This window comes from Acinetobacter sp. BHS4 (assembly GCF_018454425.1).
Classification (GTDB): Bacteria; Pseudomonadota; Gammaproteobacteria; order Pseudomonadales; family Moraxellaceae; genus Acinetobacter; species Acinetobacter pittii.
Genome location: NZ_CP075323.1, coordinates 3,628,061 through 3,858,746, shown reverse-complemented (window position 1 = coordinate 3,858,746; position 230,686 = coordinate 3,628,061). Strand labels below are relative to the sequence as shown.

At 39.9% G+C, this 230,686-nt stretch carries 206 protein-coding genes, 4 tRNA genes, 5 rRNA genes and 4 pseudogenes (2 of these 219 cut by a window edge); 145 read left to right on the top strand and 74 right to left on the bottom strand.

The features are described from left to right. The 4 genes from KIP84_RS18485 to KIP84_RS18475 form a co-directional block, all read left to right on the top strand. Window positions 1-2,249, top strand: a 23S ribosomal RNA gene (locus tag KIP84_RS18485); it begins 642 nt to the left of the window's first position. 21 nt (window positions 2,250-2,270) lie between these two features. Continuing rightward, a complete protein-coding gene (locus KIP84_RS18950; RefSeq protein WP_017481231.1) occupies window positions 2,271-2,405 on the top strand; it encodes a hypothetical protein in 135 nt (44 codons plus the stop codon). Between the two features lie 32 nt (window positions 2,406-2,437). Next, window positions 2,438-2,552, top strand: a 5S ribosomal RNA gene (gene rrf / locus KIP84_RS18480). A 150-nt stretch (window positions 2,553-2,702) separates the two neighbouring features. Beyond that, window positions 2,703-3,014 carry an ankyrin repeat domain-containing protein gene (locus KIP84_RS18475; protein WP_069036370.1) on the top strand — a complete coding sequence of 104 codons (312 nt, stop codon included), beginning with the start codon at window positions 2,703-2,705 and terminating at the stop codon, window positions 3,012-3,014. 44 nt (window positions 3,015-3,058) lie between these two features. On the opposite strand, the gene KIP84_RS18470 is transcribed toward KIP84_RS18475, so the two are convergent. The 5 genes from KIP84_RS18470 to ribF form a co-directional block, all read right to left on the bottom strand. After that, window positions 3,059-3,601 carry an NAD(P)H-dependent oxidoreductase gene (locus tag KIP84_RS18470; protein ID WP_199978338.1) on the bottom strand — a complete coding sequence of 181 codons (543 nt, stop codon included), beginning with the start codon at window positions 3,599-3,601 and terminating at the stop codon, window positions 3,059-3,061. Between the two features lie 137 nt (window positions 3,602-3,738). Next, a complete protein-coding gene (locus KIP84_RS18465; RefSeq protein WP_086376339.1) occupies window positions 3,739-4,221 on the bottom strand; it encodes a peptidylprolyl isomerase in 483 nt (160 codons plus the stop codon). A 1-nt stretch (window position 4,222) separates the two neighbouring features. Then, window positions 4,223-4,753 carry a signal peptidase II gene (gene lspA / locus KIP84_RS18460; protein ID WP_005804840.1) on the bottom strand — a complete coding sequence of 177 codons (531 nt, stop codon included), beginning with the start codon at window positions 4,751-4,753 and terminating at the stop codon, window positions 4,223-4,225. After that, window positions 4,746-7,583 (bottom strand): isoleucine--tRNA ligase, encoded by a 2,838-nt coding sequence (gene ileS, locus KIP84_RS18455; RefSeq protein ID WP_213689071.1) that lies wholly within the window; start codon window positions 7,581-7,583, stop codon window positions 4,746-4,748. Before ileS ends, lspA begins: the two co-directional genes overlap by 8 nt. Window positions 7,584-7,644: 61 nt before the next feature. Next, window positions 7,645-8,646 (bottom strand): bifunctional riboflavin kinase/FAD synthetase, encoded by a 1,002-nt coding sequence (ribF, locus tag KIP84_RS18450; RefSeq protein ID WP_002120723.1) that lies wholly within the window; start codon window positions 8,644-8,646, stop codon window positions 7,645-7,647. A 207-nt stretch (window positions 8,647-8,853) separates the two neighbouring features. Here ribF and KIP84_RS18445 point away from each other — a divergent pair, with 207 nt between their 5' ends. Together KIP84_RS18445 and KIP84_RS18440 are read left to right on the top strand one after the other, a co-directional pair. Beyond that, complete coding sequence (locus tag KIP84_RS18445; RefSeq protein WP_213689070.1) at window positions 8,854-9,987, top strand: TDT family transporter; 1,134 nt, start codon at window positions 8,854-8,856, stop codon at window positions 9,985-9,987. An 80-nt stretch (window positions 9,988-10,067) separates the two neighbouring features. Then, window positions 10,068-10,634, top strand: coding sequence for a 5'-nucleosidase (locus tag KIP84_RS18440; protein ID WP_213689069.1), 567 nt, complete (start codon window positions 10,068-10,070; stop codon window positions 10,632-10,634). Between the two features lie 36 nt (window positions 10,635-10,670). On the opposite strand, the gene KIP84_RS18435 is transcribed toward KIP84_RS18440, so the two are convergent. From KIP84_RS18435 to ubiG, 12 genes are all read right to left on the bottom strand, one after another. Then, entirely contained in the window at window positions 10,671-11,291 is a 621-nt protein-coding gene (locus tag KIP84_RS18435) for a TetR/AcrR family transcriptional regulator (protein ID WP_009387703.1), read from the bottom strand. 259 nt (window positions 11,292-11,550) lie between these two features. Then, window positions 11,551-12,351, bottom strand: coding sequence for an ATP-binding cassette domain-containing protein (locus tag KIP84_RS18430; RefSeq protein ID WP_213689068.1), 801 nt, complete (start codon window positions 12,349-12,351; stop codon window positions 11,551-11,553). Window positions 12,352-12,364: 13 nt separating this feature from the next. Beyond that, complete coding sequence (gene ssuC / locus KIP84_RS18425) at window positions 12,365-13,162, bottom strand: aliphatic sulfonate ABC transporter permease SsuC (RefSeq protein WP_213689067.1); 798 nt, start codon at window positions 13,160-13,162, stop codon at window positions 12,365-12,367. After that, window positions 13,159-14,334: an FMNH2-dependent alkanesulfonate monooxygenase gene (gene ssuD / locus KIP84_RS18420; protein WP_019457892.1), complete on the bottom strand. Its 1,176-nt coding sequence runs from the start codon at window positions 14,332-14,334 to the stop codon at window positions 13,159-13,161. The genes ssuC and ssuD overlap by 4 nt, the downstream gene beginning before the upstream one ends. Before the next feature lie 26 nt (window positions 14,335-14,360). Further along, window positions 14,361-15,344, bottom strand: a complete 984-nt coding sequence (locus KIP84_RS18415) for a sulfonate ABC transporter substrate-binding protein (RefSeq protein WP_213689066.1) — start codon at window positions 15,342-15,344, stop codon at window positions 14,361-14,363. Between the two features lie 72 nt (window positions 15,345-15,416). Then, complete coding sequence (locus KIP84_RS18410) at window positions 15,417-16,385, bottom strand: sulfonate ABC transporter substrate-binding protein (protein ID WP_005804832.1); 969 nt, start codon at window positions 16,383-16,385, stop codon at window positions 15,417-15,419. A 335-nt stretch (window positions 16,386-16,720) separates the two neighbouring features. Continuing rightward, window positions 16,721-18,076 (bottom strand): amino-acid N-acetyltransferase, encoded by a 1,356-nt coding sequence (gene argA / locus KIP84_RS18405; RefSeq protein ID WP_016802669.1) that lies wholly within the window; start codon window positions 18,074-18,076, stop codon window positions 16,721-16,723. Between the two features lie 120 nt (window positions 18,077-18,196). Continuing rightward, window positions 18,197-18,526, bottom strand: a complete 330-nt coding sequence (locus KIP84_RS18400) for an RcnB family protein (protein WP_016802670.1) — start codon at window positions 18,524-18,526, stop codon at window positions 18,197-18,199. Window positions 18,527-18,738: 212 nt separating this feature from the next. After that, entirely contained in the window at window positions 18,739-19,152 is a 414-nt protein-coding gene (locus KIP84_RS18395) for an RcnB family protein (protein ID WP_009387402.1), read from the bottom strand. A 215-nt stretch (window positions 19,153-19,367) separates the two neighbouring features. Continuing rightward, window positions 19,368-20,114, bottom strand: a complete 747-nt coding sequence (locus KIP84_RS18390; protein WP_213689065.1) for a YciK family oxidoreductase — start codon at window positions 20,112-20,114, stop codon at window positions 19,368-19,370. 68 nt (window positions 20,115-20,182) lie between these two features. Beyond that, window positions 20,183-20,884, bottom strand: coding sequence for an HAD-IA family hydrolase (locus KIP84_RS18385; protein ID WP_213689064.1), 702 nt, complete (start codon window positions 20,882-20,884; stop codon window positions 20,183-20,185). Continuing rightward, a complete protein-coding gene (gene ubiG, locus KIP84_RS18380; RefSeq protein ID WP_005804826.1) occupies window positions 20,881-21,594 on the bottom strand; it encodes a bifunctional 2-polyprenyl-6-hydroxyphenol methylase/3-demethylubiquinol 3-O-methyltransferase UbiG in 714 nt (237 codons plus the stop codon). Before ubiG ends, KIP84_RS18385 begins: the two co-directional genes overlap by 4 nt. 180 nt (window positions 21,595-21,774) lie before the next feature. Here ubiG and KIP84_RS18375 point away from each other — a divergent pair, with 180 nt between their 5' ends. After that, window positions 21,775-22,392: a thiol:disulfide interchange protein DsbA/DsbL gene (locus tag KIP84_RS18375; RefSeq protein WP_005804825.1), complete on the top strand. Its 618-nt coding sequence runs from the start codon at window positions 21,775-21,777 to the stop codon at window positions 22,390-22,392. An 87-nt stretch (window positions 22,393-22,479) separates the two neighbouring features. Here the strand turns inward: KIP84_RS18375 and KIP84_RS18370 are convergent, their stop codons facing one another. Both KIP84_RS18370 and KIP84_RS18365 read right to left on the bottom strand, forming a co-directional pair. Then, the gene (locus KIP84_RS18370) at window positions 22,480-23,127 is read right to left on the bottom strand and encodes a TetR/AcrR family transcriptional regulator (RefSeq protein ID WP_002120773.1); all 648 of its coding nucleotides are present in this window, start codon (window positions 23,125-23,127) and stop codon (window positions 22,480-22,482) included. Between the two features lie 138 nt (window positions 23,128-23,265). Continuing rightward, window positions 23,266-23,904, bottom strand: coding sequence for a TetR family transcriptional regulator (locus KIP84_RS18365; RefSeq protein ID WP_068611912.1), 639 nt, complete (start codon window positions 23,902-23,904; stop codon window positions 23,266-23,268). Window positions 23,905-24,077: 173 nt separating this feature from the next. On the opposite strand from KIP84_RS18365, the gene KIP84_RS18360 reads away from it, so the two are divergent. The 6 genes from KIP84_RS18360 to KIP84_RS18340 all read left to right on the top strand — a co-directional run bounded on the left by KIP84_RS18360 (window position 24,078) and on the right by KIP84_RS18340 (window position 30,155). Then, window positions 24,078-25,103, top strand: a complete 1,026-nt coding sequence (locus tag KIP84_RS18360; protein WP_213689063.1) for a ferredoxin reductase — start codon at window positions 24,078-24,080, stop codon at window positions 25,101-25,103. Between the two features lie 30 nt (window positions 25,104-25,133). After that, window positions 25,134-26,276 carry an acyl-CoA desaturase gene (locus tag KIP84_RS18355; RefSeq protein WP_078221350.1) on the top strand — a complete coding sequence of 381 codons (1,143 nt, stop codon included), beginning with the start codon at window positions 25,134-25,136 and terminating at the stop codon, window positions 26,274-26,276. 159 nt (window positions 26,277-26,435) lie between these two features. After that, window positions 26,436-27,152, top strand: a complete 717-nt coding sequence (rph, locus tag KIP84_RS18350; protein WP_002120794.1) for a ribonuclease PH — start codon at window positions 26,436-26,438, stop codon at window positions 27,150-27,152. Window positions 27,153-27,285: 133 nt separating this feature from the next. Beyond that, a complete protein-coding gene (locus KIP84_RS18945) occupies window positions 27,286-27,420 on the top strand; it encodes a hypothetical protein (protein ID WP_262442144.1) in 135 nt (44 codons plus the stop codon). Between the two features lie 21 nt (window positions 27,421-27,441). Then, window positions 27,442-29,610 (top strand): phospholipase C, phosphocholine-specific, encoded by a 2,169-nt coding sequence (locus KIP84_RS18345; protein ID WP_213689062.1) that lies wholly within the window; start codon window positions 27,442-27,444, stop codon window positions 29,608-29,610. Between the two features lie 377 nt (window positions 29,611-29,987). Continuing rightward, complete coding sequence (locus KIP84_RS18340) at window positions 29,988-30,155, top strand: hypothetical protein (RefSeq protein WP_081309989.1); 168 nt, start codon at window positions 29,988-29,990, stop codon at window positions 30,153-30,155. Here the strand turns inward: KIP84_RS18340 and nadC are convergent. Further along, complete coding sequence (gene nadC / locus KIP84_RS18335; RefSeq protein ID WP_213689061.1) at window positions 30,152-30,997, bottom strand: carboxylating nicotinate-nucleotide diphosphorylase; 846 nt, start codon at window positions 30,995-30,997, stop codon at window positions 30,152-30,154. The two genes, KIP84_RS18340 and nadC, sit on opposite strands and share 4 nt — an antisense overlap. A gap of 171 nt (window positions 30,998-31,168) precedes the next feature. Between nadC and ampD the strand changes: the two genes are divergently transcribed. After that, window positions 31,169-31,738 carry a 1,6-anhydro-N-acetylmuramyl-L-alanine amidase AmpD gene (gene ampD / locus KIP84_RS18330; RefSeq protein WP_213689060.1) on the top strand — a complete coding sequence of 190 codons (570 nt, stop codon included), beginning with the start codon at window positions 31,169-31,171 and terminating at the stop codon, window positions 31,736-31,738. Window positions 31,739-31,810: 72 nt separating this feature from the next. Further along, entirely contained in the window at window positions 31,811-33,361 is a 1,551-nt protein-coding gene (gene murJ, locus KIP84_RS18325; protein ID WP_213689059.1) for a murein biosynthesis integral membrane protein MurJ, read from the top strand. Window positions 33,362-33,409: 48 nt separating this feature from the next. Here the strand turns inward: murJ and KIP84_RS18320 are convergent, their stop codons facing one another. The 5 genes from KIP84_RS18320 to KIP84_RS18300 form a co-directional block, all read right to left on the bottom strand. Beyond that, on the bottom strand, window positions 33,410-34,105 hold the full coding sequence (locus tag KIP84_RS18320; protein WP_057067858.1) for an FKBP-type peptidyl-prolyl cis-trans isomerase: 696 nt from the start codon (window positions 34,103-34,105) through the stop codon (window positions 33,410-33,412). Between the two features lie 49 nt (window positions 34,106-34,154). Then, window positions 34,155-34,880 carry an FKBP-type peptidyl-prolyl cis-trans isomerase gene (locus tag KIP84_RS18315; protein ID WP_068562896.1) on the bottom strand — a complete coding sequence of 242 codons (726 nt, stop codon included), beginning with the start codon at window positions 34,878-34,880 and terminating at the stop codon, window positions 34,155-34,157. A gap of 190 nt (window positions 34,881-35,070) precedes the next feature. Then, on the bottom strand, window positions 35,071-37,254 hold the full coding sequence (locus KIP84_RS18310) for a polysaccharide biosynthesis tyrosine autokinase (RefSeq protein ID WP_213689058.1): 2,184 nt from the start codon (window positions 37,252-37,254) through the stop codon (window positions 35,071-35,073). Between the two features lie 18 nt (window positions 37,255-37,272). Continuing rightward, the gene (locus KIP84_RS18305) at window positions 37,273-37,701 is read right to left on the bottom strand and encodes a low molecular weight protein-tyrosine-phosphatase (protein ID WP_068562898.1); all 429 of its coding nucleotides are present in this window, start codon (window positions 37,699-37,701) and stop codon (window positions 37,273-37,275) included. Between the two features lie 4 nt (window positions 37,702-37,705). Then, on the bottom strand, window positions 37,706-38,806 hold the full coding sequence (locus tag KIP84_RS18300) for a polysaccharide biosynthesis/export family protein (RefSeq protein WP_213689057.1): 1,101 nt from the start codon (window positions 38,804-38,806) through the stop codon (window positions 37,706-37,708). A gap of 355 nt (window positions 38,807-39,161) precedes the next feature. Here KIP84_RS18300 and tviB point away from each other — a divergent pair, with 355 nt between their 5' ends. The 17 genes from tviB to galE all read left to right on the top strand — a co-directional run bounded on the left by tviB (window position 39,162) and on the right by galE (window position 61,118). Further along, complete coding sequence (gene tviB, locus KIP84_RS18295) at window positions 39,162-40,436, top strand: Vi polysaccharide biosynthesis UDP-N-acetylglucosamine C-6 dehydrogenase TviB (protein ID WP_213689056.1); 1,275 nt, start codon at window positions 39,162-39,164, stop codon at window positions 40,434-40,436. A 13-nt stretch (window positions 40,437-40,449) separates the two neighbouring features. Continuing rightward, the gene (gene wecB, locus KIP84_RS18290) at window positions 40,450-41,574 is read left to right on the top strand and encodes a UDP-N-acetylglucosamine 2-epimerase (non-hydrolyzing) (RefSeq protein WP_213689055.1); all 1,125 of its coding nucleotides are present in this window, start codon (window positions 40,450-40,452) and stop codon (window positions 41,572-41,574) included. A 38-nt stretch (window positions 41,575-41,612) separates the two neighbouring features. Continuing rightward, the gene (gene wecC / locus KIP84_RS18285) at window positions 41,613-42,869 is read left to right on the top strand and encodes a UDP-N-acetyl-D-mannosamine dehydrogenase (RefSeq protein ID WP_213689054.1); all 1,257 of its coding nucleotides are present in this window, start codon (window positions 41,613-41,615) and stop codon (window positions 42,867-42,869) included. Between the two features lie 198 nt (window positions 42,870-43,067). Then, entirely contained in the window at window positions 43,068-44,273 is a 1,206-nt protein-coding gene (locus tag KIP84_RS18280; protein ID WP_213689053.1) for a hypothetical protein, read from the top strand. Further along, window positions 44,270-45,580, top strand: coding sequence for an O-antigen polymerase (locus tag KIP84_RS18275; RefSeq protein ID WP_213689052.1), 1,311 nt, complete (start codon window positions 44,270-44,272; stop codon window positions 45,578-45,580). Before KIP84_RS18280 ends, KIP84_RS18275 begins: the two co-directional genes overlap by 4 nt. Further along, window positions 45,581-46,549 carry a glycosyltransferase family 1 protein gene (locus KIP84_RS18270; protein WP_213689051.1) on the top strand — a complete coding sequence of 323 codons (969 nt, stop codon included), beginning with the start codon at window positions 45,581-45,583 and terminating at the stop codon, window positions 46,547-46,549. Next, window positions 46,549-48,687 carry a bi-domain-containing oxidoreductase gene (locus KIP84_RS18265; RefSeq protein WP_213689050.1) on the top strand — a complete coding sequence of 713 codons (2,139 nt, stop codon included), beginning with the start codon at window positions 46,549-46,551 and terminating at the stop codon, window positions 48,685-48,687. Before KIP84_RS18270 ends, KIP84_RS18265 begins: the two co-directional genes overlap by 1 nt. Continuing rightward, entirely contained in the window at window positions 48,684-50,498 is a 1,815-nt protein-coding gene (locus tag KIP84_RS18260) for a heparinase II/III family protein (RefSeq protein ID WP_213689049.1), read from the top strand. Before KIP84_RS18265 ends, KIP84_RS18260 begins: the two co-directional genes overlap by 4 nt. After that, a complete protein-coding gene (locus tag KIP84_RS18255; RefSeq protein ID WP_213689048.1) occupies window positions 50,495-51,706 on the top strand; it encodes a glycosyltransferase family 4 protein in 1,212 nt (403 codons plus the stop codon). Before KIP84_RS18260 ends, KIP84_RS18255 begins: the two co-directional genes overlap by 4 nt. 1 nt (window position 51,707) lies before the next feature. Continuing rightward, window positions 51,708-52,322, top strand: coding sequence for a sugar transferase (locus KIP84_RS18250; protein WP_213689047.1), 615 nt, complete (start codon window positions 51,708-51,710; stop codon window positions 52,320-52,322). After that, the gene (locus KIP84_RS18245) at window positions 52,319-52,969 is read left to right on the top strand and encodes an acetyltransferase (protein ID WP_068562906.1); all 651 of its coding nucleotides are present in this window, start codon (window positions 52,319-52,321) and stop codon (window positions 52,967-52,969) included. Before KIP84_RS18250 ends, KIP84_RS18245 begins: the two co-directional genes overlap by 4 nt. Before the next feature lie 24 nt (window positions 52,970-52,993). After that, window positions 52,994-54,169, top strand: coding sequence for a DegT/DnrJ/EryC1/StrS aminotransferase family protein (locus tag KIP84_RS18240; RefSeq protein ID WP_174724569.1), 1,176 nt, complete (start codon window positions 52,994-52,996; stop codon window positions 54,167-54,169). A gap of 142 nt (window positions 54,170-54,311) precedes the next feature. Next, window positions 54,312-56,186, top strand: coding sequence for a nucleoside-diphosphate sugar epimerase/dehydratase (locus KIP84_RS18235; RefSeq protein ID WP_213689046.1), 1,875 nt, complete (start codon window positions 54,312-54,314; stop codon window positions 56,184-56,186). A gap of 11 nt (window positions 56,187-56,197) precedes the next feature. Further along, window positions 56,198-57,073, top strand: coding sequence for a UTP--glucose-1-phosphate uridylyltransferase GalU (galU, locus tag KIP84_RS18230; RefSeq protein ID WP_213689045.1), 876 nt, complete (start codon window positions 56,198-56,200; stop codon window positions 57,071-57,073). A 106-nt stretch (window positions 57,074-57,179) separates the two neighbouring features. Beyond that, a complete protein-coding gene (locus KIP84_RS18225; RefSeq protein WP_213689044.1) occupies window positions 57,180-58,442 on the top strand; it encodes a nucleotide sugar dehydrogenase in 1,263 nt (420 codons plus the stop codon). After that, the gene (pgi, locus tag KIP84_RS18220) at window positions 58,439-60,109 is read left to right on the top strand and encodes a glucose-6-phosphate isomerase (RefSeq protein WP_213689043.1); all 1,671 of its coding nucleotides are present in this window, start codon (window positions 58,439-58,441) and stop codon (window positions 60,107-60,109) included. The genes KIP84_RS18225 and pgi overlap by 4 nt, the downstream gene beginning before the upstream one ends. Then, window positions 60,102-61,118, top strand: a complete 1,017-nt coding sequence (gene galE, locus KIP84_RS18215) for a UDP-glucose 4-epimerase GalE (protein WP_213689042.1) — start codon at window positions 60,102-60,104, stop codon at window positions 61,116-61,118. Before pgi ends, galE begins: the two co-directional genes overlap by 8 nt. Before the next feature lie 41 nt (window positions 61,119-61,159). On the opposite strand, the gene KIP84_RS18210 is transcribed toward galE, so the two are convergent. Next, complete coding sequence (locus tag KIP84_RS18210; protein WP_213689041.1) at window positions 61,160-62,530, bottom strand: phosphomannomutase CpsG; 1,371 nt, start codon at window positions 62,528-62,530, stop codon at window positions 61,160-61,162. A gap of 374 nt (window positions 62,531-62,904) precedes the next feature. Between KIP84_RS18210 and lldP the strand changes: the two genes are divergently transcribed. The 4 genes from lldP to dld all read left to right on the top strand — a co-directional run bounded on the left by lldP (window position 62,905) and on the right by dld (window position 68,628). Next, complete coding sequence (lldP, locus tag KIP84_RS18205) at window positions 62,905-64,572, top strand: L-lactate permease (RefSeq protein WP_171479323.1); 1,668 nt, start codon at window positions 62,905-62,907, stop codon at window positions 64,570-64,572. Window positions 64,573-64,609: 37 nt separating this feature from the next. Beyond that, complete coding sequence (gene lldR / locus KIP84_RS18200; RefSeq protein ID WP_240617567.1) at window positions 64,610-65,344, top strand: transcriptional regulator LldR; 735 nt, start codon at window positions 64,610-64,612, stop codon at window positions 65,342-65,344. Next, entirely contained in the window at window positions 65,341-66,486 is a 1,146-nt protein-coding gene (lldD, locus tag KIP84_RS18195) for an FMN-dependent L-lactate dehydrogenase LldD (RefSeq protein ID WP_213689040.1), read from the top strand. The genes lldR and lldD overlap by 4 nt, the downstream gene beginning before the upstream one ends. A 435-nt stretch (window positions 66,487-66,921) precedes the next feature. Beyond that, complete coding sequence (gene dld / locus KIP84_RS18190) at window positions 66,922-68,628, top strand: D-lactate dehydrogenase (RefSeq protein ID WP_213689039.1); 1,707 nt, start codon at window positions 66,922-66,924, stop codon at window positions 68,626-68,628. Window positions 68,629-68,676: 48 nt separating this feature from the next. Here the strand turns inward: dld and KIP84_RS18185 are convergent, their stop codons facing one another. Next, on the bottom strand, window positions 68,677-69,891 hold the full coding sequence (locus KIP84_RS18185; protein ID WP_161283047.1) for an amino acid aminotransferase: 1,215 nt from the start codon (window positions 69,889-69,891) through the stop codon (window positions 68,677-68,679). Between the two features lie 335 nt (window positions 69,892-70,226). Continuing rightward, window positions 70,227-70,361, bottom strand: a pseudogene (locus KIP84_RS18180) (hypothetical protein). A 45-nt stretch (window positions 70,362-70,406) separates the two neighbouring features. Here KIP84_RS18180 and KIP84_RS18175 point away from each other — a divergent pair. The 8 genes and pseudogenes from KIP84_RS18175 to KIP84_RS18140 all read left to right on the top strand — a co-directional run bounded on the left by KIP84_RS18175 (window position 70,407) and on the right by KIP84_RS18140 (window position 79,465). Continuing rightward, on the top strand, window positions 70,407-71,117 hold the full coding sequence (locus KIP84_RS18175) for a GntR family transcriptional regulator (protein WP_001153627.1): 711 nt from the start codon (window positions 70,407-70,409) through the stop codon (window positions 71,115-71,117). Continuing rightward, entirely contained in the window at window positions 71,110-71,994 is an 885-nt protein-coding gene (gene prpB, locus KIP84_RS18170) for a methylisocitrate lyase (RefSeq protein ID WP_005071840.1), read from the top strand. Before KIP84_RS18175 ends, prpB begins: the two co-directional genes overlap by 8 nt. A gap of 273 nt (window positions 71,995-72,267) precedes the next feature. Continuing rightward, window positions 72,268-73,425, top strand: a complete 1,158-nt coding sequence (prpC, locus tag KIP84_RS18165; RefSeq protein WP_004795430.1) for a 2-methylcitrate synthase — start codon at window positions 72,268-72,270, stop codon at window positions 73,423-73,425. Further along, the gene (acnD, locus tag KIP84_RS18160; RefSeq protein WP_213689038.1) at window positions 73,425-76,031 is read left to right on the top strand and encodes a Fe/S-dependent 2-methylisocitrate dehydratase AcnD; all 2,607 of its coding nucleotides are present in this window, start codon (window positions 73,425-73,427) and stop codon (window positions 76,029-76,031) included. Before prpC ends, acnD begins: the two co-directional genes overlap by 1 nt. A gap of 79 nt (window positions 76,032-76,110) precedes the next feature. Beyond that, window positions 76,111-77,448 carry a PIN-like domain-containing protein gene (locus KIP84_RS18155; RefSeq protein ID WP_213689037.1) on the top strand — a complete coding sequence of 446 codons (1,338 nt, stop codon included), beginning with the start codon at window positions 76,111-76,113 and terminating at the stop codon, window positions 77,446-77,448. 416 nt (window positions 77,449-77,864) lie between these two features. After that, window positions 77,865-77,999 (top strand): zinc ribbon-containing protein, encoded by a 135-nt coding sequence (locus tag KIP84_RS18150; protein WP_001983336.1) that lies wholly within the window; start codon window positions 77,865-77,867, stop codon window positions 77,997-77,999. A 122-nt stretch (window positions 78,000-78,121) separates the two neighbouring features. After that, window positions 78,122-78,697 carry a DUF4126 domain-containing protein gene (locus KIP84_RS18145; protein ID WP_213689036.1) on the top strand — a complete coding sequence of 192 codons (576 nt, stop codon included), beginning with the start codon at window positions 78,122-78,124 and terminating at the stop codon, window positions 78,695-78,697. Between the two features lie 266 nt (window positions 78,698-78,963). Then, a pseudogene (locus KIP84_RS18140) lies at window positions 78,964-79,465 on the top strand (NUDIX domain-containing protein). Window positions 79,466-80,909: 1,444 nt separating this feature from the next. Here the strand turns inward: KIP84_RS18140 and KIP84_RS18135 are convergent. After that, a complete protein-coding gene (locus KIP84_RS18135) occupies window positions 80,910-81,602 on the bottom strand; it encodes a tetratricopeptide repeat protein (protein ID WP_213689035.1) in 693 nt (230 codons plus the stop codon). Between the two features lie 261 nt (window positions 81,603-81,863). Here KIP84_RS18135 and KIP84_RS18130 point away from each other — a divergent pair, with 261 nt between their 5' ends. The 7 genes from KIP84_RS18130 to KIP84_RS18100 are packed head-to-tail and all read left to right on the top strand — an operon-like array spanning window position 81,864 to window position 88,063. Further along, the gene (locus KIP84_RS18130; protein WP_213689034.1) at window positions 81,864-84,644 is read left to right on the top strand and encodes a type VI secretion system Vgr family protein; all 2,781 of its coding nucleotides are present in this window, start codon (window positions 81,864-81,866) and stop codon (window positions 84,642-84,644) included. A gap of 8 nt (window positions 84,645-84,652) precedes the next feature. Further along, on the top strand, window positions 84,653-85,894 hold the full coding sequence (locus tag KIP84_RS18125; protein WP_032064049.1) for a hypothetical protein: 1,242 nt from the start codon (window positions 84,653-84,655) through the stop codon (window positions 85,892-85,894). After that, window positions 85,894-86,259: a lipoprotein gene (locus KIP84_RS18120; protein ID WP_032064048.1), complete on the top strand. Its 366-nt coding sequence runs from the start codon at window positions 85,894-85,896 to the stop codon at window positions 86,257-86,259. The genes KIP84_RS18125 and KIP84_RS18120 overlap by 1 nt, the downstream gene beginning before the upstream one ends. A 27-nt stretch (window positions 86,260-86,286) precedes the next feature. Next, window positions 86,287-86,772 (top strand): hypothetical protein, encoded by a 486-nt coding sequence (locus KIP84_RS18115; RefSeq protein WP_213689033.1) that lies wholly within the window; start codon window positions 86,287-86,289, stop codon window positions 86,770-86,772. 8 nt (window positions 86,773-86,780) lie between these two features. Beyond that, on the top strand, window positions 86,781-87,191 hold the full coding sequence (locus KIP84_RS18110; protein ID WP_204085708.1) for a hypothetical protein: 411 nt from the start codon (window positions 86,781-86,783) through the stop codon (window positions 87,189-87,191). Between the two features lie 28 nt (window positions 87,192-87,219). Next, window positions 87,220-87,558: a hypothetical protein gene (locus KIP84_RS18105; protein ID WP_032064044.1), complete on the top strand. Its 339-nt coding sequence runs from the start codon at window positions 87,220-87,222 to the stop codon at window positions 87,556-87,558. A gap of 28 nt (window positions 87,559-87,586) precedes the next feature. After that, window positions 87,587-88,063: a hypothetical protein gene (locus KIP84_RS18100; RefSeq protein ID WP_032064043.1), complete on the top strand. Its 477-nt coding sequence runs from the start codon at window positions 87,587-87,589 to the stop codon at window positions 88,061-88,063. 88 nt (window positions 88,064-88,151) lie between these two features. Here KIP84_RS18100 and KIP84_RS18095 read toward each other — a convergent pair whose 3' ends face one another. After that, the gene (locus tag KIP84_RS18095) at window positions 88,152-88,853 is read right to left on the bottom strand and encodes an SDR family NAD(P)-dependent oxidoreductase (protein WP_213689032.1); all 702 of its coding nucleotides are present in this window, start codon (window positions 88,851-88,853) and stop codon (window positions 88,152-88,154) included. Window positions 88,854-89,101: 248 nt separating this feature from the next. Between KIP84_RS18095 and KIP84_RS18090 the strand changes: the two genes are divergently transcribed. From KIP84_RS18090 to KIP84_RS18060, 7 genes are all read left to right on the top strand, one after another. Next, on the top strand, window positions 89,102-89,686 hold the full coding sequence (locus tag KIP84_RS18090; protein WP_213689031.1) for a TetR/AcrR family transcriptional regulator: 585 nt from the start codon (window positions 89,102-89,104) through the stop codon (window positions 89,684-89,686). A 202-nt stretch (window positions 89,687-89,888) separates the two neighbouring features. Next, window positions 89,889-91,088, top strand: a complete 1,200-nt coding sequence (locus tag KIP84_RS18085; protein WP_213689030.1) for an MFS transporter — start codon at window positions 89,889-89,891, stop codon at window positions 91,086-91,088. Window positions 91,089-91,575: 487 nt separating this feature from the next. Further along, a complete protein-coding gene (locus KIP84_RS18080; protein ID WP_213689029.1) occupies window positions 91,576-92,079 on the top strand; it encodes a DUF2867 domain-containing protein in 504 nt (167 codons plus the stop codon). Window positions 92,080-92,159: 80 nt separating this feature from the next. Further along, a complete protein-coding gene (locus tag KIP84_RS18075) occupies window positions 92,160-92,861 on the top strand; it encodes a DUF1003 domain-containing protein (protein WP_213689028.1) in 702 nt (233 codons plus the stop codon). A 111-nt stretch (window positions 92,862-92,972) separates the two neighbouring features. Beyond that, window positions 92,973-93,638, top strand: a complete 666-nt coding sequence (locus KIP84_RS18070; RefSeq protein WP_213689027.1) for an RluA family pseudouridine synthase — start codon at window positions 92,973-92,975, stop codon at window positions 93,636-93,638. Between the two features lie 126 nt (window positions 93,639-93,764). Continuing rightward, window positions 93,765-94,142, top strand: coding sequence for a ribonuclease E inhibitor RraB (locus tag KIP84_RS18065; RefSeq protein ID WP_069035888.1), 378 nt, complete (start codon window positions 93,765-93,767; stop codon window positions 94,140-94,142). A 28-nt stretch (window positions 94,143-94,170) separates the two neighbouring features. Further along, a complete protein-coding gene (locus KIP84_RS18060) occupies window positions 94,171-94,548 on the top strand; it encodes a nuclear transport factor 2 family protein (protein WP_151283528.1) in 378 nt (125 codons plus the stop codon). 43 nt (window positions 94,549-94,591) lie between these two features. Here KIP84_RS18060 and KIP84_RS18055 read toward each other — a convergent pair whose 3' ends face one another. Then, window positions 94,592-96,691 carry a TonB-dependent siderophore receptor gene (locus tag KIP84_RS18055; RefSeq protein ID WP_213689026.1) on the bottom strand — a complete coding sequence of 700 codons (2,100 nt, stop codon included), beginning with the start codon at window positions 96,689-96,691 and terminating at the stop codon, window positions 94,592-94,594. Window positions 96,692-96,766: 75 nt separating this feature from the next. Here KIP84_RS18055 and KIP84_RS18050 point away from each other — a divergent pair, with 75 nt between their 5' ends. Next, window positions 96,767-97,912: a heparan-alpha-glucosaminide N-acetyltransferase domain-containing protein gene (locus KIP84_RS18050; RefSeq protein WP_213689025.1), complete on the top strand. Its 1,146-nt coding sequence runs from the start codon at window positions 96,767-96,769 to the stop codon at window positions 97,910-97,912. A gap of 41 nt (window positions 97,913-97,953) precedes the next feature. Here KIP84_RS18050 and KIP84_RS18045 read toward each other — a convergent pair whose 3' ends face one another. Beyond that, window positions 97,954-98,421 (bottom strand): Lrp/AsnC ligand binding domain-containing protein, encoded by a 468-nt coding sequence (locus tag KIP84_RS18045; protein WP_002118087.1) that lies wholly within the window; start codon window positions 98,419-98,421, stop codon window positions 97,954-97,956. A 136-nt stretch (window positions 98,422-98,557) separates the two neighbouring features. Here KIP84_RS18045 and KIP84_RS18040 point away from each other — a divergent pair, with 136 nt between their 5' ends. The 5 genes from KIP84_RS18040 (at window position 98,558) to KIP84_RS18020 (ending at window position 104,719) form a co-directional block, all read left to right on the top strand. Further along, window positions 98,558-99,823 (top strand): D-amino acid dehydrogenase, encoded by a 1,266-nt coding sequence (locus KIP84_RS18040; RefSeq protein WP_049064659.1) that lies wholly within the window; start codon window positions 98,558-98,560, stop codon window positions 99,821-99,823. A 20-nt stretch (window positions 99,824-99,843) separates the two neighbouring features. Next, the gene (gene alr / locus KIP84_RS18035; RefSeq protein WP_213689024.1) at window positions 99,844-100,947 is read left to right on the top strand and encodes an alanine racemase; all 1,104 of its coding nucleotides are present in this window, start codon (window positions 99,844-99,846) and stop codon (window positions 100,945-100,947) included. A gap of 10 nt (window positions 100,948-100,957) precedes the next feature. Then, entirely contained in the window at window positions 100,958-101,317 is a 360-nt protein-coding gene (locus KIP84_RS18030; protein ID WP_000071347.1) for a RidA family protein, read from the top strand. A 161-nt stretch (window positions 101,318-101,478) separates the two neighbouring features. After that, window positions 101,479-102,918, top strand: a complete 1,440-nt coding sequence (locus KIP84_RS18025; RefSeq protein WP_002118023.1) for an amino acid permease — start codon at window positions 101,479-101,481, stop codon at window positions 102,916-102,918. 370 nt (window positions 102,919-103,288) lie between these two features. Continuing rightward, window positions 103,289-104,719 (top strand): amino acid permease, encoded by a 1,431-nt coding sequence (locus KIP84_RS18020; RefSeq protein ID WP_213689023.1) that lies wholly within the window; start codon window positions 103,289-103,291, stop codon window positions 104,717-104,719. A gap of 61 nt (window positions 104,720-104,780) precedes the next feature. Here KIP84_RS18020 and KIP84_RS18015 read toward each other — a convergent pair whose 3' ends face one another. Beyond that, the gene (locus KIP84_RS18015) at window positions 104,781-105,662 is read right to left on the bottom strand and encodes a LysR family transcriptional regulator (RefSeq protein ID WP_213689022.1); all 882 of its coding nucleotides are present in this window, start codon (window positions 105,660-105,662) and stop codon (window positions 104,781-104,783) included. Window positions 105,663-105,828: 166 nt separating this feature from the next. Here KIP84_RS18015 and KIP84_RS18010 point away from each other — a divergent pair, with 166 nt between their 5' ends. The 7 genes from KIP84_RS18010 (at window position 105,829) to KIP84_RS17980 (ending at window position 114,420) form a co-directional block, all read left to right on the top strand. Then, the gene (locus KIP84_RS18010; protein ID WP_213689021.1) at window positions 105,829-107,346 is read left to right on the top strand and encodes a CoA-acylating methylmalonate-semialdehyde dehydrogenase; all 1,518 of its coding nucleotides are present in this window, start codon (window positions 105,829-105,831) and stop codon (window positions 107,344-107,346) included. Between the two features lie 11 nt (window positions 107,347-107,357). Further along, window positions 107,358-108,248 (top strand): 3-hydroxyisobutyrate dehydrogenase, encoded by an 891-nt coding sequence (gene mmsB / locus KIP84_RS18005; protein WP_068530438.1) that lies wholly within the window; start codon window positions 107,358-107,360, stop codon window positions 108,246-108,248. Between the two features lie 77 nt (window positions 108,249-108,325). Beyond that, a complete protein-coding gene (locus KIP84_RS18000; protein ID WP_213689020.1) occupies window positions 108,326-109,975 on the top strand; it encodes an AMP-binding protein in 1,650 nt (549 codons plus the stop codon). A gap of 11 nt (window positions 109,976-109,986) precedes the next feature. Beyond that, window positions 109,987-111,114: an acyl-CoA dehydrogenase family protein gene (locus tag KIP84_RS17995; protein WP_005804783.1), complete on the top strand. Its 1,128-nt coding sequence runs from the start codon at window positions 109,987-109,989 to the stop codon at window positions 111,112-111,114. 21 nt (window positions 111,115-111,135) lie between these two features. Continuing rightward, a complete protein-coding gene (locus KIP84_RS17990; protein ID WP_005309095.1) occupies window positions 111,136-111,909 on the top strand; it encodes an enoyl-CoA hydratase in 774 nt (257 codons plus the stop codon). A 12-nt stretch (window positions 111,910-111,921) separates the two neighbouring features. Continuing rightward, entirely contained in the window at window positions 111,922-112,947 is a 1,026-nt protein-coding gene (locus KIP84_RS17985) for an enoyl-CoA hydratase/isomerase family protein (protein ID WP_032012778.1), read from the top strand. A gap of 120 nt (window positions 112,948-113,067) precedes the next feature. Then, window positions 113,068-114,420 (top strand): MFS transporter, encoded by a 1,353-nt coding sequence (locus tag KIP84_RS17980; protein ID WP_032005649.1) that lies wholly within the window; start codon window positions 113,068-113,070, stop codon window positions 114,418-114,420. 89 nt (window positions 114,421-114,509) lie between these two features. Here KIP84_RS17980 and abaI read toward each other — a convergent pair whose 3' ends face one another. Beyond that, the gene (gene abaI / locus KIP84_RS17975; RefSeq protein ID WP_213689019.1) at window positions 114,510-115,076 is read right to left on the bottom strand and encodes an acyl-homoserine-lactone synthase AbaI; all 567 of its coding nucleotides are present in this window, start codon (window positions 115,074-115,076) and stop codon (window positions 114,510-114,512) included. A gap of 63 nt (window positions 115,077-115,139) precedes the next feature. Beyond that, complete coding sequence (locus KIP84_RS17970; RefSeq protein ID WP_206224428.1) at window positions 115,140-115,556, bottom strand: DUF4902 domain-containing protein; 417 nt, start codon at window positions 115,554-115,556, stop codon at window positions 115,140-115,142. A gap of 784 nt (window positions 115,557-116,340) precedes the next feature. Here KIP84_RS17970 and abaR point away from each other — a divergent pair. The 9 genes from abaR (at window position 116,341) to KIP84_RS17925 (ending at window position 133,428) form a co-directional block, all read left to right on the top strand. Beyond that, the gene (gene abaR / locus KIP84_RS17965; RefSeq protein ID WP_213689018.1) at window positions 116,341-117,057 is read left to right on the top strand and encodes a LuxR family transcriptional regulator AbaR; all 717 of its coding nucleotides are present in this window, start codon (window positions 116,341-116,343) and stop codon (window positions 117,055-117,057) included. Between the two features lie 822 nt (window positions 117,058-117,879). Then, a complete protein-coding gene (locus KIP84_RS17960) occupies window positions 117,880-119,769 on the top strand; it encodes a fatty acyl-AMP ligase (protein WP_213689017.1) in 1,890 nt (629 codons plus the stop codon). Between the two features lie 51 nt (window positions 119,770-119,820). Next, the gene (locus KIP84_RS17955) at window positions 119,821-121,596 is read left to right on the top strand and encodes an acyl-CoA dehydrogenase (protein ID WP_213689863.1); all 1,776 of its coding nucleotides are present in this window, start codon (window positions 119,821-119,823) and stop codon (window positions 121,594-121,596) included. Beyond that, on the top strand, window positions 121,593-121,853 hold the full coding sequence (locus tag KIP84_RS17950; protein ID WP_001030690.1) for an acyl carrier protein: 261 nt from the start codon (window positions 121,593-121,595) through the stop codon (window positions 121,851-121,853). The genes KIP84_RS17955 and KIP84_RS17950 overlap by 4 nt, the downstream gene beginning before the upstream one ends. After that, window positions 121,850-125,809: a non-ribosomal peptide synthetase gene (locus KIP84_RS17945; protein WP_213689016.1), complete on the top strand. Its 3,960-nt coding sequence runs from the start codon at window positions 121,850-121,852 to the stop codon at window positions 125,807-125,809. Before KIP84_RS17950 ends, KIP84_RS17945 begins: the two co-directional genes overlap by 4 nt. A 24-nt stretch (window positions 125,810-125,833) precedes the next feature. Further along, on the top strand, window positions 125,834-129,484 hold the full coding sequence (locus KIP84_RS17940; protein ID WP_213689015.1) for an outer membrane lipoprotein-sorting protein: 3,651 nt from the start codon (window positions 125,834-125,836) through the stop codon (window positions 129,482-129,484). Continuing rightward, window positions 129,481-130,755, top strand: coding sequence for a DUF1302 family protein (locus KIP84_RS17935; RefSeq protein ID WP_213689014.1), 1,275 nt, complete (start codon window positions 129,481-129,483; stop codon window positions 130,753-130,755). Before KIP84_RS17940 ends, KIP84_RS17935 begins: the two co-directional genes overlap by 4 nt. Before the next feature lie 53 nt (window positions 130,756-130,808). Next, window positions 130,809-132,674, top strand: a complete 1,866-nt coding sequence (locus KIP84_RS17930; protein ID WP_125739686.1) for an alpha/beta fold hydrolase — start codon at window positions 130,809-130,811, stop codon at window positions 132,672-132,674. After that, window positions 132,667-133,428, top strand: coding sequence for a 4'-phosphopantetheinyl transferase superfamily protein (locus KIP84_RS17925; protein WP_213689013.1), 762 nt, complete (start codon window positions 132,667-132,669; stop codon window positions 133,426-133,428). Before KIP84_RS17930 ends, KIP84_RS17925 begins: the two co-directional genes overlap by 8 nt. Before the next feature lie 163 nt (window positions 133,429-133,591). Here KIP84_RS17925 and KIP84_RS17920 read toward each other — a convergent pair. Continuing rightward, window positions 133,592-133,667 (bottom strand) — tRNA-Gly (locus KIP84_RS17920). 45 nt (window positions 133,668-133,712) lie between these two features. Continuing rightward, window positions 133,713-133,788: transfer RNA gene (locus KIP84_RS17915), tRNA-Gly, on the bottom strand. Window positions 133,789-134,018: 230 nt separating this feature from the next. On the opposite strand from KIP84_RS17915, the gene KIP84_RS17910 reads away from it, so the two are divergent. The 5 genes from KIP84_RS17910 to KIP84_RS17890 all read left to right on the top strand — a co-directional run bounded on the left by KIP84_RS17910 (window position 134,019) and on the right by KIP84_RS17890 (window position 136,852). Further along, window positions 134,019-134,327 carry a BolA family protein gene (locus KIP84_RS17910; RefSeq protein ID WP_060466359.1) on the top strand — a complete coding sequence of 103 codons (309 nt, stop codon included), beginning with the start codon at window positions 134,019-134,021 and terminating at the stop codon, window positions 134,325-134,327. Window positions 134,328-134,338: 11 nt separating this feature from the next. Continuing rightward, window positions 134,339-134,731, top strand: coding sequence for a SirB2 family protein (locus KIP84_RS17905; RefSeq protein WP_005071964.1), 393 nt, complete (start codon window positions 134,339-134,341; stop codon window positions 134,729-134,731). A 76-nt stretch (window positions 134,732-134,807) separates the two neighbouring features. Then, window positions 134,808-135,650, top strand: a complete 843-nt coding sequence (locus tag KIP84_RS17900) for a ParA family protein (protein ID WP_213689012.1) — start codon at window positions 134,808-134,810, stop codon at window positions 135,648-135,650. A gap of 10 nt (window positions 135,651-135,660) precedes the next feature. Next, complete coding sequence (locus tag KIP84_RS17895; protein ID WP_192836892.1) at window positions 135,661-136,047, top strand: hypothetical protein; 387 nt, start codon at window positions 135,661-135,663, stop codon at window positions 136,045-136,047. A gap of 214 nt (window positions 136,048-136,261) precedes the next feature. Beyond that, complete coding sequence (locus KIP84_RS17890; protein ID WP_017399730.1) at window positions 136,262-136,852, top strand: LysE family transporter; 591 nt, start codon at window positions 136,262-136,264, stop codon at window positions 136,850-136,852. 8 nt (window positions 136,853-136,860) lie between these two features. On the opposite strand, the gene KIP84_RS17885 is transcribed toward KIP84_RS17890, so the two are convergent. Beyond that, a complete protein-coding gene (locus KIP84_RS17885) occupies window positions 136,861-137,502 on the bottom strand; it encodes a DedA family protein (protein ID WP_005071971.1) in 642 nt (213 codons plus the stop codon). A 194-nt stretch (window positions 137,503-137,696) separates the two neighbouring features. Here KIP84_RS17885 and KIP84_RS17880 point away from each other — a divergent pair, with 194 nt between their 5' ends. Beyond that, window positions 137,697-138,134 (top strand): DoxX family protein, encoded by a 438-nt coding sequence (locus KIP84_RS17880; RefSeq protein WP_002114126.1) that lies wholly within the window; start codon window positions 137,697-137,699, stop codon window positions 138,132-138,134. 67 nt (window positions 138,135-138,201) lie between these two features. On the opposite strand, the gene KIP84_RS17875 is transcribed toward KIP84_RS17880, so the two are convergent. Continuing rightward, entirely contained in the window at window positions 138,202-139,419 is a 1,218-nt protein-coding gene (locus KIP84_RS17875; protein ID WP_014208114.1) for a DUF445 family protein, read from the bottom strand. A gap of 385 nt (window positions 139,420-139,804) precedes the next feature. On the opposite strand from KIP84_RS17875, the gene guaA reads away from it, so the two are divergent. From guaA to KIP84_RS17840, 7 genes are all read left to right on the top strand, one after another. Next, window positions 139,805-141,373 (top strand): glutamine-hydrolyzing GMP synthase, encoded by a 1,569-nt coding sequence (gene guaA / locus KIP84_RS17870; RefSeq protein WP_002114136.1) that lies wholly within the window; start codon window positions 139,805-139,807, stop codon window positions 141,371-141,373. A 172-nt stretch (window positions 141,374-141,545) separates the two neighbouring features. Continuing rightward, a complete protein-coding gene (locus tag KIP84_RS17865; RefSeq protein WP_060466363.1) occupies window positions 141,546-141,890 on the top strand; it encodes an SMI1/KNR4 family protein in 345 nt (114 codons plus the stop codon). Between the two features lie 225 nt (window positions 141,891-142,115). Then, the gene (locus KIP84_RS17860) at window positions 142,116-142,622 is read left to right on the top strand and encodes a PadR family transcriptional regulator (protein WP_060466364.1); all 507 of its coding nucleotides are present in this window, start codon (window positions 142,116-142,118) and stop codon (window positions 142,620-142,622) included. Window positions 142,623-142,682: 60 nt separating this feature from the next. Beyond that, the gene (locus KIP84_RS17855; RefSeq protein ID WP_060466365.1) at window positions 142,683-142,988 is read left to right on the top strand and encodes a DUF3861 domain-containing protein; all 306 of its coding nucleotides are present in this window, start codon (window positions 142,683-142,685) and stop codon (window positions 142,986-142,988) included. Window positions 142,989-143,144: 156 nt separating this feature from the next. Continuing rightward, window positions 143,145-144,092 carry a pirin family protein gene (locus tag KIP84_RS17850; protein ID WP_002114082.1) on the top strand — a complete coding sequence of 316 codons (948 nt, stop codon included), beginning with the start codon at window positions 143,145-143,147 and terminating at the stop codon, window positions 144,090-144,092. Next, window positions 144,089-144,496 (top strand): OsmC family protein, encoded by a 408-nt coding sequence (locus tag KIP84_RS17845; RefSeq protein WP_002114081.1) that lies wholly within the window; start codon window positions 144,089-144,091, stop codon window positions 144,494-144,496. The genes KIP84_RS17850 and KIP84_RS17845 overlap by 4 nt, the downstream gene beginning before the upstream one ends. A 113-nt stretch (window positions 144,497-144,609) precedes the next feature. Then, window positions 144,610-145,278 (top strand): glutathione S-transferase, encoded by a 669-nt coding sequence (locus tag KIP84_RS17840; RefSeq protein ID WP_014208119.1) that lies wholly within the window; start codon window positions 144,610-144,612, stop codon window positions 145,276-145,278. 40 nt (window positions 145,279-145,318) lie between these two features. On the opposite strand, the gene KIP84_RS17835 is transcribed toward KIP84_RS17840, so the two are convergent. Then, complete coding sequence (locus KIP84_RS17835) at window positions 145,319-145,933, bottom strand: SPOR domain-containing protein (RefSeq protein WP_032063709.1); 615 nt, start codon at window positions 145,931-145,933, stop codon at window positions 145,319-145,321. 157 nt (window positions 145,934-146,090) lie between these two features. Beyond that, window positions 146,091-147,881 (bottom strand): arginine--tRNA ligase, encoded by a 1,791-nt coding sequence (gene argS / locus KIP84_RS17830; protein WP_213689011.1) that lies wholly within the window; start codon window positions 147,879-147,881, stop codon window positions 146,091-146,093. A gap of 494 nt (window positions 147,882-148,375) precedes the next feature. Between argS and KIP84_RS17825 the strand changes: the two genes are divergently transcribed. Next, window positions 148,376-150,073 (top strand): NAD-dependent malic enzyme, encoded by a 1,698-nt coding sequence (locus KIP84_RS17825; RefSeq protein WP_002114135.1) that lies wholly within the window; start codon window positions 148,376-148,378, stop codon window positions 150,071-150,073. Between the two features lie 44 nt (window positions 150,074-150,117). Here the strand turns inward: KIP84_RS17825 and KIP84_RS17820 are convergent, their stop codons facing one another. Next, on the bottom strand, window positions 150,118-151,038 hold the full coding sequence (locus KIP84_RS17820) for a Dyp-type peroxidase (RefSeq protein WP_213689010.1): 921 nt from the start codon (window positions 151,036-151,038) through the stop codon (window positions 150,118-150,120). Window positions 151,039-151,196: 158 nt separating this feature from the next. On the opposite strand from KIP84_RS17820, the gene KIP84_RS17815 reads away from it, so the two are divergent. Then, the gene (locus KIP84_RS17815) at window positions 151,197-151,823 is read left to right on the top strand and encodes a LysE family transporter (protein ID WP_213689009.1); all 627 of its coding nucleotides are present in this window, start codon (window positions 151,197-151,199) and stop codon (window positions 151,821-151,823) included. 1 nt (window position 151,824) lies between these two features. Here KIP84_RS17815 and znuB read toward each other — a convergent pair whose 3' ends face one another. From znuB to KIP84_RS17800, 3 genes are read right to left on the bottom strand one after another with little or no spacing between them, the layout of a single operon-like run. Further along, window positions 151,825-152,634 (bottom strand): zinc ABC transporter permease subunit ZnuB, encoded by an 810-nt coding sequence (gene znuB / locus KIP84_RS17810; RefSeq protein WP_005071996.1) that lies wholly within the window; start codon window positions 152,632-152,634, stop codon window positions 151,825-151,827. A gap of 3 nt (window positions 152,635-152,637) precedes the next feature. After that, window positions 152,638-153,426, bottom strand: a complete 789-nt coding sequence (gene znuC, locus KIP84_RS17805) for a zinc ABC transporter ATP-binding protein ZnuC (protein WP_057086147.1) — start codon at window positions 153,424-153,426, stop codon at window positions 152,638-152,640. Further along, entirely contained in the window at window positions 153,399-153,896 is a 498-nt protein-coding gene (locus KIP84_RS17800; protein ID WP_002114130.1) for a transcriptional repressor, read from the bottom strand. Before KIP84_RS17800 ends, znuC begins: the two co-directional genes overlap by 28 nt. 127 nt (window positions 153,897-154,023) lie before the next feature. Between KIP84_RS17800 and KIP84_RS17795 the strand changes: the two genes are divergently transcribed. The 10 genes from KIP84_RS17795 (at window position 154,024) to KIP84_RS17750 (ending at window position 162,201) form a co-directional block, all read left to right on the top strand. Then, entirely contained in the window at window positions 154,024-154,863 is an 840-nt protein-coding gene (locus KIP84_RS17795) for a metal ABC transporter substrate-binding protein (RefSeq protein WP_005804756.1), read from the top strand. A 170-nt stretch (window positions 154,864-155,033) separates the two neighbouring features. Then, window positions 155,034-155,432, top strand: coding sequence for an ATP synthase subunit I (locus KIP84_RS17790; protein WP_002114124.1), 399 nt, complete (start codon window positions 155,034-155,036; stop codon window positions 155,430-155,432). 104 nt (window positions 155,433-155,536) lie between these two features. Continuing rightward, complete coding sequence (atpB, locus tag KIP84_RS17785; RefSeq protein ID WP_002114072.1) at window positions 155,537-156,412, top strand: F0F1 ATP synthase subunit A; 876 nt, start codon at window positions 155,537-155,539, stop codon at window positions 156,410-156,412. An 84-nt stretch (window positions 156,413-156,496) separates the two neighbouring features. After that, a complete protein-coding gene (atpE, locus tag KIP84_RS17780; RefSeq protein WP_000424060.1) occupies window positions 156,497-156,742 on the top strand; it encodes a F0F1 ATP synthase subunit C in 246 nt (81 codons plus the stop codon). 38 nt (window positions 156,743-156,780) lie between these two features. Further along, on the top strand, window positions 156,781-157,251 hold the full coding sequence (locus KIP84_RS17775) for a F0F1 ATP synthase subunit B (protein ID WP_001024691.1): 471 nt from the start codon (window positions 156,781-156,783) through the stop codon (window positions 157,249-157,251). Window positions 157,252-157,263: 12 nt separating this feature from the next. Further along, window positions 157,264-157,800: a F0F1 ATP synthase subunit delta gene (locus KIP84_RS17770; protein WP_002114070.1), complete on the top strand. Its 537-nt coding sequence runs from the start codon at window positions 157,264-157,266 to the stop codon at window positions 157,798-157,800. Window positions 157,801-157,846: 46 nt separating this feature from the next. Further along, window positions 157,847-159,391, top strand: coding sequence for a F0F1 ATP synthase subunit alpha (gene atpA / locus KIP84_RS17765; protein WP_002114049.1), 1,545 nt, complete (start codon window positions 157,847-157,849; stop codon window positions 159,389-159,391). A gap of 78 nt (window positions 159,392-159,469) precedes the next feature. Beyond that, window positions 159,470-160,339: a F0F1 ATP synthase subunit gamma gene (gene atpG, locus KIP84_RS17760; protein ID WP_002114131.1), complete on the top strand. Its 870-nt coding sequence runs from the start codon at window positions 159,470-159,472 to the stop codon at window positions 160,337-160,339. A gap of 30 nt (window positions 160,340-160,369) precedes the next feature. Beyond that, the gene (gene atpD, locus KIP84_RS17755) at window positions 160,370-161,764 is read left to right on the top strand and encodes a F0F1 ATP synthase subunit beta (RefSeq protein ID WP_002114045.1); all 1,395 of its coding nucleotides are present in this window, start codon (window positions 160,370-160,372) and stop codon (window positions 161,762-161,764) included. A 17-nt stretch (window positions 161,765-161,781) separates the two neighbouring features. Beyond that, window positions 161,782-162,201 carry a F0F1 ATP synthase subunit epsilon gene (locus KIP84_RS17750; protein ID WP_002114076.1) on the top strand — a complete coding sequence of 140 codons (420 nt, stop codon included), beginning with the start codon at window positions 161,782-161,784 and terminating at the stop codon, window positions 162,199-162,201. A 58-nt stretch (window positions 162,202-162,259) separates the two neighbouring features. Here KIP84_RS17750 and KIP84_RS17745 read toward each other — a convergent pair whose 3' ends face one another. The 4 genes from KIP84_RS17745 to KIP84_RS17730 form a co-directional block, all read right to left on the bottom strand. Beyond that, a complete protein-coding gene (locus KIP84_RS17745; protein WP_014208127.1) occupies window positions 162,260-162,856 on the bottom strand; it encodes a hypothetical protein in 597 nt (198 codons plus the stop codon). Between the two features lie 141 nt (window positions 162,857-162,997). Then, window positions 162,998-163,543, bottom strand: coding sequence for a glutathione peroxidase (locus tag KIP84_RS17740; RefSeq protein WP_005072014.1), 546 nt, complete (start codon window positions 163,541-163,543; stop codon window positions 162,998-163,000). 120 nt (window positions 163,544-163,663) lie between these two features. Beyond that, entirely contained in the window at window positions 163,664-164,428 is a 765-nt protein-coding gene (locus KIP84_RS17735; RefSeq protein WP_032063704.1) for a helix-turn-helix transcriptional regulator, read from the bottom strand. 21 nt (window positions 164,429-164,449) lie between these two features. Beyond that, entirely contained in the window at window positions 164,450-165,664 is a 1,215-nt protein-coding gene (locus KIP84_RS17730; RefSeq protein ID WP_213689008.1) for an MFS transporter, read from the bottom strand. Between the two features lie 135 nt (window positions 165,665-165,799). Between KIP84_RS17730 and KIP84_RS17725 the strand changes: the two genes are divergently transcribed. Continuing rightward, the gene (locus tag KIP84_RS17725) at window positions 165,800-166,453 is read left to right on the top strand and encodes a TetR/AcrR family transcriptional regulator (protein ID WP_213689007.1); all 654 of its coding nucleotides are present in this window, start codon (window positions 165,800-165,802) and stop codon (window positions 166,451-166,453) included. A 103-nt stretch (window positions 166,454-166,556) separates the two neighbouring features. Further along, window positions 166,557-167,477 carry a DMT family transporter gene (locus tag KIP84_RS17720; RefSeq protein ID WP_213689006.1) on the top strand — a complete coding sequence of 307 codons (921 nt, stop codon included), beginning with the start codon at window positions 166,557-166,559 and terminating at the stop codon, window positions 167,475-167,477. Window positions 167,478-167,869: 392 nt separating this feature from the next. Here KIP84_RS17720 and KIP84_RS17715 read toward each other — a convergent pair whose 3' ends face one another. The 3 genes from KIP84_RS17715 to KIP84_RS17705 are packed head-to-tail and all read right to left on the bottom strand — an operon-like array spanning window position 167,870 to window position 170,799. Beyond that, window positions 167,870-168,439: a Sua5/YciO/YrdC/YwlC family protein gene (locus tag KIP84_RS17715; protein ID WP_213689005.1), complete on the bottom strand. Its 570-nt coding sequence runs from the start codon at window positions 168,437-168,439 to the stop codon at window positions 167,870-167,872. 51 nt (window positions 168,440-168,490) lie between these two features. Then, on the bottom strand, window positions 168,491-169,624 hold the full coding sequence (dprA, locus tag KIP84_RS17710; protein ID WP_213689004.1) for a DNA-processing protein DprA: 1,134 nt from the start codon (window positions 169,622-169,624) through the stop codon (window positions 168,491-168,493). A 20-nt stretch (window positions 169,625-169,644) separates the two neighbouring features. Continuing rightward, window positions 169,645-170,799 carry a LysM peptidoglycan-binding domain-containing protein gene (locus KIP84_RS17705; RefSeq protein WP_213689003.1) on the bottom strand — a complete coding sequence of 385 codons (1,155 nt, stop codon included), beginning with the start codon at window positions 170,797-170,799 and terminating at the stop codon, window positions 169,645-169,647. Window positions 170,800-170,922: 123 nt separating this feature from the next. Here KIP84_RS17705 and def point away from each other — a divergent pair, with 123 nt between their 5' ends. The 4 genes from def to KIP84_RS17685 all read left to right on the top strand — a co-directional run bounded on the left by def (window position 170,923) and on the right by KIP84_RS17685 (window position 174,332). Next, on the top strand, window positions 170,923-171,453 hold the full coding sequence (gene def, locus KIP84_RS17700; RefSeq protein ID WP_032055797.1) for a peptide deformylase: 531 nt from the start codon (window positions 170,923-170,925) through the stop codon (window positions 171,451-171,453). 43 nt (window positions 171,454-171,496) lie between these two features. Then, entirely contained in the window at window positions 171,497-171,922 is a 426-nt protein-coding gene (locus tag KIP84_RS17695; RefSeq protein WP_002114087.1) for a DUF2946 family protein, read from the top strand. Between the two features lie 72 nt (window positions 171,923-171,994). Beyond that, the gene (locus KIP84_RS17690) at window positions 171,995-174,076 is read left to right on the top strand and encodes a TonB-dependent copper receptor (RefSeq protein WP_213689002.1); all 2,082 of its coding nucleotides are present in this window, start codon (window positions 171,995-171,997) and stop codon (window positions 174,074-174,076) included. Between the two features lie 49 nt (window positions 174,077-174,125). After that, window positions 174,126-174,332 (top strand): hypothetical protein, encoded by a 207-nt coding sequence (locus tag KIP84_RS17685; RefSeq protein ID WP_005072046.1) that lies wholly within the window; start codon window positions 174,126-174,128, stop codon window positions 174,330-174,332. A gap of 67 nt (window positions 174,333-174,399) precedes the next feature. Here KIP84_RS17685 and KIP84_RS17680 read toward each other — a convergent pair whose 3' ends face one another. Beyond that, the gene (locus KIP84_RS17680) at window positions 174,400-175,614 is read right to left on the bottom strand and encodes an oxygenase MpaB family protein (RefSeq protein WP_213689001.1); all 1,215 of its coding nucleotides are present in this window, start codon (window positions 175,612-175,614) and stop codon (window positions 174,400-174,402) included. A gap of 87 nt (window positions 175,615-175,701) precedes the next feature. Here KIP84_RS17680 and KIP84_RS17675 point away from each other — a divergent pair. The 8 genes and pseudogenes from KIP84_RS17675 (at window position 175,702) to cysK (ending at window position 183,252) form a co-directional block, all read left to right on the top strand. Further along, window positions 175,702-176,272, top strand: a pseudogene (locus KIP84_RS17675) (TetR/AcrR family transcriptional regulator). Window positions 176,273-176,791: 519 nt separating this feature from the next. After that, a 16S ribosomal RNA gene (locus KIP84_RS17670) occupies window positions 176,792-178,329 on the top strand. A gap of 59 nt (window positions 178,330-178,388) precedes the next feature. Further along, window positions 178,389-178,465, top strand: a tRNA-Ile gene (locus KIP84_RS17665). Between the two features lie 55 nt (window positions 178,466-178,520). Then, window positions 178,521-178,596: transfer RNA gene (locus KIP84_RS17660), tRNA-Ala, on the top strand. Between the two features lie 340 nt (window positions 178,597-178,936). Continuing rightward, window positions 178,937-181,827: ribosomal RNA gene (locus KIP84_RS17655) — 23S ribosomal RNA — on the top strand. Window positions 181,828-181,848: 21 nt separating this feature from the next. After that, window positions 181,849-181,983 carry a hypothetical protein gene (locus KIP84_RS18940; RefSeq protein WP_017481231.1) on the top strand — a complete coding sequence of 45 codons (135 nt, stop codon included), beginning with the start codon at window positions 181,849-181,851 and terminating at the stop codon, window positions 181,981-181,983. A 32-nt stretch (window positions 181,984-182,015) separates the two neighbouring features. After that, a 5S ribosomal RNA gene (gene rrf / locus KIP84_RS17650) occupies window positions 182,016-182,130 on the top strand. The 16S, 23S and 5S rRNA genes sit together here with 2 tRNA genes alongside, the layout of an rRNA operon. Before the next feature lie 123 nt (window positions 182,131-182,253). Continuing rightward, window positions 182,254-183,252, top strand: coding sequence for a cysteine synthase A (gene cysK, locus KIP84_RS17645; RefSeq protein ID WP_213689000.1), 999 nt, complete (start codon window positions 182,254-182,256; stop codon window positions 183,250-183,252). Between the two features lie 55 nt (window positions 183,253-183,307). Here cysK and KIP84_RS17640 read toward each other — a convergent pair whose 3' ends face one another. The 4 genes from KIP84_RS17640 to KIP84_RS17625 all read right to left on the bottom strand — a co-directional run bounded on the left by KIP84_RS17640 (window position 183,308) and on the right by KIP84_RS17625 (window position 185,505). Then, window positions 183,308-183,916, bottom strand: a complete 609-nt coding sequence (locus KIP84_RS17640) for a transglycosylase SLT domain-containing protein (protein WP_079381008.1) — start codon at window positions 183,914-183,916, stop codon at window positions 183,308-183,310. A gap of 280 nt (window positions 183,917-184,196) precedes the next feature. Further along, the gene (locus KIP84_RS17635; RefSeq protein WP_005065652.1) at window positions 184,197-184,430 is read right to left on the bottom strand and encodes a DUF2798 domain-containing protein; all 234 of its coding nucleotides are present in this window, start codon (window positions 184,428-184,430) and stop codon (window positions 184,197-184,199) included. A gap of 4 nt (window positions 184,431-184,434) precedes the next feature. Further along, window positions 184,435-185,001 (bottom strand): flavodoxin family protein, encoded by a 567-nt coding sequence (locus tag KIP84_RS17630; RefSeq protein ID WP_213688999.1) that lies wholly within the window; start codon window positions 184,999-185,001, stop codon window positions 184,435-184,437. An 18-nt stretch (window positions 185,002-185,019) separates the two neighbouring features. Next, window positions 185,020-185,505 carry a DUF2938 domain-containing protein gene (locus KIP84_RS17625; protein WP_213688998.1) on the bottom strand — a complete coding sequence of 162 codons (486 nt, stop codon included), beginning with the start codon at window positions 185,503-185,505 and terminating at the stop codon, window positions 185,020-185,022. A gap of 81 nt (window positions 185,506-185,586) precedes the next feature. Between KIP84_RS17625 and KIP84_RS17620 the strand changes: the two genes are divergently transcribed. From KIP84_RS17620 to KIP84_RS17605, 4 genes are all read left to right on the top strand, one after another. After that, the gene (locus KIP84_RS17620) at window positions 185,587-185,991 is read left to right on the top strand and encodes a helix-turn-helix domain-containing protein (RefSeq protein WP_032005802.1); all 405 of its coding nucleotides are present in this window, start codon (window positions 185,587-185,589) and stop codon (window positions 185,989-185,991) included. 150 nt (window positions 185,992-186,141) lie between these two features. After that, entirely contained in the window at window positions 186,142-187,401 is a 1,260-nt protein-coding gene (locus KIP84_RS17615) for an esterase-like activity of phytase family protein (protein ID WP_069122026.1), read from the top strand. Window positions 187,402-187,613: 212 nt separating this feature from the next. Further along, window positions 187,614-189,992: a YgiQ family radical SAM protein gene (locus KIP84_RS17610; protein WP_213688997.1), complete on the top strand. Its 2,379-nt coding sequence runs from the start codon at window positions 187,614-187,616 to the stop codon at window positions 189,990-189,992. A 314-nt stretch (window positions 189,993-190,306) separates the two neighbouring features. Next, window positions 190,307-190,807: a DUF2726 domain-containing protein gene (locus KIP84_RS17605; RefSeq protein ID WP_002121669.1), complete on the top strand. Its 501-nt coding sequence runs from the start codon at window positions 190,307-190,309 to the stop codon at window positions 190,805-190,807. 147 nt (window positions 190,808-190,954) lie between these two features. On the opposite strand, the gene KIP84_RS17600 is transcribed toward KIP84_RS17605, so the two are convergent. Further along, window positions 190,955-191,308, bottom strand: a complete 354-nt coding sequence (locus tag KIP84_RS17600; RefSeq protein WP_069122028.1) for a RidA family protein — start codon at window positions 191,306-191,308, stop codon at window positions 190,955-190,957. Window positions 191,309-191,500: 192 nt separating this feature from the next. Here KIP84_RS17600 and KIP84_RS17595 point away from each other — a divergent pair. Beyond that, window positions 191,501-191,617 (top strand): annotated as a pseudogene (locus tag KIP84_RS17595) (hypothetical protein). A 4-nt stretch (window positions 191,618-191,621) separates the two neighbouring features. Here KIP84_RS17595 and dinB read toward each other — a convergent pair. The 4 genes from dinB to KIP84_RS17575 all read right to left on the bottom strand — a co-directional run bounded on the left by dinB (window position 191,622) and on the right by KIP84_RS17575 (window position 195,700). Further along, window positions 191,622-192,677: a DNA polymerase IV gene (gene dinB / locus KIP84_RS17590; RefSeq protein WP_213688996.1), complete on the bottom strand. Its 1,056-nt coding sequence runs from the start codon at window positions 192,675-192,677 to the stop codon at window positions 191,622-191,624. Window position 192,678: 1 nt separating this feature from the next. Beyond that, a complete protein-coding gene (locus KIP84_RS17585; protein ID WP_213688995.1) occupies window positions 192,679-193,437 on the bottom strand; it encodes a GH25 family lysozyme in 759 nt (252 codons plus the stop codon). Between the two features lie 76 nt (window positions 193,438-193,513). Continuing rightward, complete coding sequence (mdtD, locus tag KIP84_RS17580) at window positions 193,514-194,905, bottom strand: multidrug transporter subunit MdtD (RefSeq protein WP_213688994.1); 1,392 nt, start codon at window positions 194,903-194,905, stop codon at window positions 193,514-193,516. Window positions 194,906-195,076: 171 nt separating this feature from the next. Further along, window positions 195,077-195,700, bottom strand: coding sequence for a TIGR00730 family Rossman fold protein (locus KIP84_RS17575; RefSeq protein WP_002062375.1), 624 nt, complete (start codon window positions 195,698-195,700; stop codon window positions 195,077-195,079). A 326-nt stretch (window positions 195,701-196,026) separates the two neighbouring features. On the opposite strand from KIP84_RS17575, the gene KIP84_RS17570 reads away from it, so the two are divergent. The 6 genes from KIP84_RS17570 (at window position 196,027) to KIP84_RS17545 (ending at window position 204,595) form a co-directional block, all read left to right on the top strand. Further along, complete coding sequence (locus KIP84_RS17570; protein WP_002121643.1) at window positions 196,027-197,616, top strand: TerC family protein; 1,590 nt, start codon at window positions 196,027-196,029, stop codon at window positions 197,614-197,616. Between the two features lie 71 nt (window positions 197,617-197,687). Next, on the top strand, window positions 197,688-198,155 hold the full coding sequence (locus tag KIP84_RS17565; protein WP_213688993.1) for a YchJ family protein: 468 nt from the start codon (window positions 197,688-197,690) through the stop codon (window positions 198,153-198,155). A 45-nt stretch (window positions 198,156-198,200) separates the two neighbouring features. Continuing rightward, window positions 198,201-198,845: a trimeric intracellular cation channel family protein gene (locus KIP84_RS17560; RefSeq protein WP_002121256.1), complete on the top strand. Its 645-nt coding sequence runs from the start codon at window positions 198,201-198,203 to the stop codon at window positions 198,843-198,845. Window positions 198,846-198,927: 82 nt separating this feature from the next. Continuing rightward, the gene (locus KIP84_RS17555) at window positions 198,928-200,247 is read left to right on the top strand and encodes an MFS transporter (RefSeq protein WP_002121171.1); all 1,320 of its coding nucleotides are present in this window, start codon (window positions 198,928-198,930) and stop codon (window positions 200,245-200,247) included. A gap of 151 nt (window positions 200,248-200,398) precedes the next feature. Continuing rightward, a complete protein-coding gene (gene parC / locus KIP84_RS17550; protein ID WP_005079495.1) occupies window positions 200,399-202,618 on the top strand; it encodes a DNA topoisomerase IV subunit A in 2,220 nt (739 codons plus the stop codon). Window positions 202,619-202,915: 297 nt separating this feature from the next. Then, complete coding sequence (locus KIP84_RS17545; protein ID WP_213688992.1) at window positions 202,916-204,595, top strand: long-chain-fatty-acid--CoA ligase; 1,680 nt, start codon at window positions 202,916-202,918, stop codon at window positions 204,593-204,595. Between the two features lie 40 nt (window positions 204,596-204,635). Here the strand turns inward: KIP84_RS17545 and KIP84_RS17540 are convergent, their stop codons facing one another. Next, window positions 204,636-205,028: a hypothetical protein gene (locus KIP84_RS17540; protein ID WP_033851266.1), complete on the bottom strand. Its 393-nt coding sequence runs from the start codon at window positions 205,026-205,028 to the stop codon at window positions 204,636-204,638. A 106-nt stretch (window positions 205,029-205,134) separates the two neighbouring features. Here KIP84_RS17540 and KIP84_RS17535 point away from each other — a divergent pair, with 106 nt between their 5' ends. Further along, a complete protein-coding gene (locus KIP84_RS17535; protein ID WP_002121258.1) occupies window positions 205,135-205,533 on the top strand; it encodes an MAPEG family protein in 399 nt (132 codons plus the stop codon). Window positions 205,534-205,660: 127 nt separating this feature from the next. Next, the gene (gene ppa / locus KIP84_RS17530; RefSeq protein ID WP_002121243.1) at window positions 205,661-206,185 is read left to right on the top strand and encodes an inorganic diphosphatase; all 525 of its coding nucleotides are present in this window, start codon (window positions 205,661-205,663) and stop codon (window positions 206,183-206,185) included. Window positions 206,186-206,291: 106 nt separating this feature from the next. Here ppa and KIP84_RS17525 read toward each other — a convergent pair whose 3' ends face one another. After that, window positions 206,292-207,566 (bottom strand): OprD family outer membrane porin, encoded by a 1,275-nt coding sequence (locus tag KIP84_RS17525; protein ID WP_068564769.1) that lies wholly within the window; start codon window positions 207,564-207,566, stop codon window positions 206,292-206,294. A 736-nt stretch (window positions 207,567-208,302) separates the two neighbouring features. On the opposite strand from KIP84_RS17525, the gene KIP84_RS17520 reads away from it, so the two are divergent. Continuing rightward, window positions 208,303-208,491 carry a hypothetical protein gene (locus tag KIP84_RS17520; RefSeq protein WP_044102661.1) on the top strand — a complete coding sequence of 63 codons (189 nt, stop codon included), beginning with the start codon at window positions 208,303-208,305 and terminating at the stop codon, window positions 208,489-208,491. Between the two features lie 38 nt (window positions 208,492-208,529). Next, the gene (locus tag KIP84_RS17515; protein ID WP_213072847.1) at window positions 208,530-209,351 is read left to right on the top strand and encodes a TorF family putative porin; all 822 of its coding nucleotides are present in this window, start codon (window positions 208,530-208,532) and stop codon (window positions 209,349-209,351) included. Window positions 209,352-209,392: 41 nt separating this feature from the next. Here the strand turns inward: KIP84_RS17515 and KIP84_RS17510 are convergent, their stop codons facing one another. After that, window positions 209,393-210,271: a dihydrodipicolinate synthase family protein gene (locus tag KIP84_RS17510; RefSeq protein WP_213688991.1), complete on the bottom strand. Its 879-nt coding sequence runs from the start codon at window positions 210,269-210,271 to the stop codon at window positions 209,393-209,395. A gap of 15 nt (window positions 210,272-210,286) precedes the next feature. Further along, window positions 210,287-211,063, bottom strand: coding sequence for an aldolase (locus KIP84_RS17505; protein ID WP_213688990.1), 777 nt, complete (start codon window positions 211,061-211,063; stop codon window positions 210,287-210,289). Between the two features lie 111 nt (window positions 211,064-211,174). On the opposite strand from KIP84_RS17505, the gene KIP84_RS17500 reads away from it, so the two are divergent. Next, window positions 211,175-212,608 carry a PLP-dependent aminotransferase family protein gene (locus KIP84_RS17500; protein ID WP_213688989.1) on the top strand — a complete coding sequence of 478 codons (1,434 nt, stop codon included), beginning with the start codon at window positions 211,175-211,177 and terminating at the stop codon, window positions 212,606-212,608. Window positions 212,609-212,622: 14 nt separating this feature from the next. Here the strand turns inward: KIP84_RS17500 and KIP84_RS17495 are convergent, their stop codons facing one another. Beyond that, window positions 212,623-214,110, bottom strand: a complete 1,488-nt coding sequence (locus KIP84_RS17495; protein WP_213688988.1) for a YifB family Mg chelatase-like AAA ATPase — start codon at window positions 214,108-214,110, stop codon at window positions 212,623-212,625. Between the two features lie 65 nt (window positions 214,111-214,175). Next, window positions 214,176-214,403, bottom strand: a complete 228-nt coding sequence (locus tag KIP84_RS17490; RefSeq protein ID WP_046812233.1) for an accessory factor UbiK family protein — start codon at window positions 214,401-214,403, stop codon at window positions 214,176-214,178. 278 nt (window positions 214,404-214,681) lie between these two features. Here KIP84_RS17490 and glnK point away from each other — a divergent pair, with 278 nt between their 5' ends. The 6 genes from glnK (at window position 214,682) to KIP84_RS17460 (ending at window position 220,188) form a co-directional block, all read left to right on the top strand. Then, window positions 214,682-215,020: a P-II family nitrogen regulator gene (glnK, locus tag KIP84_RS17485; protein ID WP_000780326.1), complete on the top strand. Its 339-nt coding sequence runs from the start codon at window positions 214,682-214,684 to the stop codon at window positions 215,018-215,020. Window positions 215,021-215,077: 57 nt separating this feature from the next. After that, window positions 215,078-216,475, top strand: coding sequence for an ammonium transporter (locus KIP84_RS17480; protein ID WP_017385861.1), 1,398 nt, complete (start codon window positions 215,078-215,080; stop codon window positions 216,473-216,475). A gap of 161 nt (window positions 216,476-216,636) precedes the next feature. Beyond that, complete coding sequence (nrdR, locus tag KIP84_RS17475) at window positions 216,637-217,095, top strand: transcriptional regulator NrdR (RefSeq protein WP_000543541.1); 459 nt, start codon at window positions 216,637-216,639, stop codon at window positions 217,093-217,095. 15 nt (window positions 217,096-217,110) lie between these two features. Next, the gene (gene ribD / locus KIP84_RS17470; RefSeq protein ID WP_213688987.1) at window positions 217,111-218,196 is read left to right on the top strand and encodes a bifunctional diaminohydroxyphosphoribosylaminopyrimidine deaminase/5-amino-6-(5-phosphoribosylamino)uracil reductase RibD; all 1,086 of its coding nucleotides are present in this window, start codon (window positions 217,111-217,113) and stop codon (window positions 218,194-218,196) included. Further along, window positions 218,193-219,485 (top strand): DNA adenine methylase, encoded by a 1,293-nt coding sequence (locus KIP84_RS17465; RefSeq protein ID WP_213688986.1) that lies wholly within the window; start codon window positions 218,193-218,195, stop codon window positions 219,483-219,485. The genes ribD and KIP84_RS17465 overlap by 4 nt, the downstream gene beginning before the upstream one ends. A 43-nt stretch (window positions 219,486-219,528) precedes the next feature. After that, entirely contained in the window at window positions 219,529-220,188 is a 660-nt protein-coding gene (locus KIP84_RS17460) for a riboflavin synthase (protein ID WP_002121149.1), read from the top strand. Window positions 220,189-220,248: 60 nt separating this feature from the next. Here KIP84_RS17460 and KIP84_RS17455 read toward each other — a convergent pair whose 3' ends face one another. The 4 genes from KIP84_RS17455 to KIP84_RS17440 form a co-directional block, all read right to left on the bottom strand. After that, the gene (locus KIP84_RS17455; RefSeq protein ID WP_002121224.1) at window positions 220,249-220,467 is read right to left on the bottom strand and encodes a hypothetical protein; all 219 of its coding nucleotides are present in this window, start codon (window positions 220,465-220,467) and stop codon (window positions 220,249-220,251) included. A gap of 132 nt (window positions 220,468-220,599) precedes the next feature. Beyond that, window positions 220,600-221,238 carry a hypothetical protein gene (locus tag KIP84_RS17450; protein ID WP_213688985.1) on the bottom strand — a complete coding sequence of 213 codons (639 nt, stop codon included), beginning with the start codon at window positions 221,236-221,238 and terminating at the stop codon, window positions 220,600-220,602. 38 nt (window positions 221,239-221,276) lie between these two features. Then, window positions 221,277-221,684: a DNA polymerase III subunit chi gene (locus KIP84_RS17445; RefSeq protein ID WP_002121193.1), complete on the bottom strand. Its 408-nt coding sequence runs from the start codon at window positions 221,682-221,684 to the stop codon at window positions 221,277-221,279. Continuing rightward, window positions 221,677-223,125, bottom strand: coding sequence for a leucyl aminopeptidase (locus KIP84_RS17440; protein ID WP_087400384.1), 1,449 nt, complete (start codon window positions 223,123-223,125; stop codon window positions 221,677-221,679). The genes KIP84_RS17445 and KIP84_RS17440 overlap by 8 nt, the downstream gene beginning before the upstream one ends. Before the next feature lie 143 nt (window positions 223,126-223,268). Here KIP84_RS17440 and lptF point away from each other — a divergent pair, with 143 nt between their 5' ends. The 4 genes from lptF to KIP84_RS17420 all read left to right on the top strand — a co-directional run bounded on the left by lptF (window position 223,269) and on the right by KIP84_RS17420 (window position 228,313). After that, window positions 223,269-224,369 (top strand): LPS export ABC transporter permease LptF, encoded by a 1,101-nt coding sequence (lptF, locus tag KIP84_RS17435; protein ID WP_002121169.1) that lies wholly within the window; start codon window positions 223,269-223,271, stop codon window positions 224,367-224,369. Beyond that, window positions 224,369-225,439, top strand: coding sequence for an LPS export ABC transporter permease LptG (gene lptG, locus KIP84_RS17430; RefSeq protein ID WP_002121203.1), 1,071 nt, complete (start codon window positions 224,369-224,371; stop codon window positions 225,437-225,439). The genes lptF and lptG overlap by 1 nt, the downstream gene beginning before the upstream one ends. Before the next feature lie 126 nt (window positions 225,440-225,565). Beyond that, window positions 225,566-227,113 (top strand): 2,3-bisphosphoglycerate-independent phosphoglycerate mutase, encoded by a 1,548-nt coding sequence (gpmI, locus tag KIP84_RS17425; RefSeq protein ID WP_199978403.1) that lies wholly within the window; start codon window positions 225,566-225,568, stop codon window positions 227,111-227,113. Between the two features lie 15 nt (window positions 227,114-227,128). After that, window positions 227,129-228,313 (top strand): S41 family peptidase, encoded by a 1,185-nt coding sequence (locus KIP84_RS17420; protein WP_213688984.1) that lies wholly within the window; start codon window positions 227,129-227,131, stop codon window positions 228,311-228,313. Window positions 228,314-228,316: 3 nt separating this feature from the next. Here the strand turns inward: KIP84_RS17420 and KIP84_RS17415 are convergent, their stop codons facing one another. After that, window positions 228,317-229,729 (bottom strand): sigma-54 dependent transcriptional regulator, encoded by a 1,413-nt coding sequence (locus KIP84_RS17415; RefSeq protein ID WP_057085007.1) that lies wholly within the window; start codon window positions 229,727-229,729, stop codon window positions 228,317-228,319. Window positions 229,730-229,752: 23 nt separating this feature from the next. Further along, window positions 229,753-230,686, bottom strand: the 3' portion of a protein-coding gene (locus tag KIP84_RS17410; RefSeq protein ID WP_213688983.1) for a PAS domain-containing sensor histidine kinase. It continues 635 nt past the right edge of the window; only the last 934 of its 1,569 coding nucleotides appear in the window; the start codon falls outside the window, past its right edge — the gene reads right to left on this strand; the stop codon is at window positions 229,753-229,755.

The window sequence follows — 230,686 nt, the reverse complement described above, 5'->3', positions numbered from 1 at the left end:
TTTAGTTGCTGGGTATAGACCCGAAACCAGGCGATCTATCCATGAGCAGGTTGAAGGTTGGGTAACACTAACTGGAGGACCGAACCCACTGTCGTTGAAAAGCCAGGGGATGACTTGTGGATAGGGGTGAAAGGCTAATCAAGCCTGGTGATAGCTGGTTCTCCCCGAAAGCTATTTAGGTAGCGCCTCGGACGAATACCATAGGGGGTAGAGCACTGTTTCGGCTAGGGGGTCATCCCGACTTACCAAACCGATGCAAACTCCGAATACCTATGAGTACTATCCGGGAGACAGACTGCGGGTGCTAACGTCCGTAGTCAAGAGGAAAACAATCCAGACCGCCAGCTAAGGCCCCAAAATCATAGTTAAGTGGGAAACGATGTGGGAAGGCATAGACAGCTAGGAGGTTGGCTTAGAAGCAGCCACCCTTTAAAGAAAGCGTAATAGCTCACTAGTCGAGTCGGCCTGCGCGGAAGATGTAACGGGGCTAAAACTATGTGCCGAAGCTGCGGATTTGACATTAGTCAAGTGGTAGGGGAGCGTTCTGTAAGCCGATGAAGGTGTATTGAGAAGTATGCTGGAGGTATCAGAAGTGCGAATGCTGACGTGAGTAACGACAAAACGGGTGAAAAACCCGTTCGCCGAAAGACCAAGGGTTCCAGTCCAACGTTAATCGGGGCTGGGTGAGTCGACCCCTAAGGCGAGGCCGAAAGGCGTAGTCGATGGGAAATTGGTTAATATTCCAATACTTCTGTGTAATGCGATGAGAGGACGGAGAAGGTTAAGTCAGCCTGGCGTTGGTTGTCCAGGTGGAAGGATGTAGGTATGTATCTTAGGCAAATCCGGGGTACTCTATACTGAGATCCGATAGCAAGCTGTACTTGTACAGTGAAGTGGCTGATACCATGCTTCCAGGAAAAGTCTCTAAGCTTCAGTTACACAGGAATCGTACCCGAAACCGACACAGGTGGTCAGGTCGAGTAGACCAAGGCGCTTGAGAGAACTCTGCTGAAGGAACTAGGCAAAATGGTACCGTAACTTCGGGAGAAGGTACGCTGTTGTTGGTGATGGAACTTGCTTCCTGAGCTGACGACAGCCGCAGAAACCAGGCCGCTGCAACTGTTTATTAAAAACATAGCACTCTGCAAACACGAAAGTGGACGTATAGGGTGTGATGCCTGCCCGGTGCTGGAAGGTTAATTGATGGGGTTAGCGTAAGCGAAGCTCTTGATCGAAGCCCCAGTAAACGGCGGCCGTAACTATAACGGTCCTAAGGTAGCGAAATTCCTTGTCGGGTAAGTTCCGACCTGCACGAATGGCATAATGATGGCGGCGCTGTCTCCAGCAGAGGCTCAGTGAAATCGAAATCGCTGTGAAGATGCAGTGTACCCGCGGCTAGACGGAAAGACCCCGTGAACCTTTACTGCAGCTTGACACTGAACTTTGACCTTACTTGTGTAGGATAGGTGGGAGGCTTTGAAGTTGGAACGCTAGTTCCAATGGAGCCGTCCTTGAAATACCACCCTGGTAATGTTGAGGTTCTAACTCTGTCCCGTTATCCGGGACGAGGACCGTGTCTGGTGGGTAGTTTGACTGGGGCGGTCTCCTCCTAAAGAGTAACGGAGGAGTACGAAGGTGCGCTCAGCGTGGTCGGAAATCACGCGTAGAGTATAAAGGCAAAAGCGCGCTTAACTGCGAGACCCACAAGTCGAGCAGGTACGAAAGTAGGTCTTAGTGATCCGGTGGTTCTGTATGGAAGGGCCATCGCTCAACGGATAAAAGGTACTCTGGGGATAACAGGCTGATACCGCCCAAGAGTTCATATCGACGGCGGTGTTTGGCACCTCGATGTCGGCTCATCTCATCCTGGGGCTGAAGCAGGTCCCAAGGGTATGGCTGTTCGCCATTTAAAGAGGTACGCGAGCTGGGTTTAGAACGTCGTGAGACAGTTCGGTCCCTATCTACCGTGGGCGCTGGAAATTTGAGAGGATCTGCTCCTAGTACGAGAGGACCAGAGTGGACGAACCTCTGGTGTACCGGTTGTGACGCCAGTCGCATCGCCGGGTAGCTATGTTCGGAAGGGATAACCGCTGAAAGCATCTAAGCGGGAAGCCTACCTCAAGATAAGATTTCCCTAGGAATTTATTCCTCTAAAGAGCCGTTCGAGACTAGGACGTTGATAGGTTGGATGTGGAAGCATAGTGATATGTGAAGCTGACCAATACTAATTGCTCGTGAGGCTTGACTATACAACACCCAAGCAGTTGTATATGAAGCATCAATCGATTCATAAACATGCAAAGCAACTTGATTTAGTTAAACACTTAGCTAAAATGAACAACGAAAAATCAGATTCAATCAGCCCATCTGTAAAAATTTGGAAAACGCAACGTATCACACAGTGAATAAAACGAAGCAAGTATCCATAAACAGTTGTGCTGGCGACCATAGCAAGAGTGAACCACCTGATCCCTTCCCGAACTCAGAAGTGAAACCTCTTAGCGCTGATGGTAGTGTGGGGTTACCCATGTGAGAGTAAGTCATCGCCAGCTCATTATTACAAACACCCCCATTCGCAAGAATGGGGGTGTTTTTTTATGCGTGGTATTTAATTTTTATAAAAGATAGATCCAAAATTAGATTTGTATCCTGGCTGTATTCTATGAATATAATGATAAACTCTATTATTTTTGGGTGCGTCCATGAAAATCAATTCTTTCTCTCCAATACCTGAAGATGATGAAGAGCTATCTTTGCCTGCATTGATTTATTGGGCATCTCTAGGTGATATAGATCAAGTAAAAGAATTACTAATAGAGGGAGAAGATCCTAATCAGACAGATGATGAGGGATATAGTGCTCTACAAGCAGCTGCTGAGAATGACCATTTAGAGATAGTTCAACTCTTAGTTGAAAAAGGGGCGAATGTTGCTTATAAAAGCGAATATACAGCACTACAACTTGCAGAAATGGCGGGTAATACTGATGTAGTGGAATATTTAAAGAGTTTATAAAATTAAAAAGCCTCTTTTGTTGGGAAAAGGGGCCTTTTGTTCAATTAAGACAAATGATATTTCTGTAGTTTCTCAACAATGGATTGAAGACCTTTTACTTCAAACTCATTAGCTTCGAATTTTTCATCTTTATTACGTTTAAATATATCTCTTATCTCTATTACAGCATTTGGATCAATGATACTTAAACTTGAGGTGACTTGACGTATTTGGCTAATCGAGCGAGAGCCATTTGTTGACCCATAGCCAATAAATGCAGCAGGTTTACCACTCCACTCTTTGCCTAAATAGTCCAAAGCATTTTTTAAGGCTGGACTGTAACCATGATTGTATTCTGGACTGATAAAAATAAATGCGTCTGCTTGAGCAATTTTGTCTGCCCATTCTTGTTGTTTAGGTTGATCATAAATCCCGGTAGCAGGTGGGTGAGAGCCTGAAAATAACGGTAAATTCCATTCTTTTAAATCAATTACTTCTGTCTGAAAATCTTCTAGATTAAATGATGGAATTGTGGATTCTAGCCAATTGGCAACTTTAATTGCTGTACGTCCTTCACGAACACTTCCTACGATAATATAGACCAGCATGTATTTTTCCTAAGAATTTTTATCTTTATAACTTAATTCATTATATAGGTAGGAGAGAATATAGAATTTGTAAGGATTCTTATGTCTCTAATAAAAATTGAATCATAAAAAAGCCCTCATTTAGAGGGCTTTTTTATTTACATTAGCTTAATGCCTTGTTGGCCTTCAGGAGTAACCTTGAATATTTCCACTTCAAAGGTAATATTTTTCCCAGCTAATGGATGATTAAAATCAATTTCTGTAATGTCATCATTAACTGATTTTACTACACCGAATAAGGTGGTTTTTGCCTTATCTTCAAATTCGATCATGTGACCAGGAATAGGGCGTTGCTCAAACTTAATTGTATCGAAAGTTTGAACATTTTCTGGATTCCACGGACCAAAAGCATCTTCTGGTGGAAGGTGTACTGTACGGCGGTCACCCGCACGTAAACCGAATAATGCTTTTTCGAAACCTGGTAAAAGGTTTCCGTCACCAATCGTCAGACTAACTGGCTCTTCACGGCTACGTGTATTGTCAATTTCTACACCATTTTCGATAGCTACAGAAAAGTGTAGATCGACTTTAGAACCTTCTTGGATACGAATTTCTTCGTTAGGTTGAATAATTTCGGTCATATTATGCATCCGAATTTTGGTTACGTTGCTTCTCAAGGAAGAATGTATCAATGAGTAGCAAAATCGTACCTAGGGTGATGGCACTGTCCGCAATATTAAAAGCTGGAAAGTGATGATTTTGGTAATAAACATGAATGAAATCGACCACATAACCTAGGGTAATACGGTCAATTAAATTGCCTAAAGCTCCACCTAAAATTAAAGCGATGGCTACAGGTAGTACCACCATTTTTTTAGGCATACGCATTAACCAAAATACAAAAAGTACTGAAACTAAGCCCGCTAAAGATGTGAAGAAATAGCGCTGCCATCCTCCTGCATCAGATAAAAAGCTAAAAGCTGCACCATAGTTATGTAATAGTGTCCAGTTTAAAAATGGAAGTACTGGTACAGGATCTGCATAGTTGAGATGTGTACTTGCAATCCATTTTGTCCATTGATCCAATACAATGGCAAGGACAGAAAGTCCAAGCCAAATCAGATTATGTGGATAAAACTGGAATAAGCCTTTTTTAGCTTGTGAATTAGGCATATTTTCTCACTTCGCCACGACCAGTGACGTTCACAATACAACGACCACATAAACCAGGATGATCGGCATGTGTATTTACATCTGGAAGAACGTGCCAGCAACGTGCACATTTTTCACCTTCAGCTGCAGATATTTGTACACGTAAGCCTTCCATTTCAGTTGCTTCACCTCGCTCAGCAAATGGATGTACTACTACTTGCGAAGTAATAAGAACAAAACGGAGTTCATCAGCCAGTTGGTTTAAAACTGTTTGTAATGATTCACTTGCCCAAAGTTCAACTTTGGCTGAAAGATTACTGCCGACAAGTTTAGCGTTACGTGCTGCTTCAATCTGTTTATTTACTGCAGATTTTACGCTAATCAATGTTTGCCAATCTTCTTCAGAAAGCAAGTTTGCTTTTGATGAAACAGGCAAGTCATACCATTCTGATGTAAATACATACTTTTCAGTTTGTTCTGGAATCAGTGGCCAAGCTTCTTGAGCGGTAAAGCTTAGGATTGGGCTCATCCAACGAATAAATGCTTGGACAATATGGTAAAGCGCTGTTTGAGCAGAACGACGTGCCTGAGAATCCGCTTTAGTGGTGTATTGGCGATCTTTAATAATGTCTAGGTAGAAACCACCTAAGTCATTAATACAGAAGCTCGTTAACGCACTACACACCACATGGAAGTTCATTTCTTCATAGGCAGTGATAATGGTTTGTTGTACTTCATTTGCACGCTGTAAGATGTATTGATCTAGAGCAATAAGGTCATCTACGTCCAAAGCATCAGTACTTGGTTTGAAACCATTTAGATTGGCAAGTAAGAAGCGTAGAGTATTACGAATACGACGATAGCTATCACTTACACGGCTAAAGATTTCTTTCGATGCTGCGATTTCATAACGGTAGTCACTAGAAGCTACATATAGACGTAAACCATCGGCACCAAGCTGTTTGATGATTTCTTCAAGTGGGATATAGTTACCTAAAGATTTTGATAACTTACGACCATTTTCATCCACTGTAAAACCATGTGTTAACAAGGCCTTATATGGTGCACGATTGTGAATTGCCATAGACGTTAATAAAGAAGATTGGAACCAACCACGGTGTTGGTCTGAACCTTCTAAATATAAATCGGCAGGGCTTTCTAATTCATCACGTTGCTCAAGTACAGCGTAATGCGTTGTACCAGAGTCGAACCATACATCGAGTGTATCGCGAACAGCGTTATATTGTTCAGCATCTTCACCGATGAAGTCTTTTGCTTCACGTTTGAACCATGCTTCAATGCCTTCTTCTTCGATCAGTTGAGCAACTTCTTCGATGAGTTCAGGTGTACGCGGATGTAATTCGTTCGTATCTTTATGAACGAAGAATGGAATTGGAACACCCCAAGTACGTTGACGTGAAATACACCAGTCCGGACGACCTTCGATCATTGATTCAATACGGTTTTGACCCCAGTTCGGTACAAACTCGATATCATTTTCAATAGCATTAAGCGCACCTTCACGTAACCCTTTTTGATCCATGCTAATGAACCATTGTGGTGTAGCACGGAAAATAATAGGAGTCTTATGGCGCCAGCAGTGTGGGTAGCTGTGTTTAATTGGTTGATGAGCCCATAAACGGCCTACAGCGCCCAAAGCTTCGATAATCTTTGGATTGGCTTTATAGATGTGCTCACCAGCATAGATTGGAGCAGTTGGAAGATAAACACCGTTACCACCCACTGGGTTATCTACTTTAAGGTTGTATTGAAGACCTACTTTATAGTCGTCTGCACCATGGCCAGGTGCTGTATGTACGGCACCTGTACCGCTTGTTGCGATAACGTGTTCACCTAAAATAACCGGAACTTGACGATCAGTAAGTAGAGGGTGTTGTAAGGTAAGGTTTTCAAGAGCCGAACCTGTAAAATCAGCTAAAACAACTGGATTTTCAAGCTTGTAACGCTCAATCGCAGAAGCAACTAGGTCTTTAGCAAGAATGAAGTTTTGCTTACCGCGCTCAGTTGTCACTTGTACCAATTGATATTCAATTTCGGCATGCAACGCAACTGCTTGGTTAGCTGGTAATGTCCAAGGTGTAGTGGTCCAGATCACGATATCTGTCGGATCTTGAACTTCTATGTTTAAGCGAGCACTTAAATCTTTTAGATCGACAACGCCAAATCCAACGTCAATTGCGTCAGATTTTTTATCTTCGTATTCAACCTCTGCTTCAGCAAGAGCTGAACCACAGTCCATACACCAGTTCACTGGCTTTAAGCCTGGCTGGATATGGCCATTTTTCTGGATGAGACCTAGAGCACGAACGATATCGGCTTCTTGTTTGTAATTCATGGTGAGATAAGGATTATCCCAATCACCTAAAATACCAAGACGTTTAAAGTCAGTACGCTGTAAATCAATTTGTTTTAGCGCGTATTCACGGCAAAGTTTACGGAAAGTTGCTGCGTCAACTTTTTCGCCCACTTTACCCACTTTCTCTTCGACTTTTAGTTCGATTGGCAAGCCATGACAGTCCCAACCTGGAACATATGGTGCATCAAAACCTGAAAGCGTACGGCTTTTTACAATAACGTCTTTGAGTACTTTATTGACCGCGTGACCCAAGTGAATTGTACCGTTCGCATATGGAGGGCCATCATGCAAAATATATTTTTTCTTGCCAATACGCGATGCACGAATCTGCTGATAAATGTTGTCGGTATACCACTCTTCTAACCATTTCACTTCACGTACTGCCAAATTTGCTTTCATTGCAAATTGAGTATCCGGCAGGTTTAGCGTGGCTTTGTAGTCCACTGCATTCTCAGGAGTTTGCTTATCGCTCATGCAAGTTTTCTTCCAGTTTAATCAGCTTGGGAGCTGACATGTTTTACAATCAAAATTCGAATTAAAAAGGAAATTGTGTCGTGTCGTTACGATATTGTCGTAACTGTTGCACGTCATTATCAATTCCTGCCTTAAGTGCCTCAAGCGAAGGGTAGTTCAATTCACCATGAAGATAGTGAAGAAAAGTCACCCGCATAAATAAGCCATACAGATTAGCAGAAACATCAGGGAAATGTACTTCTAATCTCCATTCTGGATGTTCTTGCTGAATGGCGGGACGTGTACCGACATGACCTGCGCCATAGAGGCTATTTTCATGATATCCGGCAATTCCCGGTTTCTCTGGTGTTTCTTGGCGTACTTTTTCAGTGAGTGAAGTTGTTTCGCAAATGACTTCAACGCCATAAATACCGTTTAAACAAGGTTTGTGGCGGTTGAGACGAACATTAATGGTTGGAAAATCAAGAGTTCGTCCAATTTGGTCGCCATATTGGACACGTCCAGTAATACTGTACGGACGGCCTAATAATTTAGCTGCTAAAGCGAGATTACCCACTTGAAGTACTTGGCGAATACGGGTTGAACTTACGCGTTCACCTTCAAGTTCAATGGTATGTAAATTTGTGACTTGGAAGCCATAATCTTTTAAAAATTCACTATTGCCTTGGCGGTCTTTACCGAAATGAAAGTCATCCCCTAAAACTAATGACTGGGCATTTAATTTATTTTTTAATAAATCTGCGAAGGCAGATGCGCTCATGCTACGGAAATGTTCATCAAATTTAGCAACCGCAATATAGTCAACGCCAAGCTCAGCTAGGTATTCAACTTTTTCCCGTAATGAATTAATACGAGGAGGTGCATCGTAACCTTTAAAGAACTCAAGAGGTTGTGGCTCAAAAATCATGACCAAAGTTTTTAAGCCTTGTGCTGCAGCAATGTTTTTGAGTTGAGCAATCATCGCTTGGTGGCCTAAATGGACACCATCAAAATTACCAATAGTCACCGCTGTTTGAGGTAACTGAAAATTGGGCGATAACGCATTAAGACGAAGCAGTTTCATGAACTTAAAATATGGCTATTTTTGCAAGGGCTATATATTGCCATAATCTCACAGATTCGTCTTGTTGTTGTGTTTTTACTCAGTTATTTTTCAATATGAATATCTTTATATTTAAAATATTGATGAATTAAATAAAAATAAATCAATTTTTCTTATTATTGGTTTGCTCTACTATGCCTTTATCCACTCTTTGATTAGAGAACTAAGATGAAAAAACCTTTTTATCAATTAAATCAAAGCAAAGATGTTATACGACATTTTACCCCAAATTGGTTTACAGCGACTATGGGTACTGGCGTGGTGAGTATGATTTTAATCCAGCTGCCATTTGCTCAATCATTTTTATTCAAGCTAGCTGCTTGGTTATGGCAATTTAATATTATCTTATTCAGCGTTTTTTCAGTTCTTTATTTATTGCGGTGGTTTCTTTTCCCTCATGAAGCGAAGCAAATTTTTAATCATCCAAATATGAGCTTGTTTTTAGGGGCTATCCCGATGGGGCTCGCAACGATATTAAACGGGTTTCTAAGCTTCGGTTTTGGGCTTTACGGTGAAGTCGCAATCCATATCGCCCAAGCTTTATGGTACATCGATGTCTTTTTAGCGCTAGCAATTGCGTGGATCGTGCCATTTTGTATGTTTAGCCGTCAGAACCATCAGTTACATACGATGACCGCAATCTGGCTTTTACCTGTAGTTGCTTGTGAAGTAGCAGCAAGTTCTGCGGGGATGTTGGTTGCACATTTACCAGCAGATGTGCACAGCTTTCATCTATTACTGGCTGGTTATGTGCTCTGGGGAATCTCTGTTTTACCAGCATTCGCTATTTTGACAATTTTAATGTTGCGTATGGCTTTGCATCAGTTACCTGAAAAAGAAGTCGCTATTTCTAGCTGGCTTTCTTTAGGCCCGATTGGTACAGGTGCATTAGGTTTATTGTTATTAGGGCAGCAGGCACAAAGAGTGTTGCCAAACGTAGGATTTGACCAATTTGCGAATATCTTTCAAGCCTTAGGAGTTGTAGGTAGTCTTGTACTTTTAGGCTTTGGGTTATGGTGGCTTGGTCTTGCGATTTTAACAACGCTTCGTCACGCAAAGACAGGTATTCCATTTAACTTGGGTTGGTGGGGCTTAACTTTTCCATTAGGCGTATTTATTCTCGCACTATTTAACTTAGGACATCAGGTTGAAGTTGTATTTTTACAATACGTTGCTGTGGCATTGAGTTTTTTATTATTGGCAATGTGGGGCGTGGTAATGAAGAAAACGCTTGCAGGCGCATATAGCGGTCAACTGTTCTTTTCACCGTGTTTAATCGCTTTACAACAAAAAGTGCAGTAATGATGAAAAGGTGCAAAAAGCTTTTGCACCTCATTTATACTTATTTTCTAACTTATTTAATTTTGATTTGAGCTTTTTGAATGAACACTGATATTGCTTTAATTATGGCACTTCCTAATGAATCTAAGGGTTTATTTGAACAAGCAGGTGTAGAAGTCCATTACAGTGGTATTGGTAAGATTAATGCTGCCTTTAAAGCATTTGAAGTTATCCAAAAAACAGGATGCAAAACTTTAATTAACCTCGGTACAGCTGGAAGCTCTGCATTTAATCGACATGATTTGGTCGAAGTAAAAACTTTTGTACAACGTGATATGGATGTTTCTCCCTTAGGTTTCGAAGTAGGGGTAACGCCGTTAGATGATCACTTGCCAGCTGAAATTCATCTTCAACCACATTTTGCTGATTTGCCAAAAGCAGTATGTGGAACTGGAGACTCATTTGAAACAGGTCATCCAAAAGTCGCGTGTGATGTCGTGGATATGGAAGGCTATGCTTTAGCCAAAGTATGCCATAAGTTAGGCGTACGACTAATTTCGGTGAAGTATATTACTGATGGGGCAGATGACACCGCGCATCTGGATTGGGAAGAAAATTTATTGTTAGGCGCCCAGAAACTTTTAGCTCTTTATCAAAACCATTTCTAAAAAAAGATCGGCAAATTTGCCGATCTTTTTTTTGTTTTAACGAGGCAATACGCCGTAGAGCATCAGGTGGACTGTATGCTCAATCGAACGCTGGAACATACTGCGGTTACGAAGCGTTTTACCGGTCACCATTTCCATTTGAGTTGCAAAATCTGCATAGTTTTGCGTAAGGCCCCAAATATTTAAGATTAATAATTCTGGGTCGATATCTGGGGAAATCTTTCCTTCTTCTTGCCAAGTCTGAATGACCTTGGCTTTGCGCTTAAATAGCTTTTTCAAAGGCCCTTTCAGTATAGGTAAAATATGTGGAGCGCCTTGAATAATTTCTAATGCAAACAATCTAGATGCTTTCGGTTGGCTACGAGACAGTTCGATTTTTTGAATTAAATAGTGAGATAAGGCTTCGGCTGGTTCTAATTCAGCTTCTAAAGTTTGTAATGGGGCCAACCATTTTTGTAAAACGGTTGTGAGCACTTCTACATATAAAGACTCTTTATTTTCATAGTAATAGAAAATATTCGACTTATGCATGTCGGCGAGTTGGGCAATTTCATCCAGACTTGCTCCACTGAACCCATAGACTGAAAATACGTCAAGGGCCGCAGCAAGAAGCTGATTGCGCTTTTGGGTACTCTTTTTTTGTTCCATCTGCTGCATAATTAAAAAAATAATATTCCCATTGTAAGGGAAATTGTTTGATTTGTGCACAGGTGTCTTGCTTTTTTAATCAAAAAACAGCTAGTTATTTGCGTAATAGATATACTATTGTGCAAAAAATAGAGAGATTCACTAGTTTATTGTTATTCTTAAAAATATTTTTTAAATTTCGCCCTAAAAAAGAGCAATAAAGCAGCAGTTTTATTGCTCGTAAATTGGGCATTTTTCGGTTGAACAGTTGTCATTACTCATCGCAACCTTAAGTTGCTAAAACCGCATCGAGTACTTGTTGCTCAAGCTGAGCAAAAGTAATGCTTTTTTTACGCGGACGCGGCAAATTAACTTGGAAACTTTGAGCAATTTTGCCCTTATCTAATAAGATAATACGGTCAGCCAATTGCACTGCTTCACTCACATCGTGTGTGACCAAAATTGCAGTAAAGCCTTGCTCTTTCCATAAACGTTCAATCAAGCTTTGCATCTCAAGCCGAGTTAGAGCATCTAATGCACCTAACGGTTCATCTAACAATAATATGCGGGGTGTATGCGAAAGTGCACGTGCTAAAGCTGTACGCTGACGTTGACCACCTGAGAGTTGGGAAGGCCATTGTCCTGATTTCTCTTTTAAACCGACTTTTTCTAGTAATTCTTCTGCTAAAGCATGTTGCGATTTTGGTAGCCCAAGTTGAACATTTTGAAGAATATTTCTCCAAGGAAGCAAACGAGGATCTTGGAACATTACTCGAATATCATCGTTTGTAATGCCTTCACGCAAATGTCGGGCAGATTTAAATTTGATTTCACCAAAACTGGCTTTTTCAAGTTGGGCAATTAAACGTAGTAACGTACTTTTGCCACAACCACTTCGACCAACAATTGCTAAAAACTCACCCGGCTGGATGTGTAGGTCAAGATCTTCGAGGACCTTTACCTCGCCATAGAATTTATAAAGTTGCTCAATCAGAATCTCTGCCCCTAATACAGATTCTTGAGATTCTGTTGGTTCTTCCGGAATGAGCTGCACTTCATTCTGATTAATATTTAAATTCAGATTTGTCATGTTCTAAGCTCCCTTATTTCTGATATCCAGAGTGCCAACGTAGTAAATAGCGTTCCAAAAGCTGTGCTAAAACATCTGCCAGTTTGCCTAGTAAGGCGTACAGAAGAATACCAACCAGAACTATATCCGTTTGTAAAAACTCACGTGCATTCATGGTCATATAACCAATACCTGCTTGAGCTGAAATAGTTTCAGCAACAATGAGCAATACCCAAACCAAACCTAAAGCAAAGCGTAAACCCACTAAAATAGAAGGCATCGCACCTGGCAAAATAATTTCTTTGTAGAGCTGCCAACGTGAAAGTCCGTAGCTTTTACCCATCTCGATCAATTGAGGGTCAACTGACCGAATACCGTGATAGGTATTAATATAAATCGGGAAGAAAACACCTACGGCGACTAAAAATAATTTTGCTGTTTCATCAATACCGAACCACAAGATGACGAGTGGGATAAGTGCTAAGGCTGGGATGTTACGAATCATTTGTAAGGTCGTATCGAGCAGGGTAGAGGCGAAACGCGAAGACCCGTTGAGTAGACCTAATAACAAACCTAAACCGCCACCAATCAACAACCCCAGTAAAGCACGCCCTGCACTCACTTTAACGTGCTGCCAAAGTTCTCCACTCACCAGTAGATGCCAAAAAGCGGAAACCACAGCAGTAGGTGCAGGTAAAATACGGCTTTCTAAAAGACCCGAACTTGAGGCAATTTGCCAAACAACCAATAGAAGAATAGGGAAAATCCAAGGCAGCAAACGCTGCCCGATTTGTTTTGTTCCACGTGAAACAACACTTTCAGCTTTGCTCATGCAGGCTCCTTGACGGAACTATTTTGCTTCTTCTCGTCTGGAACATAATTGTTGGCAATAATTTCACCGAATGGACCGGTTAAATTTGGCTGAGCAAGTTTAGCGCGAGTTTCAATTGGTAATAACGGGAATACTAACTCTGCAAAACGAATTGATTCTTCAAGGTGTGGATAGCCTGAGAAAATGAAAGTATCAATACCTAAATCAGCATATTCCTGAATACGAGCAGCAACTGTTTCAGGATCGCCTACAAGTGCTGTACCTGCACCACCACGAACTAAACCAATACCCGCCCAAAGGTTTGGAGATACTTCTAGTTTGTCTCGATTACCGCCGTGGAGAGCTGCCATACGTTGTTGGCCTACAGAGTCCATTTGTGCAAATTTTTTCTGTGCGGCAGCAATAGTCGCATCATCAAGATATTGGATAAGCTCGTTTGCCGCTGCCCAAGCTTGTTCGTTGGTTTCACGAACAATCACATGCAAGCGTATGCCATAAGTTAATTTACGGCCTTTAGCCTCAGCTTTGGCGCGAACATGTTCGATCTTTTGTTTAACTGCTGCTGGTGGCTCGCCCCACGTAAGGTAAGTATCAACTTGCTCAGCAGCCAAATCGACAGCGACGTCTGAAGAGCCGCCGAACCAAAGTGGGGGGTAAGGCTTTTGAACAGGTGGGTAAAGTAGTTTTGCATCATCTACTTGTAAGCGTTCACCGTGGAATGTAAAAGCTTCACCCGTATGTGAGCGTGTCAAAATTTCACGCCAGATTTTTACATATTCATTGGCAGTTTGATAACGTGTTGAGTGATCTTCATATAAACCATCTCCGCGTAATTCAGCCTCATCACCACCAGTCACTAAGTTGAGTAATACACGACCATTCGACAAGCGGTCAAACGTTGCAGCCATACGTGCTGCCAAAGCTGGTGTGGTTACCCCTGGTCGTAATGCAACTAAAAATTTAAGGTGTTGAGTTGCATCAATTAGGCTAGCCGCCGTAATCCAAGGGTCTTCACATGAACGACCTGTTGGAATAAGTACACCTTCGTAACCTAAATTATCTACTGCCACAGCAATTTGCTTCATATAGGCATGGTCAACCTGACGAGCGCCTTTACTTGTACCTAAATAGCGACTATCACCGTGGGTAGGAATAAACCAGAAAATTTTCATGTGCATTACCTATATATCTATTGAAATTACTTGGCGCCCCAAACAGCTTGTTTAATGCTGATTGGTTTAGGGATGATGCCTTGTTGAGTAAAGATGTCTGCGAGTTGCTGTTGCTCAGCAATCACTTTGCTGTTAAGAGGAGCGGCTGATGAAGGGCGCGGACGGCGTTTAATAAATAAATCACTGGTTGCAGGCTTAAGCCCTGTGCTTTGGCCAATCGCACCTGCCGTTTCTGCTTGATGGCTTTGAACCCATTTATCGGCTTGATTGATTTGTTTGATGAGCCCTGAAACAGCTTTCGGATGTTGTTTAACAAAATTTGGAGCTGCTAAATAAAATGTATAGTTCGGGCTTAAGCCTTTACCCGATGCAAGAACACGAGCTTGGTCTTCTAGTTGTGCTGAAGCGAAGTAAGGATCCCAAATGGCCCATGCATCAACGGCACCTTTTTGAAATGCTGCGCGAGCATCGGCAGGGGTAAGCCAGATGGGCGTAATATCGCTCCAGTTTAGGCCTGCTTTACGTACGGCTTGTACAAGTAAGTAATGTGAACTTGAACCTTTTTGCAGCGCAATACGTTTACCTTTTAGGTCTTTAAGCTGTTTTAGTTGCGAGTTTTTTGGAACTAAAATTGCCGATGCCAATGGCTTAGCCGCTTCATAAGCAATGTAATATAAAGGCTTGCCAGCCGCTTGTGCGTAGACAGGAGGTGTATCTCCAGTAACGCCTACATCAAGCGAACCGACAGCTAAAGCTTCTAAAATTTGTGGACCGGCAGGGAACTCATTCCAAGTAATTTTTGCATTTGGGAATTCTTGTTCAAATAGCTTTTGCTGTTTAGCAATTGCAAAGTTAATTGAGCTTTTTTGAAAACCAATACGAAGTTCTTTCACAGTTGGGTCAATTGCCCAAGCTGGCGCTGCGATTGTTAAGCCTAATACAGTGAATGCACTGAGGCGCTTAATTAATTGTGTCCACTGACTCTTACTAAATAATGACTGATGTTGCATATTGATATCCTTGTTCCCCTTGAGGTCAGGCACAGCATTTATATGATTATTTAAGCCGTGCCCAAGCTGGGTTTATTTCAGTTTTAAAATGGCATCTTGAATGGTGAGTTTGTTTGGAATGAGCTTTTGTGCATAAAAAGCATCAGCTACTTGTTGTTGTTCTTGTGCCACCTTGTCAGAGATTGGCTGAACTCCAAAACCCATACGTGAAATTGAAGTTTTGAGTACATCAAACTCAAGTGCGGTAGGTTTTTCGAGTAACTTGGCAGCTTCATCCTGATGTGAACTTACCCACTCAGTGGTCTGGTTAAGTGTCTGTACAACAGTGTTGAGTACTTTCGGATTATTTTCTGCAAATTTACGGTCAGCTAAATAGAACTGATGATTACTCACCAAGTTTTCGCCTGTTGCTAAAACTCGGGCCTGAATTTGATGTTCAGCCGCTGCAAAGAACGGGTCCCAAATCACCCATGCATCGACAGCACCTTTTTCAAAGGCAGCACGTGCGTCTGATGGCGGCAAATAAACTGGTTGAATATCACTTAAGCTTAAGTTGTTGGCTTCTAAAACTTTTAACAATAGGTAATGAACATTCGAGCCTTTATTAAGAGCAACACGTTTGCCCTTTAAATCTTTAATAGATTGGATTGGAGAGTCTTTTTGTACCAATAGTGCTTCAGCTTTTGGCGCAGCAGGTTGGTTTGCGACATAGACTAAATTTGGATTGGCAGCCTGAGCAAAGATCGGTGGCGCTTCACCTGCTTCACCGAGTGAAACACTTCCTACGTTTAAACCTTCAAGCAATTGAGGGCCAGCAGGGAACTCAACCCATTTCACTTGCACGCCTTGTTCTTTTAATGCTTTTTCTAAGTCACCACGAGCCTTTAAAATAGGAAGAATCCCATATTTTTGATAGCCGATATTTAAGGTTGTGGTGGCTTGTTCCTCTTTTTTGGCACAACCACTTAACATCATCACTCCTGCAAGGCTGGCCGCGATGACTGAATATTTTGCCCATGAAGTGGTGTTGAAAAGTGCCATGAGATTTCGTGCTCCCCGAAAGAGAAAAAGAAAAAATAATTGGATGAGCAGACACCCTAAATGGATTTTTATTTCAGAAAAAATAAGTATTCGGTCTTTATTTATGCAAAAAAAAGCTAAACACAATAGGCTATAAACTTATGCGAAAAAAAGATTTATCTATTAGAAATATATTTAATGAATTTTGATTAAGTTGATGTAAATAAAATAAAAAATATTAAAACCTTAAAAAATTTAGATTTAAAAAAAAGTACAACCATAAATTAATCGTGTTTACGGTTGTACTTTTTGAACTAAGCTTATCTGAAATAAGAATATCTTAAAATTAGCAAAGGCTAAGGAAGCAGTTTCTTAAAGACTAAAGAATTTCTTTGATAGTTATAGAGTGCCTGACGAGCATTTGGTAAGTCATCAACACTCACCTGATGGAAACCGTGCTCTAAGAACCAGTGGGCGGTACGGGTGGTTAAAACAAATAATTGACGAATACCTTGTTCTTTTGCCTTTTCTTCAAGGAATTGCAAAATCTGGCTACCACGGTTCGATTTACGATAACTTGGGTGTACTGCGACGCAGGCAATTTCTGCTGAACGTGTTTCATTAAATTCGGTTGGAATTGGATAAAGTGCAGCACACGCTAGAATCGTACCATCGCGCTCAATAACAGCGAACTGGCTAATCTCTTGCTCTAAACGTTCACGCGAACGATAAACTAAGATACCTTCTTCTTCTAATGGACGTAATAAATTCATTAAACCGCCCACATCTTGAATGTTGGCCATGCGAACTTCTTCATAATGCGCATCGGTAATCATGGTACCGATACCATCTCGAGTAAATAACTCTTCGAGAAGGGCGCCATCATAGGCATAAGAAATAAGATGAACGCGGTGTACGCCTGATAAAGATGCTTTTTTTGCCTGTTGCAAATGCAAGGTGAGTGTTGGGCTAATGGTTTGGTATTGTTGAATATAGTAGTCCAGTTGATGTGGGCTTAATTCACGTAATATTTGCTCATCTTCATTCAGCAATCCTTGTTGCTCACCTAGAAAAATGAGTTTATCTGCTTTTAAATAAGTTGCAGTTTTGGTCGCAACTTCTTCTGCTCGCAAGTTAAACACCTCACCTGTAGTGGAGTAACCTGTTGGCCCTAGCAGTACAATATTATGATTATCGAGGTGTCGATCAATCGCATCTGTATCAATAGAACGAACTTCACCTGTAAGCTGGAAATCCATGCCATCACGAATGCCATAAGGTTTAGCAGTCACAAAATTACCTGACACCACATCTATGCGAGCGCCGTACATGGGCGAGTTTGCTAAGCCCATAGAAAGCAATGCTTCGATTTCTAGGCGGATAGAACCTACAGCGCTCATGACACAGCTTAAAGATTCGCGTGTGGTAATACGGCTGTTGTCATAAAAAGGAGTTTCGATTCCTTTTTCTTTAAGGTTTTGATTAATTTGTGGACGTGCGCCGTACACGAGAATTAAGCGAATACCAAGAGAGTGCAATAAAGCAATGTCGTGAATGATATGTTCAAAATTAGGATGACGGACTGCTTCACCACCAAACATCAACACAAATGTTTTATCGCGGTGAGCATTAATGTAGGGCGCTGAGTGTCGAAACCAGTGTACATAATGCTGGGTGTTATTATGTGACTTACTTACAGGCTTACTTGACATACCGATCTCGAATCAACAGCAAAAAGATATAAAGATGATTCTAAACAAAAAAGATTAAAGCCGCATGTTTTAGATAAAAAAACACCCAAATTGAAATTTGGGTGCTTAAAAAGTTTTAAATTAGTAAACCACTCTAATGATTTTATGACTTTGTTCATTCACCAGTACATAATTTCCATTCACTTTATACCATTTTTGGTAACGACCTGGTTTAGTCAATTTTTGATGTTGACGATAGTCGATCACGTAACGTGAATGTCGATACTCATGCGGTATAACCTGGCCTACTCGCCACGCATTGCGATGATCATCTTTTTTAATCACTTTAACTGTTTTTACTTCATGGTTTTGGTAATTGCCATGATGATTATGATCGTTTGGTGCTGCCATGGCTGTTGTTGCAACTAAACCACTAAGAGAAAGAACAATCGCTGTTGTTAATTTTTTCATTGTAAACCTCGAATGATGAGCTGAATTTCAATAATTAAAGATTAGTGAACAATTGCAGATAAATCGTGGAGGCCAAGAAGAATAAATGTGAAAACTCCCTATGAAATAAGAGGAAATTAAGAAAATTCATCATTTAAGAATATAAAAAATAAAAAAGGATAAAACCCAGAGGCTTTATCCTTTTTATTCAGCGATAGCGAGGGTCTATCGCCTTAAAAACCACGAATACTCACAATGCTATTAGAATCTGTGTCGACTAAAATATAGTCATTGTTGATTTTATACCATTGCTGATTACGGCCTGGTTTTGGCAAGTTACTGTCTTTATAGTCGACTTTATAGCCATTACCACGATAGTGCTGTGGCATGACATAGCCAGGCTGCCAGCGATGTTGTTTTAAGCGTTCAAAGCCACGTTCTTCACGCATACGGCGTTCGTCACGGATACGATCTTCATCATGATCACGTCCAAATCCTGGCCCACGATCATTCCACTCACCGCGTGGCCCTCCACCTTTAGGACCTTTCGGACCATGGCCTCGGTCAAAAGGAGGATCAGCAAAGCTCGCCATACTTGTGGTTAGTACGGTTATGCAAAGGGCTAAGATGGTGAACAACTTTTTCATGATGCATCCTCGTTTACATCTGATGTCTCTCATGTTGAATACTCTACGCGCAAAATGCAGAGAAACTGTGAAGATCATTTAATGGTTCAATTAAAATTACGGATAGATCAAGGGTTTTTATCAATAATAAAAAAGGCTTGTATATCTTTTCAGGTATAGGCAAGCCAGATTTGATGATTGGCCGTAATTTAATTTAGCTTTTTCATCTTTAACTTTTAATCCTGCGCATCAATACTTTGACCATTGAGTGCCAAGCTGTCTTCACCCATTAAATAGAGGTAAGCAGGCAAGATTGACTCAGGTGTAGGTAGTGTCTTCGGATCTTCTTGTGGGTAGGCTTTCGCACGCATTGCAGTACGTGTTGCGCCTGGGTTAATGCAATTAAAGCGGATATTTGGATAAGTATTTTCCGCTGCAAAAATTTTACTCACTGCTTCAATTGCAATTTTGGAGACAGAATATGCGCCCCATAAAGCTCGTGCTTCACGGCCTACACCTGAGCTGGTAAATACAACAGAGGCGTTTTCTGACTTTTGCAAAAGTGGTAATAGAGCTTGAGTGAGGGCAAAAGGAGCACGTAAGTTAACTGCCATCACGTCATCCCATACTTCTGTTGGGTAATGTTCTAGCTCTACACGTTCACCTAAAATACCCGCATTATGCAAAATACCGTCTAGACGTCCAAACTGCTTTTCGAGCGTATCGACTAAAAAATCATAATCACGGTCAGAGGCACTTGAAAGTTGTAGCGGTAAAATCGCGGGTTGTGGTGCACCGAGACTCTCAATTTCATCATAAATAACTTCAAGTTTATTTAAGGTTCTACCATGTAGGACAACGGTTGCACCATGTAGGGCATAACTTAGAGCCGCAGCTCGCCCAATTCCATCACCAGCACCGGTAATTAAAATAATTCGATCTTTGAGTAGATCCGGACGAGGTTGGTATTCTGAATATTTCATTGGTAAACCTCCTTCTTTTTATATTGATAAAACAAATAGCCGTTAAAAAAGTCTATAAAACTCTGATGTTAACTTATCATACGCTGATTTTCCTGTAGAGCAGGAAGCTTTTGACGTAACATATCGTGTAATTCTGTCACTGTATTTACAATCGAATCAGCCTGCCATGCAGCGAGATCATCACGGTGCTCAATAGGCAAATAACCGTACGCAGCTAAAATAGTGTACATATCGGCATTGCGACCAGCATCAATATCACGAGGGTGGTCACCCACATAAATAATTTCATCTGCTGGGATATTTAACTGTTTAGCAGCCAAATACATTGGTTCAGGATCTGGTTTGGTTTTACTGACATCTTCAGGGCATACCAGAACCGCACAGCGTTCTGTTAGATTTAACTTTTCTAAAAGAGATTCACTTAATCCGCGTGGTTTGTTGGTCACAATACCCCAGGGGATTTGTGCAGCTTCTAACTCTTCTAAGAGTGGATACATGCCTTCAAACAGATCTGTATCAACCACAATGTTATTGCCGTACAGATCTAAAAAGTTTTGACGATGTGCCAAGAAAATTGGATTGGCCACATCCAGCTCTGGATAGACCAATTTCACCATCGCACGTGCACCTTCAGACACCTGAGTGCGAATAAGATCGGCTTCTACAACAGGGCGTCTTGCATCACGGCACATTTGCTGAATAATACGAATGAAATCCGCAGCTGTATCGATAAGCGTACCGTCTAAATCAAATAAAACAGCTTTCATCATGCACCTGTATTAATCGTATGAACCATATAGTTAACGTCAACATTTGGCGCTAACCAGTAATGCTTGGTCAGTGGGTTGTAATGTAGTCCAGTCATTTCTTTTAACGTAAGACCTGCATTACGAATATCATGTGCCATTTCAGATGGTCGAATAAATTTATGATAATCATGCGTACCTTTTGGCAACATGCGTAGTACGTACTCTGCACCGATAATGGCAAATAAATAAGATTTTGGGTTACGGTTAATGGTCGAGAAGAACACATGGCCGCCCGGTTTAACCAGAGCCTGACAAGCTTTTACAATAGATGCCGGATCTGGAACGTGTTCCATCATTTCCATACAAGTCACCACGTCATATTGACCAGCCTGTTCTTGTGCTAATTCCTCTACAGGAATTTGACGATATTCAATATTTTGAACATTTTCTTGCTGAGCATGTAAACGGCCAACAGCTAGAGGTGCTTCACCCATATCGATGCCTAATACATCTGCACCACGACGTGCCATGCTTTCGGCCAAGATACCGCCCCCACAGCCAACATCAAGTACTTTTTTACCAGCGAGACCGCCTGCACGTTCATCAATCCAGTTAAGACGTAGTGGATTGATCTGGTGAAGTGGGCGAAATTCAGAATGTTGATCCCACCATTTGGCAGCAAGTGCTTCAAACTTTGCGATTTCTTGTAAATCAACATTCAATTGCGACATGGTGCTACCTCTAAACTTGAGTTATCTTTTTGGATGTAGTTCGCCGTTAGTGTAGCGATTATTGGGAAAAAAGCGATAAACCCAATAAAAAACTTCACAGAAGCAAAACGAATTTAGCATATTTGTTTTATATTTAGGGCATAAGCTAATGCATAACAACTTAGAGGAAAAGCTGTAGCAATGAAAAAATTGGTTTTGGGTGGTTTGAGTGCAGCAATTATGGCCGTATCGGGTGGTGCAATGGCAGCAGATTTTGTTGCTGGTAAAGACTACACCGTGATTGCCAATCCAGGCAAAGTGGAAGTTCCGGGGAAAATCGAGGTTCGAGAGTTCTTTTGGTATGGATGCCCACACTGTTTTAAACTTGAACCGCATATGCAAACGTGGTTAAAACAGATTCCTAAAGATGTACGTTTTGTACGTACACCAGCTGCAATGAATAAAATGTGGGAACAAGGGGCGCGTACGTATTATACATCTGAGGCATTAGGTGTACGTAAACGCACGCATTTACCACTATTCCATGCGATTCAGGTGAACGGTCAACAAATTTTTGATCAGGCTTCTGCTGCGAAATTCTTTACTCGTTATGGCGTACCTGAGCAGAAATTTAATAGTACTTACAACTCGTTTGCAGTAACTGCGAAAGTTGCCGAGTCAAATAAACTTGCTCAACAGTACCAATTAACAGGCGTACCTGCAGTTGTCGTGAATGGTAAATATGTTGTGCAGGGTGAAGATGGTAAAGTCACTCAAGTTCTTAATTATTTAATTGAGAAAGAACGTAAAGCAAAATAAGTTGTTTAGGCTTTACTTCAAAAATGGGCTTCATATGAAGCCCATTTTTATACTTAATTTATCGTTAATTATCACGAAATATTTCAATTAATTTTGCTGATTTTCATCTTCAATCTGAAAATTTAAAACATCGAAATTAGCTGTTTGAGTCGGCAGTGATAATGCCTGATTAATATATAAATTAATTAATTTTTGGCGAGAACCAATCGAACGCTGGTAATAAGTAGAATTTAAAAGCAGTGATGCACCATAAGTCAGTGACCAGATATAAGACAAATAGTCACGAATCGACATATCATAATTCAATGATTTTAAATAATTTTCTGTAATATCTTTAATTGCCAAAATACGCTGTTGGCGAATTTCATAAAGCTCTTCGAAAAGATGCTTCAACTTAGACTCTGTCATCGTCAGATTTTCTTCAAGTTGATGCAATAGAATCGTTTTCCCTGGTGCAAGCAAATGGTGAAGCATGTAATGAGGAGCATACTCTTTGAAATCTGTATTATATTTTTTAGAAATTTCTAAAATTTGCTTTTCATTTTGAATAATGAGCTCAAGTAGAAGCTCATTTTTACTTCTAAAATGCTTATAAAGGGTGCCTTTAGCAATATCTAGCTCGGCCACTAACTCATCTAGAGTAATTTCCTGATTGTTTTCTAATAACAACTTTTCTGCCACGCTCAGAATTTTTTCTTTACGCATCAAAAACTGTGTATGACGATCAAGATTCATAGGTATTCCCACACCAGTTTGGCCTAACTAATAGTTTACTTCCTGTAAAAAAGAAAAAGACTTTTCTCGAAATTTTTAGCCTTTTTCTTTCTCTCTTTACGTATTACCACATAACCTGTTTTTTGTCATTTGCCGCTTCTATCGTTCCCAGTTTGCAATCCCTCTAAACAGTAAACGAACTTGTGTAGAGGCATTTTCAATAAAGGCAGTTTGTTGCAGCTTGAGCTGTTCATCTTGATATTGTTTCGATAGGTTGAGCCACGTCATTGCCCATGTAAATGACATATTAGTCAAAATGGTAGATAAGACATTTAAGTCTTGAGGATTTTGAATATGTTTAAAATTTTCGAGTTTAGTAAGATCAGTTGTGAGATCTTCAATCAAAAATTCGATTTCTCGGGCAATGGCTGCACGAACTGTTTCTGAGCCACCCCAACGTTCAGCAATCATAAATTGCCATTGCTTAGGGCTATGATTTACTGCCTGCACAAATAGCTCAATACTGGTCTGGGTTTTAGCAGATTTATGTTGTAAATAACTTTGTCCAAGTTGATGTAAGACGCTTTTTAAATGTAAGGCAACTTGATCGACCAATTCCTTGCCGAGCTCATCCATGTCCTGAAAATGGCGGTAGAACGCTGTCGGTACTAAACCTACTTCACGTGCAACTTCACGCAAACTGATACTACTGAACGAACGCCCAGACGTGCTTAGATGCAAGGCTGCATCGAGAAGTGCCTGACGACTTTGCTGTTTTCGTTCATCCCGTATCGACATTAAAAGAACCTATTTAAACCGTGAGCCAAAGTCTAACAAAAAAGAGCAAACTTTCATAAAAAAAATAGTGAACAAGTGTTGACTGAGTGAACAGTTATAAATATAGTGTACATATGTTCACTATACGAACATGTGTTCACTCAAATAAATAGCCAGATACAAAAGAGGAACGTATGAACGCAACACTTAGTTATCAGCCACATTGGGTTCGAGAAGATTTCGTTGATTTTGTCTTGCAGAAAATTAACGTGACTTGGGCGTGGAAAAGGGTACTTGCAGAAGTTACTGCAGTTCAGCCACTGCATACCGATATGGTGTTCATTAGACTTAAACCAAATCGTAATTTTAATTTCGATCAAGTTCGAGCGGGTCAAAGTATCCTGCTGACTTTACTTATCGATGGCGTTTACCAACAACGTAGTTACTCGATTATTGAAGTGACAACGCAAGGTGAAATTGCTTTAGGTATTAAAGTACAAGGTTTGGTGTCTCGTGCAGCTCAACTATTACATGTGGGCGAGTGTGTTGAGATTTCACAGCCACAAGGTGATTTTATTTTGCACCAAGGTCAGCATCCTGCGATTTTGATTGCGTCAGGAAGCGGTATAACTGCAATTTATTCACTCTTGCAGCAAGCTTTAAAACAGCAACTTGAACAAATTCATGTCATTTATTTTAATCGTGCGGAAATTTTTCATGCCGAATTAAAAGCTTTGGCAGAACAGCACCCACAGCTTCAATATCATTTTTTTAATACCACCGAGCAAAAGCAGCATTTAACTGAAAGTTTACTGCAAAAGCTGGTTCCAGATTTCGAGCAGACAGCAACTTATGTTTGTGGTCATCACGGTATGATGCAGCAGGCGAATGAAATTTATGCGCAAAAAGGTGCTCAGTCGCAGCTTCATCAAGAGTATTTTCAGCCACTTCAAGTGACTGGTACACATGCAGCACAGCCTGTTATTTTCCGCCGTGCTCAACACGAGTTTTTAGCTGAAACAAATTTACTGAGCAGTGCAGAGCAAGCCGGTTTACGTCCACAACATGGGTGCCGTATGGGGGTCTGCAATAAATGCAGCTGTACCAAAGTGAGCGGAGTTACTCAAAACCTGTTAACTGGTGAAATTGAAGATCAACCGAACCGTCCAATTAAACTATGCGTGAGCCAGGCATTAAGCCCAGTCACGATTGATCTATAAAAAGAATTAAAGAGGATTAACCCTATGAATATGGCATTAGAATTTTCTACTGTTTCTAAATCTGCTCATTTAACACCTGAACAGACTGAAGAGTTTGGTCGCCGTGTTGAGCAGATTCGTCAAGACGTTATGCAAAGTCTTGGTGAGCAAGATGCAAAATATATCTACAAAGTACGTAATTTTGTTCGCTATACAGAAATCGCATCACGTGGCATGTTGATGTTTGGTGGTTGGATTCCGCCTGTTTGGCTACTAGGCACAGGCTTATTAGGTATTTCTAAAATTGTAGAAAACATGGAACTTGGTCATAACGTCATGCACGGGCAGTTTGACTGGTTAAATGAACCAAGCCTGAACGGTAATACTTACGATTGGGATACTATTGCATCGGGTGATGACTGGCGTGAAACACATAACTATGTGCACCACACCTATACCAATATTGTCGGTAAAGACCATGATGTCGGTTATGGCATTTTGCGAGTAAGTGATCAACAGAAGTGGGAACCTCGCCACCTGTTTAATATTCCACTCGGTCTACAATTAATGTTTTTCTTTGAATGGTATGTAGGCGTGCAAAACTTACATCTTGAAGATGCTTTAGTTTATAAAACCAAGAGTTGGAAACAGGTTTGGAAAGATTCGGCTAAAGTACGTAAAAAAGCCACACGCCAAGTTTTAAAAGACTATGTGTTTTTCCCTGTCATCTCTGGTCCTATGTTTTTACCAGTTTTTGCAGGAAATGTAGTTGCGAATATTATTCGGAATTTGTGGTCATCTGCGGTGATCTTTAATGGTCACTTTACTGAAGATGCAGAAACGTTTGAACCAGATAATACTGATACCGAAACTAAGGCAGAGTGGTATTTACGCCAGATTCGTGGTTCAAGTAATTTTAGTGGTACAGAATGGCTGCATTTTATGAGTGGTAACTTAAGCCATCAAATTGAACACCATTTATTTCCAGATATGCCAGCTAACCGCTATAAAGAAGTAGCCCCGAAAATTAAAGCACTTTGCGCAGAATATGGCATTAACTACAACGAGGCGAACTTTATGCGCCAGTTCTGGAGTGTATGGGTACGTTTAGCGAAATGTTCACTGCCAAACCATACCACTGGAAAAGTGATGCAGACATTGGAAAAGTTAAAAGCAAAATTCAAGTTTGCATAATCTAAATTATTTCAAAATAGCTCCTTTTTAGGGGCTATTTTTATTTTTGAATTATAAAAATTGCAGACTTACATTTGAAAGTAGGGAATAAACTCAACCTGTCAAAATCCTTTGCTATACTATGCCCAAGTTTGTATTTAAGAGAAGTTAGGAAGGATTATGCGTATTGACCAACGTGCATTAGACCAATTACGTGAAGTGAAAATTACACGAAACTACACCCGTTATGCTGAAGGTTCTGTGCTGGTCGAATTTGGTCACACCAAAGTCCTTTGTACTGCAAGCATTGATAACTCAGTGCCACGCTTTTTAAAAGGCCAAGGCCAAGGCTGGGTAACAGCAGAATATGGCATGTTACCGCGTTCAACACACTCACGTTGTGACCGTGAAGCGGCTCGTGGCAAACAAACTGGTCGTACTCAAGAAATCCAACGTTTGATTGGCCGTAGCTTACGTGCGATGGTTGATTTGAAAAAGCTTGGTGAAAACACGATTACCATCGACTGTGACGTGATTCAGGCTGATGGTGGTACGCGTACTGCTTCAATCACTGGTGCTGCTGTAGCATTAGTTGATGCGATGAATGTTTTATTGTCTCAAAAGAAAATTAAGCATGATCCGCTTAAAGGGTTGGTTGCTGCAATTTCTGTAGGCATGTATCAAGACGAAGTGTTGCTTGACCTTTGCTATGAAGAAGACTCGAACTGTCAAACTGACTTAAATGTAGTAATGACACAAGCTGGCGAGTTTATTGAAATTCAAGGTACTGCCGAAGACAAACCGTTTACCCGCGCTCAAAGTAATGCCATGTTAGAAATGGCTGAAAAAGGGATTGCCGAGCTCATTAAAAAGCAACAAGAAGCTTTAGGCTGGTAATTTTACACTTTCTAAAAAACGCATCTTTGGATGCGTTTTTTTATGCCTTCATCAAATCGACATAAAAACATCACTTGCCTGTCACTTTTACGCTTTATTAGTAGTTCGCATTTAAACCGTTTGGAAAAAACCAATGCGAAAACTTTCACTTTTATTCATTACATCTTTAGCGCTTATGCTCAGTGCTTGTAACGATGATAACGACTCAGATAATTCATCGCCAACAACACCGCCCACCAGTAATTGCAAAATGCACTGTGCACCATAATAAGAACTCAGGATAGAACTAATGAATCGTCGCGAATTTCTTTTAAACTCTACAAAAACAATGTTTGGGACAGCTGCTCTAGCGAGTTTCCCGCTGAGTATTCAAAAAGCGTTAGCAATTGACGCCAAAGTTGAAAGTGGAACAATTCAAGATGTTAAACACATCGTCATTTTGACTCAGGAAAACCGTTCTTTCGATAATTATTTCGGAACATTAAAAGGTGTACGTGGTTTTGGTGACCGTTTTACCATTCCTATGACAGAAGGCCGAAAGGTTTGGGAACAATATGATGCGAATAAAAAGAAAGTATTGCCATACCACTTAGATAGTCGTTTAGGCAATGCTCAGCGTGTTACTGGTACAAATCATTCATGGTCAGATGGTCAAGGAGCTTGGGACAATGGTCGAATGAGTGATTGGGTAGAACACAAACAACCCCAGTCAATGGGTTACTACAAAAAACAGGAAGTGGAATATCAGTTTGCCTTAGCGAATGCTTTTACGATTTGTGATGCCTACCATTGTGCTATGCATGCGGGAACTAACCCGAATCGTAAATTTATCTGGACGGGAACCAATGGCCCTACAGGTGCAGGTGTGGCTAGTGTAGTAAATGAATTTGATGGGATTGGGCCATCAACAAAAGGTTATGAATGGACGACTTATCCTGAGCGCTTACAGCAGGCTGGGGTGACATGGAAAGTTTATCAAAACATGCCAGATAACTTTACCGATAACCCTTTAGCTGGTTTCAAGCAATATCGCCGTGCAAACGAGCAATCTGGTCAGCCTGTCAGTAACGATGCGCTAACGTGCCCAGCATATGATGAAAAGATTGATGCGACTCAACCACTTTACAAAGGTATTGCCAATACCATGCCGGACGGGGGGTTTTTAGGAACTTTTAAAGCTGATATCGCACAAGGTAAATTACCGCAGGTGAGTTGGTTAGTTGCTCCTGCAACTTACAGTGAACATCCAGGGCCATCTAGTCCTGTACAAGGTGCTTGGTATATTCAGGAAGTATTAAATGCATTAACTGAAAATCCTGAGCTGTGGAGCCAAACTGTTTTATTGGTAAACTTCGATGAAAATGACGGTTTCTTTGACCATATTCCCTCACCAAGTGCACCGTCTAAAGATATTAAAGGTGTCGTATATGGAAAAACGACTTTAAGTGATCAGCAACTAGCTTATGAATATTTTGATCATCCTGCAGTAGCGGCTTCAAAATCTCAACCTACGCCAGATGGTCGAGTGTATGGACCAGGCGTACGCGTTCCAATGTATGTGATTTCACCGTGGAGCCGTGGAGGATGGGTAAACTCTCAAGTCTTTGACCATACCTCTATTTTACAGTTCTTAGAAAAGCGCTTTGGTGTGCAAGAGCCTAACATTAGTCCATACCGCCGTGCTGTATGTGGTGATTTAACCACAGCTTTTGACTTTAAAACACCGAATCTTCTACCTGTCGCTGAACTAGACGGGAAAAAAACAAAAGCTGAAGCCGATGCAATTCGTATTGCTCAAGAATTATTGCCGCAAGTTTCTGTTCCAAGCCAACAGCAATTTCCTCAGCAGGAAATGGGGATTAGACCATCACGGGCTTTGCCATATATTTTGCACACCAGTGCCAAAGTTGATGCGACTAAAAAAACGGTAAAGCTCATGTTCTCTAATACGGGTAAACAGGCAGCCGTTTTCCATGTTTATAACCGATTAGATCTAATAGCAACTCCACGCCGTTATATGGTTGAGGCGGGTAAACAGCTCGATGATGTATGGAATGCTACAAATGGACAGTACGATTTATGGGTACTTGGACCAAATGGTTTCCACCGTGCGTTTAAAGGTAATTTGAGTCAAGCTAACCAGACTCAAGCATTACCGGAAATTAGAGTATGTGTAGAAGAATGTGATGCGAATTTGTATTTAAAAGTTCGCCACGATGGTAATAAATCAGTCAAGCTCAACGTCAAAGCAAATGCTTATCTTCCTAACAAGACATGGACGATTGAAACGAATAGTTCTGAAAAAGAACTAGTTTGGGATATGTCTGAATTTGGTGGCTGGTATGACTTTACTGTGACTTTAGCTGATGACGCTACGTTTAGTCGTCGTTTTGCAGGTCGTATTGAAACTCAAGAAGATTCAATTTCTGATCCATATATGGGTTATTTAGAGTCTTAAGTTATATAGCCTGAATTGGGATTGTTATTTAAAGTCGATTTAGATGACTTTGATAAAAAAGCACAGCCTCATATCCCATGAAATTCAAATAGAGGTTGTATAGGCTTCCTCACTTTTGAAAGGTCAAAAGTGACAAAAACCTCTGTTTCTCTGATGTTACTTCCATGTAACACAGAGAAACGGTGACATCCATGTCACCTGTCACGATAGTAAATAAGAGGAATAAGGTGTTTATATAAAATACTATGTGGGAAGATGCTGTCGTATAGATGAATAATAAAAATAAAGGCTTACCTTTTGTAACAGAATCTCCTAAGCCTCGTCATATTTATCTTTTATCTTGAAACCCTGATTTTAAAAGTAATGGGGGAAAATTTATGCTACAAGGTTTTATTGTATTATTAGCAGTCGTTACATTTGTTTTAATGGCTGCCGACCCACGTGATGGTGGGGCACAAGCGACTCAGTCAGCATGGCAGAAAACACAAGCGGCAGACATGACCAAGTCGCAAAAAAATACCAATAATGACACAGATTTTATCTAAGCATTAAAACGCATAGATAAATCAACAGCTCTAACGTCTTTAGTTAGGACGCCCATAGAAATATAGTCAACGCCAGTTGTGGCAACTTCACGCAAGTTTTCAATAGTGATATTGCCAGAGGCTTCGAGTTTACAGCGACCTGCTACATGTTTAACTGCATCAATCATTTGCTGTTGGCTAAAATTGTCGAGCATGACAATGTCCGCACCAGCTTCAAGCGCTTGGTTTAGTTCATCCCAAGTTTCAACTTCTACTTCAACAGGTTTGCCCGGCGCGATTTGATGTGCTTTTGCAATTGCTTGGGCAATACCGCCCGCCGCCATAATATGGTTTTCTTTAATTAAGAACGCATCAAATAAACCAAGACGATGGTTTTGTCCGCCGCCAATAGCAACCGCATATTTTTGAGCAATACGTAAGCCTGGTAGGGTTTTACGTGTATCGAGAAGTTTTGTACTTAAACCTTCAAGATGCTGAACATATTCAGCAGTTTTGGTTGCAACAGCCGATAAAGTTTGAATAAAGTTTAAAGCAGGGCGCTCTACAGTAAGTAAGCTACGTGCAGAACCTGCGAGCTTTAAAAATGCTTCGTTTGCAGTAACACGCTCACCTTCTTGTTTTAACCAAATCACCTGTACAGTGTTGTCATAAGCTGAGATGAGCGCATTTACCCACGGTTGTCCAGCTAAAACCATATCTTCGCGGCTAATAATGGTTGCAGTGGCCTGTTCATCTTCAGGTGTGAGCATGGCGGTAATGTCACCGTCCCCAATATCTTCTTGTAATGCTTGTTGAATATTGATTTGAATTGATTGTTCAAGCAAAGACTGAGGTATGCTCATACGGTTTCCATTTTGTCGATGACCCTAAAACTTGCGATATATTAGCATCGTCGACCTGAAAAATAAGCTGTTTTATGAGATTAATCGCGATAAACAATCGCATTTACTACTTTGAAAAGTACATAACTGTTTTAAACTAAAACAATTGGCAAGCAATTTATTGGCGTCTCAATGAAGCAAATCACACCGTATGAAGTTATAGATGGACAATTAAAAGGGGCGAGACAAATCCCTTCTCCAAATTTTAACCAGCGTCCGACTGGCACCGAAATTCAAATGATTGTGGTTCATAATATTAGTTTGCCACCGTCTCAATTTGGAGGTGGCTATATTGAGCAGTTTTTTCAAAACAAGTTAGATTGGTCAGTTCATCCTTATTTTCAGACTATTGAGGGCATGCAGGTTTCTACACATCTGTTAATTTTACGTACAGGTGAAGTCCTACAGTTCGTTAACTTTAACGAGAGAGCATGGCATGCAGGGCGTTCAAGTTATTTAGCCAAAGTTGAATGCAATGATTATTCAATTGGTATTGAGCTTGAAGGAAGTAATGATTTACCTTTTGAAGATGTACAATATGAAGTATTAACTGACGTTGTTACCGCTATTCGCCAAGCTTATCCTGAAATTAAAAACCATATTGCTGGGCATTCAGATGTTGCTCCTGGCCGAAAAACCGATCCAGGCCCTTATTTTAAGTGGCAGCACTTTAGACAATTGTTAGCTCAGAAAAAAACTTGAGTTTGTTCATCATTTCACAACGAAAAGATTTTCTAGTTTCATTACAATAGCGTCTTTCGAATATAGCTGTAGGTGAGTGCGATGGCATTGTGGCGATCGACTTTTATTGTCAGTGCAATGACGATGTTGTCACGAGTGTTAGGGCTCGTGCGTGACGTCGTATTGCTCAACGTGTTTGGTGCAGGTAAAGATTTCGATACCTTCGTCGTCGCTTTTCGTATTCCCAACTTCTTTCGACGATTGTTTGCCGAAGGCGCCTTTTCTCAGGCCTTTATTCCAGTATTAACTGAATATAAAACAGGTCGAGCACACGCTGAAGTACAGATTTTAATTAGTCGAGTATTTGGTTGCTTGCTAACAGTCATGACCTTACTGACTTTTGTGGCTATGGTTTTAGCACCTGCAATTATCTATATGTACGCTCCGGGCTTCCACAGCGATCCGGAAAAGTTCGATTTAGCTGTCAGCATGTTCCGTTTGACCATTCCCTATTTAATGTTTATGTCGCTCACGGCTTTTGCCAGCAGCATCTTAAATAGTTATGGCTCGTTTGCTTCGCCTGCTTTTTCACCAGTTTTATTAAATGTGGCAATGATTGCAGGAGCGTGGTGGCTTACGCCGTATATGGCTGAGCCAATCAAAGCTTTGGGCTGGTCAGTTGTTGCAGCTGGGGTATTACAGTTAGCGATACAAATTCCTGAATTGTGGCGTAAGAATCTGCTAATTCCCCCTAAGGTTGATTTTAAACACGAGGGTGTAGAGCGTATTTTAAAACTAATGCTCCCTGCATTATTTGGCGTATCTGTGACTCAGATTAACCTGCTGTTAAATACGATTTGGGCATCCTTTATGCAAGATGGTTCTGTATCTTGGCTCTATAGTGCCGAACGTATGACTGAGTTACCTCTAGGTTTAATCGGTGTTGCAATTGGCACAGTAATTTTACCTTCGCTTTCTGCCCGTCATGCAGAGCAGGATCAAGCAAAGTTCCGCAGTATGATCGATTGGGCTGCAAAAGTCATTGTATTGGTAGGATTGCCGGCAAGTATTGCTTTATTTATGCTTTCAACACCGATTATTCAAGCATTATTCCAGCGCGGTGAGTTTGATTTACGTGATACACAAATGACAGCTCTAGCATTGCAATGTATGAGTGCAGGTGTAATTTCTTTCATGCTCATTAAAGTATTTGCACCAGGTTTCTATGCTCAGCAAGATACGAAAACACCAGTGCGTGTAGGTTTAATGTCAGTTGCAGCTAATGCGATTTTAAACGTTGTATTTATTGGCTTCTTTAAGCTTATTGATTGGCATGCAGAACATATGGCACTTGCATTAGCATCTTCAGGTTCAGCATTAGTAAATGCCGGTTTACTCTACTTCTATTTGCATAAGCGTAATATTTTCCGATTTGGTTCACATTGGAAGAAATTGGGACTTCAATATGGTTTAGCAAACCTTGTTATGATTGCAGCACTTTGGTTTGGGCTCAATTGGTATAACGGAGAGCTTTCACAGTGGTTACGTGTTGCCGAAGTCGTAGGGCTATGTGTAGTTGGGATAATTGCTTACCTGATCGGTTTAATCCTTACGGGTTTTCGACCTAAAGATTTAAAACACTAAAAATAAAAAAAGCGATCTTAAATGATCGCTTTTTTTATATTAATACATTTATTTTGGCAAAACTTGTAGCAATTCAATATCGAAAATTAAAGTGCTATTCGGACCAATCGTGTCACCTGCACCGACTTCACCGTAAGCGAGATTTGCAGGGATAAAGAAACGGGTTTTACCGCCTTCTTTCATGGTTTGCAGACCTTCAGTCCATCCTGCAATCACTTGGCTGAGCTGAAACTCAACTGGATGATTACGTGCGATTGAGCTGTCAAACACAGTTCCGTCGAGTAAACGGCCTTCATAATTTACTTTAACACGTGATACAGCTTTCGGTTTTTTACCTGTACCTTCTTTTAATACTTGGTATTGGAGACCTGATTTAGTCGTGATTACGCCCAATTTTTTTGCATTATCAGCAAGAAATGCAGCACCTGCTTGAGCATTTTGTTGTCCTACTTTTTGAAATTCAACAAGCTGCTTAGCTTCTAAAGTTTTTTTATAATCATTAATCGCTTTCGCCATTTCTTCGTCAGTTAAGCGTGCGGTTTTGTTCTGAGCACCTTCTTGTAAACCCTGATAAAAAATATCAAGATTTAGATCTGTTAGAGCATCAGTATTATTACGGCCCATTAAATAGCCATAGCTATAGCTAAATTGTTCTTTTGCTGGGCTTTTATTTGTAATAGGTGCAGCAGCAAAAACAGATAAACTCATCGTGGATGTTGCAATAATTAAACCAATTTTTTTCATGCCGTTTTCCAAAAAAAAGGAGAGTACTGTTTTACTCTCCTGAATGTTTTTATTTCACTGAAATGAGTTCTACATCAAAAATCAGTGTACTGTTTGCTGGAATGCCAGGAAGTTCCTGAGGACCATAAGCAAGATTAGATGGAATAAAGAACGTCGCTTTGCCGCCTTCTTTCATGAGCTGAAGCCCTTCAGTCCAACCTGGAATAACCTGATTGAGTGGAAACTCAACTGGCTCACCGCGCTTATAAGAACTATCGAAAACTTGACCGTTAATTAAACGACCTTCGTAATGTACTTTCACCATAGATTGCGCAGTTGGTTGTTTACCTGTGCCTTCTTTAGTGATGATATATTGCAAGCCAGATGCTGTAGTTTTTACACTAGCTTTTGTTTTATTTTCTGCAAGGAATTGAACATCTGCAGATTCAGACGCTGCACCAGCGGCTTGCTGTGGTTTATCTTGTTGTTGCATTTTTTGCTGCAATTCTTTTTCATAAGCAGCAACAGCAGCTTTTAACTCTTCTTGAGTATAAGCACTTGGTTGCTTATTACGAGCATCATGAATCCCTTTCACAAATGATTTTGTGTCTAGTTCAGGTGGAGTTTGCTGAGCAACTTCGTACCCAAGAACATAACTGATTTTTTCAATTGGAGAGGCATTTTTATTTGCTTTGCTTCCGACTTCTGTGGTCGGATGTTGGCTTGCATAATAAACTGGTACAAGTGCAGCACCGCCTAAAACTACAGCGACAGCAATGGGTAAGGCTTTACTCATAAAAGGTTCCAAAAATAATCATTTGAGTCTAAAAAGGCTGCTTTTGATCTTAGCATGCTTAAGCATAGAATGTTTAAGAAAAAAAACGAGTGGTTTTTTATATATTTTAGTTAGTTTTAGTTGGAATAAACTTAAAAAATCTTAAATAAAAAACCGGATCATTTGATCCGGTTCTCTTATCACTTTTTGGTTAATCTTCTTTTTGTGCTTTATATGCGTAAGCGTAGTTATAGCCATAACCGTAGCCCGCACTAGCACGTTGAATGTCATTGAGAATAAAGCCATTGACTTTAACACCTGCTTGTTCAAAGCGATTAAGTGTTAATTCAAGTTCTTTCATTTGCGACTTAGCATAACGCGCAACAATTAAGTTCACACCAGTATATTGTGAAATAATAATACCATCGGTTACTGCAAGTACTGGTGGAGTATCGATAATGATATGATCATATTGACTTTGTAGCTGTTCAAGTAACTCTTTAAATTGATTAGAACTTAAGATCTCAGAAGGATTTGTTGGGCTTTTACCACGAGTAATCACATCAAGGTTAGCAACTTGGGTTTTGTGTAATACTTTTTGTAGATCAGCTTGTCCACTTAATAATTCAGAAAGACCTGGTTTCACATCAACGTCGAAGTATTTATGCATATAACCACGGCGCATATCGGCATCAATGAGTAGTACGCGTTTATCACCTTGAGCGAAAATAGTGGCAAGATTCGTTGAAATAAACGATTTACCCACTTCTGGAGAAGGGCCAGCAATCATAATGATATTGTTTTTCGCACTCGCTAAAGCAAAGTGAATTGCGGTACGGATACTACGTAAGCTTTCAATTGCAATATCATCACTATTTTTAACCGCAAGAATAGGAATACTCTTCTTCTTCTTTAAAATCTTGATACGACTTTCTTGAATTGGAGAGCGAGGAACAGTTGCATAGACTGGTAAATCCAACTCATTTTCAATTTGACCAGAATCTTTAATACCCGTACGTAACATATTACGTAATAAGGCAATTAATGTTCCTATAAAACCGCCTAAGAATAAAGATAAAATAAGGACTTGTAACTTTTTAGGTTTAATTGGCTCAACTGGCTCAACAGCAGTATCTACAATACGAACATTCCCAATTTCACCGGCTTTGGCAATACGGAGCTGTTGGTAAGAGTTGAGCAGGGCTGTGTAGAGCTGAGTTTTTACTTCTACTTCACGATACAGCTGTAAGTATTGGCGTTGTACATCTGGTAGTTGCTTCAAAGTACTGTTTAGTTCACCAATTTGTTTATTAATAGCAGTAATTTGGCCATTAATTTCACGCATTGCAGGATGCTCAGCCGTATATTTTGCCGCCATTTCTGCCTGCTTTTGTTCAAGCTCAGCTTTCTTCGTTTCTAAAGTGATACTTTGTGTTAAATATAGTTCTGACTCTTTAGTAACATCAACAGTATTGTATTGCTGGCGGAATTTGTTGAATTGACGTTCAGCATCATCTAATTGTTTTTTCAAATCTGGAAGCTGTTCATCCAAGAATTTTAAAGTCTGAGCAGATTCAGCCGAACGACGTTCAACATTTTGGGCACCATATGTTACTAAGATCGCATTTAAGACTTGAGTAATATGTTCTTTGTCATGTCCTTGATAATTTAAACCAAGAATACCTGTTAATTTACCGCGTTCGGCTACTGAATAATTTGAACTTATATTATCTACAGCTGCTGGAATAGAGAGTTTCTTAATATTATATTTTGAATCTAATTGATCTTTAGTAAAGATCGCGACCTTCCATACGCCATAAGCTCCTGTGATTTGATTATTCTGATTGATTGGAGCTGTGAGTACAATTTCATCCGTCTCAGGATCTATTAATTTAAAAGATTTTTGATCAAAGCTTAGTACAAGTTGTTTATCTAAATAATATGCAGGTACTTCAAATCTTCGTATATCAAAATTTTTGGTGCCATCTTTAAATAATACTGAGTTTTTAGTGTATTCAGTTTTATATTCAGTATCACTTAATAAACGGTGAGTAAGTGTGTTTTCAGTGCTAGAAACATGAATATCTAGATGTAATTCTTTAATAACCGAGCCTAAAACTAGACGGGATTTTAGAATTTCAATTTCAGCTTGCGCTGGTGACTTTTGCTCAATCATTTGTGATAAATCACCTAAAAGCGCAGCAGAAGCACCTTTGCTATCTTCAACTTGAACCAAAGCATCAACCGAGTAGGTATCTGGCGTTACCCGTAAATAAAGTAGTGCGCATACAAGGCTTAAAATAATGCAGAGTGCGATTAGTTTCCACTGTGCAATCAGTGAAAAAAATAATTCCTTTAAATCAATGGTATCTTCGGTATTAGTATTTTGGTTCATAAGCTTAAAATCTTGGCGTTAAATATAAGGTTTCCAGTCAGCAATGCACTGTTGAATAAGTTGACAGGTTTCATCAAAAACAGCTTGATCATGTCGATATGGGTCGGGCACATTTCGATTCTGCCAATGGCCCAAGCGGTAGGTTTTACCTTTTGCAAAGGGCCAAGTCTGTTCAATATGTTTTTGCTGGTTTTGACTCATGACCAAAATAAGGTCAGCTTTTTTAATATGTTCAGCACTTAACTTTCTAGCAATATGCGGTTGCATATCAATACCTAATCGTTGCATACAAAGTCGAGCTTTTTCATCAGCTTGATGACCGATAAGCCCTGAAATACCGGCAGACTCAATATTTAACTGAGGGTATTGCTGTTTTAAAAAATACTCTGCCATAGGGCTACGGCAGATATTTCCAATACAGACGACTAAAATATTTTTGAACTGCATAAAATTATTGTCCCAATCGATCTATGTTATATAAAGCGCTTGAGAATGGAATAATTTGATTAACAACACGTTGCCAACGAGTCAAGCCAGTTGCATCAACATAGACAATATCGTTACTACGTAATTTAAACTGATTGGCTAATCCAAAATCACCGATACTCATTAAATTTAAATGGTAAAGCTCAGTTGTACGGTCATTTGGATTGGTACGTAAAACATAAATACGACTAGCACTAGCAGATAAAGGATTTAGACCTAAACTTTCACCCAGAGCATCGCTTAAAGTCATACCCTGATCACGCATTGGTAATGCTTGGTTTTTACCAGACTCACCCATGACATAAATTTTCTGGTTTTCTCGTGTGCTGACATAAATTGTGTCATTTGGTTGTACTAAAAGTTTATGTAATGAATAACCTGCTTTTTCTAACTCAATTGTATTTAAGTTATAAGTAATACCATTACGAATGAGTTGAACGTAGGTATTGTCACCTTTATCCGTTACTCCTCCCGCAAGACCTAAAGCTGTATATACACTGACAGGTTGATCGCTTAAATAAAACTGTCCACCTTTAATTACGCTACCTTGAACAGAAAAGCGTTGTCCTTCATAAGATAGTACACGTACGATTACATCTGGATTTTTTAAGAAACGGGCTAATTGATTGTGCAGCTCACGGTTCACTTGAGAAAGAGTTTTACCAGCTGCTTTATAGCGTCCAACTAGAGGAAATTGGATGTAACCAGTTTGGTCGATTGGATAACCACTTGCTTGTACAGATTGTTCATTATTAACGTTATTTACAGGTGGTGTAATTTCAGGGTAGGCCCAAAGTTGAATCGAAAGAACGTCTCCAGGACTTAAACGATATATTGGCTGTTGGTTCTTGAAAAGAGTTGCATAGTCACGTTGATAATCAATCTGTGCGGGTTGTATTGCGGGTAGCGTTTCTTGTGAAATTTTAACCACATTAACCGTAGTTCCAAGGTCGGTTTTATAAACGCCTTCACTTGGAATATCATAAGTTTGTAAACCGGAGGTAACTGCACAACTCGCAGCACTTAAACTTAAGGCAAGAACAGAAAAAAACTGGCAATACTTCACACGCGACCCTTTGTGTATTTATCTTTAATTGATATTGTCCACTGCATAGTAACAAGTGTCTATTAAACGCAGGCTGAACAGATTCTAGCTGAAAAGAAATTAAAAAACACCGAAAAATCGTATAGCTTTGTATGTTTAGTTTATCTGAGCTGCCTATTTGGGACATAGTCACTTATCAGAAATATTAAAAACGTATGATTTTAGCTAAACTAATAAATTCTACTTCTAAGTGTAGTAAACACATTTATACAATTGGTATGCGGTGCGCACTTAAAATCTGATATAGTACGCTGCATTGTAAGTGCCAAAAGCATGATTTATTAGATATAAACTCTAAGGAAAAAGGCTCGTTTATATGCAAATTGCCAATTTAAAAATAGCAATTATTGGGTTGGGCTATGTAGGCTTGCCATTGGCAGTTGAGTTTGGGAAAAAAGTACCCGTAGTTGGTTTTGATATTTATCAAAAACGTATTGATGAGCTCAAAAATGGTAAAGATCATACCTTAGAAGTGTCACCACAAGAATTAAAACAGGCGGCGCAATTAAGTTATACAGCCGACTTGAAAGATTTAAAAGATTGTAACTTTTTTATTGTTACCGTTCCAACTCCGATTGATGACTTTAAGCAGCCTGATTTAACTCCTTTAATTAAAGCATCGACCAATATTGGCCAAGTGCTTAAAAAAGGTGATGTAGTAGTATATGAATCTACTGTATACCCAGGTGCAACCGAAGAAGTATGTATTCCAGTTTTGGAAAAAGTTTCAGGTTTAAAATTTAATCAGGACTTTTTTGCAGGTTATAGTCCAGAACGAATTAATCCTGGTGATAAGTTGCACCGTGTAACTAATATTTTAAAAATTACTTCAGGGTCGACTCCTGAAGTGGCTGATTATGTTGATGAGGTCTATAACCTGATTATTGAAGCAGGAACTCACAAGGCACCAAATATAAAAGTAGCAGAAGCTGCTAAAGTGATTGAAAACACACAACGTGATGTCAATATTGCTCTTATTAATGAATTAGCCCTTATTTTTAATAAGTTAGGTATAGATACGGAAGATGTATTGAAAGCAGCTGGTACAAAATGGAATTTTTTACCATTTCGACCAGGTTTAGTTGGCGGGCACTGTATTGGTGTGGATCCGTATTATTTAACGCATAAAGCTCAATCTATTGGATTGCACCCAGAAATTATTTTAGCAGCTCGTCGCTTAAATGACCGTATGGGGGAGTATGTGGCGACTCAACTCATTAAAGAAATGGTAAAGCGTCGAATTCAAGTTGTTGGTGCCCGCATATTAGTATTGGGTCTCAGTTTTAAAGAAAATTGTCCAGATATTCGTAATACCAAAATTATCGATTTTATTAAAGCCCTTAAAGAATACGATTTAGATTTAGATATTTATGACCCATGGGTGGATGATACAGAAGTCCAACACGAATATGGTTTAGCACCAGTTAAAGAATTGAAGCAAGGTGTGTATGATGCGGTCGTTATTGCTGTCGCTCATGATCAGTTTAAAGCAATGACTGCGCAAGAGTTTCACGCATTAGGTAAAGCCAATCATGTACTTTATGATTTGAAATATGTATTAGATCAACAAGAATCATCTATACGGTTATAAGGAATTAGTTCAGGTGAAAAGAGTTTTATTGGTATTTGGAACAAGACCAGAAGCAATAAAAATGGCGCCATTAGCCTTAAAATTACAGCAAAATATTGAAGACTTCGAAACCAAAGTTTGTGTAACTGGCCAACATCGCCAAATGCTGGATCAAGTTTTAGAGCTCTTTAATTTAAAACCAGATTTTGATTTAAATTTAATGAAGCCTGGGCAAACTTTATCTGATGTTACTTCAGGGGTGCTCAAAGGTTTGGAGCAAGTTTTTGAAGAGTGGTTGCCAGACGTAATTCTTGTTCATGGAGATACGGCAACGACTTTTGCGGCTTCCTTAGCGGGATATTATCATAAAGTTAAAATTGGACACGTTGAAGCAGGCCTTCGAACTGGGGATCTTTATTCACCATGGCCTGAAGAGGCAAATCGTAAGCTTACCGGGGTTTTAGCAAACTATCATTTTGCCCCTACAAAATCTTCTTATAAGAATTTAATAAAAGAGAATGTGAATCCAGAAACAATTATTGTGACTGGGAACACGGTTATTGATGCGCTGTTGCAAGTGAAAGATAAGGTTGAGCAGGATCAAAATTTAATTCATAAGTTCGATCAAGAATTTAAATTTCTTGATAAGAATAAGAAATTAGTTTTAGTTACAGGTCATAGACGCGAAAATTTTGGTCAAGGTTTTTTAAATATTTGCAATGCATTAGCGAATCTTGCAAAAAAATATAGTGATATCCAAATTGTATATCCTGTTCATTTGAATCCTAATGTGCAAAGACCTGTAAATGAGTTGCTATCAGGTATAGATAATATCTTTTTAATTCAACCACAAGACTATCTACCATTTGTATATTTAATGAACCGTAGTTATCTCATCTTAACTGACTCAGGGGGAATTCAAGAAGAGGCTCCTTCTCTTGGAAAACCTGTCTTGGTTATGCGTGATACTACTGAACGACCAGAAGCTGTTGATGCAGGGACTGTGCGTTTAGTTGGTACTGATGTGAGTACAATTGAAAAATCAGTATCGGAGTTATTAGAAAATACCTCAGTATATAATGCTATGGCTGCTGCACATAATCCTTACGGCGATGGCACTTCTTGTCTGCAAATTATTGATTTCTTAAGAAGAAGTTAATTTTTTTATTATTTTATTTTAATTTAAAGTATTTGAATATGAATAAGTCATTTAAACATATCTGTGTTATAGGTTTAGGTTATATTGGTTTACCAACAGCAGCAACTTTTGCAGCACATGGAATAAAAGTTACTGGTGTGGATGTTAATCAACATGCCGTAGATATGATTAACCAAGGAAAAGTGCACATTGTTGAACCTGATTTAGATGCGTTAGTGCGCGATGTTGTTGCACAAGGTAAGTTGTCGGCTCAAACTACTCCATTAGAAGCTGATGCATATATAGTTGCAGTTCCTACTCCTTTTAAAGATGACTATCAACCTGATCTAAAATATATTGAAGCAGCTTCCAAAGCCTTAGCTCCTTTTTTAAAAAAAGGTAATCTCGTTATTCTTGAGTCTACCTCACCTGTAGAAGCAACTGAACAAATGTCAGCTTGGTTGAGTGAAGCTCGCCCTGACTTAAGTTTTCCTCAAAAAAAAGGTGAAGAGGCAGATATTTTAGTAGCGCACTGCCCAGAACGAGTATTACCAGGTAAGGTTTTGCAAGAACTGATTAGCAATGACCGTATTATCGGCGGTATGACGCCGCGCTGTTCAAAAGCAGCTTGTGAGCTATACAAAACCTTTGTGAAAGGTGAGTGTATAGAAACAAATGCGCGTACTGCAGAAATGTGTAAATTAACAGAAAACTCTTTCCGAGATGTTAATATTGCCTTTGCAAATGAGCTTTCTATTATTTGTGATAAGTTAGATATTAATGTTTGGGAGTTAATCTCTCTCGCAAATCGTCATCCTCGAGTAAATATTTTACAACCAGGCCCTGGTGTAGGTGGACACTGTATTGCTGTTGATCCATGGTTTATTGTGGCTAAAACACCAGAGCAGGCGCGATTGATTCGTACCGCACGTGAAGTAAATGATGCTAAACCTGAATGGGTCATTGATCAAGTTAAAATTAAAATTGCTGAATTTTTACAATCAAATCCAACCAAAACTATTCAAGATGTAACGATTGCTTGCTATGGTTTGGCTTTTAAACCTGATATTGATGATCTTCGTGAGAGCCCAGCATTAGAGATCACTAAGAAATTGGCAGAGCAAGGTTTAAATATTCTTGCAGTAGAACCGAATATTCAAGAGCTTCCTGCGAAGTTACCTCAAAATATTAAATTGATTTCTGTTGAAGAAAGTAACCAAGCAGATATTCATTTGCTTATGGTTGATCATAAGGAGTTTAAAAAAGATTTTTTAATTATGTCTAAATATGTAGTGGATACAAAAGGCATTATTTGATTAGAATTTTAAAGACAACTCTAAATGTTTTTATTTAATTAATCATGTATTTTAAATAATACCATTTACGATATCTTTAAAATTCGTAAATGGTTGTTTTTTTAATTGCTATTTGGTTTTAGTATTAATAAATACTAGTTGATAGATATTTGGTAGGATTTTAGTCCTGAGTAATTTTGAGTTAAATTGAAAAGTGGCATGAGAATATTATCCAAACTTATAGCTGGTGGTTTAATTGTTCAGGTTCTGGTTGCAATATCAGTCATGATTTCCTCACGCCTTTATAAGCCAGAAATTTTCGGTGATCTAGGTTGGTATTTAAGTTTTGCATCATTATTTTCTGTCCTCGCTGCTTTAAGATTTGATTATATTGTTTTAAGTGATAGAGTTAAAAGTGAAGAAAAAAATAATTTTTTCTCAAATGCAGTTTTGGTTAATTTAATTATTCTAATTGTTTTTAGTGTTGTTTTGCTTATATTGAATAATATAATATATTTTAAATATAATATATTATATTTGATTTGTTTTTGTTTTTCTTTAAGTTTTTTTAACTTAATGAGTCAATACTTAATCTTAATTAAAGATTATAAAAATTATGTTGCATTAAAAACATGTCAAGTAATTTTTCAAATTTTTATAATTGTGGCTTTTTATTATATCTTACCTCAAGATGGATTGTTGTTAGCTAATATAATACCTCAATTATTTATTCCTATTATTTATTTTCTTTTAAAAAGAAATATATTGAAATTTAATTTTTTAAATTTTAAGACTTTTATTAGAAAAAATATAGCTGAAGGCGTTAAAAACTCTAGTTTGGCATTCATGCAGTATTCAACTCCTGTAGTTCCTGTATTAGTTGGTGGGTATATCTTTGATAAAAGTAATATAGGTGTTTATTTTCTTTTTTCTCAAGCTATTGCCGCACCATTCGCTTTAATCAGACGAAATGTTTTGATCCTTTTCAATGGTGAATATAATGACAGATATAAGATAAAAAAACTTTTTAATAAGATCATAAGTTTTAAAAATATTGCTATTACTTTTTTTATATTTCTGTGTGTATTGATTTTATTGATTCTTTCATCAAAGTATCTAGTATTAGTATTTTTTGGACCAATCTGGGTAAGTTATTCGTGGTTAATGTTAGTCCTTTTTATTTATTACTTTATTGATGCGCTTTTGCAGCCTCTTACAACATTGTATCCTCTGTGGGGAAAAGTTAATAAGGCTTTAATGTTCGAACTGACAAGGTTCTTTTTTGTTGCATTACTTTTACCGACCATTGCATTTTTCTTTAAGATTCCTTTTTTATGGTTTGTAATTTTATTCTTAACATTTATGACCTTGATATATTTAGTAAATTTTTTAAGTATTCTGAGTTATGTTAAGAGGTTGAAATGAATAGATTCGCATTTGTTGGGGGAGTAATGTCTCTTATAATGATATGTTTTTTATGGCTTCTCATGAGCTTGGAGAATCTAGATCTATTTTTAAATTTTTCTCTTATTTTTATTGCGTTTCTTACTTTTTTTCAAATAAAGAAAGGTGGTATTCTTGCACCCAGTACAATAGTTTTTGTAACAGCACTTCCTTATTTACTGACAGCAATATATAACTCTTATATTTATAAAAATTATAGCTTCTTTCTGGAAAAAACTAATGCTAGTTTAATATTATATTCATTTATTTTTTTTGGTTCATTTATTTTTTTTGATTCAAATTTAAGTAGAGTTAAAACATTTGAATTAAATTTTACTAAAAAATTTAGTTCAAATATTATATTTTTAATATATACCATACTTGTATTTATATATATTGTTATAGTTTCAATATCTTTTTCTTTGGATATCGGGGCAGTATCGCGTGCAGATATTTATAAAACAAAGTCTACTTTTTTTGATGTTTATAAGCTTTTTGTTTACTCTTTTTCTATATTTTATGTTTGGTTTATTATTTTTATTGATCAAAAAAATGGTAAGTATTTGTCGTTTTGGTTGTTGCCGTTAATATTGTTTTCAGCTACAGATATTCTTATTTTAGGTGATAGGAAGTTAGCAGTATTATTGTTTATTATTTGTGCTTATATTATTAACGTAAAAAGAAGAATTAATCCTATTTATATTAGTTATGGCTTTTTGTTTGCATTAGTAATGTGGATTTATGGATATTTAAGAAATTCTAGTATTTCTCAGTGGGGACGTATTTTAAGTGAATTAGATTATAGTACAGCTTTTAGTCCTGATAAGTCCGAATTCGGAGCTTTTAGTATTATTTGGAATGACTATTTTTCTAAATATTCTTCAGTTCAAATGCATCCTACTTATTTAGAGGTATTTACCCAACTTATTCCGACTTCTATTTTTCCTAATCGCCCTATTTCTCCCTCAGTTAATTTTGTAAAAGAATTTTACCCTGACATTTATAATTCAGGTGGTGGTTTAGCCTTTAATGCAATTCTTGAGTCTATGATGAATTTTAATATATTAGGACCTATAGTTTTTGCATTTTTACTTGTCTTTTTTTCTAAATTTTACAATAAGTCTTCTTTTGGGGTTTTGTTGGGTACTATATATATCTTCTGTTTTTCCTTTACTTTAAGGAATGATATGATTAGTAATCTTAGAACTTTTTTTATTGTTAGTTTTGTGGTTTTTGTATCTATTTTGATTTTTTGTAGAGTTAGAAAATTAAGAGCAGGTGGAAATTAAGTGGATAAAATATATTTTATTGGTAAACTTCCTTCACCTATAGGTGGTGTGACTGTTTTTAATCAACGTAAATTAGAACAATTAACTAATAGTTTTCCAAATGTTAATTTTGTTTTAATTGAACCAAATAAAAAGAACCTATTTAAAATACTTTTAGTATTAAGTTCTAAATCAATTAAACATTTGAGCGCTTCTAATTTTTTGTTGATTTTTTTGGCTTCTTTCTTTGCAAAATATCAAACAGTCATATTTTATGATCATAATTCTAGTCGACACTTTTCTTCTTTAACGAATTGGAAAAAGAATATCTATTTAAATTTTTTTCTTAAGTGTAAAAATATTATGTTAGTTAATGAGCATCTTAAGGAAAATTATAAAATATTTAATAGATTTCAAGATATTAATGATAAGTTTGAAACAGTTTCTGCATTTTTGCCTCCGGCAAAAGCCGAATTAAAAGATATTTTATATACGTATGATCAAAAGTTGTTGGATTTATATAAGACAACATTAAAAAATCAGCAAAGGAAAATTATATTAACTAGTGCATTTCAGCCAAATTTAGATGCTAAAGGAGCTGATATCTATACATTAGATTCTTTAATAGATATTTTTTTAAAACTGGCGCCGAAATATAAAAATGATTATTTCCTTATTGCTATTGCAAGTTATCCCGAAACTAGTTTTAGCCAAGAAATAAGAGCAAAGGTACGTTCACTTACTGGGAAATATGACAATCTTCTCTTTTTAGAGAATGATAAGAAAATATGGCCTCTTTTGGAAGTAACTAAATTGTTTGTACGTGCTACAACTACAGACGGTGACTCTGTAAGCTTGAGAGAGGCATTATATTTTGGTGCTCCTGTTTTAGCATCGGATGTAGTGCCGAGACCTGATAATGTTATGTTGTTTAATTTAGAAAAAGATGATCTCAGTCAAAAAATTGATGAATATTTAGGAAGTTATTAATGAAACAAATTCTTCAAGATATGGCAAATGGTGGTACGACTGTAACCGAAGCTCCTGTACCCCAATGTTCAAAAGGTCATTTACTTATTTCAACTACCACTTCGCTAATCTCTGCTGGTACAGAGCGGATGTTAGTTGGTTTTGGTAAAGCTTCTTTAATTGATAAAGCTCGCCAACAACCTGAAAAAGTGAAAATGGTGCTTGAAAAAGTACAAACTGATGGGCTGCTAACTACTTATGATGCTGTTAAATCAAAATTAGCTCAGCCTTTAGCTCTCGGCTACTGTAATGTAGGTGTTGTGTATGAAGTAGGTGCGGGAGTTAATGATTTTCAAGTGGGTGATCGTGTCGTTTCAAATGGCCCACATGCTGATATGGTAAAAGTACCTAAAAACCTTTGTGCCAAAATTCCAGATAATGTAAGTGATGAATCTGCTTCATTTGCTGTAGTTGCTAGCATTGGTTTACAAGGTATTCGTCTTGCTCAGCCTACCTTAGGCGAGAGTTTCGTAGTAACTGGTGCTGGTTTGATTGGTTTGTTAACCATTCAAATGTTAAGAGCTAATGGCTGTCGTGTTCTTGCGATTGACTTTGATCAAAGTAAACTTGAGCTAGCAAAACAATTTGGTGCAGAAGTATGTAATCCGGGTAAAGGTGAAAATCCAGTTGCTGTTGGTTTGGCATTCAGTCGTGGTGTTGGTGTGGATGGGGTCATTATTACCGCTTCAACTAAGGTAAGTGACCCTGTTATTCAAGCAGCTCGTATGAGCCGAAAGCGTGGCCGTATTATTCTAGTTGGTGTAACAGGTTTAGAGCTAAACCGTGCTGATTTTTATGAAAAAGAACTTAGTTTTCAAGTTTCTTGTTCATATGGTCCAGGTCGTTACGATACTGAATATGAAGATAAGGGTAATGATTATCCACTCGGCTTTGTGCGTTGGACTGAGCAACGCAACTTTGTTGCCGTTTTGGATATGATGGCTGCAGGTACCTTAAATGTAGAGCCTTTAATTACACAACGTTTTGAATTTGAAGACGCACCCAAAGCTTATGATGCATTGACGGAAGACAAATCAGGTCTGGGTTTATTGCTTAAATATAACTCTCCAGTTGAAACTCGTTTAGAAAAACGAGTGGTTTTACGACCAATTTCTATTGAGCCAAAGAATGCTGTTGTTGGTTTTATTGGTGCGGGTAATTATGCTTCTCGTATCTTGATTCCTGCTTTCAAAAAAGCATCTTCTCAATTACATACCATCGTAACCTCTGGTGGCATTAATGGGGTTATTCATGGAGAAAAAACAGGATTTGCCGAAGCTTCTACAGATCTGGATGGTTTATTAAATAATAAAGATATTAATACCGTCGCGATTGCGACACGTCATAATAGCCATGCTTACTTTGTTGAAAAAGTTTTATCAGCAGGTAAGAATGTTTTTGTTGAAAAGCCATTAGCTTTGACTGTTGAAGAAATTGAAAAAATTGAAACGGTTTACAATCAAAATATCCAGAATAATCAATATGCACGAGTCATGGTGGGCTTCAACCGTCGTTTCTCACCACAAGTGCAAAAAATGAAAACCTTGTTGGATACAGTAAAAGAGCCGAAAAGTTTTATCATGACCATGAATGCAGGTGCAATACCGGCGGATCATTGGACACAAGACAATGCTGTGGGTGGAGGACGAATTATTGGGGAAGCATGCCATTTTATCGATTTGATGCGCTTCCTAGCAGGGTCAAAAATTGTTTCTATTCAGGCCCGACGTATGGGCGAAACTGATGCAGTACAAATTTTAGAAGATAAGGCTTCAATTACGCTTGGTTTTGAAGATGGATCATTTGGTACCATTTTCTACTTGGCAAATGGCGCTTCAAGCTTCCCTAAAGAGCGTGTAGAAGTCTTTACAGCAGGTCGAGTATTACAACTAGATAATTTCAGAAAGCTAAAAGCATTTGGCTGGCCTGGATTTAACAAGATGAATCTGTGGCGTCAAGATAAAGGTCAAGATGCTTGTGCTGCAGTCTTTGTAGACAGTATTCGAGATGGAAAAGAAGCGCCAATTCCTGCCGATGAAATTTTTGAAGTTGCTAGAGTGACCATTCAGGTTGCCGAAATTTTAAGAGCACAAACATGAGTTTAGTCATGAAAGGTCAAACAGCTCTTGCTTTAGGGCTGTTTAATTTGTTCAGGGTGTTTAAATATCGTATTGGCGTAAAGACAGGTCTAAACCCTGTACAAAAGTTGTCTGCACAATTGCCAACGGGTTGCTTCTTTAGTCAGTGTGCTGCCACTGAAGCAAAGACTGTACCCGTAAACTCAACTTTAACAGCCTTTGGATACCTCAAGTATCCAGTGGCTGGACAGCTTCCCAATTGGTTCTATAGTCCTTTAACCGAGCATACTTTTCAAAATACAGAAAAGGCGTGGTATCAAATTCCAGATTTTGATGCGAATGTTGGTGATATTAAAGGCGTATGGGAGGCTTCTCGTTTTGACTGGCTAATTGATCTTGCTCTACACGAGCTTAAAGTGAGAGATGGGCAGGCATTGGTTCAACTTGATTTATGGTTGAATGATTGGTGTAAGGAGAACCCTGCTTATTTTGGACCAAACTGGAAATGTGGGCAGGAAGCTTCTATCCGTGTCATGCATATTATTACTGCGTTGATCGGTTTAGGACAAGAGCAGCATCCGCACGACAATGTCTGTGCATTTATTGAGGCTCATTTAAAGCGTATTGAACCTACAATTGATTATGCGATTGCTCAGGATAATAATCATGGAACATCTGAGGCAGCTGCACTTTATATAGGTGGAGCTTTCTTAAATGCAAATAAACCTTTGCCACAATATGAAAAATGGCAAGCTTTAGGCGAAAAATGGTTAGCTAATAGGGCAAACAAGCTTATCATGCAAGATGGCGGCTTTAGCCAATATTCAATTAATTATCATCGAGTGATGTTAGATTCTTATTGTTTAGCTGAAATAGTTCGCCGAAAATTAGTATTAAAGCCTTTTTCAGAACAGTTATATCGTCAATTGCAGAAAGCGACAGACTGGTTATATGTATTAACTCAAGCTGATGGAGATGTGCCCAATTTAGGTGCAAATGATGGTGCGCGACTCCTTCCAGTAAGTCAGACCGATTATCGTGATTTTAGACCAACAGTTCAGTTGGCAAGTACTTTATTTCATCAACATACTTATTATCAAGATTTAGGAACTTATGATCAAAGTTTAAATTTTTTTCATATACATAAATTGGAAAAAGAAAACTTTAAATTACCTTCACGAAATCAAATTTTTAATGAAAGTGGTTTAATTACTTCTGAAAAAGATAATTTCTTTATTGCTTTTAAGTTGCCGAAATTTAAATTTCGTCCAAGTCAGTGTGATGGACTGCATTTAGATGTTTGGTTTAAAGGTCAGAATATACTAAGAGATGGTGGTACCTATAGTTATAATTCCTCACCAGAAGACTTAGAATATTTCTCTGGCGTTGCTAGCCACAATACAGTTGAGTTTGATAAACACCAACAAATGCCACGCTTAAGCCGCTTTTTGTTTGGTGCTTGGCTGACTCCAAAAAATTTAACTTATAAACCATATGAGTTTGGCTGTGGCTACCAAGACTATTGGCAGTGTGAACACCACCGTAAAGTTTTATTAACAGATAATCAAATAGAAGTAGTAGATAATATTTCTGGTTTTCAGCAACAAGCTATTTTACGTTGGCGTTTACAACCGGATCACTGGGTATTAAACAATAATATTTTAACCAATGGAAAAGTTGAGATAATTTTAGAAGCTGAGCATTCTATTTCTATTCATCTCACAGAGGGTGAAGAGTCGAGATATTATTATCAAAAGACTAAATTGCCTGTTCTGGAAATTACAGCGATACAACCGACTACGATTTTTACCGTAATTAAAGATATAACATGAAGATTCTATATTTCCATCAACATTTTTCTACACCAAAAGGGTCAGCTGGGATTCGTTCTTATGCCATGGCTCAATCATTGATACGTAATGGACATCAAGTCACTATGGTTTGCGGTTCTTTTGGTGCTGGTCAGACTGGTTTAACCCAACCTTTTAATAAAGGGGTACGCCGGGGAGTAGTGGATGGTATTGATATTATTGAATTTGAATTGCCTTATTCAAATAGCTTATCATTTTTAAAACGAATTCTAATTTTTTTAAGTTTTGCATTTAAATCAATTAAAGTCGCTCTGACTGAGCAATACGATATTGTTTTTGCAACCACCACCCCTTTAACAGCAGGTATTCCAGGTATTTTTGCTAAATGGTTACGTCGGAAACCTTTTGTTTTTGAGGTACGTGACTTATGGCCTGAGCTTCCGAAAGCTATGGGTGTAATAAAAAATCCTATTGTGTTATGGATGATGTCAGTACTTGAGTGGACTTCTTATCATTCTGCCGATCGTTTAGTTGGTCTGTCCCCTGGGATTGTGGATGGTATAATCAAACGGGGTATTGCACCTGAAAAAGTTGCCTCTATTCCTAATGGATGTGATTTAGATATTTTTGCTTCTGAACACCAACCATGGCGCCCAGAAGGTGTGAAAGAAACTGACTTGATGGCAATTTTTACAGGGACACATGGCTTGGCAAATGGCTTGAATGCTGTGTTAGATGCAGCTGTAGAGTTGAAAGACCGCCAAAGAACAGATATTAAACTTGTTCTGGTTGGTGATGGTATGCAGAAAAAAGCATTAATAGAGCGAGCAGAAAAGCTTCAATTGGATAATGTAGTTTTTCATAATCCTGTTAACAAAGAGAAGTTGGCTGGTCTTATGGCAAGCGCAGATATTGGTTTGCAAATTTTAGCGAATGTCCCTGCTTTTTATTATGGTACCTCTCCTAACAAATTCTTTGACTATATTTCAGCAGGTTTACCAGTCCTGAATAATTATCCGGGTTGGTTAGCTGAGTTAATTACAAAGGAACAATGTGGTTTTGCTGTGCCGCCTGAAAATCCAAAAGCATTTGCTGATGCATTGGAACAAGCTGCGGATCAACGTGAGCAGCTCAATCAGATGGGTAAAAATGGTCAGCAAGTTGCTAAAGAACAATTTAACCGCTCCATTCTTTCTCAAAAGTTCTCTGATTGGGTAACAGGAGCATAATATGCTAAAGCGTTTACTTGATATCATTATTGCTTCTGTAGCATTAATTTTACTTTCACCTTTATATTTTTATGTTGCATATAAAGTGAAAAAAAACTTAGGTTCGCCAGTATTGTTCCGCCAAGTTCGTCCTGGTTTACATGGTAAGCCGTTTGAAATGATTAAGTTTCGAACTATGAAAGATGCAACAGATGCGCAGGGTAATCCTTTACCAGATAGTGAGCGCCTAACGCCATTTGGTAAAATGCTTCGTTCTACTAGTCTGGATGAAATGCCTGAGCTTTGGAATGTAATCAAAGGTGATATGAGTATTGTAGGTCCAAGGCCCCTATTGATGGAGTACTTGCCGCTTTATAATAAAGAACAAGCAAAGCGTCATGATGTACGTCCAGGAATGACTGGCCACGCCCAAGTGAATGGGCGTAATGCAATTGGCTGGGAAGAAAAGTTTAAGCTTGATACGTGGTACGTAGAAAACAGATCACTTTGGTTAGATTTTAAAATAATGCTGCAAACCGTTAAAAAAGTTATTGCCAAAGATGACATTAATGAAGCAGGGGAAGCGACGATGAGTAAATTTACAGGTTCAGTAGAAAAGGAAATAGAGAAAAAATGACAATGATTATTGGTATTTATGGTGCTAGCGGTTTTGGTAAGGAAGTTATGCCTTTAGTACGTCAGCAGTTTCCAACATTAAGTAAAGAACAATTCGCTTTTATTGATGATGGACAATCTGGAACGACTTTAAATGGATATCCAGTACTATCCTATCTCGACTTTATCAGTAAACCTGCTGATCATAAAACTGTAACAATCGCTATAGCAAATAGTGTGGTTCGTGAGAAGTTAGTTAGTCTTTTAGAAAAAGATGGTGTGCAACATCTTGCGGTTCAATCTACGAATACAGTAATTCTTGATGAGGTTGAGATAGGGGAAGGAAGCTTACTTTGTCCCTTTACTTGCTTAACTTCTAATATAAAAATTGGAAAGTTTTTCCACGCTAATATTTATAGTTATGTGGCTCATGACTGTGTAATAGGAGATTATGTTACATTCGCGCCTGGCGCTAAGTGTAACGGTAATATTCATATTGAAGATCATGCCTACATTGGTACTGGAGCAGTTATTAAACAGGGCACACCTGATAAGCCTTTAGTAATTGGTAAAGGTGCTATTGTTGGTATGGGCGCCGTAGTAACCAAAAGTGTTCCTGCTGGCGTAACTGTTGTAGGTAATCCTGCAAGAATTTTAGAAAGAAAGTAAGAAATATTTTATTAGGAAGTTAAAATGTTAAACACTGCATTTGAACCATGGCCAAGTTTTACAACAGAAGAAGCTGACGCAGTCAAAAATGTATTACTATCAAATAAAGTAAATTATTGGACCGGTCAAGAGTGTAGAATTTTTGAAAAAGAATTCGCTGAGTTTTCTGATACAAAATATGCGGTTGCTTTAGCAAATGGTACCGTGGCTCTAGATGTCGCATTAAAAGCTTTAGATATTGGTGCAGGTGATGATGTTATTGTGACGTCTCGTACTTTTTTAGCTTCAGCAAGTTCGATTGTAACAGCTGGCGCTAATCCTGTTTTTGCAGATGTAGAATTAGATTCTCAAAATATTTCACGTCGTACGATTGAAGCTGTACTTACTCCAAATACTAAAGCCATTATTTGTGTGCATTTGGCTGGTTGGATGTGTGATATGGATCCGATTATGCAACTTGCTGCTGAGCGTGGTATATATGTTATTGAAGACTGCGCCCAAGCTCATGGAGCAAAATATAAAGGTAAAGCAGCGGGCTCTATTGGTCATATTGCGGCATGGTCATTTTGCCAAGACAAAATTATGACAACTGGTGGTGAGGGCGGTATGGTCACCACGAATGATGAAACGCTTTGGAAAAAAATGTGGTCTTATAAAGACCATGGTAAAAGTTACGACAGTATTTATAATAAACAGCACCCACCAGGTTTCCGTTGGTTACATGACTCATTCGGTACTAACTGGCGTATGATGGAAATGCAAGCAGTGATTGGCCGAATTCAGTTAACCCGTATGGCTGAATGGACTAAAAAACGTACTGAAAATGCAGAAAAGATTTTAAAAGCCTTTGACGGCTCTCCTTTCTTTAGTGTTCATACTCCCTGTGTAGATTATGTTCATGCATATTATAAATGCTATGTCCAAGTGAATTTAGAAGCCTTGCCAGATGGTTGGTCACGAGATCGCATTATGCAAGAAATCAACTCTCAGGAAGTGCCTTGTTTTAGTGGGTCTTGTTCTGAAGTTTATTTAGAGCACGCATTTGATGGTACACCATGGCGTCCAGAAAAGCGTCTAGAAAATGCACAGAAATTAGGTGAAACCAGTTTAATGTTCTTGGTTCATCCAACTTTGAGTCAAGAAAGTATAGAAAAAACGATTCTTGCAATTAATGCTGTTAATAGAGCTTTACAACCATAAAAAATGTGAAGCTATTCACATAGCTTTCTTTTGAATTATGATCTGACTTAAAGTTATGTAACCGCTGCGTAAATTTTATTTCTACTTATATAAGAAATGAGTATAAATATCGCACGGTTACTAGAACGATTAGAAGAGTATTGTGAAAAAGATTATTTATCAGTTTGCGTCAGCTCCTCGGCTTACAAAACAATGTTTTTTGGTTCTTATCGACCTATTCGCTTTTCCTGTTATTTTGTGGCTATGTTATGCCATTCGATTATTTGATTTAGGTGCTGAAGTTATTCCAGGCATTAACTATGGTGTGGCATTTGTTACAATTTTAGCCATCTTAAGCTTAATGTTAACTGGAGTTTATCGCTTTATTGTTCGTACTTTTAATGAAGCCTTTATTGCTAAATTAGCAATTGCGGTTACGTTGATGGTCATTGTTTTATATGGCATGAATGCTTTTTCACCTGCATTTGTTCCGACTTCAATTCCATTAATGTTCGGCTTCTTAATGTTTAGTTGGGTGTGGTGTAGTCGTGCATTTATTCGTTTTATCGTAAAAGCTACGTTACAGACTGGTGAAGAGCGTAAGCGAATTGCGATTTACGGTGCTGGTGATGCAGGGCAGCAAATTGCAGCTGTGCTTTATCGTTCAGGTAATCATTTACCCGTTTTTTTCATTGATGATAATCCATCTTTACAAGACCATATGGTTGGTGGTTTAAAAGTACTATCTTTAGAAAAAGCTTTACAACGTTTTGAAAAGTATAAAACTGATGAAATTTTGCTAGCATTACCTTCAGTCGGTCGTGTGCGTAAAAGTGAAATTATTCAACAGCTAGAACCTGCACATCTCAAAATTACTGAGCTTCCTGGTCTTACACAACTTGTTGATGGTGAGCTCAAAGTTGCAGATATTCGTGAAGTAGACATTATTGATTTACTGGGACGTGACCCTGTACCTCCTGTAGATCATTTACTTGCAAAAAATATCCATAATAAGATTGTTATGGTCACTGGTGCGGGTGGTTCTATTGGTTCTGAGTTATGCCGTCAAATAATTAAAAATCAGCCTAAAATGTTGATTATTTATGAAATTACAGAGTTTGCGCTTTATAGTATAGATAAAGAATTACGTCTAGCGGCTCAATGTGAAATTGTTCCTATTTTAGGTACAGTGCAAGATCAGCAGAAATTAGAACGTATTATTGAGCAATATGGTGTTCAGACCGTTTACCATGCTGCTGCCTATAAACATGTACCTTTAGTTGAGTGTAATCCAATTGCAGGATTAAAGAACAACGCGATTGGTACTGCGAATAGTCTAAATGCAGCTGTGAAAAAAGGTGTGGAGACATTCGTTCTCATCTCGACCGATAAAGCAGTGCGTCCTACTAATGTCATGGGTGCATCAAAACGTATGGCAGAGCTTTACTGCCAAGCCATGGCTGAAGCTCAAAAACAGACTCAAATTAGTATCGTGCGTTTTGGTAATGTATTAGGATCTTCTGGCTCAGTAGTACCGTTATTCAAACAACAAATTGCCAAAGGTGGTCCAATTACTGTGACTCATCCAGAAGTAACACGCTACTTCATGACTATTCCTGAAGCATCTCAGTTAGTTATTCAAGCTGGTGCTCTAGGTAGAGGTGGTGATGTGTTTTTACTTGATATGGGTGAACCTGTCCGTATTCAGGATTTAGCTCGACAAATGATTTCTCTAAGTGGTTTAACTGTGCGTGAACAAGGTTCAATGCAAGGGGATATCGAAATTCACTATAGTGGACTGCGTCCAGGTGAGAAACTTTACGAAGAATTATTAATTGATCAAGAAAATACCGAATATACCGAGCATAGTAGGATTCTTCGATCATTTGAAAAATACTATCCTCTTACAGAAATTCAAGAAGTTTTTGATCGCGTGAATAATATGACCGCTGTCCAGCAAGATATTGATTGGGCGTTATGTCAACTTGAACACTATGTTGATGGTTATAAACGTAGTAAAGATATTATAGTTAATTAGAGAGTGAATGTGTGATTAAAAAGGCAGTTTTACCTGTAGCTGGATTAGGTACACGTTTTTTACCGGCAAGTAAGTCAATTCCTAAAGAAATGGTCACAGTAGTTGATCGTCCTGCGATTGAATATGTAGTGCGTGAAGCTGTAGAAGCAGGAATTGAGCAAATTATTCTGGTAACGCACTCATCTAAAGCATCAATTGAAAATTATTTTGATCGAAACTTTGAACTTGAAACGACTTTAGAGCAGAAGAAAAAGTTTGATCTGCTTGATGAGATTACTCAAATTATCCCACCTCATGTAAGTGTAGTGAGTGTAAGACAGCCTCAACCTTTGGGTTTGGGGCATGCTGTTTTATGCGCAAAAAGTATTATTGGGCAAGATGATTTTGCTGTGTTGTTACCAGATGTATTGGTTAAAGATAACTCAGGGCAAAATGATTTATCGCGTATGATTTCTCGTTATGAAGTGAGTCAAGCTGCTCAAATCATGGTTGAAGCAGTACCCGATCATTTAGTAGATCAATATGGGATTGTTGATGTAAAACAGAGCCCGGCTGAGGGTGAAAGTATTGTCATGCAGGGTATTGTCGAAAAGCCTGCTGTCGGCTCTGCACCTTCTAATTTATCTGTAGTCGGACGTTATATTTTACCGGCTAAGATTATGCAGCTTCTAGAGAATATGCCGAAAGGAGCAGGCAATGAAATTCAGTTAACTGATGCTATTGCGATGCTTCAAAGTACAGACATAGTGGAAGCCTATCGGATGCAAGGCCAAACTTTTGACTGTGGCAGTAAACTTGGTTATTTGAAAGCTGTACTACATTATGGTGTTGCACACCCTAAATTGGGATTAGAATTTAAACATCTGATTCAAGAACTTAAACTATAAAGTTTTGTAGCTCTGCTTAAGTATTTGTAAAAACTGCTGAATATGGGAGCAGAGCAGTATATTCTTTTCTTGGAAAAGGAATAGAAATCTATAAATCAGGTGTGCAATGAAAATCGCAGTATTTGGAACAACGTTACATGCCGGTGTTATGGCGGCATTATTAGCTGAATATGGTAACCAAATTTACTGGTGTACCTGTGTAAGTTGTGAAGAAGATATTTCTGTCCTTACGTATCAAGATCAAGAAGTAAATAATTATTTAAATAAACAAAGAAAAGCTGATTTTTTAAAAGAAAGTGCTTTTTCCGAGATTCCTTTAGATATTGAAGTATATTTATTTTGTTTTAGTCCCACGCAAATTGAACTTGCTTTAAAAACCGTACAAAAACTGAGTGAGCGGCCAATTGTTCATCCTAGATTAATGATTAATGGTTCAACTTTTGGTTTACACGGTACAGAAAAATTAAAACAGCACTTGCCAAAAGATGAGTGGGTTTACTTTCCTGATGTGATTCAGGAGGGTAATGCTATCAATAGTGTATTGAATGTAAAACATGTCATTGTTGGTGTTGAATCTAGGGATGCAAGTGAGACCATGCAAGAACTATTGCGTCCTTTTTTTCAATTTAGCTATCAATATTTATTTATGCCAATTTTAGATGCGGAGTTTACCAAACTTAGTATCTCGGGCATGTTGGCGACCCGCATTAGCTATATGAATGATTTGGCTATGGTTGCCGAAAAGTTAGGTATTGATATTGCGAATGTAAAGCATGGTATTGCTGCTGATACACGAATTGGTGCTGCATATTTATCGCCAGGTGTAGGATTTGGTGGTGAGAATTTTTCGCATGATATTTTAACACTTTCAAGTACTGTGTCGGAGACAGGAACAAAAAGCCGTCTTTTAGAGCAGGTTTGGGCGATTAATGAGCAGCAGAAAGAGATTTTATTCCGTAAGTTATGGAATTATTATCACTGTAGTCTAAATGGTAAAACGGTTGCGATTTGGGGTGCTTCTTTTAAAGAAAATACTTCAAATATACATAACTCACCGATTCATATTTTATTGGCGGCGTTATGGGCACAAGGCGTAATAGTGCGCCTGCACGATCCTCAAGCTTTAGATGAAATAGCTGCCACTTACGGGCCTAGGGAAGATTTAATTTTATGCACTGATCAATATGAGGCTGCACAAGATGCTCATGCATTGTGCCTCGTCACGGCATGGAAGCAATATTGGAGCCCTGACTTTAAGCAACTACAACAGTTAATGAAACATCCGTTAATTTTAGATGGACGTAATATTTATGATCCAGCATATGTAAAAGCGAAAGGCTTTGCTTATGAAGGAGTAGGTCGCTTATGAGTAAATCAATTGAGCAATTTCCAAAGGAGTTGGTCTCGCCTCTAGCCCATCTTCAAACTTTAGGTGAAGAAAACTCAAAATTACATATCAAAGAGTTATTTGCTTTAGAGCCAGATCGTTTTCATAATTACTCAGTAAAGTTTGATCAATTATTTTTTGATTATAGTAAGCATCGGGTAACTAAAGATATTTTAGAACAGTTAGTAGCTCTTGCGAAGAATAGAAACTTAACCCAATGGATTAATTGTCTTTTTTCACAAGATAAAATTAACTGTACCGAACAACGCGAAGCAATGCACTGGGCATTGCGTTTACCCGCTGACTATTCAAAGTTTCCAGAATTAACGGCACAAGTCCATAGTCAGTTAGAACGTATGTATGCCTTAGTGGAAAAAATCCATGCAGGGCAATATCGTGGTGCTACTGGTGAAGTGATCCAGGATGTTGTCAATATTGGAGTGGGTGGTTCTGATTTAGGACCACAAATGGTGACTCATGCGTTGTCTGATTTTAAGGTGAAAACGGCTAAGCCCCTTAACACTCATTTTGTTTCAACGATGGATGGTAGTCAGCTATCAGAACTACTCCATCAACTTCGCCCAGAAACTACTTTATTTATTATTTCTTCAAAATCTTTTGGGACGATTGATACCTTATCAAATGCCCAAACAGTACGTCAGTGGTTAGAAAAGACATTAGGGAAACATGCCCGCGTATTAAAAAGCCATTTTATTGGAGTGTCCACAAAAGCTGACAAAATGTCTGAATGGGGAATTGCACCTGAAAATCAATTATTGCTATGGGATTGGGTAGGTGGTCGCTATTCATTGTGGTCTTGTATTGGTTTACCTATTGCTTTGACGATTGGTATTGACGGATTTAAGCAACTTTTAGCAGGAGCTCACGCCGTCGATGAGCATTTTCAAAATACGAGTTTTGATCAAAATATTCCTGTTTTAATGGCATTATTAGGAATTTGGAATAATAATTTTTTAAATATTCAGACTCATGCCATTTTGCCTTATGATGGACGTTTAAAATATTTTGCTGCTTATTTACAACAATTAGAGATGGAGTCTAACGGTAAGTCGGTGCAGCGCAATGGTCAAAAAGTTGAGCTAGATACTTGCCCAATTGTGTGGGGTGAAGTTGGTCCAAATGCTCAACATGCGTTCTATCAATTGCTACATCAAGGCTCCCAAGCAGTCAGCTGCGATTTTATTGCCCCTATCCAACGTTATAATGCAGACCACTTTACCTATGCTGAAAACGCAGATGCCTTAGTTGAGCAACATCATCTTGCTCTCTCTAATTGCTTGGCGCAATCACGCTTATTGGCTTTCGGTAATGAAGCTTTGGATTCAACTGAATTAGAAAATCTGCCAATTTATAAGCAATATGAAGGTAATCAGCCGAGTTCTACCTTATTATTAAAAGAACTTAATCCTTATAGTTTGGGAATGTTAATTGCTTTATATGAACATAAAGTTTTTGTTCAATCTGTAATTTGGAATATTAATCCATTTGACCAGTGGGGAGTTGAAAAGGGTAAACAAATCGCTGATCAGTTACTCCCGATTTTAAGTGGCGTTCAAAATGATTCTTCAAAACTTGACGCCTCAACACGTGGATTAATTAAAATATTGTTAGGAAAAGTAGATGGCTAAAATTCTAGTCACTGGCGGTGCAGGTTATATTGGTTCACACACATGTGTTGAACTTTTGCAGGCTGGTCATGAAGTTATCGTTTTTGATAATCTTTCAAATAGTTCTGAAGAATCTTTAAATAGGGTTCAAGATATCGCCCAAAAAAGTTTAACTTTTGTGCATGGTGACATCCGCAATGCAGATGAGTTGGACCGTGTATTTCAAATACATACTATTGATGCGGTTATTCACTTCGCAGGTTTGAAAGCAGTGGGTGAAAGTCAGGAAAAGCCACTCATTTATTTTGATAATAATATTGCCGGCAGCGTTCAACTGGTTAAATCGATGGAAAAGGCAGGTGTCTATACGCTTGTATTTAGCTCATCTGCAACAGTTTATGATGAAGCCAATATATCTCCATTAAATGAAGAAATGCCAACAGGTATACCAAGTAATAACTATGGATATACTAAACTGATTGTTGAGCAATTATTACAAAAATTGTCCGCATCTAATCCAAAATGGTCAATCGCATTACTTCGTTATTTTAACCCAGTAGGTGCACATAAAAGTGGACGTATTGGGGAAGATCCACAGGGTATTCCAAATAATTTAATGCCGTATGTGACACAAGTTGCTGTTGGTCGCCGTGAGAAACTATCTATTTATGGTAATGACTATGAAACTGTAGATGGTACTGGTGTGCGTGACTATATCCATGTGGTCGATTTAGCGAATGCGCACTTATGTGCTCTCAATAACCGATTGAATGCGTCAGGTTGTCGTGCATGGAATATCGGTACGGGTAATGGTTCATCTGTTTTGCAAGTTAAAGATACATTTGAAAAAGTTAATGGTGTGCCTGTAGTTTTTGAATTTGCACCGCGGAGATCTGGAGATGTAGCTACATCTTTTGCAGACAATCGTCGTGCAGTTGCTGAGTTGGGTTGGCAGCCGCAATATGGTTTAGAGGATATGCTTGCTGATAGCTGGAATTGGCAGAAGCAAAATCCTAATGGCTATAACTAAGTAAATAAAAAAGGAGCAAATCGCTCCTTTTTTATTATGAATTAGTTCTGAATCAACCCAGTCAGCTCATCTACATAATGCTGCATTGGTTGGGCTTGTCGATCCGCACGGCTTTCAATGTTAAGACGTAGCAAAGGTTCAGTATTTGAGGCGCGTACATTAAAGCGCCATGCACCAAAGTCTAGACTTACACCATCGGTACGGTCAATTTGTGGATTTTGCTCGGCATAAAAATCGAAAATCTTTTGAATGGTGATTTGTGTGTCAGCCACTTTAAAGTTGATTTCACCACTGCATGGGAACTTGGTAATCATATTTTCAACGAGTGTTGAAAGAGATTGTCCTGTTTCAGAAAGTAGGGCAATGGTGAGTAACCACGGAATCATGCCGCTGTCGCAGTAAGCAAAGTCACGGAAATAGTGATGGGCACTCATTTCACCGCCATATACAGCATTGTGTTCACGCATGACATCTTTAATGAATGCATGCCCAGATTTTGACTGTACGGCAATACCTTTGTATTCATCGACGATATCAAACGTATTCCACACTAAACGTGGGTCGTGCACAATTTTCTCACCTGATTGTTTAATCAAGAAAGCTTGAGCCAATAGGCCAACAATATAGTAGCCTTCAATAAATTGACCCTTTTCATCAAATAGGAAACAGCGGTCAAAGTCGCCGTCCCAAGCAATTCCCATATCTGCTTTATGCTCAAGCACAGCATTTCGGGTACTGTCACGGTTTTCAATTAAAATTGGGTTAGGGATGCCATTTGGAAAAGTACCATCTGCTTCATGGTGAATTTTAATAAATTCAACTGGTACGTTAAGTGCTTTAAATTTTTCTTCAATGGCATCAATGACGTGACCAGCTGCACCATTACCAGCATTAACCACCAACTTAAGTGGGCAAATTTTTGCAGGTTCAATATAAGTTATTAGGTGATCAACGAACTCAGGCAAAATGTTATAGCTTTGCGTTGTACCTTTTTGGCTAGCTTCTTCAAAGTTATTGGTTTCTGCTAAAGCCTGAATTTCCTTTAAACCAGTATCTGCACTAATTGGACGAGCATTTTCTCGAACCAATTTCATACCGTTATAGTCCATTGGGTTATGACTGGCAGTAACTTCAATACCACCTTGTACATCTAAATGGAAAGCGGCGAAATAGACTTCTTCAGTTCCTGTCATGCCTAAATCAAGCACATTCACACCCGCATCATTTAAACCGCGGATAGTCGCTTGTTTTAAAGACTCACTGCTTAAGCGAATATCACAACCTACAACCACGGTCTTTGGTTTATAGATTTGTCCGTACGCGCGGCCAATTTTATAGGCGATTTCTTCATTCAATTCGGTGCCGAGTTTGCCTCGGATATCATAGGCTTTAAAACAGGTTAAAGTAGTCATTATTCAGTTCAATAAAAATGATTTAAGTTTTGGGCATTATTATACATTTATCAATAAATGATTATGTTTATTGTTTTATGTTCAAATTTTTCACTTCATTTCTGTAAGTCATATTTAAGTTTATAAGAAAGTATTTTTAAGACTTTAGTCTAATAAGTAAATCCATAAGTTTGAAATGTCTTGATTTTACTTAGCACTATTGGTCTTACCAATTATGGTGATTATTTAATGATTGATCTTATCAATATCTGTGTTTATGATGCGGTCTGTGGTTTAAGGAACAACATTTGCACTTAATTTTTAATTGGTCATACCAATTGTGTTTAATGTTTAAAATTTTAAGGTACAAAAATTCGCCCCGGCATTTCAAGGAGATGACAATGCTCAATATGTGGCAACAACTTTATGACCCTTTAAATAATATTTGGCTGTCCAGTGCGGTTGCATTAATCCCGATTATTTTCTTCTTTTTAGCATTAGCAGTTTTTCGTTTAAAAGGCAGTATCGCGGGTACGGGCACAGTCATTATTGCATTATTGATTGCGCTCTTTTTCTATCAAATGCCGGGTCAAATGGCCTTTGCGTCAATCATTTACGGTTTCTTCTACGGTCTATGGCCAATTTCATGGATCATTATTGGGGCAGTTTTTCTATACAAAATTTCGGTAAAAACAGGTCAGTTTGAGGTTATTCGTTCAAGCATTTTGTCGATTACCGAAGACCAACGTCTGCAAATGCTATTGGTTGGTTTTGCATTCGGTACTTTCCTTGAAGGGGCGGCGGGTTTTGGTGCTCCTGTAGCAATTACCGCTGCACTCCTTGTAGGTTTAGGCTTTAAGCCACTTTACGCTGCTGGTTTATGCTTGATTGTAAATACAGCGCCAGTGGCATTTGGTGCAATGGGTATTCCAATTATTGTGGCGGGGCAGGTTTCTGGTGTAGATACCATGGAAATTAGCCAAATGGTTGGTCGTCAGTTGCCATTTTTAGTCATTATTGTGCTGTTCTGGATCATGGCGATTATGGATGGCTGGCGTGGTGTTAAGGAAACTTGGCCTGCGGTGTTAGTCGGTGGTGGCGCTTTTGCGATTGCCCAGTATCTTACATCTAACTTTATTGGCCCTGAGTTACCAGACATTACCGCAGCAATTGCATCATTGGTGAGCTTAACTTTACTGTTCCGTGTTTGGAAACCAAAACATATTTTCCGTTTTGAACCTGAAGCTGGGCAAACTTTGACTCAGCAACCTACTACAGTTCAACGCTACAGTATTGGAAAAATTGCTAAGGCATGGTCTCCATTTGCGATTTTAACAGTGATGGTCACCATTTGGAGCGTTAAGCCATTTAAAGCATTATTTGCAAAAGATGGTGCTCTTGAACACTGGATTTTTAAACTTGAAGTACCGTATTTGCACAAATTGGTCGAAAAAATGCCGCCAATTGTGGCAGAGATGAAACCATACGAAGCGATTTATAAGTTTGACTGGTTCTCTGCAACAGGTACTGCAATTTTTATTGCCGCAATCATCACTGCTATTTTCTTAAAAATGAAAGCAAGTGAGGCAGTTACAACCTTTGGTGAAACACTCAATGAGTTAAAAACACCGATTTATTCAATTGGTATGGTGTTGGCATTTGCTTTTATTGCGAACTATTCAGGTTTATCTGCAACTTTAGCTTTGGCTCTATCGCATACAGGTCATGCGTTTACTTTCTTCTCGCCATTTTTGGGTTGGCTTGGTGTGTTCCTTACAGGTTCAGATACATCTTCAAATGCTTTGTTCTCGGCACTACAGGCAACTACAGCGCAGCAAATTGGTATTCCAGAAGTATTGCTTGTAGCTGCAAATACCAGCGGTGGTGTAACCGGTAAGATGATTTCTCCACAGTCGATTGCGATTGCGTGTGCAGCGGTAGGCTTAGTTGGAAAAGAGTCTGACTTGTTCCGTTTCACGGTAAAACATAGCATCATATTCACTGTCTTTGTTGGCATCATTATTACGGTTCAGGCTTATCTGGTTCCGTGGATGATTCCATAACTCCAGTGAAGGAAACGCGATGAGAATCTCCGATCAAGTGGTCATGAAATTGCAGGCATTAATTGAAGAGCGTCACATGAAAAAAGGTGACCGCTTGCCTGCCGAACGCCAGCTTGCAACTAGCTTAGGAGTTTCTCGTCCGTCTTTGCGTGAAGCAATTCAACAGCTCAATAGTCAAGGGGTGCTCAGTAGCCGCCGTGGCGATGGGACTTATATTCAGCAGTTACCTGAACAGTGGCCACAGCAATTGATTGTGAACCCAATTAGTAACTTGATTGAAGAAGATCCGCTGTACCGTTTTGATGTACAAGAGGCGCGGTTATTACTTGAGGGCGGCACTGCTTGGTATGCCGCATTGCGCTCAACGCCTGAAGATCGCGCCAAAATCCGTCATTATTTTAATGAAATTAGTCGCCATCAAAATGCAGGTGACTCAGCACAGGCTGCGGTGGCCGATGCTGAGTTCCACTTGGCGATTGCTGAAGCATCTCACAATGTGGTGCTGATTCAAATGATGCGCAGCTTGTTTGATTTGCTGCAATACAACGTCTTGCTAGGACGTAAAAAAGTTTATAACGACCCCGTAAATGGTGACTTGCTGAGCGAGCAGCATTTTCAGGTAATGGATGCTATTGATCGTAAAGATCCCGAGGCCGCACGCCAAGCTGTCTGCGGTCATATTGAATTTGTGATTAATCATGTGCGTTCTCTGGATGAAGATGAAGCTCGCCAGAAACGTGCAAATCGTTTAAATAGAGTTGATTCAAAATGATTATTTCTTCTGGCAATGATTATCGTGCTGCGGCACAACGTCGCTTACCCCCATTTTTATTTCATTACATTGATGGTGGAGCGTATTCGGAATATACCTTAAAGCGTAACGTACAAGATTTGTCAGAAATTGCATTGCGTCAACGTGTGCTCAATGACATGTCAGCGTTAAGTTTAGAGACAAAACTGTTTAATGAAACATTGTCGATGCCAGTTGCTTTGGCACCTGTAGGCTTAACAGGTATGTATGCGCGCCGTGGCGAAGTTCAAGCGGCGATGGCAGCCGACAAAAAGGGCATTCCATTTACGCTTTCAACGGTTTCTGTTTGTCCGATTGAAGAAGTTGCACCTGCAATTAATCGCCCGATGTGGTTCCAGCTTTATGTATTACGCGACCGTGGTTTTATGCGTAATGCTTTGGAACGTGCAAAAGCGGCAGGCTGCTCAACACTTGTGTTTACCGTAGATATGCCTGTGCCGGGTGCACGTTACCGTGATGCCCATTCGGGTATGAGTGGGCCAAATGCTGCGATGCGCCGTTATATGCAGTCTATGTTCCACCCACATTGGTCATGGAATGTCGGCTTAATGGGTCGTCCGCACGACTTGGGCAATATCTCTAAATATTTAGGTAAACCGACTGGGCTTGAAGACTATATTGGTTGGTTAGGTTCGAACTTTGACCCATCCATTTCATGGAAAGACCTTGAGTGGATTCGTGAATTTTGGGATGGCCCAATGGTGATTAAGGGCATTTTAGATCCTGAAGATGCCAAAGATGCGGTGCGTTTTGGTGCTGACGGTATTGTGGTGTCGAATCATGGTGGTCGTCAGTTAGATGGTGTGATGTCGTCTGCTCGTGCATTGCCTGCAATTGCCGATGCCGTCAAAGGTGATTTGGCCATTTTGGCTGACTCAGGCATTCGTAATGGTTTAGACGTGGTGCGTATGTTGGCGCTCGGTGCCGATACGGTTTTACTTGGCCGTGCATTTGTTTATGCCTTGGCGGCAGCAGGTGGGCAAGGGGTGTCGAACTTGCTTGATTTGATCGATAAAGAAATGCGTGTTGCGATGACCTTAACGGGTGCTAAGTCGATTAAGGATATTAATGCGGATTGTTTAGTGCAGGCGATGAAGTTCTAACATTTCCGTATTAACTTTGATGATATTGGCACGACGGAGTCTTATCGGAAAAAGTTCAATGTAAGTAGCTAATTGACGTTACTTTTTTAAAAAAGTAACCAAAAACTTTAGTTTCGATGACGGTACGTCCTTGCTACCGCATCGAAACGGCGGCATCCATGCCGCCAACGCGTCGCCAATTGGATTAAGAAATTAGCTACTGTGCTAAGCGTCACTTACAGCCTGCGTGGTATGAGCAAGGATTTGTTTTTGCAATGTAAATTGAAAAATGGCTACAGCGAACAGGTTCTGTAAGTGACAGTGCCTTTGGTTACTTTGGGCAAAACCAAAGTAACAGAATGAGCTGCTTACATCGAAGTTTTCCCTGTAAGACTACGTCGTGTTGCTCTAAATTTAAAAAAACTATGTGGTATGGATGACCAAAAGGAAACCATCATGCAAACATTTTCCCCTCAAGCAGTGATCGAACGCTTACAAAATATTGTAGGGCGTTCTTATGTTTTGACCGATGATCAAAGTACGCGTCAGTACCGTCAAGGTCGTCGTTTTGGCGAGGGGAAAGTACTTGCAGTGGTTGTACCAGGGACCTTGCTTGAGCAATGGCAAGTGTTGCAGGCTGCAATTGAGGCAGACTGTATTGTGATTATGCAGGCGGCAAATACAGGACTCACTGGTGGTTCAACCCCATATGGCGATGATTATGATCGTCCTGTTTTAGTAATGAGTACTCGCCGATTAAAGGGTATTCAAGTCATCCATGACGGCAAGCAAGTCATTTGTTTACCAGGTGCAACCTTAGATAATTTAGAACAAATTTTAAAAGGTTATGACCGTGAACCACATTCAGTAATTGGTTCATCTTGTATTGGTGCTTCGGTACTGGGCGGTGTGTGTAATAATTCTGGCGGTGCCTTGGTACGCCGTGGTCCTGCGTATACTGAACTGGCGTTATATGCTCAGGTCAATGCTGCTGGTCAATTAGAACTGGTGAATCATTTAGGTGTGAATTTAGGCTCGACTCCTGAAGAAATTTTAACTCGTTTAGAGAAGCAACAATACCAAGCCGTAGATATTTTAGATGACAGCGAAAAACAGGCATCTGACCATCGCTATGCGCACGATGTGACCCAAGTTGATGAAGATACACCTGCTCGTTTTAATGCAGACCCGTCACGTTTGTTTGAAGCATCGGGTTCGGCTGGTAAAGTCTGTGTGTTTGCCGTACGCCTTGATACTTATGAAAAAGTAGAGAGCAATGTCTTTTATATTGGTACTAATGATGCTGATGATTTAACAGCGATTCGCCGTTACTTACTGACCTCACTGCCAAGCTTGCCGATTGCGGGCGAATATATTCACCGAGATGCTTACCTGATTGGTGAAAAGTACGGAAAAGACACATTCTTATTTATTGAGAAATTTGGTACAGCCAATGTTCCAAAAGCTTTTGCGATGAAAGATAAAGTCGATGGCTTTTTAGAACGATTTAAAATTAAAGGCTTAACGGATCATATTTTACAGGCTATTACCTTCTTTTTACCGAGTCATTTGCCTAAGCGTATGACCGAATATCGAGACCGTTATGAGCACCATTTAGTGTTGCGTGTCGAAAATAATTCAAAAGCTCAGACCAAGCAGTTTCTAAAAGAATATTTTGCGGTGCATCAGTCAGGTCACTATTTCGTATGTAGTGAAGAGGAAGGCCGAAAGGCGTTCTTGCACCGCTTTGCGATTGCGGGGGCGGCAATTCGTTATCGTGATACGCACCGTAGTGAAGTTGAAGATATTGTGGCGCTTGATATTGCTCTACGCCGTAATGACCGTGAATGGGTAGAGCAACTACCAGCCGAGATGGAAAAGAAAATCATCCATAAACTCTATTATGGGCATTTCTTTTGTCATGTGTTCCATCAGGACTATATTCTTAAAAAGGGCAATGACCCGTTAGAAATGGAACATCAAATGTGGAAATTACTCAATGCGCGCCGTGCTGAATATCCGGCAGAGCATAATGTTGGGCATCTTTACATTGCCAAGCCTGCCTTAGCGAATTTCTATCAAAAACTCGACCCGACCAACAGTTTTAATGTGGGGATTGGACATACCTCAAAACTAAAATATTGGGGCAAGGCTAAATCGTAATATCGAGACATAAAAAAAGGCGCCAAAGCGCCTTTTTTAATAGATGTCTTATGCTGCTTCTACTGATTTAGCAAGTACTTCTGCAACTGCTTTAGCAACAGTGTAAACATTGTTCATGTTTAAACCTGCTACACAAATACGACCACTACGTACTAAGTAGATTGCATATTCTTCACGCAAGATATCCACTTGCTCAGCAGTTAGACCTGTGTAGCTGAACATACCTTTTTGGTTTACAAGGTAGCTAAAGTCACGGTCTGGTAATGCTTTAGTAAGTTCGTCTTTCAAGATGCTACGCATTTTAATAATACGCTCACGCATCTCTTTCACTTCACCTTGCCATTGTTGGTTAAGTTCAGCGTCATTTAACACTTCATCAACTAACCAAGCGCCTGTTGTAGGAGGGCTAGAGTAAATACGGCGTACAGTTGCTTTTAACTGACCGAATGTGCACTGAGCAGCTTCTGCATCGTCACATACGAAAGTTAAGCCGCCAACGCGCTCGCCATATAAAGAGAAGATTTTAGAGAACGAGTTGCTCACAATGAAGTTTAGACCTGCTTGGTCTAAAGCACGGATTGCATACGCATCTTCTTCCATACCGTCACCAAAACCTTGGTAAGCGATGTCTAGGAATGGAATAAGGTTACGGTCTTTTAATACTGCAATCACTTGGTCCCATTGCGCTGGGTTTAAGTCAGCACCTGTTGGGTTATGGCAGCATGGGTGCAACAACACAATGCTTTGCTCAGGCAAATTTTTAAGTGTAGAAAGCATACCGTCAAAATCTACACCACGTGTTTCGTTATCGAAATATGGGTAGAAATGAGTTTTGATACCAGCGCCATTGAAAATCGCAACGTGGTTATCCCAAGTTGGTTGGCTTACCCAAACGTCTGAATTTGGGAAATAAGTTTTTAAGAAATCTGCACCAACTTTCAATGCACCTGAACCACCAAGCGTTTGGATGGTTACAGCACGGCCAGCTTTAACTGCTGGGCTGTTTGCACCAAATAAAAGTGCTTGAATTGCTTCACGGTAAGGTTTGAAGCCTTCCATTGGCAAATAAAGTTTGGTTTTACCGTTTTTAGGCTCGATACGCTTTTGCGCTTCAATAATGGTCTCTAACTGAGGAACAATACTGTCTTCGTTATAATAAAGACCAATACTCAAGTTTACTTTTCCAGAACGAGTATCAGCATTGAACTGTTCCATTAAAGAGAGAATTGGATCGCCTGCGTATGGGGGGATATGTTGAAACATCAAAAAAGTCCTTTCATTCAACAATATGCATAGTGCTCGGTTTTTTCTGTCTCGAAAAATACGCCACAACTATGTCGATGCTCAATAATGTATCAATAAAGCTACCGTGAAGCACCTGATAATTTCACTAATATCGATATTTTCTGGCTAAAAATGATAAAAAGATTTAAAAGAAATTACGGTAAATAGATACTAATTTATAACTCATGCTTTCATTCAAGCAGATTGTCTACAATCTTGCTGTAATACATTGGTTGTAGACTAAAGTTTGAAACAAAAGTTTAATGACTAAAACGTAACTAAGAAAGAGTCATAAAACTATAGATAAATTAACACTAAATTATTGTTTTATAAATATTAACTGGCAAGTGGTTTAATGCTTTAAATATAAGGTGATATAAGCGGTCAGGCTATAAAAATTGACCTGATGCGTTCTGTAAAGTGTCAACAATCACCTTGATTTTTTTCATTCATACCGCTATAAAACTCATAATTGATTAAAAATTGTCGACAATATGCAAGATTTGACCTTCGCACCAGAGCCACTACAAAGTCAGGGAAGAACACTGACCGAGAATGTATTTAAACAAATACAGACGGCGATTGTTTTGGGTCAAATTCCGGCAGGTAGCAAGATTTCTGAGCCTGAGCTGGCACGCACTTATGGTATTAGTCGTGGGCCATTACGTGAAGCGATTCATCGCCTTGAAGGTCAACGTTTGGTTGAGCGTACTGCACATGTGGGTGCGCGCGTGGTTTCCCTTTCACTGCAACAGTTTAAAGAGCTTTACCAGATCCGTGCGTCATTAGAAGGTTTGGCTTGCAAACTTGCTGCACAGCATATTGATAAAAAGCAAATTTTGGCGCTACGTGATGTCTTACGTATGCATGCCGAAGATGAAAACTTTAAAGCAGGTAAAGGATATTACTTGCAAGAAGGACAGGACGATTTTCACTACTGCATTATCAAAAGTAGTGGCAATAAAACTCTAGAAAAAATGCTATGTGATGAGCTTTATCATCTCATCCGTATGTACCGAATTCAGTTTTCAAACACACCCGATCGACCGAGCAAAGCTTGGGATGAACATATCCGTATTTTAGATGCAATTGCAGAAGGCGATGGTGAACTTGCCGAACTGCTGATGCATCGACATATCAATGCTTCTTACAAAATTATTGAGCAAACACTGCTACAAGCACAAGGAGAACATAACAATGGCTAAACAATCCGCAGGTCAGCTATTTCGCGATGCAGTAGCCCAAGAAAAGCCATTACAAGTGGTTGGAACCATCAATGCCAATCATGCACTTTTGGCAAAACGTGCAGGTTATAAAGCGATTTACTTATCAGGTGGTGGTGTAGCCGCTGGTTCTTTAGGCTTACCTGATTTGGGAATTAGTAACCTTGATGATGTGTTGACCGATGTACGCCGTATTACCGATGTATGTGATCTTCCATTATTAGTCGATGCCGACACAGGTTTTGGTGCTTCTGCATTTAATATTGCGCGTACTACAAAAGCACTGATCAAGTTTGGTGCTGCGGCAATGCACATTGAAGACCAAGTAGGCGCAAAACGTTGTGGACACCGCCCGAACAAAGCCATTGTGACTCAAGAAGAAATGGTTGACCGTATTAAAGCAGCGGTTGATGCGCGTGGTGATGACAGCTTCGTGATTATGGCGCGTACCGATGCATTGGCTGTAGATGGCTTACAAGCTGCCATTGACCGTGCGGGTGCCTATATTGAAGCGGGCGCAGACATGCTATTCCCTGAAGCAATTACCGAGCTTGATATGTACAAGCAATTTGCTCAGAAGACAGGTGCACCGATTTTGGCAAACATTACCGAGTTTGGCTCTACACCACTGTTTACTACTGAAGAGTTAGCATCTGCCGATGTAAGCCTTGCGCTTTATCCGCTTTCTGCTTTCCGTGCCATGAACAAGGCAGCCGAAACTGTGTATGAAACCTTGCGTAAAGAAGGCACACAAAAGAACGTGATTGATATTATGCAAACGCGTAAAGAGTTATATGAACGCATTAATTACTACGCATTTGAAGACTACTTAGACAACGCATTTGCTAAAAAGAAATAAACCAGCCCTCTTTAAAAAGAAGGGGGAGGAGCGATGGTCTTGGCTATCGTGAGGGCGGCATGGATGCCGCTACGTTGGACTGCCTTGCGCTATTTTCAAAGCGATGCTTTGAATTTGCTCAGGATATATCGTCAGACCAACAAGGATTTTTGCTTACTTTTCATCCGTGAAAAGTAAGGCGAACGGCAGGTTAATCTCGATATAAGAAGTGAAAACGGTGCGACTCCGTCGTGCTTAATAAATAAATTCAGATAGATAGGAAAGGAAAATCTTATGAGCTCAAATGAAACAACAACAGGCTTCAAACCAAAAAAATCAGTTGCACTTAGCGGACAAGTTGCAGGCAACACAGCACTGTGTACCGTAGGACGTAGCGGTAACGACTTGCACTATCGTGGCTATGACATTCTTGACCTTGCAGCGGGTAGCCAGTTTGAAGAAGTTGCTCACTTGCTCGTACATGGCAAATTACCAAACAAAGCTGAACTCAAAGCGTATAAAGCAAAATTAAAAGCACTTCGTGGCTTACCAGCAGCACTTAAAACTGCACTTGAACAACTTCCTCCGTCTGCACACCCAATGGACGTGATGCGTACAGGTGTGTCAGTGCTAGGTTGTTTAACACCAGAACACGAAGACCACAATGAAGCGGGCGCAAAAGACATTGCTGATAAATTAATGGCAAGCCTAGGCTCAATGCTGCTTTATTGGTACCACTTCAGCAATAACGGTCGTCGCATTGAAGTTGAAACAGATGACGACTCAATTGCAGCGCATTTCTTACATTTACTTCATGGCGAAAAACCATCTGAAGAGTGGATTCAAGCAATGCATACCTCTCTTATTTTGTATGCTGAGCACGAGTTCAACGCATCTACATTTACCTCACGTGTGGTTGCAGGTACAGGTTCTGACATGTACTCAGCAATTACTGGTGGTATTGGTGCGCTTCGTGGACCTAAACACGGTGGTGCAAACGAAGTTGCATTCGTGATTCAACAACGTTACGACAACGCAGACGAAGCAGAAGCTGACATCCGTAAGCGTGTTGAAAATAAAGAAGTCGTAATCGGTTTTGGTCACCCTGTCTATACAGTTTCTGACCCACGTAACGAAGTGATCAAGAAAGTTGCGCACGACTTAGCTGAAGCACAAGAGAACACCAAAATGTACCTCATCGCTGAGCGTTTAGAAGCAGTGATGAAAGAAGTGAAAAACATGTTCCCGAACCTCGACTGGTTCAGTGCGGTGAGCTACCACTTAATGGGTGTTCCAACTGCAATGTTCACACCATTGTTCGTCATTGCACGTACAGCAGGTTGGTCAGCACACGTGATTGAACAACGCCAAGACGGCAAGATCATTCGTCCAAGCGCGAACTACACAGGCCCTGAAAACCTCGAATTTAAACCATTGGCGGAGCGTGGTTAATGAACACTAAATACCGTAAACCGCTGGCAGGTACCCAGCTTGAATATTACGATGTGCGTCAAGCCGTTGAAGATATTCAGCCAGGCGCATACGAAAAACTGCCTTACACCTCTAAAGTACTCGCAGAGCAATTGGTACGCCGCGCCGATGCCGAGAACTTAACTGCCTATTTAACGCAGTTGATTGAACGCCGTCAGGACTTGGACTTTCCTTGGTACCCTGCACGCGTGGTGTGTCATGACATCTTGGGTCAAACTGCATTGGTTGACCTTGCAGGCTTACGTGATGCAATTGCAGACAAAGGCGGTGACCCATCTAAAGTTAACCCAGTTGTGCCAACACAGCTCATTGTCGACCACTCTTTAGCAGTGGAATACGGTGGTGCTGACCCAGACGCTTTTGCAAAAAACCGTGCTGTTGAAGACCGTCGTAACGAAGACCGTTTCCACTTTATTGAGTGGACCAAAACTGCATTTAAAAATGTCGATGTAATCCCTGCGGGGAACGGCATTATGCACCAGATTAACCTAGAGAAAATGTCTCCGGTGATTCAGGCGCGTGATGGCGTAGCATTCCCTGACACATGCGTCGGTACAGATTCACATACACCGCATACAGACGCTTTAGGCGTAATTTCTGTGGGTGTAGGTGGCTTAGAAGCTGAAAATGTCATGTTGGGCCGTGCATCTTGGATGCGTCTGCCAGACATTATTGGTGTTGAGTTTGTAGGTCAGCGTCAAGCAGGCATTACTGCAACAGATATCGTACTTGCCTTAACTGAGTTCTTGCGTAAAGAGCGCGTAGTCGGTGCATACCTTGAGTTCTTTGGTGAAGGCGCTGACAGCATGTCTGTGGGCGACCGTGCAACCATTTCGAACATGACACCAGAATATGGCGCTACGGCTGCAATGTTCTACATCGACCAAAACACAATCGACTACTTACGCTTAACAGGGCGTGAAGATGCTCAAGTGGCATTGGTTGAACAGTACGCAAAAGAAATTGGCCTTTGGGCATCTGACATGACCAAAGCAGAGTACCCACGTGTACTACGTTTTGATCTGTCGACAGTAACACGTAACATTGCTGGTCCATCAAACCCACATGCACGTGTTTCAACTGCCGACCTAAAAGAAAAAGGCATTGCGGGTGTTGTTGAAAACCGTTCTGATGGCTTAATGCCAGATGGTGCAATCATTATTGCTGCAATTACTTCATGTACCAACACCTCTAACCCACGTAACACCGTGGCAGCAGGCTTGTTGGCACGTAAGGCAAATGAGCTAGGTTTGGTGCGTAAACCTTGGGTGAAATCATCATTTGCACCGGGTTCAAAAGCGGCTGCACTTTACCTTGAGGAAGCGGGTGTTCTAAAAGACTTAGAACAACTTGGCTTTGGTATTGTGGCTTATGCTTGTACGACGTGTAACGGTATGTCGGGTGCATTAGATCCAGTCATTCAACAAGAAATCATTGACCGTGACTTGTACGCAACAGCAGTACTCTCTGGTAACCGTAACTTCGATGGTCGTATCCACCCTTATGCAAAACAAGCGTTCTTGGCATCTCCACCATTAGTTGTGGCATATGCAATTGCAGGTACGATTCGTTTTGACATCGAAAAAGATGCGTTAGGTCACGACAAAGACGGTAACCCGATTTACCTCAAAGACATCTGGCCATCTGACGCTGAAATTGATGCGTTAGTTAAAAAAGCTGTGAAGCCTGAACAGTTCCGTAAAGTCTACATTCCAATGTTTGACTTAGGCGAAGTTGAACAAGCGAAGAGCCCACTTTATGACTGGCGTCCGCAAAGTACTTACATCCGCCGTCCACCATATTGGGAAGGGGCGTTGGCTGCACCACGTACTTTGGCGAACATGCGTCCGCTTGCAATTTTGGGTGACAACATCACTACCGACCATTTGTCGCCATCAAACGCGATTTTGATGGACTCGGCTGCGGGTGAATATCTTCACAAAATGGGCGTACCAGAAGAAGACTTCAACTCATACGCAACACACCGTGGTGACCACTTGACTGCACAACGTGCAACATTTGCCAACCCGAAACTCTATAACGAAATGGTAGTTCGCTCAGACGGCACCATTAAGCAAGGTTCAAAAGCGCGTGTAGAGCCAGAAGGTGAAGTGATGCGTATGTGGGAAGCAATTGAAACCTACATGAACCGCAAGCAGCCGTTAATTATTATTGCGGGTGCTGACTACGGTCAGGGTTCAAGCCGTGACTGGGCTGCGAAAGGTGTCCGCCTTGCAGGTGTTGAAGCAATTGTGGCAGAAGGTTTTGAGCGTATTCACCGTACTAACTTGGTGGGTATGGGCGTGTTACCGCTTGAGTTTAAACCGGGTGTAAACCGCAAGACTTTAAAACTAGATGGTACAGAGCTTTATAGCGTGATTGGTAATATTGCGCCGCGTTCGACTTTAACTTTAGTGATTGAACGTGCCACAGCGGATGGTAAAGAAGAGATTCTTGAAGTGCCTGTGACGTGTCGTTTAGATACAGAAGAAGAAGTTTCTGTATATGAAGCGGGCGGTGTATTACAGCGTTTTGCGCAAGACTTTTTAGAAGGCCAAGTGGCTTAATATTTAGTCTATAACTGATTGAAAATTATTCAAAAGAGCCCTATCTTGATGATGGGGTTTTTAATATTGATATTTTACTATGAAAAATATGTTTAAGCAGTACAATTATTTTTATACACCTGAGCAATATAAAGATATTTGGGAAAATGCATTATTTGTTTTTGATACAAACACTTTATTAAACTTATATCGTTATCAAGAAGACACAAAAAATGAATTTTTACAGGTTCTTGATAAAATCTCAAATAGAATATGGATACCACACCATGTTGCTTTAGAATTTCAAAGAAATAGACTAGAAGTGATTTGTGAACAGAAATCATTATTCTCAAAGACTAAAAATGTATTGAACTCAACTTCAAAAAATTTAAGTACTGAATTAGAAAAACTACAACTTAGGAAAAGACACTCTCTAATAAAAATAGATCGATTCGTTGAAAAAATAGATACTTTAATTAAGGATTTTAATACTGACTTAGACAATTTAAAGTCAAGTCAGCAACATTTATCTCATCAAGATAGTTTAAAAGAAAAATTGGAATTATTATTTGAAAATAAGGTGGGTAAACCACCTCAGAATCAAGAAGAATTAGATAAACTGTATAAAATTGCGGAAGCTAGGTATAAAAATAAGATACCGCCTGGTTATTTGGACGAGGGTAAAGTTGATATATGCATAGATTCGAAATTAATTTATAAAAAAAAGTTTGGTGATTTTATGGTGTGGCATCAAATATTAGAATACTCAAAGCAAAATGAGAGTATTAACGATGTTATTTTTATTACAAATGATTTAAAAGAAGATTGGTGGAGAAAATATGATGCATCAGGCGAAAAATTTAATCAGCCACGACCAGAATTAATTGATGAAGCATCGCATGTAGGAGGAATAAAAAATTTTATAATGTATGATTCTGAAAAATTTCTTAGTTATGCTTCAGATTATTTAAATGTTCAAATATCGGATAATGCGGTTAAGGAAGTTAGAGATACAACAGAGGTTTATAATAAAAATCAGTCCTCCAAAAATGTTATTCAATTTGACTTACGCAAGATAGGTGATAACCGTAATTTATTCTATGATGAAATAAAAAAGAAGTTAGCTTTTGATAAGGTTAAAGAATTTCAAAACACAATAAATTATTTGATTTATAAAAATGGAGGAGTGGCTGAATTTCCTACTGACATTCTGACATGTCCAGAGTGTAATCTTGAAACAATGATTTTTGATGAATCAAGCTCTACAGGCTATAAATGTACTTATTGTAAAAATGAAGAGTCTGATGAAATAGAGATGCAATGTTCTATTTGCGGTACTATGTGGCCCAACTCAGAAATTGTAAGGGTTGATTGGACAGATGAAGGACATTTTGAAAATTTTTGTCCTCGTTGCAGGCATGACCCCGCTTATGTGTGAGATTATTGATAGTTAAAGCATTATAGGTATATTTTGATATCAAATTTATGTAATTTTATTAGTTTGATAAAAACTTATTCAGCCGAAAAATAAGAATATAAAAAAAGCCCGACATCCTGTCGGGCTTTTTCGTATTTGGTTGCTAGATATGACTCCTGTCGTATCTCACGATCCTGATGCATGAACCTATTATTGTTGTTTTGTGTTCCGGAACATCCTGTTCCTGTATGAGTTCATATTAGAAAAAAAAGCAGGAGGCAGCCAATCCGCTAAATCCCTAAATCTGTGTAAGATAAATCGTACAAATAACATTTTTTGCATTTATGCCATCATCATCGGGCGAAATGGACAATTGACATTCACTTTAAGTGGGTTATATTCCTGTTTAATATATATACGATTATAGGAATGTAATCATGGTAACAGCTGGCGAAAAACCCGGAACAGGCTTCTATTTCTGTGCTCAGTGCGGACATAGAGTGTTTTTAGAAATTAATACCGACCCTTTACCACCTTGCACGAAATGCTACTGCACGCAATTTAAACGTTAAGAATGAAATAATATTTGCGTTCGCATTTAACAAAAAGCCCTGTCACCCGATGGGGCTTTTTGCTAATTTAAAAATAAGACTTACATAACAAGACCCGTGATGGGCATGAAAAGGAAACCGTTATGGAAACAATATTAGGTTTATGTATTGGCGTGGGCCTGAGCGCTGCCTGCGGTTTTCGCGTGTTTGTACCGCTACTGGTCATGAGCATTGCCACTATGATGGGATGGTTTGAGCCATCGAGAGGTTTTGAATGGTTAGCTCTGCCATCGGTGTGTTTAGCTTTAGGCGTGGCAACTGTGTGTGAAGTTGCGGCTTACTATATTCCGTGGGTCGATAATGCCTTAGACACAGTCGCAACTCCTGCGGCCATGATCGCGGGTACATTAGCGACGATGGCGGTTAGTAGTGGAGAAATGTCTCAGTTTGCCAGTTGGGCGGCAGCGATTATTGTAGGCGGTGGCACGGCTGGTGTGGTGCAAATGAGTACCGTTGCTGCACGTGGTGTTTCAACTGCAACCACGGGTGGCTTAGGGAATTTTGTTGTCGCTACAGGGGAGTGGATTGGAGCAATCTTACTTTCGGTTTCAGCTTTGTTAGTGCCTGCACTTGTTGCAGTTGTGGTGCTGATTGCGGTTATTTTAGCGGTACGTTGGATCCGTCATAAAAAGCAAGAACAGGCGCATAGTCCTCTATAGTTTTAGCCTAAACATCACTTTAAATAGCAATAAAAAAAGCCCAACATCCTGTTGGGCTTTTTCGTATTTGGGTACTAGATATGACTCCTGTCGTATCTCACGCTCCTGGTGCTTGAACCTATTATTGTTGTTTTATGTTCTGGAACATCCTGTTCTTGTATGAGTTCATAATAGTAAAGAAGTAGGGTGTCGCCAATCCGCAAAATCCCTAAAAGTTTGTAGGTTAAAGCGTACATTCAGAAATGATTTAACTTTTTAAAGTGAATATGAATAATAGCCAACTTGTTACTTTAAGAAAAAAATCAAATGCGTATTAGAAAATCTTCAAGACTATTAGTTCTTAATGAAAATCATGAAATCCTGTTATTTCAGTTTACTCATACAAATGATGCTTTGGCTGGACAATCATATTGGGCAACCGTAGGTGGCGGGCTTGAAGAAGGGGAAACCTTCGAGCAAGCAGCTTGCCGAGAGCTTTATGAAGAGTTAGGTGTAGTACGACAAAATGTAGGTACTCATGTTGCAACACGCAATTTTGAAATGATGTTGCCGAGCGCAGAAGTTGTGATTTCTGAAGAAAGACTCTTTATTGTTTTTATTAAAAATGAAGAAATGAATACAGCAAACTGGTCAGAACATGAAAAACTTGTGATTAGTAAAAGCCGTTGGTGGACGTTTGATGAGCTAAGCCAAACCAACGAGACTGTTTATCCAAACAACATTCCTAATATTCTTGCAGATAGCCTACCTGAGATTTTTAATCCCTAAAATCTTCCAATATTCAGATATAAAAAAAGCCCGACATCCTGTCGAGCTTTTTCGTATTTGGTTGCTAGATATGACTCCTGTCGTATCTCACGCTCCTGGTGTATGAACCTATTATTGTTGTTTTGTGTTCCGGAACATCCTGTTCCTGTATGAACTCATCATAGGAAAAAAGCAGGGTGTCGCCAATCCGCAAAATCCCTAAAAGTTTGTAGGATAAAACGTACAAGATTTCTTTTTGATTTATCATAATCTTTTAAAAGTGCTGTTTTAAATCGAGATATATCCATGCTGAGTAGTTGTGAAAAGTGTGATGAATGCGGAAGCCAATACTTCAAAAGTAAATCTAGAATGGCCTCGTTGTGCCCTGAATGCACTTCCATAATTTATGGATATGTAAATTGTGAACATGTTTTTAAAGAAGGACACTGCATACACTGCTATTGGGATGGCAGTACAAGCACTTATATTGAAAATTTGAAGAAAAACTCATAAAAAATTTAGTAGTCCTCTATATTTATTCTTAGTTCCTCTTGGCCTCTGTGCCACAACAGACTTTAATCTTTTGCGCTGATTTAAAGTAATAAAATATTGCAACACAGAGATAGAGGAGCTAAGCCAAACGCTTAGCCAGACTACTTTTGTCACACCGCTACATGGTGCTCAGAAAAGTAGGGGCAAAGTCCCGTGGGAGAACAGGACTTTGCAAACTGAAAAACCTTAGCTGCTTAGAACCAAACTTAAAGCCAAAATAGGTTTATAAATTGTCATATTATTCTCATAATGATTTATATCTATGAGTAGAATGAAAATATAATTGGTTTTAAGGTTTAAAATAATTTTTAGGTAGTAATTGATCCTCCCATAAATATAGGAAAATATAATAATTGAAATTTTAAAATAAAAATAATTTATAAATTTAAAAAATAGACAATAGAAAACCTAAATTTTAAATAAATAAAATAATTAATCTAAAGAGGGAATAAGTTTGAAAAGTGTCATGATCAACTCCTTATAATTTATGGAGTCCTACCACCAGATTACCGCGAATTAATTTATGGTGGTAGAACGAAAGGGGGTTGACAGACTGGGATCCATGGAACCAGCACGCACGGGGCGTCCCCCATCCGTCCTACCGCAAAGAAAAGGGGACGCAAGGGTCTAACGACTTATAGATTGTACTATAACCCGCCGTGGATCAACGGTCTGTCAAAACCGACTGGCAATGTGGCCAGCAACGAGATAATAATTGGTGATTTTAATTACGTCAATTTAATATTTAAAATATTTTTTGATTTAATAATAAAACTAAATTTATTTTTAAAATAATAGAATTAATATTTATATTTAATTAGAAAAAATAAATAATAAAATAAGTTGTAAGTGTAATGTTATTAATAATAGAGATTCATCATCTTATAAATAAAATATTATAGAGGTAGCTACCTTATTCTAAACTTTTAAGCATTTCTTTCGCATCAACATCGCCTGTATTGGCCGCTTGCTGAAACCATTTCTTTGCCAGTTGTAGGTTTTTCGGCGTGTCTTCACCATTTAAATACATCTGAGCCAAGTTGTACTGGGCATCACTTTCATTGTGCTCAGCCGCTTTGGTGTACCACTTAAGGGCTTGCTCATCGCTTTGAGCGACGCCGTGACCTTTTTTATATAGATGAGCTAAATTATATTCTGCGGGTGGGTAGCCTTGGTTGGCAGCACGACTAAACCACTCAAACGCCTGCACATAATTTTGCGCAGTTCCTTCACCTCTGTCGTATAACACCCCTAAGTTATATTGCGCTTTAGCATGACCCTTGGCCGCAGCCTTAGTAAAATAATCAAAAGCACGCTTGGCATCTTTTTCGACGCCCGTGCCTGTGTAATACATCATCCCTAAACTATATTTTGCCCCCATACTTCCATTTTGATCAGCCACAGTTAGCCATTTAAACGCTTGCTCATAATTTTTAACAACGCCTTGTTCGCCACTTAAAAGCATCATCCCCAAATGATATTGAGCAACGGATTGCCCTTGTTCTGCACGATATTGAATATCGGCCACACTTGGTTCAGCAAATGCTGAAGAATGAAGTGAGAAAATCACCGTAAATATATAAAAAGCAGACTTTTTTATTTTCATATCTCATCCTGAATTTTATTAATTTGAGTGGTTGCTTTCTTAAATATCTATTTGAATATAAAAGAAAAATATTGAATTTATTTGGGTGGTTTATAGCATTTTAAAATGATCTGATTTTACGGTTTAAATACCTATTTAATAAGAAATTAACCTAAAAATGCATATTTAGACTAGTTACATTTTGAAAATGAGTATAGATAGACAGATTAGTCTTTTTTTAATTAAAATGCGGCCTAAATATAAGTTTGATTGATAATAAAAATGCAGATGAGTGTGTCGAGTATATTGGAGCGTTTAGGCCTTGTTTCACAAAATCGCGCTGTTCATATCCAATTCTCAAATCAGTCTTTAAATCAGCAAGTCTTCTTGCAACGCATCGAGGGCGAACATACGCTCAACCAAGGTAGCGTTGCTGAGTTACTGTGTCTGTCGACAAACGCGCATATTGCATTAAAACAATTTATTGGCTGTCAGGTTGCCGTAGATCAAGTCACTGACACAGGCCAGTTTTTTAGAACAACAGGTATTATTACCGAAGCCAGCCAAGGTCAAAGCGACGGCTCACTCACCATTTATAACCTCACCTTAAAAGACCCAACAGCACTCTGGCATAAACGCCGTAATAGCCGCGTGTTTATGAACAAAAGCGTGCGCGATATTAGCGAAATTCTGTTTAAAGAATGGCAGGGGAAAAGCCCGTTATTTGCCTCAAGTTTAACGCTTGATACATCTGGCTTAACCAAAGACTACGATGTGCGTCCATTTGTGATGCAGTCAAACGAAAGCGATTATGACTTTTTAACCCGTTTATGGCGTAGCGAAGGCATTAACTGGCTGGTCGATGAATCGCAACTTTTTGTCGCTGACCCGAATGCTTCCATTCAGCCACAAGTGCTACGTTTAATTGACGATAACCAAAATTATCAGGCGCTTGAACGCCGTAGCCTACGTTACCAACGCAGCAGTGCGACAGAACAGTTCGATACCATTACCCAAGTCAAGGCAGAGCGCCGCTTACAACCAACTTCGGTTCATGTGCAACGCTGGCAAGCTGATGCCCTCCAGCAAGAAGAAGGTAGTGGCAGCGTACAAGGCACACAAAAGCACAGTGAACACTATGACAATGCCAGCCTAAACCTTGAAGATGCATGGCACGTTAGCCCAGCGTGGATGCAGGACTTAAACGGTGAAGACCAAGCCACCGCTTCTGGTAATAGCCAGATTGAACAGCTTAACCAGCACATCAATGCTTACCATCACCTGAGTTCGAAACAATTTACCGTTTCAGGTAACGTCCGTGATGCACAGGTCGGTTACTGGTTCGAACTGAATGACCACCCTGAACTCGACCAGCATGACAGTGCCGATAAAGAGTTTTTAATCTTAAGCAAGCACTACTACAACCAGAACAATTTACCGAAAGAATTACAACAGCAACTTGAGCGACTATTACCAAAAGACAAGTTTAAGGCAGCCCAACTCGACAGCCAAAATCCTGAGCAGCGCCACTTTGCTGAGCTGAATATCGTTCGTCGCAATATTAAAGCGGTGCCTGAATATAACCCGCTAGAGCACCGACCAGCTGCTCATCCGCAACGCGCTAGAGTGGTGGGGTTGGAAGGTGAAAGCATTCATGTTGACCAGTGGGGACGCATTAAAGTCCGTTTCTTGTTTACCCGAACAGATGACCATAGTCATGACGGTGGGGCAGGAAGTAACGACAATGACACTGACTCCGCTTGGGTTGATGTGCTGACCCCGTGGGCGGGCGCAGGTTATGGCGCACGGTTCTTACCTCGCGTGGGTGAGATCGTGGTCATCGACTTCTTTGACGGCAATATTGACCGCCCATTTGTGGTGGGTCGTATTCATGAAGCCGAACGCCACCCAACTCAGTTTGACCAAAAAGGCCAGCTACCTGACACTAAAAAACTTAGCGGCATCCGCTCAGAAGAAGTCGACGGTAAAGGTTTTAACCAGCTACGTTTTGATGACACGACAGGTCAAATCAGTGCCCAGCTACAAAGCAGCCATGCGGCCAGCCAGCTCAACTTGGGTAACTTAAGCCATCCAAAAGATAAGGCGGAAAGTGACGGTCGTGGTGAAGGTTTTGAGCTACGAACAGACCAGTGGGGCGCAGTAAGAGCGGGTAGTGGCTTACTCGTTACCACTCATAAACAGGACCAAGCCCAAGGTGTACACCTCGATGCAAATGAGGCCAAACAACAAATCGAAGGCGGCCTTAGCAATGCCAAGGCACTCAGTGAAGTTGCCAAAAATCAGCAAACTGATCCGTTAGAAAATTTAGAAAACCTAAAATCTTTTATTGAAAAACTTGAGCAGCAAGACAACGCAAAAGCTAAAACCTTTAAAGAGGCGATTATGCTGCTGGCGAGCCCAAATAGTGTTGCATTGAGCAGTAACGAAGACATTCACTTAAGCGCAGATGGGCAGTTAAATCAAACTGCTGGAGATAGCATTAACCTGTCTACCCAAAAGAACCTAATTGCACATGCCCAAAATAAAATTAGTCTTTTTGCGGCTCAAGAAGGGGCGAGACTCTATGCAGGCAAAGGTAAAGTCGAGATACAAGCACAAGGCGATGGAGCAGATTTAATTGCCCGTAAAGCTGTGCAGGTGATTTCGACTGAAGACAAAATTGAGGCCACAGCAGCCAAAGAAATTGTACTCACCGCAGGTGGCTCTCAAGTCAAAATTACTGGTTCTGGCATTTTTATGACCACAAGTGGCAAATTTGAGGTGAAGGCTGGGCAGCATTTGTTTATGGGGGGCGGGAGTGTGAATGCTAATGTTCCTGCATTGCCTGTATTAGGAGAAATTAATAAATATAACTTGAGATATTTATTGCAAGATAAAGATGGCAATAACTTTGCTAATCATAAATATATCGCTTTCTTACCTAATGGAGATATTGTAGAAGGCCGTACGGATGATAAGGGATATACAGATCTATTTAAATCCTACCAACCAGAAGAGATATCACTTCATTTATTTAAAGATGAAAAAATTGATATAGAGTAAAAATAATAATGGCAAAGTATTACCCTTATGTTGTTTTGGAAACAAATGTAAAAACTAGCTTATTGAAATATAGGCTGTATGTTTACAATACCGTAACAAATAAAGCAGAAACTTCGATACTTTTTACAAGTAAGGAATTCAAAAAAGTAGGAAATAATCTTTATCAAACAAGATCTGCTGAGATAGATGATAATAAATTAGGTATCGAAAGTATAAGAGATTGTGTAATTATTCTTGACTTATATCGATTAAGTATAAGTGGAAAAGAAGCTTTAGTATTAAGTAATTATATTGTGCCAGATAAGATCGAATCTTATACTTCTGCAAATTTTAGTCAGAATACTAATATAAGTAAGGTACAGTATAATGAAGCTAATTATGTGACTAAAGTTATCAAAGATAATAATTCGAAAAACACATTCCAGCTCAATTTGAGTAGAGAAAGAATTTTTCAATGTATAGATCCTGGCTGTAAGCCTGGCGAGGCTAAGGATCCGTTTTCAAAGATACAGATTGAAGCAGGTTTACAGGCCCGTTTAAATGAGCCACTACCTGATCAATCTTATGCTTCTTTATGTGGTCCTGCTGCATATTTTTTCTGCCTTATTAATTTAAGCCCTACTAAATATAAACTGGCAGTAAAACAACTTTGGGAGAAGGGGCTTACAAAAATTGGTAATTTAGAGATTAAGCCATCTTTAAGTGGATGTCGGCGTGTAAAGAATTTTTATGATGGTGAATTACCTAAAATTCCACCAATTGATTGGATAACTTTAGCTAGCTTAAGAGAATCTGAGAATAAAGCATTCCAATTAAAAGATCCTAGTCAAGAAGTTGCAGGTATCACCGCTTGGTGGGAAATGGAAAGTTGGTTTAAAAGTTCAGGGTTTAAAATTCTAAAGACTTTTCCATTTTATATAACTGGCTATAATCCTACTTTAATTGGTGAGATTAATAAGTATGCTGGTCCAGATTATTATATAGTTACTTTGATATCCGCAAGCTTATTAAATAGTGGTTCAAGTTCAGGAACGCAAAGTCTACCAGACCACTGGATTGTTTGGACAGATAAGTTAAAACAACCTAATGGAAAAGCTATAACTTCTTCAACGGACCCCTATAAAACTGATGTAAAACTCAAAGCATTCTCATGGGGAGTAAACACTCAAGTGATTAAGTCAAAATTATCATTGTATAATTTTGAAAAAAAAGTTTTTTTTGCCATGATTATTAAAAAGGAAATTTTTTAATGAATAAGTCTTTTATATTTTTATTTCTTACTATTGTGCTTTCTGGGTGTGGTAAGAAGGATTATCCAGTTGAACCCAATCAAATCCCTGCAGGTACAGTGGGTAAGTTATATAATCAAAAAATAGATGTAAGTGGAGGTGTAGTTATACCTTATACTGTACAAATAACTACAGATTTTAAAGAGGATATGGGAGTTGTTGTTAAACCAATAAATCAAGATGTTTCTGATGCATATAATCATTTAGTTATTTATGGGGTTCCAAAATATAGTGGTGATTTTAAAATTAAAATCTCTGGTGGAATATATGGTAGTGGTGATGGAAAATTTACAAAGGAATATACTTACAAGGTTAATTCTAAATAAAATATTTCAAAGATTTATAAATAATTTATGAGAAATTTTTTAATTATTTTATCCATTTTATTGTCAAGTTGTAATCCTTTAGCCAAAAATGAGAAAGAAAATTTTAAAGATATGGCCCTTAAGAATTTAACTTATTCTCATATGGATGGTATGAGTGGTGATATTTTTAAATTTAATTTAGAAACAACTGATGATTTAAAGAATTTTTATCAAAACGGGAATTATAAATATTCACATTTTAAGTGCGATAATATTAAAAATTATCTTATTGTAGGTGCTATCTCAGTTGAAGGAGAAAAGTTAAAGAATGGAAAATATACTTTGTCTGGATACTTCAAAGTTTGCGAAGATGAATCAATGAATGTATGTATCGCTAAGAACCAATTGGAAAAATTATTAACTAGCAATATGTCTTGTAGAGTAGTCTTTGGTAGCTTATTACAAAGCAGTAAAGTTGTGGTAGATAGTATTTTGGTATCAAAAGAAGCTATAAGAAAACCCAATTTTCAATAGAGTTTGGAATGAAAAAATTTCTTTATCTATTAGGACTAATTTTTTTAACTGGATGTAGTGAAAAAATCTCAAATTTCACAATAGATCATATTATGAAAAGCAATGAAAAATTAAATTTTGCTATGAAAATTGAAGGTAAGGAAGTTTTAAATAAAATAAAAAAATCATCATCAAAAAAGTTTATTTGTGAAAGTATGATTGATCCTCAGCAAACATTAGATGTGGATATCGATAGATTTGAGAATAACCAAATTGATGTATCTGTAGAATTTTGTTCAAATAATGATAATGGAAGCTGTGAGCCTATACATATAAGTTCAGTTAAAAAAATTAATTTAGAATGCCAAGCGGTTTTCTCTGCAATGATTGGTAATATCTCTAAATCAGAAAAATTTCCAATTGTATGGGAAGAACAATAATTTGATTAAGACTATAAAATTTTTCTGGATAGTTTGCGTAATTCCCTTTTTACTTACGGGCGGATGTCAGGATAAATATACGGTTGAACCTGAAAGTCTTCCAGTTGCTTACGTAGGGCAAACATATACCCAACAATTAAAAATTACAGGTGGAAAAGTCTCTGAACAACATTTTGAATTAACTTCTAATATTCCGGAAAATCAGGGAGTTAAAATTACTCCCGTAGATGATATAGATGGATACAATCACATAAAAATAGAAGGTATTCCTAAATATAAAGGAAAATACAAAATTGTAATTAATACATATTTTTATGGGCGAGGCGATGATAAGCTAACTAAAACCTATGAATTTGTAGTTAAATAATAAAAGATCTTTTTAATAAGAAGAGGATATGAAAAAGAATTTATTAATTACCGTACTAATTTCAATTTTCATCATACAGTCCTTATTAAATTATTACTTCTGGAACCGCACAAAAACACCCGAAATTCATGTTTTAGAAAAACCTTTAAAGATATATTCGTTTGAAGGTAAATATTCGAAAAATAGCACTTTGCCAGAATATTATATTTTACCAGAAGGTACTGTTTTATATGATGATAGTGACTCTTTGAACAGAAGGGTTATGGTTTATTTCAATTTACAAGGTGTAGATTTTAAATTCGAAGAACAAGACCCAGATATCTTAAAACAACCTAGTGAAGTCAGTGGTATAAGGTCGAAGGACTTGCCTGATTTACTAAAAGAAATTCCTCTGACTAAAAAAGATATTTATTTAATTATTAAACATGATGAACGTATAAAAGACTCTGTGCGTTCAATTTTATTCAAAGAATACACAATTGATCCTTCAGAGTATGAAAAATAATTAAATATTTCTGGGGCATAGAAACATAAAATTAAAAAAGTTCAGAGAAGCGTAATTTATTACGCTTCTTCTGTCATAAGAAATAATTTTAAGCAGCTTGAATGGCTTCACCACAAAGAGAGACAGTTTCTTGTTTATGCTGGTGTAAGTACCAGAACTGCTCCGCAATGGTTTCTGGATGTACCGTGTAGGTCTTATCTTGTGCTCCAGAAGTCCCATCAACGAAACCATTCACAATTACTTGGCTCACATAAACATTTGAGTCCGCTAGACTATGAGCAAGTAAGTTGGTGGTTTTGTATTGCGCGGCAGCGGTAATTGCTAATGATGAGTACTCTTTAGCCACCAAGTCGATACCCACTGCATCGAAAGCAAAAATTCCATTTGTTGATAAAATACTGCCGTGGTTCTTCTCTAAATCACCTAAGCAAGTTTGAACAGTCGCAATATAGCTCGAAACACGAATATGAAAGCTTTTGGTAAGCTCTAGTGGAGGGGTTTCTAAGATATTTCCTTCAATATCATGGAAAGCATTCCAATGAATATTTTTAATCTCTCCTAATCGGTCTTTAATACGATTAATAAGATTTGGTATATCTTCAAGAACCGCTAAATCACATGTAAAAGCGTAAGCTTCAATACCTTGTGTTTTAAGTTCTAAAATGGCTTTTTCGAGTTTTTCAGCATTACGTGCCACTAACCCGATTTTATAGCCTTCTTTACCAAACTTATGTGCTACGGCTTTGGAAATACCTGTTCCATAACCAAAAATTATAATATTGTTGTTCATTATAAAGTTCCAAAAAACCAATTATTTGGTTAGAAATAGTTTATAATATGTTTTTATAATGTATTCAAGCGCAAAAGTTATCTCTAAGAATAGTACCCAAAGAATAAAATGCTTAAAAGCGGGGATTAGGGAGTCAGCTTTACATGAGTTATTCGGCTAAACATGCGCTGTTGAAAGAATTATTAGTTTGACTTCTCTATCACTCTATCTTAAATTAATTGGAACGATCGTTCCTGTTAAGTGTGTTTATGCGAACCAAAGAATTTGAAACTGATGAAATTGCTGATGCAGCCATGCATGTTTTCTGGCGTCATGGATATGCAGCGACTTCAGTTCAAGACTTAGTTGAAGGTACAGGATTATCTAGAAGTAGCCTTTACAGTACCTTTCAAAACAAGCAAGGGCTCTATCAAAAAGCGTTACAGCGTTATGAACTTTTAACCACGCTTAACAATGTGAAGCTATTGTCTGGTTCAGGTTCGCCCAAAGCCCTTATTCGACAATTACTTGTTAATATTGTTGAAGATGAGCTAAGTGATCCAGAACATAAAGGATGTCTTGTCGCAAATGCTTGTTTGGAACTGGCTGGACATGATGAAGATGTCGCTCAATTTGTTGTGAGTAACCTACAGAAACTACAACATGCTTTAGAGAATTTATTAATTAAAGCTCAACATTCAGGTGAAATTTCTTCTACCCAAAACCCGCGCGCGTTAGCGAGTTTTTTTGTAAATACTATTCAAGGATTACGTGTTTTAGGGAAAGGCAGCCCACTTGAACAAAGAAAGCAATGTTTAATGGATGTGGTCGAGGTTGCTTTAAACGTTTTATAAAACTCAATTGAACCTTAACTATTGTTGAGCTGAGCTGGATAGTTAAGGTTTTTATTTAACTTAAATTGGAATGATCATTCCAGAACAATAATTCTAGTTCACATGGAGAACAAATGTCTTCCCATCCTAACCTGATAAAACAAGCTTATAGCAATACAGAGCAGAGTAAGTACGCTGTAAAAGAATGTGAGAGTAAAGCTTTATGAATATGAAGAGTAATGAAACATCTCATCAGTTAACTGAAGAATTCTCTGCTCAATTACCGATTTGGAAATTGTTGGCTTTTACAGTTGCAGGCTTTTTGACCATCATGACAGAAACCATGCCAGCAGGGCTTTTGCCCCAAATCAGTCAAGGCTTACATATTTCAGAAGCTTATGCAGGGCAGCTTATTGCAGTATATGCCTTAGGTTCGGTTTTGGCGGCAATACCGCTGATTAGCCTTACCCGTAGTTGGAATCGGAGACCCTTATTACTCAGTGCGATTGCAGGGTTACTTTTATTTAACGCGATTACTGCCTTATCAAATGACTATACTCTGACTTTGATTGCTCGTTTTATTGCAGGGATGGCAGCGGGTGTTATTTGGGGGCTTCTAGCGGGTTATGTAAGACGTATGGTCTCTACATCTTATCAAGGACGAGCTTTAGCAATTGCTGGGGTTGGGCAACCCATTGCCTTATCAATTGGCGTTCCTTTGGGTGCATGGTTGGGAACGCTGTTTGAGTGGCGTGGCGTGTTTTGGATCATGTCTTTACTGGCATTAATTTTATTTGTCTGGATTCGTTTTAGTATTCCTGATTTTGCAGGGCAGTCAGCACAGAAAAAGTTGCCCATTTTAAAAGTTCTTTTAATGCCGGGCATTAGAGCTATTTTAGCAGTCGTCTTCCTTTGGATATTGGCTCATAGCATTCTTTATACTTATATTTCACCATTTTTGGCCTCAACAGGGCAGCCATACAACGTTGAGACTATCCTGTTTATATTCGGCATTTCTTCAATTGTAGGCATTCTCATTACAGGCATGTTTATCGACCGTTCATTAAGAAAAATAACGCTTATAAGCTTATTTATCTTTGCAATCGCAACAGCGCTATTAGGTGTTTATAGTTCTTCAAGTTTTATCGTACTGGCGTGTGTTGGGTTCTGGGGAGTCACTTTTGGTGGGGCTCCAACACTATTACAAACAGCTCTGGCAAATACTGCGGGACATGAAGCAGATGTAGCACAGTCGATGTTGGTCACGGTATTTAACCTTGCTATCGCATTTGGTGGAATGATAGGTGGGGGACTGCTTGAAAGTTTTGGAGCAGCTTCTTTTCCGTGGTTTATGCTAGTTTTTGCCCTGATTGCGTTATGTACTGTTTGCTATGCCCGTAAACATGGTTTTATTTCTTCATAAAAGATTTTTGCCCTTCATGGTTAAAAAGTGAAGGGTGACTTAATTTTTATAGCTTGATGTACTGTCACTCAAAATAATTAATAACTTGGTAAAATAAACCGAAAAACACAAATAAAGTGGAATTTAAATTTAACTAATTATATGTAAATGGGAATAAATTCTTTTAAATTGGCTTAATGTTGTAAAAATTCCCAAAAATAATAAAAATTCGCTTTTCTTAGAAAAACAATCCCGCAGGGTGCTGGCTAAACTATATCTCAAGGGTGTGATAGGGATCGAAAAGAGTAGCATGCACCAAAACGTATAACGTTAGTGTGTACTCACCCAAAAGGTCTCGATTCGGCTTAGGACGCTATAGATCAAAAGTTTATAGGCACAAGGTTATAACTTACAAAGTTATGATTGTTGAAGTAAACCATAGATGTTTTCCCTTGACACCCTAAAAAATTCTTTATAATAAAAACGATACTTTACAAGAATATAATTTATGAATAAGCCTTATCTTTCTGCTTTACCTGCCGATAGTCAAATCTCATCTCAATTGAACAATGCCTACTTCCACGACTCGTGGAGCATTGTGCTTGGTCAGCCCGACCTAAATGTATTTCAGCAACTTATTAAGCTATTCCAGCACACTCCGCAGTGGGTAGAGTGGAGCATGAATATGCGTAATAAAATTACTTCAAAGATTGGGCTTAAAGATTTAGGAAGTTTTCAGAAAATTGATTCGAATAAAAAAGAAAATGAATATGTGGCAGGCGATCGAATTGGAATTTTTACTTTTTTGCAGCGTACCGAAAATGAATTAGTGATTGGAGACGATGACAAGCACTTAAATGTGACTTTATCTATTTATAAAAATGAAGATACCCAAGTGCTTACCGTAACTACAATAGTGCATATTAAAAATTGGCTTGGGCGATTGTATATGCTACCTGTAATTCCTGCCCATCGAAAAATCGTACCAGCGACTTTACAGATTTTAGGTTAGATTACTATTTTTATTTACGATGTGATCAGCCAAAATTGTTTATATAATAATCTTAATATCATAATAAAGAGCTGAATAATATGGAGAATAAAAATCAGTGTCGGCAGTGCGCCGTTTGTGGGAAAAATTTTCCTTTAAAAGATCTAGTGTCTGGTGAAGTCATTCGTAATGTGATTAGTGATGAAATTTTAAAAGGCTATCCAGATTGGAATTACTCAAGCTTTATTTGTCGGGCCGATCTGGCAGATTATCGAGTTAAATATGTGCAGTCCCTATTACGCTCGGAAAAGGGTGAGTTATCTAATTTAGAAAATGAAGTGATCGGCAGTATGCAACGCCATGAGCTGATTAGCCGAAATACAGAGTCGGATTTTGATCAGAATTGGACATTTGGAGAAAAGTTAGCAGATAAGATCGCGACATTTGGTGGTAGCTGGGCTTTTCTCATTTGCTTTGCTCTATTTTTGACAGGCTGGATTATTCTAAATACGGTAGTGATGGTAGTCCGTCCCGTCGATCCTTATCCCTTTATTTTGCTTAATCTGGTTTTGTCCTGCTTAGCTGCGATTCAGGCACCTATTATTATGATGAGCCAGAATCGCCAAGAAGCAAAAGACCGTTTACGTTCTCAACATGATTATCAAATTAATTTAAAAGCCGAACTTGAGATTCGCCATTTGCATGAAAAAATGGATCACCTTTTATCGCATCAGTGGGAAAGACTTGCGCATATTCAAGAAATTCAGCTCGATCTTTTGGCTGAAATGAATAAAAAACGATAAAGATTTTCTGAGTTTCACGTGGAACATGAGTAGAGCATTATAGATTATTTTGCGGTAGAACCGAAATTTCTTTATGATTTGCCGCCATGCTCCATTGCTGCTTCTACAACCATGCCTTTAAACGACAACTTTGTTTACGCTCCGCCACAAGATCCGCTTTCAATTTTATTTGAAGACGATGATTTGATTGTGGTTGATAAACCTGCAGGCTTGTTGTCAGTGATGGGGCGTTTACCTGAGCATCATGACAGCGCTTATTTACGGGTGCTAGAAAAGTTTCCTTTAGCAAAGGTCACGCATCGTTTAGATATGGCGACTTCGGGCCTACTTATGTTTGCCAAACATCGCGATGCAGAAGTTGCGGTAAGTAAAATGTTTCAGGCCAGAACAGTCAAAAAACATTATATTGCTTTGGTACAAGGCCAAGTCACAGAAGAAGGGAGTGTTGAAGTTCCACTCATTACCGACTGGGAAAATCGCCCAAGACAAATTGTGCATTTTGAATTAGGCAAACATGCCAAAACCTTATTTCAACCTCTCATCTATGATGAAAAGAACGATCAAAGTCGAGTATTACTTGAACCAGTAACAGGACGTTCGCATCAGTTACGTGTGCACATGATGCATATTGGACATCCGATTATGGGCGACAAGTTGTATCACCCTGAGCCTAAACGTTTTCATTTAAGCCGTATGGCTTTACATGCTGCTTATCTGGCTTTCCAACATCCCTTAAATGGAACGGACGTGGTGATTGAGTCACAAGTGCCTTTTTAAAATTTATATAATTAAAAAATTAATTTGATGCAATTGGGAACTGAATATATACCCAAACTGCAATAAAAGTCGGGTATTCTTGATGTCGAATAATATTAATACCGCAACAACAACAAGGATCACTTTATGACTCGTGACTACGAACAATTTCCAGATGACGATAACGGCAATGTACTTTGGCAAATGGCTGAAGACGGGGATGATTTAACCGAACTGCATGAAATTGAATTTTCTATTGCTTTTCATGATCAGAAAAATGCAGAGCAATGTGCACTCTATTTGCTTTACCAAGAACAAAAAGTTTCACTTTTTCAAGATGACTCTGTTGAGCCAAATGAATGGGTGATTACCATCTTCGTTAACATGGAACCTGAGTATTCAGATATTGTTGACTTGGAACAATGGTTTGCCAGTATCGCTGAGAAATTTCAGGGCGAATATGATGGATGGGGCTGTATGGCCTATGTCTTCGAGGAAGACGACGAAGAAGATCTGTTGCAGTAAGGTCTAAAATAAAAAGTAGGAGATAAAAATGAACTTATCTCAAAAACAAATTGCAGTACGGTTTTTAGAGCTTGCCGCAGCGGGTGAAGTCGATGAAGCCTATAGCAATTACACCGCGCCAAACTTCAAGCATCACAATCCTTATTATGCGGGTGATGCGATTTCTTTGAAGGAAGGGATGCGTGAAAGCGCGGCTGAAACGCCTAACAAAGTCTTTGATGTTCAACATGTCATTGAAGAGGGCGATTTGGTTGCAGTGCATTCAAAACTTGAAATGCAGATGAATGGGTTAACCACCTTGGCTGTGGTTCATATTTGTCGTTTTGAAAAGGGTAAAATTGCTGAGTTTTGGGATATTGGGCAAGTACAGCCCGACCCGCTCGTCAATGAAAATGGTATGTTCTAATAAAAAAGCCCGAAAGTTTTCGGGCTTTTTATTTATGTATGAATTAAAACTTCCACTGTGCCAAAATTGAGGCGTTCAGAGGTTCACCTGGTTGAACCCATAAATCGTTATAGCTTGAGACATAGTAGGTTTTATCAAACAGGTTATTTACATTGAGCTGATAGCGTAAGCGGTCAGATGGAGCATAGTAGCCATTTAAATTGACCAGCGTATAGTTTGGTAAATTAAATCCATTATCAAGATTATGTCCGCTGCGCTCGCCTACATAAGTAAGGTTAGCGCCTACACCTGCTTTTCTTGTGCCGTCTTGTAGAAACTCATAATTGGTGTTTACGGAGCCTTGGTGTTTTGGAACATTGCTCAGACGAGCGCCTTTTGCCAAGTCTTGGTCTTTTTCAATTTGAGCATCGGTATAACTATAGTTGGCATTGACGAACCAGCGGTCATTGATTTGGCTATTTAAGTCAAACTCAACCCCTTTACTACTCACTTCACCTGCTGCGGTTTGAAAGTCTTTGTCGATTGGGTCTGTCGTTAGCACGTTCTGTTTTTTCATTTTAAACAGAGCGAGACTCAGCACACTTTGGTCGTTTATTTTATATTTGGTGCCGACTTCATAGCTTTCGCCTTTTTCAGGAGCGAAGGTTTGTCCATTTCGGTTCATACCGCTGTTCATGGCAAATGAGCGACCATAGTTTGTATAAAACGCCCATTGCTCAGACGCTTTAAAATTTACTCCGAAACGTGGACTATTCTGGTGAAGTGTCTGGTTGTCTTCGGTCTGTTTTATATGATTTTTAAAGTCTTGTTCGACCTGATCAAAACGATTACCGAGTAACACGCTCCACTGGTCATTGAAAAAGATCTGATCTTGTATATTCAGTGCAAAATAGCGTTGGCGCTCTTTAGTGTTGGTAAATGGAGCTAAGCTAGGTAAATATTTACCATATTCAGGTTGGTAAATATCAATAGTATTCACTGTAGTGGGAGAGTTTGAATCATGGTTCCGACGCAGTTGATATTGTTGATAGTCGAGTTGACCAAGCTCGGTTGAAAGTAAAATTTCATGGCGAGCCCAAGAAGTATCAAACTTACCTAGTAACTCTGTCTGAGCTAGAACATCTTCACTTGTATAATCACGATAGCGACGTTGGCGCTCTAAAGTACGACCATCGGCTTGCATACGCCGTGGTTCGGTTGCAAAGCCGACCATTTTGGCGTCTTTATAGCTGACTGCACTATTTAGCTTCCAGTCAGGGTTAAACTCGTGACTCAGACGTAATTGGTAAAAGTAATCTTTTATTTTCAAATCGCCGTCGTCAGGTTCACCTGTAAATGTTTTCGGGTCCATCACAAATTGGTGATTGACTGTGCTGACCCCACGGTCAAAGGTTCCTTTATGCTCAGTAAATTCACTGTCAAAGTCGAGTTGCGTTTGGTCTGAAATTTTCCATGTAAGCTGTGGTGAAAAGAACCAGCGTTCACTGCTGACATGATCACGGAAGCTTTGATTATCTTCGTGAGCCACTGCTACACGATAGGCCAGTTCATCATTTATAGGCGCGGTATGCTCCAGACTAATTCGATATTGTTCTTGAGTATTGGCACGTAGGTTAACTTCACTTTCGCTTTCCCACTGAGGCTTTTTACTGTTGAGGTTCAGCAAACCACCTGTTTCGCCGCGACCATATAAAGCCGCCATTGGTCCTTTTAAAAACTCTAAAGATTCAATATTCACTACATCTTTTGGAGCGCTAATTCCTCGGTTAACACTCAAGCCGTTACGGATCATAGCCGCACCTAAATTGGGATCGGTACTAAAACCGCGGAAAGAGTAATTATCCCAAAAGCCACCACCGAAACTGTTTTGATGAAAAACCCCGCTCACTAAGCTTAATGCATCATCAATCCGTTGAACGTCTTGTTGTTCCATCATTTGTTTAGAAAGATAAGCACGGTTAAAAGGGACATCTAAAACATCGTGAGTAAATTTAGTTGCCGAGCTATTTTGGCTCACATCTTCTCGGGTACTTTCAGCCTGAACACGTATGGTCTCAAGTACCGTTGACGTTTCCTCTCCCCAAGTGAGTGTCGATATAAATGATAGACCTAACGAAGACAGCAATCCTAATTTGTGTCGCATAAATAATCAGCCATAAAAAGACAAAAGGTATTAAATGTAATAGTATAACGTTACATTATTTTGTTGATTACCGCTATGTCTATAGAAAAAAATATTGAACGTTTACAGTCGATTGATGCTTTACGAGGTCTGGTCATCATCATTATGTTGCTCGACCATGTAAGAGAAACTTTCTATTTACATAAACAGGTTACCGACCCAATGGACGTAACAGTAACAGAACCGGCTTTATTTGGCAGTCGTTTATTGGCCCATATTTGTGCTCCAGTTTTTGTACTTTTAACGGGTATTTCTGCTTTTTTATTTCAATCAAAAAAACAAGACTTACAACAAACGCGTGCCTTTCTATTAAAACGCGGCTTATTTTTGATTGTGTTAGAGCTCACGCTAGTGAACTTTGCATGGACAGCGACTTTTCCACCCGAAGTCATTTACTTACAAGTGATCTGGGCGATTGGTATTAGCATGGTGGTGCTAGCGTGCTGTGTGAGTTTACCGTTACCAGTCATTGCTGGTGCAGCGTTGGTTATTATTTTTGGGCACAACCTGCTAGATTCAGTGCACTTCTCACAAGGCGTCTTACAAAATATATGGTTTGTTTTACATGACCGTGGTTGGATTGAGATTGCAGGCATCAAGCTTCGCACAAGCTATCCTGTTTTACCTTGGATTGGCGTGATTTTATTGGGCTATGCGTTAGGTCAGTTCTTTAGTTCAAAATATTCAGCAAATCAAAGAAGCCGTGCTTTACTCAGCCTTGGTTTAGTAAGTATTGGATTGTTTGTTTTACTGCGTTTTATCAACGTCTATGGCGACCAGCCGTGGCAACATTTTGAGTCATTACAACTGAGTCTCATGAGCTTTTTTAACCTCACTAAGTATCCGCCGTCTTTATTATTTATTTTGCTGAATGTTGGAATTGGCTTGCTTGCGCTCGTTGCTTTTGAGCGTATGCAGCAATATTCATTTCTAAAACCCTTGGTGGTGTTTGGCTCGGTGCCTATGTTCTTTTACTTACTGCATTTATATGTGTTGAAACTCATGTATGTGTTTGCACTCAGTGTGTGGGGAGCTAACTACGGAAACTATTTGTCGGTCAATCATGTGTGGATGCTATGGTTAATCACGATTGTGTTGTCTTTTGCGCTCTATCCAGCAGTTAAGTGGTTCTCGAAGTTCAAACATCAAAATAAACATATTTCGATTTTAAAATATTTCTAATTTCCAAAAGGTGAGTAAAGCGATTTCAATTAATGCTCGCTTTACTTGCTTACATCTAGATATAGAGTTTCTTTGACTTCTTCCATAACCACATAACTGTGTGACGATGCCGAAGCAGGGAGTTTCTTTAGCAGATCTCCTAATAAGCGACGATATGCACTCATTTCTTTTAAACGCGCTTTTACGAGGTAATCAAATTCGCCTGAAATAAGGTGACATTCAAGCACTTCAGGAATCTCAACGAGGTCTCTGGCTACCTGATCAAACACATCGCCTGATTTGGCAGATAACTTAATTTCTAAAAAGACAAGCAGGTTACGGTCCACAAAGGCTGGGTTTAGGCGAGCGTAATAACCCATGATAATGCCATCGCGTTCTAGGCGTTTTACACGCTCTGAACAAGGGGTGGTCGACAGGTTAACTCTCGATGCCAATTCACTAATCGCAATTCGTCCTTCGTGCTGCAAAATGTCCAGAATCATGCGATCTATACGATCTAAGGGGCGCATAGATATTTCCTCTTTTTTTTAAATTCTCGCGAGAAAAACATAAATTTACCTAGATTATAGCCTGAAAAACAGTGAAATAAACTATTGAAGCAGAAATATACTAGTTAAATAAACTGGTGTGCGTGAGGGAATGGAAATGCGCGTAATTGTTTTAGGTAGCGGCGTTATTGGAGTGGCAAGTGCCTATTATCTAGCTCAACAAGGAGCTGAGGTTACTGTTCTCGATCGCCAGTCAGGTCCTGCCGAAGAAACAAGTTTTGGTAATGCAGGTCAAATTTCGCCTGGGTATTCGACTCCTTGGGCAGCACCAGGAATTCCTTTTAAAGCTGTGAAATGGATGTTTCAACATCATGCACCGCTTGCGATTAATTTAGATGGCAGCATGTGGCAGTTACAGTGGATGGCCCAAATGCTAAAAAATTGTAATCCACAAAGTTATGCTGTGAACAAAGAACGTATGATGCGCGTGGCTGAATACAGCCGTGACTGCTTACGTGAACTTAGAAAAGATACAGGCATTAACTACGAAAACCGTGCAAAAGGCACGTTGCAGTTATTCCGTAAAGAAGCACAAATGGAAGCGGTTCAACGTGACATTAGCGTGCTACAAGAATGCGGCGTAAGCTACGAATTATTAAATGGCAATGAACTTGGTCGTGTAGAGCCTGCTTTGGCAAATGCACAAGATAAACTCGTGGGTGGTTTACACTTACCAAATGATGAAACAGGCGACTGCTATTTATTTACCAATGCTTTAGCTCAAATTGCTAAAGAGTTGGGCGTTAATTTCCAGTTTAACCAGAACGTAGAAAAATTGATTGTCGAAGGCGATCAAATTAAAGGCGTACAGGTAAATGGCAAGGTTTTAACCGCAGATCGTTATGTTCTAGCCTTTGGTAGCTATTCACGTGATTTCTTGAAACCACTTGATCTACAGTTGCCTGTATATCCTGTGAAAGGTTATTCGTTGACGATTCCAATTGTTGACCCTGCTTTTGCTCCGCAATCTACAGTGCTTGATGAAACCTACAAAATTGCGATTACTCGTTTTGACCAACGTATTCGCGTAGGTGGAATGGCAGAGTTAAGCGGTTTTAATTTAGGCCTGAATGAAGACCGCCGTGCAACATTGCAAATGGTGACTCAGGACTTGTTCCCGGGCGGCGATATGGCACAGGCCTCTTTCTGGACTGGTTTACGTCCAATGACACCAGACAGTACACCGATTATTGGCGCAACTCGCTTTAAAAATCTGTTCTTGAATACAGGTCACGGTACTCTAGGCTGGACCATGGCGTGTGGTTCAGGAAAACTAATCAGTGACATCGTATTGAATCATAAGACTGATATCAGTACAGATGGTCTTTCAATTCAGCGTTATTCACACGCGCATGCTGCATAACGGACGTTAGGGAAGTAATCATGCCTCGTCCTATTACCGCAGTCATCCACCGTCAAGCCTTACAAAATAACTTGGCGGTGGTACGCAAGGTTATGCCAAACAGTAAGGTCTTTGCCGTTGTAAAAGCCAATGCTTATGGACACGGAATTGAACGCGTTTATGAAGCATTTAAAGCCGCAGATGGCTTTGCCTTACTTGATCTTGGTGAAGCAAAACGCATTCGTGCTTTAGGTTGGACAGGTCCAATTTTATTGCTCGAAGGAATTTTCTCTCCTCAAGATTTATTTGATTGTGTGCAATATCAACTCAGTTTCACCATTCATAGTGAAGCGCAAATCGAGTGGGTAGAAAAGCATCCTTATCCTGCTCAATTTGATGTTTGCCTAAAAATGAACAGTGGTATGAACCGTCTTGGTTTTAAACCACAACACTATGTTCAGGCTTGGGAACGTTTAAATAACTTGGCAAATGTGTCCAAGATTACCCACATGATGCATTTTTCAGATGCAGATGGCGAGCGTTTTGGCCAGCAAGGTATTGATTATCAAATCAATGCATTTGAAGAAATTGTTAAGGATTTACCGGGTGAAAGATCGGTAAGCAATAGTGCGGCAATTCTGCGTTATCAAGACCAGCTCAAATCAGATTATGCCCGTAGCGGCATCATGCTGTATGGCAGCTCGCCAGACTACCCGACGCATAGTATTGCAGACTGGGGCTTACAACCGACCATGAGCTTACGCAGTGAAATTATTTCCGTTCAGCATTTAGAGCCGAATGAAAGTGTAGGGTATGGTTCAAACTTTGTCGCAGAGCAGCCCATGACGATTGGAATTGTCGCTTGTGGCTATGCTGATGGTTATCAACGTATTTCACCAACAGGTACGCCTGTTTTAGTGGACTCAGTCCGCACTCGCACAATTGGCCGCGTCAGCATGGATATGTTGGCAGTCGATTTAACAGGTATTGAAAGTGCCAAAGTCGGCAGTGAAGTCGTGCTTTGGGGCCAATCAAGTACAGGCGTCGTTTTACCTATTGATGATGTCGCAGTTTCATCCGGTACGGTGGGCTATGAACTGATGTGTGCTGTCACCGCCCGTGTTCAATTTATTAATCAGGTATAAGGAAATCCGAATGTCTAATTCAGATATACAAAAGATTAACACTAACGAAGTCATGAGCGCCGTGACTGTTTTTAACAAAGTAGTTTATCTGTCAGGTCAGGTACCTAAAAATACCGAGCAAGACGTGGCAGGCCAAACTCGTGAAATTCTTGCAACGATTGATGAACTTTTGGCATTAGCCAATACCGACAAATCTCGCTTGCTCTCTGCACAGCTCTATTTGAAAAATCTTTCTGACTTTTCAACCGTAAATGCAATTTGGGTTGACTGGTTAAAAGGGTGTGTTGCTCCATCGCGTGCCACAATTCAGGCCGATTTGGTCAATCCAGATTGGTTAATTGAAATTGCCGTGACGGCAGCACAAAAGTAATTCGTTTTTACTCCAAAAATGATGATGTATCTAACAGAAGGAAGATAGATACGGTTTAACCAGTCATTTTTGGTGAACAGATTCAGTGACCTATGACATACGGTTCGATTTTCGCCATAGGTTGCTGATCTTAACAAAGGAATTCAAAAAGGAATTTTAATATGACAACGGCTCGTCATTCAGATACGGAAAATTCTCCTGATCATCTGCAACGAAAACTGTCTAACCGTCATTTACAACTGATTGCTATTGGCGGTGCAATTGGAACCGGCCTATTTATGGGTTCGGGCAAAACTATCTCCCTCGCAGGTCCTTCAATCCTTTTGATCTATATGATTATTGGAGGAATGTTCTTTTTCTTAATGCGTGCAATGGGTGAGTTGCTCCTTGCAAATCTGCATTACAAATCTTTTGTTGATATGGCTCATGACCTGATTGGTCCTTGGGCAGGTTATTATTTGGGCTGGACTTATTGGTTAGGTTGGGTGCTGGTGGGTATTGCGGACCTTTCAGCGGTCATTAACTATTTAGGTTTCTGGCTACCCGATGGTGCAAGCTTCTCACCAATACAGCAAGCCATGATTAGTGCAGGTTGTGTGTTGTTTGTGATGGGCCTTAACCTACTGACAGTACGCCTATTTGGTGAAATCGAATTCTGGTTTGCCCTTATTAAGATTCTGGCGATTATTGGCCTGATCGGAGTGGGTGGCTATATGATTTTCAGCCATTTCCAAGCTCCACAAGGCGCTGTTGCAAGCATTAGTAATGTTTGGTCGCATGGCGGTTTATTCCCGAAAGGTACAGAAGGCTTCTTGGCAGGATTCCAGATTGCTGTATTTGCTTTTGTCGGGGTGGAACTCGTAGGTACAACAGCTGCTGAAACCAAAGACCCGCAGAAGAACTTACCGAAAGCGATTAATGCGATTCCGGTACGTATTATTTTGTTCTATGTATTGGCACTGTTTATTGTGATGTCGGTAACACCGTGGGATCACATTCGTGCAGACAAAAGTCCGTTTGTTGAGTTGTTCTTAAATGCGGGTATTCCGGTTTCAGCCATCATCATGAACTTAGTTGTACTTTCTTCGGTGATGTCTTCAATGAACAGCGGCGTGTTTTCAACTAGCCGTATGTTGTTTGGTTTATCAAAAGACGGTCAGGCACCTGGTGCATTTGGTCGTTTATCAAAACGCGCAGTTCCTTCAAATGGTTTGATTTTCTCTTGTACCTTTATCATGGGCGGAGCGGTGCTTCAGTACTTTGTTCCAAACACGATGGAAGCATTTACTTTGGCAAGTTCACTTTGTGTGATTCTATTCATTAGTGTCTGGAGTCTCATCATGGTGTGCTATTTACGCTACCGTAAATTACGTCCTGAATTACATGAAAAATCAACATTCAAAATGCCAGGTGGCGTTTGGATGAGTTATGTTGTTTTGGCATTCATGCTTTTCACTTTAGTTATTTTGGCATTAGAGCCAGATACATTGAAAGCTTTATACGTCAGTCCAGTATGGCTGGTCATTTTAGGTGTTACCTATCATGTGCTCTATAAACCACGTATGAAAAAACTAGGACGTGAACTCGTCAACGATCATTAAGTTTTATTAAAAAGCCAATCAATCATGATTGGCTTTTTTTATTTTTATTAGATTTTTTATCGGAATAATATTGTTTATTTTTGGATCAATAGAGCAGTTTGGAGGGTATTGGAAAAGTACATATAGCAGGATCACATGCTACACTTCGGCTAATCTGGAAACCCAGATTGATTAATTAAAATTGCCGTGAAGGCAGTACATAAATAATGTGACTTAAAAAAATCAGGACAAACGATTTATCAATTAAGGAAAAAATATACTTGAACATCTTGTCCTGAGGTATAGACTCAGCAACCCACGATATACGGTTCGTTTTTCTCCCTATAGGTTGCTGATTTAAGTTAAGCAAAATATAAAAAGGACTTCTAATATGACAATGGTTCATCATTCTGATGAGGCAAGCTCCCCTGATCATTTACAACGGAAATTAAATAATCGCCATCTACAAATGATTGCAATTGGCGGTGCAATTGGAACCGGCTTATTTATGGGCTCGGGCAAAACCATCTCCCTCGCAGGTCCTTCAATCCTCGTTATCTATATGATAATTGGTGGCATGTTCTTTTTTCTGATGCGTGCATTGGGTGAACTACTGCTTGCCAACTTACATTACAAATCATTTGTCGATATGGCTTATGATTTGATTGGACCATGGGCTGGCTACTATATCGGCTGGACCTATTGGTTAGGCTGGGTACTGGTCGGTATTGCTGATTTGTCTGCGGTCATTAACTATTTAAGTTTCTGGCTACCCGAAGGCGCCAGTTTCTCACCAATACAGCAAGCCATGATTAGTTCAGGCTGTGTACTATTCATTTTAGGGCTTAACCTTCTTACCGTTAAGCTATTTGGTGAAGTTGAATTCTGGTTCGCACTCATTAAGATTTTGGCCATTATTGGCCTGATTGGAGTAGGTGGCTACATGATTCTCACTCATTTCCAAGCTCCTCACGGTGATGTGGTGAGCATCAGTAATGTCTGGTCTCATGGTGGTATCTTTCCAAAAGGTGTAAGCGGATTTTTGGCAGGTTTCCAGATTGCTGTGTTTGCCTTCATTGGTGTTGAACTGATTGGTACAACAGCTGCTGAAACGAAAGATCCACAAACCAATCTGCCAAAAGCAATTAATGCTATTCCGTTACGTATTATCCTTTTCTATGTGTTGGCACTCTTTGTGGTGATGTCAGTGACACCTTGGAATCATATTCGTGCAGATAAGAGCCCGTTTGTTGAGTTGTTCTTAAATGCAGGTATTCCGATTTCAGCAATCATCATGAATTTGGTTGTACTGTCTTCGGTGATGTCTTCAATGAACAGCGGTGTGTTTTCAACCAGTCGTATGCTGTTCGGTTTATCAAAAGACGGTCAAGCGCCGAGCGCATTGGGTCGTTTATCAAAACGTGCAGTGCCATCAAACGGCTTAATCTTCTCATGTATTTTCATTATGGGTGGAGCGGTGCTTCAGTACTTTGTTCCAAACACGATGGAAGCATTTACCCTGGCAAGTTCACTCTGTGTAATTTTATTCATTAGCGTGTGGATTTTAATCATGGCGTGCTATTTACGTTATCGTAAAACTCGTCCTGAACTTCATGCCGCATCAACATTTAAAATGCCGGGTGGCGTGCTGATGGCGTATGTCGTTATTGCATTCTTCTTGTTTACTTTGGTGATTTTGGCACTCGAGCCAGATACATTAAAAGCGGTATACGTGAGTCCACTATGGTTGGTGGTTTTAAGCGTAACTTATTTTGTGTTCTATAAGCCACGCATCAAAAAATTAGACCAAGAACTCGTTTAATGAACTATAAATGATTTTAAAAAAGCCAATCGATCATGATTGGCTTTTTTATTTAGGTTCTTTAATCAACCAACAAATGCTGATATTTATCGGCTTGTTTACGCAAATAGTCCCAAACCAATTTAATGCGTGGTTCATGTTGTAAATCAACAAAGGTCAGCATCCAAAACGTATGGGTAAAGCGAACTTGTTGCTCTAACACTTCTTCAAGTTCCGGTTTATCATCTGCCAAAAACTTGGGCAAAATCGCAAGTCCTGCGCCAGCACTCACCGCAATTTGTTGGGCCAAAATACTGCTGCTACGGAAGTTAGCATTCAGCTTTAAAGGTAAACGTTCTAGACAATACAATTCAGGGCTATACACCAGATCATCAATATAGTTCACAAAGCGATGTTGGGTTAAATCTTCTAAGGCACGGATAGGCGGGTTTTGAGTCAGATAGTTTTTGCTACCATAAATTTTTAAACAATAATCTGATAATCGCGTAATGATGTAAGGGCCAGACGTAGGACGATCAATTGATACCACAATATCTGCCTCACGGTGTGAAAGCTTAATCATTTTTGGCACTGGAATTAAGTCGATGGTGAGTAGTGGGTATTGAATCGAGAACTCAGCCAGTAAGCGAGCTAAAAAAGCAGTACCAAAACCTTCAGGTGTGCCAATTCGCACACGACCTTGCAAAGGTTGATGTGGTTTTTCAATTTGTAAGAAAGCTTGTTCCATTTGCTCAACTCGAGGAACAAGTGCCATCCCTTCGAGTGTCAGCTCATAACCCGTCGCTTCACGCTTAAACAGCGTTGTACCCAAAGCAAGTTCTAGGGCCTGAATCCGTCTAGCCACCGTACTGTGCTCGACACCAATAACCCGCGCAGCATTGGTCAAAGTTTTAGTCCGAGCTAAAACCAGAAAAAAATGTAGATGATCCCAATCCACTTTCATTTTTGTTGTCATCCTTGTGCATATTTGCACAACAATCGTGCATGAATTTCCGTTGGTGGTCAAAGTTTTCTTTGCTAGTCTCAATTGAAACTGGAATAAAGAAAATACGATCAAAAGGTATTTTCTAATAATTGAACACAATAAAAATATGGCCTACGGAGAGGTTATGAACACAATCCAAAAAATCGAATTGGAAACCGCTAAATTACTCATTAACGGAAATTTTATCGAATCTGAAACACAGGAATGGCAAGACATTATTAACCCTGCGACTCAGGAAGTGATTGGTCGTGTACCATTTGCAACGGTTAAAGAAGTTGACGCTGCTATTCAAGCTGCACAAGATGCTTTTGCTTCTTGGCGTCAGACTCCAATTCAGGCACGTATGCGTATCATGCTTAAGTTACAAGACTTAATCCGTGCCAACATGAAGGAAATTGCACAAGTACTAACGGCTGAACAAGGCAAAACCTTGGCAGATGCTGAAGGTGATATTCAACGTGGTTTAGAAGTGGTTGAACATGCCTGTTCGGTCGGCACTTTGCAAATGGGTGAATATGTTGAAGGTGTAGCGCGTGGTGTAGACACTTATACCTTGCAGCAACCTTTGGGTGTATGTGCGGGTATTACGCCGTTTAATTTCCCAGCCATGATTCCACTTTGGATGTTCCCAATGGCAATCGTGTGCGGCAATACATTTGTTTTAAAACCATCAGAACAAGATCCATTATCAACCATGATGCTAGTTGAACTTGCTATTCAAGCAGGTATTCCAGCAGGTGTGCTTAACGTTGTGCATGGTGGCAAAGAAGTGGTTGACCGTTTGTGTACCCATAAAGACATTAAAGCGATTTCATTTGTAGGTTCAACAGCAGTTGGAACACATGTTTATAACCTTGCAGGGCAACATGGTAAACGTGTGCAGTCGATGATGGGTGCAAAAAACCATGTTGTGGTCATGCCTGATGCCAATAAAGAACAAACTTTAAATGCTTTGGTGGGTGCAGCATTTGGTGCAGCAGGACAACGTTGTATGGCATTGTCGGTTGCAGTCATGGTCGGTGACAGCAAACAGTGGATTCAAGAGCTAGTCGAAAAAGCGAAAACCTTAAAAGTAAACGCAGGCCATGAGCCAAATACTGATATTGGGCCAGTGATTTCAAAACGTGCTAAAGCGCGAGTACTCGACTTAATTAATAGCGGTGTTGAGCAAGGTGCAGAGTTACTACTCGATGGTCGCGATGTTCAAGTTCAAGGCTATGAATTGGGCAACTTCGTGGGTGCAACGATTTTTAGTGGCGTAAATACCGACATGCGTATTTATAAAGAAGAAATCTTTGGCCCTGTTCTTTCAATTATTTGTGTAGACACACTTGATGAAGCGATTACGCTTATCAACGCCAACCCATTTGGTAACGGTGTAGGTCTATTTACACAAAGCGGTGCGATTGCACGTACTTTCCAAAACTTAATTGATATTGGTCAAGTTGGTATCAATATTCCAATTCCTGTGCCAGTGCCTTTCTTTAGTTTTACCGGTTCAAGAGGTTCGAAACTGGGTGATTTGGGGCCATACGGCAAACAAGCTGTGCAGTTCTATACTCAAACCAAAACCATTACCAGTCGCTGGTTTGAAGATAGCCATGAAGTTGGCGGTGTAAATACAACTATTAGTTTACGTTAAGGGGATCACGGATGAATATCGCCTTTATCGGTCTAGGCAATATGGGCGGCAAAATGGCCCATAACCTACTTAAAGCCGGACTCAATGTTTATGGATATGACCTCAGTGAAGTTGCGATTCAGCACTTCGCCGAGGCAGGTGGGGTGGTGTGTGATAGCCCACAGGATGCAGCTAAACAAGCAGATGTGGTCATTACCATGTTGCCTGCGGCAAAGCATGTTAAGGAAGTTTACTTGGGTGAAAATGGTGTCTTGGAAGTGCTAAAAGCAGGTAGCTTATGCATTGATAGTAGCACCATTGACCCGCAAACTATTAAAGATATTGCCATTGTTGCACATAGCAAAAATATTAAAATCTGTGATGCACCCGTCTCTGGTGGAACCATTGGTGCTCAAGCAGGAACCTTAACCTTTATGGTGGGTGCCGATGATCAAACCTTTAATGAAGTAAAACCTGTACTTAGCCACATGGGTAAAAATATAGTTCATTGTGGTGATGTCGGCGCAGGTCAAATTGCCAAAATCTGCAATAACCTGATTTTAGGTATTTCAATGGCTGCTGTTGCCGAAGGTATGGCACTCGGTGTAAAGCTGGGCATCGACCCACAAGCATTGGCAGGCGTCATTAACACCTCAAGCGGTCGTTGCTGGAGCTCGGATGTGTGTAACCCATGGCCGCATATTAATGAAAATGCCCCAGCATCTCGAGGTTACCAAGACGGCTTTGCAACTCAGCTGATGCTAAAAGATTTGGGTCTTGCAGTAGAAGCGGCAGGCCAAGTCAAACAGCCAGTCGTATTAGGTGGCATGGTGCAACAGCTATATCAGCAAATGTGCATGCGTGGTAATGCCAATCTCGACTTTTCGAGCATTATTCAGCAATACCTGCCACAAGAGGCATAACGGTAAAGCCAAAGGATGGCTTTAAACACATTAAACCCTGTCGTGAATAACAACAAATCCGGACTGAGGGAAAAGATATGATGGATTATCAAAATGCTGCACAGACTTTCGATTTGGAAAGCACTGCAAAACAGATGTTATCAGGTTCACTTGATAGCTTAAATGCTTGTTATGAATGCTGTGATCGACACGCAGATGGCGACAAAATTGCGCTGTATTGGCAAGGAAAAGATGGACGAAAAGAGCAATATACCTTCCGTGAATTAAAAGAGTGGTCGAGTCAGTTTGCCAACTTTCTAAAATCACAAGGTGTAAAAGCAGGCGACCGTATTTCAGGTCTATTACCAAGAACACCTGAATTGATCGTGACTATTTTTGCAGCTTGGCGAATTGGTGTAGTCTATCAACCCCTATTTACTGCATTTGGTCCAAAAGCGATTGAGCACCGTATTCAGCTTGCACAAAGTAAGCTGGTGGTGACCGATATGGGCAACCGTAGCAAGCTTGATGAAATTGAAAATTGCCCTGCAATTGTGACTGTCGCCGATGCACAAGTTACTCCGCTTAAAGCAGGTGATTTTAACTTTTGGAATGAAGTGAAACAGCAGTCTGATCAATGTGATTTGGTTATGCGTAGCATCCAAGATCCTTTCTTATTGATGTTTACTTCAGGCACTACAGGGCCAGCTAAACCATTGGAAGTGCCATTAAAAGCACTAATTGCCTTTGGTCGATATATGCAAGATGCCATTGGTTTAACCGAAGAAGATTCGTTTTGGAATATTGCCGATCCGGGTTGGGCGTATGGTCTGTACTACGCGATTACTGGGCCGTTATTCTTGGGTCACGCTACTTTGTTTTATGAAGGTGGTTTCAGCACAGATAGCTTATGCCAAATTGTGAAAGATTATAAAGTTAACAACTTGGCAGGCGCACCAACTGCTTACCGCATGATGATGGCGGCTGATCCAGCACAAATGGCACCGTTAAAAGGGCAGTTCCGTGTGGTGAGCAGCGCAGGTGAACCACTGAATCCAGAAGTAATACGTTGGTTTAAACAAGTGCTTGATGCTCCGATTTATGACCATTACGGACAAACTGAAGTGGGCATGGTGGTGTGTAATCATCATGGTTTAAAACATGAAATTCATGCTGGTTCAGCAGGTTTCCCAAGTCCGGGCTATCGCGTTGCTATTGTCAATGAACAAGGTGAAGAACTTCCGCCAGATACACCGGGAATTTTAGCAGTCGACATTAGCCAGTCTCCAATGATGTGGTTCGGCGGCTATAAAGAAAGTCGCAAATCGCCCTTCATTGGTCATTACTACTTAACGGGCGACACTGCCGAGTTGCATGCCGATGGCAGCATGAGCTTTGTTGGGCGTAGTGATGATGTAATCACTACATCGGGTTATCGGATTGGGCCTTTCGATGTAGAAAGCGCACTACTCGAACACGATGCTGTGATTGAAGCAGCAGTGATTGGTGTGCCTGATCCGGACCGTACTGAAGTGGTTAAGGCATTCGTAATTTTAGCTGCGGATGCTCAACCTTCCGATACGCTTGCTGAGCAACTCAGCCAATTTGTTAAAAGACGACTTTCTGCACATGCGTACCCACGTTTAGTTGAATTTGTGAGTGAATTACCTAAAACTCCAAGTGGCAAAATTCAGCGCTTTTTATTGCGTAATCAAGAAATTGCTAAACAACAAGCTAAAGCAGGGTAAAGGAAATAATAATGCAATTTACCGAAGAACAATTACTCATTCGTGATATGGCGAAAAGTTTCGCCCAAGAACAAATTAAGCCTAATGCCAGTGATTGGGACCGAGATGGAACTTTCCCAAAAGAAACGCTGACTCAAATGGGGCAACTCGGTTTTATGGGTATGCTTGTTTCAGAGCAATGGGGCGGTTCAGACACGGGTAACTTAGCCTATGTACTGGCACTTGAAGAAGTTGCGGCAGCAGATGGCGCAACCTCAACCATCATGAGCGTACATAACTCGGTTGGCTGTGTGCCTATTTTAAAATTTGGTACTGACGAGCAAAAAGAGCGCTTTTTAAAACCTTTGGCGCAAGGTGAAATGATTGGCGCTTTTGCTTTAACCGAACCACATACTGGATCAGATGCGGGAGCCATTAAAACCCGAGCAGTGAAAGATGGTGACGATTACATCTTAAATGGTGCCAAGCAGTTTATTACCTCGGGTAATAATGCCGGTGTCATTATTGTGTTTGCCGTGACCGATCCGAGCGCAGGTAAAAAGGGCATTAGTGCCTTTTTAGTCCCACGCGAAACACCGGGCTATGAAGTGATTCGTGTTGAAGAAAAACTAGGTCTGCATGCTTCAGATACCTGCCAGATTGCGCTGACAGATGTACGTATCCATAAAAGCTTAATGCTGGGGAAAGAAGGCGAAGGTCTGAAAATTGCTCTCGCCAATTTAGAAGGTGGACGTATTGGTATTGCTGCACAAGCAGTCGGTCTAGCACGTGCGGCACTCGAAGAAGCAACTCGCTATGCCAAAGAGCGTATTACTTTTGGAAAACCAATTTTTGAGCATCAAACCATCGCGTTTCGCCTTGCTAGCATGGCAACTGAAATTGAAGCAGCGAGACAACTGGTTCACTACGCTGCGCGTTTAAAAGAAGCAGGTCAACCGTGTCTCAACGAAGCTTCAATGGCCAAGTTATTCGCTTCAGAAATGACTGAACGCGTGTGTTCGAGCGCACTACAAGTGTTTGGTGGCTATGGCTACCTGAGAGACTTTCCAATTGAACGTATCTATCGTGATGCCCGTATTTGCCAAATTTACGAAGGTACGAGTGATATCCAGCGTTTAGTCATCGCACGTAGTCTATAAAATCAGAACAAGGAATAAGTAATGCAGTGGCAAAGTATTTTATTAGAAAAGCGTAATGGGGTTGGACTGATTACATTAAATCGCCCTCAAGCGCTCAATGCCTTAAACAGTGAATTAATTAGTGAAATTAATCAGGCATTAGATCAGCTCGAAAAAGATCGTGAAATTGGCTGCATCGTATTGGCAGGCTCAGAAAAAGCTTTTGCCGCAGGAGCTGACATTAAAGAAATGGCTGATTTGGCATTTCCTGATATTTATTTTGATGACTTTTTTCATCTTGCAGACCGTATCGCACAGCGCCGTAAACCTCTAATTGCAGCGGTGAGTGGCTATGCGTTAGGTGGTGGCTGTGAATTGGCGCTTATGTGTGACTTTATTTATTGTGCTGACAACGCCAAGTTTGGCTTACCCGAAGTCACCTTAGGGGTAATTCCGGGTATTGGTGGCACACAACGCTTAACCCATGCCATTGGTAAAGCCAAAGCAATGGAAATGTGTTTTACCGCTCGTCAAATGGGCGCTGTAGAAGCAGAACAAAGTGGTTTAGTTGCACGTGTGTTTAGCAAAGAAGAATTACTTGAACAAACCTTGCAAGCAGCTGAAAAAATTGCGGCACGATCTTTAACAGCAAACATGATGCTTAAAGAAACTATTAACCGAGCTTTTGAAGTAAACCTTACTGAAGGCTTACGCTTTGAAAGACGTATGTTCCATTCAATTTTTGCAACATTTGACCAAAAAGAAGGAATGCAGGCGTTCGTTGAAAAACGAAAACCAAATTTTAAAAATCAATAAGAGATCAATAAAATGAATACAGAAAATCACTTAATGATTGAGCAACAAGGTAAGTTGGGCATGATTACCTTAGACCGAGTGACTCATCTCAACGCATTGTCGCTAGATATGATTAAAAGTATTGGTGCCCAATTGGAACTGTGGCGAAATGATGCTGCTGTTCAGGCAGTGTTAATTAAGTCAAATAGCCCAAAAGCCTTCTGTGCAGGTGGAGATATTCGCTATCTCTATGACAGTTATAAAAATGGCACGGCCGATTACAAAGGCTACTTTAGTGCCGAATATAAAATGCTAAATATACTACGTGAATATGAAAAGCCAATCATTGTTGTGCTTGATGGCTATGTATTAGGTGGCGGTTTTGGCTTGGCTCAGGCTTGCCACATTGTGGTGAGCAGTGAAAAGTCCAGATTTGCCATGCCTGAAACAGCGATTGGCTTTTTCCCAGATGTTGGTGCAACTCATTTCCTATCTCGTCTTGATGATATTGGTGTTTATATGGCAATTACGGGTGAGCAGATCAGCAGTAGCGATGCGCTTTACCTCGATTTAATTGACTATCATGTGCCAAGCGAGCAGTTACAAGCGTTGCAAGATGCTCTCGTTGAAGCGCCAAGTTTAAGCAAAGAGGGAATTGAACGCATCATTACCCGATTTATTACTCGCCCTGCCGAAAGCGAATTAAAACAATTGGCAGAAGGTATTCGTAAACACTTCGGATATCAGCATTTAGATGAAATCGAGCAAAGTCTTGAAAATGAACAAGATGAAAGCTTAAAGACTTGGGCAAGTAAGATGCTTAGTATTTTGCAACAGCGCTCATTTATTGCCAAACAAACCAGTTTGAAACTGCAACATTTAGGCCGTGGGCTTTCTTTACCACAGTGTATGCAGCTTGAACGTGATTTACAGGATATTTGGTTTGAGCATGGTGACTTTATTGAAGGTGTCCGCGCTCTCATTGTCGATAAAGACAAACAACCACAGTGGCAAGAACGTAATTCGAAATTTGAACCAATTTTAGAAAAATTGAGCTAAACCGAATTATAAAAACATAAAAAGCTTAAGGAGATAAAGCGAGACCTGAAAATGCTTATGGTCAGGGCTGGTCATAAGCATAAAAAAGATAAAACAAGAAAATCTAAAAAGGATATTACGATGCAATCAATACATGGAAACGGTTCAAATACTAAAAAGTCGTCACATCGATTAGCAGGTATCTCTAGCATGGTCGGCACCACCATTGAATGGTATGACTTTTTTATTTACGGTGCGGCAGCAGCGCTCATTTTTAATAAGCTATTTTTCCCAAATCTAGATGCACTTACCGGCGTGCTTGCTGCATTTGCAACTTATGCCGTTGGGTTTATTGGAAGACCATTAGGCGGCTTAGTCTTTGGTCATTTTGGTGACAAGATTGGCCGTAAATCGATGTTGCTACTGACCTTGATGCTCATGGGGATCCCAACCGTACTGATTGGCTTATTACCGACTTATGAATCAATTGGATATTGGGCTGCGATTGGTTTGGTTGTCTTACGATTTATTCAAGGTATGGCAATGGGCGGTGAATGGGGCGGTGCTGTACTGATGGCCGTTGAACATGCACCTGAAGGCGGTAAAGGATTTTGGGGAAGCTTGCCTCAAGCCAGTACAGGTGGTGGCTTAATGCTAGCCTCAATCGCGTTGGGTCTGGTGTCGCTATTACCTGAAGAAGCACTGTTTAGCTGGGGTTGGCGTTTACCATTTCTTGCCAGTATTATTTTACTGGCAGTGGGTTGGTATATTCGAGTAAAAGTGCCTGAGTCACCAGATTTCGAAAAAGTAAAACAGCAGTCTGAAGAAGTTAAAGTTCCTGCTCTACAGGTTTTTAAAAACCATCCAAAGCAACTCATCACTATTATTTTGGCTCGCGCTGCCGAAAATGCATGGTTCTATATTGCTTCAACATTTACATTGGCTTATACCACTGCACAACTTGGAATTCCACGCCAAGACATTTTATTTGCCACCATTTGCGGCGCAGCCGTGATTTTATTTATGACGCCGTTATGTGGACATTTGTCAGATAAAGTCGGCCAACGCAATATGTTTATGTTTGGCCTATGCATACTGGCGCTTTACTGCTATCCATTTTTTACCATGCTCAATACAAAAGATCCGGTATTAGTGTGGACAGCAATTGTTTTAGCAATTGGCGTTGTGTTCCCAATTATGTACGCACCACAAGCTCAGCTTTTTGCCCGTCAATTTCCGGCAGAAATTCGTTATAGTGGAATTTCAATTTCGGTACAGTTGGCTGGTGTATTAGGTGGTGGTTTGGCACCGATGATTGCTACTAAATTATTGAGTGTCGGGCAGGGTAATCCATATCTAATTATGCTTTATATTGGAAGTATGGCCGTAGTCGCAATTATATCGACGTCATTTATGCCGCGCGATTGGAGTGCTAAAACGGATGAAACTTATTATAAAAAGTCGAATTTAAATTTAAAAACCAAAATTGATTAATAGGTATTAATGTTTCTTAGTCGTATTGCTACCTAACTATATAAAAATTGGGACTCATGCCAAAAATAGTATGAGTCCCAAATAAGAAATTAAACATCAATCAAGCATGCAAACATCGCATATCCATCAATAACCATGGGTGGGCCTGCACGATGAGCACGAAAACCCGCAGCACGTAATAACCGTTCTACCCCCAGAGGAGAGGTGGTAATGAGTTGTTTTGCACCTTGTTCTCTTGCAAAGTTGATAGATTCTTGCAGAATTGCAATAGAGACGGGCGATGACACAGCTTGACTAGCTGAAGATGGCGGATTCGAGAAATCTACGGCTGAGAATCTTGATAACTCCCAAATTTCTGGTGAGCAAGGAATAGGCATTCCATTAAGTAATTGAGGAAATATCTCAACAAGTAAATAAGGTTGAGTAGTCGGTAGTAATCTGGCACAACCAATAATATTAGATTCTCTATCTTGAGCGACGACATAGGCGGTATCGACTTTGTCAAACTGATCTAGTTCTTCATTATTAGGACAGTTCAACTCCCAACCTAAATATTCAACAAATACCCTATAGCGGTAATTTTTAAATTTAGTATATAGGCCTTCTGAAAAATTATTTTGAAATCCAGCAATAACATTCATTACAAGTGCTTCCACTTATTTTTCAAGTGACTTTACTTAACAGGTGGGGAAGCGGTAACTGTAAGAATTTACAGGTTTCTAAGAGAAATATGGGGTTAATTTAGCCTTTGTCTGAGTTGTATTGATGTGGGCATAAATGAACTGTTCCCAGAACAAAGTATCGATTTTCTTTTCAATTAGTGTTTCAGTAACTTCAAATCCAATATCTGTACCAGATACATCAACAAGCATAATATTGCTTCGAGGCAGTCCAATTCTTTTTATACTCGTGATGCCATTGTACTCAATAAATTCCCAATCCCATCCCGTACTTAAAGCTGGGGTCAGTGATGTTGCCCATTCAGTAAAACCATAATAGAGAATTTGAGAATCTTCAATTTGTGTTGACTCAACAATAGATATGAGGTGTTGGAGTGGATAGTTCATAAGCTGGTTTTCATTCAGTCGAATAAAACCATCTGCTGATATTGAGAAATGAGGGGGGATGGTGACCATGCTACCTGTTCAAGTGACTTGAATTGGGGTTCAATGGATAAATAACATAAATTATTGCCAATAAAATACTGTTATGTTTAACAGGTTAAATGTAATTGTATGGCATACACCGTTAAGCTGTTCTTACTAGAGAGTTATTCAGCCTTTAAGGCTTACTTATGAAAAAACGAGAATTTTGTAGTTTTAATATGCAAACTGCCTTTTAAAAAAATGCTAAGTAGATTGGTGTTGTGATAGATTTTTTAGTGTGCATCAATTCTCATTGTTAAAATAATAATCCTAAGCAAGGTGAGTTGTAATGTAATTGCTTGATTTATTAAATTATTAAAGGTGTATTTAGTTTCTTTACATAATAATTAGTAAAATTATACCGGCTAGATAGTTGATAGAAAATATTGTTTAATTAAATTAATGAAAACTGAATATCAATAATAATTAATAGGTCTCCTTGATCTTTTTTAAAATACTTATTTTTTGGAATAAAATGCATCCTGTAAAATTTAATTTTTCAAGCATAATCCGCACATGGAATATAACAACCTTAGAGGCTCTCATAAATTTAGTTTGGCTGAATAATTTACGACCATATCTGGCTTAAAAGAGTTGTTAATTAGATGATGAATTCAAAATCTGAAATTGAGAAATCAGATAAAGAAAATTAGGTATTTAAAAGCTTTATTGAAATAAAGGTAAACGAATAGATCTACGCTTCAATTGGATTGTTTGAATTCACAATATGCAACTGAACAAAAAATGATTTGTGAATGGAGTCTAATGAGAGTAAATGGAAAATTGGCAAGAGGATTTATTATCAGAATTTCTGATCGTAAAAAATGAATACCAGCTGTTTGAGATCGTTAAATCTACAGCTTCAAAACTTGGATTTGATTATTGTGCTTATGGTATGCAGTCGCCATTATCTATTGCTGAACCAAAAACGATTATGTTGAATAATTATCCAGAAGCATGGCAAAAGCGTTATGTGGAACAGCATTATGTGAAGATAGATCCAACAGTGCAGCATTGTATGGTATCACTTCAACCTCTTGTCTGGTCGAGCCAATCTGCAAAGACACAAGAAGAAAAAGATTTCTGGGAGGAGGCGCGCTCTTATGGCCTTAATGTCGGTTGGGCTCAGTCAAGCCGCGACTTTATTGGAACCAGAGGGATGTTAACACTCGCAAGATCCAATGACCAATTGTCGGAAAAAGAGCAAAAGGCACAATATACAAATATGTATTGGTTGTCTCAAACCGTGCATTCTAGCATTGCTAAAGTTGTAAATGAGGTGGAATTCGCTCAGTTTAATCTTTATTTAACGAACCGAGAAAAAGAGGCACTGCGTTGGACTGCTGAGGGTAAAACGTCAGCAGAAATTGCCCAGATTCTCGGAGTAACTGAAAGAACAGTAAATTTCCATCTCTGTAACTCAATGCAAAAGTTAAACGTAAATAATAAAATATCAGCAGCTATCAGGGCTGTAATGCTAGGCCTTTTGTAAAACCAAGTTTATAATATGAAATTGAATAAATATATTTTGTTTGTATTTTAAACCAAACGTTAAAAATAATATTTATTTTAATAAATATAAATAATTTAATTTTCATTTAAGCTATCTAAAGCTATTTATAGTTTAATTAAATTTAAATTGTTGTTTTATTTTGATTTAGAATACAATATTTATTGTGATTAAAATATATATTATTACTGCTGCCTTTAATTTTTTAATATTTTTACACAATCTTAAAGTGAAGTTGATAGATTTAAGAAATTAACTTTATAACTCTTGGATGATACCTAATTTTGATTCTTTAATTGTTAGTTAAATATGATTAACTCAATTCTTTCCTTTGAATGTAAAGGGGTGGTGGAGTGAATATGGTTCTGAATTAGATTAAATTTAATCATAGAAATTATAAATGTTATCTCAAGTAAGAACCTAAATTTAAGGACCTATAAAAGAAAAATTCGAACTAAGTACGTGTTTTATAGATTAGAAAATCTTCAAAAATTTTGCTTAAGAGTCTCTGGATCGAGACTATCAGGATGAGTTTTTAAATTTAATTAATTATAAAAATTTGTAGTCTATAACTGAATAAAAAATAATTATAAAAGTAATTTAAATTCTTAATTTTAAATAAAAGCTACCTAACCTGTAAATACTTACAGGTGTAATAAAAAACACTCACACATAAAATATAATGTGAATTTATATTTTAAACAAAAAAGTATATTCATTTTTATTAAACCCTCAGCTAGAAGTTGAATTTCTGAAATAGCAGGTTTTTTTTTAAGGGTTAATTATAATTAATCGGAGTAAGTTATGGCTGTAATGTGTACGGATAATATCATTGCAACTTTGGAATCCCACGCGAAATTAAATGGAGCTAAGACCGCTTTCGAGTATTTAGGACGTCAATCTGGTGGTATTCAATCTCTGACGTATGCGGAACTCAATAAGCGAGTTCAACACCAAGCTCAGATACTACTAAATCTTGTAGACAGTGGCGATCGTGCAGTATTGCTATTTGAACCTGGCCTAGACTTTATCGTATCGTTCTTTGCCTGTCTGAAAGCCAAAATTATCGCAGTACCAGTCAGCTTACCGTTTAATCGTAATGGTTTTTCTAATATTTTGAATATTATGAATGACTGTGAGCCAAAGATCGTACTCACAACAAAAAAGATTCTTGAGCTATCAGGTCTGATTACATTAAAGGCTCAAAATGAAAGTCTAATATTGCATGCCGTTGATACTGAATTACAGCGTGATTTGGTAGAAAAGGATTTTCCGCTTATTGCAGAACAAGATATCTGCTTCCTGCAATATACTTCGGGATCAACAGGTTGGCCTAAAGGAGTGATCGTTACCCATAAGAATATTATGGCAAATGAAGTCATGATTGCCGAAGCATTTTGTACGCAACCTGATGATATTGGTCTGACATGGCTTCCTGTTTATCACGATATGGGATTAATTGGCTCAGTTTTACAGACCGTTTATGTGGGGCTAACTTGTTATGTTATGTCACCATTAGACTTCATCCGTAAACCACTAAAATGGCTACAATTCATTAGTGAGAAAGGTGTCACGATCAGTGGTGGACCAAACTTTGCCTATGAATTGTGTTTGCATCGTATCTCTGATGAGGATGCTGCAGCGCTTGATCTGAGTCGCGTTCGTGTAATGTTTAACGGTGCCGAGCCAATCAAAGCTCACGTTATGCAGCGCTTCATGGAGAAGTTTAATACTCAATCGAAATTGAAACTGGATACTTTCTTACCATGCTATGGCTTGGCAGAGGTCACGCTTTTAGTCAGTGGTGTAACCGGTCCTCTCAATGCAATTTCACTTGATCGTGACAAATTAAATGCCCACTTGGTACAAAGCAGTCAAGACCAGAATGCTGTGCAAGTGGTGAGCTGTGGCAAGATATCTGCGCACATAGATTGCCGCATCGTCAATCCGCATACCCGTCAAGAAGTAGCTGATCATGAAGTCGGTGAAATCTGGTTGGCGGGTGAGAGTGTGACAGCAGGTTACTGGCAGAAGCCAGAGTTCAATCAGGAAACTTTTGCGGCGACTATCATTGATGACGCGGGTCAGCCTAGCCAAATACATTATTTAAGAACGGGCGATATGGGCTTTATCAAAGATGGAAACCTTTATGTGACTGGTCGTCTTAAGGATGTGATTATCATTCGTGGCAAGAACTATTATCCACAAGATATCGAGTGCTCTGTTGAAATGGCGCATCCTGCTGTTCGTAAAGGTTGTGTTGCAGCAGTGAATGTTGCTGATTCTGACGGTGTTACGGTTGTACTTGAAATCAAGAAGAAGTCACTAGATAAGACTCTCAATTTTGAAGCCATTAGAACTCAGGTTAAGGAACAAGTGACAGCTGAGATTGGCTTGCCTGTAGAAGGTGTCTTTTTACTGCATCAAGGCCGAATAAATAAGACCACGAGCGGCAAAATTAGAAGAAGAAAAATTAAAGAGCAGATCGAACGCGGTCAATTGGTCTGTTTAACCCATCCAAACCGTAGAACGGTGATTGCTCGAAACTATGTCAAGAACGGTTTAGAAGTCATCCGTGATCGTGAGCAGCGGGGGCAGCTGATTCGTTATAGCTCCAATCTACTCAACTCAATGATCAAGGAACGTGAAGTGCGCAAGCTGATTTTTAATCGTCTGAAAAGTGCTTTGTTTTAAACCCTTACCCTTTAATCATTTGAGTGAAAATTCATGTCACTTACTTCCAATTTGCGGCAGTTTCAATCTGCCGCTCGTCTGGAGCAAATTTTAGGCTCCGTACATGATACTAACAACGACTTTTCTTGGTCCGCTGCCATCGAACGTGATGAGAAAGAACAGTACCCTCAGCGTGCTGTTGATTTTCTGAATGCGGTGGGTATGAACCGTTTCTATGTACCTTCAGAGCTTGGAGGTCGTATGGAAATTGGTGAAGAATTGCTATATCTACATCGCGTGCTAGCACGACGAGATCTAACCATCAATTCGACTTATAGCACGAATGCTTGGTCCGTGATTGTCTGGATCGGCGGTAATGCGAATCAATGCCAAAATATTGCTAGTCGAATTTTGAGTGGTGCTGCTCCAGCGCTGGCTTATAGCGAGAAAGCCCATGGCGCCGACCTGCTATCGAGTGAAGTGACAGCGCAATCTACCGAGAGTAAATATGTTTTAAATGGCGAAAAATGGTCAATTAACCGTGCCACTTTAGGGGACTCTTTAAGTCTGATCGCTAAAACATCAGACGATCGTGGACCACGTAGCCTAAGCGCATTCTGGCTCGATAAGCGTCATATGGCTTCTAAAGGAACATATAGCCTGAACCGACTACCAACAGTGGGTATGCGTGGTCTAGATATCAGCGGTATTGGTTTTAACAATGCTGAAATTCACAAAGATGCTTTGATCGGTGAAGAAGGCCAAGGGTTAGAGCTTGGTCTCAAGACTCTACAGGTAACACGTGCATATTGCAGTAGCTTCTCTCTTGGTGCTGGCGATACCATGCTACGTATCGCGACCGAGTTTGCTATTGAACGCGAGTTATATAACAAAAAAGTAATAAGCATTCCGTTGGTACGTGAGCAACTCGCGACAGCCTATGCCTACCTTTTAGCTGCTGAGGTGTTATCACTCGTTGGTGCGCGTGGGTTACATGTTTGTATCAATCAGTTCAGTACATGGTCACCAATCGTCAAAGTACTCGTACCTGAGTATGTAGAGTCACTCGCCAAGATCACTTCTTCAGTGCTTGGGTCGCGTTTTTTCTTAAGAAATGCATATGCGGATGGTATGTATCAGAAAGCATTCAGAGACCATCTAATTGTTAGTGTGTTTGACGGTAGTAGCACCGTCTGTCTAGACAGCCTGAGTTTCCAGCTCAAATCTGCCAATAAAGGTCGTAGCAAAAAAGCTGACCATCTCAACCAAGCCGAAGCTAAAGCACGCTATCGCCAGTTGTATGACTTGCAGGTAGAGACAGGTGCTATTGATTTCCGCGAGCTTGAAATTTTCAACCGAGATGGTGACTTGGTGATGGAATCACTAGGGACAATCATCGAAATGCTCAACGATGCCGATGTCACAGCAGGGTTGTCTGCTGTGACACTCACCACGCTACGTGAACAAGCAAACCAACTTCTGGTTGAGCAGCATTCGTTGGATCAAAAAATTCAGGATTACTTCTCAAATTCTGAGCAAAGCAAAGAGTTTGAAACGTTGCGCTTTAGTCTTGCGCGTAGTTATGCAGAGTTATTTGCTCGCATTGCTGTGCTGGGTTTCTGGGTCTTCAACCGTCATGGCTTAAGGCCTGCTTTACAGGATGGTGCATGGCTGATCATTTTCTTAAATTCCGCTGAAGGGCAGACAGCCCCTCCAATGACGTCATTACGTGAAAGCACATTGGCAGATTTGCTAGACCGAATTTCAACCAACCATATGTTATCTGTCATCGATTTTGCACTGGCACCACGTGATGCCAAACCGGTTAAAGAGGAAATTACCCCATGAATAAAGATAAAGCTTACTGGAGCGCAATCATTCGTACGCTAGTAGCCAAAGAAATGCGTGTAGAGCCTGAAACTATTGATCCAGACCAAAAATTTACCAGTTACGGTCTTGATTCGATCGTTGCTTTGTCTGTGTCTGGGGACCTAGAAGATCTGACAAAACTAGAGCTTGAGCCGACACTATTATGGGATTACCCGACTATCAATGCGTTGGCTGAATATCTTGTTTCTGAGTTGCAACAGGGAGTTGCTTCATGAACAACCTTGCACGACTAGAACCAGAAGTTCTGTCTCGTCATGCGATTTCTGCGGAACAGCTTGGTATTTGGTACATCCAGCGTCTTGAGCCAACTTGCAGTGCCTACAATATGGTGGTGGCCTTTGATGTGAAGGTCAATCAACCATTAGGCAACAAGCCGATGGAGATTCTGGAAGCGGTCATGCATGATTATCCGCTGTTGCGAGTAAGCATGCCTGCCAATGATCAGGGGATTGAGCAACTGATCTGGGATCGCGTCTATCCGAATATTATCTTTTCTGATGCTCGTCATATTGAAGCTTCTGATTTGACGCAATTGGTTGAACAAGATACCAAGCAGCCGTTTGACCTGACTCAGCCACCATTGTGGCGTATCCATTGTTATGAGCGTGGACAAAATCACTATGTGATTGCAGTTGTGATTCATCATGCGCTCATGGATTTTTGGTCAATTGGTCTGTTGCTACGAGACGTCAGCAAACGTTTTGGACTCGTTGCAGAGTCGGATACAGTGAACGGAATTGAGTTTGCACAGTATGCCGATAAGCAGCAGAGCAGCGTAATCGATGATGCTGATGAAAGTTTAATTTTCTGGAAAAATGCACTGAAGCATGCACCACATGTGCATAGCATTCCACTTGATTATCCTCGTCCAGCTGTACAGCAGCATAAGGGTAGCTCACTGGCTTTCCGTGTACCTGAATCAGTGTCATCTGGTCTTGTAAATTTGGCGAAAGATTATGAGATCACATTGTTCGGACTTGTGCTATCTGGTTTCTATATCCTGCTGCACAAACTCTCTAATGAAAATAATCTAGTTATTGCTACACCTGTAGCTGGTCGACTTGAACGCTCTTTGCGTAATGCATTGGGGCAGTTCGTCAACACAATAGCTATTCAAATGGACATTGATGCTGATTTGACTTTACGTCAATTTACACAGCAAGTTCAGGAACAATTAAGACAGAGCCTTAAGCATCAAAAAGTTGCTTTTTCTAGAGTAGTTGAGGCTGTTTCACCAAAGCGTGATGGCAGTATTAACCCATTGGCTCAGGTAGGAATGTTCTGGGAACGTCTAGGGGGGATGGATGAGTTTAAAGAATTACTTCTGCCAATTCAGACTCCAGCCACTTTAGTTGGACAAGATTTGACGTTAGGAAGTTTTCCGGTTCGCCAGCAAGAAGGACAGTTGGATATTACGCTGGAAATGGGCGGTGAATATCAAGGTGAACTTGTTGGTGTACTGAAATACAACACTGATCTATTTTCTGCGCAATCTGCCGAAAATATGGTGCAACTGCTGCAAGCTGTACTATCTGAGATGGTGGCTCACCCTGAACGTAAGATCGTTGAGTTAGATATCGCACCTGATTATAAAGATGGTATTCAGTTCGAGGCCCTCCGTGGAAAGGCGACTGATTATGCTCAGCATGATCTATTCGCAATGATTCTCAAGCAGATTGATGAGCGTGGTGACAATCATGCTTTGACCTCAAATGATCATACGGTTAGCTATCGTGAGTTAGGTCAACATATTGCTGGTATTGCTGAATATTTGCGTGCACACGGTATTACTCAGGGCGATCGTGTAGGTCTAATGTTAGACCGCACAGCATTATTGCCAGCAGCAATCCTTGGAATCTGGGCGGCAGGTGCAGCTTATGTACCACTGGATCCTAATTTCCCAACTGAACGTCTACAGAACATCATTGAAGATGCCGAACCTAAAGTCATCTTGACTCAAACCGAGTTAATGGATGCTCTTAACAGTTCTGTGCCTCGCTTAGATATCAATCAAGCTGGTGTTGTGGCACTTGAGAAAGTGCGCGAGACGCTTGCCTTTGGTGACATAGCTTATGTGATGTACACATCAGGTTCGACAGGTAAGCCTAAAGGTGTTCGTATTGGGCATCCTTCAATTATCAATTTCTTGCTATCTATGAATGATAGATTGCAAGTAACGACTGAAACTCAGTTGTTAGCAATCACCACGTATGCATTTGATATTTCAATTCTTGAATTACTCATTCCGCTTATGTACGGCGGTGTGGTGCATGTTTGCCCACGTGAAGTATCACAAGATGGTAATCAACTCGTAGATTATCTAAATGCTAAGTCTATCAATGTTCTGCAGGCAACACCGGCTTCTTGGAAAATGCTCTTAGACAGCGAGTGGAGCGGCAATGCGGGATTGACAGCACTCTGTGGAGGCGAAGCGTTAGATACTATTCTGGCAGAAAAACTGCTGGGTAAAGTCGGTTGCCTATGGAATGTCTATGGTCCGACCGAAACTACAGTGTGGTCTAGTGCAGCTCGTATCACCGATGCAAAGTATATTGATTTAGGTGAACCACTGGCGAACACCCAGCTTTATGTCCTTGATGAGCAGCAGCGTTTAGTTCCACCAGGTGTTATGGGTGAGCTTTGGATTGGCGGTGATGGTCTGGCAGTTGATTACTGGCATCGACCTGAACTGACAGATGCACAATTTAGAACATTGCCATCTCTACCAAATGCTGGTCGACTCTACCGTACAGGGGATAAAGTCTGCCTGCGTACAGATGGACGTTTGACTCATCATGGACGTTTGGACTTTCAGGTCAAGATCCGCGGATTCCGTATCGAATTAGGTGAAATCGAGAATGTTCTCAAACAGATCGGCGGTATCACAGATGCAGTAGTGCTGGTTAAGACCACAGCTGGCAATGACCAGAAATTGGTGGCATATGTAACTGGACAAGAGCTTGATATTGCCGGTTTGAAAAAGACCATGCAAATCCATCTTCCAGCTTATATGGTGCCAAGTGCGTTTATCCGATTGGATGAATTTCCAATGACGGCCAACAATAAGTTGGATCGTAAGGCATTTCCTGAGCCAGTGTTTGAGCAGAGCAATGATTATGTTGCACCGCGTGATCCGATCGAAATCGAGCTGTGTACTACCTTTGAACAGATCTTGTCGGTCAAGCGAGTTGGTATACATGATGATTTCTTCGAACTAGGTGGGCATTCACTATTAGCTGTGAAGCTTGTTAACCATCTTAAAAAGGCTTTCGGTACCGAACTGTCAGTTGCCTTGTTGGCACAGTACTCCACTGTGGAGCGTCTGGGTGAAATCATTCGCGAAAATAAAGAAATTAAGCCATCTATCGTAATTGAACTACGCCGTGGAACCTATGAACAACCGCTGTGGCTGTTCCATCCAATTGGTGGCAGTACCTTCTGTTATATGGAGCTTTCGCGTCACCTTAACCCGAATCGTACCTTACGTGCTATTCAGTCTCCTGGACTGATTGAAGCCGATGCTGCGGAAGTGGCGATTGAAGAAATGGCGACGCTCTATATTGCTGAAATGCAAAAGATGCAGCCTCAAGGCCCTTATTTCCTCGGTGGCTGGTGTTTCGGTGGTGCAATTGCATATGAGATCAGTCGTCAGTTGCGTCAAATGGGGCAACAGGTCACAGGTATTGTCATGATCGATACTCGTGCTCCAATTCCAGAAAATGTGCCTGAAGATGCTGACGATGCCATGCTTTTGTCTTGGTTCGCCCGTGATTTAGCTGCACCTTATGGCAAAAAGTTAACGATCCCAGCGCAATACTTGCGTGAATTGAGTCCAGATCAAATGTTTGATCATGTACTTAAAGAAGCTAAGGCCATCAATGTTCTGCCTCTAGATGCAGACCCAGCAGATTTCCGACTTTATTTTGATACCTATTTGGCGAATGGCATCGCACTCCAGACTTATTTCCCGGACCCTGAAGATTTTCCAATCCTTTTGGTTAAGGCAAAAGATGAGCTGGAAGATTTTGGGGAAAGCTTAGGTTGGGATCAACTGGTCAAAGACACATTTACACAAGTGGATTTGCCTGGTGACCATTCATCAATTATGTACGCTGAGAATGTCGTGGCTGTAGCCCAGACCATTGATCAGATGTACCCAATTCCTGCATAAGAAATACAAGAAGGTAGAACCACTATGGTGACCATAGAACATGCTTTCCTCATACCGGCCGAGATTGACAAGGTTTTCAACTATCTTGCAAACCCGGCCAATGATGCAGGTTGGCAATTGTCATGTAAGCATTCTGAGCTGCTAGACAGTACTCCGCGTGTGGGTAGTAAGTACGAAATTGGTTTTAGCTTTATTGGGCGTGAAATGTCCTTTAAAGGTGAAATTACACATCTAGTACCGAACGAATTGTATGCGTTTAAAGTAGTGGAAGGACCCTTTCACTACACTGGTACTTACCGTTTCAAGCCACATCCGGAAGGTACGTGGATTGAATGGGTGTTTGAGGCAGAACCAGGTAGCTTTTTTGGTGTATTACCGCCAGCGCTGCTAAAAAAGATGGTGCTCGCTCAGTTCAAGAAAGATGTTGATAATCTTCAAGCATTGGCTCAGAAGGGTGAAGCCTATGAGTCAGTTGGTAATGAAAATAAACCAACACATGAGACCAATAAACCACCTCGTAAGACTCAACAAATGATGGAGAAATATGCGCGTTGGATTCTTAGCCATCGTCGTATTGTCTTGACTGTGGTGATGCTCTTAACACTTGCTCTAGCGTATCTGGCATCTGGCGTAAAAATTATTATTGACCCAGATGCACTTGCGCCTAAAGGGCATCCTTACATCACCTCGACCAAGCTGATTGAAAAGAAATTCGGCTCCAAATATATGGTCGTGATCGGGATTACACCGAAGCAGGGTGATATTTACCAGCCGCAAGTGTTGGAAAAAGTTAAACGCATTACCGAAGAAGTTGATAATGCACCGGGCGTGGTCCGTTCCACTATGATGAGTCTGGCTGCACGTCAGGCAAAAGGTATCGAGGCGAATGCAGAAGGGTTCGATGCCAAGAAACTATTGCCGAGTAGTTCAGTCACTCAGGAAGATATTGATCACCTGAAAAAACTACTGGCACTGAATCCAACCTATATGAATTCAGTAGTATCTAAAGATCAACGAACTGCTGCGATTTTGCTTGAGCTTGAGGAAAGTCCAGAGGGCTTCCAAAAGATGATGGGCCCAATCAACAAAATCGTAGAGAGCGAACAGTCTAAAGATATGACCATCAGTGTCGGTGGTAATCCTGTGTATCTGGATAAAGCTGAAGACTACTCTAAGCGTATCAATATCTTGTTCCCGATTGCCGTATTGGTGATTGGTTTATTGCACTTTGAAGCATTCCGAAGCAAGCAAGGTTTGATTCTGCCACTCGTTACAGCTTTGTTGGCTGTGGCATGGGGTATGGGCATGATGGGCTTGTTCAAACAGCCAATGGATATCTTTAACTCACCTACACCAATTCTGATTCTGGCCATTGCAGCAGGGCACGCCGTGCAGTTGCTCAAGCGCTACTATGAAGATTTTGATCGTTTGATTGCTCAGGGAATGGAACCTAAAGCTGCCAATAGCGAAGCTGTAGTGCAGTCTTTGGTTCGTGTGGGTCCGGTTATGGTGTTGGCTGGTGGTATTGCAGCGGCTGGATTCTTCTCTCTGTTGACCTTCAACATTCCAACGATTCGTTCATTTGGTATTTTTACAGGAATTGGGATCATCAGTACGCTGGTGATTGAGATGACTTTTATTCCAGCACTCCGCTCAATGTTGCCACCGCCTTCGGCTACAAAGGTCAAACGTAAAGGTTTGCCTATCTGGGATTGGATTCCAAACCGTATTGGTGATGTCATTTTGTCAGTTCGTCCGCGAATGATGTTAATGACTGCAATTGCTGCGATGGGTGTCCTTCTTGCGATCGGCACTAGCCGTATTGTGGTCGATAACGATAGCCGTAATTTCTTCTCTCGTGACCTACCAATGCAGCAAGACGACAGTTTTTTAAATCAGTCTCTTGGTGGCACAAACAGCCTTTACATTATGGTTGATACGAAGGTTCGTGATGGTATTGAAAACCCTGAAATCCTAAAAGCGATTGATAATACAGAAAAGTTCGCGAATTCAATTCCAGAGGTGGGTAAAACCATCTCTATCGTGGACTATATCAAACGAATGAATCAGGCAATGAATGCCGATCAGCCACAGGCATTTCAGGTTCCTGCAACCAAAGATGTCGTTGCTCAGTATCTGCTGTTGTATTCAATGTCTGGTGAGCCGACTGATTTTGAATCTTACATTGATACCACTCAACGCTATGCCAAGATCACGATTCTTCTGAAAACAGGTAGTAATCATCGAATCAAAGAAATCCTTGAGTCGCTAAAAACGTATATGGCGGGTCAATTGGGTGATAAAGCTGTAGTAAGTTTTGGTGGTGATGTGACGCAAACCATTGCTTTGACTGAAACGATGGTTCACGGCAAGCTCATGAACATTCTACAAATTTCATTTGCTGTATTCTTTATTTCAGCACTGGTCTTCCGTTCGATTTCAGCTGGACTGATTGTCCTGACACCACTTCTGTTCTCAATTCTTGCCATCTTTGGCGTGATGGGCTGGCTCGACATTCCGCTCAATATTCCGAATTCCCTTATCTCAGCCATGGCTGTAGGTATTGGTGCGGATTACGCCATCTACTTCCTCTATCGCTTGCGTGAAATCTTGCGCGAAGAAGAGGGCGATATCAAAGATGCGATTCGTAAAACTTTAAGTACTGCTGGTAAGGCTTCGCTTTTTGTTGCGACTGCAGTCGCTGGTGGGTATGGCGTATTGTCTTTGTCGCAAGGCTTCCATGTCCATCAATGGCTAGCAATGTTTATTGTGATTGCAATGCTTTTCAGTGTATTTGCAACCTTAATTATGGTACCTACAATGATTCTGATGTTGAAACCTCGTTTTATCTTTTCTTCAAAGAAGAAGAGCCTTCCTATTGCACAAACAGTTGTGACAAGCCTTTTGTTGGGTACGGCGCTTACCTTTTCATTGCCTAAAACATCTCATGCAGATGAAGTTCAAGACATTGTTAATCGTAGTAATGATGCCTCTAAGTTCTTGTCTTCAAGTGCTAGCGCCAAATTTATTTTGACCTCTAAAAGTGGTGAGCAACGTGTACGCCTGACTAAAAATATGACCAAGCTTGCGGGAAATACTCAGAACAACATGCGTTTGACCGAGTTTATCTCGCCAGCAGATGTACAAGGCACCACAACGCTATTGATTGAGAATGCAAAAGGCAGTGATAGCATGTTTGTCTATTTGCCTGCATTGAAAAAAGTACGCCGTCTTGCCTCAGCGAATAAGGGTGATGCTTTTATTGGCACGGACTTTAGTTATGGTGATGTCCTTGGCTATAAGTTAAGTGACTGGAAGTACACGAAACTTGCAGATGGCAAATTTAATGGCAAAGATTGTTACACGATCGAAGCAACACCAATCAATAATACTGTGAAGAGTGACTTTGGTTATAGCAAACGTCGCATGTGCATACTCAAAGACAACTTTGTTACAGCAACCATCGACATTTGGGATACAGCAGGCAAACCATTAAAGCATATTGAGTTCACAGATATCCGTCCTTACGGCAAAGTGAAACCAAGATGGCAAGCCATGAAATCTATGGCGAAAAATCTGCAAACTCAGCATATGACACAAGTGATCGTCAATGATTTTGTCGCAGAAAAAACTTTATCCGATAAGATTTTCTCACCGCAGAGTCTTGAAAAATGACGCAAGGTGCCTATTGGGTATTTGCATGCTGCAGTAGCTTTATGCTACTGCAGCATGCTTATGCAGATGACAACGAAATTAGTTTTGTGAGCCAGAACTCAGCCAGACTCGATGTCTGGTCATCAGATCGGGATTTAAGTTCTTTAAAAAACATTGGGCAAGCAAGTTTCTGGTCCAATGGTACGCTCAGGTTTAACCCTGAGTTCAAGATCCGTTATGACATAAATATTGGAGATGAAACGGACCATACTGTAAACCCAGATCAGGTGAGTAAGGTGAATCGCAACTTACGTGAGTTGTATGTCTCTTACAACTGGGATCAGACATTCTATCTTGATGTTGGTCGTCAGGTTGTCGTCTGGGGGAGAGCTGATGGGATTAATCCAACAGATAATCTATCACCCCGTGACTATACGCGCCTAGTACCAGATGAGACAGATCAACGTCTTGGAAATGATGCACTTAAATTGACGTATATTCCTGAATCTGGAACCAATAAATGGACCGCATTGTGGTATCCGCGTAGTCGTTCAGATGTAATTCCATTGCTTCAGATTGCTGGTGTTCAATATGACATAGACCGTAAGAGCCGACCTGCATTTGCAATGCGCTGGGATTATTCTGTAGATGGTTTAGATGTTGGTGCATCATATTTCTCGGGTTTGGATCATATGCCCGATCTGTCAGTTCTTTCAGCGTCTCCAACAGGAGAGGCCATATTGCAACTGAAAAATAATCCTATGTCTGTTTATGGAGTAGATTTCAGTTATAACCATAACGATATCGTATGGCGAGGTGAGGCGGCCTATACCCAAACTGACTCAGAAGGTAGTGAAGATCTTACGCACAAAAAAAATAATCTGACTGTAGTCATCGGTCCAGAATTAGCATTGAAGAATTCCACCGTGAGTTTGGTCGGCGTGTACAAACATACGGAGGACTTAAGATCTGCCGATAGTCTAATAAATCCATCATTGAGAACAGTTTACCGTTATCAGCAAACCATCAGTAATCAATATGAGCAGGATCAGTACGGAGCTATGTTGCGCTATGCACTTAATCTACTGAATGATAATCTGAAATTAGAAGTAACAGGATTCTATTTTGCACCAGAGCCTAATGAATTATTAAGAGTACGTATTAATTACAACCTCGATGACCACTGGCAGTTTAATGTAGGTGGAGATCGCTTCTGGGGCAGAAATGATACGGTGTTAGGACAATTTAGAGATAATAGTCTGGTATATGGCCAGGTTCGATATAACTTTTAAGACAATTCGCTCCAAAACAATGCTGGAGTGCCCAGTATCTAATAAGGTGATATATGGATAATTTAAATAACGCAAAAAAAGATAATTTTTCACAGAAGACCATATTAGTAACAGGTGCGGCGGGTTTCATTGGCAGTAGACTGATCGTTGATCTTCTGCGTGAAGGTCATCAGGTGATTGCTGCACTGCGCAATGCCGCAACCAAGAAAGATAAGCTGTTAGGTTTTATTGCAACAGAAGGGTTAGTTGATCCATCTATTTCGTTTGTTGAATATGATTTAAGCCGTGACTTTAAGCTGGACTCTTTGCTAGCAGATGCTCAGACAAAGATCCATGTGATTTATCATCTTGCTGCATCATTTAATTGGGGCATTAGTAAAGCTGAAGCTGAGCGTACGAATATTAAGTCTGGCCTTGCCTTGATTGAATGGGCGGCAACATTGAAGCAGCTTGAGCGATTTATCTGGATTGGTGGATATCGTGTTGCTACTCCACCGCAAGAGTCGGCTGATGAGTTGTATTGCAAACATGGTGGCTATGAGGCTTCGAAAATTTTAGGACATCAAGCTTTTATTGAGGCTTGTAAGCGTTTAAATGTGCCATGGACCGCAATAAATCCGGCGACAGTCATTGATGGTTTTTATAACTATGGCGATATGCAATACATTGGTGTCGCTGACATGATCGATAAGCTATATCAGGGACGTCTGCTGGCATTACCAGGTGGCCGCGATACATTCCTGCCACTGTGCAATATGCAATATATCGTGAGCTTCTTGATCCGAACGATGTCTTATCCTGAGACGATTGCCCAGGAGTATATGTTGCTTGATCCTGCGACACCAAAACTTCATCGTCTAGTTCATCTCGCTGCTGAGCATTTAGGGGTTAGCTCACCACATTTACAAGTACCCAAAGGTCTATTAGAGAAACTACCTGAGGCATTGCTTGGTGGCTCAAAAGAGCAGCTCGCTTTCATTTCTACCGAGCACTATCATGTTGCTGGGGCTGAGGCGATGGCGGCGAAGATGGGCATCGCAGACCTGATCAATATCATGCCTTATTTTTCTCGCTGGATTGATCGTTTGGTGCTTACACGCTTTGGTCGTATGCAAGCTCCAACACCTAATTCTTTTAGCTATCAGAACCGATATTGGACAGAAATCTATACTAAACAGCCTGTTGGTTCAGAAAAATCTTCCGCACTATTTTTACACGGCATTCCATTCGATAGCGCATGTTGGTTTCCAATCATAAATAAAATTACATATGATCAGGTCGCTATGATGGACTTGCCCGGACTTGGGCATTCAGGTAGTTATGAGGTGATGGAGGACAACAATCATCAGTTTATCGATACTGCTGCAAAGCTTTTAGCGCCAAATAGTGTTGTGATTGCCCACTCGTTAGGATGTCTCTTTGCATTGAGCCTTGCAAAGAAATACCCAGATAAAGTTGCACGCCTTATTCTCATATCGCCTTATTTTGTTCAGGCACAGGCTGCCAAAATGTTTCAGATACAAGCTATATCTAATCTCATTTTCCGTTTTGTGCCAAAAGATGTGATTGCTAAAGACTTACATCCAGAGGGACAAAAAAATCCATCTGTTGGTTATGCGATGGATTCATTACGCCGGGTGTCGGTAGCCAAGCATATTAGTGAGTATATGCACCGTATTAGTTTGCCTCAGCAACGAGCATCTCAAACAGCTTTGTTAAATGAGCTTAGCTCTAAAGTTGAAATCATTGTTGGGGAGAAGGACCCAATTGTTACTACAATAAGTCCTAATATTCCTGTACATATCATTGCTGGCGCAGGCCATAATCCGCACGTTACTCATGTAGAAGCGGTTTATGATTATCTCACACCAGTTCTAACCAAATACATCAGCACCACAGCACAGCTCAGTGATGTCTGATATTTCCAAAGTACAGGTTTATGTCTGCCCAGTTTCACGGGTGCCACAAAACCACTTAATATTGAGTCATTATCTCAGCTTTCTCAATGCGGCAGAAAAGTTGAGATATGATCAATATCATCCTCATGCGGCACGAATTTTCTTAATCTCTCGTGTCTTAACGAAGTTTGTTTTATCAGATAAGTTGGGTATTTCACCCTATGAGGTCAACATTCAATTACAACCTAACGGCAAACCTTTTGTACAAGGCAATAAAGCTGTTTATTTCAATCTTAGTCATTCAGCAGACGTTATTGTTCTTGCGGTGACTGAAGAAGGGGAAATAGGAGTCGATGTTGAACGGGTGGACTGTGAGTTCGATTGGATGCGTGTCGATAGCGTGTTAGCGCCAAGTGAAATTGAATGGATTCAGGAAAATGAAAGGATTGATCCATCCACTGTATATCAACGGTTTTTTCAAATATGGACCTTAAAAGAATCCTATATTAAATGTACTGGCGAAGGAATGAGTCGTCATTTAAAGAAGCTCAACTTTCATGTGTTAGCTGAACATATAGAGTTTCTCGATTCAACGCGTGATATTCAAAAGACAGAAGAATATTATTTCCAAAGCTATGTCTATGATCATAACTTTATCTTTTCAATCTGTTTACAGCAGCTTCTTGCCCAAGAAAGATTTGATCTGGATTGTTTTCAATTAGTGCCATGTATATCTACGCATCGGATAACACCAGTACACTGCAAATATAACTAGATTAACTCGATACAATTAATGGTTTAAAAATCTGAGTCTATTAATGAAATATTCGGCCTTGAGCTGAGCTATTCTCAGAATATGCTGTGAATTGATAGAACGTAAAATCATAGGTCGATAAAAAGAAAAAAGCCCCAGTCTTTCGACTAGGGCCTTTTAAATTTGGAGCGGGAAACGAGACTCGAACTCGCGACCCCAACCTTGGCAAGGTTATGCTCTACCAACTGAGCTATTCCCGCATATATAAGCAGTTTTTACTAAAACTTTCTCAAAAAAAACCAATTTGGAGCGGGAAACGAGACTCGAACTCGCGACCCCAACCTTGGCAAGGTTATGCTCTACCAACTGAGCTATTCCCGCGTGCCGCTTATAATACATTAAGCAAAACAAGGGTCAACAACTTTATGCAAATAATTATGCTGATTGCATAAAATAAAAACAGAAATGACCATTTAGCGGTATTTTTGTTGTTAAGTTGCCGAATAAATAGACATTTTGTCTGAAGTCAAAGCATACAAGAGCAACTTTTGTTTGTGTGTAGACAAGGTATACTAGGTTTAAATATACGAATAATCGTAAAAGGAAAAGCTATGAGCCTTGAACAACAGTTGATTGAACGGTTACAAACACTTGCACCTAGTCATTTGGAAGTGACCAATGAGTCTGCCGGGCACGGTGGTTATTTTCCAGGTAAGGAATCTCATTTTAAAGTGATTATAGTGAGCGACGAATTTAATGGATTGCGTTTGGTTCAACGTCATCAAAAAGTATACGCGTTAGCTTCTGATTTGATGAATCCAGGCCAAATTCATGCTTTAGCGATTCATGCTTATTTGCCAAGTGAGTGGCAAGGTCAAGCTCCTGCTAGCCCAGAATGTGCACATGCACCTAAAAGCTAAGGGTTAATTTCATGGATGCACATTTACTCACTAAAATTATTCATATGACTGCGGTAGCTGCCGCACTTATGGTCTTTGTTTTACGCGCTTCAACTCTGTTTATAGGTGTTCAAGGTGAACAACCCAATCCAGCAGGGCGTAAAGTATTAGTTGCCTTACAACATTTGTCATTTACCGTGGTTTTTATTACGGGTGCAATTTTGTTAGTCATGAAAGACTTTCAAGTACAACCGTGGTTTTACGCTAAAATTATTCTATTTTTAGTGTTGTTATCTTCCCTGATGAAAGCCTTTAAAAAAGATGACACTCTTTTGTTGGCACAGCGCCGTGCAGGTTTGGTCATTAGTGCGATTGCATTTATTGCTATTATTATCTTAGTGATTGTGAAACCTGTTTTTGCTTAATTGTTCTACATTCTTTGCCTTTTTGATTAAGCTCTAGGTTAAACTGCGTACAGTAAAATAATATGCAGAGGGAAACATGTTAACTCGTGTGGTGTTTAACCAAAAAGGCGGTGTAGGGAAATCAAGTATTACTGTAAATTTGGCTGCAATTAGCGCCAAACATGGCTTAAGAACATTGGTGATTGATCTTGATTCCCAAGCCAATTCTAGTCAGTATCTTTTAGGTGACGAAGCAACCTATTCTGCTGAAAAATCAATTTTAGAGCCAAATATCGAAAATTTCTTTGATGATGTGTTGGGCAACAATCAACAAAAGGGTTTAATCGGTAACGCATTAGGTTCAATTTTAAAAGCTCCAAGAAATAAAGATCTCGACAGTTTTGTTCATTCAACTCCTTTTGCAAAATTAGATGTGCTTCCAGCAAGTCCTACACTTGGCGCGCTTGAACATGCGCTTGAAAGTAAACATAAAATTTATAAATTACGTGATTCGATTCAAAACTTAGTTGGGCGATATGACCGTATCTATATAGACACACCACCAGCGTTTAACTTTTTTACTCTCTCTGCTCTGATTGCGGCAGATAAAGTACTCATTCCTTTCGACTGTGATGTTTTTTCAAAGCGTGCGTTACAAACATTGATTGAAAATGTTCTCGAAACGCAAGATGATCATAATGATCGCTTGGAAATTGAAGGAATTGTGGTGAATCAATTCCAATCCCAAGCAAAATTACCTCGGGAAGTGGTTCAGCAGTTAAAAGATGAAGGGTTGCCTGTACTCAATAGCATGTTACCGCCTTCGATTTTAATGAAAGAATCGCATCAGAAAAATTTACCTTTGGCCCATTTGGCACCCGAACATAAATTGACTCAAGCTTATGAGACATTGTTTGGTGAGATTGAGCCAAAACGATAAGAGAAAAATGATGAAAGGCTTATATATTGCGCCTTTAGTGGCAGCCACTTTACTCCTTGGCGCTTGTGCTACAACGGTAAAACCGACTTATGTGTCTCCAACACAATATCAATCTTTGAGCTGCCAACAGCTACAAAGTGAATATAACCGTATTCAGCAATATATCGACAATGGCGTGCAAACTCCAAAAAGTACAGGTATGGGTGTTGGTCTTGGACTCGGTGGTGGCTGGGGACGAGGTGGTTGGGGATTCGGTCCATCTATTTCTGTAAATATGGGACAGTCTTCTTCAACGAAAAATACCGAGCTTTCACGTGTTTTAGGCCAACAAGAAGCAATTGTTCAGGCTGCCCAGTTCAAGAATTGTCCAATTATTGTTCGTAAAAAGACCAGTTAATAGTCAACTTTGCATCACAATATGCTAACTAAGGCATGTTGTGATGAATAAAGTTTAGCAAAATGTTTCATAATAAAATTAATATAAATAAGTGGTTTATCAATTTTTTAGCTTCTAAAATTCTGTATTTTCTGTAATCAAAAAGCCTTATAAACTTGCTATATTTTGCCTGTTTCGTTTAAGGTGGCCCCATCTTGGATATTATGGAAACTTTATGATTGAGAGTTGGTTTTTTGTATTGGCAATGTTGGCTGTTTTGCTCATTCCTGGGCCGACAAATGCTTTACTTGCAACCGCTGCTCATTCTCAAGGTTTATCTAAAGCATTTTGGCTTATTCCTATGGAATGGTTAGGCTATGCCTACGGTATTAGCTTTTGGGCTGTGTTTATTCATTTGGCAGCACCAGTTTGGCCTGCGTTATTGCTCATTTTACATATCACAAGTGTGGCATATGTGTTCTGGATGGCATTCCGATTATGGAAAACTACCCATTTACAACAATTTAGTCAAACTCACCGTAACATTCGCCCACGTCAATTATTCTTCTCAACCTTAAAAAATCCAAAATCTTTACTTTTTGCTGCTGGTATTTTCCCTGCCGAAACATGGAATTCGCCTGAAAATTGTCTAATGGTATTTGGTGTTTTTACATTGACGCTCATTCCAGCTGCGAGTTTCTGGATGATTTTTGGACGTGCACTATTAACGGGCCCAGTACAGAAAATAAAAGCCGATCATTTATATAAAGGATCGGCTATGTTGCTTATTTTATGTATGCTTCCAGTGGTATTCCGTTTCTTCTAAATTAAGCCTTAAGCATTGGTTTTCCGGCTTTTTAGCTTTTCACGTATAAAGCCGATGATACCCGGTAAGACACTAATAATAATGATGCCAAAAATAAGATGAGTGAAGTTGTCTTTAACGATTGGCATATTTCCAAATAGATAGCCCAACGCCACAAAAGAAGCGACCCAACAAAATGCGCCAATCACATTATAAGTTAAGAAAAACTTATAGTTCATGCTACCAGCACCCGCAACAAAAGGGGCAAAAGTACGGGCAAATGGAACAAAGCGAGCAAAAATAATCGTCTTGCCACCATGACGAGCAAAGAATTCTTGAGTTTTAATTAAATGCTGCTTATTAATGAATCGTGAATTCATTTCAAATACACGTGGACCGATAAAACGACCAATATGGTAGTTCACTGTATCGCCTAAAACGGCAGCAATGAAGAGTAGAGCACCCAATAACCATGGATCCATCGCACCTGTAGATGCTGCTAAAGCACCAGCTGCAAATAGTAAACTATCTCCCGGTAAAAACGGCATAACCACTAAACCGGTTTCGACAAAGATAATTAAAAATAAAATGCCATAAATCCACGTCCCGTAATTTGTAATAAACTCGGCGAGATGTTGATCAACGTGTAGAATAAAATCAAGAAGTTCCATGAGATGATTAAGTGGTAAACCGTGCTCAAATCCTAGCAGTGACCCTATAGAAAGTCAGTATAAAACATCAAAAATATACAAATTGATCATCCTGTTTGTGCAACGATATATATGGATTTTGAGTATTTAATTATCAATGTCCCAAACCTAGAATGAGCTCATCAATAAATAAGCATTTAAATAAAGGTGGCAAAATGTTTAATCCAAATGTAGTGGTCAAAAATATCGTAACGCAATCAGGCGCGGACAGTTTTATTAGCCTTATTGCTCGTCTTCTTATGGCTTATATCTTCCTTGTTGCTGGTTGGGGGAAAATTACCGGTTATGCAGCAACTGCAGGATATATGGAAGCAATGGGGGTACCAGGTGGAATTCTTCCTTTAGTTATCTTGGTTGAGTTTGGTGGTGGTTTAGCCTTGTTATTTGGTTTCCAAGCACGCTTTGCAGCTTTTGGTCTTGGTATCTTCAGTATTTTAACTGCATTCTTGTTCCACCAAGGTGGGGCTGATGCAGCGGCACAATACAATAATGGCATCCACTTTATGAAAAACTTAGCAATGGCAGGTGGTTTATTCTTCCTAATGCTTCATGGTGCTGGCCGTATTAGTCTGGATCATGCAATCGAGAAATAATATTCAAGACAAAATAAAAACCGGATGAGCAATTCATCCGGTTTTTTGTATTTCTTTATTTTAAAAATTAAAGCATAAATTGGATTTGCAATTCCCCAACCACGAAACCAAGAACTGCGCCGACTGCAATTAAGGCCCACTCATCTTCTTTAAATGCAGGACGTAACATCCCTTCAAATTCAGAAGGTGTTAATTTTTGCATACGTTCAATGAGTGTGCTACGAATATTCATTGCATCTTCTGCATAAGACTCTACATATTTCATCGTCTCTGGAAGCTGTTGCATAATACGTTCAGCAACTTGTGATTTCATATTCTGATATTTTTCTCCGCCAATTGCATATACAACTAAAGGACGAATAACCCCAGCTTGCATATCAATTTCTTGTTTGACATGGCGGTTAACCAGATCAATAACACGCGCTGAATGTGTACCCGAAAATAACTCTTCCATCATGTGACGTGAAGTTAAAAGCTGTTTAGAAATTAAAGCTGCATAGTCAGCTGCAACTTCATTTTGACGTTTAATGAACAGACCTTGCCATGTGTAACCCAATATCTTTTTAGGATAAAGTGGTCTAAACATCATTTGCAGTGCAATCCAGTCACTGAAGAAACCCACAAAACCACCAAACAAAGGTAGCATCCAAGGATATTTTCCTTGAGTGACAATCCAGCACAGCATCTGAATCACACCAATACCGAAGCCAAATACAAAACCTACATTACTGAAAAATTTAAATTCTTGTTTCCCTACACGTTTAAAAATATTGTTGAGTAAACGTTTATCTTTAAGCAAGTTGCTGATAACAAGATGTTTAATATCAAAGTATCGATTCACATCACGCTGTACTTCGCTCATGATGTGTTCAACGATTTCGGGTGCTTTGGATTGCACACGACGGATGAGTCTTTGGCGAGCAAATTCTGGCATGCCTTCCCATAAACCGGGCTGATACTCTTGAGCAACGTCACGGGTAATGTCTTCAGCCGCTGCAAGTAGGGGTTTTTCTATTTCTTTGGCAATACGTTTAGGATCTAGGCGTGCAAAAATTTCTTCAGGTTTAATCAGCTTTGCTGTCATGAGCTCAACAGCAATGGTTGCCATTTTCTCGGCTTTGCGAGGCACAATGCCTTGCCAACCCAAAAATGGTTTAATACCTTTAAATTCAAGTGGTGAAAACATCATCTGGATGGCAACCACCTTGGTGATATAGCCAATTAAACCACTCATAAAAGGAATAGAGACATACAACCAAAAATGTTGCTGGAAATCTGCAATCATAGTTTGAAGCATTGTTGTTCCTTAGATTTCTATTGATTTTGATAGGGGGCAACAAGCCATAAAAATGGATAATTGTTTAAGCACAGACAAATATCGCTTATGGTATCTACCTTTCCATGGTAATGCCTGTTTTATCGGCTCATCTTAACATCAAATTCAAGGTGATGTTGCATAGAATGTGATGAATTTATCAATACACATGGAGTTTTTAAGCGTAACCCATACAGTTGATAAATATAAGTAAATTTTGATTTATATCAAACAATCCAATTATAGAAATGATTCTGATATGAAAAAAATAAGATATATGATGATTTGCGGTGCGCCGAAGCGCGAAAAATGTTAAAATGGCGCGCTTAATTCTTTTGCCATTTAGTGGTTTGTCATGACTACCAATACTCAAATTACTGAAGATCGTATCCTGATTCTGGATTTCGGCTCTCAATATAGTCAGCTCATTGCACGTCGTGTACGTGAAGCTGGTGTTTACTCTGAAATGTATGCTTTTGATATGTCTGAAGAAGACATTCGTGCTTTTAAGCCAAATGGCATTATTTTGTCAGGTGGACCTGAGAGTGTGCATGAAGAAGGCAGCCCTCGCGCACCACAAGTAGTGTTTGAGTTAGGCGTTCCAGTATTGGGTATTTGCTATGGCTTGCAAACCATGTCTGAACAGTTAGGCGGTAAAGTTGAGCCGGGTACTGTACATGAGTTTGGTTATGCCGAAGTTGATATCGTTAAACGCGACCAACTGATTGGTAACTTACAAGACCGTGAAAACCAACTTCATGTTTGGATGAGTCATGGTGACAAAGTTAGCCAGATTCCAGAAGGCTTTACCATTACTGCAAGCACACCAAGCTGTCCAGTTGCTGCTGTAAGTGATGAAGCGCGTCGTTTCTATGGCGTGCAATTCCACCCAGAAGTAACACACACGGCAAAAGGTGAAGAGTTACTTGCAAACTTCGTTCATAAAATTTGTGGATGTGGTGGCCTTTGGACACCTGAACACATCATCGATTTACGTGTAGAACAATTACGTGAACAAATCGGTAATGAAAAAGTTCTTTTAGGCCTTTCAGGTGGTGTTGACTCATCTGTCGTTGCTGCGCTTTTACACAAAGCAATTGGCGACCAGCTAACATGTGTATTTGTTGATAACGGTTTACTTCGTTTAAACGAAGGTGACCAAGTGATGCAAATGTTTGCTGAAAACATGGGTATCCGTGTTATTCGTGCAGATGCTGAACAACGTTTCTTAACTGCATTGGCTGGTGAAGTTGATCCAGAGAAAAAACGTAAAATCATTGGCCGCGAGTTTATTGAAGTATTTGCTGAAGAAGCACGTAAACTTGATGGTGTGAAATTCTTGGCACAAGGTACGATTTACCCAGACGTAATCGAATCTGCTGCAAGCAAACAAGGTAAAGCACACGTAATTAAATCACACCACAACGTGGGTGGTTTACCAGAAGATTTAGCATTTGAATTGGTAGAACCTTTACGTGACTTGTTCAAAGATGAAGTTCGTAAATTAGGTACTACACTTGGCTTGCCACATAGCATGATTTACCGTCATCCATTCCCGGGCCCAGGTTTAGGTGTTCGTATTTTGGGTGAAGTGAAGAAAGAATATGCTGATATTCTTCGTCTTGCTGATGACATCTTCATGCAAGAGCTTCGTGACAGCGGTTGGTATGATAAAACTGCTCAAGCGTTTGCCGTATTCCAACCTGTTAAGTCAGTTGGTGTTGTAGGTGATGGTCGTCGTTATGCATGGGTAATTGCGCTTCGTGCAGTTGAAACGGTTGACTTTATGACAGCTCGTTTTGCACATTTACCATACGAATTGGTTGATAAAATCTCAACGCGTATTATGAATGAAATTAAAGATGTATCACGTGTTGTATACGACGTGTCATCTAAACCACCAGCAACGATTGAGTGGGAATAATTTTCCTCTAGTTGTTGTTAAAAAAGGACGCATTAGCGTCCTTTTTTATTACTTAACGATTTTAATAAGAGTAAATTTATTAGCTCAAGGAACTGTATATAGAGGGTTGAATATAATATTTTATAATTTTATATGCTGGATTGGTTTTATCTAATTTTAAGGTCTAAAGGTTATGCCCCTATTAAATGAAATAAGAGCAAAAATTGAAAGAGATTTCCATAGACAACTACCAGATATATATTTTGAATTATTAAAATTTTCAAATGGTTTTTTATTTGAAAGTGGCGTAGTTATTTATTCTTCTGATGAGGTTTTTGAAAGAAATCAAACTTTTGAAGTGCAAAAGTATGCTGGAGATTATTTAGCCATAGGTGATGATAGTGGTGGAATATCAATTCTTATACCATTTCTAGGGACAGGTGTTTTTGCCGTAGATCAAGGCAGCATGGATCCTAATGACATGAGTAAAATTAGTGATTCCTTAATGAACTGGTTTAAAGCTGGATGCCAAATTTAGCTTTTGGCAAATGAATTTTAAATAAGATAAATAAACCAAGGTTGGTTTATAAGAATGGTTTTTAAGAGTGCTTAAGCACTCTTTTTTATTACTTAGCTTTTAAAGCTCAAAATTAATTTTTATAACTATCAAAGCAATAGATCAACTCTTATTACTTTTACTTGATCAAAGATATACTAAGATATATCTTAATAATTATAAATTGATCATTTTGGATCTTAAAAGATGAAACAACAATCAGAACAGCATCATGCTGAACATCATCGTTCGGGACGCCGTGGAAGACTTTTTGAAGCTGGACGCATGAAACTTTTGGTACTCCACCTTATTCAGCAAAGCCCAAAGCATGGCTATGAAATCATTAAAGAAATAAGTGATTTGGTAGGCGATGGCTATACGCCAAGCGCAGGAACAATTTATCCAACATTAACCAGTCTTGAAGAAATGAATTTGATTAATTTACTGGATGTAGAGCGTAAGCAATATCAAATCACGGAATTTGGGAAAGCTTACTTAGCTGAACAACAAGACAAGTTGAAAGAGTTATTAGAAAAATTACGCCTTAGACGTGAAATTCACAGTAATGATGAATTAATCGAAATTCATCGTGCAATGGAAAACCTAAAAACAGCCTTGCGTTTGAAGTTGAACTCGGCAGGTCTCCAACAAGAGCAGATTTATCAAATTGCCGAAAAAATTGATCAGGCTGCTGTTGCTATTGGGCGGCTATAAATCGACCTTAAACAAGTTGAAATTTTTCAAAGTTATTAATTTTTAAAAGAGAATTTATATATGAAACAACATCAATATCATGTCACGGTACAACACTTAAAAAATGCAAAAGGAGAGGCCTCTACTTATACTGAACGCCTTGGGTTCTATGCGGGAAATCATGACGATATTTTTGAAATTGTTGAACGCTTAAAAAAAGCAGATTTTTTTGATGATGAAACAACAAAATCTTTTGGAGTTGGGCTAAAACTTTTTAGTGAGGTTATGCTTGAAAACCGTGACCACCCACTATTTCAAGAGTTTCTCCCACAATTTAGTCAATTTATGAAAAACCTAAAACAGCTCGTTAAAACTCAATCATCTTAAGCTGCTCAATGCAGCTTTAATGTTATGTAATTAACAAATGATTGTCTCATTCATAGCACCCTGTGTATTACTAAAAGACTATATTGAATAATGAGTGTATTGTTAAGATCATTACAACGACTCATTGCAAAAGCATAGGTAAAAGAGAGTAATATCATGAGCAATAATAATGATTACGATATTTCTGATTCAAAGGATTGCGAAAAATTTGCCAATCAGTTTATTCAGGAATTTCCAATTCGCTCTGCTGAAATTGGACAGGGGACAGTCATTAAGCGGGCTTTACCTAGCCGACAAAAACGAATGATTGGTGCTTGGTGTTTCCTAGATCATGCGGGCCCAGTAACTTTTCCAGCGGGTGATGGTTTAGATGTTGGTCCTCATCCTCATATTGGTTTGCAAACCTTCACGTGGATGATTGAAGGCACCATGATGCATACCGATAGCTTAGGCTCAAAACAATTGATTCGCCCTAAGCAAGTTAATTTAATGACGGCAGGTCACGGAATTTCACATACAGAAGTTGCACCTGATACTGAAACTCAAATGCACGCTGCTCAGCTCTGGATTGCTTTACCAGATGCTAAGCGCAACATGGATCCGAAATTTGAACATTATCCTGAACTGCCTGTTGTTGAGAAAGACGGTCTAGAGTTTACCGTGCTTGTGGGTGAGTATTTGGCAACTACTTCTCCAGTCTTGGTACATACGCCGTTAGTGGGTGTTGACCTCATTGCTACCGAAGATACGAAAACCCGCATTCCATTAAATCCTAATTATGAATATGGTTTTATGGCGCTTGAGGGTAGTGCTCATGTAAATGGCCATGAGTTAACTGCTGACAACATGGTGGTATTAGATACGGGTCTTAGTGAAATCGAGATTGAAGTAAAAAAAGGTAACCGTATTCTTTTGATTGGCGGTGAACCGTTTGAAACACCAATTTTGCTATGGTGGAACTTTGTTGCACGTACAATGGATGATTTAAAAGAAGCCCGTGAGCAATGGATTAACCATGATGCACGTTTTGGTGAAATTCCAGATTATGTTGGTGCACGTTTAGAAGCCCCTGTTCTTCCAGATCAAATGAGAGCATCAAAATGACAGCAGTAATCGCAAGCAGTAAAGCAAAGCCCCTTGCTGAACAATGGAAGGGCGAAATCACCAGTGGTCGTCACCAATATTTTTGTGATGAGCCAGAAAAGTTAGAAGGGCAAGATCAAGGCCCAGCGCCATATGATTTGCTCACTGGAAGTTTAGCCGCGTGTACGCTCATTACTTTAAGAATGTACGCAAAGCATAAGGGTTATGATTTTGGTGAGTTTTCGGTTGAAATCGATTTTCATACCAATAGAGAACATGAAGAACATATAGAACGTCGTATTGTTTTTAAAGACTTACCAAACGAAGAGCTTCAACAAAAAATCTTAGCGGTATGCGGAAAAACCCCAGTCACTAAAACTTTGTTACGTAGTTTAGACATTCATACTGTGCTTGTTACAGCGTAAAAATGCTATTTTGTTGAGGTGGATGATTTTATATCCATCCCACAAATGGAATAAAACAGCATGTTCACATGCTGTTTTTTATGTAAAAAAGAAAAATAAAAGCAGGCAATAACATGATTAGTGTACACCACCTGGAATGTTCGCGATCGTTTCGAATTCTATGGGCTTTAGAAGAATTAGGCTTAGATTATGATATTCATTATTATCAACGCTTACCTAACTATTCCGCTCCAGAAACATTGAAATGTATTCATCCTTTAGGTAAAGCTCCGATTTTGACTGATGATGAACAAGTCATCGCAGAATCAGCTGTGATTTTAGAATATTTACAGCAGCGTTATGATCAGAAGCAACAATTTAAACCTAAAGAGCCACAAGATTTACAGCAGTATATTTACTGGATGCACTATGCTGAAGGTTCGCTTATGCCATTACTGGTCATGACTTTGGTCATGAATAGTGTAAACAAACATGTGCCATGGTTAATTCAGCCAGTAGCTAAAAAAATCACAGAAGGGGTGAAAGCAAATTTTGTTCGACCACGTATGAAAGATCATATTAGTTTTTTAGAAAACTATTTGGCAGAGCATGAATATTTTGCAGGTGATTTTTCATTCGCTGATATTCAAATGAGCTTTCCTTTGGAAGCTTTACAATCTCGCTTACAGGGTAAATACCCTCATATTCAAGCTTTTTTACACCGTATTCAGCAAAGACCTGCGTTTCAAAAAGCGAGACAAAAGGGAATTGGTTCTAATGAAAGGAATTGTGCTGATATTTAAAAGAAAAGGAACAAATATTTGTTCCTTCTTTATTTTCACTTTACTTGCGTTTGATCACGATAGAATCAATGCCACTGTGTTGTAAGGTCTGCTGAGCAGCCAAAGCAGCATCTTGAGTATCATACGGTCCAGAAATAACGCGATACCATGTTTGTCCGTTTTCAGTACTTTTAACTACATCGGCAGATAAGCCATTTAAAATGATTTCTGCACGGCGGGCATCAGCCTGATCAGGATCGTTATAACTACGAACTTGTAAAATATATGTAGGTTGCTGAGGAGTTGTAGCTGACTGATTCGGGTCAATTCCTACACTTTCAGAGGCGGCTGGTTGAGTGGTACTTGGTGCTTCAACGATCATAGCAGTGCCTTGATTTTTACTTTCAGGGATCGCTTGTTCAGGAATAGGGGTAACCTGTTGTTGAGGCAATAGGTCGTAGAAGCGATAGTCTTTATTAGTATCTTCTTCTTGATAATGTTCAGAAGTAATCTGATTTTTCGCAGGAACAGGTTGCCAAGGTTTCCAAAGCATAAGCATTACAGCGATACATAAGACCGCCAAAATAGCGACAAGTGTCCCTAACCATTTGGGAATTATGGGCTTTTTAGGCTTGTTAGGTCTTTCAGATACACCGCGTTGCGTTTTGCCAAACACGTGGATTATTCCTCTGTATTTTGATTGTTTTTTAATTCGAGTTTGAGTCTCGTCTTACGATGCTAAAAACAGTGGTTTGTATTGATATTTTAACTATACAAACCACCGCTTACTATATATTGCATGACCTTTAATTTGCTGTCATGCAATATATTTATTACATAGATTCTGGTGCAGATACACCAAGTAATTCTAAACCATTACGAAGCACTTGTTGTACATTGATTGAAAGCAATAAACGGGCTTGTGTAAGCTCTGCATCATCGCTTAATACTTTATGTTCATTGTACCAACCGTGGAACAGTGCAGCTAACTCTTTTAAGTAGTTACCAACCTGATGAGGTTCATATGCATTTGCAGCACGTAATACCGCGTCTGGGTATGCTGCCAGTTTAGCAAGAATCTCAGTTTCTGCATCAAGAGACAAGCGAGCTGCATGTGGACGAGCAGCGTTTACATCGAATTGTAAATCTGTGCTTACTGCTTTTTCTAACATACGACAAATACGTGCGTGTGCATATTGAATATAGTACACAGCATTGTCTTTACTTTGTGAAACAGCAAGGTCAAGGTCAAAGTCGATGTGTTGTTCACTCTTACGCATTACGTAGTAGAAACGAGCTGCGTCATTGCCCACTTCTTTACGTAAGTCACGTAAAGTCACGAATTGACCTGAACGAGAAGACATTTGAACCATCTCACCGCCACGCCATAAACTTACAAACTGAACTAAAAGAACAGTCAATTTCTTAGAGTCGTAACCCATTGCATCAATCGCCGCTTTTACGCGAGAAATATAGCCATGGTGGTCAGAACCCCAAATATCGATTAGGTCAGTATAACCACGTTGTAGTTTATTTAAGTGGTATGCAATGTCAGATGCAAAGTAAGTCGTTTGGCCATTACGACGCTTAACAACACGGTCTTTTTCATCACCAAATTCAGTCGACTTGAACCAGATGTTGCCATCTTTTTCATAAAGGAAGCCACGTTGATCAAGTGTTTCTAAAGCTTCATCAATTTTTGCACTAAGAGATGCTTCACTAAACCATTGGTTGAACGTTACACCAAAGTCAGCAAGGTCATCTTTAATGTCATCTAAAATGGCATGAAGAGCAGCTTGGTGGAATACGCGGTAACCTTCACCTAACAATTGTTGTGAGTTGGCAATAAGGCCATCAATATGCTTTTCTTTATCACCAGATAACACAACTTTGTTGCCTTCGCTATCTAGCTCTTCAGCATATTGCACATCTTCTGGTACGTCTTTATAAACATTCGCAACTTCACGAACGTAAGCATTGCCATCTTTATCAATAATGCCTTGTGCGATTTCTTTAACGTAATCGCCTTGATATGCATTTTTAGGGAATACAAGGTTTTGTCCAAGTAGTTCCAAATAACGTAAATAAGTAGAAGTCGCCAAAATATCCATTTGACGGCCAGCATCATTCACGTAGTACTCACGGTCAACTTTAGCACCCGTTGCTTCAAGTAAATTAGCAACAGTCATACCATATGCCGCACCACGTCCATGACCTACGTGTAGGCTAGACGTAGGGTTTGCAGAAACAAATTCGACTTGAATCTTTTTCGCTGCATTTGCTTGGCTACGACCAAAAATTTCTTTTTGTGCTTGAATTTGATCAAGAATAGCAAAACGCTGGTCTGCATTTAAAAAGAAGTTAATAAATCCGGGTCCTGCGATTTCAGCTTTACTGATATCTGCCACTTCTGGTAATGCAGCTAGAACTTTCTCGGCTAAATCACGTGGTTTCATACCAGCAGCTTTCGAGCCGATCATGGCAATATTAGAAGCAAAGTCGCCATGGCTTCGGTCTTTGGTGCGTGTTAAGTTGCTTGTGTTTTTCCAGTCGGAAGGAAGCACCCCTTCTTGTTGAAGAGTTTGCACTGCATGGTCGAGAGCTGCTTGTATTGCCGTATTCATATCAATCGAAAATAGATGTCGCAGAAAAACGTCAAATATAGCAAATTTCCGATGACTTAGGGGAGGGGATTTAATATTCCAATAATTCTTTATGCAAATTACTGATGATTATTTTTTAAATGAATGTCGGTTGATGAATCACCTTACTATTCTGAAAATAATGAATTACAAGCCTTCTGGGTATTTTTTGTGAGTAAATTACGTATTTAATTTAATATTATTTCCTGAGGAAATACCTGTTGCCGCTAAATCATATAATTATGGCTTTTAAAGTTGAGAAAATAAAAGAAATTTTTAAAATCATAAAAATATTAAGATACTGATTTTTATTATTTATTTTTAAACATGTTTTAACTAAATAGTGTTCAATTTTAACATCACGGTTTAAAATATCTATTTTGATCGAATTAGGCTTAAGCTTATACGCACAAAGAGTTTTAGAGACCATACAAAACGTGTTTTTCTCTACTCTAAGCTGGAAAATGAGATAGGCAATGATATCAGGACACCCAAGTAAACATCCCCTTTATATCCCATATGCAGGTTTTACACTTTTAGAGTTACCACTTTTAAATAAAGGTTCGGCTTTCACTGAAGAAGAAAGAAGTAACTTTAACTTACACGGTTTACTCCCCCATATTATTGAAACTATTGAAGAGCAGAGCCAGCGCTCTTATCAGCAATATTGCGCTTTTACTGATGATATCAATCGACATATCTATTTGCGTAATATCCAAGATACCAACGAAACCTTGTTCTATCATTTAATCGAAAATCATCTTGAAGAAATGATGCCGATTATTTATACCCCAACAGTGGGTGAAGCATGTCAACGTTTCTCCGATATCTATCGTCGTCATCGTGGTGTTTTTATTTCATATCCAGATCGTGATGTGATTGATGATATTTTGCAAAACGTAAATAAAAATAATGTAAAAGTGATCGTGATTACTGATGGTGAACGTATCTTAGGTCTTGGCGACCAAGGCATTGGTGGTATGGGTATTCCTATTGGGAAACTTTCACTTTACACCGCTTGTGGTGGAATTAGTCCAGCCTATACATTGCCAATCACAATTGATGTGGGGACGAATAATCCACAATTACTAAATGATCCGATCTATATGGGTTGGCGTCAGCCACGTATTAGTGGTGATGAATATTATGCATTTGTCGATATGGTGATTGAAGCTGTAAAGCGTCGTTGGCCAAAAGCATTAATTCAGTTTGAAGATTTCGCACAAAAAAATGCGATGCCACTTTTAGAAAAATATCGCGATAAAATTTGTTGTTTTAACGATGATATTCAAGGAACAGCAGCGGTATCTGTAGGTAGTTTGATTGCTGCAAGTCGTGCAGCAGGCAAGCAATTAAAAGATCAAACAATTGCTTTCTTAGGCGCGGGCTCTGCGGGATGTGGTATTGCAGAGCAAATTGTTGCACAAATGGTTGCTGAAGGTCTGACTGATTCTGAAGCCCGTGCACGCGTTTATATGGTGGATCGTTTTGGTTTGATTACCGAAAATCAGCCAAACTTATTGGACTTCCAACGCAAATTGGCGCAAAAAGCTGAAGTGGTTGATCAATGGGGCAATATTGAAGAAGTGATTTCACTCCTTGATGTTGTTAAAAATGCTAAGCCTACAGTGTTAATTGGTGTTTCTGGTCAACCAGGTCTCTTCACAGAAGAGATTATTAAGACCATGGCAGCGAATTGTGAACGCCCAATAGTCATGCCATTGTCTAACCCAACTTCACGTGTTGAAGCAGTACCGGCTGATATTGTGGAATGGACTGAAGGTAGAGCATTAATTGCAACAGGTAGCCCGTTTGCTCCTGTGAATCATCACGGCAAGCTTTATAATATTTCTCAGTGTAATAACTCGTACATTTTCCCGGGCATTGGCTTAGGGGTGGTGGCATCGGGTGCTAAACGCGTTACTGAAAATATGTTAATGGCTTCAAGTAGTGCTTTAGCAAATTGCTCGCCATTACTGAAAGATCCGCAAGCTGATTTATTGCCACCTTTAGGTGAAATTCAGCAAGTCTCTAAAGTGATTGCATTTGAAGTTGCCAAAGCTGCAATGGCCGATGGCGTGGCAGTAACGATTAGTGATGATTTGCTACAGCAAAAAATTGATCAATCATTCTGGAAACCTGAATACCGCAAATATAAGCGTATTCCTTTCTAAGGTTGAGAACGTAAAAAGAGGAGCTTAAGCTCCTCTTTTTTATTTTAGTCTTCTAAAACTTCTTCTAGCAATTCTTCACTAGGTGCGAAGTAATATGCACCGTCTAATGGTGTCACGAAATGCAATAAGCGATCATGGATACCATCTCCACTTGTACCAAACATACGTTTTAACATGGCATCAATAATATTTAGGTCCTTGGTGTACGCAATGAAAAATAAACCCTGATCACCTCTGCCGTCGCCATAAGGCAGACTATGACGCAAGATTTCCATTTCTTCGCCTTCGTCATCTTCAACGACAGTACGTGCGACATGAGCATTTTCTGGTTTAACGTCATCATCCAGTTCAATTGACTCAAGCTTAGTACGACCCATGACATTTTCTTGAGCATCAACTTTTAGTTTTTTCCATTTTTCTAAGTCATGTGCATAGCGCTGCGCGAAAATGAAACTGCCATCAGCAAAAACTCCCGCGCTTTCTGGCAATAGGGCTGTTTCTGCGCGGTCATCTGGAAATTGAGGGTTTTCTGTGCCGTCTATAAAGCCTGTAATATCTCGGCCATCAAAATAGCGGAAGCAAACACGCTCATCAAGAACTTCAACTTTATCTTTAATACCTTCAAAAAATGCTTGGCTTAATGCAAAACAAATATCAGAACGCATACTAGCAATATGGATGAGGACATCAGCGGGAACGGCTGGCATGTTGAATGCGCCGTTTTCTGGTTTAAGTTGTTTAAAGCCAGCAGGAGATTGACTGTAAAGTTGCTTCCAAAGTTCTGGACCAAAAGCGACTGCTGTTTTGATTTGCGCGTCTGAATGCTGAGTAATGAGACGGTCGCGTGTTTCAAACAACGCTTCGAGTTGTTCTTTTAATTCATCAATTGATAAGTTTTTTAAACGAAGAACAATAAATCGGGCATGATCTGATGGCAACGGCAAAATGACAGATTGAGCAGTCATTGGAAGGTATCTCCTCAATTATAATTTAGTATGAGCTTTAATTATTGTGCCTGATGCGAAGAGCGGTTAGTAGTCTATTTCTTGATTTTATTGTTTGAATTCTCATCAAGATAGTTTTATAAAACAATATAATTCCACTTTTATTGTCTATTTTTACTATGTCTTTGCAAGTTTGGTTTGCCTATATGTTGGCCTGTTGGGTCATTAGTATCTCTCCGGGTGCGGGAGCTATTGCCTCAATGTCGAGTGGTCTAAACTATGGCTTTAGGCATGGTTACTGGAATGCAATTGGTTTACAAGTTGCCTTGGTGCTTCAAATTATGGTGGTGGCAGCAGGTGTGGGGGTCTTATTTGCCACAACTCCTTTAGCTTTTCAGGTGGTTAAGTGGTTTGGTGTAGCTTATTTATTGTATTTGGCCTATTTGCAGTGGACAGCACCTGTAAAAGATATAGAAATTCAACAAGAAAAAAGAGATAAATCTGCTTTAGCTCTGCTATTAAATGGTTTTGTGGTCAATATTAGTAATCCTAAAGCGATCGTATTTTTATTGGCAGTTTTGCCGCAGTTCTTAGATTTGAGTAAGCCTCAATGGATACAATATCTAATTATGGCGGCTACTATGATTACGATCGATTTGATTGTAATGGCTGGATATACGGGGCTGGCATCCAAGGTTTTAAGATTACTTCGATCCCCTAGACAGCAAAAATATTTAAATCGGGGCTTTGCTGTAATGTTTAGCTGTGCAGCTTTATTATTGAGCACTGTTCATCAGGCGTCCTAAGTTAGGCCGCCTGTGTTTGATTTTTTAGCTTTTGAGTTATAAAAATAACAGCAAAACTTAATGCCATACATAAAACAATACTAAGACCTGTAGAGATATTGAGTGCTGCACTTGACCATAAACCGACACTAACACCGAGCTGGGCTAACACGAATGCCCAAATAACCATTTGCTTTGGTGAGTTTGCCAATAGACGAGCGCTTAAGGCTGGTATTACGAGTAATGCACCCATTAGCAAAGAACCTACAGCACGCAAAGCTAAAACTGTAAATAAAGCTAATAACAGCATAAAAATAAGTCGTTGCCAGTTTGCATTCACCCCTTCACTAATTGCGATATCTGGATCAATTGCAAACTGTATTTGTGGCTGCCAAAACCGATAAAGAATTACGAGCGATATCGCAATAATTAAAGTGAAAACAGGAAGATCTGGCCAATCAATACTCAATAAGTCACCAAACAAATAACTTAAAAGCTCGGGTCTTAAACTTGGAACATGTTGAATAAATAGTAAACCGCTACAGAGTAATGTTGCTGAACATAAGGCTAGCAGAGCATCATTGGGTAAACGGTTGTCATGTAAAGCCCATAAAACGCCTACCAGTAAAACCGCTGTACCTGCAACTCCAAGCCATAATGGAAGACTTAAAGCTCCCGCAATAGCTACCCCAAGTAGTGTTCCGTGCGCCATTGTGTCAGCAAAAAAAGACATGCGTCTCCAAAGCATCAGACACCCCAGTGGTGCAGTCAAAAATACCAGCAGAGTTCCCATAATCCATGCGGGCAACAATAATTGTAACCATTCCATCATGGCTTAAGCTTCCGGTTCTGGGTGAATGTGAGGACGGTCATTATGAGGGCAGGGGTGTGCAGCATCACCGTGAGCACAATGGTCATGATGATGTTGGTAGAAAACCCTTTGAGTTCCAAATATTGCCTGATATTCAGGGTGTTGTTGGATATTTTCGGGTAGCCCACTACAGCAAATATGTTTATTTAAACACACTACGCGGTGTGTTCCTTGCATAACCCATTGTAAGTCATGAGAAACAATTAAGATCGCACACCCATATCGTTCTGGCAGACTGCGAACATAATCATAAAGTTCCGCTTCTGACTGAATATCTAGGCCTTGCATGGGTTCATCAAGAACTAAAATATCTGGCTGACGAAGCAGTGCACGAGCCAATAGGACTCTTTGCCGTTCTCCACCTGAAAGTTGTTGTACTTTTGATTGTTGTAACTTTGAAATACCTGTGTCTTGAATAATTTCGTGACGCAGGGCAGAGCTGCATTTCTCTAAATCAAGAAGGTCCTGAACACGTAAAGGGAGACTGTGTGAAGGATTAAACTTTTGTGGCACATAAGCCATTTTAAGTTTTTTATGATTGATAACACGCCCACTACTCGGCTGGAGAATACCGAGTAGAACCTTTATCAGTGTTGATTTGCCAGCGCCATTGGGGCCAATTAAAGACACAATTTCATTTTCATGTAAGGCAAAATCAACTTTTTTTAATATATCCCGATCATCACGATGAACAGAAACCTGCTCAAGCTGAATTAATACAGGATTTAAGGAGTTGTGCGGCACTGTTGGCATTTCCCCGAAATTTCAATAATGCTGTGTTGAGCCACGAAGTCATCTGAAGCTGCAAGCTGGTCAAGCTGGTGTGTGAGGCCTTGAGAAGAAGCTTCTTTAACCATATGGCATTCGGTACAAATCAGGAATGCTGCTTGATGGCCTTCACGCGGGTGGCAACAAGGAATATACGCATTAATAGAAGTTAGGCGGTGAATGAGACCTTTTTCTAATAAGAAATCTAAAGTTCTATATACAGTTGGAGGCGCAGCAGGGCGATCAGTTTGACTTTTTATACGTGCCAATAAGTCATAGGCACCCATCGGACCCGAAGCATTTAAAATGAGTTCCAAAACTTCTTTGCGCAAAGGTGTAAGGCGTGCGCCAGTCGCAGAACATAAACTTTCTGCTTCAGCTAAACGACTTGCGACATTATGGTGATCATGCACACCATGCAAAGAATCATGATGTTCATGCGAGCAGGAACTCATAGGGGTAACCTCGAATTTTTAACGGAATATTAGCATGAAGCGATGCTTCATTCGATTAATCTTAGGTATTTTTGTAACTTTGTTATATTATAACATGCTTCGAGCTAATTTAAATTGATGGTCTGTCATGTTCCGTTTTTTTGTTTTCAGTATGTTCTCACTTTTGAGTACGTTAGGGTGGAGTCAGGGTTTGGTGGTTTCTACACACCCGATTTATCTGATTGCAAAAGAAGTCACTCAAGGGGTTGAAGAACCACAACTCTTATTAAAGGGACAAACTGGGCATGACGTACAATTAACTCCAGCGCATCGTAAAGCAATTAATGATGCGTCTTTGGTGATTTGGTTGGGTAAAGCGCATGAAGCGCCCTTAAATAAATTATTAGGTAATAATAAAAAGGCGATTGCACTATTAGATAGTGGCATTGTTTCTGTTTTGCCCCAGCGTAGTACACGTGGTGTAGCTTTACCTAATACAGTAGATACACATGTATGGTTAGAGCCTAACAATGCGGTTCGAATTGGTTTCTTTATTGCGGCTTTGCGCTCTCAGCAACACCCTGAAAATAAGGCAAAGTACTGGAATAATGCCAATGTGTTTGCTCGTAAAATGTTGCAGGCAGCACAAGCTTACGATAGTTCAAGTAATGGGAAACCGTATTGGGCATATCATGATGCCTATCAATATTTAGAGCGTTCACTAAACTTAAAATTCGCTGGTGCTTTAACAGATGACCCTCATGTTGCACCAACAGCAGCTCAAATTAAGTATCTTAATGATAGTCGACCAAAAAATCAGATGTGTTTGTTGGCAGAGAGTTTTACCACTAAGGGGCAATACCAAAAATTAGGTAACATTACTTTTCAGCCAGTAGACGAGAGCATGAATAATGAGGATGATTTCGTCACTGCATGGAAGAAACTGGCTATAAAAACAGATAAATGTGTATTAAGTACGCAAAAGTAAGATAAAAAGTAAACAAAGGCTGACTGTAGCGTCAGCACCTCCTGTCATGAAAAACCCCGACTAAAGTCGGGAAAAGATTGCATGTTCAGGGGTGTAACTCTATAATGCCTGCGATTAAAAGCGATCATCAGCTAAACTTGTCAAGCATTTATGCTGTGAGTGGATAAATAATGAGCCAAACTAGTCGCTTGATTGACCGACGATTAGCAAAAGCTTTGGTCTTCTTACAAGCATGTATGATCCCTGTTTCCGCACTTGTGGCGTGGAGCATAAAAGACATGACAGCAGCATTAAGTGCGGCACTTGGTGCGTTGGTCTGCTGGCTTGCGACGAGTTATTTTTCGTGGCAATCCTTCAGAACAGCAGGTGCACGAGCATCAAAACAAGTGCTGTCTAACATGTATAGGGGCATGTTAGGCAAATTTGCAATCATGATCGTTGGATTTATTTTGATTTTGAGCAATGTTAAACCTTTATCACCGTTAGCATTGCTGTTTGGTTTTATTCTCGTTCAGGCAATGTCGTGGGTTGCTCCATTTTGGGTGTCACGTCTACAAAAACGGGTGTAGAAACAAGAAGAATTGAAGATTTTTTGGAGGGTGGCGAGATATCGACAGTACGCCGATGTTCGTTTCCCTTCTTTTTAGTAATTGACATTGACCAGGTGTGATTTATGGCTGCTGAAGAACATGCCCTCACTTCGACAGAGTATATCAAGCATCACTTGACCAATATGACCTATGGCAAAATGCCAGACGGTACATGGAAATTGGCTGAGACTGCTGAAGAAGCTCATTCGATGGGGTTCACTGCAATTCACTTGGATTCAATGGGTTGGTCAATTGGCCTTGGTGTGATTTTCTGTTTGATGTTCTGGATCGTTGCGAAAGCTGCAAATGCAGGTGTTCCAACTAAATTCCAGTCAGCAATCGAAATGATCATTGAGTTTGTTGACTCAAGTGTCCGTGATACTTTTCATGGCAAATCACGTTTAATCGCTCCGCTTGCACTCACTATTTTCGTGTGGATTTTCCTCATGAACTTAATGGACTTGATCCCAGTTGACTGGATTCCTCAAGTTGCAGCGTTTGTAGGTGCAAACGTATTTGGTATGGACCCTCACCACGTTTACTTCAAGATCGTTCCATCTACAGATCCAAACATTACTTTAGGTATGTCTTTATCTGTATTTGTACTTATCTTGTTCTACAGCATCCGCGAAAAGGGTGTTGGTGGTTTCGTTGGCGAGTTGGCACTTAACCCATTTAACCCAAGTAATCCAGTTGCAAAAGCGTTGCTTATTCCAGTGAACTTGATTTTGGAATTGGTAACATTCCTTGCTCGTCCGATTTCATTAGCTCTCCGACTATTCGGTAACATGTATGCCGGCGAGTTGATCTTTATCCTGATTGCTTTATTGCCGTTCTGGATTCAATGGGCGTTGTCTGTGCCTTGGGCGATCTTCCACATTCTTGTAATCACGTTGCAGGCATTCATCTTTATGATGCTTACCATCGTTTACTTGAGCATGGCAAGCGAAAAACATTAATGGTATTGCCTAACTATCAAATGATGGTTGGGCTGAATTTTTTTAATTTAATTTGGTAATAACCTAACCTCTGAGGAATTTTTCATGGAACTCACTTTAGGTCTAGTTGCAATTGCATCTGCTATCTTGATCGCTTTCGGTGCTTTGGGTACTGCGATTGGTTTTGGTCTTTTGGGTGGTCGCTTTTTAGAAGCTGTTGCTCGTCAACCAGAATTGGCTCCACAACTTCAAACTCGTATGTTCTTAATCGCGGGTCTTCTTGATGCTGTGCCTATGATCGGTGTTGGTATTGGCTTGTTCTTCATCTTCGCTAATCCATTTGTAGGTTAATCATCTTAATTCCTAAATCCACTATTTGAGGAATTGCAATGAATATCAACCTCACATTGATTGGTCAAGCGATTGCGTTTGCATTCTTTGTTGCATTCTGCATGAAGTTTGTTTGGCCACCACTAATCAATGCGATTAGTGAGCGTCAGCGTAAAATCGCTGATGGCTTAAATGCAGCAGAAAAAGCGAAAGCTGACCTTGCCGATGCACAAGCGCAAGTTAAGCAAGAACTTGATGCAGCTAAAGCACAAGCGGCTCAATTGATCGAACAAGCGAACCGTCGTGCAGCGCAATTGATCGAAGAAGCTCGTACTCAAGCTGCGGCTGAAGGTGAGCGTATTCGTCAACAGGCTAAAGAAGCTGTTGATCAAGAAATCAATTCTGCTCGCGAAGAATTACGTCAACAAGTAGCTGCTTTGGCAGTAACTGGTGCAGAAAAAATCCTGAACCAGCAAGTTGATGCAGAAGCTCATAACGCCATGCTGTCTCAGCTGGCTGCTAAACTTTAAGCGAGGCGAATTATGGCTGAACTCTTGACGTTGGCACGTCCGTATGCCAAAGCAGCATTTGCTTATGCTTCTGAGCAAGGTGCAACAGACAATTGGTCGAATGCGTTACAAGTGCTCAGTGCTGCGGTGCAAGACGAAGCATTTTCCGCTTATTTAAATCGCCCTGAACTTACTCCTGCGGAGCAAGTGAAGCTTTTTGCTAAAGTTTTAGGTGAAGATCAATCTCAAGCAGTGTCTAACTTTTTGACACTTCTTGCAGATAACGATCGTTTAATGTTGTTACCTGAAATTGAAGCAGAATATGAACAGCTTAAATCACAGAATAACAACAATGTGGATGTCGTGATTGAATCGGCTTTCCCGTTAACTGCTGAACAAGAGCAACTGTTGAAATCTGCTTTAGAAAAGCGTTTTAACAGCACAGTAACTGTTTCAGTTGAAGTTAAACCTGAGCTTATTGCAGGTGTTGTAATTCGTGCAGGCGATCAAGTGATAGATGATTCTGCGCTTAACAAGCTTGAAAAAATGCGTACTCGTCTTCTTGCATAATGCAAATGATGAAGACTGAACTAATAAAAGATTGAGGAATAGCGCAATGCAACAACTGAATCCATCCGAGATCAGTGCGCTCATTAAACAGCGTATCGGAGATCTGGACACCAGCGCGACCGCTAAAAACGAAGGTACCATTGTTATGGTATCCGACGGTATCGTGCGCATTCACGGTCTTGCTGATGCAATGTACGGTGAAATGATCGAATTCGACGGCGGCTTATTTGGTATGGCACTGAACCTAGAACAGGATTCAGTGGGTGCCGTTGTTTTAGGTAACTACCTAAGCCTTCAAGAAGGTCAAAAAGCTCGTTGTACAGGTCGTGTATTAGAAGTTCCAGTTGGTCCTGAACTTCTTGGCCGTGTTGTCGACGCTTTGGGTAACCCAATTGATGGTAAAGGCCCAATTGATGCGAAATTAACTGATGCTGTTGAAAAAGTAGCACCAGGCGTAATTTGGCGTCAATCTGTAGATGAGCCTGTTCAAACTGGTTATAAATCAGTTGATACAATGATTCCTGTTGGCCGTGGCCAACGTGAGTTGATCATCGGTGACCGTCAAACTGGTAAAACAGCGATGGCGATCGATGCGATTATCGCTCAGAAAAACTCTGGCATTAAGTGTGTATACGTTGCGATTGGTCAAAAACAATCAACAATTGCAAACGTTGTACGTAAGCTAGAAGAAACTGGCGCTATGGCGTACACAACTGTTGTCGCTGCTGCGGCTGCTGATCCTGCTGCAATGCAGTATTTAGCTCCGTACTCTGGCTGTACAATGGGTGAATACTTCCGTGACCGCGGTGAAGACGCTCTTATTATCTATGATGATTTGTCTAAGCAAGCTGTTGCTTACCGTCAAATTTCATTACTTTTACGTCGTCCACCAGGTCGTGAAGCGTATCCAGGTGACGTATTCTATCTTCACTCACGTCTTCTTGAACGTGCTTCTCGTGTATCTGCTGACTACGTTGAGAAATTCACTAATGGCGCAGTAACTGGTCAAACTGGTTCTTTAACTGCATTGCCAATTATTGAAACTCAAGCAGGTGACGTATCTGCATTCGTACCAACGAACGTAATTTCGATTACTGACGGTCAGATCTTCTTAGAAACATCATTATTCAACGCAGGTATTCGTCCTGCTGTGAACGCGGGTATCTCTGTATCTCGTGTTGGTGGTTCTGCTCAAACTAAGATCATCAAAAAATTGTCTGGTGGTATCCGTACCGCTTTAGCACAATACCGTGAATTGGCTGCGTTTGCTCAGTTCGCTTCTGACCTTGACGAAGCAACTCGTAAGCAACTTGAACATGGTCAACGTGTAACTGAGTTAATGAAGCAAAAACAATATGCTCCTTACTCAATTGCTGACCAAGCTGTTTCTGTTTATGCATCTAACGAAGGCTACATGGCTGACGTAGAAGTTAAGAAAATCGTAGACTTTGATGCTGCGTTAATTTCTTACTTCCGCTCAGAATATGCTCCGTTGATGAAACAAATCGATGAAACTGGTGATTACAACAAAGACATCGAAGCAGCAATCAAAGCAGGTATTGAAAGCTTTAAAGCGACTCAAACTTACTAAGTTTAGTTTTTAGTTAAGTTTGGTTCACGGATCAACCTTCGGAAGCTCGAAAGAGCTTTCGAATACTAGGTTAAGCGTATGGCAAATTTAAAAGAAATTCGCGCCAAAGTAGCTAGTATCAAGAGCACGCAAAAGATTACTCGCGCGATGCAAATGGTAGCTGCTTCTAAAATGCGTCGTGCGCAAGAGCGCATGGCTCAGGGCCGTCCGTATGCCGATAATATGCGCCGTGTAATTGCTCACTTGGTACAAGCAAACCCTGAATACAAACACCGTTATATGGTTGACCGCCCAGTTAAGCGTGTTGGCTATATCGTAGTGTCTTCAGATCGTGGTTTGGCAGGTGGCTTGAACATTAACTTGTTCAAGAAAGTTGTGCAGCATGTCAAAGCACAACAACAGCAGTCAATTGAAGTTGAATTTGCTTTAATTGGTCAAAAAGCGGTTTCGTTTTTTAAGAATTACGGCGGTAAAGTGCTCGGTGCAACTACCCAACTTGGCGATGCGCCGAGTTTGGAACAGTTAACTGGCTCAGTCCAAGTTATGCTTGATGCATTTGATAAAGGCGAATTAGATCGTATCTATCTCGTATCAAATGGCTTCGTTAATGCAATGACTCAGCAGCCTAAAGTAGAACAACTTGTTCCTTTAGCACCAGCAGAAGAAGGCGATGATCTCAACCGTACTTATGGTTGGGACTATATCTACGAACCAGAAGCAGAAGAATTGTTAAATGGTTTGTTGGTTCGCTATATCGAGTCTATGGTTTATCAAGGTGTGATTGAAAACGTTGCATGTGAGCAGTCAGCTCGTATGGTCGCGATGAAAGCAGCGACAGACAACGCAGGACAATTGATTAAAGACCTACAACTCATTTACAACAAGCTGCGTCAAGCCGCGATTACTCAGGAAATTTCCGAGATCGTTGGCGGTGCCGCTGCCGTTTAACATTATTAAGTTTGAATTGAGGAGACAGCAATGAGTAGCGGTCGTATCATTCAGATCATCGGCGCGGTTATCGACGTCGAGTTTGAGCGCAATAGCGTTCCTAAGATCTATGACGCTCTCCAAGTTGACGGTACTGAAACTACATTAGAAGTTCAGCAACAGCTTGGCGATGGTGTTGTTCGTACCATCGCAATGGGTTCTACAGAAGGTCTTAAACGTGGCCTTAATGTAACTAGCACAAATGCACCGATTTCTGTTCCAGTAGGTCCAGCTACGCTTGGTCGTATCATGGACGTTTTGGGTCGCCCAATTGATGAAGCAGGTCCTGTAGCGACTGAAGAGCGTTTGCCGATTCACCGTCAAGCACCTTCTTATGCTGAACAAGCAGCTTCTACTGATCTTCTAGAAACTGGTATTAAAGTAATTGACTTACTTTGCCCGTTCGCAAAAGGTGGTAAAGTTGGTCTATTCGGTGGTGCTGGTGTTGGTAAAACCGTTAACATGATGGAGTTGATCAACAACATCGCTAAAGCTCACTCAGGTTTATCTGTGTTTGCTGGTGTTGGTGAGCGTACTCGTGAAGGTAACGACTTCTATCACGAAATGAAAGATTCTAACGTTCTTGACAAAGTAGCAATGGTCTACGGTCAGATGAACGAGCCACCAGGTAACCGTTTACGCGTAGCGTTAACTGGTTTGACTATGGCTGAATACTTCCGTGATCAAAAAGACGAAAATGGTAAAGGTCGTGACGTATTATTATTCGTCGACAACATCTACCGTTATACACTTGCAGGTACTGAAGTATCAGCATTGTTAGGTCGTATGCCGTCTGCGGTAGGTTACCAACCTACACTTGCAGAAGAAATGGGTGTTCTTCAAGAGCGTATTACATCTACTAAATCTGGTTCGATCACATCGATCCAAGCAGTATATGTACCTGCCGATGACTTAACAGATCCATCTCCTGCAACTACATTTGCTCACTTAGATGCAACAGTAGTATTGAGCCGTGACATCGCATCTTCTGGTATTTATCCAGCGATCGATCCACTTGACTCAACTTCACGTCAGTTAGACCCATTAGTTGTTGGTCAAGAGCACTATGAAATTGCGCGTGCAGTACAAAACGTATTGCAACGTTATAAAGAGCTTAAAGACATCATCGCAATCTTGGGTATGGATGAATTAGCTGAAGAAGATAAATTGGTTGTTTACCGTGCGCGTAAAATCCAACGTTTCTTCTCTCAACCATTCCACGTAGCTGAAGTGTTTACTGGTGCTCCTGGTAAATTAGTACCGCTTAAAGAAACGATTCGTGGCTTTAAAGGTCTATTAGCTGGTGAATACGATCACATCCCAGAACAAGCGTTCTATATGGTTGGTGGTATTGACGAAGTGATTGCTAAAGCTGAGAAACTCTAATTTAAGGAGATCATCTCATGGCGACTATGCAATGTGATGTCGTAAGTGTTAAAGAGTCTATTTACTCTGGCGCAGTAACGATGTTAATCGCGAAAGGTGCTGGTGGTGAGCTTGGTATTTTGCCAGGACATGCTCCACTTGTAACCTTGCTTCAACCGGGCCCGATTCGTGTTCAGTTGGAAAATGGTACAGAAGAAATCGTCTATGTATCTGGCGGTGTTTTAGAAGTTCAACCTCATGTTGTAACGGTTCTTGCAGATACTGCAATCCGTGCTGACAACTTGGATGAAGCGGCAATTTTAGAAGCACGTAAAAATGCTGAACAATTGCTTGCAAACCAAAAGAGTGATTTGGACTCAGCTGCTGCGTTGGCTGCCTTGGCAGAAACAGCTGCACAGCTTGAAACTATCCGTAAAATCAAAAACCGCGCACTATAATTGCCGGTTTGAGATTGAAAAAGCCACCGTAAGGTGGCTTTTTTTATAAGTTGTTTTTTTAAGATTCAGTTTTTGAATCTGACTTTTCATCTCCTGCCATAATCATGGCAGCAAGCTTCACCATATCCATTTGAATGGTATTAAGCTGTTTTTCAATTTGGTCAAAATTGATTTGATCTAATTTCCCATTGAGTAATGGCATGCTAAGAGCTTGTTGGTTGGCATGTAATAAACTTTGGCGAATATTCTCAATTTCCTGACTTTTAATATCTAAAGTCAAAAGTGCTTGATTTAAACCTTCTAGTTGCTGTTTTAAGGTAGTGACAGTAGTTTTTAGTTCATTCTGATTCTTATCTTGGATGGCTTGTTCAACATCAAGCTGAGTATCTTTAAGCTGTTCAACATAGTCACCAGCTTTAAGCTGTAAATTAGCAGCGTCGCGGACCATATAAAAAATATTGCCGCTTTTAAGTTCGGCTTTGTTGGGTGCAATTTCTGACTCTTGTTGTTCAATGTTTTGGTCAGATGCCTGTTCAGTTATTTCAGTCTTTTCTTGTTCGGTAGCATGGTCTTGTGCCTGATCGCACCCGAGTAAAAGCATGCCTGAGGCAAAAATTACAAAAGGAAGAAATGCGCCCTGTAAAACTTTTTTCATAACTACAAACAACATCAAATAAAGCAAATAGATACTATAGGCATAAAATATGAAGAAAGATTGTATTTTTGCAAACGAACAACACTTTGAGGAGAGCATAAAAAAGAGCGTATAAAACGCCCTTTCTCACATTTTAAAATATTATTTTGCTAACTCTGCTTCAACTGCTTTAACGATTTGTTCATCGTCTGCTGTTAGGTTCGGAGCAAAGCGAGCCACGACTTCACCATTTTTATTAATTAAAAACTTTTCGAAGTTCCATAAAACTTCTGGAGCAGGGTTGGTTGGAATACCTAAGCCTTCTAAACGCTCACGGAAAGGACCTTCACCAGTACGTTCTGGTTGAGCTGCTGTCAAAGTTTGGTAAAGTGGGTGCTTATCTTCGCCGACTACAGAAACCTTAGAAAATAAAGGGAAATGAACATCATAATTTAATGAACAAAATTGCTGAATTTCTTCATCAGAACCTGGTTCTTGCTCTTTAAAGTTGTTTGCTGGGAAACCTAAAATTTCAAGACCTTGGTCTTTTTTTGCTTGGTAAAGTTTTTCTAAGCCTTCATATTGTGGAGTTAAACCACATTTAGAAGCAGTATTTACGATAAGTAGAACTTTACCTTTATATTGTTCAAGATCGACCGTTTCGCCTGAAATAGCTTTTACTGGAATGTGATATACAGATTGTGTCATAAGTCTTTCCTAAAGATTGTAATTGATATCAAGTAACGCATTTGTTTTAACTGCTATTGAGGGGTAGTGCAATAATATTCGTGTTCAAAAAAGAAAAAGTTTTTAAAGATACGCTGAATTCTAGTTATTTCTGATTTGGATAGGTGTTTGTCCAGTGTAACGTTTAAAAAACTCAATAAAACTTGAGCTATGTTGATAACCTAAATCGTATGCTAAACGCTTGATAGGCGTCCCTTGGCGAATCTGATGAATGGCATAAACAATTTTGGCCCGATTTCTCCATTCGGACAACGAAAGCTGAAGCTCTTGTTGACTCAAACGTAATAAGTGACGATCACTGACCGAAAAGTTTTGTAGCAACTGCTGTAAAGACTGATCAAAAAGTAATGGATCTGAAAGTTTTTCTAAAATAGGCAATAAAACAGGATGTCGTGTTTGCGGTAAATAATGCGAATATGCAGGAGCTTGTTTAAGTTGATCGAATAGAACTTGTAAAAGATGTTCTAAGTATTCAGATTGTCCAGTTTGTTTTTGTTGCTCTAGAATTTGTAAAACTAAGGTTCGAAAGAAAGGTTGGATACTAAAACATTTACAGATATCACCTAAAATAGAACAGAGGCGAGGGTGTAGTCGAATACAGATATAGTGAATTTCATGGTCAATATGAGTAGATTGATGAACAGTTTGAGGTGGAATCCAAAGACCATAGCTAGGTGGAGAAAGATATAGCTGTTCTTCAATCTCCATTTCTAATATGCCATTTAAACTGAAATTAAAATCTCCCCAAAGAGATGCATGAGGACGAACAATATCTTCTTTTTGGTATAGAAATTCATGAACTTCTATACTGTTTAATAATGAAAATTGTTGGTCCTCATTGTTCATCTATATGCTCTGACTCATATTTTAATTTTCACAAGTAGCTTTAGGATTATTTAAACCTTTCGCTAAGGTAAATGTACTTACTAATGCTAGGGCAACGAAGCTTAATACACCATAAATTAAAGTATTTTCATTGAAATGATCAACCACATATCCCCCTAATAATGAACCTGTCGCAATCATCACCTGAAACATACCTACAAAAAGCGGCATACCTTTTTCAACAGCATGTGGTGCGTGGACAAACATCCAGATATTTGCTGAGGTAGGGAAAGCGCCAAATGCAAATCCCCATAACGCGGTTAAGACAATAGCACCAAACTCATGAACGGCAAAAAGAGGAAATCCAAAAAATACGATTGCAAAGCATGTGCCCACAAAAGCTAATGTATAACGGACATTTAGATTGCCACTATATCCGGCAAAAGCATTCCCGAAAATACCTGCAATTCCATAGAGCAATAATAATGAACTAATGGTTGTCCCATTAAAACCAGCAACATTTTTAAAGAAAGGTGCTAAATAGCTATAGGCACAAAAGTGAGCGAGTCCGATCAATAAAACAATCAACATGCCACTACGTGCTTTAGGAGTGCGTAATAGTGCTGGCAAATCTTTCATGTGAATTGCCGAATCTGGTACAAGTTTAGGTAAAAAGATTAATTGTAAGATTAAAACAACTAAGCCAATGCCTGCAGTAATTCCAAAAGCACTACGCCAGCCATAAAACTCGCTTAACCAAGTTCCAATCGGTACACCTAGAACTGTAGCAAAAGTCACACCTGCCATCACGACCGCAGTTGCTTTAGCAATAGGAAGATGCGAAGGAGCTAATTTTCCACTTAAAGCAATGGCGGTCGCCCAGAAACCACCAATTGAAATACCTAAAATTAAGCGGCTTAACAATAGAACATGGAAGTTTTCAGCAAATGCGGTAATGGTATTGGCAATAACCATAATAGCTGTCAGCAAGATAAGCACATAACGCCGATCAAGTTGTTTCACTGATATAGGCAATAGAGGGGCTGCAATTGCTGCCATAATGCCGGGTACTGTAATAATCAGGCCTGCTGTACCTACAGAAATATTTAAATCTGTTGCGACACTATTTAGAACGCCAACGGGTAAAAATTCACTTGTAACTAAGGCAAATGCTGCGATAGAAACGGCCAAAATGGCAAACCAGCTTCCTTGAGTGGAGGTCGTGGGTCGCGCTTTAGAGATAGAAGATTGGTCCATAGGAAATCCTTACTTGGCTAAATTTGGAGTAAAGAAAGGCAATTTATTAATTAACTAACGATCATTATGAAAATAAAATAGTTGATAAAAAATCGAACGTCAATTAATTTAATAACGATTGTTATAAAAATAGATGTGATCTTTATGACAAATAGGCATGAAACGAATTTAGCTATTGCAGAAGATACGCTGAAAAAAAAGCGCGGACGTCCTAAATGCTTTGATGAACAAGAGGTTTTACAAAAAGCAATGTTGCTCTTTTGGGAGCATGGCTATGAAGCAACGTCTATTAGTGATTTAACACAAGCTTTGGAAATTACAGCACCTAGCCTATATAGTGCTTTTGGTGATAAGGCAGGGCTGTTTTATAAAAGTATTGATTACTATTTGGCTCATGAAGCCTGTCCTATTGAGACCATCTTTTTAGAAGCAAAAACTGCAAAAATTGCGTTTGAGTTATATCTTTATGACAATGTAAAACGACTGGTTCAACCCAATAAACCAGCTGGTTGTATGTTGGTGGTTGCTGCCATGAATTGTTCTGATGCCACTCAAGATGTGCAGCAGAACCTATTAGACAAGCGCATAAAAACCAAAGAAAAATTATTGGAGCGTCTCAAACAAGGTGTTGAGCAGGGTGATTTGCCATCTAATGCTCCTCTACAAGAAATGACGGACTTTTATGCCACTGTCATTCAAGGCCTTACCATTCAGGCAAGAGACGGTGCCAGTACTGATCAATTACATAAAGTTGTAGAACATGCTATTAAAGCTTGGACATTATTCTAAAAAGGATAATGTCCTAAGTTCGATATCAATGTCGGAAATACGATATTTCAATTTATTAAGACATTCTTCAAAATAAAATCTCTTTTGTAGATGGTGTATTGCTATGAGTCAGGTCATGAAATATCACAAATGGGCGTTTATTTTTCCCATTTTGGCAGTATTGATTTGGTCTTTAAATATTGTAGTCACCCGCTATGTCTCGGATTATATCTCTCCGGTAAGTATTAGTTTTTATCGGTGGTTAATCGCTTTTATTATTTTGACTCCATTTATGTTTATATCTGTGTGGAGACAAAGACGACTAGTCATACCCTATTTACCTAAGCTTGCTGTGTTAAGTGCATTTGGGATGGTGCTTTATCAAGGCTTAGCTTATACGGCTGCCCATTATACTAGTGCAACCAATATGGGAATTGTGAATGCATTTATTCCCATCTTTACGATCTTTGTTTCGCTTGCCATTTTAAAAGATGTGCCTAATCGCTTTGCAGTTTTTGGCAGTATTCTATCTTTTGCAGGTTTGTTATATGTCATGTCCCAAGGAAATATTAATAAGCTTTTAAGTGGTGGCGGACACCTTGGTGATGCTTTGATGATTATTGCCGTATTCTTCTATGCATTTTATGGTGTCTTTCTTAAAAAATGGCAGTTGCCTCTACCAATTATGACAAGCTTATATGTTCAGATTGGATTTTCTGTCATATTTCATATTCCTTTAATTCTCTGGTTTGGACTTGATGCTTTAAATGTACAAAATGCACCAAGTGCTATTTATGCGGGTGTATTTGCTTCACTTATTGCGCCGTTAGTTTGGATGTTAGCTGTTCAACAACTCGGTCCTAATAGAACAAGTATTTTTATGAACTTGGTACCTGTCTTTACAGCAGTTATTGCAAGTGTCTGGTTGTCTGAGCAGTGGACTATTTATCACACGTTAGGTGGGATTGTTATTTTAATTGGGATCATTATGGCTCAGAAGAAGGTGAGTCCTAAAAAGAGCGAATTAATGCAAGAACAAAACTAAAGTCAGTAAAAAAACTATGGCATATTTTGAAAAAAACTCATAAAAATATGCCAATTTTTTCTTAGTTAAAGTTTTTCTATATGATTTATAAATAGTTTATAAAAATAGGTTGTAATATAAATATTAAAAAAGCCGAGTAAAAATATTAATATAATTTTAATTTATAGGCAAAAAACCGTAAATTCCCTACACTTTTCATGCTTTTTTTAGAGAAATAATATATTTCTCTCATTGAACCTCTTACCACATAATAGCGGCCACTACGAAAGGCGCTATTTTCTTTGTAAATTATCTTTCGTTCCACAGATATCCAAACCCTCTGGATGTGGTATATACCCATCCTTTTTTATGCTCAGTTATCCCTATATAACTGAGCTTTTTTTTGTTTGAAATTAGGCGCGAATAATCTTTCTGGTAAGAGCGTTAATGATTCTACTTGGCTGTTGGCTCTGGCCTAAGTCACCATTCAGATAGTTTAATTGTGAACCAAAGTATTGGCAGGCATCCTGTAATGAATGAGCAGGTTCTTGCCCGCTTGGGTTCGCACTAGTCGAGACAATAAAGCCATGAAAAGCATTGCATAATGCCACACATAAAGGATGTGTAGTGACTCGAACAGCGACAAGAGGATGCTCACCTTTAATCCATGAAGGAATATGTTCGCCAGCAGGTAATAGCCAAGTTGTTGCTCTTTCTGATGGTTGATGATTAGTCCAACAATCAATAATTTCTTGTTGGGTTGTTTGAGGTAGAGAAGTTAGCAGGTGTTCAACTTGGCTAATATGACCTGCTAATAAAATTACACCCTTTTCAATAGGCCTTTGCTTTAGTTCAAGAATTTTTTGAAAAGCTTGCTCATTAAAAGGATCGCAACCTAGCCCCCAAACTGCCTCAGTTGGATATGCCAAAACTTGACCTTGTTGTAAACATTGGGCTGCTTCGGTAACTGAGGTGGTAATCATGGTAATACTCTTCCTTTCAATCAGACAGAATTGCTATTGTGCGCTCCAATACTAAGAACGACAACGTAAATACAATCCTGATTGTTGCATAGATAAACCAAGTAGTTCTAGTTCCATCAGTGAAGAGGTGAGTTCTGCAACAGGCTGAGAGTGATGTAAGACAAGCTGATCAATATTTTGTCCAACCCAGTCTAAAGATTGATAAAGGTTAATTAAATGGTCAGGAATTTCTGGAGTACTAGAAACTACAGCCTCCTCGGTGGAGTTTTGTTGCTGACTTTGCCACTGGGTGGGTAAAGCAAGGTCTTCAATAATTTGTTCAGGATGATCGACTAAAATTGCTCCTTCACGAATAAGTTGATGGCAACCTTGATGAAACTCACTGTAAATATGACCAGGAATGGCAAATACAGTCTTACCTTGTTCGGCAGCTTTGTTCGCAGTGATGAGAGAACCACTTTTTAAGGTAGCTTCTACCACTAACACGCCTAAACTCAAACCGCTGACAATTCGGTTTCTACGTGGGAAATGCTGTTGTAATGGGGGTGTTCCAGGCAAAAATTCAGTAATAATCGCGCCATTTTGAGCCAAAATATGTTCTGCAAGTTTTTTATTTTGAGCAGGGTAGGTACTGTCTAAACCAGTTCCTGTTACTGCAATTGTACGTTGATGTGCTGATGCTCCTTGGTGAGCAGCTTCATCAATGCCATATGCCAAGCCACTACTTACATAAAAACCTTTTTCACTTAAGTAATAGGCAAAATCATAAGCAACCTGACGACCATGTGGGCTTGGTTTTCGGCTACCTACAATCGCAATTTGTGGTTGTAATAAGGCTTGTGCCTGACCTTTTCCAAAAATGATAGGTGGGTGATCTGTATAAGGTAATAACTGAGTGGGATAGCCTGAGTCATCTGCCGTTAAAATAAAGTCGGTATGTTGCTGGATTTGCTCAGTTAGTCTTTCAAACTGAGCTTGACCCTGAGCAGTTCGAAATTCATCTACGCGTTTTAAATGATTAGCATGTAACCCGAGATTGCGCCATTGAGATAATCCAGCAGGTTGGACCGCCTTTTCACAGCTACCAAAATAATCGACAATTTTTTTAAAGCTGACTAAAGAGTGTTGCACCAAATACCACACTTTAAGCGTGTGGTAATGGTGTGAAGAAAGTTGAGTAAGCATTGTAAAAGGTACATCCAGCATTAATCATTAAAGCGGGGTGGCTGAATGCTTGAACCAACTTTAACTGGTAAATCGCTTTCTAATACGTAGGCATAACTCAACTGATCAAAAGTTCTAAAGACCATCAGACTACCAATTTGTTGTCCTGGTAACTTTATTGATTCCTTGGTTTTAGGATCTCGAATGGTTTCGCCTTGCTGCGTAATATCAAAAACTTGGCCTACTTGAACTCCTTGAGTTGTGCCTCGGTCCAAAGTCACCACACTATTTTTGGCAGCAGTGCCAATTGATCCCATTACACGAATGATTTTGCCGCCATCTGGCACTTGAGTAGCGTCCACTGGATAAAATAAAGTAGGCAATGTGGCATCTTCTTCTGGCATCACCCGATCACCACGACGTACTTCAGAATTGTAGCTATCAGTTAACTCAAGCGTGGTAATGTCTTTTTCAGAAGAGATCGCAATCCCTGAGGCAACTTGTTGTAGCTCAATACCTAGACTGTGCTTTTTGCCTTTATTATCGGTGAAATAATAAGGTTCACCTTCACGATAAACTGCATAACGTTGACCATCAATCAAACCTTGTCCGCGCGCATAAATAGTTTGACCTTTTGCTGCAAGTACACGTTGATCGGCAGTACCGACTACATAAGGAGTGTGTTCAATTGCGTCGGCTGGCAAAATTGTGCTGTGTTCTAACCATTGTTTGATATGCTCAAGAGGAATAACAGGTACGTTATTGTTAAGTGATTCCACACGAACTTGAGGTTGTAAATTTGTCATTTGGCCTGTGTAACGGCGAATAATGCCGACACAGCCATCTCCCTCATCTTTTCCAACCAATGGACGGCCATCTAAACTACACAGCAGTAATCGATCACCTGGATAAATCCAATGCGGATTTTTAACATGCTGATTATTTGCCCAAATTTCAGGCCAGCGCCAAGGTTTACTCAGAAAGTGACCGGAAATATCCCATAGCGTATCTCCTCGTTTTACTACGTAGACATGTGGTGCATTACTTTTAAGAGAGGGTGGATTATGGTTTGGACTAGCAGCATAAACCTCTGCTACCGTACCGAAAGCAACCCCTGTAAAAAGTGCGAAAGCAAGTAAATGCTTTTTTATCCCCAAAGCATGAAATTGAACCATGCCGTCAAAAACCTTTTTCATTATGATAATTCCTAAAAATTATGCGTGCAGATGCGTTATAATAGGCGGCTAACACACAATTTTTTCGATGAAGTATTTCCTTCATTTGGTTTTTCAATCAATGGCATAAGTGAGGACGTCAGTATGGCCTTATTACCTATTTTAAGTTTTCCTGATCCCCGTCTTCGTACCATTGCTAAGCCTGTTGAAGAAGTTACTGATGAAATTCGTCAACTTGCAGCAGATATGCTTGAAACCATGTATGCGGCACCGGGTATTGGTTTAGCAGCTTCTCAGGTCGATCGTCATATTCAGCTTATCGTCATAGATTTGTCTGAATCTAAAGATGACCCTATGGTTTTCATTAACCCCAAAATAACTCCACTGACAGAAGATAAGCAGCAGTACGAAGAAGGCTGCTTATCGGTGCCACAAATATACGACAAAGTTGAGCGCCCGTCACGTGTGAAAATTGAGGCAATTAACCTTGAAGGTCAAGCATTTGAGATAGAAGCTGATGGACTTCTCGCTGTTTGTATCCAACATGAAATGGATCACTTAAATGGCAAATTATTTGTGGATTATTTGTCGCCACTTAAACGTCAGCGTGCTCGAGAAAAAGTCGAAAAAGTTGTTCGTCAACGTGAACGTGAAAAAGTTGCAGTAAAACGTTAAAAATTTCTATTCTTGAAACATTAATGTAATGTGGATGTGATTTTTGGTTTTTCGTAGTGGTTTACTGCTTGCATGTGCAGCAGTATTTTTACAGGTCGCGGTATTTCTACAGCCGCTATTACCGAAGCAGTATCAAATTGCTCCGGTCTGTGAAACTATTACCCTCGCTTTGCTTAAACCTAAAGCACAGATGGAAACCATGTCACATGCCATGCATTCACATCATGAACATCATATTGAACAGGCACAAGCCTCTGGGCAACATGATCATCATGATGCAAATCACCAGTGTCAATATTGTACCGTCTATGCCAATCTGGTTTTGCCACCTGAATTTGGCGTAAAAGAAGTTTTAGTCCGCATACAAGTCCGCTTAGTTGCCTATCAACAAGCATTTAGACATGTCTACTTTGCACTACAGCGACTTTTTCTACTCCCGCAAGGGCGTGCACCACCTCTATTTGCATAAATAAAAGCAATTTTTTGTTGGGGTCTTAACTGACTTCGATATCACTTTATTTATGTTTTAGAGCCTATAAAAATGCCACATTCTAAATTTTTACTACAACCTTTATGGGTTGCGATGTTTGCTGTCTCTCATTCGGGTCTAGTTTTTGCTGATTCAGAAAAAAATGATGCCGATACTAAAGCGCTTCACTCATTAGCACCTATTGTTGTTACAGCACAACAAGGCAACGATGCAAATGGCTTGATTGTACATGCAGACCCGAAACAGCCAATTCAGCCAGTGCCTGCAACAGATGGTGCAGACTACCTACAAAGTATTATGGGTTTTAACTCAATACAAAGCGGTGGAACCAATGGTGATGTGACATTCCGAGGTATGTTTGGTTCACGCATCAAAATTCTAACTGATGGAACTGAAAATTTAGGTGCATGCCCAAACCGAATGGATGCTCCAACTTCTTATATTTCACCAGAAAGTTATGACCGGATTTCTGTGATTAAGGGGCCACAAACGGTTCAATATGCCAATACTGGTTCAGCTGCAACAGTTCTATTTGAACGTCAGCCTGAAAAGCTTACCTCTGAAAAACCTTATCGCGGTCAAGCGAGTGTCTTGCTAGGTTCATATGGGCGTATTGACCATAATGTTGAAGCGGCTGTTGGCGATGAGAAAAAATATATCCGTTTAAATGCCAACCGTTCAGAATCGAATAGTTATCAAGATGGTGATGGCAATACAGTTCCATCAGCATGGAAAAAGTGGAATGCTGATGTAGCGCTTGGCTTTACTCCAGATGAAAACACGTGGGTCGAAATCACGGGTGGGAAATCTGATGGTGAATCGCTTTATGCTGGACGTTCAATGGACGGATCTCAATTTGCGCGTGAAAGTTTAGGGCTTCGTTTTGAAAAGAAAAATATCACTGATGTGATCAAGAAAATCGAAGGGCAGGTGAACTATAGCTATAACGACCACGTCATGGATAATTTCAGCTTGCGTGAATTTAATCCACAAGATGGTATGTCCATGCCAATGGCATCAAATGTTGCACGCCGTACATTGAACGCACGTTTAGCGATGACTAATGAGTGGAGTCAATGGAGCTTTATATCGGGTGTAGATACTCAAAATAATAAACACAGCTCACGCAGTAGTATGAGGAGTAACTACCTCAACCAACCTCGCGTAACGGATATGATCTTTCATTCATACGGAGCTTTTGGTGAACTCGGCTATCAATGGAACGATTTCAACAAACTGGTCACAGGTGTGCGTTTAGATCGAGTCACAGTTGAAGACGAACGCGCCAAATCAAAAGATTTTAATACGAAGCTTGAAAAGACTTTACCGAGCGCATTTGTTCGCTGGGAAAATCAACATCCTGAGCATGAGCTAAAAAGCTATATCGGTTTAGGTTATGTAGAGCGTATGCCTGATTATTGGGAGCTTTTCTCGCCTAAACATGGTAATGCGGGCTCAACCAATACTTTTAACGGTGTGAATCCTGAGAAAACATTACAGTTAGATATGGGCTTCCAGCAGCAACATGGAGCTTTAAGTACATGGGCTTCTGCTTACGCAGGCTTAGTAGATGATTACATTTTAATGAGTTATCACCATCACCCAAGTATGGGAATGGATAGACATGGTATGAGCCATGGGATTACTGCGGGTGCTAAAAATGTCGATGCAACCATTGCTGGTGCGGAAGCGGGTATTGGATATCAATTTACCGACCATATTCAAGCAGATTTGAGTGCGATGTATGCATGGGGTAAAAACACTACAGATGACAAACCACTACCTCAAATTTCACCTTTAGAAGGTCGTTTAAATATTCGCTATGTGGCCGACAAATATAATTTTGGTCTGTTGTGGCGAGCTGTGGCTGAGCAAAACCGTGTGAGTCTACATCAAGGTAATATCGTGGGATATGACTTAAAACCAAGTAAAGGTTTCTCAACACTTTCTTTAAACGGAAGTTATAACCTTCGTAAAGATATTGATGTCTCAGTTGGCATCGATAACGTATTAGATAAGACCTATACCGAACACTTAAATAAAGCGGGTAGTGCAGGCTTCGGATTTGCGAGCGAAGAGCAGTTTAACAATATCGGAAGAAATTACTGGGTTCGTATGAGCATGAAGTTTTAATAAACCGTAGTAAATGAACTGAAAATATTAATTTAATGAGAGAAATGAAATGACTAATAAATTATCGCCTGAACAGTCTTGGTGGGGATGGAAGTTACTTATTGTGGCTTCTATCTTGAGTTTATTGTTTATGATTATTTTTTACTTGGCAATCAACAATGAACCTGACTACATGCCAAGTCAGAAAAAGAAGCAGATGATGGAGTCACACGAGCAAATGAATCACGCTGAAATGCACAGTTCATCAGCTCAATAAGTTCCTTAATATTTGAAAATGGAAGTCTAATTAACGGGCTTCCATTTTTGTTTTTAAGTTTTAAAAGTTATTGATGCATACTCGCTAAGGTTTTTGCCTTACCTTGATTCTGATAAAGCGTTAAGCCAAGTTTTTGTATATTACGGCCTGATTTAGATAAAAACTTTTCAACTTTTGGTGAAAGCTTTGCACCATTATAAAGTAGTGAATTACGCACAATTAGATAATAAGCAAACCATGAGGCAGACTGCTGAGGCAATCCGAGTAGTTTCATTCTCTTCTTGCCAATAAAAAATTGGGTAAGTTCTAAATGTTGTCGATAAGCAAGCTTCTGCTGCAAAGAACGTAAATGTAGATATTTTCTCTCAAAAGGCTCTTTGGATAAGCTTGATCCTAACTCAACACTGCTGTGATCGGAGCGAGGATGAGCAAACTGCATCCAGTAAAGTAACCTCCAACCCTCGGATTCAGATTGAATAAGCCATTTTTCATCAATACCCATCAACCAGCCAACATAACGCCAAAAATGTAGAAAACTCTTGGCTTCTTGTTTGGTTGGCCATACACCCAAAGCTCTAATACCGAGTAAAACTACACTGCTAAAAGCCAAATTAGTCATTGCTAAATCAAATTGATTAAGAGGAATTCCCCAAACCTCACTATTCCAACGATCAGACTTTTTTAATTGTCGGCGAACGAGTGCATGAATAAAGCGAACATAAATCGTTGAAGTAAAACCTGCGCTTAAACGGACAAGTCCTTGAGGTTCAGTAATATCGACCCACCATTTTGTGGTTTCAGCTAAACGAGTACCCGCCTGTTTCTTTAATGCACCCGTTAAAATTAGCGGCTGATTAAATCCCGGATATAAATATCCCGCCATTAAGGATAGATCTCTAAGAATAAAACCATTATTTATTCCTAAACGATGAGTAAATTTAACAGCCTCATCAATTTGACGCTCATCTAACCATCCAGGCTTTTTTTCAATGTAATTAAAGAAATTTTCTAACTCGGTAGGTATAGGCTCAGATAGATTATCGCGGCCTTGAAATAATATCTTCTCAAAAATCATGCGGTGACCTTTGGGATCTTGCATAACCCAATCAATCACCTTATCCATTTCAACGTCCCCTTCACAAAGAGCACGTTGTAAAGACACATATTCTTTATAGTTTGGTTGTACAGGTTTTTCGCAACAGATATTTAAAAACTGAGTAAAGAAATTACTGTCTTGCATGTCATTAAAAGAAGCAAGTCGAGTCGGGCTAATCATTTGCATATCGTTACTTACTTATTGAACTGAATAATAAATAGGCTAATATGAATAATTATTCGCATTCAATTCGCATTTAACGAATAAAAAACGATGAGAAAAGCCCCACAACAACAGCGTTCAAAAATTATTGTTGACCATATTTTAGAGGCGACACAGCAGTGTATCGCGCAGTATGGATTACTACATACGACGACGCCTAAAATTGCAGAGAAATCTGGAGTAAGTGTTGGGTCGATTTACCAATACTTTGAGAATAAAGATCAAATCATAGAAGAACTATTGCGCCGTAAAAGCGAATTGCTTGGGCAACAACTTAAAGAATTAGTTGTGCGACAAGGAAATATTCCTTTAGAGCTGCTCATTCCCTTAGCAATAGAGTTGGGATTTAATGCATTAAAAGCCGATCATGGATTTTTTATAGAAGTGCTGAAACACTGGCATGACTATAGTCATTCGCAAGCTGCTCAGATTTTAGAAAAGCATTTTTTTGAAGTAGGGCTATATACATTCAGTAGAAATCCTCATCAGTGGGACTTCGAACAGGTAAAGCATAAATCCTTTGTAATTATTAATAGTACGCTTTTTACGATGATGCGTTATGTAAGCCAGAACAATTTTCTTATCTCAGAACAACAACTTAAACGCGAATTATCGAGCATGATACTGGCTTATTTAAGTCAAAAATAAAAAATTAAAATAATTATTAATATAAAACAAGAGTTTAATGTATGTTGTGGTTTAAAAGTAAACGCTCAAGTCATTAATTTTTAATTTTCGCTTGCAAAGGTAAGTTAATGGTCTATAATGCACATCCATCGGCGGTGATGCAGATAGAAACTTGTTGAAAAACAGTTACTTGTGATTAAGTTAATTGCTTTAAGTGATGAATTTGATGGTAAGTTGGTTTGAGAGATAAGTTTTAAAAATATCGAAATTACCTGTTGACTTTTAAGAGATTAAGAGTAATATAGCCGACCTAGCTTGCTGGTGACGAACCAGGAAGAAGATCATTAAGAGAATTGAAGAACAACTTGTGTGGATTTTTACTGATTGATTAATCGAAATAATTTTCATTGATTGATTGGTTTAAATTACTCGAAGTTTATTTGAGCGAAATTTAAGTCAGTAATTGATGAGCCAGAATTGGCACCTTGTCTTTAAATAAGGTGCAAAATGATTTTAACTGAAGAGTTTGATCATGGCTCAGATTGAACGCTGGCGGCAGGCTTAACACATGCAAGTCGAGCGGAGAGAGGTAGCTTGCTACTGATCTTAGCGGCGGACGGGTGAGTAATGCTTAGGAATCTGCCTATTAGTGGGGGACAACATTTCGAAAGGAATGCTAATACCGCATACGTCCTACGGGAGAAAGCAGGGGATCTTCGGACCTTGCGCTAATAGATGAGCCTAAGTCGGATTAGCTAGTTGGTGGGGTAAAGGCCTACCAAGGCGACGATCTGTAGCGGGTCTGAGAGGATGATCCGCCACACTGGGACTGAGACACGGCCCAGACTCCTACGGGAGGCAGCAGTGGGGAATATTGGACAATGGGCGCAAGCCTGATCCAGCCATGCCGCGTGTGTGAAGAAGGCCTTATGGTTGTAAAGCACTTTAAGCGAGGAGGAGGCTACTTTAGTTAATACCTAGAGATAGTGGACGTTACTCGCAGAATAAGCACCGGCTAACTCTGTGCCAGCAGCCGCGGTAATACAGAGGGTGCAAGCGTTAATCGGATTTACTGGGCGTAAAGCGCGCGTAGGCGGCTAATTAAGTCAAATGTGAAATCCCCGAGCTTAACTTGGGAATTGCATTCGATACTGGTTAGCTAGAGTGTGGGAGAGGATGGTAGAATTCCAGGTGTAGCGGTGAAATGCGTAGAGATCTGGAGGAATACCGATGGCGAAGGCAGCCATCTGGCCTAACACTGACGCTGAGGTGCGAAAGCATGGGGAGCAAACAGGATTAGATACCCTGGTAGTCCATGCCGTAAACGATGTCTACTAGCCGTTGGGGCCTTTGAGGCTTTAGTGGCGCAGCTAACGCGATAAGTAGACCGCCTGGGGAGTACGGTCGCAAGACTAAAACTCAAATGAATTGACGGGGGCCCGCACAAGCGGTGGAGCATGTGGTTTAATTCGATGCAACGCGAAGAACCTTACCTGGCCTTGACATAGTAAGAACTTTCCAGAGATGGATTGGTGCCTTCGGGAACTTACATACAGGTGCTGCATGGCTGTCGTCAGCTCGTGTCGTGAGATGTTGGGTTAAGTCCCGCAACGAGCGCAACCCTTTTCCTTATTTGCCAGCGAGTAATGTCGGGAACTTTAAGGATACTGCCAGTGACAAACTGGAGGAAGGCGGGGACGACGTCAAGTCATCATGGCCCTTACGGCCAGGGCTACACACGTGCTACAATGGTCGGTACAAAGGGTTGCTACCTAGCGATAGGATGCTAATCTCAAAAAGCCGATCGTAGTCCGGATTGGAGTCTGCAACTCGACTCCATGAAGTCGGAATCGCTAGTAATCGCGGATCAGAATGCCGCGGTGAATACGTTCCCGGGCCTTGTACACACCGCCCGTCACACCATGGGAGTTTGTTGCACCAGAAGTAGCTAGCCTAACTGCAAAGAGGGCGGTTACCACGGTGTGGCCGATGACTGGGGTGAAGTCGTAACAAGGTAGCCGTAGGGGAACCTGCGGCTGGATCACCTCCTTAACGAAAGATTGACGATTGGTAAGAATCCACAACAAGTTGTTCTTCATAGATGTATCTGAGGGTCTGTAGCTCAGTTGGTTAGAGCACACGCTTGATAAGCGTGGGGTCACAAGTTCAAGTCTTGTCAGACCCACCATGACTTTGATTGGTTGAAGTTATAGATAAAGGATACATGACTGATGATGTAAGCTGGGGACTTAGCTTAGTTGGTAGAGCGCCTGCTTTGCACGCAGGAGGTCAGGAGTTCGACTCTCCTAGTCTCCACCAGAACTTAAGAGAAGTTCGGATTACAGAAATTAGTAAATAGAGATTTAGATCTTGGTTTATTAACTTCTGTGATTTAAGTATCACGGTATTAAGCATGACCTGACGAAGGCATGTTTATTCATTAACAGATTGGCAAAATTGAGTCTGAAATAAATTGTTCACTCAAGAGTTTAGATTAAGCAATTAATCTAGATGAATTGAGAACTAGCAAATTAACTGAATCAAGCGTTTTGGTATATGAATTTAGATTGAAGCTGTACAGTGTTTAAATACACAGTACTCTAAACTGAAATGTTGAAGTTACTAACTTGTAGGTAACATCGACTGTTTGGGGTTGTATAGTCAAGTAATTAAGTGCATGTGGTGGATGCCTTGGCAGTCAGAGGCGATGAAAGACGTGATAGCCTGCGAAAAGCTCCGGGGAGGCGGCAAATATCCTTTGATCCGGAGATTTCTGAATGGGGGAACCCACCTACTTTAAGGTAGGTATTGCAACATGAATACATAGTGTTGCAAGGCGAACGAGGGGAAGTGAAACATCTCAGTACCCTTAGGAAAAGAAATCAATTGAGATTCCCTCAGTAGCGGCGAGCGAACGGGGATCAGCCCATTAAGTTATGTGTGTTTTAGTGGAACGCTCTGGGAAGTGCGAACGTAGAGGGTGATATTCCCGTACACGAAAGGGCACACATAATGATGACGAGTAGGGCGAGGCACGTGAAACCTTGTCTGAATATGGGGGGACCATCCTCCAAGGCTAAATACTCCTGACTGACCGATAGTGAACCAGTACCGTGAGGGAAAGGCGAAAAGAACCCCTGTGAGGGGAGTGAAATAGATCCTGAAACCGCATGCATACAAGCAGTGGGAGCACCTTCGTGGTGTGACTGCGTACCTTTTGTATAATGGGTCAGCGACTTATATTCAGTAGCGAGGTTAACCGTATAGGGGAGCCGTAGAGAAATCGAGTCTTAATAGGGCGTTTAGTTGCTGGGTATAGACCCGAAACCAGGCGATCTATCCATGAGCAGGTTGAAGGTTGGGTAACACTAACTGGAGGACCGAACCCACTGTCGTTGAAAAGCCAGGGGATGACTTGTGGATAGGGGTGAAAGGCTAATCAAGCCTGGTGATAGCTGGTTCTCCCCGAAAGCTATTTAGGTAGCGCCTCGGACGAATACCATAGGGGGTAGAGCACTGTTTCGGCTAGGGGGTCATCCCGACTTACCAAACCGATGCAAACTCCGAATACCTATGAGTACTATCCGGGAGACAGACTGCGGGTGCTAACGTCCGTAGTCAAGAGGAAAACAATCCAGACCGCCAGCTAAGGCCCCAAAATCATAGTTAAGTGGGAAACGATGTGGGAAGGCATAGACAGCTAGGAGGTTGGCTTAGAAGCAGCCACCCTTTAAAGAAAGCGTAATAGCTCACTAGTCGAGTCGGCCTGCGCGGAAGATGTAACGGGGCTAAAACTATGTGCCGAAGCTGCGGATTTGACATTAGTCAAGTGGTAGGGGAGCGTTCTGTAAGCCGATGAAGGTGTATTGAGAAGTATGCTGGAGGTATCAGAAGTGCGAATGCTGACGTGAGTAACGACAAAACGGGTGAAAAACCCGTTCGCCGAAAGACCAAGGGTTCCAGTCCAACGTTAATCGGGGCTGGGTGAGTCGACCCCTAAGGCGAGGCCGAAAGGCGTAGTCGATGGGAAATTGGTTAATATTCCAATACTTCTGTGTAATGCGATGAGAGGACGGAGAAGGTTAAGTCAGCCTGGCGTTGGTTGTCCAGGTGGAAGGATGTAGGTATGTATCTTAGGCAAATCCGGGGTACTCTATACTGAGATCCGATAGCAAGCTGTACTTGTACAGTGAAGTGGCTGATACCATGCTTCCAGGAAAAGTCTCTAAGCTTCAGTTACACAGGAATCGTACCCGAAACCGACACAGGTGGTCAGGTCGAGTAGACCAAGGCGCTTGAGAGAACTCTGCTGAAGGAACTAGGCAAAATGGTACCGTAACTTCGGGAGAAGGTACGCTGTTGTTGGTGATGGAACTTGCTTCCTGAGCTGACGACAGCCGCAGAAACCAGGCCGCTGCAACTGTTTATTAAAAACATAGCACTCTGCAAACACGAAAGTGGACGTATAGGGTGTGATGCCTGCCCGGTGCTGGAAGGTTAATTGATGGGGTTAGCGTAAGCGAAGCTCTTGATCGAAGCCCCAGTAAACGGCGGCCGTAACTATAACGGTCCTAAGGTAGCGAAATTCCTTGTCGGGTAAGTTCCGACCTGCACGAATGGCATAATGATGGCGGCGCTGTCTCCAGCAGAGGCTCAGTGAAATCGAAATCGCTGTGAAGATGCAGTGTACCCGCGGCTAGACGGAAAGACCCCGTGAACCTTTACTGCAGCTTGACACTGAACTTTGACCTTACTTGTGTAGGATAGGTGGGAGGCTTTGAAGTTGGAACGCTAGTTCCAATGGAGCCGTCCTTGAAATACCACCCTGGTAATGTTGAGGTTCTAACTCTGTCCCGTTATCCGGGACGAGGACCGTGTCTGGTGGGTAGTTTGACTGGGGCGGTCTCCTCCTAAAGAGTAACGGAGGAGTACGAAGGTGCGCTCAGCGTGGTCGGAAATCACGCGTAGAGTATAAAGGCAAAAGCGCGCTTAACTGCGAGACCCACAAGTCGAGCAGGTACGAAAGTAGGTCTTAGTGATCCGGTGGTTCTGTATGGAAGGGCCATCGCTCAACGGATAAAAGGTACTCTGGGGATAACAGGCTGATACCGCCCAAGAGTTCATATCGACGGCGGTGTTTGGCACCTCGATGTCGGCTCATCTCATCCTGGGGCTGAAGCAGGTCCCAAGGGTATGGCTGTTCGCCATTTAAAGAGGTACGCGAGCTGGGTTTAGAACGTCGTGAGACAGTTCGGTCCCTATCTACCGTGGGCGCTGGAAATTTGAGAGGATCTGCTCCTAGTACGAGAGGACCAGAGTGGACGAACCTCTGGTGTACCGGTTGTGACGCCAGTCGCATCGCCGGGTAGCTATGTTCGGAAGGGATAACCGCTGAAAGCATCTAAGCGGGAAGCCTACCTCAAGATAAGATTTCCCTAGGAATTTATTCCTCTAAAGAGCCGTTCGAGACTAGGACGTTGATAGGTTGGATGTGGAAGCATAGTGATATGTGAAGCTGACCAATACTAATTGCTCGTGAGGCTTGACTATACAACACCCAAGCAGTTGTATATGAAGCATCAATCGATTCATAAACATGCAAAGCAACTTGATTTAGTTAAACACTTAGCTAAAATGAACAACGAAAAATCAGATTCAATCAGCCCATCTGTAAAAATTTGGAAAACGCAACGTATCACACAGTGAATAAAACGAAGCAAGTATCCATAAACAGTTGTGCTGGCGACCATAGCAAGAGTGAACCACCTGATCCCTTCCCGAACTCAGAAGTGAAACCTCTTAGCGCTGATGGTAGTGTGGGGTTACCCATGTGAGAGTAAGTCATCGCCAGCTCATTATTACAAACACCCCCATTCGCAAGAATGGGGGTGTTTTTTATTGCCCGGAATTTATACCTATAATTCTTTATATGATTATAATGGAAGAAATTCATATCAAGTCTAATAAGGATATAACATGTCTACCGATCAACAATTCCCAACACCCAATAATTTAGGTATCGCAGTTTATTCAAATAATGCAGAAGCTATTGGTAATACTCCTTTAGTTCGTATCAACCGTTTAATTAAAACTGGTGCAACTGTATTAGCGAAAGTAGAAAGTCGTAATCCTGCCTTTTCTGTGAAATGCCGTATTGGGGCTGCACTTATTGCAGATGCAGAAAAAAGAGGTGTGTTGAAAGAAGGCATGCATATTGTTGAACCAACAAGTGGTAATACAGGGATTGCATTGGCTTTTGTTGCGGCGGCGAAGGGTTATCCAATTACTTTGACTATGCCAGCCAGCATGAGTCTTGAACGCAGAAAAGTATTAAAAGCTTTAGGTGCTAATTTAATTCTAACTGAACCGGCGAAAGGGATGAAAGGTGCGGTTGATGAAGCGGTACGATTAGCAACTGAGCAACCAGATGTTTATTTCTTACCTCAACAATTCGAAAATCCAGCCAATCCACAAATTCATGTGGACACAACTGGCCCAGAAATTTGGCAAGCAACAGGTGGGCAGGTTGATATTTTAGTTGCTGGCGTAGGTACTGGAGGTACGATAACGGGTATTTCTCGTTATTTTGAACAGGTCCAAAATAAGCCATTGTACTCAGTAGCAGTTGAACCTGCTGAGTCTCCAATTATTACTCAAACTAAAAATGGTGAAAGTATTACGCCTGCACCCCATAAAATTCAGGGGATTGGTGCAAACTTTATTCCAAAAAATCTTGATTTGGATTTGGTTGATGAAGTCTTACCAGTGAGTAGTGAAGAAGCAATTCAATGGGCGAGAAACTGTGCAACTCAAGAAGGTATTTTGGTAGGTATCTCAAGTGGAGCTGCCTTGGCTGCTGCAGCTAAAATTGCAGAGCGTCCTGAAAATGCTGGTAAAACAATAGTTGTTATTCTTCCTGATAGCGGAGAACGTTATTTATCTTCTGTTTTATTTGAAGGTTTATTTGACGAATAAAATTAACTATGTAAAAAGCCCATTAATAGATGGGCTTTTTTTATTTGATCTGAATTTATAATGCACTTTTTAAAGTTTTCTGATGACGTTTCACAGATCGAGCATATTTTTTTGCTTTGTGTCGTGTCCAGAAGCTTCGCTCATATCCAGTTGGTCCCACATTATAATAAGCTGTTGCCTTGAACCAACTATCAGCTGACTGATAATAATGATTTAAGATATAAGCCCCACATTGGATATTAGTAGTTTCATCATACAAATTCCCAGCACAAGTTTGTTGCCAATAACTCGGAATAATTTGAGTTAAACCGACAGCACCAGTAGGAGAGCGAGCATTACTATTGTAACTAGACTCTTGCCTGATGACTGCTGCGAGTAAAAGAGGGGGGACATTATATTGGTCAGCACTTTGAATAATCATTGGAGATAGCCGATTGGCTGTGCTCGCTGGAACAGAATACGCCTTTTGTAAGCCAGACGAGAGTTTATTGGAGCGCCAAGAAAATGAACCACTATTCGGCCCTAAGCTTGTACACCCTGTCATTATTGTCATCAATGCAATAATAAAAAATTTGAGGCTAAGGCGGTGTAATTGTGAGGGTTCAAAATGATCTTGAGCTAAAGATGAGGTAAGCAAAATACAAAACCAATAATCAAATTTCAAATGAAATGATGGTATTCAGCCGTACTTATCGGATCAATATAAGTTCTGTTGCTCAGCACATCTATAAAGTAAGAATTTTGTATAATTAAAATGAAAAAAACCCCGACATCCTGTCGAGGTTTCTTCGTATTCAGCTTATGTAGCTAACTCCTGTCAACTACCGCTTCCTGCGTTCTTATTCTTCTTCAATGAGACATCCTGTCTCTCTATGATTTATATACTATGAAAAAATACTAAAGCTGAATATCCGCAAATCACCGCAAGTTTTGTACGTTTTAACTTACAGTCGTTTTTTTTCAACTTTCTTAGATATGATGTCGACTAATTTCTGGGCTATAGGAGCACAAATCAATACACTTGGGAAAGCTAATATCCATGCAATGATCCAAGCCGATAACCATAATGAAACGAAGTGATGATTTAGCCCTACAGCCTTGAAAGTTGAAATACCTGAAACTATAAAAGACATCATTCCTGATAAAATTAAGAGGAATAAAAGTTTCTGTGCTTTCATGGCCTTATATTCCTTGATAAGCATTTAAGGTCAATGCAAAATTTTCTCCAAATTGTTGAGCAGTTTTAATATCTCCTTCATCAAAACCATCTGCATTACTGCCATGTTCAGCTTGAGCCATTAAGCCTGACCATGAACCGAGACGGTTGGCTGCTTGCGTATAAGGAATGCCTTTGTGCTGTTCAGGCATGATTGGGTTACCGACCCATAACATGCCGTGTTGCATACAAAAGGTGAAAATCGAAATTAACGTCGATTGTTTATCACCGGCGGGAAGAGATGAAACGGTAAAACCAGCCGCCAATTTTCCTTTAAAACTCTGTTTTTTCCATAAAGGGCCTGTTGCATCCATGAGCTGTTTTAACTTGGAAGATACACCACCTAAATAAGTGGGAGACCCCCAAATTAAGCCGTCATATTGGTTAAGAATTTCTGGGCTATCGATGAAATCTTCGGCATTGAGTAAATCTGCTTTAATATTTTTATGGCTTAAAATACCAGTTTGAATTTGCTGAGCAATAAATTGGGTGTGGCCTTGGCGGCTATGGTAAATGATAGCAACAGTTTTCATGAGCAGTCTCCTTTTTCTTTAAATTTGAAATAGTTTTGCAGTGAGATATAAGCCACAACCAAAAACACTATGGTTCATTAAACTTTTTAGACAGTTCAAAAAAGGATGGGGTGTTTTTGATGAAGCAAAGCCACTACCCATCGCAGGTTGCATAATAAAAAATGGAATGAGAACGGTGACTACACCAAATAGAAGTGCTGAATAAAACTGAGGTTGGCTAAGCCAAGTTGAACCAATAATGAAAAGAAAACTCAATGCAAAGATAATCCCAACACTATAGTGAGCAATCCAACCCAATAAATATTCACCCTTAATTTGAGGGCTTTTTGCAATAGATTGATGGATAAGTTTCCCTTGAAATATCCAACCAACCCAGCGGCCGAGGAAGGCAAAATTTATGGTCGGAATTTTGAATATCTTTAATATGAACAGCCAGATATCCATAAATATAGTTGCACCAATACCAAGAAATAAAGCTTGAAAGAACAACGTAGAGGTATTCATTTTTACACCTTGCTTTTATACGTATGAAACGTGATAAATTTATTGTGCAAGTTCAAGTTCACTTGAAGTCAAGAGGTTATTATGGATATTGGTGAAGTTGCTAAAAAGGCAAAAGTCACAACGGCTACACTACGTTTTTATGAAGAGAAGGGATTAATTAAATCGATAGGGCGGCAAGGCTTACGTCGACAATATGGTAAACAGGTCATTGATCAATTGGCATTAATCTCTTTGGGTCGTGCTGCGGGTTTTTCTTTAAATGAGATTGCTGCAATGTTTGGACAAGATGGTAAGCCTGAACTTGATCGGCAAAAATTAAAAGATAAAGCTGAACAGTTAGAGCAAATGGCAAAACGATTGCATTTTATCAGCCAAGGATTAGAACATGCTGCTGTATGTCCTGCTGAAAATCATATGGAATGTCCAACTTTCCAAAAATTTTTAAAAGCAGCAATTGCTGGAGAATATCAGCCAACAAAACTTTAATCAGTTCTTAGCGAAGAGGTCGAATTTTTGAGGTTGTATTAAATAGTTAGTCTTGTCATATTTTCGCCATAAAGATTTCATCTTTTTGAAGTAAAAACTTCATATAAGCTTGATTAAATTTGCTTAATTTTTTACCAACTGTATAAAACCATGAGCAAAAAAACATTAGCGGTATTATTATGCTGTGCCAGTTTAGGATTGGCGGCATGTAATGATGATAACGACCAAGAACAAAATTCACCTACTGAAAATGTTACCGAACCAACCTTAATTTCTTTTGCTAAGTTACCTGTAGAAACTTATGCTGCTGGTCCAGACTCTGGCGCATATGTGAAAGGTGCAAATGGAATTTATCCTCCATTTAAAGGTCAACCTGTACAGGGGTTTTCTGCTGCCTTAAAAAATGAAGATGGCAGTTATATGGCTATGGCCGATAACGGTTTTGGCACTCAAGATAATTCATCAGACTTTTTACTTCGTATTTATAAAATAAAGCCTGATTTCAAAACTAAAGCTAAAGGCACGAGCCAAGTTACTGTACAAAGCTTTATCCAACTGCGTGATCCGAATAAATTAATTCCATTTAATATCATCAATGGTAATACACCTGAGCGTTTATTAACGGGTGCTGATTTTGACCCAGAGTCGATGCAGCGTACTAGTGACGGGACCTACTGGATTGGAGATGAATTTGGTCCATATTTACTCCATTTCTCAGCAGATGGCGTGTTATTAGATGCACCGATTGCTCTGCCAAATCCGTTAAATCCGACTCAAGAATTACGTTCACCACAAAATCAATTTAATAAAGCACAAATTAATTTTGTAGAACCTCTAGTTCAACAAAGTGGCGGTTTTGAAGGAATGGCGATTTCGCCAGATGGGCAGTATCTTTACCCTCTTATAGAAAAGCCAATTAAATCAATTCGAGAAACGGAAAGACAATTATTGATTTCTCAATTTGATGTGAAGAAAAAAGCGTATACAGGAAAATATTATTGGTTCCAGTTAGACAGTAAGGCAACCAATATTGGTGACTTCCAACTCTTTAATGATAAAGAAGGGATCATTATTGAACGTGATGCCACCCAGAATAATTTAGGCGGCTATAAAAAATTAATTCGTATTAAATTAAATGAGTCAGGTCAACTAGTTAGCCGTGAAGATTTAGTCGATTTAATTAAAATTGCTAACCCGAATATGTTGTATGGCACAGCTAGAGCAGGGGATATTGGTACGGGGCAGGTTTTTGCTTTTCCATTTGAGACGATCGAAGATGTGATTATTGAAAATGCTACAACTCTTACCGTTTTCAATGATAATAATTTCCCTGGTTCTACAGGACGTAACGCAAAACTGGCTGACGATAACGAGATTATTCAAATTCGTTTGCCAAAAGCTTTGTTCTAAGCTCTATAAATAAAAATTAAAACTGCGGCGGATTTTGATCCGCCGTATTTATGCTAAGAATAAAATATTGAATAAACTTTAATCAAATTAATTTCTATATTGTTGTTTTCGCATGTTTTATAAACAGGGAAAATGAATGAAATTCATGTTAAAATGATCGGCTTTCATCTTTAGATGTCTCTCCTTCATCTGCTAGCCGAGATTCGCAAGCCATGTCTACTGCCTACACCATGCAAACTGCGCCAAAAGCGTTGTTTGATTACGACAAATATTGGGCGTCGTGTTTTGAACCAGCGCCATTTTTGCCGATGTCACGAGAAGAAATGGACCAACTCGGCTGGGATGCTTGTGACTTTATTTTAGTCTGTGGTGATGCTTATATTGACCATCCATCATTTGTATCGGGTGTGATTGGACGTGTGCTTGAGGCACAAGGTTTCCGTGTCGGAATTATTGCGCAGCCAGACTGGACCAATGTTGAAAGCTTCCGCGTTTTAGGTAAGCCAACAATTGCTTGGGGTGTAACCGCAGGTAATATGGATTCGATGATTAACCGTTATACGGCAGATCGTAAAATTCGTTCGGATGATGCTTATTCTCCAAATAATGAACCAAATAAACGTCCAGACCGTGCAGCAACAGTTTATTGCCAACGTTGTCGAGAAGCTTTCCCTGATGTACCTGTGTTATTGGGTGGTATTGAAGGCAGTTTACGCCGTATTGCCCACTACGATTATTGGTCAGATAAAGTCCGTCGTTCGATTTTGATGGACTCAAAAGCCGATTTGCTCATGTATGGTAATGGTGAGCGTGCCATTATTGATGTGATGCATCGTTTGGCTAAAGGTGAAAAAATCCACGAGATTACAGACGTTCGTGGTACAGCATTTATTATTAATAAACATAACAAAGCATCAAAAGCAAAGTTTGTTGAAGTTGCGAGTAATGATGTAGATACCGTTGGGCGTGTTGATCCAATTATTAACCCCTATGTCATGACAGAAGATATTGACGGCTGTGAGGTTGAAAAAGAAAAGGGTAACTCTCTAGCTCAGTATCAAAACTTCCAAAAAGAGATTGTTGCAAATCCGATTGTGCGTGAAGGCGACAAACTTGATGATGACACTCAAATCGTTCAATTAAAGCCAGCACCGTCAAAAGCAATTAAACACAAATTACCACCACGAGAGTTGGCGGTTATTCGTTTGCCTTCTTTTGAAGAAGTGGCAAATGATCAAGTGCTTTATGCACATGCAAACCGTATTTTGCACCTTGAAACCAACCCCGGTAATGCCCGTGCGTTGGTGCAGCGCCATGGTGAACGAGATGTGTGGATTAACCCGCCCCCAATTCCTCTAACTACTGAGGAAATGGATTATGTGTTTGATTTACCTTATGCACGTTTGCCACATCCTACTTATGGTGATGCTCGTTTCCCTGCATTTGATATGATCAAATTCTCGGTCAACATTATGCGTGGCTGTTTTGGCGGCTGTACGTTCTGTTCGATTACAGAACATGAAGGTCGTATTATCCAAAACCGTTCGGAAGATTCGATCTTACGTGAGATTGAAAAAATCCGTGATACAGCACCAAACTTTACCGGCATTATTTCAGACTTAGGTGGTCCAACAGCAAACATGTACCGTTTGCACTGTAAAGACCCAGAAATTGAGAAGAACTGTCGTAAACCTTCTTGTGTTTATCCGGGTGTTTGTCAAAACTTACATACCGATCACGCGCCATTAGTGCAGCTTTATCGTAAAGCGCGCGCTATTAAAGGTGTGAAGAAGATTCTAATTGGTTCTGGTCTGCGCTATGACCTTGCGGTACTCAACCCTGAATATGTAAAAGAACTAGTACAACATCACGTTGGTGGTTATTTAAAAATTGCTCCTGAACATACTGAGCAAGGCCCGTTATCTAAGATGATGAAACCGGGTATTGGTACGTATGATCGTTTCAAACAAATGTTTGACCGTTTCAGTAAAGAAGCAGGAAAAGAGCAATATTTAATTCCTTACTTTATTGCTGCGCATCCAGGTACTTCAGATTATGACATGATGCACCTTGCAATTTGGTTGAAAAAGAACGGTTTCCGTGCCGATCAGGTACAGACGTTCTATCCTTCACCAATGGCAACTGCAACAACGATGTATTATTCGGGGAAAAACCCACTTGCTAAAGTAGCTCGCTATACTGAAAAGGTTGATATTGTAAAAGGTGAAAAACGCCGTCGTCTGCATAAAGCATTCTTGCGTTATCATGATCCAAACAACTGGCCATTACTTCGTGAGACCCTAAAAGAGATGGGTCGTGCAGATTTAATTGGTAATTCGAAGCAGCATTTAATTCCGACTTATCAGCCAAAAGGCACGGAAGGGGAATATAAGTCTGCTCGTAAGAAAAATTCGTCTACAGCAGGCGATTCGGTTAAACGAAATAATCAGCAAACGAATCATCATTCGAATCAAAAGCGTCCACAAAAAGGACAGGTTCTAACGCAACATAATGGTTTGCCTCCTCGTGAAACAGGAGAAAAAAGACCGTTTGGTGGGAAAAGTAAACCTAAATCTAAAGTCCGTGGATAATGATAAAACAGGCTCTTAAATAGAGCCTGTTTTGTTTTTTATGACTCTATTTAAATCGTATAATGAGATTTTTGAGGATTTAAAGTACAAAAAACGTAACGAATAATGATAAATAGCCAAAATCTGACGAGCTGCACTTGATTGTTATTGATTCTATGATTATAAATAATGTGAGGGTGGCTAAATTTAAGCCAAGCTTGATAACTACAAGTGAAATTACTAAGTGAACCTTTTAAAAAACGGCTGTGTCGTTATCAATTAAAACAAAGTGTGATCTAGCAAAATCATTATAAAAAACTTAAAGGATTAGGCCCATGTATTATTTAATCACGATCTTATTATTATTTTTGGTTGTTGTTATGGCAGTGAAAAGTCTGTCACGAAGGCATCAACATGATAGTGCTTTAAAGCGCCGTGCAGTGTTAACTAGCCATGAGCAAATGACCTTAACCAGACTACAAACTGTTTTGCCCAAATTTACCGTATTAGCGCATGTATCTTTTGATGCACTTCTAACTACAAAATACGCGCATACACGTCGTAAATATCAAAATATGTCAGCTGATTTTGTTGTGCTTGATCAAAATTATCAGGTAATTGTAGTCGTTGTTCTAGGGGAAAACGGTTTACGCCGAGCGCATCAACAATATGAACGTCGTCTATTACAATTGGCTGGCTATCGTGTGCTTCATTATAGCAGTGTGCCTGATTATCATGACCTAAGAAGAGACTTATTGAGTCCTGAATCAGAATTAGCAACTTTGCATGCGACACCCCAGCTAGAAAGAATGTCAAACGCTTTTGTGAAGCCTTAAAAATTCGACATTAGCAGAATTGATTTGAGAGCTCATTTAAGAAGATTTGAATAAAATGCTGAAATTCAAAATTTTAAAATTACTAAAAAATTGAGCAATATCACCCAAGATATTGCTCAATTTTATGTAGGTTTATAATTATAAAAATTATGGAAGTACCGCAACAACTGTCATTTCTACAAGTACATCTGGTGCATAGAGTTTTGATTCTACACATGTACGTGCTGGTGGATGTCCTTCGCTAATCCATGCATCCCAAACAGCATTCATTGCTGCATAATCTTTTTCAATATCTTTTAAAAAAATCATGACAGAAAGGATATGGGTTTTATCTGTGCCAGCTTCTGCCAATAGGCGGTCAATATTATCTAAAGTTTGTTGAGTCTGTCCTGTAACATCTACGCTTGTATCATCTGCGAGTTGTCCAGCTAAGTGTACTAAATTACCTGAAGTCGCAACTTCGCAGTAGCGTGAAGTAACGTGTAAACGCTTTACCGTCATAAAATGCTCTAATGTGGTTTTATTTAATAGTTTTGATTTTATGAAGAGTTGCTAGGTCGGTGCAAGCAAGTCGAAAAGAATTTCAGTAGATTATTGTGATGAAGGGATATCTAAGCCATGTATCAGAAGAGCCCTGCAATATTCGGATTTGGTCGTCACGCCAATCACAGGACGATATGCCGAAAGTAAAGGTTGCTTTGGCATGTTGCAAATACATGGGTAATGAATATGCGTTGATTAGGTTACTCTAAAGTTTCAGTAAAAGGGAGTCTATTTTGTTTAAAGTTTGCTCTTTTGGGTGAAAAGTAGTCAATTACCAAAGGTTAAGCTGGAAGTCGTCCGCTTGTGTCTGTAATTGATAAACGCCTATACCAATCAGGCGAAACTGGAAATTTTCGGGAATCTGCATTTCATTTAATAATAAAAATAAAACTTGAATTAAGTCTTGTAGTGACTGGATCGGTCTTTTAAAGCTTTTACTATGTTGTAAAGTTTGAAAATTCTTGAGCTTAAGTTTGATATTCACACCACGTGCATTGAGCTGTTTTCTCTCTAGTGTTTGCCATACTTTTTCGGCTAATCCCTGCCAATAGGGCTGGCATTGAACCAAAGTAAAATCACTGTCAAAAGTTGTCTCTTTCGAAATTTGTTGGCGAGCTCTTTCAGCTTGAACAGGTCTATGGTCAATGCCCTGAGCATATAGATAGAGTTGTTGTCCATATTTACCAAAGTGGTGAACCAAAACAGCTTCTTCAATTTTCTGTAAATCACCTAAAGTATGTAGCTGTAGCTGTTGTAATTTTTCCTGAGTGACTTTACCCACACCAGGAATCTTTTTAAGTGGAAGATCTTGAATAAAAGTAGCAACTTGCGAAGGTTTGATTACACATAAGCCATTAGGTTTGTTCCAATCCGAAGCAATTTTTGCCAAAAACTTATTTGGTGCCACACCTGCCGACGCGGTCAATCCAGTTAATCTAAAAATATCTTCCCGAATATGCATGGCAACTTCGGTTGCACTCGCAATTTGCTTTAGGTTCTCAGTGACATCCAAATAAGCTTCATCTAAAGATAAAGGCTCAATAAGTAGCGTATATTGCTGAAAGATCGAGTGAATTTGAGTGGAGACAGTACGGTATTTTTCAAAATTTGGTTCAATAATGACAACTTGAGGGCATAGTTTTCTTGCCTGACTCATCGACATGGCAGAACGCAAACCAAATTCACGGGCAGGATAGGAGGCAGCAGCAATCACAGCTCGCGGATGATGCGAAGAAATAACGACGGGGAGATGCTTTAGATCAGGACGCTCTCGCAATTCGACCGATGCATAAAAGGCATCCATATCGATATGAATGATTTTGCGCATATTATTGTGCTTTCACGATGCCTTGCTGCTGTAAAAATTGATGCCACTCTTTGACTGAACCCTCATAAACATTGAGATCTACAGACTTTGTGATTCCTTCAATTTTACCCTGATTACTATGCTGCCAAAAGAGCCATTTTCTTTTGTCTTTCAGCTCAGGTTTTCCTTCGTAATCTCTGACCCAAAGTGGTGTATTAGGGAAACTTCCTATTAATACAATGTGGTAAAAAGTTTTGGAAATATAAAAAATAGGCTGTTTGCCATAGTGCTGCTTTAAGCGGTCATGCATGATGCCTATTTCTTTAAGTAATTGTTCTTTGGTGTGTGCATTAATACAGTTACCGTCATATTCTAGATCGATAACAGGAGGAAGGGCATCGGCTTTGTTGGGTACAGTCGCAATAAAGTTATCCGCTTGCGTTTTACCATCACGGCATAGACGATAAAAGTGATAAGCGCCTACATGAAAACCATGTTCACGTGCCTTGAGCCAGTTTTCCTGAAATTTTGAATCTTTGTAATCGCCGCCTTCAGTCGCTTTTAAATAGACGAATTGGAATTTTTCCGGTGATATTTTTTTCCAGTTAATATCACCTTGATGATGAGAAACATCGAACCCTTGCACCGGATAATCCTGCGCAATAGCTTTTTGTTGATAGAACAGACCAAAATAAGCTAAGACTCCCATAACACAAGCTAAGCCAATTCCGATTAGGGTATTGTGCTGTGATGTGAAAAAAGTTTTAGCCAGTTTGCTCATTCAAAACTCATTAAAATTTGAAGTCGACATCATAGCGTGATTCACGAGCGAGAAACCATGCTAAAAATGCAACCGCTTATACAGACGTATCCTTTGGAATTTGCCAGAAAATAAAAGCAGTAATGACATTGATACAACCGAGGCAAATTAAAGTGACATGGAATGCAGTGGTTACATGAGCTGGGCCATAATAATTGGTAAATACGTTAATGAGTGTACCTGCCAGTGCCACGCCAATACTCATTGATAGCATCATGATCATCGATAGAAAACTATTACCGCTACTCGCATCTTGTTGAGGCAAGTCTTTCAAGGTTAATGTATTCATGCCAACAAATTGCAGTGAATTTAATGTGCCAAACAAGAAAAAGTGCAAGGCTCTAAACCAAGTTGGAGTATCGACGGTCATAATTGCAAAAGAGGCAATACATAGCCCAACTAATGTTGTGTTAATGAGTAAAAAACGTCGGTAGCCAATTTTTTGAATAATAGGCCTGACAATTGGCTTTGAAAATAATGAGCCCAAGACCAAGGGAATCATCATTAAACCTGCAATAAAGGGTTCAAAACCAAAAGCAACTTGTAGCATGAGTGGTAAAACAAAAGGTAAGGCATTACCACCAAAGCGAGCAAAGAAATTACCTAAAATACCAATCGCATAAATTTTGTTTCTAAAGAGTCGGCTACGAAATAATGCATTTTGATGAGTATGTGAATGGTAGGCATACCATAGTGTTGCGATTATTCCGACGACTAATAGCGAAATACTAAACCATTTTGAATATTCAGGTGAGGCTAGATGTTCGATCCCTAAGGACCATCCAATCATGGCCACGACTAATAAGATAAAGCCACCCAAATCGAATGTTTTGACTAAGGGTTCTTTTACATTTGGCATGACTTTTAGTGTCATTAGTATGCCAAGTATGCCCATAGGAATATTGATAAGAAAAATCCAGTGCCAAGTTGCAACTTCAACCAACCATCCGCCCAAAGTTGGACCAGCCAAAGGTCCGAGTAAACCTGCAAGGCTCATTAAGCTCATTGCAGCTAGGAACTGAGTTCGAGGAATAATTTTTAAAAGTGATAATCGGCCAACAGGGAGTAATAAGGCGCCGCCTATGCCTTGGATGACTCGGAAAAATAATAGCTGATTGAGACTCTGAGAAAGACCACAACCTAAAGAAGCCAGAGTAAAAATTACGATTGCCGACAAGAAAATATTTCTAACACCAAAGCGGTCTGCTAACCAGCCACTTAAAGGAATACAGGCGGCAACCGATAATACATAGGCCACCACTACGCTGTGCATGTGTAAAGGATCTTCATTGAGATGATGAGCCATTGCAGGAATCGCGGTATTTACAATGGTTGTGTCCAAGGCCTGCATAAAAAAGCCAATAGAAACCAAAAGAACGAGTAAGCGATATTCGGGTTGCAAGGCTTGGTGAGTCGGCGTGGCATTCATAACATTTGAAAATTAACGTTTTGGTCTAGTGTAAAACAAATTGAATTTAAAAGAAGTAAGCCAATGTTGAATACCCCTTTACTAAATCTAAGTTCTTTTGAAGGCAGAGGTGAAAATAGTTAAAACAAAAAAAGCGGCAGAACCGCTTTTTTAAATAGAGTAGGGGGACAACTAGACAACAAATCTTTTTGGCATTTTTAGGTTTTTAATGACGTTATAAATTTGATCAACATCATCACATACAATTAATTTAGCTCGGTGCTGAAGGGGAAGGAAACCTTCTTGAACTGCATGGTCTAATTGGGCAATAAGAGCGTTATAAAAGCCATTTACGTTATATAAAATCATAGGCTTTTGATGTTGGTTGAGTTGGCCCCAAGTGGCTATTTCCAATATTTCTTCAAATGTTCCTAAGCCACCCGGCAACGCAATAAATGCACTTGCACGTTCTGCCATCATGGCTTTACGTTCATGCATGGTTTCTACGACATGTAATTCAGTTAAGCCTGCATGTGCGACTTCATAATCAAGCATAAATTCAGGGATCACACCCACAGCTTCTCCGCCGTTTGCAAGAACGCTCTCTGCGACTTGTCCCATTAAACCGATACTGGCACCGCCATAGACTAATCCAAAGCCTTGTTCAGCGATTCCATGAGCAAGTTCAATTGCTTTTTCTCGGTAGATTGGGTTATTTCCTGCACGTGAACCACAATATAATGCAATAAGAGGTTGTTTTGTTTTTACAGCTGTTATTGGTGAATCATTTACTGCCATTGTTAATACGCTATTCATTGTTTTATTTTTACCTTATCACGTTCATATTTCTTGTCTACAGTAAGCAAAAGATATGACAACTTTATAAGCAGATTTATAAGAAAGATTCATGTTTTGTATGGGTTTGGTGAATGCTAGTCATGAACAAATAAAAATGATGAATTTATGTTAAATCTTGCCTATACTAAAAATTCGTTTAACAACATATGAACAAATATGGGTAGTGGTTGTAGTCGCTCCGTTTTAATTTCTTGTCTTAAAAAAACATTTTCCCCCCTTTGTATAGGCGCGCCTGTTGTGTTGCCAAATAAAGATAAAATCCAAACAACACAGGAGCAGGATCAATGATCTTTGAATGGATGTCTGATCCCTCTGCTTGGGTGGGTTTAGCAACTTTAATCGTTCTTGAAATTGTATTGGGGATCGATAACCTCGTTTTTATCGCGATTTTGGCTGAGAAATTGCCGCCAGAGCAACGAGCTAAAGCACGTATAGTTGGTTTGGTGCTCGCGTTAGGAATGCGCCTTGTACTCTTGGCCTCGATTGCTTGGGTCGTGACGCTGACTGAACCACTCTTCCATATTTTTGATCATCCATTCTCTGGTCGTGATTTGATTTTGTTATTCGGTGGTGTGTTCTTATTATTTAAAGGCACCATGGAGTTGCATGAACGGATGGAAGGAAAACAACTTCATAAAGAAGATAATCCTGTTCATGCTGCATTCTGGATGGTTATTGTCCAGATTGTTGTGCTTGATGCTGTATTCTCACTAGACAGTGTGATTACAGCTGTAGGTATGGTGAAAGAGCTGTCAGTCATGATGGTTGCGGTTGTGATTGCTGTCGGAATCATGTTGTGGGCATCAAAACCACTCATGGACTTCGTCAATAAACATCCAACAGTTGTCATTCTATGTCTTGGCTTCTTGATGATGATCGGTTTCTCTTTGGTGGTGGAAGGCTTTGGTTTCCATATTCCGAAGGGCTATTTATATGCTGCAATTGGCTTCTCGGTTTTGGTAGAAGTTATCAATCAGAGCATGCGCCGCAATCAGGAAAAGCTAGTTACCACTACAGACTTGCGTTATCGCACTGCCTCTGCGGTTTTACGTATGTTAGGCAGTAAAAATAGTAGTTCTTCAGATACTCAATCTTCTGATAAAGAAGATGTATTAGCGACGCAAGCTTTTGCTGATGAAGTTTTTGACGAAGAAAATGGTGCTTATCACAGTGTGCTTGTACAAGGTGTGCTTGGTTTATCAGAGCGTCCTGTAAAATCTGTTATGACTCCACGCCCTGAACTTGAGTGGATTGACTTAGACGATGAGCCTGAAGTTTTAAAAGAACGTTTAATGTCAATGACACATTCTCGTTTGATCGTTGCACGTGGTGAGCTTGATAATATTGAAGGTATCGCGCTTACGCATAAAGTTTTAAATAACTTTATTGAGACAGGTGTAATTGATTTCCAAAAGCATCTACGTGAACCTGTGATTGTGCATGAAAATGCTCAAGTGCTTATGGTGATGGAGCAATTGCGTCAAGCACCTTTACAAATGGCGATCGTATTAAATGAATATGGTTCCATCGAAGGTATCGCAACACCAATTGATATCTTAGAAGCAATTGCTGGTGAATTCCCAGATGAAGATGAGTTAGACGCTGCTGCTGAAAGCTTGGCAGATGGTTCATTAATGCTTGAAGGCTCAACTGATATTCGCCATGTATCACTTTTATTAGGTCGTGATCTCGTTGACGAAAGTGAACAGTATTCAACTTTATCGGGCTACTTGTTATTCCATTTAGGCCGTTTACCGGAAAATGGTGAAGCTGTTGAGGCAGACGGTTATCGCTTTGAAGTGATTACGATGGAAGGTCATAAAATTGAGAAAGTTCATATTGTTTCTATCGAGCAAGATGAATCAAAAGATTAAATGACGTTTTAAGTCTAGAAACATCATAAAATAGCTCAACTCTGAGCTATTTTTTATTTGAGAAACACCAAATGACCCAACAAACTTGTCCATGTGGAAAAGGCCGCTATATAGAGTGTTGTGAGCCTTTACATTTAGGCACAGCCAAAGCACTAACGGCAGAGCAGCTTATGCGTTCACGTTATAGCGCTTTTGCATTACAGCAAATTGATTATATTGTGCAAACGACTGCTTTAGGTCAGCAGACAACTCTTGATAAAGATGCTATCGCAGAGTGGAGCAAACAAAATCAATGGTTGGGTTTAGAGGTGGTTAACGCCAACGAAAAATTAGATAAAACCCACGCACAGGTTGAGTTCAAGGCTCACTATCATGATGGACAAAAAGCCCAAATTCATCATGAGGTTTCACATTTTGTTTATCACCAGCAAAAATGGTTTTTCCTCGACCCAACGGTCGATATGCAGGTCACGTTGAAACAACCTTGTATATGTGGTTCAGGAAAAAAATTTAAGCAATGCTGTGCACAATTTCTGTAAGTTTATCTTAAAATACGCCCACTGTTTGGCCTGAGGGAAAGGGCGATGTTACTCACCGTTATTTATATTATTGCGATTACTGCGGAAGCCATGACAGGTGCATTATCTGCTGGTCGACGGAGTATGGACTGGTTCGGTGTCGTACTGATTGCCTGTGTGACTGCTTTAGGTGGTGGTTCGGTGCGAGATGTATTGCTTGGTCACTATCCTTTAACTTGGGTAAAACATCCTGAATACTTAGTTCTGACCTGCTGTGCTGCATTTGTCACGATTATTATTGCCAAATGGATGCGTCATTTACATAACATCTTTTTGGTGCTCGATGCTTTAGGCTTGATTGGTTTTACGATCATTGGTTGCCAGATTGCCTTACAAATGGGACATGGTTTTGTCGTCTCAGCAGTAGCTGGAGTGTTGACTGGAGTATCTGGTGGTATTTTACGTGATATTTTATGTAACGATGTCCCGTTCGTTTTCCGCCGTGAACTCTATGCGAGTATCTCTTTTGTGGCAGTCATCTGTTACTGGGTTTGTCAGGATTTAGGATTAAGCCTAGAGTTAACCGTTATTTCAACTTTAATTTTTGGCTTTACCTTACGTCTGATTGCAATCTATTTTGGCTTAGAAATGCCTAAATTTATTTATAAAGATGATGATGCAGAATCGGCTTCTTCAACTGACGAACATTAATCATGCAGAATTCGATGTGAGCATGATATAACAATTAAATATATTGTCTTGCTCACTTATTTTTTCCAGTAGAGTTTTTCCTATGGATTTGGTTTCACGTATACAAAATCTTCCAATTGGCAAATTTCACTACACATTACTGTGGGTGGTTGGTTTAGGTTGGATGTTTGATGCGATGGACACCGGTATCATTGCTTTTATCATGACAACGCTTGTTAAAGACTGGGCATTAACGCCAGCAGAAAGCGGTTGGATTGTAAGTATTGGTTTTGTAGGGATGGCTATTGGAGCTGTTTGCTCAGGAGCTTTAGCAGATCGCTTTGGCCGTAAGACAATATTTGCAGTGACCATGGCCATCTATAGTATTGCGACTGCCTTATGTGCTTTTGCTCCAGATTTGAAGTGGTTATTAATTTTCCGTTTTATTGTTGGTCTTGGGCTTGGTGGACAGTTACCCGTTGCAGTGACATTGGTGAGTGAATATATACCTGCACATGTACGTGGTCGTTTTATCGTCCTACTCGAAAGTTTTTGGGGTTTGGGTTGGTTAGTTGCTGCACTCATTTCTTATTTTATTATTCCTAAATTTGGTTGGCATATTGCATTTCTTATGGGTGGCCTCCCACTGATTTATATTTTAGTCATTTGGAAAAAACTCCCTGAATCGATACCTTACCTGATTAACCGTGGACGTGTTGAAGAGGCACACGCATTAGTTCAAAAATTAGAAGCTCAAGCAGGCGTTCAAATTGTTCACCATATTGAAGTCGTGCCTGTAGCCATGCGACAAAAAGTCTCTTTTAAACAACTTTGGAGTGGTCAATTTGCTCGCAGAAGCTTAATGCTTTGGCTCATCTGGTTTGGAATTGTTTATTCCTACTACGGGATCTTTACGTGGCTGCCAAGTTTATTAGTGAAACAGGGCTATGACATCGTTAAATCTTTTGAATATGTTTTGCTTATGATTTTGGCGCAGCTACCAGGTTACTTGGCAGCAGCATGGTTTGTAGAGCGATTAGGTAGAAAAATTACACTCGCTGCATTTATCGGGTTTTGTGCCTTGTCTGCATATTTCTTTGGACAAGCCGATAGTGTAAATAGCATTATGTTTTGGGGTTGTCTCATGTCCTTCTTTAATTTGGGTGCATGGGGAGTGTTATATACCTATACACCAGAGCAATATCCAGCCAACATTCGGGCTTTTGGTTCGGGCTGGGCATCGGCAATGGGCCGTTTAGGTGGAATTTTGGCGCCGATAGTCGTCACTCATATGATGGTTTCCAAAAATGGGTTTAGCCATGTTTTTATGATGTTTACTATTGTTTTACTTTTGGTTGCAGCTGTAATTTTAATATTAGGTGAAGAAACCCAAGGTAAAAGACTAGAGTCGATAGGTCTCTAGTTTGCCTAACTTTATAGCAAGTAACTAAAAATATAGAGAGATGAGACATAATTTGACGCTCAGGTGACAGAGTCCCTCTTGTGTCTGTAACATAGCCCACTTAGCATAAGACTCACTTAAAATAACGACTGATTTGGAAGATAAGCTGACTATGACCAGCCTTGCGCATCAAGCGACAGAAAACCGCTCTGTAGCCGAATTTACTGAACAGGCTTACCTAAATTATGCCATGTACGTCATCATGGACCGTGCATTGCCACATATCAGTGATGGCTTAAAACCTGTACAGCGCCGTATTGTCTACGCCATGAGCGAGTTGGGCTTAAAAAGCAGTGGTAAGCCAAAAAAATCGGCCCGTACTGTGGGTGACGTACTAGGTAAATATCATCCGCATGGTGATTCGGCATGTTATGAAGCCATGGTGTTGATGGCTCAGCCGTTTAGTTATCGCTATCCTTTGATTGAAGGTCAAGGGAACTGGGGTTCACCAGATGATCCTAAATCGTTTGCTGCGATGCGTTATACCGAGGCAAAACTTTCTGCCTACAGTGAGTTATTACTAAGTGAGTTAGGACAAGGCACGAGTGAATGGCAAGATAACTTTGATGGTTCATTAAAAGAACCGATTACTTTGCCAGCACGAGTTCCTAATATTCTACTCAACGGCACAACTGGTATTGCGGTTGGTATGGCGACTGATATTCCGCCACATAATTTGCGTGAAGTGATTAAAGGAACAATTGCCTTAATTCGTAATCCGCAAACATCAGACGAGAAATTGGCTGAATATATTCCAGCGCCAGATTTACCAACCAAAGCTGAAATTATTACTCCGCCTGAAGAATTACTTAAAATCCAGACGACTGGACGTGGTAGCTACCGCATGCGAGCGGTTTATACCATCGAAAAAAATGAAATCGTGATTACCGAATTGCCGTATCAAGTATCGGGTTCTAAGGTGATCACTCAAATTGCCGACCAAATGCAGGCTAAGAAGCTACCATTAGTGGTGGATGTGCGCGATGAGTCTGATCATGAAAACCCAACACGACTCGTAATTGTACTGCGTTCTAACCGTATTGATGCTGAAGCGGTGATGAGCCACTTATTTGCGACTACCGATTTAGAATCAAGCTACCGTGTTAATTTAAACATGATTGGTGAGGATGGTCGTCCTCAGGTTAAGTCAATTCGTCGTATCTTACTTGAGTGGATTGAGATCCGTAAAAAAACGGTAACTCGCCGTTTAGAATATCATTTAAACCGAATTGAAAAACGCCTGCATATTTTGGCAGGTCTTTTAATTGCTTATCTCGATATTGATACAGTTATTCGTATTATTCGTGAAGAAGATCAGCCTAAACCTGTATTGATGGATCATTTCAAAATTGATGAGATACAAGCAGAAGCAATTTTAGAACTCAAGTTACGCCATTTAGCAAAACTTGAAGAGATGGAAATCCGTCAAGAACAGGATGAACTCTCAGCAAAAGCAGCGATTATTCGTGAACAATTAGAAAACCCTGAATCTTTAAAGAATCTAATTATTGGTGAATTAAAAGAAGACGCGAAAAAGTTTGGTGACGAACGCCGTTCTCCAATTGTTGCACGTGCTGAAGCTGTTCAGATTAGAGAACAAGATTTAATGCCGGCTGAAGCAGTAACGGTGGTTTTATCTGAAGCGGGGTGGATTCGTGCTGCAAAAGGTGCGGATGTTGATGCCGAGAATTTAAACTATCGTGCTGGCGACCAGTATTTAAGTCATGCGGTGGGTAAAACCAATCAACGAATTTATTTCCTCGATGAGACAGGCCGTAGTTATGCCTTGCCTATTAGCAGTCTGCCATCAGCAAGAGGCTTAGGTGAGCCATTAAGTTCGAAGCTTGCTCCTGCAAGTGGAGTCGCGTTTATTCAGGTCTATTTAGATGATGAAGAGTCAGAACTTATTGCTGCTAGCTCATCAGGTTATGGTTTTAAAACTCAAGTCAAACAGTTAGATACTAATGCCAAGGCAGGAAAAAGCTTCTTGTCGGTACCTGAAAAATCAAAAGCGCTACCGTTAATATCTGCCCAAAACATGACACATTTGGCTGTACTCAGCTCAGCAGGTCGACTCCTAATTATTGATTTGTCAGAACTGCCAAATTTAAATAAGGGTAAAGGTAATAAGTTGATACAACTTGAAGCGAAAGAGCAGATTTTATCCATGACAACCCTGAACTTAGATGAAATAATTCAGGTGGTTGCAGGTCAACAACATCTAAAATTAAAAGGTGATGATCTACAGAAATACATGGGTAAACGAGCTTCAAAAGGGCACCTCTTACCACGTGGATATCAAAAAGCAAATAAACTGTTGATTCAGAGATAAAGCTAGCGTCGGGCAACATAAATACGCTATATATGGCAATAAGTTCAAGCAATGAACTGAACTTATTGGTATTGGATAACGATTAAAAGGACAGCAATTTGGAGTACGCAATTTGTACTCCATGCAAAAAATTTGACAGGGTCAAATTGTCAAAACTTCTGTCTCATAATCTTGTTCGAAAGTGTCATGAATGTGCCAATAAGTTTTAAATATGTTCTGGCACCAAGAAGCTAAAGAATAGCTGGGGCATTGAATAACAGTTATTACTAAGGATTACGAATCGGAGATAATGGCATTATGGAAAAGATTTGGTTTGCAGAATACCAAAAAACAGGGATTCCAGAAACAGTAGCATTGCCTGCGGAAAATACCTCTCTTGTTGATATTTTTGAGAGTAATTTCCAAAAATTTGGTTCTCGTGATGCCTTTATCTTTATGGATAAAGCGATGTCATTTAACGAGTTGGAACTTGCAAGCCGTAAGTTCGCGACCTATTTGCAAAATTTGGGGTTAGCAAAGGGAACTCGTGTGGCCGTGATGATGCCGAACGTATTGCAATATCCTGTAGTTGCATTAGCTGTGTTACGTGCAGGCTTAGTATTAGTGAATGTAAACCCACTTTATACTGCGCGTGAGCTTGAGCATCAATTAAATGACTCAGGTGCAGAAGTACTCGTGATTATCGAAAACTTTGCCAGTGTTTACCAAAGCATTTTAGGTAAAACTCCTGTGAAACATGTTGTGGTTGCGACAGTAGGAGATATGCTTGGTACGCTTAAAGGTACATTAGTAAATTTCGTATTACGTAAAGTACGTAAGCAAATTCCTGCTTGGAATATTCCAGGATACGTTAAATTTAATACAGCATTAAATAAAGAAAGCCCGAGTAGTTATAAGCGTCCAAATTTAACTTTAAGTGATACTGCCGTGCTTCAATATACGGGTGGTACTACAGGTGTTTCAAAAGGTGCGGAATTAACACATCTTAATTTGGTTGCTAACCTTTTACAGTGTGATGGTATCTTCCAAAGTAAATTTGGTGCAAACGATGGCGCTAAAGGCGACCGTATTGTTTGCGCATTACCGCTTTATCATATTTTTGCGTTCATGGTTTGCGCGATGTACGGTATGTATAAAGGTCAGGCAAATATCTTGATTCCGAACCCACGTGATTTACCAGCGGTAATTAATGAATTACGTAAATATCAGCCATCATTCTTCCCAGCAGTAAATACATTATTTAATGCTTTAGTGAATAATGAAGAATTTAAACAACTTGACCATAGCAATCTAAAAATGGCGATGGGCGGTGGTATGGCAGTTCTACCTTCTACAGCAGAAGCGTGGAAGAAGATTACTGGTACAACCATTATTGAAGGTTATGGTTTGTCTGAGACTTCTCCGGTAGCGACTGCAAATCCTCCTGCATCTACTGAATTTAGCGGCACAATTGGTATTCCATTACCTTTAACAGAAGTTGCTATTTTAGATGATGACGGTAAAGAAGTCGCCTTAGGTGAGCAAGGTGAAATCTCTATTCGTGGTCCTCAAGTCATGAAAGGCTATTGGAAGCGTCCTGATGAGACTGCGAAAGTCATGACTGCAGACGGTTTCTTCCGTACTGGTGATATCGGCGTTATGGATAGCCGTGGATATACTAAAATTGTAGACCGTAAAAAAGATATGATTTTGGTTTCTGGCTTTAACGTTTATCCAAGCGAAATTGAAGAAGTTATTGCTAAACATCCAAAAGTATTGGAAGTTGCAGCAATTGGTGTTCCTGATGAAAAATCAGGTGAAGTGCCAAAACTCTTTATCGTGAAAAAAGACCAAAGCTTAACGACCGAAGAAATTTTGAACTTTGCTAAAGAAAACTTAACAGGTTATAAACGCCCTCGTTATGTTGAGTTTATGGATGAATTACCTAAATCAAACGTAGGCAAAATCTTACGTAAAGACTTACGTAAGCCAGCCTAAAAAGTTAATAAAAAAGCGCCTTAGGGCGCTTTTTTTGTTTTTACATTTTGTTGTGGCTCTTCATAAACCAGCGGTCTATGTAAGGACGACCAATTCCTACCATCCCAACAAAAACTAGCATTGTGCCCAATTGCAAACGCAAATGAGTTAAATCGAGCTGACCATAACTTAAATAATTATCTGCTAGGCAATATAGGGTAATCACAATTAACCAATGCCATAAAGGAAGTCGTTTAATACCGACTGCAATAAAAGTAATTGTTAAAATAACAAAGGTGCCCAGTGTCGATTGCCAATTTAGATTTGCACAAATCACACTCAATAAAAAAGCGACAATAGGAAGTACGATTTTTAATATACGGTCTACCTGAAGTTGATTTTGTTTTTGCTTCTCTAAGACGTCAAACAATTCTTTTTGATCAGGTTGTTGCATATATGGCCCTATTAATCAGTGATGACAAGTGATTGCATAAAATTTCAGGTAAAAACGCAATGTTATGATAGCATGATCAACAGTATTTTCAGTGATGGATGGCACTATGCAGGGCATCAGCGGCATTATCTATATTATTTTAGTGGCATGTTTGCTGCCATACGCATTTACCGTAATTGCAAAATTTACAGGTGGTTTCCAGCCCGTCGATAATCAAAATCCGAGAGCTTTTTTGGCTAAAACAACAGGCCTTGCTGCTCGCGCTAATGCCGTACAACAAAATAGCTTTGAAAGCCTACCTTTATTCTTAACTGCTATTTTAATGGCTGAATATATGGTTGTTCCGGAATATTTTATTCTGAGATTAGGTTGGGCATATATTATTTTAAGAGTTATTTATGGCATTTGCTATTTAAGTAACTGGGCAACTTTACGCTCTATTGTTTGGTTCTTATCGATATTGTGTCCAATCTTTTTACTTGTGGTCACGATTAAACTGACTTGAGTGTCATTCTGTCATCATTCATATCAACTTTCGCGTGTGCCCATTGTATAATCGGCATCATTTTGATGATATCCACGCTATAATCGAGTGGATTTTACATCTGACTTCATAACGAAAGAGTATTGATATGAGTTACAGCAATATCCCAGCAGGTAAAGATGCGCCAAATGACATCTATGTCATCATTGAAATTCCTGCAAATGCAGCACCAATTAAATATGAAATCGATAAAGATTCTGATGCATTGTTTGTAGACCGTTTCATGGGTACAGCAATGTTCTATCCAGCAAACTATGGCTATGTTCCAAATACTTTGTCTGAAGATGGCGACCCACTAGACGTACTTGTTGTAACTCCACATCCTGTTGCTGCTGGTTCTGTAATTCGTTGCCGTCCAGTGGGCAAATTAAACATGGAAGATGATGGTGGTATTGATGCGAAATTAATCGCTGTTCCACACGAAAAATTATCTCCACTTTACAAAGACGTGAAGGAATATACAGATCTTCCTCCGTTATTGATTAGCCAAGTTGAGCATTTCTTCAGTCACTATAAAGATTTAGAACCAGGTAAGTGGGTAAAAATCAGTGGTTGGGAAGGTGCTGATGTTGCTAAAGCAGAAGTATTAAAAGCAATTGAAGCTGCTAAATAAGCTTTAATTGATAAGCTCAGAATTTCTGAATTGATATTCTGAGCTTAATAAAGAACCTACATCTGTTGCCAGACGTAGGTTTTTTTATGCTTGATAGATTTGTGAATTAGAATAATTTCACAGGAATATCAAGGAAGATACGCCATTCATTAGTATCTGGCATATAGTCTGTAGTATAAGCGCTGTCTGCACGGTAGATCGAATTACGTAAACGTAAGCTTGAACCTTTAGCAAAACCACTTTGAACTGTATATTTTACTTGGTTGAAGAATTCGCTTTCGTTTGAGTCGTCTGCACCGTTAGATGTTTTGATATCCCAGCCATACACATAAGCTGTAGTCCAGTTTAGACCAGGTAATACACCTAACTTCCCAAAGTCGAGGTTATATTGGATTTGTGCAGATTTTTCATCATTACCAATGAAGTCAGACAAATAAGAGTTTGGCAAGTAAACACTTTGACCGCCGTCTTGGTTTACACCATAGTTATAACCAATGTTACCGCTGTTTTGTTGGTACGCCAGCATCACACTATGTGGGCCAGTCGCATAAGTACCTGAAATTGCCCAAATATTGTTGGTTTTGTCTTCACCAGCTGGGCCAGTCGCGTACGAAAGATTAGCATCTTTATCAAATTTAGTATGATAACCACTGAAGTCATAAGTAAGTGAGCTGTCATTAGCAAGCGGTTGCTTGTAGTTCACATTGACATAATGACGATTAAGTTTGTCTTTTACATCAACACCGTAGTAAGAACCACTGATTTGATCGTCAAACTTATATTTTGCACCCCAAACCACAGCGCGGTCTAAACCATTTTGGTCAGTAGCAATTTGGTCAGAATATTGGTTTTTAGTAAATTTACCAGCAACCACTTCTAAGTCTTTAATTTCATGGCTAGTTAACAAAGTACCAGTGAAATATTCAGGTACTAAACGAGCCGTGTTGCTTGCAAGCACAGGCAAATCAAGCACTTGAGTACCATAACGTACAGTTGTATTTGAGAAACGTGCTTTTACGTTAGCACCACCACGCGCCCAATGATCGTAAGCTGAACCATCGTTATGTTGTGGAATCATGTTATTACCAGCGTTTTTATTTTCGCCGATTTTAAATGAGCCGTCACCAACAACGCCAACACCGAAACCAACAATACCAGGAGTAAAGCCAGAGTCGATATTTACAATTGCCGTTTGAGCAAATGAGCTATTATCAGCCCTTCCATCTTTTTTATCACGACTGATATAACCGGTACGGAAGAGAATAGAACCGTTCGCATCTTCAACAAATCCTTTTGCCTCACTTTGCTCGCTTGCCTGAGCTGAGGAAATTATTGCCGCAGAAATGAGAACTGCTAATGTAAGTTTTTGTGCTTTTAGCATATTTAAAGAACCTCATAAAAACGATAAATCCTGTGCCTTGTTATTGTTCAAAGCCTAGGATTTCCATCAATTGTATAAGTAATCTATAAAAAAGATATATTTTTGTTGATTTTATTTTATATATGCTATGCAGAAATTGATTAATGTGCTACTGGTTATTAATAAATTTACTAATAGTCTTTTATACTTAATCTATTGTTTAAAATAAAAAAAGTAATTTATTTTTTAGTGGATTTTTACCATTTATTTTATATTTAAACTTCAAAAAATAGTTGAATCTTGTGTTTATTTTTTACGCTTTTTTGTTGGATATGTTTACTTTTTAATCTTATTTTAAGTTTCTTTTTTCGTCACTTTTATTTTTATACCTTTTAAATTATTACTATATAACGTTATTTTAAAAATGGAATGTACAAAAATAGATCACTAACAGTTGATCAATAGAATATGTTTGGGTTGATCAAATTTAGTGCAATACGTTGCTTGTATTTTGTGCACTACTCTTTTTATCCATATTATTGCTTAAAAAAGACCCAAAATAGTACATCTACTTTAAACAAGGAATAAATAAACAAATCCAATGAGTAGAAATGCGCAATCACAGATCATTACAAGCACTGTCCTCCAGAAATTTACATATTTTTTATATCTCTCCTCTAAGATTAAATAGAAAATTTATGTGCAACAAATGAATACTTCACGCCTCGCTCATTAATTTCCGATAAGGGGTTTTCGTATGTTTAGTATTTTTTGTCGCATAAGAATTTTATTTTATCACTATGTTTTTTATAGATATATTTTTATAAAAATTACAGAGAAATTTTATAATAAAGTGAGTTTGATCTCAAAATTAATGAAGAGCACTGATAGCAAATTTGTACTTGGCACAGCAATTGCTAAAGCTCAAGTAACACAATTTGTTTAATTCCTATAAATCGTGCATTCATTGTGGGGGAGATCAAAATGATGAAATTTGCACTTAAGGCAGTAACTCTTGGTATCTTTGCAGCAGGGTCAACTATGGCTATGGCTGAAGATGCTCCATCTTTTTATGGAATCACGGCAACAGGTAATGTAGCCGCGACCACAGACTACCGTTTCCGCGGTGTTACTCAATCTTCAAATAACCCAGCTATTCAAGGTGGGTTCACTTTTTCACACAAGTCAGGAGCTTATTTATCGCTCTGGGGCTCAAGTGTTGATTTTGGTGTAACTGGGAACTCAACAGAAACTGATGTCGCGTTGGGATATACCAATACTTTAAAATTATCCGATACGCTTGCGCCAACGTATGATATCGGTGTAATTCATTATGGTTATATTGGTTCTGGTCATAGTTTTGACCGTAATGGCATAGGTTATGATGGTAAAAATGGTCTAGATTTTAATGAAGTTTACGGTAAATTAACTTTTGCTAATTCTTTACTTAAAGGCGATGCACTCAGTGTAGGTGTGAACTATTCAGATGACTACTGGGCTAATTCTAAGCAGTTCTGGTATTTTAATGTCGGTTATTCTGCGCCAATTGCAGATACAGGATTTACAGGACTTGCTTCAGTTGGTTATAACAAATTCAAAAATAAAGAAGCTTTAGCCGTAGTTGGTGGTGGCCCTGGTAAAGATGATAGCTATATCGATTATAAAGTTGGCGTCAACTATAACATTTTAGGTATTGTTGCTGAGTTAGATGTTGTTGGTACAGACATTAGTACTTCTGGTATGACTGATGCTGGTAAAAAACCTTATGACACAGGCTTGGTGTTTAGTTTAACTAAAACATTCTAAGTTTGAGTTTTAAAAAAGCGGGTGAATAACCCGCTTTTTTATTAGTTTTCTATTTCAGAAAGTAGCTGTTTTAACTGGTTAAGCTCAATATCCGTAGCTTTAGATAATGGCTTGCGTGGTAAACCCGCAGCAACACCTTTTAGTTGTAAACCAGCTTTAATCGTTTTAGGTAAACCACCGTTGACAATAAAGCGTAGTAGAGGAAGCTGCTGATAAAATGACTTCTGGGCTTGTTCTAATTCACCATTTTTTACATGTTCGATAAGTTGTTGAGGTTGTTGACCTAACAGATTTGGTGCTGCTGTACACCAACCACTTGCTCCAGCACATAAAGCTTCTAAAGCTAGAGGGTTGCAGCCGTTATAAAATGGAAGTTCACCTTTTGAGAGTTCTTGAATTTTATGCATACGTTGGATATCACCGCTGCTTTCTTTCACCATCGTAATATTTGCAATGTTGTTAAACATACGCACAATTAACTCTGGAGACATATCAACACCACTGGTCGCGGGGTTGTTATAAATCATAATCGGCAAAGTCGTCGCTTGTGCAATCGATTGATAATATTCAAAAATCTCTTGATTTGTTAGCTTCCAATAAGATACAGGAATCACCATAAGTGCATCTGCACCATAGCTTTGCGCGATCTGCGCTTTTTTGATGGCTTGATCAGTGGTGAGTTCTGAAATCCCAATAATGACAGGTACACGTTTATTAATGCTTTCAATCGAAGTTTTAGCGACTAAGCACCACTCATCCCATTCAAGATAAGCACTTTCACCAGTACTACCCAAAGGTGCAATCGCATCACAGCCATTTTCAATAAGCAAATCGAGCATCTGCTTTAGAACAGGAAGGTTAATGGTGTTATCATCAGAAAAAGGGGTAACAGGATAGCCAATAATGCCGTTTAGTTTCATGATTGAGGTCTCTTTTTAAATACAGTCAGAATGTTTTTTCAAAGCTTTACGTGCGTAGTAAGCAAAGTTCACTTTGTTGCGTTTATCGGTAGACACCCAGTCATGCGCTTCTGTTGCTAAATCGTGGGGGATTGGCTGAATTTGCCCTGCAGACATGGCTAGCAGTTGCAGTTGAGCTGCACGTTCAATTAGAAGCGCCAAGTTGCAGGCTTCTTCAATGGTTTTTCCTGTAACTAGTTGTCCATGGTGAGACAACAAAACAGCACGGTTTTTACCCAAAGCAGAAGAAATCAAAATACCTTCTTCATTGCCCACAGGAACTCCCGGCCATTGGCCTACAAAGGAGCAGTCTTCGTAAAGTGCGCAAACGTCCATTTGGGAAATCATGAGTGGAATCTGAAGCATGGAGAGAGCAGCAACATGGGTAGGATGCGTATGGATAATGCAGTTCACCTCTGGATGTTCTTTATAAATCCATGTGTGAAAACGATTGGCTGGGTTTGCCATTCCTTCTTGATTGATGGGTTCTAAATCCTGGTTCACTTCAAGTAAGTTTGAAGCAGTAATTTCATCAAAACCTAAACCGAAACGTTGGGTAATAAAGGTTTCTTTATTTTCACTACGGCATGTAATTTGACCTGCCAAACCAGCATCATGACCATGATCAAATAAAATACGACAAGTGAGTGCAAGCTTTTGACGATCACTTAAAACTGAGTCGCTAATCCACTTTTGCATGTCTTGCTGTGCGTGTTGCATGAGGTCTTGTTTGTTTACAGAAGCAGTCTTCATCTCTTCTCCAGTCCAGTTGACCAAATTAAGTAGGTGAAGGCAGAATAGAAAACAACTGGATGAATCAATACATCCAGTTTTCATAAGTTATATGGTCCAGATGGGGCGAATATGCTAAGACCTTGGCAAGTACATTTTCGTATCGATGAAAGAGAAGAAAAAACGGTTTTTCTAAAGCTTACTAACCTAATTAGTCAGGAAATTTTAAGTGGCCGTTTAGTGCAGGGGACTATGCTGCCCGGGTCTCGTAGCTTGTCAAAAGAACTAGAAATTAATCGAAAAACCGTACAAGCAGTTTACGAAGAATTAGAAGCACAAGGTTGGCTTGTGACTCGTCCCCGAAAAGGTACATTTGTAGCGGATGTTTTGCCGGAAAAACAGCTTCAAATAGAGCCAGTATCTGAACGAAAAGTTAATGATAAACCAATCATTCAAGAAGTGATTCAACCTCCACATAACGATGGTGTGCCAGATCCACGGCTTATTCCCTACGAACTATTTTCACGGGCCTATCGTCATGCACTGATTAAAATTACACAAAACCAGTACATGGGATATGGTGATCCACGAGGTATGGTTGAGCTAAGACAGGCTTTACAACAAATGTTGTCGATGGAACGTTTTATGAATGTTGCCGAAGATGAGATTTGTATTGTGCGTGGTAGCCAGATGGGAATTTTTCTTGCCTCTCGAGCATTACCCAATCGGCAGGGTGTGATCGTTATTGAGGAATTATATTATCCATCTGCTTTTAAAGCATTTCAGTCAAATGGCTTTCAAGTGGTTTCTGTTAAATTAGATGAACAAGGTATTGTCATTGAAGATTTAGAACGGATTTTACAAGAACATCCCGTAGCTGCCATTTATACAACTCCGCATCATCAATATCCTACAACTGTCACGATGCCAATGAATCGTCGTCTTCAACTCTTGGAGCTTTCAAAAAAAAGGGGCTTTTATATTATTGAAGACGACTATGACCACGAATTCCATTATGACAGCCGGCCTATGCCACCCTTAGCAAGTTTGCCTCATTCTGAATTGGTCATTCATATTGGCTCATTGTCTAAGGTCTTTGCACCCGGCGTCCGATTGGGATATATGGTAGCGTCTCCAATAATCATTCAATCGATTACTGAAGATATTTTAGTGATTGATCGACAAGGCAATAATATTACGGAACTTGCGTTAGCGGACTTAATGCAGCGAGGTGAAATAAAACGGCACATCCGCAAAATGAAAAAGATATATCAGCTACGCCGTGACCATGCATTAAATGAGTTCCGTCGAGTTTTTGCAGAGAGTGTGCTAATACAGCCACCTGCAGGTGGAATGGCTTTATGGGTGAAGTTCCAGAAACCATTTACTCAAGATCAGCTTATAAAATTAAAAGAACTCAACATTGATACAGAGCATAAGTTTAAACAAATCGAGTCTTCTAATTGTTGTATTCGTTTTGGTTTCGCTGCTCTATCAGAGAAAGAAATTACTTCCTTAATTGAGACCTTAAATGAAGCTCTTAATAAAAGAACAGCGGACTCATAATCCGCTGTTTTATTTTAAGAGTGATTACCTCGATAAGAGAGTGCTTCTGTAAGATGAGGACTTTGGATCACCTCACTTTGAGCCAAATCGGCAATGGTACGAGCAACTCTTAAAACACGATGATAAGCACGAGCCGACAGATTCAAACGTTGCTGAGCCATTTCAATCATTCGTTGAGAAGTACTATCAAGTACAGCATATTGCTCGAGTTGTTTCGGTGAAAGTGCTTGATTTAAACAATCTTGTCTTTGCATTTGTTGTTCATAAGCATAAATCACACGTTGCCGTACAGTTGTAGAGTCTTCAGCAGGCGTTGGATCTTGCAGTTCCTGAGCTTTTAAAGGAGGTACATCAATATGCAAATCGATACGGTCAAGTAATGGCCCTGATATACGGTTTTGATAGCGCTTAATACTCTCTGGTGAGCATTGGCAACGGCTGTCTTGATTAAACGCATAACCACATGGACAAGGATTCATTGCTGCAATGAGCTGAAAGTTTGCAGGATAGGTAATTTGCCGAGCTGCACGTGAAATAATGATTTCTTTTGATTCAAGTGGCTGACGTAAGACTTCTAGCACTTTTCTGTCAAACTCGGGGAGTTCATCTAAAAACAAAACCCCTAAATGAGATAAAGTAATTTCACCCGGTTTAGGATGTGAGCCGCCCCCAACTAGTGCAATCGCTGATGCTGTATGGTGGGGCGCTCGAAATGGACGCTGTCCAAAGGTATGCGGTGTATTTGAAATAGAATAAATACTCGCAACTTCAAGCGTCTCTTGATTAGAAAGCGGTGGCAAAATTGAAGGAAGGCGTGAAGCGAGTAAAGTCTTACCTGTACCTGGTGGCCCTTTAAAGAGCAGCGAGTGTCCGCCTGCCGCGGCTATTTCTAGTGCGCGACGTGGACGTAGCTGACCTTTTACATCTGCCAGATCAAATTTATAAGGCATTTGGTTTGAGTTCACTGCAGGTTCAATCGAAGATAGCGATTTCATGCCCAGAAAATGATCACAAACTTCTTTTAAATGGCTCACTGGATAACATTCAAGATTCGGTAAATGGCTAATATCCTGACTATTATCGAGAGGTAAAAGCATTTTATGCTTGGCCTGTTGACACGCCATTGCCAAAGTTAAAGTACCTGACACTGGTCTTACATGGCCATCTAAAGCTAATTCACCAATTAATTCAAAATCTTCGGCACAGTTTTCTGGGAGCTGGCCAGATGCAATTAAAATACCTATAGCAATAGGTAAATCTAGACGTGAACCATCTTTGGGCAAATCTGCTGGTGCAAGATTAATGGTCAATCTTTTAGTTGGAAATTGAAATCCACTATTAATAATGGCTGAGCGAACCCGGTCTTTACTTTCTCTTACCGCCGCCTCTGCTAGGCCGACAATAGTAAGAGAAGGTAAGCCTTGACTCACATGTACCTCAACTTCAATCAGAGGCGCATGTAAACCTAAAAGTCCCCGTGTATAAATTTTAGAAAAAGACATCTTATTGTTCCATTATGGTGCTTCATTTTTAATCGTTGTAAAGTATAAATGCGCTACGTTGGTGCTTATTTTTTATTCTTTAAAGTTTCTTCTAACAAACTTACTTGTCTTTGTAGCTCTTCTAAACGTTGATTGGCTGATTGAAGTGCAGTCTTTTGACGGTCGATCTCTTGTTTGGAAACAAGATCCAACTTTTCGACTGCTTCATTTAATAATGCACGTAAATTTTTTTCCAAATCTTTTTTAGGCTCATCAATTTGTTCCAGAATGGCCTGTAGCAAAGTTTCTAGCATGAAATATCCAAAGTGTTGTATTACCTTATGCTTTACAGTTTAACACTGCTTAAGCGCTGGATATAGGTTTCAATTTTTTTAGTGCAAATAGATCATTAAATCAGCATATAACACTACTGAAAATTCATTTTATTTTTGATAGCTCATCTACATCTTGCTCACTAAATAGGTTATAAAGAAAGTTCATGCAAAAGATTCATTTCCCTCAACCTTTGAAATATTGGCATGAAAATTGAACATAAAACCTTACTGGTGAAAAGAAGCCGAAGGAAACAAACATGAAGCTTGTAACTGCAATTGTAAAACCGTTTAAATTGGATGACGTGCGTGAAGCACTCTCTGACATTGGTGTACAAGGGATTACCGTAACTGAAGTTAAAGGTTTTGGTCGTCAAAAAGGGCATACTGAACTCTACCGTGGCGCGGAGTATGTGGTTGATTTCTTACCTAAAGTAAAAATCGAGATTGCGATTAGTGATGAAATGGTCGACGCAGTAATTGAATCAATTACACGTGTCGCAAGCACTGGAAAAATCGGCGATGGTAAGATTTTTGTGACTAACCTGGAACAAGTAATCCGTATCCGTACGGGTGAAACTGGACCGGATGCTGTCTAAATTGGCACAAAGCTTGCTGAGTAGAAAATAACTCGCAAATGAGGTTGGGGGACACGAATGAAAAAAATGCTTATGGCGCTCAGTCTATCAGGCGCTCTTTTGGGTGGTACTGCCGTTTGGGCAGAAGAAGCTGTAACAACGCCAACATCGGAAGTTGCGGCTGCATCAACATCTCCAGCTACTGCAACTACTACTGCAGAAGCACCAGTTGCTGAAACTCCAGCAGCTCCAGCACCGACACCTACGCTTGATACGGGTGATACCTCTTGGATTTTAGTTTCAACCGCATTGGTTCTATTAATGACCATTCCTGGATTGGCATTATTCTATGGCGGTATGGTACGTAAAAAAAATGTACTCAGTACGATGATGTTCAGCCTTTCAGCTGCAATCTTGGTAAGTTTGCTGTGGGTGATTGCTGGTTATTCAATCGCGTTCTCTGGCACAGGTGCATTTTTTGGTGATTTGTCTAAAGCAATGCTAAACGGGGTGGCGTTTGATGCATTAAGTGGGACAATTCCTGAAAGTCTCTTTGTTATTTTCCAAATGACTTTTGCCATTATTACAGTTGCGATCCTTAGCGGTTCTATTGCAGACCGTATGAAGTATTCAGCTTTCATGGTGTTTATTGCAGTTTGGGTGCTCGTTGTCTACGCACCAATTACCCACTGGGTGTGGGCTGCAGATGGCTGGTTATTTAAAGCAGGTGCATTAGATTTTGCTGGTGGTACAGTTGTACATATCAACTCAGGTGTTGCAGGTCTAGTTGCTGCTTACATGCTTGGAAAACGTATTGGCCTTGGCCGCGAATCTATGGCTCCCCATAACCTGACTTTAACTGTAGTGGGTGCAAGCTTACTTTGGGTAGGTTGGTTCGGCTTTAACGGTGGTAGTGCTCTAGGCGCTGGTGCTCGTGCAAGTATGGCAATTTTAGTGACTCAAGTTGCTGCTGCCGCTGCTGCATTCTCTTGGTTAGTTGTTGAACGTATGATTCGTGGCAAAGCATCTGTATTAGGTGGTGCTTCTGGTGCGGTAGCTGGTTTAGTTGTGATTACACCAGCAGCAGGTTTTGTTGGGGTAGGCGGTGCTTTAGTGATGGGCCTTATTGGTGGCGTAGTGTGCTTCTGGGGTATTACAGCACTTAAACGCTTACTTAAAGCCGATGATGCTTTGGATGCGTTTGGTTTGCATGCGGTAGGTGGTATTGTCGGTGCGATTTTAACAGGCGTATTCTACAGTGACGAAATTATTAAAGCAGCCAACGTTGCATTAGCTCCAACATTCGCTGGCCAATTATGGGTACAAGTTGAAGGCGTATTGGCAACCATGGTTTACAGCGGTATCGCGACTTTCGTTATTCTTAAAGTGATTGATCTTGTGATTGGTATCCGTGTTAATGCTGATGATGAGCGCATGGGTCTGGATTTAAGCCAACATGGCGAACGTATTGAATAATCATTAATATATCTGCTGTCTTAAAAGAACAGTCTTGCGCTGTGATCAAAGCGATGCTTTGATCTTGCTCAGGACTGTTTTTTTGTCTTGAAGAATGCTGGTTCTGTAAGTGTAGAAATTTTGCTACACTAGGTCAAAGTAATCGACCCTATAAATCCGCTATGCATTGTCCATTTTGCAACGCCGCAGATAGTAAAGTCATCGATTCACGTTTAGCCGCCGAAGGCTGTCAGATTCGTCGACGTCGTGAGTGTGTAAGTTGCGGTGAACGTTTTACCACTTTTGAAAGCTATGAAGTGGTAATGCCCCGTGTGATCAAATCGAATGGAAAAAATGAACCTTTCGATGAGGCCAAACTACGTCGTTCGTTAATGCATGCTTTACAAAAACGTCCGGTCACACAAGAGCAGATCGAAACAGTTTTAAGTGATATTCAGTTGCAGATTCGCCGTTTAGGTGAGCGTGATGTGAAATCTAGAACAATTGGCGAAATCGTCATGCAATCTTTATTTGCCCTTGACCATGTTGCTTACGTCCGATTTGCTTCTGTCTATCAAGATTTTCAGGATGTTGAAGCGTTTCGCCGTCAAATAGAGCAAATGCAGCAACGTGAACACTAATCATTTGAGATTTTTATGTCTGAGTTGAAACAAGATCAGTATTGGATACAGCAAGCTATTGAACTTGCCAAACGAGGACTATATTCGACCAAGCCTAACCCAAATGTTGGTTGTGTAATTGTCAAAGATGATCAGTTAATTGGCCAAGGTTTTCATCCTAAAGCAGGTCAGCCACACGCAGAAGTTTTCGCCTTACGCGAGGCGGGTGAACATGCACAAGGTGCAACAGCTTACGTTACGCTTGAACCATGTGCGCATTATGGTAGAACCCCTCCTTGTGCCGAAGCATTGGTGAAAGCTCAAGTTAAAAAAGTAGTGGTTGCTTGTCCTGATCCAAATCCATTGGTTGCGGGCAAAGGTGTTCAGATTTTAAAAAATGCTGGAATTGAAGTAGAAGTTGGCATTTGTGAAGATTTAGCATCAAAACTTAATCAAGGTTTTTTAAAGGCAATGTCTACAGGCATGCCTTATGTACGTTTAAAGGTAGCCTCAAGTTTAGATGGGCGTACTGCAATGGCATCAGGTGAGTCGAAGTGGATTACCGGTTCGGCTGCGCGCCAAGATGTACAACATTGGCGTGCCATTTCTGGAGCAGTGATTACAGGTATTGAAACTGTGATTGCAGATGATTGTCAGCTTAACGTGCGTTCACTCAATAATTTTGATATCGAGATGGTTGCTCAGCCAAAACGTATCGTTTTAGACCGCCAAGGACGTTTACCACTTAACGCTAAGATCTTAGAGAATCCTGAAACTGTGATGGTAATGGGGCCGTATCGTCAAGAACTTGCTGATTTAGGCGTGATACAATTAGAAATTCAGCCTTTAAAAATGCTGTTAAAGACCCTATCTAAGCAACATCAAATTTATGATGTGTTGGTTGAAGCTGGCGCAACATTGTCTACTGCCTTTTTGCAAGAAGGTTTGGTGGATGAATTGATCAGTTATATTGCCCCGACCTTATTGGGGAAAAGTGCAAGGGCCATGTTCAATGCAGAGTTTGAATATATGGCAGAGCAACTTCGTTTTACACTTCTTGATGTGACACAAATTGATCAAGATATACGCTTAAGGTTAATCCCTACGCAAGAGAAAGTATGAATTCAGAGCCTTCGGTTTATCACAAACGTCGTCATGCAGCCCGTACGACAGACGAATATCTTTTCCATCAGCTTGTGCCGTACTTGGGTAACAAGCGCCGATTGCTCCATCTAATTTTAGAAGCCCTTGAAATTACAGGGACACTGAATAGCAAGAAAAAGAATCCACCGATTTTTGCCGATTTCTTTGCCGGCAGTGGCGTTGTATCTCGTTTAGCACGTCAAAATGGTTACCGTGTGATTGCGAATGACTGGGAACCTTATAGTCATGCTTTAAATCATGCGATTTTAGCCTGTGTAGATGCGCCTGCTTTTAAAGAATTAGGTAGCTATCAAAAGGCAATCGACTATTTAAATCGCCTACCTGAAGTTAAAGGTTGGGTAACGCATAATCTTTGTCCACGTAACGATGATGTATACGATCCAACTCGTGACCGTTTATTCTTTAAACGCCGTAACGGTATGCGTATCGATGCAATTCGTCAGCAGATTGCAACATGGCAGGCACAAGGTGCAATTAATGATGTAGAGATGAGTGCTTTGCTTGCGCCATTGCTCTATTCAGCTAGTTTTGTCAGTAACACGAGTGGTGTATTTAAAAGCTTCCACCAAGGGTGGGGCGGACGTACTCAAACTGCTTTAGAACGAATTGAATCATTACTTTGGTTAACACCGAGCCGTTTTTGTGAGATTGGTGATCGCAAACGTCCGGCTGCTGAAATGTGGTGTGTAGATTCACAACATCTAGCAAATCAAATGAGTGGTTTTGAGGTTGATGTTGCCTATCTCGATCCACCATATAACCAACACGCATATAGTAGTAATTACCACGTTTTAAATGCATTAACTTTATGGGATCAGGTGGATTTACCTTCACCAGATACCAAAGGTTATAAGAGTGGTATTGATAGAGCATGGCGTAAAGAACGTCCAAGCCCATATAACTCTTCTAAACATGCAAAAGATGCGTATGAGAAATTACTTTCAACGATCAATGCACGCTATATTCTGACCAGCTATTCAACTGATGGTAATATCGAGCCGAAAGATTTGCTTATGGCCAATCTGGAACGAGGCAAAGTGACCTTGTTAACACAAGATGTTCCGCGCTATCGAGTGAGTAAACAACGACAGTCTGAACGTGCACGCGTGCTTGAGTTTATTGTGATTACGGATACTCATGCCAAGTCAGGACCACCATTACGTCAGTTATTAGGCCAGCTTTACCACTTTGCCGAGCTAGGTGGTGTAGATACCTCAGGTAATAGTACACAGCTCGCACTTTGGTAAGCGCTGCAATTTAAGCAGTGTAAAAAGATTTGGAGATTGAGCCATGTTTACAGGCATCATTGAAAGTTTAGGTAAAGTTGAAAGCCTGCAAAGTGTAGGTGGTGATGTACGTCTACGTATTCAGACTGATCTGGATATGTCTGATGTACATTTGGGTGATTCGATTGCAACCAATGGTATTTGTCTTACAGTGATTGAATGGGGCGATAACTGGTACGCAGCAGATGTTTCCCGTGAAAGTTTAAATCGAACGACTTTAGGTAACTGGAAAGTTGGGCAACGTGTCAATGTTGAAAAGGCAATGTTACCGACAACGCGCTTTGGTGGGCACATTGTAAGTGGTCATGTTGATGGCGTAGGTGAAATTACCGTAGTGCGTGAAGATGCTCGATCAATCTATTATGAAGTTACAGCACCGACAGAACTTGCTAAATATTTGGCGGAAAAAGGCTCTGTAACCGTTGACGGAATTAGCTTAACGATTAATCACTTGCGTGGAAATATTTTAAGCTTGAATTTGATTCCGCATACTGCAGAACGTACCAATATTGGAACGTGGCAAGTAGGTAGTAAGGTCAACCTTGAAGTCGACGTGTTGGCGCGTTATATCGAGCGTTTATTGCTAGGTGATAAAGCAGCTGAGCAAAAAACTGAATCAAATATTAGTATGGCTTTTTTAGCTGAAAATGGTTTTTTAAAATAAAAGCCAGATCATCAAAATAAAAAAACCGGAACATATGTCCGGTTTTTTTATTTTTAAAAATTAATGCTTTGTGAGAGTAACCGAATGTGTACCAACCCATGGTTTAGTATGCTGAGTACGTGTAATTGAAAACTCACCTTTTTCCGACGCTCGTGTCAGCAAGATTGAAAGCGAATTAAAGTCATTATGACTCATATAAAGTTCTTGTGCTGAAAATGTCCATTGCTCACCCTGATTAAGCTGCTCAAGTTGCTTGGAAATCTGATGCGGAATGTCCATTTCTTACCCTCACTAATTCTCTTAAAATCACTACTTTCTATTGTCATAATCAATTGATCTACAAGAATAATATTTGTGTCCATTTTGTGACATATAGGTGTCAGTTTTATGACAGAAGAAGTTTTAAAAACTTTACTTCTCTATTTTTTCATCAGAAAACTTAGAGTTCTTTAAAATATATTCAATTTCTTCTTGAGCTGCCGAATGTAGTTTGGCTCGGAAAGCCGCTACAGACTCTTCAATTAAGTTTTCAGCTTCAAGTTCTAAACGAATGCGTAAACTTTCAAGCTCAGATAAGATTTGATCATCGGTGATACTAAGTTTTACGCCAGCAGAGTAATTGACGGCTGGGGTTTCAGGGTTTTTCTGATAACGTGCGGTTTGTTCTGCAACTTCTTGTTCTAAATGACTACGTAATGTCTGTAATGTTTCAGTTTGTTCATTAAACTTGCGAATTTCGTCTGCTTGCAACTCCGCAGCATAAGCAGCTTCTGATGCACGTTTATCAGCAAGTGCTTTTTCTAAAGCGAGTTGACGACGGATACGTGCTTGCTCAATAAGCTCTGCCTTAAGGTCCGCGTAAGCTTGTTCAATTTTTTGCTGTGATTCTAACTGCGCTTTTTCATCATTTAAAACCCAAAGCTGAATAGGGGTTTGTGGTTCTAATAGGTCGCAAATACGTGCCAGATCTTGTTGATAGGCATGACGGACAGCTTCAGGCGCATTTAACCATCTTTTTTTAAAATCTTGCCCGACATTTAATGCCACCATGCTTCTCCTTTGTTCAACAGTATTTACATTTTAGCGCGTTATAATTTAAAGGTCCGCGGTTCTATACCCAAACGGCGATACATTTTAAATTTTTCTCGGCCAATTTGCTTGGCTGTTTCATTATTTTCAACAATTTCTATAATGTGGCTAAAATGATCAACTTGTTCAAGTGCATGATTGTTAAAATTAAATACTAACAAGCCTTGTTCAAGCGGTTGTTTAGCCGAAATACATACAGCAGCTTCAGCTTGGTCAATGCCATGCGCAATGAAACTTGCAGGGTCGAAATCCCATAATCTTTCATCAAGAGTTTGTTGTAGCTGCACATCTGGGCAATACCACCAGATTTTAGGATGCTTCTGTAAAATCTTTCGGCATAAACGGCAAGCACTATCGACTTGCCGTTCTTCACTGGTTTCAAACAGATAAAAACTAACTTTAGCCATTCGTATTTACACGATTCGCTAAAAATTGCATGAGTAATGGTACTGGGCGACCTGTTGCACCTTTAGCTGGACCAGATAACCATGCTGTTCCTGCTACATCTAAATGAGCCCAACGGTACTCACGTGTAAAGCGCTCAAGGAAGCATGCTGCCGTAATTGCACCGCCGTATGGACCGCCGATGTTCGCAATGTCAGCAAATGGTGAATCAAGTAATTCTTGATAATCCTCAATCACTGGCATACGCCATACACGGTCAAATGATTGCTCACCCGCTTGTTGAAGTTCAGCTGCTAAAGCATCATCTGGTGAGAACAAACCACTCAGTACTTTACCTAAAGCGACTACACATGCACCAGTTAATGTTGCGATATCAACCACGACTGCTGGATTGAAACGTTTGATATAGGTCAATGTGTCGCACAGTACCAAACGACCTTCCGCATCGGTATTTAAAATTTCAACAGTTTGTCCGCTCATGGTTGTCACAATATCGCCTGGGCGAGTTGCTTTACCTGAAGGCATGTTTTCCGCAGCTGCAATTGCTCCAACGACATGAATAGGAAGTCTTGCCTCGCATAGCGCGCGAATAGTACCTAGTACAGAGGCTGCACCGCACATATCGAACTTCATTTCATCCATGCCTAGGCCTGGTTTTAAAGAAATACCGCCTGTATCAAAAGTAACGCCTTTACCAACAAGCACAACAGGCGCTTGATCAATTTGTGCTTGATATTCGAGTGTTACGAGACGACCCGGACGTTCAGATCCTTTGCTGACTGCAAGAAAAGCATACATACCTAAATCAGCCATTTGCTGTTCATTTAAGACAGTTACTTTGAGTAAGTCAGGGAATTCTGCAGCTAAAGCTAATGCTTGTTCTGCCAAATATTCAGGGAAGCAAATGTTACCTGGACGGTTGCCAAGGTCACGTGCATACGACTGACCAGACTGTACGGCATGCACTAAAGCCAGTTGTTTTTCATCGAGGCTCGTCGTTGAACTAATTAAATCAACCTGTTGTAACACAAATTCATTTTTTTTCGATTTAAACTCATCATAACCATAAGCTGCTTGAGTTAAGCTTAAAGCGAATAAATAATGGTATTCGACAGGTAACGCAGCAATATCAATCGCGATATGCTTAAATTTATTTTGTGTCGATTTGATAATGGTTTGGGCAAGTTTAGCGAGCTTAACCGCCTGAAGTTCGGCTGTTTTTCCTAGTCCAAGTAATTGGCTATGAGGTTGATTTGAAATCTGACCGAATAAAGGCAGAGTTTCATTGAAGTTGCCTTTGAATTGGGTGGCAGTAAGAACGCTTTCTAGGTTATTGATTTGATATGTGTTGATGTTGCTTTGTGGCTGTTCTGAATCAACTAAAACCCACAAAGATTCATTAGATGTCTGTTCGGGAAAAGTTGTATAAGTTGTAAATTTCATGGCTGCCGTGATTGCCTATAGAAAGTTATGTTGGATTAAAACATTGAAACACTTTCAAGCATAGCGTTGCAATGTGCGGTTTTATATTTTTAACATTCGGGTAAACTAGCACACGTCCCGATTAGCCTTTTGGAAGTATTACTTTGATTATTCGGCGTTATCTCGTCAAGCAAGTTGTCTCTACCTCATTGGTGGTCATTTCTTTACTGACCTTAATCATGATGGGTGGTCGTCTGATCAAATACTTTGGTGTGGCGGCGCAGGGGCGTTTAGATGCCAGTATCTTGTTTAGCATCATTGGATATCGTTTACCTGAATTTCTAACACTCATTTTACCATTGGGTTTTTTCATTGGTTTAATGTTGGTGTTTGGTCGTTTATATGTTGACCATGAAATGGCTGTATTGAATGGTAGTGGTGTAAGCCGTCATCAATTAGCACGATTACTCATTCCAATGACGCTGGTTTATATGGTGTTTCAGTCGGTACTTATGCTGTGGATGACGCCGTGGGGACTACGTGAGTTTGAAAAACTGACAACCACACAAGCCGTAAGGACAGGTTTCGATTTGGTTCGACCAAGAGAGTTTATTTCTTCTGGGCCATATACGATCTATGCGGGGTCATTGTCAGAAGACCGAAAGAATTTGAAGGATATTTTCTTTTATCAGCGCGCTGCTAAAGAAGATAAGCCAGATGTTATGATTTTGGCAAAAGAAGCGACTCGTGTAGAAGTTGCAAATGACACTGCCAATGTCGTTGATCTGGTACAAGGTCGTCGTTATGAAATATTCCCGGGACAACCAAAATATACACAAGCAGAGTTCCAGTCTTATCGTCTACGTTTAGAAAATGACAAAGATGTTAAATTTGAGAGTGGCGATGTAGAAGCGCTATCAACAACAAAACTCTTTTCAAAAACGAATGATCCAGTTATTAGAAGTGAGTTGGGATGGCGTTTATTTGGGCCATTCACCATTGTTATTGCGTTAATGCTATCAGTGGCATTGTCTGAGGTGAGCCCACGACAAGGCCGTTATTACCGTCTTATTCCGGCGATTTTTATTTTTTCCAGTCTGATCGTATTAATGATTGCAATCAAGACTCGTATTAGTAAAGAAGAACTCGATATTTGGGCTTATCCTGCCGTGTTAGTTGTGTATGGTGTTGCTGCAGCCTTATTCTCACGTAAGCAGAAGTTGGGGCCAAAAATCAAGAAACAGATCAAGCGAGTGAAATTATAATGTTAGCACGTCGAATAGTCGCTAAATATGTGACGAAAACCACTGCGCTTGCGATGTTTGGCACCACAGTTGTTTTGTCCATTCTTCAGGTCTTATTTACATATCTTGGCGAGTTGGGTGAGCTCAAACCAGACTATAACGCATGGCAAGCTCTCGTCTATGTCTTGTGGGGAGCTCCTCGCTATCTCTATGAAATTTTACCTATCTCTGCCTTGATTGGTGCTGTGATTGGACTGGGCTCATTGGCAACGAGTAGTGAACTCATTGTTATGCGTTCAGTCGGTGTTAGCTTATGGCGTATTGTTGGTTGGGTTATGCGCTCAGCTTTACTGCTTATTATTTTGTCGTTTGCTTTAAGTGAATGGGTTATTCCTTATACCAATGAAAAAGCACAAAGTGTTAAAAGCCATCGTTCAGTAGCTGCTTTAGGTGAAGTTAAAGGCTATTGGTCACGTGAAGGGCAGCGATTTATCTATATCGACTACGCTAACTCTCAAGGCAATTTAAGAGACATTCAAGTGGTTGACTTTGACCAGAACTATTACTTGCAATCATTAATTAATGCTCAGCAAGGACAGTTTATTAAAAATGGTCAATGGGCTTTGAAAAAAGCTGAACAAATGGACATTTTGGCGGCAGGAAATGCCATCAAAACTGACCATGAAGAACAATCGCTTGCTTTAGCATTACAGCCTAAATATGTGCACATGGTGACTTTAGATCCTGAAGATTTATCACCAAGCCAACTGATTAGCTTTATGCGTTATATGGATGAATATAGTCAGGTACCAAAGACGTATCAATTGGCTTTCTGGCAAAAAGTTGCTTCGCCATTTTCACTCATTGCATTAGTTCTCGTGGCATGTTCTTTTATTTTTGGACCGTTACGTCAACAATCGATGGGCTTCCGTTTGGTGATCGCATTGTTTATTGGTTTGAGTTTCTATTATTTGCAGGATTTCTTGGGCTATGCGAGCTTGGTTTATTCTCCATCTCCAGCATGGTTCGTACTTGTGCCTATCTTGCTAATGTTTGGTGCCGGAAGTTATTTGCTTTACCGCGCTCGCTAGAAATAAGTGATATTTATGGTTTTCATCAATCGCGGATATTGGTGAAAGCCATAGGAATAAATAGAGTCTTGACCGAAAATTCGGTAAGATATTGTGACGAAATTGTAGACAAAAGAGAAATTGATTATGACGGATGCAACTGCTGGCAAGATCCCTCACGTTCTGGTCATTATGGATGGTGTTGGACACCGTGAAGCGATTGAAGATAATGCTTTTCTTGCAGCAAAAACACCAAATTTGGCGGCAATGAAAGCCAAGCATCCGAATAGTCTAATTTCTGGTTCAGGTGAAGATGTTGGATTACCTGATGGTCAAATGGGGAATTCTGAAGTCGGCCATATGAATCTTGGCGCTGGCCGTGTGCTATATCAAGACTTTACCCGTATTACTAAAGATATCCGTACTGGTGACTTCTTTAAACATGAAGTGTTGATCGACGCTGTTGAAAAAGCCAAAGCTACTGGCGGTGCTGTCCATATTATGGGGCTACTTTCAGAAGGTGGCGTTCATTCACATGAAGATCATATTGTGGCGATGTGTGAGCTTGCATTAAAACGCGGTGCAAAAGTTTATTTACACGCTTTCCTTGATGGTCGTGATACACCTCCACGCAGTGCTCAACCGTCTTTAGAAAAATTAGATGCATTATTTGCTCAATATCCGGGCCAAGGCCGTATCGCAACTATGATTGGTCGCTACTTTGCAATGGACCGTGACAACCGTTGGGATCGCGTTGAGCAAGCTTATCGCTTGTTGACCGAAGGTGAAGCACTTCGTACTGCACAAACAGCGGTTGAAGGGTTGGAATTAGCTTATGCAGCCAACGAAAATGATGAGTTTGTAAAAGCGACTCGTATTGGTGATATTGCTAAAGTTCAAGATGGTGATAGCGTTGTATTTATGAATTTCCGTGCTGACCGAGCTCGTGAAATTACTCGCGCATTTGTAGAGAAAGACTTTGCTGGTTTTGAACGTAAAGTTGTACCGAATCTTTCTAAGTTTGTGATGTTAACGCGTTATCAGGCAAGCATTGATGCACCAGTTGCATATATGCCAGAAGCCCTCAAAAACTCATTGGGTGAGTATTTATCTTCTTTAGGTAAAACCCAGTTACGTATTGCCGAAACTGAAAAGTATGCGCATGTAACGTTCTTCTTTAGCGGTGGTCGTGAAGATGAATATCCGGGTGAAAAGCGTATTTTAATTCCATCTCCAAACGTTGCGACATATGACCTCAAGCCAGAAATGAGTGCTTATGAAGTCACTGATGAGTTGGTTAAAGCAATTAATTCAGGTGAATACGACTTATTGGTTGTGAACTACGCAAATGGTGATATGGTCGGTCATACGGGTGTGTTTGATGCTGCGGTTAAAGCAGTTGAAGCGGTTGATACTTGTTTAGGTCGTGTCTATGAAGCAGTTATGGCGAAAAAAGGCCATATGCTCATTACTGCTGACCATGGTAACGTTGAACAAATGCAAGACTACGAAAGTGGGCAAGTGCATACTCAACATACAACCGAGCTTGTGCCGTTTATCTATGTTGGCCCAACACAAGCAACAATTGCAGAAGGTGGTGTGCTTGCAGATGTAGCACCGACAATTCTCAATTTAATGCAGATTCCTGTTCCTGCCGAAATGCAAGGGCGTAATCTGATTACACTATCTGCATAAGTTAAAGGTGATTGGATGCTGCAACACATTAAATATAAAAAACTTATTGTAAGTATGTTGCTGTGTTGCAGCCAATTTGCTTTTGCAGCGCCAGTTGTAAAAGAAAAATTGTCACCTTTGCATTCTGATTCGGAAGAACCAGAACATAGCTATGCAGAGGTGCCGATTGAGTCTATTCAACAGTTTGTGCAAATCTATGGAATTGTTCGAGATAACTATGTAGATGTGAAGTCTGACGATGCGTTGTTTCAACAAGCTATAAAAGGGTTGGTGAGTGGGCTAGATCGTTATTCACGTTATTTGTCGGCAGAAGAATATCGCCAACTGATTCAATATACTGAAGGTGATCTTGCGTCAGTTGATTTCGCATTAAGCACTGAAGCACATACCCATAAGTGGATGATTCGTGATCTTAAAACGGGTTCAGACTCCTATAAATTAGGTTTGAGAAATGGTCAGACGATTCTAAAGATTGATAATCAAGATTTAAAAAATTTAAACCAAGATCAGGTATTTGGCCTACTTTACGGTTCTATAGGAAGTACACTTCAAGTACAAGCAGAAGAGCTAAACGGAAATATCAACTTAGTTCGTAATAAAAAAATAGAAACCGATATAGAACCTGTAATGCTACATAATCAGGTGCTTGTACTCAAAATTAGAGTATTCCAACAAGACACTGCTAATGAAATTAAAAGATTAATTGAAGAAAACAGTTCTCCACGTTTAAAAGCTGTTTTAATCGATTTGCGAAACAATCCGGGTGGGTTGTTATCGGCAGCAGTTGAGTCAGCAGATTTATTTTTAAATAACGGAATTATTGTTTCGACCAAAAGCCGTTCGGAAGGTAACCAGCAGTTTCAAGCTTTGCCCGGTAATGAATTTCAGAATATAAAACTGGGTATATTAATTAATCACCGCTCTGCATCGGCAGCAGAAGTTTTTACTGCGGCCATGAAAGAACACCAGCGTGCTTGGGTGATGGGTGAAAAAAGCTATGGGAAAGGTGTAGTGCAAAAGCTATTTCCTTTGCCAAGTGGAGCAGCTCTACAAATGACAGTCTCTCACTACTACACGCCAAATGGCAATATGATAGAAGGGCAGGGTATTCAACCTAATCAGGCTTATCCATTGCCGGCAGAAATGAAAGAAGACGTATATTTAGACCGCGTTGCAGATTTACTCCTAAAGAGGAAGTAACTTTTATACTTCCTCTCCCATTTCGGTATCTAAACCAAATTTTTTAAGTCGATAGCGCAAAGAACGAAATGTCATTCCTAGCTTTTTAGCTGCCAAAGTTCGATTCCAATGCGTCATGTTTAGTGCATTTAGTAAAATGTCTTTTTCGATATTTTCTAAGTAGCGTTCTAAACCTTCTATTGGAAATTTTGGATGAGTTTGAGCAGTTAGCGTTTGATTTACCTGTTTAGTTGCGATTTGCGGACTAACACTATTGCATCTAACAGGAGGTGCCAAGTGTTTCAAATCAATACATTCATCATCACTTAAAGTAATAGCTCGTTCAATCATATTTCTTAATTCACGAACATTACCCGGAAAATCTTGCTGCAATAAGTAAGTTTCAGCGCTCGCTGTTAATTGTTTGCTTGAAATTCCCCATTCCGTACAAACCTTTTGAATAAAATGATTGGCTAAGAGCAAAATATCTCCACCACGTTCACGCAGTGGTGGCAACATGATATCCATAACATGGATACGGAAGAATAAGTCCTGACGGAATTTACCTTGTTGGACTAACAAATCTAAATCTTGGTGGCTGGCGCTAATCACCCGAAAATCTACATCAATTTCCTGATCTGAACCTACAGGACGAATCTTTTTCTCTTGTACTGCCCGAAGCAATTTAACCTGCATACTTAAAGGCAATTCGGCAATTTCATCTAAAAATAAACTGCCGCCATGAGCTGATAAAATCAGGCCTTGTTTGTCTTGGGTTGCTCCAGTAAAGCTCCCTTTTTTATGTCCGAAAAGTTCACTTTCCATGAGCTCAGTTGGGATTGCTCCGCAGTTAATTGCAATAAATGGTCCTTCACTGCGGTTACTTAAGCGGTGCATAAGATTAGCAACAACTTCTTTACCGGTACCAGACTCACCTGTAACAAACACAGGTGCTTGGGAGCGGGCTATTTTTTTAATAGCTGTCCGTAAGTTTTGTATAGGTGGTGAGCGCCCAATTAATAAGTCATTCTCTAGAGTTGTTTCACCGAACTCATGTTCTGGTTTTGGCTGGTTAAGCGCTTTTTTTAATAGCTGATCTAAATGAATTTGATTAATAGGTTTGCTGACAAAATCAAAAGCTCCAGCTTTTAATGCTGCAATTGCAATATCCATATTGCCGTATGCGGTTAAAACAGCAATGGGTGTGTGAGGATAAGTTTGAGAAACATGTTTAACCAATTCCAAACCACTACCATCGGGTAAGTTTAAATCGGTCAAGCACGCATCGTAATGAAACTGAGTAAAGAGTTGTTTGGCCTGTTCAACCCGATAAGCAAGATGTGTCTTAATCCCCATTCGTGCAAGAGTCATTTGCATTAAAAGGCACAAATCTTCTTCATCGTCTACAAGCAAAACGAGTGGTTGCTGTTCTGCCATTTCCCCAAAAACCTAATAAAAAATCAATATATTATTGAGCATTCTATTCTGAAGCATGCCCCTTGTTTTTGCTCTACATAAGTGAGCTTTGCATGGTTTGCCTCACAAAAACTATGAGACAAATATAATCCTAAACCAGTTCCATTAATTTCGGTACTAAAAAATGGTTTAAATAATTGAGATATATCACGTTTTGAAACACCTTCGCCGTAATCGATCACATCAATATAAATTTTATTTGTTTGCGAATGGATATTGATCAGAACATAGGGCGAATCGGGTGCATTGTGGCGTAGAGCGTTTCTAACAAGGTTAATGAGGACTTGTCTGAGCTGCTTTTCATCAAACAATAGCTTTAAGGATAAATCAAAACTTTTTAGCTGGATCGCATGTTTAACATCAGATAAATCTTCATCTAATAACGTTTTTATGAAGTCGTTTAATTCAATCTGGATTGGATGCGTTCTTTCACTGCGGGCAAGTCCTAACGTGTCTTGAACAATACTATCAATGCGTTTCGTTTGCTTGCTAATCATATTGCGCAAAGTATTTTGCTGTTCCGCGTCACTATCTTTGAGTAATTCATTTGCTTGAACAATAGCTGCAAGAGGATTACGGATCTCATGTGCAATACTTGCTGATAGTTGGCCTAAAGCGGCAAGTTTGAGTTGTTGAGCTTGCTGATTAATCTGCTGCGCATCTTGTAAAATGAGTAGCGTCAATGCTTGCTGTGGCACCAAAAGATGTTGCACTTTAATATTAATAGAATAAGCCGACAGTCGAGACTCAAAAATAAATCGATCACCTTCTTTTAAGTTATCAAACTTAAGAATTTCAAATAAGTCAGCATGCCATTTTGCTAATGGATATTTTTCACTGGCAAATTGAGATGGAATTCCTAAAAGAGAGCAGGCGGCTGGATTACTTAAAACAATGTCGTAGTTTTCATCTAGAACT

Coding starts and splice junctions, on each gene's coding strand:
- KIP84_RS17500 (WP_213688989.1), top strand. CDS start 211,175: ATGCTAAGACCTTGGCAAGTACATTTTCGTATCGATGAAAGAGAAGAA.
- KIP84_RS17540 (WP_033851266.1), bottom strand. CDS start 205,028: ATGCAACAACCTGATCAAAAAGAATTGTTTGACGTCTTAGAGAAGCAA.
- KIP84_RS18375 (WP_005804825.1), top strand. CDS start 21,775: ATGAAAAAATTGGTTTTGGGTGGTTTGAGTGCAGCAATTATGGCCGTA.
- argA (WP_016802669.1), bottom strand. CDS start 18,076: ATGTCAAGTAAGCCTGTAAGTAAGTCACATAATAACACCCAGCATTAT.
- rph (WP_002120794.1), top strand. CDS start 26,436: ATGCGTATTGACCAACGTGCATTAGACCAATTACGTGAAGTGAAAATT.
- KIP84_RS18250 (WP_213689047.1), top strand. CDS start 51,708: ATGCTAAAGCGTTTACTTGATATCATTATTGCTTCTGTAGCATTAATT.
- KIP84_RS18065 (WP_069035888.1), top strand. CDS start 93,765: ATGACTCGTGACTACGAACAATTTCCAGATGACGATAACGGCAATGTA.
- KIP84_RS17970 (WP_206224428.1), bottom strand. CDS start 115,556: ATGGTCACCATCCCCCCTCATTTCTCAATATCAGCAGATGGTTTTATT.
- KIP84_RS18940 (WP_017481231.1), top strand. CDS start 181,849: ATGAAGCATCAATCGATTCATAAACATGCAAAGCAACTTGATTTAGTT.
- KIP84_RS17610 (WP_213688997.1), top strand. CDS start 187,614: ATGTCTACTGCCTACACCATGCAAACTGCGCCAAAAGCGTTGTTTGAT.
- ssuC (WP_213689067.1), bottom strand. CDS start 13,162: ATGAGCAAAGCTGAAAGTGTTGTTTCACGTGGAACAAAACAAATCGGG.
- KIP84_RS17960 (WP_213689017.1), top strand. CDS start 117,880: ATGGCTGTAATGTGTACGGATAATATCATTGCAACTTTGGAATCCCAC.
- KIP84_RS18305 (WP_068562898.1), bottom strand. CDS start 37,701: ATGCAGTTCAAAAATATTTTAGTCGTCTGTATTGGAAATATCTGCCGT.
- KIP84_RS18400 (WP_016802670.1), bottom strand. CDS start 18,526: ATGAAAAAATTAACAACAGCGATTGTTCTTTCTCTTAGTGGTTTAGTT.
- atpB (WP_002114072.1), top strand. CDS start 155,537: ATGGCTGCTGAAGAACATGCCCTCACTTCGACAGAGTATATCAAGCAT.
- KIP84_RS18175 (WP_001153627.1), top strand. CDS start 70,407: ATGCAAGATTTGACCTTCGCACCAGAGCCACTACAAAGTCAGGGAAGA.
- KIP84_RS17570 (WP_002121643.1), top strand. CDS start 196,027: ATGATCTTTGAATGGATGTCTGATCCCTCTGCTTGGGTGGGTTTAGCA.
- KIP84_RS17995 (WP_005804783.1), top strand. CDS start 109,987: ATGCAATTTACCGAAGAACAATTACTCATTCGTGATATGGCGAAAAGT.
- KIP84_RS17945 (WP_213689016.1), top strand. CDS start 121,850: ATGAACAACCTTGCACGACTAGAACCAGAAGTTCTGTCTCGTCATGCG.
- KIP84_RS17875 (WP_014208114.1), bottom strand. CDS start 139,419: ATGATTGCAGATTTCCAGCAACATTTTTGGTTGTATGTCTCTATTCCT.
- KIP84_RS17705 (WP_213689003.1), bottom strand. CDS start 170,799: ATGAAAAAGGTTTTTGACGGCATGGTTCAATTTCATGCTTTGGGGATA.
- KIP84_RS18440 (WP_213689069.1), top strand. CDS start 10,068: ATGAACACTGATATTGCTTTAATTATGGCACTTCCTAATGAATCTAAG.
- KIP84_RS17865 (WP_060466363.1), top strand. CDS start 141,546: ATGCCCCTATTAAATGAAATAAGAGCAAAAATTGAAAGAGATTTCCAT.
- KIP84_RS18150 (WP_001983336.1), top strand. CDS start 77,865: ATGGTAACAGCTGGCGAAAAACCCGGAACAGGCTTCTATTTCTGTGCT.
- KIP84_RS18120 (WP_032064048.1), top strand. CDS start 85,894: ATGAATAAGTCTTTTATATTTTTATTTCTTACTATTGTGCTTTCTGGG.
- KIP84_RS18100 (WP_032064043.1), top strand. CDS start 87,587: ATGAAAAAGAATTTATTAATTACCGTACTAATTTCAATTTTCATCATA.
- KIP84_RS17750 (WP_002114076.1), top strand. CDS start 161,782: ATGGCGACTATGCAATGTGATGTCGTAAGTGTTAAAGAGTCTATTTAC.
- KIP84_RS17930 (WP_125739686.1), top strand. CDS start 130,809: ATGGATAATTTAAATAACGCAAAAAAAGATAATTTTTCACAGAAGACC.
- KIP84_RS17740 (WP_005072014.1), bottom strand. CDS start 163,543: ATGACACAATCTGTATATCACATTCCAGTAAAAGCTATTTCAGGCGAA.
- KIP84_RS18365 (WP_068611912.1), bottom strand. CDS start 23,904: ATGTCGATACGGGATGAACGAAAACAGCAAAGTCGTCAGGCACTTCTC.
- KIP84_RS17560 (WP_002121256.1), top strand. CDS start 198,201: ATGTTACTCACCGTTATTTATATTATTGCGATTACTGCGGAAGCCATG.
- KIP84_RS18000 (WP_213689020.1), top strand. CDS start 108,326: ATGATGGATTATCAAAATGCTGCACAGACTTTCGATTTGGAAAGCACT.
- KIP84_RS17980 (WP_032005649.1), top strand. CDS start 113,068: ATGCAATCAATACATGGAAACGGTTCAAATACTAAAAAGTCGTCACAT.
- KIP84_RS17825 (WP_002114135.1), top strand. CDS start 148,376: ATGATATCAGGACACCCAAGTAAACATCCCCTTTATATCCCATATGCA.
- KIP84_RS17620 (WP_032005802.1), top strand. CDS start 185,587: ATGGATATTGGTGAAGTTGCTAAAAAGGCAAAAGTCACAACGGCTACA.
- KIP84_RS17735 (WP_032063704.1), bottom strand. CDS start 164,428: ATGAACAATGAGGACCAACAATTTTCATTATTAAACAGTATAGAAGTT.
- KIP84_RS18360 (WP_213689063.1), top strand. CDS start 24,078: ATGAACGCAACACTTAGTTATCAGCCACATTGGGTTCGAGAAGATTTC.
- KIP84_RS17895 (WP_192836892.1), top strand. CDS start 135,661: ATGAAAGGCTTATATATTGCGCCTTTAGTGGCAGCCACTTTACTCCTT.
- KIP84_RS18030 (WP_000071347.1), top strand. CDS start 100,958: ATGTCTAATTCAGATATACAAAAGATTAACACTAACGAAGTCATGAGC.
- ssuD (WP_019457892.1), bottom strand. CDS start 14,334: ATGAAAATTTTCTGGTTTATTCCTACCCACGGTGATAGTCGCTATTTA.
- KIP84_RS17840 (WP_014208119.1), top strand. CDS start 144,610: ATGATTAGTGTACACCACCTGGAATGTTCGCGATCGTTTCGAATTCTA.
- KIP84_RS17480 (WP_017385861.1), top strand. CDS start 215,078: ATGAAAAAAATGCTTATGGCGCTCAGTCTATCAGGCGCTCTTTTGGGT.
- atpG (WP_002114131.1), top strand. CDS start 159,470: ATGGCAAATTTAAAAGAAATTCGCGCCAAAGTAGCTAGTATCAAGAGC.
- KIP84_RS17905 (WP_005071964.1), top strand. CDS start 134,339: ATGGATGCACATTTACTCACTAAAATTATTCATATGACTGCGGTAGCT.
- KIP84_RS18155 (WP_213689037.1), top strand. CDS start 76,111: ATGAAAAATATGTTTAAGCAGTACAATTATTTTTATACACCTGAGCAA.
- KIP84_RS18010 (WP_213689021.1), top strand. CDS start 105,829: ATGAACACAATCCAAAAAATCGAATTGGAAACCGCTAAATTACTCATT.
- KIP84_RS17555 (WP_002121171.1), top strand. CDS start 198,928: ATGGATTTGGTTTCACGTATACAAAATCTTCCAATTGGCAAATTTCAC.
- KIP84_RS17495 (WP_213688988.1), bottom strand. CDS start 214,110: ATGTCTTTTTCTAAAATTTATACACGGGGACTTTTAGGTTTACATGCG.
- KIP84_RS18315 (WP_068562896.1), bottom strand. CDS start 34,880: ATGAGTAAAGCCTTACCCATTGCTGTCGCTGTAGTTTTAGGCGGTGCT.
- KIP84_RS18430 (WP_213689068.1), bottom strand. CDS start 12,351: ATGACAAATCTGAATTTAAATATTAATCAGAATGAAGTGCAGCTCATT.
- KIP84_RS17685 (WP_005072046.1), top strand. CDS start 174,126: ATGACTAATAAATTATCGCCTGAACAGTCTTGGTGGGGATGGAAGTTA.
- KIP84_RS18355 (WP_078221350.1), top strand. CDS start 25,134: ATGGCATTAGAATTTTCTACTGTTTCTAAATCTGCTCATTTAACACCT.
- KIP84_RS17815 (WP_213689009.1), top strand. CDS start 151,197: ATGTCTTTGCAAGTTTGGTTTGCCTATATGTTGGCCTGTTGGGTCATT.
- KIP84_RS17890 (WP_017399730.1), top strand. CDS start 136,262: ATGATTGAGAGTTGGTTTTTTGTATTGGCAATGTTGGCTGTTTTGCTC.
- KIP84_RS18090 (WP_213689031.1), top strand. CDS start 89,102: ATGCGAACCAAAGAATTTGAAACTGATGAAATTGCTGATGCAGCCATG.
- KIP84_RS18385 (WP_213689064.1), bottom strand. CDS start 20,884: ATGATGAAAGCTGTTTTATTTGATTTAGACGGTACGCTTATCGATACA.
- KIP84_RS17950 (WP_001030690.1), top strand. CDS start 121,593: ATGAATAAAGATAAAGCTTACTGGAGCGCAATCATTCGTACGCTAGTA.
- KIP84_RS17745 (WP_014208127.1), bottom strand. CDS start 162,856: ATGAAAAAAGTTTTACAGGGCGCATTTCTTCCTTTTGTAATTTTTGCC.
- abaR (WP_213689018.1), top strand. CDS start 116,341: ATGGAAAATTGGCAAGAGGATTTATTATCAGAATTTCTGATCGTAAAA.
- KIP84_RS18395 (WP_009387402.1), bottom strand. CDS start 19,152: ATGAAAAAGTTGTTCACCATCTTAGCCCTTTGCATAACCGTACTAACC.
- nadC (WP_213689061.1), bottom strand. CDS start 30,997: ATGAGCATACCTCAGTCTTTGCTTGAACAATCAATTCAAATCAATATT.
- KIP84_RS18075 (WP_213689028.1), top strand. CDS start 92,160: ATGGAGAATAAAAATCAGTGTCGGCAGTGCGCCGTTTGTGGGAAAAAT.
- KIP84_RS17625 (WP_213688998.1), bottom strand. CDS start 185,505: ATGAATACCTCTACGTTGTTCTTTCAAGCTTTATTTCTTGGTATTGGT.
- KIP84_RS18050 (WP_213689025.1), top strand. CDS start 96,767: ATGTCTATAGAAAAAAATATTGAACGTTTACAGTCGATTGATGCTTTA.
- KIP84_RS17520 (WP_044102661.1), top strand. CDS start 208,303: ATGTTTAGTATTTTTTGTCGCATAAGAATTTTATTTTATCACTATGTT.
- tviB (WP_213689056.1), top strand. CDS start 39,162: ATGCAAATTGCCAATTTAAAAATAGCAATTATTGGGTTGGGCTATGTA.
- KIP84_RS17460 (WP_002121149.1), top strand. CDS start 219,529: ATGTTTACAGGCATCATTGAAAGTTTAGGTAAAGTTGAAAGCCTGCAA.
- KIP84_RS17990 (WP_005309095.1), top strand. CDS start 111,136: ATGCAGTGGCAAAGTATTTTATTAGAAAAGCGTAATGGGGTTGGACTG.
- znuB (WP_005071996.1), bottom strand. CDS start 152,634: ATGATGGAATGGTTACAATTATTGTTGCCCGCATGGATTATGGGAACT.
- KIP84_RS18445 (WP_213689070.1), top strand. CDS start 8,854: ATGAAAAAACCTTTTTATCAATTAAATCAAAGCAAAGATGTTATACGA.
- KIP84_RS18080 (WP_213689029.1), top strand. CDS start 91,576: ATGAATAAGCCTTATCTTTCTGCTTTACCTGCCGATAGTCAAATCTCA.
- gpmI (WP_199978403.1), top strand. CDS start 225,566: ATGACGGATGCAACTGCTGGCAAGATCCCTCACGTTCTGGTCATTATG.
- ileS (WP_213689071.1), bottom strand. CDS start 7,583: ATGAGCGATAAGCAAACTCCTGAGAATGCAGTGGACTACAAAGCCACG.
- KIP84_RS17935 (WP_213689014.1), top strand. CDS start 129,481: ATGACGCAAGGTGCCTATTGGGTATTTGCATGCTGCAGTAGCTTTATG.
- KIP84_RS17465 (WP_213688986.1), top strand. CDS start 218,193: ATGAATTCAGAGCCTTCGGTTTATCACAAACGTCGTCATGCAGCCCGT.
- KIP84_RS18340 (WP_081309989.1), top strand. CDS start 29,988: ATGCTACAAGGTTTTATTGTATTATTAGCAGTCGTTACATTTGTTTTA.
- KIP84_RS17630 (WP_213688999.1), bottom strand. CDS start 185,001: ATGAAAACTGTTGCTATCATTTACCATAGCCGCCAAGGCCACACCCAA.
- dinB (WP_213688996.1), bottom strand. CDS start 192,677: ATGCGCAAAATCATTCATATCGATATGGATGCCTTTTATGCATCGGTC.
- KIP84_RS17605 (WP_002121669.1), top strand. CDS start 190,307: ATGTATTATTTAATCACGATCTTATTATTATTTTTGGTTGTTGTTATG.
- KIP84_RS17565 (WP_213688993.1), top strand. CDS start 197,688: ATGACCCAACAAACTTGTCCATGTGGAAAAGGCCGCTATATAGAGTGT.
- KIP84_RS18055 (WP_213689026.1), bottom strand. CDS start 96,691: ATGCGACACAAATTAGGATTGCTGTCTTCGTTAGGTCTATCATTTATA.
- KIP84_RS17925 (WP_213689013.1), top strand. CDS start 132,667: ATGTCTGATATTTCCAAAGTACAGGTTTATGTCTGCCCAGTTTCACGG.
- KIP84_RS18225 (WP_213689044.1), top strand. CDS start 57,180: ATGAAAATCGCAGTATTTGGAACAACGTTACATGCCGGTGTTATGGCG.
- KIP84_RS18145 (WP_213689036.1), top strand. CDS start 78,122: ATGGAAACAATATTAGGTTTATGTATTGGCGTGGGCCTGAGCGCTGCC.
- KIP84_RS17535 (WP_002121258.1), top strand. CDS start 205,135: ATGCAGGGCATCAGCGGCATTATCTATATTATTTTAGTGGCATGTTTG.
- KIP84_RS17730 (WP_213689008.1), bottom strand. CDS start 165,664: ATGGACCAATCTTCTATCTCTAAAGCGCGACCCACGACCTCCACTCAA.
- KIP84_RS17880 (WP_002114126.1), top strand. CDS start 137,697: ATGTTTAATCCAAATGTAGTGGTCAAAAATATCGTAACGCAATCAGGC.
- KIP84_RS18095 (WP_213689032.1), bottom strand. CDS start 88,853: ATGAACAACAATATTATAATTTTTGGTTATGGAACAGGTATTTCCAAA.
- KIP84_RS18275 (WP_213689052.1), top strand. CDS start 44,270: ATGAATAGATTCGCATTTGTTGGGGGAGTAATGTCTCTTATAATGATA.
- argS (WP_213689011.1), bottom strand. CDS start 147,881: ATGAATACGGCAATACAAGCAGCTCTCGACCATGCAGTGCAAACTCTT.
- KIP84_RS18110 (WP_204085708.1), top strand. CDS start 86,781: ATGAAAAAATTTCTTTATCTATTAGGACTAATTTTTTTAACTGGATGT.
- dld (WP_213689039.1), top strand. CDS start 66,922: ATGCAAACATTTTCCCCTCAAGCAGTGATCGAACGCTTACAAAATATT.
- KIP84_RS17940 (WP_213689015.1), top strand. CDS start 125,834: ATGGTGACCATAGAACATGCTTTCCTCATACCGGCCGAGATTGACAAG.
- mmsB (WP_068530438.1), top strand. CDS start 107,358: ATGAATATCGCCTTTATCGGTCTAGGCAATATGGGCGGCAAAATGGCC.
- cysK (WP_213689000.1), top strand. CDS start 182,254: ATGTCTACCGATCAACAATTCCCAACACCCAATAATTTAGGTATCGCA.
- alr (WP_213689024.1), top strand. CDS start 99,844: ATGCCTCGTCCTATTACCGCAGTCATCCACCGTCAAGCCTTACAAAAT.
- KIP84_RS17445 (WP_002121193.1), bottom strand. CDS start 221,684: ATGGCTAAAGTTAGTTTTTATCTGTTTGAAACCAGTGAAGAACGGCAA.
- KIP84_RS17510 (WP_213688991.1), bottom strand. CDS start 210,271: ATGAAACTAAACGGCATTATTGGCTATCCTGTTACCCCTTTTTCTGAT.
- KIP84_RS18245 (WP_068562906.1), top strand. CDS start 52,319: ATGACAATGATTATTGGTATTTATGGTGCTAGCGGTTTTGGTAAGGAA.
- KIP84_RS17900 (WP_213689012.1), top strand. CDS start 134,808: ATGTTAACTCGTGTGGTGTTTAACCAAAAAGGCGGTGTAGGGAAATCA.
- KIP84_RS17845 (WP_002114081.1), top strand. CDS start 144,089: ATGACAGCAGTAATCGCAAGCAGTAAAGCAAAGCCCCTTGCTGAACAA.
- KIP84_RS17850 (WP_002114082.1), top strand. CDS start 143,145: ATGAGCAATAATAATGATTACGATATTTCTGATTCAAAGGATTGCGAA.
- ubiG (WP_005804826.1), bottom strand. CDS start 21,594: ATGTCGCAATTGAATGTTGATTTACAAGAAATCGCAAAGTTTGAAGCA.
- lldD (WP_213689040.1), top strand. CDS start 65,341: ATGATTATTTCTTCTGGCAATGATTATCGTGCTGCGGCACAACGTCGC.
- KIP84_RS18435 (WP_009387703.1), bottom strand. CDS start 11,291: ATGCAGCAGATGGAACAAAAAAAGAGTACCCAAAAGCGCAATCAGCTT.
- pgi (WP_213689043.1), top strand. CDS start 58,439: ATGAGTAAATCAATTGAGCAATTTCCAAAGGAGTTGGTCTCGCCTCTA.
- KIP84_RS17885 (WP_005071971.1), bottom strand. CDS start 137,502: ATGGAACTTCTTGATTTTATTCTACACGTTGATCAACATCTCGCCGAG.
- KIP84_RS18475 (WP_069036370.1), top strand. CDS start 2,703: ATGAAAATCAATTCTTTCTCTCCAATACCTGAAGATGATGAAGAGCTA.
- KIP84_RS17455 (WP_002121224.1), bottom strand. CDS start 220,467: ATGGACATTCCGCATCAGATTTCCAAGCAACTTGAGCAGCTTAATCAG.
- lptG (WP_002121203.1), top strand. CDS start 224,369: ATGTTAGCACGTCGAATAGTCGCTAAATATGTGACGAAAACCACTGCG.
- prpC (WP_004795430.1), top strand. CDS start 72,268: ATGAGCTCAAATGAAACAACAACAGGCTTCAAACCAAAAAAATCAGTT.
- KIP84_RS17575 (WP_002062375.1), bottom strand. CDS start 195,700: ATGAATAGCGTATTAACAATGGCAGTAAATGATTCACCAATAACAGCT.
- KIP84_RS17450 (WP_213688985.1), bottom strand. CDS start 221,238: ATGGTGGCATTAAATGTCGGGCAAGATTTTAAAAAAAGATGGTTAAAT.
- KIP84_RS17790 (WP_002114124.1), top strand. CDS start 155,034: ATGAGCCAAACTAGTCGCTTGATTGACCGACGATTAGCAAAAGCTTTG.
- KIP84_RS17690 (WP_213689002.1), top strand. CDS start 171,995: ATGCCACATTCTAAATTTTTACTACAACCTTTATGGGTTGCGATGTTT.
- ribD (WP_213688987.1), top strand. CDS start 217,111: ATGTCTGAGTTGAAACAAGATCAGTATTGGATACAGCAAGCTATTGAA.
- KIP84_RS18345 (WP_213689062.1), top strand. CDS start 27,442: ATGAATCGTCGCGAATTTCTTTTAAACTCTACAAAAACAATGTTTGGG.
- KIP84_RS17525 (WP_068564769.1), bottom strand. CDS start 207,566: ATGCTAAAAGCACAAAAACTTACATTAGCAGTTCTCATTTCTGCGGCA.
- KIP84_RS17820 (WP_213689010.1), bottom strand. CDS start 151,038: ATGACTGCTCAATCTGTCATTTTGCCGTTGCCATCAGATCATGCCCGA.
- KIP84_RS18280 (WP_213689053.1), top strand. CDS start 43,068: ATGAGAATATTATCCAAACTTATAGCTGGTGGTTTAATTGTTCAGGTT.
- KIP84_RS18950 (WP_017481231.1), top strand. CDS start 2,271: ATGAAGCATCAATCGATTCATAAACATGCAAAGCAACTTGATTTAGTT.
- KIP84_RS17635 (WP_005065652.1), bottom strand. CDS start 184,430: ATGAAAGCACAGAAACTTTTATTCCTCTTAATTTTATCAGGAATGATG.
- def (WP_032055797.1), top strand. CDS start 170,923: ATGGCCTTATTACCTATTTTAAGTTTTCCTGATCCCCGTCTTCGTACC.
- KIP84_RS18020 (WP_213689023.1), top strand. CDS start 103,289: ATGACAATGGTTCATCATTCTGATGAGGCAAGCTCCCCTGATCATTTA.
- atpA (WP_002114049.1), top strand. CDS start 157,847: ATGCAACAACTGAATCCATCCGAGATCAGTGCGCTCATTAAACAGCGT.
- KIP84_RS17420 (WP_213688984.1), top strand. CDS start 227,129: ATGCTGCAACACATTAAATATAAAAAACTTATTGTAAGTATGTTGCTG.
- KIP84_RS18260 (WP_213689049.1), top strand. CDS start 48,684: ATGAGTTTAGTCATGAAAGGTCAAACAGCTCTTGCTTTAGGGCTGTTT.
- KIP84_RS17680 (WP_213689001.1), bottom strand. CDS start 175,614: ATGCAAATGATTAGCCCGACTCGACTTGCTTCTTTTAATGACATGCAA.
- KIP84_RS18410 (WP_005804832.1), bottom strand. CDS start 16,385: ATGGCACTTTTCAACACCACTTCATGGGCAAAATATTCAGTCATCGCG.
- KIP84_RS17490 (WP_046812233.1), bottom strand. CDS start 214,403: ATGCTAGAAACTTTGCTACAGGCCATTCTGGAACAAATTGATGAGCCT.
- KIP84_RS18320 (WP_057067858.1), bottom strand. CDS start 34,105: ATGAAAAAAATTGGTTTAATTATTGCAACATCCACGATGAGTTTATCT.
- KIP84_RS17505 (WP_213688990.1), bottom strand. CDS start 211,063: ATGAAGACTGCTTCTGTAAACAAACAAGACCTCATGCAACACGCACAG.
- KIP84_RS17600 (WP_069122028.1), bottom strand. CDS start 191,308: ATGACGGTAAAGCGTTTACACGTTACTTCACGCTACTGCGAAGTTGCG.
- KIP84_RS17440 (WP_087400384.1), bottom strand. CDS start 223,125: ATGAAATTTACAACTTATACAACTTTTCCCGAACAGACATCTAATGAA.
- lspA (WP_005804840.1), bottom strand. CDS start 4,753: ATGCCTAATTCACAAGCTAAAAAAGGCTTATTCCAGTTTTATCCACAT.
- KIP84_RS17985 (WP_032012778.1), top strand. CDS start 111,922: ATGAATACAGAAAATCACTTAATGATTGAGCAACAAGGTAAGTTGGGC.
- galE (WP_213689042.1), top strand. CDS start 60,102: ATGGCTAAAATTCTAGTCACTGGCGGTGCAGGTTATATTGGTTCACAC.
- KIP84_RS18040 (WP_049064659.1), top strand. CDS start 98,558: ATGCGCGTAATTGTTTTAGGTAGCGGCGTTATTGGAGTGGCAAGTGCC.
- KIP84_RS17855 (WP_060466365.1), top strand. CDS start 142,683: ATGAAACAACATCAATATCATGTCACGGTACAACACTTAAAAAATGCA.
- KIP84_RS17715 (WP_213689005.1), bottom strand. CDS start 168,439: ATGATTACCACCTCAGTTACCGAAGCAGCCCAATGTTTACAACAAGGT.
- KIP84_RS18045 (WP_002118087.1), bottom strand. CDS start 98,421: ATGCGCCCCTTAGATCGTATAGATCGCATGATTCTGGACATTTTGCAG.
- KIP84_RS18255 (WP_213689048.1), top strand. CDS start 50,495: ATGAAGATTCTATATTTCCATCAACATTTTTCTACACCAAAAGGGTCA.
- KIP84_RS17800 (WP_002114130.1), bottom strand. CDS start 153,896: ATGAGTTCCTGCTCGCATGAACATCATGATTCTTTGCATGGTGTGCAT.
- KIP84_RS18265 (WP_213689050.1), top strand. CDS start 46,549: ATGAAACAAATTCTTCAAGATATGGCAAATGGTGGTACGACTGTAACC.
- KIP84_RS18390 (WP_213689065.1), bottom strand. CDS start 20,114: ATGAAATATTCAGAATACCAACCTCGTCCGGATCTACTCAAAGATCGA.
- KIP84_RS17860 (WP_060466364.1), top strand. CDS start 142,116: ATGAAACAACAATCAGAACAGCATCATGCTGAACATCATCGTTCGGGA.
- KIP84_RS17720 (WP_213689006.1), top strand. CDS start 166,557: ATGAGTCAGGTCATGAAATATCACAAATGGGCGTTTATTTTTCCCATT.
- KIP84_RS18025 (WP_002118023.1), top strand. CDS start 101,479: ATGACAACGGCTCGTCATTCAGATACGGAAAATTCTCCTGATCATCTG.
- parC (WP_005079495.1), top strand. CDS start 200,399: ATGACCAGCCTTGCGCATCAAGCGACAGAAAACCGCTCTGTAGCCGAA.
- KIP84_RS18470 (WP_199978338.1), bottom strand. CDS start 3,601: ATGCTGGTCTATATTATCGTAGGAAGTGTTCGTGAAGGACGTACAGCA.
- KIP84_RS18465 (WP_086376339.1), bottom strand. CDS start 4,221: ATGACCGAAATTATTCAACCTAACGAAGAAATTCGTATCCAAGAAGGT.
- guaA (WP_002114136.1), top strand. CDS start 139,805: ATGACTACCAATACTCAAATTACTGAAGATCGTATCCTGATTCTGGAT.
- KIP84_RS17515 (WP_213072847.1), top strand. CDS start 208,530: ATGATGAAATTTGCACTTAAGGCAGTAACTCTTGGTATCTTTGCAGCA.
- KIP84_RS18115 (WP_213689033.1), top strand. CDS start 86,287: ATGAGAAATTTTTTAATTATTTTATCCATTTTATTGTCAAGTTGTAAT.
- znuC (WP_057086147.1), bottom strand. CDS start 153,426: ATGCCAACAGTGCCGCACAACTCCTTAAATCCTGTATTAATTCAGCTT.
- KIP84_RS18370 (WP_002120773.1), bottom strand. CDS start 23,127: ATGAATCTTGATCGTCATACACAGTTTTTGATGCGTAAAGAAAAAATT.
- KIP84_RS17545 (WP_213688992.1), top strand. CDS start 202,916: ATGGAAAAGATTTGGTTTGCAGAATACCAAAAAACAGGGATTCCAGAA.
- KIP84_RS18060 (WP_151283528.1), top strand. CDS start 94,171: ATGAACTTATCTCAAAAACAAATTGCAGTACGGTTTTTAGAGCTTGCC.
- ribF (WP_002120723.1), bottom strand. CDS start 8,646: ATGAAACTGCTTCGTCTTAATGCGTTATCGCCCAATTTTCAGTTACCT.
- acnD (WP_213689038.1), top strand. CDS start 73,425: ATGAACACTAAATACCGTAAACCGCTGGCAGGTACCCAGCTTGAATAT.
- ppa (WP_002121243.1), top strand. CDS start 205,661: ATGAGTTACAGCAATATCCCAGCAGGTAAAGATGCGCCAAATGACATC.
- atpD (WP_002114045.1), top strand. CDS start 160,370: ATGAGTAGCGGTCGTATCATTCAGATCATCGGCGCGGTTATCGACGTC.
- atpE (WP_000424060.1), top strand. CDS start 156,497: ATGGAACTCACTTTAGGTCTAGTTGCAATTGCATCTGCTATCTTGATC.
- ampD (WP_213689060.1), top strand. CDS start 31,169: ATGAAGCAAATCACACCGTATGAAGTTATAGATGGACAATTAAAAGGG.
- KIP84_RS18240 (WP_174724569.1), top strand. CDS start 52,994: ATGTTAAACACTGCATTTGAACCATGGCCAAGTTTTACAACAGAAGAA.
- KIP84_RS17770 (WP_002114070.1), top strand. CDS start 157,264: ATGGCTGAACTCTTGACGTTGGCACGTCCGTATGCCAAAGCAGCATTT.
- KIP84_RS17795 (WP_005804756.1), top strand. CDS start 154,024: ATGTTCCGTTTTTTTGTTTTCAGTATGTTCTCACTTTTGAGTACGTTA.
- KIP84_RS17775 (WP_001024691.1), top strand. CDS start 156,781: ATGAATATCAACCTCACATTGATTGGTCAAGCGATTGCGTTTGCATTC.
- KIP84_RS18085 (WP_213689030.1), top strand. CDS start 89,889: ATGAATATGAAGAGTAATGAAACATCTCATCAGTTAACTGAAGAATTC.
- mdtD (WP_213688994.1), bottom strand. CDS start 194,905: ATGAATGCCACGCCGACTCACCAAGCCTTGCAACCCGAATATCGCTTA.
- dprA (WP_213689004.1), bottom strand. CDS start 169,624: ATGCTTACTCAACTTTCTTCACACCATTACCACACGCTTAAAGTGTGG.
- KIP84_RS18415 (WP_213689066.1), bottom strand. CDS start 15,344: ATGCAACATCAGTCATTATTTAGTAAGAGTCAGTGGACACAATTAATT.
- KIP84_RS17910 (WP_060466359.1), top strand. CDS start 134,019: ATGAGCCTTGAACAACAGTTGATTGAACGGTTACAAACACTTGCACCT.
- wecC (WP_213689054.1), top strand. CDS start 41,613: ATGAATAAGTCATTTAAACATATCTGTGTTATAGGTTTAGGTTATATT.
- KIP84_RS18210 (WP_213689041.1), bottom strand. CDS start 62,530: ATGACTACTTTAACCTGTTTTAAAGCCTATGATATCCGAGGCAAACTC.
- nrdR (WP_000543541.1), top strand. CDS start 216,637: ATGCATTGTCCATTTTGCAACGCCGCAGATAGTAAAGTCATCGATTCA.
- KIP84_RS18130 (WP_213689034.1), top strand. CDS start 81,864: ATGCAGATGAGTGTGTCGAGTATATTGGAGCGTTTAGGCCTTGTTTCA.
- KIP84_RS18185 (WP_161283047.1), bottom strand. CDS start 69,891: ATGTTTCAACATATCCCCCCATACGCAGGCGATCCAATTCTCTCTTTA.
- prpB (WP_005071840.1), top strand. CDS start 71,110: ATGGCTAAACAATCCGCAGGTCAGCTATTTCGCGATGCAGTAGCCCAA.
- KIP84_RS18015 (WP_213689022.1), bottom strand. CDS start 105,662: ATGAAAGTGGATTGGGATCATCTACATTTTTTTCTGGTTTTAGCTCGG.
- KIP84_RS17585 (WP_213688995.1), bottom strand. CDS start 193,437: ATGAGCAAACTGGCTAAAACTTTTTTCACATCACAGCACAATACCCTA.
- KIP84_RS18945 (WP_262442144.1), top strand. CDS start 27,286: ATGCGAAAACTTTCACTTTTATTCATTACATCTTTAGCGCTTATGCTC.
- KIP84_RS17415 (WP_057085007.1), bottom strand. CDS start 229,729: ATGGCAGAACAGCAACCACTCGTTTTGCTTGTAGACGATGAAGAAGAT.
- lldP (WP_171479323.1), top strand. CDS start 62,905: ATGACAATGCTCAATATGTGGCAACAACTTTATGACCCTTTAAATAAT.
- KIP84_RS18070 (WP_213689027.1), top strand. CDS start 92,973: ATGCCTTTAAACGACAACTTTGTTTACGCTCCGCCACAAGATCCGCTT.
- glnK (WP_000780326.1), top strand. CDS start 214,682: ATGAAGCTTGTAACTGCAATTGTAAAACCGTTTAAATTGGATGACGTG.
- KIP84_RS18125 (WP_032064049.1), top strand. CDS start 84,653: ATGGCAAAGTATTACCCTTATGTTGTTTTGGAAACAAATGTAAAAACT.
- KIP84_RS18135 (WP_213689035.1), bottom strand. CDS start 81,602: ATGAAAATAAAAAAGTCTGCTTTTTATATATTTACGGTGATTTTCTCA.
- KIP84_RS17615 (WP_069122026.1), top strand. CDS start 186,142: ATGAGCAAAAAAACATTAGCGGTATTATTATGCTGTGCCAGTTTAGGA.
- KIP84_RS18310 (WP_213689058.1), bottom strand. CDS start 37,254: ATGAACCAAAATACTAATACCGAAGATACCATTGATTTAAAGGAATTA.